199 protein-coding genes, 11 tRNA genes, 3 rRNA genes, 1 other RNA gene, 7 pseudogenes and 1 riboswitch (2 of these 222 cut by a window edge) are annotated in these 227,651 nt (G+C 69.4%); of the genes and pseudogenes, 116 read left to right on the plus strand and 105 right to left on the minus strand.

All coding sequences use genetic code 11. The annotated features are described in order from the left end of the window. Positions 1-533: the 3' portion of an amidohydrolase family protein gene (locus OG306_RS19680; RefSeq protein WP_266747409.1), read on the plus strand. 346 nt of this gene lie to the left of the window's left edge; only the last 533 of its 879 coding nucleotides appear in the window; its start codon lies off the left edge, out of view; its stop codon occupies positions 531-533. A 64-nt stretch (positions 534-597) separates the two neighbouring features. Here OG306_RS19680 and OG306_RS19685 read toward each other — a convergent pair whose 3' ends face one another. Continuing rightward, positions 598-1,656 (minus strand): MarR family transcriptional regulator, encoded by a 1,059-nt coding sequence (locus tag OG306_RS19685; protein WP_266747410.1) that lies wholly within the window; start codon positions 1,654-1,656, stop codon positions 598-600. A 580-nt stretch (positions 1,657-2,236) separates the two neighbouring features. Here OG306_RS19685 and OG306_RS19690 point away from each other — a divergent pair. Continuing rightward, a complete protein-coding gene (locus OG306_RS19690; protein WP_266747411.1) occupies positions 2,237-2,974 on the plus strand; it encodes a response regulator transcription factor in 738 nt (245 codons plus the stop codon). Between the two features lie 147 nt (positions 2,975-3,121). Here OG306_RS19690 and OG306_RS19695 read toward each other — a convergent pair whose 3' ends face one another. Further along, complete coding sequence (locus tag OG306_RS19695) at positions 3,122-3,979, minus strand: endonuclease/exonuclease/phosphatase family protein (protein ID WP_266747412.1); 858 nt, start codon at positions 3,977-3,979, stop codon at positions 3,122-3,124. Between the two features lie 128 nt (positions 3,980-4,107). Between OG306_RS19695 and OG306_RS19700 the strand changes: the two genes are divergently transcribed. After that, positions 4,108-5,637, plus strand: coding sequence for an MFS transporter (locus OG306_RS19700; RefSeq protein ID WP_266747413.1), 1,530 nt, complete (start codon positions 4,108-4,110; stop codon positions 5,635-5,637). A gap of 162 nt (positions 5,638-5,799) precedes the next feature. Then, entirely contained in the window at positions 5,800-6,567 is a 768-nt protein-coding gene (locus OG306_RS19705; protein ID WP_266747414.1) for a TetR/AcrR family transcriptional regulator, read from the plus strand. A 105-nt stretch (positions 6,568-6,672) separates the two neighbouring features. Here OG306_RS19705 and OG306_RS19710 read toward each other — a convergent pair whose 3' ends face one another. From OG306_RS19710 to OG306_RS19725, 4 genes are all read right to left on the minus strand, one after another. After that, positions 6,673-7,143, minus strand: coding sequence for a PPOX class F420-dependent oxidoreductase (locus OG306_RS19710; protein WP_266747415.1), 471 nt, complete (start codon positions 7,141-7,143; stop codon positions 6,673-6,675). Positions 7,144-7,152: 9 nt separating this feature from the next. Beyond that, positions 7,153-7,968, minus strand: coding sequence for a YceI family protein (locus OG306_RS19715; RefSeq protein WP_266747416.1), 816 nt, complete (start codon positions 7,966-7,968; stop codon positions 7,153-7,155). A 154-nt stretch (positions 7,969-8,122) separates the two neighbouring features. Next, a complete protein-coding gene (locus OG306_RS19720) occupies positions 8,123-10,603 on the minus strand; it encodes an MFS transporter (protein ID WP_266747417.1) in 2,481 nt (826 codons plus the stop codon). Between the two features lie 23 nt (positions 10,604-10,626). Continuing rightward, complete coding sequence (locus tag OG306_RS19725) at positions 10,627-11,148, minus strand: MarR family winged helix-turn-helix transcriptional regulator (RefSeq protein WP_266752316.1); 522 nt, start codon at positions 11,146-11,148, stop codon at positions 10,627-10,629. A 565-nt stretch (positions 11,149-11,713) separates the two neighbouring features. On the opposite strand from OG306_RS19725, the gene OG306_RS19730 reads away from it, so the two are divergent. Further along, the gene (locus tag OG306_RS19730) at positions 11,714-11,932 is read left to right on the plus strand and encodes a hypothetical protein (RefSeq protein WP_266747418.1); all 219 of its coding nucleotides are present in this window, start codon (positions 11,714-11,716) and stop codon (positions 11,930-11,932) included. Positions 11,933-11,973: 41 nt separating this feature from the next. On the opposite strand, the gene OG306_RS19735 is transcribed toward OG306_RS19730, so the two are convergent. The 9 genes from OG306_RS19735 to OG306_RS19775 all read right to left on the minus strand — a co-directional run bounded on the left by OG306_RS19735 (position 11,974) and on the right by OG306_RS19775 (position 17,798). Further along, positions 11,974-12,855 (minus strand): hypothetical protein, encoded by an 882-nt coding sequence (locus tag OG306_RS19735; RefSeq protein WP_327258988.1) that lies wholly within the window; start codon positions 12,853-12,855, stop codon positions 11,974-11,976. Between the two features lie 67 nt (positions 12,856-12,922). Next, the gene (locus tag OG306_RS19740) at positions 12,923-13,789 is read right to left on the minus strand and encodes an RNA polymerase sigma factor SigF (protein ID WP_266747420.1); all 867 of its coding nucleotides are present in this window, start codon (positions 13,787-13,789) and stop codon (positions 12,923-12,925) included. 236 nt (positions 13,790-14,025) lie between these two features. Further along, positions 14,026-14,910 (minus strand): RNA polymerase sigma factor SigF, encoded by an 885-nt coding sequence (locus OG306_RS19745; protein WP_266747421.1) that lies wholly within the window; start codon positions 14,908-14,910, stop codon positions 14,026-14,028. 197 nt (positions 14,911-15,107) lie between these two features. Beyond that, positions 15,108-15,401: a Dabb family protein gene (locus OG306_RS19750; RefSeq protein WP_266747422.1), complete on the minus strand. Its 294-nt coding sequence runs from the start codon at positions 15,399-15,401 to the stop codon at positions 15,108-15,110. A 9-nt stretch (positions 15,402-15,410) separates the two neighbouring features. After that, positions 15,411-15,575, minus strand: coding sequence for a hypothetical protein (locus OG306_RS19755; protein WP_266906036.1), 165 nt, complete (start codon positions 15,573-15,575; stop codon positions 15,411-15,413). A gap of 514 nt (positions 15,576-16,089) precedes the next feature. Next, positions 16,090-16,174: transfer RNA gene (locus OG306_RS19760), tRNA-Ser, on the minus strand. 45 nt (positions 16,175-16,219) lie between these two features. Then, positions 16,220-16,648 carry a tRNA adenosine(34) deaminase TadA gene (gene tadA, locus OG306_RS19765; protein WP_266747423.1) on the minus strand — a complete coding sequence of 143 codons (429 nt, stop codon included), beginning with the start codon at positions 16,646-16,648 and terminating at the stop codon, positions 16,220-16,222. A gap of 177 nt (positions 16,649-16,825) precedes the next feature. Then, entirely contained in the window at positions 16,826-17,392 is a 567-nt protein-coding gene (locus OG306_RS19770) for a hypothetical protein (protein ID WP_266752317.1), read from the minus strand. A gap of 187 nt (positions 17,393-17,579) precedes the next feature. Further along, positions 17,580-17,798 (minus strand): hypothetical protein, encoded by a 219-nt coding sequence (locus tag OG306_RS19775; protein ID WP_266747424.1) that lies wholly within the window; start codon positions 17,796-17,798, stop codon positions 17,580-17,582. 103 nt (positions 17,799-17,901) lie between these two features. Between OG306_RS19775 and upp the strand changes: the two genes are divergently transcribed. Next, positions 17,902-18,537 carry a uracil phosphoribosyltransferase gene (upp, locus tag OG306_RS19780; protein ID WP_266747425.1) on the plus strand — a complete coding sequence of 212 codons (636 nt, stop codon included), beginning with the start codon at positions 17,902-17,904 and terminating at the stop codon, positions 18,535-18,537. A 63-nt stretch (positions 18,538-18,600) separates the two neighbouring features. Here upp and OG306_RS19785 read toward each other — a convergent pair whose 3' ends face one another. Continuing rightward, entirely contained in the window at positions 18,601-19,194 is a 594-nt protein-coding gene (locus tag OG306_RS19785) for a LytR C-terminal domain-containing protein (RefSeq protein ID WP_266752319.1), read from the minus strand. A 218-nt stretch (positions 19,195-19,412) separates the two neighbouring features. Next, positions 19,413-19,709, minus strand: a complete 297-nt coding sequence (locus OG306_RS19790; RefSeq protein WP_072488263.1) for a type II toxin-antitoxin system VapB family antitoxin — start codon at positions 19,707-19,709, stop codon at positions 19,413-19,415. A 103-nt stretch (positions 19,710-19,812) separates the two neighbouring features. Here OG306_RS19790 and OG306_RS19795 point away from each other — a divergent pair, with 103 nt between their 5' ends. After that, complete coding sequence (locus OG306_RS19795; protein ID WP_266747426.1) at positions 19,813-19,977, plus strand: hypothetical protein; 165 nt, start codon at positions 19,813-19,815, stop codon at positions 19,975-19,977. An 81-nt stretch (positions 19,978-20,058) separates the two neighbouring features. Here OG306_RS19795 and OG306_RS19800 read toward each other — a convergent pair whose 3' ends face one another. After that, complete coding sequence (locus OG306_RS19800) at positions 20,059-20,676, minus strand: HhH-GPD-type base excision DNA repair protein (RefSeq protein WP_266747427.1); 618 nt, start codon at positions 20,674-20,676, stop codon at positions 20,059-20,061. A gap of 189 nt (positions 20,677-20,865) precedes the next feature. On the opposite strand from OG306_RS19800, the gene OG306_RS19805 reads away from it, so the two are divergent. After that, positions 20,866-21,081: a hypothetical protein gene (locus OG306_RS19805; RefSeq protein ID WP_266747428.1), complete on the plus strand. Its 216-nt coding sequence runs from the start codon at positions 20,866-20,868 to the stop codon at positions 21,079-21,081. A gap of 320 nt (positions 21,082-21,401) precedes the next feature. After that, on the plus strand, positions 21,402-22,247 hold the full coding sequence (locus OG306_RS19810) for an eCIS core domain-containing protein (RefSeq protein WP_266747429.1): 846 nt from the start codon (positions 21,402-21,404) through the stop codon (positions 22,245-22,247). Positions 22,248-22,253: 6 nt separating this feature from the next. Here OG306_RS19810 and OG306_RS19815 read toward each other — a convergent pair whose 3' ends face one another. Beyond that, positions 22,254-23,588, minus strand: coding sequence for a COG1470 family protein (locus OG306_RS19815; protein WP_266747430.1), 1,335 nt, complete (start codon positions 23,586-23,588; stop codon positions 22,254-22,256). 211 nt (positions 23,589-23,799) lie between these two features. Here OG306_RS19815 and OG306_RS19820 point away from each other — a divergent pair, with 211 nt between their 5' ends. The 6 genes from OG306_RS19820 (at position 23,800) to OG306_RS19845 (ending at position 31,770) form a co-directional block, all read left to right on the plus strand. Beyond that, on the plus strand, positions 23,800-24,426 hold the full coding sequence (locus tag OG306_RS19820) for a helix-turn-helix transcriptional regulator (RefSeq protein WP_266906034.1): 627 nt from the start codon (positions 23,800-23,802) through the stop codon (positions 24,424-24,426). A gap of 166 nt (positions 24,427-24,592) precedes the next feature. Next, the gene (locus tag OG306_RS19825) at positions 24,593-26,680 is read left to right on the plus strand and encodes an HYR domain-containing protein (protein WP_371665526.1); all 2,088 of its coding nucleotides are present in this window, start codon (positions 24,593-24,595) and stop codon (positions 26,678-26,680) included. Between the two features lie 28 nt (positions 26,681-26,708). Further along, entirely contained in the window at positions 26,709-27,467 is a 759-nt protein-coding gene (locus tag OG306_RS19830) for a DUF4255 domain-containing protein (RefSeq protein ID WP_266747432.1), read from the plus strand. Beyond that, positions 27,464-29,557, plus strand: coding sequence for an ATP-binding protein (locus OG306_RS19835; protein ID WP_266747433.1), 2,094 nt, complete (start codon positions 27,464-27,466; stop codon positions 29,555-29,557). The genes OG306_RS19830 and OG306_RS19835 overlap by 4 nt, the downstream gene beginning before the upstream one ends. Positions 29,558-29,689: 132 nt before the next feature. Further along, positions 29,690-30,496: an alpha/beta fold hydrolase gene (locus tag OG306_RS19840; protein WP_371666259.1), complete on the plus strand. Its 807-nt coding sequence runs from the start codon at positions 29,690-29,692 to the stop codon at positions 30,494-30,496. Further along, positions 30,493-31,770, plus strand: coding sequence for a cytochrome P450 (locus tag OG306_RS19845; RefSeq protein WP_266747434.1), 1,278 nt, complete (start codon positions 30,493-30,495; stop codon positions 31,768-31,770). The genes OG306_RS19840 and OG306_RS19845 overlap by 4 nt, the downstream gene beginning before the upstream one ends. Here OG306_RS19845 and OG306_RS19850 read toward each other — a convergent pair. Continuing rightward, positions 31,760-31,918, minus strand: coding sequence for a hypothetical protein (locus tag OG306_RS19850; RefSeq protein ID WP_266747435.1), 159 nt, complete (start codon positions 31,916-31,918; stop codon positions 31,760-31,762). The two genes, OG306_RS19845 and OG306_RS19850, sit on opposite strands and share 11 nt — an antisense overlap. A 186-nt stretch (positions 31,919-32,104) precedes the next feature. Continuing rightward, positions 32,105-32,401, minus strand: coding sequence for a hypothetical protein (locus tag OG306_RS19855; RefSeq protein WP_371665527.1), 297 nt, complete (start codon positions 32,399-32,401; stop codon positions 32,105-32,107). Between the two features lie 216 nt (positions 32,402-32,617). Here OG306_RS19855 and OG306_RS19860 point away from each other — a divergent pair, with 216 nt between their 5' ends. Together OG306_RS19860 and OG306_RS19865 are read left to right on the plus strand one after the other, a co-directional pair. Then, the gene (locus OG306_RS19860) at positions 32,618-33,487 is read left to right on the plus strand and encodes a helix-turn-helix domain-containing protein (RefSeq protein WP_266747437.1); all 870 of its coding nucleotides are present in this window, start codon (positions 32,618-32,620) and stop codon (positions 33,485-33,487) included. Next, positions 33,484-33,723, plus strand: a complete 240-nt coding sequence (locus OG306_RS19865) for a DUF397 domain-containing protein (protein ID WP_266747438.1) — start codon at positions 33,484-33,486, stop codon at positions 33,721-33,723. The genes OG306_RS19860 and OG306_RS19865 overlap by 4 nt, the downstream gene beginning before the upstream one ends. Positions 33,724-34,112: 389 nt before the next feature. Here the strand turns inward: OG306_RS19865 and OG306_RS19870 are convergent, their stop codons facing one another. Both OG306_RS19870 and OG306_RS19875 read right to left on the minus strand, forming a co-directional pair. After that, complete coding sequence (locus tag OG306_RS19870; RefSeq protein ID WP_266747439.1) at positions 34,113-34,679, minus strand: hypothetical protein; 567 nt, start codon at positions 34,677-34,679, stop codon at positions 34,113-34,115. A 2-nt stretch (positions 34,680-34,681) separates the two neighbouring features. Beyond that, positions 34,682-38,638 (minus strand): phage tail protein, encoded by a 3,957-nt coding sequence (locus tag OG306_RS19875; protein WP_327258985.1) that lies wholly within the window; start codon positions 38,636-38,638, stop codon positions 34,682-34,684. A 265-nt stretch (positions 38,639-38,903) separates the two neighbouring features. Between OG306_RS19875 and OG306_RS19880 the strand changes: the two genes are divergently transcribed. The 14 genes from OG306_RS19880 (at position 38,904) to OG306_RS19945 (ending at position 52,005) form a co-directional block, all read left to right on the plus strand. Next, positions 38,904-40,454, plus strand: a complete 1,551-nt coding sequence (locus OG306_RS19880) for a phage tail sheath family protein (RefSeq protein ID WP_266906021.1) — start codon at positions 38,904-38,906, stop codon at positions 40,452-40,454. A gap of 65 nt (positions 40,455-40,519) precedes the next feature. After that, a complete protein-coding gene (locus OG306_RS19885; RefSeq protein WP_266747442.1) occupies positions 40,520-40,963 on the plus strand; it encodes a phage tail protein in 444 nt (147 codons plus the stop codon). Then, positions 40,963-41,421, plus strand: coding sequence for a hypothetical protein (locus OG306_RS19890; RefSeq protein WP_266906019.1), 459 nt, complete (start codon positions 40,963-40,965; stop codon positions 41,419-41,421). Before OG306_RS19885 ends, OG306_RS19890 begins: the two co-directional genes overlap by 1 nt. Next, the gene (locus OG306_RS19895) at positions 41,418-41,561 is read left to right on the plus strand and encodes a DUF6760 family protein (RefSeq protein ID WP_266747444.1); all 144 of its coding nucleotides are present in this window, start codon (positions 41,418-41,420) and stop codon (positions 41,559-41,561) included. The genes OG306_RS19890 and OG306_RS19895 overlap by 4 nt, the downstream gene beginning before the upstream one ends. 1,448 nt (positions 41,562-43,009) lie before the next feature. After that, positions 43,010-43,402, plus strand: coding sequence for a hypothetical protein (locus OG306_RS19900; protein WP_266906017.1), 393 nt, complete (start codon positions 43,010-43,012; stop codon positions 43,400-43,402). Between the two features lie 51 nt (positions 43,403-43,453). Next, the gene (locus tag OG306_RS19905; protein ID WP_266747446.1) at positions 43,454-43,891 is read left to right on the plus strand and encodes a phage tail protein; all 438 of its coding nucleotides are present in this window, start codon (positions 43,454-43,456) and stop codon (positions 43,889-43,891) included. 5 nt (positions 43,892-43,896) lie between these two features. Next, positions 43,897-44,703, plus strand: coding sequence for a LysM peptidoglycan-binding domain-containing protein (locus tag OG306_RS19910; RefSeq protein ID WP_266747447.1), 807 nt, complete (start codon positions 43,897-43,899; stop codon positions 44,701-44,703). Beyond that, complete coding sequence (locus OG306_RS19915; protein ID WP_371665528.1) at positions 44,703-46,706, plus strand: VgrG-related protein; 2,004 nt, start codon at positions 44,703-44,705, stop codon at positions 46,704-46,706. The genes OG306_RS19910 and OG306_RS19915 overlap by 1 nt, the downstream gene beginning before the upstream one ends. A gap of 54 nt (positions 46,707-46,760) precedes the next feature. After that, positions 46,761-47,054 (plus strand): PAAR domain-containing protein, encoded by a 294-nt coding sequence (locus tag OG306_RS19920; protein WP_327349531.1) that lies wholly within the window; start codon positions 46,761-46,763, stop codon positions 47,052-47,054. 5 nt (positions 47,055-47,059) lie between these two features. Continuing rightward, positions 47,060-47,473 (plus strand): GPW/gp25 family protein, encoded by a 414-nt coding sequence (locus OG306_RS19925; RefSeq protein ID WP_266747450.1) that lies wholly within the window; start codon positions 47,060-47,062, stop codon positions 47,471-47,473. Continuing rightward, positions 47,470-49,428: a putative baseplate assembly protein gene (locus tag OG306_RS19930; RefSeq protein WP_266747451.1), complete on the plus strand. Its 1,959-nt coding sequence runs from the start codon at positions 47,470-47,472 to the stop codon at positions 49,426-49,428. The genes OG306_RS19925 and OG306_RS19930 overlap by 4 nt, the downstream gene beginning before the upstream one ends. A 5-nt stretch (positions 49,429-49,433) precedes the next feature. Next, positions 49,434-49,967 (plus strand): phage tail protein, encoded by a 534-nt coding sequence (locus tag OG306_RS19935; protein ID WP_266747452.1) that lies wholly within the window; start codon positions 49,434-49,436, stop codon positions 49,965-49,967. 326 nt (positions 49,968-50,293) lie between these two features. Beyond that, entirely contained in the window at positions 50,294-51,109 is an 816-nt protein-coding gene (locus OG306_RS19940; protein ID WP_266747453.1) for an NADase-type glycan-binding domain-containing protein, read from the plus strand. A 101-nt stretch (positions 51,110-51,210) separates the two neighbouring features. After that, positions 51,211-52,005, plus strand: a complete 795-nt coding sequence (locus OG306_RS19945) for an SAM-dependent methyltransferase (RefSeq protein WP_266906015.1) — start codon at positions 51,211-51,213, stop codon at positions 52,003-52,005. Positions 52,006-52,107: 102 nt separating this feature from the next. Here the strand turns inward: OG306_RS19945 and OG306_RS19950 are convergent, their stop codons facing one another. The 3 genes and pseudogenes from OG306_RS19950 to OG306_RS19960 all read right to left on the minus strand — a co-directional run bounded on the left by OG306_RS19950 (position 52,108) and on the right by OG306_RS19960 (position 56,421). Next, complete coding sequence (locus OG306_RS19950; protein WP_266747455.1) at positions 52,108-53,451, minus strand: diaminopimelate decarboxylase; 1,344 nt, start codon at positions 53,449-53,451, stop codon at positions 52,108-52,110. A 277-nt stretch (positions 53,452-53,728) separates the two neighbouring features. Beyond that, on the minus strand, positions 53,729-55,423 hold the full coding sequence (locus OG306_RS19955; protein WP_371665529.1) for a PucR family transcriptional regulator: 1,695 nt from the start codon (positions 55,421-55,423) through the stop codon (positions 53,729-53,731). A gap of 405 nt (positions 55,424-55,828) precedes the next feature. Then, a pseudogene (locus OG306_RS19960) lies at positions 55,829-56,421 on the minus strand (hypothetical protein). Positions 56,422-56,732: 311 nt separating this feature from the next. Here OG306_RS19960 and OG306_RS19965 point away from each other — a divergent pair. Together OG306_RS19965 and OG306_RS19970 are read left to right on the plus strand one after the other, a co-directional pair. Beyond that, the gene (locus OG306_RS19965; protein WP_266747457.1) at positions 56,733-57,017 is read left to right on the plus strand and encodes a hypothetical protein; all 285 of its coding nucleotides are present in this window, start codon (positions 56,733-56,735) and stop codon (positions 57,015-57,017) included. After that, on the plus strand, positions 56,999-57,412 hold the full coding sequence (locus OG306_RS19970; protein WP_266747458.1) for a DNA-binding protein: 414 nt from the start codon (positions 56,999-57,001) through the stop codon (positions 57,410-57,412). The genes OG306_RS19965 and OG306_RS19970 overlap by 19 nt, the downstream gene beginning before the upstream one ends. 134 nt (positions 57,413-57,546) lie before the next feature. On the opposite strand, the gene OG306_RS19975 is transcribed toward OG306_RS19970, so the two are convergent. Then, the gene (locus tag OG306_RS19975; protein ID WP_266747459.1) at positions 57,547-58,791 is read right to left on the minus strand and encodes a plasmid pRiA4b ORF-3 family protein; all 1,245 of its coding nucleotides are present in this window, start codon (positions 58,789-58,791) and stop codon (positions 57,547-57,549) included. A 106-nt stretch (positions 58,792-58,897) separates the two neighbouring features. Here OG306_RS19975 and OG306_RS19980 point away from each other — a divergent pair, with 106 nt between their 5' ends. Together OG306_RS19980 and OG306_RS19985 are read left to right on the plus strand one after the other, a co-directional pair. Next, positions 58,898-59,626 carry a hypothetical protein gene (locus OG306_RS19980; RefSeq protein ID WP_266747460.1) on the plus strand — a complete coding sequence of 243 codons (729 nt, stop codon included), beginning with the start codon at positions 58,898-58,900 and terminating at the stop codon, positions 59,624-59,626. Positions 59,627-59,665: 39 nt separating this feature from the next. Beyond that, positions 59,666-60,997 (plus strand): helicase-associated domain-containing protein, encoded by a 1,332-nt coding sequence (locus OG306_RS19985; RefSeq protein ID WP_266747461.1) that lies wholly within the window; start codon positions 59,666-59,668, stop codon positions 60,995-60,997. Positions 60,998-61,208: 211 nt separating this feature from the next. Here OG306_RS19985 and OG306_RS19990 read toward each other — a convergent pair. Next, positions 61,209-61,296 (minus strand) — tRNA-Ser (locus tag OG306_RS19990). Positions 61,297-61,428: 132 nt separating this feature from the next. On the opposite strand from OG306_RS19990, the gene ffs reads away from it, so the two are divergent. From ffs to OG306_RS20020, 6 genes are all read left to right on the plus strand, one after another. Then, an RNA gene (gene ffs, locus OG306_RS19995) (signal recognition particle sRNA small type) lies at positions 61,429-61,523 on the plus strand. A 75-nt stretch (positions 61,524-61,598) separates the two neighbouring features. Then, the gene (locus OG306_RS20000; RefSeq protein WP_266747465.1) at positions 61,599-63,812 is read left to right on the plus strand and encodes a DNA polymerase III subunit gamma and tau; all 2,214 of its coding nucleotides are present in this window, start codon (positions 61,599-61,601) and stop codon (positions 63,810-63,812) included. 223 nt (positions 63,813-64,035) lie between these two features. Continuing rightward, positions 64,036-65,286 (plus strand): phosphoribosylamine--glycine ligase, encoded by a 1,251-nt coding sequence (gene purD / locus OG306_RS20005; RefSeq protein ID WP_266747466.1) that lies wholly within the window; start codon positions 64,036-64,038, stop codon positions 65,284-65,286. Positions 65,287-65,659: 373 nt separating this feature from the next. Further along, positions 65,660-67,471 (plus strand): hypothetical protein, encoded by a 1,812-nt coding sequence (locus tag OG306_RS20010; RefSeq protein WP_266747467.1) that lies wholly within the window; start codon positions 65,660-65,662, stop codon positions 67,469-67,471. 501 nt (positions 67,472-67,972) lie between these two features. After that, a complete protein-coding gene (locus OG306_RS20015) occupies positions 67,973-69,436 on the plus strand; it encodes a N,N-dimethylformamidase beta subunit family domain-containing protein (protein WP_266747468.1) in 1,464 nt (487 codons plus the stop codon). A gap of 277 nt (positions 69,437-69,713) precedes the next feature. Then, on the plus strand, positions 69,714-70,628 hold the full coding sequence (locus tag OG306_RS20020; RefSeq protein ID WP_266747469.1) for a phosphoribosylaminoimidazolesuccinocarboxamide synthase: 915 nt from the start codon (positions 69,714-69,716) through the stop codon (positions 70,626-70,628). 137 nt (positions 70,629-70,765) lie between these two features. Here OG306_RS20020 and OG306_RS20025 read toward each other — a convergent pair. The 6 genes and pseudogenes from OG306_RS20025 to OG306_RS20050 form a co-directional block, all read right to left on the minus strand. Then, positions 70,766-70,838: transfer RNA gene (locus OG306_RS20025), tRNA-Gly, on the minus strand. A 22-nt stretch (positions 70,839-70,860) separates the two neighbouring features. After that, a complete protein-coding gene (locus OG306_RS20030; RefSeq protein ID WP_266747470.1) occupies positions 70,861-71,451 on the minus strand; it encodes a response regulator transcription factor in 591 nt (196 codons plus the stop codon). Continuing rightward, positions 71,405-72,241: pseudogene (locus OG306_RS20035) on the minus strand (ABC transporter ATP-binding protein); the annotation flags it as partial. The pseudogene OG306_RS20035 and the gene OG306_RS20030, both read right to left, overlap by 47 nt. Before the next feature lie 291 nt (positions 72,242-72,532). After that, positions 72,533-72,605 (minus strand) — tRNA-Gly (locus tag OG306_RS20040). A gap of 98 nt (positions 72,606-72,703) precedes the next feature. After that, positions 72,704-72,775, minus strand: a tRNA-Gly gene (locus OG306_RS20045). 199 nt (positions 72,776-72,974) lie between these two features. Beyond that, a complete protein-coding gene (locus OG306_RS20050) occupies positions 72,975-73,310 on the minus strand; it encodes a histone-like nucleoid-structuring protein Lsr2 (RefSeq protein ID WP_266747471.1) in 336 nt (111 codons plus the stop codon). Between the two features lie 390 nt (positions 73,311-73,700). Here OG306_RS20050 and purS point away from each other — a divergent pair, with 390 nt between their 5' ends. From purS to purM, 7 genes are all read left to right on the plus strand, one after another. Next, a complete protein-coding gene (gene purS, locus OG306_RS20055) occupies positions 73,701-73,961 on the plus strand; it encodes a phosphoribosylformylglycinamidine synthase subunit PurS (RefSeq protein ID WP_124720043.1) in 261 nt (86 codons plus the stop codon). Beyond that, entirely contained in the window at positions 73,958-74,638 is a 681-nt protein-coding gene (gene purQ / locus OG306_RS20060; RefSeq protein ID WP_266747472.1) for a phosphoribosylformylglycinamidine synthase subunit PurQ, read from the plus strand. The genes purS and purQ overlap by 4 nt, the downstream gene beginning before the upstream one ends. Then, positions 74,635-76,884 (plus strand): phosphoribosylformylglycinamidine synthase subunit PurL, encoded by a 2,250-nt coding sequence (purL, locus tag OG306_RS20065; protein ID WP_266747473.1) that lies wholly within the window; start codon positions 74,635-74,637, stop codon positions 76,882-76,884. Before purQ ends, purL begins: the two co-directional genes overlap by 4 nt. Before the next feature lie 191 nt (positions 76,885-77,075). Continuing rightward, positions 77,076-77,714: a TetR/AcrR family transcriptional regulator gene (locus OG306_RS20070; RefSeq protein WP_266747474.1), complete on the plus strand. Its 639-nt coding sequence runs from the start codon at positions 77,076-77,078 to the stop codon at positions 77,712-77,714. A 129-nt stretch (positions 77,715-77,843) separates the two neighbouring features. Continuing rightward, positions 77,844-78,644: a maleylpyruvate isomerase family mycothiol-dependent enzyme gene (locus tag OG306_RS20075; protein WP_371665530.1), complete on the plus strand. Its 801-nt coding sequence runs from the start codon at positions 77,844-77,846 to the stop codon at positions 78,642-78,644. Positions 78,645-79,027: 383 nt separating this feature from the next. Beyond that, a complete protein-coding gene (gene purF / locus OG306_RS20080; protein ID WP_266747476.1) occupies positions 79,028-80,554 on the plus strand; it encodes an amidophosphoribosyltransferase in 1,527 nt (508 codons plus the stop codon). A gap of 60 nt (positions 80,555-80,614) precedes the next feature. Further along, on the plus strand, positions 80,615-81,682 hold the full coding sequence (gene purM / locus OG306_RS20085; protein ID WP_266747477.1) for a phosphoribosylformylglycinamidine cyclo-ligase: 1,068 nt from the start codon (positions 80,615-80,617) through the stop codon (positions 81,680-81,682). 251 nt (positions 81,683-81,933) lie between these two features. Here the strand turns inward: purM and OG306_RS20090 are convergent, their stop codons facing one another. Both OG306_RS20090 and OG306_RS20095 read right to left on the minus strand, forming a co-directional pair. Beyond that, complete coding sequence (locus OG306_RS20090) at positions 81,934-82,191, minus strand: DUF3073 domain-containing protein (RefSeq protein WP_266747478.1); 258 nt, start codon at positions 82,189-82,191, stop codon at positions 81,934-81,936. 316 nt (positions 82,192-82,507) lie between these two features. Beyond that, complete coding sequence (locus OG306_RS20095) at positions 82,508-83,605, minus strand: Leu/Phe/Val dehydrogenase (RefSeq protein WP_266906007.1); 1,098 nt, start codon at positions 83,603-83,605, stop codon at positions 82,508-82,510. A gap of 176 nt (positions 83,606-83,781) precedes the next feature. On the opposite strand from OG306_RS20095, the gene OG306_RS20100 reads away from it, so the two are divergent. Then, a complete protein-coding gene (locus OG306_RS20100; RefSeq protein ID WP_266747480.1) occupies positions 83,782-84,627 on the plus strand; it encodes a hypothetical protein in 846 nt (281 codons plus the stop codon). Between the two features lie 523 nt (positions 84,628-85,150). Further along, complete coding sequence (gene bldC / locus OG306_RS20105; RefSeq protein WP_003949541.1) at positions 85,151-85,357, plus strand: developmental transcriptional regulator BldC; 207 nt, start codon at positions 85,151-85,153, stop codon at positions 85,355-85,357. A 567-nt stretch (positions 85,358-85,924) separates the two neighbouring features. On the opposite strand, the gene OG306_RS20110 is transcribed toward bldC, so the two are convergent. From OG306_RS20110 to hrpA, 3 genes are all read right to left on the minus strand, one after another. Then, entirely contained in the window at positions 85,925-86,158 is a 234-nt protein-coding gene (locus tag OG306_RS20110) for a DUF6274 family protein (protein ID WP_266747481.1), read from the minus strand. Between the two features lie 146 nt (positions 86,159-86,304). After that, positions 86,305-86,379 (minus strand) — tRNA-Asp (locus OG306_RS20115). 115 nt (positions 86,380-86,494) lie between these two features. Then, the gene (gene hrpA / locus OG306_RS20120) at positions 86,495-90,430 is read right to left on the minus strand and encodes an ATP-dependent RNA helicase HrpA (RefSeq protein WP_327349524.1); all 3,936 of its coding nucleotides are present in this window, start codon (positions 90,428-90,430) and stop codon (positions 86,495-86,497) included. A 162-nt stretch (positions 90,431-90,592) separates the two neighbouring features. On the opposite strand from hrpA, the gene OG306_RS20125 reads away from it, so the two are divergent. Genes OG306_RS20125 through OG306_RS20135 form a run of 3 tightly spaced genes read left to right on the plus strand, consistent with a single transcriptional unit; the run spans position 90,593 to position 92,748 of the window. After that, on the plus strand, positions 90,593-91,003 hold the full coding sequence (locus tag OG306_RS20125) for a hypothetical protein (protein ID WP_266752324.1): 411 nt from the start codon (positions 90,593-90,595) through the stop codon (positions 91,001-91,003). A 57-nt stretch (positions 91,004-91,060) separates the two neighbouring features. Then, positions 91,061-91,903, plus strand: coding sequence for a DsbA family protein (locus OG306_RS20130; RefSeq protein ID WP_371665531.1), 843 nt, complete (start codon positions 91,061-91,063; stop codon positions 91,901-91,903). Next, the gene (locus OG306_RS20135; protein WP_266747484.1) at positions 91,900-92,748 is read left to right on the plus strand and encodes a cytochrome c biogenesis CcdA family protein; all 849 of its coding nucleotides are present in this window, start codon (positions 91,900-91,902) and stop codon (positions 92,746-92,748) included. The genes OG306_RS20130 and OG306_RS20135 overlap by 4 nt, the downstream gene beginning before the upstream one ends. Before the next feature lie 38 nt (positions 92,749-92,786). Here the strand turns inward: OG306_RS20135 and OG306_RS20140 are convergent. The 3 genes from OG306_RS20140 to OG306_RS20150 all read right to left on the minus strand — a co-directional run bounded on the left by OG306_RS20140 (position 92,787) and on the right by OG306_RS20150 (position 93,071). Then, a tRNA-Phe gene (locus OG306_RS20140) sits at positions 92,787-92,863 on the minus strand. Between the two features lie 22 nt (positions 92,864-92,885). After that, positions 92,886-92,960 (minus strand) — tRNA-Asp (locus tag OG306_RS20145). A 38-nt stretch (positions 92,961-92,998) separates the two neighbouring features. Beyond that, a tRNA-Glu gene (locus OG306_RS20150) sits at positions 92,999-93,071 on the minus strand. A gap of 330 nt (positions 93,072-93,401) precedes the next feature. On the opposite strand from OG306_RS20150, the gene OG306_RS20155 reads away from it, so the two are divergent. The 7 genes from OG306_RS20155 (at position 93,402) to OG306_RS20185 (ending at position 102,892) form a co-directional block, all read left to right on the plus strand. Further along, on the plus strand, positions 93,402-93,752 hold the full coding sequence (locus OG306_RS20155) for a metallopeptidase family protein (protein ID WP_266747485.1): 351 nt from the start codon (positions 93,402-93,404) through the stop codon (positions 93,750-93,752). Between the two features lie 232 nt (positions 93,753-93,984). Then, positions 93,985-94,575, plus strand: coding sequence for a hypothetical protein (locus OG306_RS20160; protein ID WP_371665532.1), 591 nt, complete (start codon positions 93,985-93,987; stop codon positions 94,573-94,575). 239 nt (positions 94,576-94,814) lie between these two features. Further along, a complete protein-coding gene (locus OG306_RS20165; protein ID WP_266747487.1) occupies positions 94,815-97,025 on the plus strand; it encodes a DEAD/DEAH box helicase in 2,211 nt (736 codons plus the stop codon). Positions 97,026-97,264: 239 nt separating this feature from the next. Further along, entirely contained in the window at positions 97,265-99,400 is a 2,136-nt protein-coding gene (locus OG306_RS20170; protein ID WP_371665533.1) for an FG-GAP repeat domain-containing protein, read from the plus strand. Next, on the plus strand, positions 99,400-100,953 hold the full coding sequence (locus OG306_RS20175; protein WP_266905995.1) for an FG-GAP-like repeat-containing protein: 1,554 nt from the start codon (positions 99,400-99,402) through the stop codon (positions 100,951-100,953). Before OG306_RS20170 ends, OG306_RS20175 begins: the two co-directional genes overlap by 1 nt. A gap of 222 nt (positions 100,954-101,175) precedes the next feature. Next, positions 101,176-102,705: an amino acid permease gene (locus OG306_RS20180; protein ID WP_266747490.1), complete on the plus strand. Its 1,530-nt coding sequence runs from the start codon at positions 101,176-101,178 to the stop codon at positions 102,703-102,705. A 114-nt stretch (positions 102,706-102,819) separates the two neighbouring features. After that, positions 102,820-102,892 (plus strand) — tRNA-Lys (locus tag OG306_RS20185). Positions 102,893-102,926: 34 nt separating this feature from the next. Here OG306_RS20185 and OG306_RS20190 read toward each other — a convergent pair. Continuing rightward, positions 102,927-103,754: pseudogene (locus OG306_RS20190) on the minus strand (site-specific integrase); the annotation flags it as partial. A 698-nt stretch (positions 103,755-104,452) separates the two neighbouring features. On the opposite strand from OG306_RS20190, the gene OG306_RS20195 reads away from it, so the two are divergent. Both OG306_RS20195 and OG306_RS20200 read left to right on the plus strand, forming a co-directional pair. Further along, positions 104,453-104,875: a secondary thiamine-phosphate synthase enzyme YjbQ gene (locus OG306_RS20195; protein ID WP_266747491.1), complete on the plus strand. Its 423-nt coding sequence runs from the start codon at positions 104,453-104,455 to the stop codon at positions 104,873-104,875. Positions 104,876-105,350: 475 nt separating this feature from the next. Continuing rightward, positions 105,351-105,614: pseudogene (locus OG306_RS20200) on the plus strand (transposase); the annotation flags it as partial. Positions 105,615-105,753: 139 nt separating this feature from the next. Here OG306_RS20200 and OG306_RS20205 read toward each other — a convergent pair. Together OG306_RS20205 and OG306_RS20210 are read right to left on the minus strand one after the other, a co-directional pair. Continuing rightward, positions 105,754-107,889, minus strand: coding sequence for a SpoIIE family protein phosphatase (locus tag OG306_RS20205; RefSeq protein ID WP_323183894.1), 2,136 nt, complete (start codon positions 107,887-107,889; stop codon positions 105,754-105,756). A 604-nt stretch (positions 107,890-108,493) separates the two neighbouring features. Then, positions 108,494-108,715, minus strand: a pseudogene (locus OG306_RS20210) (IS5/IS1182 family transposase); the annotation flags it as partial. On the opposite strand from OG306_RS20210, the gene OG306_RS20215 reads away from it, so the two are divergent. Beyond that, positions 108,625-108,882 carry a hypothetical protein gene (locus OG306_RS20215; RefSeq protein ID WP_371666260.1) on the plus strand — a complete coding sequence of 86 codons (258 nt, stop codon included), beginning with the start codon at positions 108,625-108,627 and terminating at the stop codon, positions 108,880-108,882. The pseudogene OG306_RS20210 and the gene OG306_RS20215 sit on opposite strands and share 91 nt — an antisense overlap. A gap of 110 nt (positions 108,883-108,992) precedes the next feature. Here the strand turns inward: OG306_RS20215 and OG306_RS20220 are convergent, their stop codons facing one another. The 5 genes from OG306_RS20220 to OG306_RS20240 all read right to left on the minus strand — a co-directional run bounded on the left by OG306_RS20220 (position 108,993) and on the right by OG306_RS20240 (position 112,952). After that, positions 108,993-109,304 (minus strand): SCO5918 family protein, encoded by a 312-nt coding sequence (locus OG306_RS20220; RefSeq protein WP_266747493.1) that lies wholly within the window; start codon positions 109,302-109,304, stop codon positions 108,993-108,995. 54 nt (positions 109,305-109,358) lie between these two features. Continuing rightward, positions 109,359-109,763, minus strand: coding sequence for a CBS domain-containing protein (locus OG306_RS20225; protein WP_371665534.1), 405 nt, complete (start codon positions 109,761-109,763; stop codon positions 109,359-109,361). Positions 109,764-109,807: 44 nt separating this feature from the next. After that, positions 109,808-111,322 (minus strand): DEAD/DEAH box helicase, encoded by a 1,515-nt coding sequence (locus OG306_RS20230; protein WP_371665535.1) that lies wholly within the window; start codon positions 111,320-111,322, stop codon positions 109,808-109,810. Positions 111,323-111,642: 320 nt separating this feature from the next. Continuing rightward, a complete protein-coding gene (locus tag OG306_RS20235; RefSeq protein ID WP_030304224.1) occupies positions 111,643-111,846 on the minus strand; it encodes a cold-shock protein in 204 nt (67 codons plus the stop codon). A 767-nt stretch (positions 111,847-112,613) separates the two neighbouring features. Then, positions 112,614-112,952 (minus strand): MerR family transcriptional regulator, encoded by a 339-nt coding sequence (locus tag OG306_RS20240; protein ID WP_266359503.1) that lies wholly within the window; start codon positions 112,950-112,952, stop codon positions 112,614-112,616. A 1,867-nt stretch (positions 112,953-114,819) separates the two neighbouring features. Between OG306_RS20240 and OG306_RS20245 the strand changes: the two genes are divergently transcribed. Beyond that, positions 114,820-115,185 (plus strand): hypothetical protein, encoded by a 366-nt coding sequence (locus OG306_RS20245; RefSeq protein ID WP_266747495.1) that lies wholly within the window; start codon positions 114,820-114,822, stop codon positions 115,183-115,185. 104 nt (positions 115,186-115,289) lie between these two features. On the opposite strand, the gene OG306_RS40930 is transcribed toward OG306_RS20245, so the two are convergent. From OG306_RS40930 to tnpA, 3 genes are all read right to left on the minus strand, one after another. Then, positions 115,290-116,120 carry a transposase gene (locus OG306_RS40930; RefSeq protein ID WP_432762237.1) on the minus strand — a complete coding sequence of 277 codons (831 nt, stop codon included), beginning with the start codon at positions 116,118-116,120 and terminating at the stop codon, positions 115,290-115,292. Then, complete coding sequence (locus OG306_RS40935; protein ID WP_432762238.1) at positions 116,104-116,943, minus strand: transposase; 840 nt, start codon at positions 116,941-116,943, stop codon at positions 116,104-116,106. Before OG306_RS40935 ends, OG306_RS40930 begins: the two co-directional genes overlap by 17 nt. 161 nt (positions 116,944-117,104) lie before the next feature. Further along, a complete protein-coding gene (tnpA, locus tag OG306_RS20255) occupies positions 117,105-117,524 on the minus strand; it encodes an IS200/IS605 family transposase (protein WP_266752325.1) in 420 nt (139 codons plus the stop codon). An 87-nt stretch (positions 117,525-117,611) separates the two neighbouring features. Here tnpA and OG306_RS20260 point away from each other — a divergent pair, with 87 nt between their 5' ends. Continuing rightward, a complete protein-coding gene (locus tag OG306_RS20260) occupies positions 117,612-118,838 on the plus strand; it encodes an RNA-guided endonuclease InsQ/TnpB family protein (protein WP_266907657.1) in 1,227 nt (408 codons plus the stop codon). 97 nt (positions 118,839-118,935) lie between these two features. Beyond that, complete coding sequence (locus OG306_RS20265; protein ID WP_266747497.1) at positions 118,936-119,061, plus strand: hypothetical protein; 126 nt, start codon at positions 118,936-118,938, stop codon at positions 119,059-119,061. A 32-nt stretch (positions 119,062-119,093) separates the two neighbouring features. Here OG306_RS20265 and OG306_RS20270 read toward each other — a convergent pair whose 3' ends face one another. Both OG306_RS20270 and OG306_RS20275 read right to left on the minus strand, forming a co-directional pair. Then, a complete protein-coding gene (locus OG306_RS20270) occupies positions 119,094-119,327 on the minus strand; it encodes a hypothetical protein (protein ID WP_371665536.1) in 234 nt (77 codons plus the stop codon). Positions 119,328-119,493: 166 nt separating this feature from the next. Continuing rightward, positions 119,494-120,222, minus strand: coding sequence for a right-handed parallel beta-helix repeat-containing protein (locus tag OG306_RS20275; protein ID WP_266747499.1), 729 nt, complete (start codon positions 120,220-120,222; stop codon positions 119,494-119,496). Positions 120,223-120,628: 406 nt separating this feature from the next. On the opposite strand from OG306_RS20275, the gene OG306_RS20280 reads away from it, so the two are divergent. Next, positions 120,629-120,919, plus strand: coding sequence for a hypothetical protein (locus tag OG306_RS20280; RefSeq protein ID WP_327258977.1), 291 nt, complete (start codon positions 120,629-120,631; stop codon positions 120,917-120,919). Between the two features lie 330 nt (positions 120,920-121,249). Here the strand turns inward: OG306_RS20280 and OG306_RS20285 are convergent. The 3 genes and pseudogenes from OG306_RS20285 to OG306_RS20295 all read right to left on the minus strand — a co-directional run. Continuing rightward, positions 121,250-121,486: pseudogene (locus OG306_RS20285) on the minus strand (adenylyl cyclase); the annotation flags it as partial. A 63-nt stretch (positions 121,487-121,549) separates the two neighbouring features. After that, positions 121,550-121,966 carry a YeeE/YedE thiosulfate transporter family protein gene (locus tag OG306_RS20290; protein WP_266747500.1) on the minus strand — a complete coding sequence of 139 codons (417 nt, stop codon included), beginning with the start codon at positions 121,964-121,966 and terminating at the stop codon, positions 121,550-121,552. Beyond that, positions 121,966-122,616, minus strand: coding sequence for a YeeE/YedE family protein (locus OG306_RS20295; protein ID WP_266747501.1), 651 nt, complete (start codon positions 122,614-122,616; stop codon positions 121,966-121,968). Before OG306_RS20295 ends, OG306_RS20290 begins: the two co-directional genes overlap by 1 nt. A gap of 1,846 nt (positions 122,617-124,462) precedes the next feature. Between OG306_RS20295 and OG306_RS20300 the strand changes: the two genes are divergently transcribed. Then, a complete protein-coding gene (locus OG306_RS20300) occupies positions 124,463-124,867 on the plus strand; it encodes a hypothetical protein (protein ID WP_266747502.1) in 405 nt (134 codons plus the stop codon). Here OG306_RS20300 and OG306_RS20305 read toward each other — a convergent pair. Together OG306_RS20305 and OG306_RS20310 are read right to left on the minus strand one after the other, a co-directional pair. After that, positions 124,822-125,679 carry a COG4705 family protein gene (locus tag OG306_RS20305; RefSeq protein WP_371665537.1) on the minus strand — a complete coding sequence of 286 codons (858 nt, stop codon included), beginning with the start codon at positions 125,677-125,679 and terminating at the stop codon, positions 124,822-124,824. The genes OG306_RS20300 and OG306_RS20305 overlap by 46 nt on opposite strands. Positions 125,680-125,800: 121 nt before the next feature. Then, the gene (locus OG306_RS20310) at positions 125,801-126,214 is read right to left on the minus strand and encodes an SHOCT domain-containing protein (protein WP_266747504.1); all 414 of its coding nucleotides are present in this window, start codon (positions 126,212-126,214) and stop codon (positions 125,801-125,803) included. A 269-nt stretch (positions 126,215-126,483) separates the two neighbouring features. On the opposite strand from OG306_RS20310, the gene OG306_RS20315 reads away from it, so the two are divergent. The 6 genes from OG306_RS20315 to OG306_RS20340 all read left to right on the plus strand — a co-directional run bounded on the left by OG306_RS20315 (position 126,484) and on the right by OG306_RS20340 (position 132,419). Continuing rightward, on the plus strand, positions 126,484-126,705 hold the full coding sequence (locus OG306_RS20315; protein WP_266747505.1) for a hypothetical protein: 222 nt from the start codon (positions 126,484-126,486) through the stop codon (positions 126,703-126,705). 54 nt (positions 126,706-126,759) lie between these two features. Further along, on the plus strand, positions 126,760-127,959 hold the full coding sequence (locus OG306_RS20320; protein ID WP_266747506.1) for an SPFH domain-containing protein: 1,200 nt from the start codon (positions 126,760-126,762) through the stop codon (positions 127,957-127,959). A 197-nt stretch (positions 127,960-128,156) separates the two neighbouring features. Next, positions 128,157-128,230, plus strand: a tRNA-Met gene (locus OG306_RS20325). Between the two features lie 214 nt (positions 128,231-128,444). Continuing rightward, positions 128,445-129,605 carry a PP2C family protein-serine/threonine phosphatase gene (locus tag OG306_RS20330; RefSeq protein WP_266747507.1) on the plus strand — a complete coding sequence of 387 codons (1,161 nt, stop codon included), beginning with the start codon at positions 128,445-128,447 and terminating at the stop codon, positions 129,603-129,605. A 279-nt stretch (positions 129,606-129,884) separates the two neighbouring features. Beyond that, positions 129,885-130,037: riboswitch (cyclic di-AMP (ydaO/yuaA leader) on the plus strand. An 11-nt stretch (positions 130,038-130,048) separates the two neighbouring features. After that, positions 130,049-131,296 carry a M23 family metallopeptidase gene (locus tag OG306_RS20335; protein ID WP_266747508.1) on the plus strand — a complete coding sequence of 416 codons (1,248 nt, stop codon included), beginning with the start codon at positions 130,049-130,051 and terminating at the stop codon, positions 131,294-131,296. 178 nt (positions 131,297-131,474) lie between these two features. Beyond that, the gene (locus OG306_RS20340; protein ID WP_266747509.1) at positions 131,475-132,419 is read left to right on the plus strand and encodes an aldo/keto reductase; all 945 of its coding nucleotides are present in this window, start codon (positions 131,475-131,477) and stop codon (positions 132,417-132,419) included. Between the two features lie 58 nt (positions 132,420-132,477). Here the strand turns inward: OG306_RS20340 and OG306_RS20345 are convergent, their stop codons facing one another. The 4 genes from OG306_RS20345 to OG306_RS20360 all read right to left on the minus strand — a co-directional run bounded on the left by OG306_RS20345 (position 132,478) and on the right by OG306_RS20360 (position 138,365). After that, complete coding sequence (locus tag OG306_RS20345; protein WP_266752329.1) at positions 132,478-133,989, minus strand: PrsW family intramembrane metalloprotease; 1,512 nt, start codon at positions 133,987-133,989, stop codon at positions 132,478-132,480. Positions 133,990-134,278: 289 nt separating this feature from the next. Further along, on the minus strand, positions 134,279-135,091 hold the full coding sequence (gene trmB / locus OG306_RS20350) for a tRNA (guanosine(46)-N7)-methyltransferase TrmB (protein ID WP_266747510.1): 813 nt from the start codon (positions 135,089-135,091) through the stop codon (positions 134,279-134,281). Next, on the minus strand, positions 135,084-136,340 hold the full coding sequence (lhgO, locus tag OG306_RS20355) for an L-2-hydroxyglutarate oxidase (RefSeq protein ID WP_266747511.1): 1,257 nt from the start codon (positions 136,338-136,340) through the stop codon (positions 135,084-135,086). Before lhgO ends, trmB begins: the two co-directional genes overlap by 8 nt. A 279-nt stretch (positions 136,341-136,619) precedes the next feature. Further along, complete coding sequence (locus OG306_RS20360) at positions 136,620-138,365, minus strand: sporulation protein (protein WP_266747512.1); 1,746 nt, start codon at positions 138,363-138,365, stop codon at positions 136,620-136,622. A gap of 1,257 nt (positions 138,366-139,622) precedes the next feature. Between OG306_RS20360 and OG306_RS20365 the strand changes: the two genes are divergently transcribed. Together OG306_RS20365 and OG306_RS20370 are read left to right on the plus strand one after the other, a co-directional pair. Continuing rightward, a complete protein-coding gene (locus tag OG306_RS20365) occupies positions 139,623-141,734 on the plus strand; it encodes an asparagine synthase-related protein (protein WP_266747513.1) in 2,112 nt (703 codons plus the stop codon). Between the two features lie 144 nt (positions 141,735-141,878). Continuing rightward, the gene (locus OG306_RS20370) at positions 141,879-142,331 is read left to right on the plus strand and encodes a hypothetical protein (RefSeq protein ID WP_266747514.1); all 453 of its coding nucleotides are present in this window, start codon (positions 141,879-141,881) and stop codon (positions 142,329-142,331) included. On the opposite strand, the gene OG306_RS20375 is transcribed toward OG306_RS20370, so the two are convergent. Both OG306_RS20375 and OG306_RS20380 read right to left on the minus strand, forming a co-directional pair. Continuing rightward, positions 142,318-144,297 carry a sigma-70 family RNA polymerase sigma factor gene (locus OG306_RS20375; protein ID WP_266747515.1) on the minus strand — a complete coding sequence of 660 codons (1,980 nt, stop codon included), beginning with the start codon at positions 144,295-144,297 and terminating at the stop codon, positions 142,318-142,320. The genes OG306_RS20370 and OG306_RS20375 overlap by 14 nt on opposite strands. A 775-nt stretch (positions 144,298-145,072) precedes the next feature. Then, a complete protein-coding gene (locus OG306_RS20380) occupies positions 145,073-146,044 on the minus strand; it encodes a TetR/AcrR family transcriptional regulator (RefSeq protein ID WP_266747516.1) in 972 nt (323 codons plus the stop codon). A gap of 340 nt (positions 146,045-146,384) precedes the next feature. Here OG306_RS20380 and OG306_RS20385 point away from each other — a divergent pair, with 340 nt between their 5' ends. Both OG306_RS20385 and OG306_RS20390 read left to right on the plus strand, forming a co-directional pair. Continuing rightward, positions 146,385-147,809: an NAD(P)/FAD-dependent oxidoreductase gene (locus tag OG306_RS20385; protein WP_266747517.1), complete on the plus strand. Its 1,425-nt coding sequence runs from the start codon at positions 146,385-146,387 to the stop codon at positions 147,807-147,809. A 187-nt stretch (positions 147,810-147,996) separates the two neighbouring features. Beyond that, positions 147,997-149,739 carry an ATP-binding SpoIIE family protein phosphatase gene (locus tag OG306_RS20390; protein ID WP_266747518.1) on the plus strand — a complete coding sequence of 581 codons (1,743 nt, stop codon included), beginning with the start codon at positions 147,997-147,999 and terminating at the stop codon, positions 149,737-149,739. Positions 149,740-149,782: 43 nt separating this feature from the next. Here the strand turns inward: OG306_RS20390 and OG306_RS20395 are convergent, their stop codons facing one another. Next, positions 149,783-151,087 carry an MFS transporter gene (locus OG306_RS20395; protein ID WP_371666261.1) on the minus strand — a complete coding sequence of 435 codons (1,305 nt, stop codon included), beginning with the start codon at positions 151,085-151,087 and terminating at the stop codon, positions 149,783-149,785. 154 nt (positions 151,088-151,241) lie between these two features. Here OG306_RS20395 and OG306_RS20400 point away from each other — a divergent pair, with 154 nt between their 5' ends. The 4 genes from OG306_RS20400 to rrf all read left to right on the plus strand — a co-directional run bounded on the left by OG306_RS20400 (position 151,242) and on the right by rrf (position 157,631). After that, positions 151,242-151,799, plus strand: a complete 558-nt coding sequence (locus OG306_RS20400) for a MarR family winged helix-turn-helix transcriptional regulator (protein ID WP_266747519.1) — start codon at positions 151,242-151,244, stop codon at positions 151,797-151,799. 690 nt (positions 151,800-152,489) lie between these two features. Further along, a 16S ribosomal RNA gene (locus OG306_RS20405) occupies positions 152,490-154,015 on the plus strand. Between the two features lie 297 nt (positions 154,016-154,312). After that, a 23S ribosomal RNA gene (locus tag OG306_RS20410) occupies positions 154,313-157,437 on the plus strand. 77 nt (positions 157,438-157,514) lie between these two features. Continuing rightward, positions 157,515-157,631: ribosomal RNA gene (gene rrf, locus OG306_RS20415) — 5S ribosomal RNA — on the plus strand. Together the 16S, 23S and 5S rRNA genes form the textbook arrangement of a ribosomal RNA operon. A gap of 71 nt (positions 157,632-157,702) precedes the next feature. Here the strand turns inward: rrf and OG306_RS20420 are convergent. Then, a pseudogene (locus tag OG306_RS20420) lies at positions 157,703-157,783 on the minus strand (DNA-binding response regulator); the annotation flags it as partial. A 108-nt stretch (positions 157,784-157,891) separates the two neighbouring features. On the opposite strand from OG306_RS20420, the gene OG306_RS20425 reads away from it, so the two are divergent. Continuing rightward, on the plus strand, positions 157,892-158,455 hold the full coding sequence (locus OG306_RS20425) for a GNAT family N-acetyltransferase (protein ID WP_266747520.1): 564 nt from the start codon (positions 157,892-157,894) through the stop codon (positions 158,453-158,455). A gap of 39 nt (positions 158,456-158,494) precedes the next feature. Here OG306_RS20425 and OG306_RS20430 read toward each other — a convergent pair whose 3' ends face one another. The 10 genes from OG306_RS20430 to OG306_RS20475 form a co-directional block, all read right to left on the minus strand. After that, positions 158,495-160,093, minus strand: a complete 1,599-nt coding sequence (locus OG306_RS20430) for a type IV secretory system conjugative DNA transfer family protein (RefSeq protein ID WP_266747521.1) — start codon at positions 160,091-160,093, stop codon at positions 158,495-158,497. Between the two features lies 1 nt (position 160,094). Then, positions 160,095-161,513, minus strand: a complete 1,419-nt coding sequence (locus tag OG306_RS20435; RefSeq protein ID WP_266747522.1) for an ATP-binding protein — start codon at positions 161,511-161,513, stop codon at positions 160,095-160,097. Between the two features lie 49 nt (positions 161,514-161,562). Then, the gene (locus tag OG306_RS20440; protein ID WP_266747523.1) at positions 161,563-163,113 is read right to left on the minus strand and encodes an SCO6880 family protein; all 1,551 of its coding nucleotides are present in this window, start codon (positions 163,111-163,113) and stop codon (positions 161,563-161,565) included. After that, positions 163,110-164,402 carry a hypothetical protein gene (locus OG306_RS20445; RefSeq protein ID WP_371665538.1) on the minus strand — a complete coding sequence of 431 codons (1,293 nt, stop codon included), beginning with the start codon at positions 164,400-164,402 and terminating at the stop codon, positions 163,110-163,112. The genes OG306_RS20440 and OG306_RS20445 overlap by 4 nt, the downstream gene beginning before the upstream one ends. A 61-nt stretch (positions 164,403-164,463) precedes the next feature. Next, a complete protein-coding gene (locus OG306_RS20450) occupies positions 164,464-165,339 on the minus strand; it encodes a hypothetical protein (RefSeq protein ID WP_371665539.1) in 876 nt (291 codons plus the stop codon). 179 nt (positions 165,340-165,518) lie between these two features. Beyond that, complete coding sequence (locus tag OG306_RS20455; RefSeq protein WP_018101695.1) at positions 165,519-165,827, minus strand: hypothetical protein; 309 nt, start codon at positions 165,825-165,827, stop codon at positions 165,519-165,521. A gap of 317 nt (positions 165,828-166,144) precedes the next feature. Continuing rightward, positions 166,145-166,783 (minus strand): DUF402 domain-containing protein, encoded by a 639-nt coding sequence (locus OG306_RS20460; RefSeq protein ID WP_371666262.1) that lies wholly within the window; start codon positions 166,781-166,783, stop codon positions 166,145-166,147. A gap of 132 nt (positions 166,784-166,915) precedes the next feature. Continuing rightward, a complete protein-coding gene (locus OG306_RS20465) occupies positions 166,916-167,821 on the minus strand; it encodes a phosphatase PAP2 family protein (RefSeq protein ID WP_266747526.1) in 906 nt (301 codons plus the stop codon). Between the two features lie 150 nt (positions 167,822-167,971). Further along, complete coding sequence (locus OG306_RS20470; protein WP_266747527.1) at positions 167,972-168,934, minus strand: hypothetical protein; 963 nt, start codon at positions 168,932-168,934, stop codon at positions 167,972-167,974. Next, on the minus strand, positions 168,931-169,272 hold the full coding sequence (locus OG306_RS20475; protein ID WP_266747528.1) for a PadR family transcriptional regulator: 342 nt from the start codon (positions 169,270-169,272) through the stop codon (positions 168,931-168,933). The genes OG306_RS20470 and OG306_RS20475 overlap by 4 nt, the downstream gene beginning before the upstream one ends. A gap of 427 nt (positions 169,273-169,699) precedes the next feature. On the opposite strand from OG306_RS20475, the gene OG306_RS20480 reads away from it, so the two are divergent. Beyond that, entirely contained in the window at positions 169,700-170,803 is a 1,104-nt protein-coding gene (locus OG306_RS20480) for a MarR family transcriptional regulator (protein ID WP_327349515.1), read from the plus strand. 105 nt (positions 170,804-170,908) lie between these two features. Here the strand turns inward: OG306_RS20480 and OG306_RS20485 are convergent, their stop codons facing one another. Both OG306_RS20485 and OG306_RS20490 read right to left on the minus strand, forming a co-directional pair. Beyond that, positions 170,909-171,100 (minus strand): DUF397 domain-containing protein, encoded by a 192-nt coding sequence (locus OG306_RS20485; RefSeq protein ID WP_266747530.1) that lies wholly within the window; start codon positions 171,098-171,100, stop codon positions 170,909-170,911. Positions 171,101-171,111: 11 nt separating this feature from the next. Continuing rightward, positions 171,112-171,957 (minus strand): helix-turn-helix domain-containing protein, encoded by an 846-nt coding sequence (locus tag OG306_RS20490; protein WP_266747531.1) that lies wholly within the window; start codon positions 171,955-171,957, stop codon positions 171,112-171,114. Between the two features lie 204 nt (positions 171,958-172,161). Here OG306_RS20490 and OG306_RS20495 point away from each other — a divergent pair, with 204 nt between their 5' ends. From OG306_RS20495 to OG306_RS20525, 7 genes are all read left to right on the plus strand, one after another. Beyond that, positions 172,162-172,644, plus strand: coding sequence for an ATP-binding protein (locus OG306_RS20495; RefSeq protein WP_327258967.1), 483 nt, complete (start codon positions 172,162-172,164; stop codon positions 172,642-172,644). A 9-nt stretch (positions 172,645-172,653) separates the two neighbouring features. Beyond that, the gene (locus OG306_RS20500) at positions 172,654-173,025 is read left to right on the plus strand and encodes an iron chaperone (RefSeq protein WP_266747533.1); all 372 of its coding nucleotides are present in this window, start codon (positions 172,654-172,656) and stop codon (positions 173,023-173,025) included. Between the two features lie 314 nt (positions 173,026-173,339). Further along, positions 173,340-173,882, plus strand: a complete 543-nt coding sequence (locus tag OG306_RS20505; protein ID WP_266747534.1) for a hypothetical protein — start codon at positions 173,340-173,342, stop codon at positions 173,880-173,882. 459 nt (positions 173,883-174,341) lie between these two features. Next, positions 174,342-176,624, plus strand: a complete 2,283-nt coding sequence (locus OG306_RS20510) for an alpha/beta hydrolase (protein ID WP_371665540.1) — start codon at positions 174,342-174,344, stop codon at positions 176,622-176,624. Continuing rightward, complete coding sequence (locus tag OG306_RS20515; protein ID WP_266747536.1) at positions 176,621-177,217, plus strand: hypothetical protein; 597 nt, start codon at positions 176,621-176,623, stop codon at positions 177,215-177,217. Before OG306_RS20510 ends, OG306_RS20515 begins: the two co-directional genes overlap by 4 nt. 138 nt (positions 177,218-177,355) lie before the next feature. Further along, the gene (locus OG306_RS20520; protein ID WP_266752332.1) at positions 177,356-178,351 is read left to right on the plus strand and encodes an NlpC/P60 family protein; all 996 of its coding nucleotides are present in this window, start codon (positions 177,356-177,358) and stop codon (positions 178,349-178,351) included. Between the two features lie 374 nt (positions 178,352-178,725). Further along, a complete protein-coding gene (locus OG306_RS20525; RefSeq protein ID WP_266752333.1) occupies positions 178,726-179,457 on the plus strand; it encodes a phosphatase PAP2 family protein in 732 nt (243 codons plus the stop codon). Positions 179,458-179,516: 59 nt separating this feature from the next. Here OG306_RS20525 and OG306_RS20530 read toward each other — a convergent pair whose 3' ends face one another. Beyond that, positions 179,517-181,160 (minus strand): FAD-binding oxidoreductase, encoded by a 1,644-nt coding sequence (locus tag OG306_RS20530; protein ID WP_266747537.1) that lies wholly within the window; start codon positions 181,158-181,160, stop codon positions 179,517-179,519. 119 nt (positions 181,161-181,279) lie between these two features. Beyond that, positions 181,280-181,468 carry a hypothetical protein gene (locus OG306_RS20535; RefSeq protein WP_266747538.1) on the minus strand — a complete coding sequence of 63 codons (189 nt, stop codon included), beginning with the start codon at positions 181,466-181,468 and terminating at the stop codon, positions 181,280-181,282. 133 nt (positions 181,469-181,601) lie between these two features. On the opposite strand from OG306_RS20535, the gene OG306_RS20540 reads away from it, so the two are divergent. Beyond that, positions 181,602-182,549: a hypothetical protein gene (locus tag OG306_RS20540; protein ID WP_266747539.1), complete on the plus strand. Its 948-nt coding sequence runs from the start codon at positions 181,602-181,604 to the stop codon at positions 182,547-182,549. A gap of 169 nt (positions 182,550-182,718) precedes the next feature. Next, positions 182,719-182,907, plus strand: coding sequence for a hypothetical protein (locus OG306_RS20545; protein WP_266752334.1), 189 nt, complete (start codon positions 182,719-182,721; stop codon positions 182,905-182,907). A gap of 27 nt (positions 182,908-182,934) precedes the next feature. Here OG306_RS20545 and OG306_RS20550 read toward each other — a convergent pair whose 3' ends face one another. Continuing rightward, positions 182,935-183,306, minus strand: a complete 372-nt coding sequence (locus tag OG306_RS20550; protein ID WP_266747540.1) for a metal-sensitive transcriptional regulator — start codon at positions 183,304-183,306, stop codon at positions 182,935-182,937. Positions 183,307-183,506: 200 nt separating this feature from the next. On the opposite strand from OG306_RS20550, the gene OG306_RS20555 reads away from it, so the two are divergent. Both OG306_RS20555 and OG306_RS20560 read left to right on the plus strand, forming a co-directional pair. Then, a complete protein-coding gene (locus OG306_RS20555; RefSeq protein WP_266416320.1) occupies positions 183,507-184,127 on the plus strand; it encodes a DUF47 domain-containing protein in 621 nt (206 codons plus the stop codon). 5 nt (positions 184,128-184,132) lie between these two features. Beyond that, entirely contained in the window at positions 184,133-185,131 is a 999-nt protein-coding gene (locus tag OG306_RS20560) for an inorganic phosphate transporter (protein WP_266747541.1), read from the plus strand. Positions 185,132-185,275: 144 nt separating this feature from the next. Here OG306_RS20560 and pstB read toward each other — a convergent pair whose 3' ends face one another. The 11 genes from pstB to mshD all read right to left on the minus strand — a co-directional run bounded on the left by pstB (position 185,276) and on the right by mshD (position 197,101). Next, on the minus strand, positions 185,276-186,052 hold the full coding sequence (pstB, locus tag OG306_RS20565) for a phosphate ABC transporter ATP-binding protein PstB (protein WP_266747542.1): 777 nt from the start codon (positions 186,050-186,052) through the stop codon (positions 185,276-185,278). A gap of 28 nt (positions 186,053-186,080) precedes the next feature. Further along, positions 186,081-187,166: a phosphate ABC transporter permease PstA gene (gene pstA / locus OG306_RS20570; protein ID WP_266747543.1), complete on the minus strand. Its 1,086-nt coding sequence runs from the start codon at positions 187,164-187,166 to the stop codon at positions 186,081-186,083. After that, the gene (gene pstC / locus OG306_RS20575) at positions 187,163-188,158 is read right to left on the minus strand and encodes a phosphate ABC transporter permease subunit PstC (RefSeq protein WP_266747544.1); all 996 of its coding nucleotides are present in this window, start codon (positions 188,156-188,158) and stop codon (positions 187,163-187,165) included. The genes pstA and pstC overlap by 4 nt, the downstream gene beginning before the upstream one ends. A gap of 234 nt (positions 188,159-188,392) precedes the next feature. Next, positions 188,393-189,529: a phosphate ABC transporter substrate-binding protein PstS gene (pstS, locus tag OG306_RS20580; RefSeq protein ID WP_266747545.1), complete on the minus strand. Its 1,137-nt coding sequence runs from the start codon at positions 189,527-189,529 to the stop codon at positions 188,393-188,395. A 210-nt stretch (positions 189,530-189,739) separates the two neighbouring features. Continuing rightward, complete coding sequence (locus tag OG306_RS20585) at positions 189,740-190,186, minus strand: NUDIX hydrolase (RefSeq protein WP_266747546.1); 447 nt, start codon at positions 190,184-190,186, stop codon at positions 189,740-189,742. A gap of 72 nt (positions 190,187-190,258) precedes the next feature. Beyond that, positions 190,259-191,263, minus strand: coding sequence for a CHAD domain-containing protein (locus OG306_RS20590; RefSeq protein ID WP_266747547.1), 1,005 nt, complete (start codon positions 191,261-191,263; stop codon positions 190,259-190,261). Then, positions 191,250-193,508, minus strand: coding sequence for an RNA degradosome polyphosphate kinase (locus OG306_RS20595; protein ID WP_266747548.1), 2,259 nt, complete (start codon positions 193,506-193,508; stop codon positions 191,250-191,252). Before OG306_RS20595 ends, OG306_RS20590 begins: the two co-directional genes overlap by 14 nt. A gap of 292 nt (positions 193,509-193,800) precedes the next feature. Then, on the minus strand, positions 193,801-194,784 hold the full coding sequence (locus OG306_RS20600; protein WP_266747549.1) for an ABC transporter permease subunit: 984 nt from the start codon (positions 194,782-194,784) through the stop codon (positions 193,801-193,803). Further along, positions 194,781-195,677 (minus strand): ABC transporter ATP-binding protein, encoded by an 897-nt coding sequence (locus OG306_RS20605; protein ID WP_266747550.1) that lies wholly within the window; start codon positions 195,675-195,677, stop codon positions 194,781-194,783. Before OG306_RS20605 ends, OG306_RS20600 begins: the two co-directional genes overlap by 4 nt. Continuing rightward, positions 195,674-196,084 carry a GntR family transcriptional regulator gene (locus tag OG306_RS20610; RefSeq protein ID WP_266747551.1) on the minus strand — a complete coding sequence of 137 codons (411 nt, stop codon included), beginning with the start codon at positions 196,082-196,084 and terminating at the stop codon, positions 195,674-195,676. The genes OG306_RS20605 and OG306_RS20610 overlap by 4 nt, the downstream gene beginning before the upstream one ends. Before the next feature lie 93 nt (positions 196,085-196,177). Continuing rightward, on the minus strand, positions 196,178-197,101 hold the full coding sequence (mshD, locus tag OG306_RS20615) for a mycothiol synthase (RefSeq protein WP_266747552.1): 924 nt from the start codon (positions 197,099-197,101) through the stop codon (positions 196,178-196,180). 332 nt (positions 197,102-197,433) lie between these two features. Here mshD and OG306_RS20620 point away from each other — a divergent pair, with 332 nt between their 5' ends. Then, positions 197,434-199,257 carry a bifunctional metallophosphatase/5'-nucleotidase gene (locus OG306_RS20620; protein ID WP_266747553.1) on the plus strand — a complete coding sequence of 608 codons (1,824 nt, stop codon included), beginning with the start codon at positions 197,434-197,436 and terminating at the stop codon, positions 199,255-199,257. Between the two features lie 147 nt (positions 199,258-199,404). Here OG306_RS20620 and OG306_RS20625 read toward each other — a convergent pair whose 3' ends face one another. Further along, complete coding sequence (locus tag OG306_RS20625) at positions 199,405-200,898, minus strand: MFS transporter (protein ID WP_266747554.1); 1,494 nt, start codon at positions 200,896-200,898, stop codon at positions 199,405-199,407. A gap of 287 nt (positions 200,899-201,185) precedes the next feature. Between OG306_RS20625 and OG306_RS20630 the strand changes: the two genes are divergently transcribed. Both OG306_RS20630 and OG306_RS20635 read left to right on the plus strand, forming a co-directional pair. Further along, positions 201,186-201,557 carry a YciI family protein gene (locus tag OG306_RS20630; RefSeq protein ID WP_266747555.1) on the plus strand — a complete coding sequence of 124 codons (372 nt, stop codon included), beginning with the start codon at positions 201,186-201,188 and terminating at the stop codon, positions 201,555-201,557. Further along, positions 201,554-202,771: an RNA polymerase sigma factor gene (locus OG306_RS20635; protein ID WP_371665541.1), complete on the plus strand. Its 1,218-nt coding sequence runs from the start codon at positions 201,554-201,556 to the stop codon at positions 202,769-202,771. The genes OG306_RS20630 and OG306_RS20635 overlap by 4 nt, the downstream gene beginning before the upstream one ends. A 155-nt stretch (positions 202,772-202,926) precedes the next feature. Here OG306_RS20635 and OG306_RS20640 read toward each other — a convergent pair whose 3' ends face one another. Both OG306_RS20640 and OG306_RS20645 read right to left on the minus strand, forming a co-directional pair. Beyond that, complete coding sequence (locus OG306_RS20640; RefSeq protein WP_327349510.1) at positions 202,927-205,254, minus strand: DUF7507 domain-containing protein; 2,328 nt, start codon at positions 205,252-205,254, stop codon at positions 202,927-202,929. An 80-nt stretch (positions 205,255-205,334) separates the two neighbouring features. Continuing rightward, the gene (locus OG306_RS20645) at positions 205,335-205,706 is read right to left on the minus strand and encodes a DUF6333 family protein (protein WP_266747558.1); all 372 of its coding nucleotides are present in this window, start codon (positions 205,704-205,706) and stop codon (positions 205,335-205,337) included. 157 nt (positions 205,707-205,863) lie between these two features. Between OG306_RS20645 and OG306_RS20650 the strand changes: the two genes are divergently transcribed. Then, complete coding sequence (locus tag OG306_RS20650) at positions 205,864-206,757, plus strand: phosphatidylinositol-specific phospholipase C (RefSeq protein ID WP_266747559.1); 894 nt, start codon at positions 205,864-205,866, stop codon at positions 206,755-206,757. A gap of 169 nt (positions 206,758-206,926) precedes the next feature. Here the strand turns inward: OG306_RS20650 and OG306_RS20655 are convergent, their stop codons facing one another. The 6 genes from OG306_RS20655 to OG306_RS20680 form a co-directional block, all read right to left on the minus strand. Next, positions 206,927-208,354, minus strand: a complete 1,428-nt coding sequence (locus OG306_RS20655) for a sensor histidine kinase (RefSeq protein ID WP_266905961.1) — start codon at positions 208,352-208,354, stop codon at positions 206,927-206,929. Beyond that, positions 208,351-209,082: a response regulator transcription factor gene (locus OG306_RS20660; protein WP_266747561.1), complete on the minus strand. Its 732-nt coding sequence runs from the start codon at positions 209,080-209,082 to the stop codon at positions 208,351-208,353. Before OG306_RS20660 ends, OG306_RS20655 begins: the two co-directional genes overlap by 4 nt. Positions 209,083-209,124: 42 nt before the next feature. Beyond that, positions 209,125-209,301: a hypothetical protein gene (locus OG306_RS20665; RefSeq protein WP_266747562.1), complete on the minus strand. Its 177-nt coding sequence runs from the start codon at positions 209,299-209,301 to the stop codon at positions 209,125-209,127. Positions 209,302-209,316: 15 nt separating this feature from the next. Beyond that, positions 209,317-210,333 carry a S1C family serine protease gene (locus tag OG306_RS20670; protein WP_266747563.1) on the minus strand — a complete coding sequence of 339 codons (1,017 nt, stop codon included), beginning with the start codon at positions 210,331-210,333 and terminating at the stop codon, positions 209,317-209,319. Between the two features lie 189 nt (positions 210,334-210,522). Beyond that, the gene (locus OG306_RS20675; RefSeq protein ID WP_266747564.1) at positions 210,523-211,566 is read right to left on the minus strand and encodes a LacI family DNA-binding transcriptional regulator; all 1,044 of its coding nucleotides are present in this window, start codon (positions 211,564-211,566) and stop codon (positions 210,523-210,525) included. A 24-nt stretch (positions 211,567-211,590) separates the two neighbouring features. Next, on the minus strand, positions 211,591-212,394 hold the full coding sequence (locus tag OG306_RS20680) for a response regulator transcription factor (protein WP_266747565.1): 804 nt from the start codon (positions 212,392-212,394) through the stop codon (positions 211,591-211,593). A 323-nt stretch (positions 212,395-212,717) separates the two neighbouring features. Between OG306_RS20680 and OG306_RS20685 the strand changes: the two genes are divergently transcribed. From OG306_RS20685 to OG306_RS20720, 8 genes are all read left to right on the plus strand, one after another. Further along, on the plus strand, positions 212,718-213,620 hold the full coding sequence (locus OG306_RS20685; protein ID WP_266747566.1) for an alpha/beta hydrolase family protein: 903 nt from the start codon (positions 212,718-212,720) through the stop codon (positions 213,618-213,620). Between the two features lie 41 nt (positions 213,621-213,661). Further along, on the plus strand, positions 213,662-213,916 hold the full coding sequence (locus OG306_RS20690) for a MoaD/ThiS family protein (RefSeq protein WP_266747567.1): 255 nt from the start codon (positions 213,662-213,664) through the stop codon (positions 213,914-213,916). A 10-nt stretch (positions 213,917-213,926) separates the two neighbouring features. After that, complete coding sequence (locus tag OG306_RS20695; protein WP_371665542.1) at positions 213,927-215,360, plus strand: hypothetical protein; 1,434 nt, start codon at positions 213,927-213,929, stop codon at positions 215,358-215,360. Between the two features lie 149 nt (positions 215,361-215,509). After that, positions 215,510-216,199, plus strand: coding sequence for an LmeA family phospholipid-binding protein (locus OG306_RS20700; RefSeq protein WP_327258959.1), 690 nt, complete (start codon positions 215,510-215,512; stop codon positions 216,197-216,199). A 244-nt stretch (positions 216,200-216,443) separates the two neighbouring features. Beyond that, entirely contained in the window at positions 216,444-216,551 is a 108-nt protein-coding gene (locus OG306_RS20705; RefSeq protein ID WP_353962445.1) for a putative leader peptide, read from the plus strand. 171 nt (positions 216,552-216,722) lie between these two features. Then, on the plus strand, positions 216,723-217,568 hold the full coding sequence (locus OG306_RS20710; RefSeq protein ID WP_266747570.1) for a sulfurtransferase: 846 nt from the start codon (positions 216,723-216,725) through the stop codon (positions 217,566-217,568). A 77-nt stretch (positions 217,569-217,645) separates the two neighbouring features. Continuing rightward, complete coding sequence (locus OG306_RS20715) at positions 217,646-217,933, plus strand: DUF1416 domain-containing protein (protein WP_030925040.1); 288 nt, start codon at positions 217,646-217,648, stop codon at positions 217,931-217,933. A gap of 162 nt (positions 217,934-218,095) precedes the next feature. Next, complete coding sequence (locus tag OG306_RS20720; protein ID WP_266747571.1) at positions 218,096-218,353, plus strand: DUF3099 domain-containing protein; 258 nt, start codon at positions 218,096-218,098, stop codon at positions 218,351-218,353. A gap of 44 nt (positions 218,354-218,397) precedes the next feature. On the opposite strand, the gene OG306_RS20725 is transcribed toward OG306_RS20720, so the two are convergent. Beyond that, complete coding sequence (locus OG306_RS20725; RefSeq protein ID WP_266747572.1) at positions 218,398-218,760, minus strand: DsrE family protein; 363 nt, start codon at positions 218,758-218,760, stop codon at positions 218,398-218,400. Positions 218,761-219,044: 284 nt separating this feature from the next. On the opposite strand from OG306_RS20725, the gene OG306_RS20730 reads away from it, so the two are divergent. The 6 genes from OG306_RS20730 to OG306_RS20755 all read left to right on the plus strand — a co-directional run bounded on the left by OG306_RS20730 (position 219,045) and on the right by OG306_RS20755 (position 224,138). Then, positions 219,045-219,800 carry a hypothetical protein gene (locus OG306_RS20730; protein WP_327258958.1) on the plus strand — a complete coding sequence of 252 codons (756 nt, stop codon included), beginning with the start codon at positions 219,045-219,047 and terminating at the stop codon, positions 219,798-219,800. Continuing rightward, entirely contained in the window at positions 219,797-220,606 is an 810-nt protein-coding gene (locus OG306_RS20735) for a hypothetical protein (protein ID WP_323183897.1), read from the plus strand. The genes OG306_RS20730 and OG306_RS20735 overlap by 4 nt, the downstream gene beginning before the upstream one ends. Continuing rightward, complete coding sequence (locus tag OG306_RS20740) at positions 220,603-221,694, plus strand: hypothetical protein (RefSeq protein WP_371665543.1); 1,092 nt, start codon at positions 220,603-220,605, stop codon at positions 221,692-221,694. Before OG306_RS20735 ends, OG306_RS20740 begins: the two co-directional genes overlap by 4 nt. A gap of 260 nt (positions 221,695-221,954) precedes the next feature. After that, a complete protein-coding gene (locus OG306_RS20745) occupies positions 221,955-222,527 on the plus strand; it encodes an FABP family protein (RefSeq protein ID WP_266747574.1) in 573 nt (190 codons plus the stop codon). Positions 222,528-222,639: 112 nt separating this feature from the next. After that, a complete protein-coding gene (locus OG306_RS20750) occupies positions 222,640-223,128 on the plus strand; it encodes a Fur family transcriptional regulator (protein WP_266747575.1) in 489 nt (162 codons plus the stop codon). A 44-nt stretch (positions 223,129-223,172) separates the two neighbouring features. Continuing rightward, the gene (locus OG306_RS20755; protein ID WP_266747576.1) at positions 223,173-224,138 is read left to right on the plus strand and encodes a YgfZ/GcvT domain-containing protein; all 966 of its coding nucleotides are present in this window, start codon (positions 223,173-223,175) and stop codon (positions 224,136-224,138) included. Positions 224,139-224,264: 126 nt separating this feature from the next. Here OG306_RS20755 and dtd read toward each other — a convergent pair whose 3' ends face one another. Continuing rightward, positions 224,265-224,714: a D-aminoacyl-tRNA deacylase gene (gene dtd, locus OG306_RS20760; protein ID WP_266747577.1), complete on the minus strand. Its 450-nt coding sequence runs from the start codon at positions 224,712-224,714 to the stop codon at positions 224,265-224,267. Between the two features lie 131 nt (positions 224,715-224,845). On the opposite strand from dtd, the gene OG306_RS20765 reads away from it, so the two are divergent. The 3 genes from OG306_RS20765 to OG306_RS20775 all read left to right on the plus strand — a co-directional run. Further along, entirely contained in the window at positions 224,846-225,508 is a 663-nt protein-coding gene (locus OG306_RS20765) for an ABC transporter substrate-binding protein (RefSeq protein ID WP_266747578.1), read from the plus strand. Between the two features lie 46 nt (positions 225,509-225,554). Next, positions 225,555-226,538 (plus strand): asparaginase, encoded by a 984-nt coding sequence (locus tag OG306_RS20770; protein WP_371665544.1) that lies wholly within the window; start codon positions 225,555-225,557, stop codon positions 226,536-226,538. An 89-nt stretch (positions 226,539-226,627) separates the two neighbouring features. After that, a protein-coding gene (locus OG306_RS20775) for a GNAT family N-acetyltransferase (protein ID WP_371665545.1) crosses the window boundary here: on the plus strand, positions 226,628-227,651 show its 5' portion. It continues 227 nt past the right edge of the window; the window shows 1,024 of its 1,251 coding nt (coding positions 1-1,024); it begins with the start codon at positions 226,628-226,630; the stop codon falls past the right edge of the window.

The raw sequence follows: 227,651 nt of genomic DNA on the forward strand, positions 1-227,651 counted from the left end.
AGCGGTACGTGCGCGAGGCCGTGGAGGCGGGGGCGCGGGTCTTCAAGTCGCACGTCCAGGTGGGCGCGTACGACGCCAACGACCCGCTGCTGGAGCCGGTGTGGGGGCTGCTCGCGGAGGCCGGGGTGCCGGTGGTGATGCACTGCGGCTCGGGGCCGGCGCCCGGCAAGCACACGGGGCCCGAACCGGTCGGCCGGCTGCTCGCCCGGCATCCGCGGCTGCGGCTGATCGTGGCGCACATGGGGATGCCGGAGTACGCGGAGTTCCTGGCGCTGGCGGAGACGTACCCGGAGGTACGGCTCGATACGACGATGGCCTTCACGGACTTCACGGAGGACTTCATGCCGTTTCCGGTGGCCGAGCGGGGGCGGCTCGCGGCGCTCGGGGACCGGATTCTGCTGGGCACGGACTTTCCGAACATTCCGTATCCGTATGCGCATCAGCTGCACGCCCTGGAACGGCTGGAGTTGGGGGACGACTGGCTGCGCGCGGTCTGCCACGGGAACGCGAGCGCGTTGTTCGCCGTGGACTGACGGTCGGTGGAGGGCCCCCTCCCTGCCCTGCCACCCACGCCCCATGAGTAGCTGAATCGTGGGCTCAGGGGGCTTTGAGCAGGCTGCGGAGGTTGCTCATGTGGGCCTGGATGTTGCGTTCGATGGCGGGTTCGATGGGGGCGGCTGCTGTGCCGTGAGTGGCCTGGCGGCAGGGGAGACAGAGTCCGTCAGGGAGAGCTTCCGGGCGGCCGGGGGCACCGCATTCGGTGCATTCCACCATCAGGCGGCGTTCGGGGGCACCCGGTGCGGCCGGGGCAGGGGCGGCGGGCAGGCTCGGCGGGATCTTGTCGAGGAGACGGCGGCGGACAAAGCCGACGGGTGAGCCGACCGCTGCGGGGAGTCCGGACGTCAGAGCGTGGATGAGGTAATCGGTGTTCACACCACGTGCGAGCCATGCGGCGGCCAGCTCTTCCAACACCGAGCAGTCTGCGGCGGACAGCGCCAGGCGGGGTTCGGTGCGGCCCAGTTGGGCCAGGGCCAGGTACGCGGGCGAGAGGCAGTGGGGATACGGGATGGGCCGTGGGGGCACGGCCGGTACGCGGACCGGTTCCGCTGCGGGCTGCGGCGGTGCGACCGGCTCAGGAGCCGGCAGCGGGGCGTCGGCAGCGATTGTCCCGGCGGGCAGGGGCGCGGGCGGATCCGCGGGAACCCAAGGCGGCGGGGCGACGGTTGTGGTCGACGCCGCTTCCGGGACGGCCTTGCTGTCCTCGGCCGCCAGGAAGGCAGCCCACCACTCGTTGTCCCGGGCGGTACGCGACCAGAAGGTCCGGAACACCCAGCGGACCTGCTCCCCCTCACCGGCCGGGCGCCGGACGCGACGCAGATGTCCAGCCACCGACAGCGCGGTCAGAGCGGAGCCGACGGCCTGCTGCCCGTACCGCGGGAGATCCTTCGCCAGCGATTTCACGTTCATCGCCGCACCGTCGGGGAGGTGGTCGACGTACCTGGCGATGTAACGCTCCCGCTCCGGCAGCAGCATGAAGTCGTCGCGGCGGGGACTTTGGTCCGGCACCGACCGTTTGCCGTAACCGGGCTTGGCCATCGGGTACGGGCGCGAGGATGCGGGCGCGCACAGGGCAGGGCTAAGGTTCTGGGTAGCCACGAGATCGCTCTTTTCGATCTTTGGGTGAGACCCCGGCCCGGTGCGTTGAACACCGTGTCGGGGTCGTTTCGTTGGGGGCACCGTAAGCAGCGGCGACTCAGCGCCGCAAGCCGGTCACGGATAGTCGTACTTGCTGGCCGTGACGGGTCGGGGAGGGTGGGGAGGTTTTCCCAACCTCCTTTGTTTCCCTACCGGTTACCGAAGAAGCTCGAACCTCGGAGCTCGTGTCCCGACGCCCGGGTCCCGAAGCTCAAGACTCGGGCCCAGCCCCCTCTTCGTACCCACGAAAGAGTGAATCAGCCGGTCCCGAGGCTCGGATCCCGAAGCTCGGATCCCGGGGTCCGGCTCCCGAATCCCGAAGCTTGGGCCGCGGGGAGTCCGCGAGCGCACGTGATCACGACCCGTCGAATTCGGTGTCCGCGGCCCACGCCCAGCGGTCCCGTCGCAGACTGCGGGCCTCAGCGGCCTCGGGGTCAGTGCAGGCCGACGACGCATGGAAGCGACAGGAGAGCCGCTTTTCTCAGGGAATTCACAGAATCGGGAAAGGGCCCTCTCAGAGGAGCCTCACAGGGTGGGAGCCATGACGACGACCTCGCCCCAGGGGCGTACCGAACTGCTGAGTGCGGACCGCACCCCGGTCCGTGTGCTGGTGGTGGACGACGAGGCTCCGCTCGCCGAGCTGCTCTCCATGGCCCTGCGTTACGAGGGCTGGGAGGTGCGCAGCGCCGGGGACGGGGCCGGTGCCGTACGGATGGCGCGTGACTTCCGGCCCGACGTGGTGATCCTCGATGTGATGCTGCCCGGCACGGACGGGTTCGCCGTGCTCGGTAGGCTGCGGCGGGAGCTGTCCGAGGTCCCCGTGCTGTTCCTGACCGCGCGCGACGCGGTGGAGGACCGGATCGCGGGGCTCACGGCGGGCGGCGACGACTACGTCACCAAGCCGTTCAGCCTGGAGGAGGTCGTGGCGCGGCTGCGCGGGCTGATCCGGCGCTCCGGTACGGCGACCGTACACAGCGAGTCGACGCTCGTCGTCGGCGATCTGGCGCTGGACGAGGACAGCCACGAGGTCAGCCGGGGCGGTACGTCCATCCACCTCACCGCGACCGAGTTCGAGTTGCTGCGCTTCCTGATGCGCAATCCGCGGCGGGTGCTGAGCAAGGCGCAGATCCTCGACCGGGTGTGGAACTACGACTTCGGCGGGCAGGCGAACGTGGTCGAGCTGTACATCTCCTACCTGCGTAAGAAGATCGACGCCGGACGGACGCCGATGATCCACACCCGGCGCGGGGCGGGGTATCTCATCAAGCCCGGTGAGTAGGCGCGTGTACCGGCGGCGGCGGGGGCCGTGGACGCTACGGACCCGGATCGTGGTCTCGAAGGTGACGCCGATCGTCGCCGGCGGCGCCACCTTCTGCGACCTGTCCCGCCCGAAGAGCGACGGGTGGACGAGTAGTTGGGCAACGGTTCAGCGCCGCAGCAGCAGATCCGCGACAACCGGGCGGTGGTCCGAGGCGAGCGTCTCGGCCACCGCCGCGTCGCGTACCCGTACGGAATCCTTCGACACCGCCACGTAATCGATCCGCTGCACCGGATCCTGCGCCGGGTACGTCGGCCCACCGGGCTCGACGTCCGTCAGTTCCTTCCACAGCGGGGCGAGTTCGGGAGCGGCCGGTGCCGCGTTGAAGTCGCCGAGCAGGATCTGCCGCACCTTCTGCCGCCCCGGTGCCTCGTCCTCGGCCATGACCCGGCGGGTGTCGGCGACCTGGGCGGTCCGTACGGACGGGTCGCCGCGGTAGTCGAGGTGCGTCACATACACATGCACGGGCAGCCCCTTCACCCGCAGGACCACCTCGCCGAAGCCGGGCGCGGGGGCCGGAACCGGGTTCGGGTCCTGGGTGGAGAGCCGGGTGATCTCGTGGTTCTCGGCGCTCACGATCCGGTACCTGGACAGCACCGCGACACCGAACTCACGCCGGGGCGCACCCGGAGTATCGGGGTCGAGGCTGTAGATCGGGGCGAACGAGACCTGCATGTGCAGCCGCTCGGCCAGCTCGGCCGCCAGATCGCGCCACTCGCTGCGGGTGCCCCAGTGGACGTCGACCTCCTGGAGCCCGATCACATCGGCGTCCAGTGAGCGGAGCTCGGCGGTCTGCCGGTCGAGATCGAAGACATTGTCCATGCCGGCGCCCGCATGGATGTTGTACGTGGCCACGCGCAGCGACACCTCGTGCCCCTGCCCGGTAGCCGACGCGGGAGGCGCGAGGGCGACCCCCAACAGGCCCGCTGCGATGAGCACTTCCACCGTACGACGACGCAGTGTCATACCACTCCATCCCTTGTCGGATCAGCGGCGAGCACCGTACCGCGCGAAAACGAGTTGTACACCGTACAAGGCTGGCCATACGGTGTACATCTCTTACTTGTACACCGTATAAGGAATCAGGAGTCCGCATGACGGCGACCGCCGCCGAGCAGAACCGCCTCACGCCACCGAGCCACCCGCAGCGCTGGCTGATCCTCGGCGTCATCTGTCTCGCCCAGCTCACCGTGCTGCTCGACAACACCGTCCTCAACGTCGCGATCCCCTCCCTCACCCGGGAGCTGGACGCCTCCACTGCCGACGTGCAGTGGATGATCAGTGCCTATTCGCTGGTCCAGTCGGGTCTGCTGCTCACGGCCGGCAGTTCCGCCGACCGCTACGGCCGCAAGAAGATGCTCATCGCGGGGCTTGCCCTGTTCGGCATCGGTTCGCTGGTGGCCGGACTCGCCCAGTCGTCCGCGCAGCTGATCGCCGCCCGCGCGGGCATGGGCATCGGCGGTGCGCTGCTGCTGACGACGACCCTGGCCGTCGTCGTGCAGATCTTCGACGACTCCGAGCGGGTCAAGGCGATCGGTATCTGGTCGACCGTCAGCTCGCTCGGCTTCGCAGTCGGTCCGCTGATCGGCGGCGTGATGCTCGACCACTTCTGGTGGGGCGCGATCTTCCTGATCAACATTCCGGTCGCGGTCATCGGCCTGGTCGCCGTGGCCCGCCTCGTCCCGGAGTTCAAGACCCCCAGCAGCGAGCGCCCCGACCTGCTGGGCGCGCTGCTCTCCACCATCGGCATGGCGTCCGTCGTCTACGCGATCATCTCCGGTCCGGAGCACGGCTGGGCGTCGGGCCAGGTGCTGCTGACCGCCTTCGTCGGGGTCGCCGTACTGACCGGGTTCGTGCTGTGGGAGCTGCACATCCCGTACCCGATGCTGGACATGCACTTCTTCCGGAACCAGAAGTTCATCGGCGCGGTCGCAGGCGCGATCCTGGTCGCCTTCGGGATGGGCGGCTCGCTGTTCCTGCTCACCCAGCAGCTCCAGTTCGTCCTCGGCTACGGGCCGCTGGAGGCCGGTCTGCGTACGGCTCCGCTGGCGCTGAGCGTCGTCGCCCTGAACCTCACCGGACTGGGCGCCAGGCTGGTGCCCAGGCTGGGCACGCCCGTCACCATCGCGGCCGGCATGAGCCTGCTGGCCGCCGGACTCGCCGCGATCGCGCTGCTCGGCGGCAACGGCTACGGCGGCATGCTGCTCGGCCTGGTCGTGATGGGCGCGGGCATCGCGCTCGCCATGCCCGCCATGGCCAACGCGATCATGAGCGCCATTCCGCCGGAGAAGGCGGGCGTGGGCGCCGGGGTCAACGGCACGCTCGCCGAGTTCGGCAACGGGCTCGGGGTCGCCGTGCTCGGCGCGGTGCTGAACTCCCGGTTCGCGGCGCTCGTGCCGGCGGTCGTCGGGGCCGCCTCGCTGCCCGCCGCACTGGCCTCGGCCACCGATGCCGGCGAGCGGGCGCGGATCACGGACGCCTTCGCCTCGGGACTGGAGACCAGCCAGCTCGTCGGGGCGGTGGCGGTACTGGCGGGCGGCCTGCTGGCCGCGGCGCTCCTGCGCCGTGCGGAGCAGGGGGAATCCGCCCGGGCGAACTCGGCCGGGGCCGAGACGGCGGCATAGCATCGAGGCGGGGCGCATCGGACCGTACGAATTCGCGTCGGGTGCGCAGGTACGCAACCGGGCCGTACGGGCAGGTACACAACCGGTCGTGCGCGCGAAGGGCGCGCGAAAGCTACGTATCCGATCCGATCCGCCCCGCCGGCAAGACGAGGAGAGTGCGCCATGGTGTCCGCGGCCGACCGTGTGAAGAACCCTGCCAGGACCAGTGTGTGGCTGGAACAGCGGACACCGTCGCGCGCCCGTAAACCGGACCAGCCGGCCGGCCTCGACCGGGACAGGATCACCGCGGCCACGGTCCGGCTGCTGGACGCGGAGGGCCTTGCCAAGTTCTCCATGCGCCGGCTCGCTGCCGAGCTGGACGTCACCGCGATGTCCCTCTACTGGTACGTGGACACCAAGGACGATCTGCTGGAGCTGGCCCTCGACTCGGTCTACCGCGAGATCGCGCCCCCTCGCGAGGACGCGCACTGGCACGACCGGCTGCGCGAACTCGCCGTCTCCTACCGGGAACTGCTGGTCCGCCATGTCTGGGCGTCACCGCTCGCCGGTCATTTCCTCAACATGGGCCCGTACTCGATGCTGTTCTCGCACGCCATCCAGGACGTGATCCGGGCGACCGGTCTGCCGCTGCACCAGCAGACCGGCGCGCTCTCCGCGGTCTTCCAGTTCGTCTACGGATTCGGCACCATCGAGGCCCACTTCGTGCAGCGCAGCGCGGAGACGGGGCTCAGCCAGGACGAGTTCTTCCAGCAGGCGCTGGGCGCCATCCGGAGCCAGCCGCAGCTCAGCCGGATCGTCGAGGACTCGCAGGACCTGATGGACGCCCGCGGCGGCGACACGGTCGAGGAGATGCGCGACCGGGACTTCACCTTCGCCCTGGACCTGCTGATCGCGGGCATCGAGGCGATGCGGGACCGCGAGAGCCACTGAGGCCCCGCTCGTCCCTCAGAATCACCGTACGGGGCAGCTGCCGGCACCGGGCACCGCGCGAGCAGGTCCGGTGCCGGAACACGTATACGGTTGCGCATCCGGCCGTCAGATGTCGGACGCCAGATGGGCGGGGAAGCCGCCGGTGGCGACCGGACCCCACCGCTCCGGGGTGATCCGGATGATCGACTTCCCCTGCTTCACCATCGCCGCCCGGTACTCGTCCCAGTCCGAGTGCTCACCCGAGATGTTCCGGAAGTACTCGACGAGCGGCTCGACCGAATCGGGTGAATCGATCACCTCGGCCGAGCCGTCGATCTGCACCCACGGCCCGTTCCAGTCGTCCGACAGCACGATCACGCTGACCCTGGGGTCCCGTTTCGCGTTGCGGGTCTTGGCCCGTTCGGGGTAGGTCGAGACGACGATCCGGCCCGTGTCGTCGACGCCGCAGGTCAGCGGCGAGCCCTGGGGGCGGCCGTCGGACCGGGTGGTCAGCAGGATCGCCCGGTGCCTGGGCCGTACGAAAGTCAGCAACGCGTCGAGTTCCACGGCGGTGTTCGTAGCGATGTGGGGTGCCATGTCCGCAGACTACGACGGCAGGGACTCACCCTGCACGGCCTGGATGTCGAGCTCCACCCGCAGCGTCGTACCGATCGCCGAGATGCCCGCCTGCACCACCTGGTTGTAGTTCATGGCGAAGTCCTCGCGGCGCAGCTCCGCCGTCGCGCTGAACGCCGCGCGCACCCCGCCCCACGGGTCCGGGCCCGTCCCGAGGTAGCTCAGGTCCAGGTCGACGGGGCGCACGACGCCGCGCATCGTCAGCTCGCCGTGGACCAGCCAGCGGTCGGGGCCCGCCGGGGTCAGCCCGTTCGAGCGGTACGTGATCTCCGGGAACCGGTCCGAGTCCAGGAAGTCCGGCGAGCGCAGGTGCTTGTCGCGCATGCCGTTGCCGGTGTCGATGCTGGCCGCGCTGATGACGGCGTCGACCCGGGACTGCGCGACGTCCTCCGCGATCTCGATCCGGCCGTTGAACTCGGTGAACCGGCCGCGCACGCTGGAGATCCCCAGGTGCTGCGCGACCGCGGCCACCGAGCAGTGCGCCGGGTCCAGCGACCAGGCGCCCGGCGGTGGCAGCTCCACGCCGCCCTGGCGGGCCAGCACCACCGTGCCGGCCTCGACCCGCCCGCTCGCCGTGACGAGGGCGGTGGAGGCGGCGGGGGCGTACCCGACCGCCGTGACGATCACCGTGTACGCGCCGGCCTGCAGCGGGGTGTCGGTCCGCACCGCCCCGTCCTCGTCGGCGGCGGCCCGCAGCACCTGCGTGCCGGTCATGTCGGTGACCGTCACGACCGCGTGCTGGACCGCCCAGCCGTCCCGCGTACGTACCTGTGCGCGAAGTCCCATCCCGTTTTCTCTCCTTGCTCAATGACTCAATGAGTCGGGCCCCGGGGCGGGGACGGCAGGCCGTCCCCTGCCTGCCGTCCCCACCACCGGGGCCCATTTCCACCGGCCGGTACAGCGTCTCCGCTCGATACGCCGACCCGCCAGGGGTCTGTGGTTACTCGCCGGGGTGGGCGAGCTCGATGTCGTGGCCGTCGACCCCGCGACCGGCCACGGTCAGTGCGCCGGCCACCGGCGGGTAGCCGGTCGCGACGACCGAGTACTCGCCCGCGTCCAGGTCGGTGAAGGCGTACGCCCCGTCCTCCCCGGTCGTCGAGGTGGCGACCACATTGCCCGCCGCGTCGACGAGTGTGACCCGCGCGTCCGGCAGCGGCCGCCGGCCGGAACCGGCCCGCACGACACCCTGCACCAGCGCACCGGACTGCAGCGCGGCCTCGATCCGGGTGACGCCCTGGCCGCCGATCTCCACCGGCAGCGCCAGCGGACGGAACCCGGCGGCGTTCACCGCGACGGTCACCGAACCGGGGACCAGCTCACCGAAGGCGAACTCGCCCGTCCCACCGGACTTGCCGGCGGCCAGCACGTCGCCGCGCACATCGGTCACGATGACCATGGCGCCTTCGACGGGCGCGGCGGTCTCGGCGGTCCGCACGATCCCGGCCAGGCCGCTCGTACCGGAGAGCAGGATGTCGTACGAGAGCGGCTCGTCACCGACGACCACGGTGGACGCCTGCGGCTGAAAGCCGTCGGCGGACGCGATCAGGACGTAGGAGCCGGAGCCCGGCGCGTCCAGACCGTAGCTGCCGTCGGCCTGGGCGACGGAGCGCCCCAGCTGCCGGCCGGCCAGCGAGATCAGCGTGACGGCGGCCCGGGCGACGGGTGCACCCTCGGCGCCGCGCACCACACCGTGCACGGCTGTGCCCTGCAGAGTGGCGACGGGGGCTTCCAGGGTGGTGACCGATGCGGCCGGGGACACCACCGGGGAGGACGGAACGGTGGCCAGGGCCTCGACCGCCTCCGCGACGGGGGCCTCGGCCGTGGCCGGGGCGTCGCTCACGGCGGTCGTCTTCAGCGCGACCTCCTTGATGAAGATCGTGATCAGGAAGGCGATCAGCGCGGCCGGGGCGGCGTAGAGGAAGACATCGCCGACACCGTGCCCGTAGGCGCTCTCCACGACCGTACGGAACGGTTCGGGCAGCGCGTGCACGTCGGGGATGCCCCCGCCGCCGGTGCCACCGTGGCCCATGGCCTCGCCCTTGGGGCCGAGCTCCGCGAGACCGTCCTTGACGTAGTGGGTGACGCGGTTCGCCATGACGGCGCCCAGCGCCGAGACGCCGATCGCACCACCGAGGGAACGGAAGAAGGTGACGACGGAGCTGGCCGAGCCGAGGTCGGACGGAGCGACCTGGTTCTGCGTGGCGAGCACCAGGTTCTGCATCATCATGCCGATGCCGAGGCCCATGACGGCCATGAAGACCGCGATGTGCCAGTACGTGGTGTCGTACCGGATGGTGCCCAGCAGTCCGAGCCCGGCGGTGACCAGGAAGCCACCGCTGACCAGCCAGGCCTTCCAGCGGCCGGTCTTGGTGATGATCTGGCCCGAGACCGTCGAGGAGACGAACAGACCCGCGATCATCGGGATCGTCATGACACCGGACATCGTCGGCGACTTGCCGCGCGCCAGCTGGAAGTACTGGCTGAAGAAGACGGTGCCCGCGAACATCGCGATACCGACGAACAGCGAGGCCAGCGAGGCCAGCGTGATGGTGCGGTTACGGAAGAGGCGCAGCGGGATGATCGGCTCGCTGGCCTTGGACTCGACGACGATGAAGAGCAGTGCCAGCGCGGCGGAACCGAGGAGCATCACGCCGCTCTGCCAGGACAGCCAGTCGTACTTGTCGCCCGCGAAGGTGACCCAGAGGAGCAGCAGCGAAACGGCGGCGCTGATGAAGAACGCGCCGGTCCAGTCGACCTTGACCTCACGCTTCACGACCGGGAGCTTCAGGGTCTTCTGGAGCACGATCAGCGCGATGACGGCGAACGGCACACCGACGTAGAAGCACCAGCGCCAGCCCATCCAGCTGGTGTCGGTGATGACACCGCCGAGCAGCGGACCACCGACGGTGGCGACGGCGAACACCGCACCGATGTATCCGCTGTAGCGACCGCGCTCACGCGGGGCGATCATCGCGGCCATCACGATCTGCGCGAGGGCGGAGAGACCGCCGACGCCGATGCCCTGGACGACACGGCAGGCGATCAGCATGCCGCTGCTGGTCGAGAGACCGGCGACGACCGAGCCCGCGACGTAGATGAGGAGCGCTATCTGGACCAGCAGCTTCTTGCTGAACAGGTCGGAGAGCTTGCCCCACAGGGGGGTGGTGGCGGTCATGGCCAGCAGCGAGGCCGTGACGACCCACGTGTAGGCGCTCTGGCCGCCGCCGAGGTCGGAGATGATCTCCGGGAGGGCGTTGGAGACGACCGTCGACGACAGGATCGCGACAAACATACCGAGCATCAGCCCGGCCAGCGCTTCCATGATCTGACGGTGTGTCATCGGCGTGCCGGACGGGGTATCGGACGATCCCCCGTGCTTGGCGTGGCCGCCCCGCACACCGGCTGGTGTGGTCGTAGCCATTGAGTTCCTTGTCTTTGCTTCTGTTACACAGGTGTACGGGTGTGCAGGTCGTTGTCGCTGTCGGCGGGCCGCGGACGGCAGTCGCCGATGTGCTTTCCGGGGGCGCACCCCCCGGGGCCGCGGCAGGCGAAACTGGTGCGCAGCCGGGCGAGCAGCGTGTTGAGCTGTCCGACTTCGTCGTCGGACCAGTCGGAGAGGTTGTGGACGAACAGTTCCGTGACCCGCTGGTTCAGATCGATGAGCAGGTCGCGTCCGGCGGGGGTCAGCCGCAGGATGCGGGACCGCTTGTCCGCCGGGTCCGAGGACCGCTCGATCCATCCATGCTCTGCCACATGGGCGACATGACGACTGGTCACGGACATATCGATGGACATCAGCTCGGCCAGCCTGCTGATCCGCATTTCGCCGTGGTCACGGAGGAGAGCCAGTACGGCGGCGGAGCCGGCGGGGCATTCGGGGGGCAATATGCGGGCGAGACCCCGCTTGACGGCTCCGACGGCGCTGAGGTGCCGGGCCAGTTCTTCGTACTGACCTCGTACGGCCACGGGCCCCCCAGACATCTCGTCGTCCATCTTGTTGCTTAGGGCAACCATAGAAGCCGTTGGTTGCTGAAGGCAAACGAAAAAGGGCTTGCAGAAGTAAAGGAACGCAAAAGGCTGCGTAGGGCTCGGGTCAAACGCCCAGCGTGTGGGGGGCCGGCGTGGCGGGTGTGTCTCGTGCCACACCGGAGGCGTGGACGGTGGCCCCGAAACGGCAGTAGGCCCCGAGTGTTACTCGGGGCCGGGCCGTCGCCCTGTAGGGCACAAGGTGCCGCCGGACCGCTAGGGTCCTGACCCATGGCACACAACCGTTCCTTGGCGCCCGGCGGGAGGAGCTGTGCGTCTGGCGGGCCATCCCGAACGGTCTTGGATGACCTGGTTCTCCGCTTTCGCACCGCGGTGGCGGCACGCGTCACGCGCGTGATCCAGCCCGCAGCGGGCAGAGTCCCTGGTGCGAGAGGGGTCGAGCGTTGGCCGCAGGACCCTCTCGCACGTGACGACGCTACAGTTCCACAGGCTTCATATCGCAGTATCCGACGAGCACTTCACCCGATCGAGTGGGAACGTATCCATGCGTAATCAGCCGCCGGTAAATGGCAACCCCCAAGGCCCCGAGGGCAACAACGACCCTGCGGGCAGCACTCAGATGTTCCGCGCCTTCGTCGACGAGGGCGAGCCGCAGCGACGTCAGCAGCCGGCCGCTTCGTCCGGACCGAAGACCGGAGTGATCGCCGCCGTCGTCGCGGTGGTCGTCGTCCTCGGAGCGGTCGCCTGGCTCGCGCTCGGCTGACCGGCGCACCGGTTTCCCCGTAGCGCTTCCGTTTCCACCCGTCACTTCAATACGGCGGTGACGTCCCGGGTCTCGACATGCATTCCCAGGGGCACCCGCCAGGCGTCCACGCAGACGGTGTACGTCTTCGTCCGTGCGGCTCCCGCGTCGATCGGCGCGGGCAGCGGCGCGGACGACTCGACGGTCGCCCAGTCGATCCCCAGCCCGCCGATGACGTGCGTGGCGAAGGTGACCGTCCCCGACCGCGCCGGTGATCCTCCGGTGTTACGGAATTCCACCGTCACCTTCTCGCACCAGCGCTCGTCCGTGGCCGCCCGCTCCGGGGCGCCCGCCACCAGCACGGCAGGCCCCGCGGGCGGGGTGGAGCCGGGTGCGGGTACGGATGGGGGCGCGGGCTCCGTGGAGCCGCTTCCCGCACCGCCTGAGCCGCCGGTGCTGCCGCTTCCGCTTCCGCCGCTTCCGCTTCCGCCGCTCGTACCGCCGGTACTGCCCGCCTCTCCTGCACCGCCCGTACCGCCCGTACCGGCTGTGCCAGGAGCCCCCGGCGTTTGGCCGGTTTTGCCGCCCACGGCACCCGTAGCCCCGCCGGGGGAGGCATCGGCGGAGGTGTCCGGCGAGGGCCCGCCGTCATCGTCGGCCCGGCCCTCGGCACTCCGGCCACCCTTGTCGCCCTTGCTGTCCTTGGTATCCCCGCCGGCTTTGCCGCCCCTGTCCAGTGGCACCAGCGTCACCTTCCCCGACGGCGCCACCGTCCCGGCAAGCGGTCTTTCCGGGCCCGTGCCCGCCGCGCCGACCGCCACGTAGCCGTCGTTCGCCGTACCGCCGCCGCAGGCGGCCAGCGTGCCGCCCAGACACAGCACGGCCGCCGAGGCGGCGATCACGGTGCCCCGGCGGCCGGTCGAGTCGCGTATCTGACGTCGCATCGCGCCAGTGTGGCTGACGGTCCGTCAAATCGGAAGTCTCGCGCTGCGGTGTGGCAGCCCGCGGCGGTCAGTCGGCGATGAGCCCTTCCCTGAGCTGGGCGAGCGTACGGGTCAGCAGGCGCGAGACGTGCATCTGCGAGATGCCGACCTCCTCGCCGATCTGCGACTGGGTCATGTTGGCGAAGAACCGCAGCATGATGATCTGGCGCTCGCGCGGCGGGAGCTTGGCCAGCAGCGGCTTGAGCGATTCGCGGTACTCGACGCCCTCCAGCGCCGAGTCCTCGTACCCCAGCCGGTCCGCCAGGGAGCCCTCGCCGCCGTCGTCCTCGGGCGAGGGCGAGTCCAGCGAGGAGGCGGTGTACGCGTTGCCGACGGCCAGGCCGTCGACCACGTCCTCCTCGGAGACGCCGAGCGCCTTGGCCAGTTCCGGCACGGTCGGCGAACGGTCGAGCTTCTGGGCGAGCTCGTCGCTGGTCTTGGTCAGCGCGAGGCGCAGCTCCTGGAGCCGGCGCGGGACGCGCACGGACCACGAGGTGTCGCGGAAGAAGCGTTTGATCTCGCCGACGACGGTCGGCATCGCGAACGTCGGGAATTCCACGCCGCGTTCGCAGTCGAACCGGTCGATCGCCTTGATCAGGCCGATCGTGCCGACCTGGACGATGTCTTCCATCGGCTCGTTGCGGCTGCGGAACCGCGCCGCGGCGTACCGCACCAGCGGGAGGTTGAGCTCGATGAGCGTGTCCCGTACATAGGCACGCTCCGGGCTGTCCGTCCCATCGGGGCCCGGTGCGGGCCCCAGCGCGGCGAGCCGCAGGAACAGTGAGCGGGACAGAGTGCGGGTGTCGATGGCTTCCGGCGAGCTGGTGAGCACAACGGGTGCGGGTGCGCTCTTCGTGAGCGTGAGCACCTTCGAGCTGCCCTGTTCTGCGGACATGCCACCCCCTTGAGGTCGCGGACGGTCGCGTGGAGCCGCGACCTTCGGAGGAACGCAGCCTCCACCTGAATACCGGAGGCGGGGCCACGGCAAACGCGGTTCCCGCAGAATGTCACATGTCGGCAACACGCTGTAGTGACATGTCGACAAGTCTTTGTGGCATCTGTGCAGTTAACGGGGGGTGTGACGCAATTCCGGCCATCCGAACCGGACTTCGAGTGATCTACCCGAACCGGTTAGGCCTCGATCCTGTTTGCGGATCGAAGTCGGGCGAAACTACGGGCCAGCAGTCTTGACACGTGCATCTGGGAGACCCCCAGTTCCGCGCTGATCTGTGATTGCGTCAAGTTGCTGTAGTAGCGCAGCAACAGGATGCGCTGCTCGCGTTCGGGCAGCTGTACGAGCAGGTGCCGGACCAGGTCGCGGTGCTCGACCCCGGCGAGGGCCGGGTCCTCATAGCCGAGCCGGTCCAGCAGTCCGGGCAGGCCGTCGCCCTCCTGGGCGGCCTCCAGTGAGGTCGCGTGGTAGGAGCGCCCCGCCTCGATGCAGGCCAGCACCTCGTCCTCGGAGATCCTCAGCCGCTCGGCGATCTCCGCGGTGGTGGGCGAGCGGCCGTGGGCGGTCGTCAGGTCCTCGGTGGCGCCGGTGACCTGGACCCAGAGCTCGTGCAGCCGGCGCGGGACGTGGACGGTGCGTACGTTGTCCCGGAAGTACCGCTTGATCTCGCCCACGACGGTCGGCATGGCGAAGGTCGGGAACTGGACGCCGCGTTCCGGGTCGAACCGGTCGATGGCGTTGATCAGACCGATCGTGCCGACCTGGACGACGTCCTCCATCGGCTCGTTGCGGCTCCGGAAGCGCGCGGCGGCGTACCGCACGAGGGGCAGGTTCGCCTCGATCAGTGCAGCCCGTACCCGGCCGTGTTCCGGAGTCCCCGGCTCCAGGTTCTTGAGCTGGCCGAAGAGGACCTGGGTGAGTGCCCTGGTGTCCGCGCCCCTGGTCCTGCCGGGCGTTGTCGCGGTGCTGTCGGGGGTCTCGGTCTGGATCGTCTGCGCTGCTTGGACCGTCTGGACGGTCTGGACGGTCTGGGGAGGCACTTGAGGCGCTGTACTGGCCGGCACGATGACGCCACCCCTCTGCGGTCAACTTCGGTCAACTCATCCGTCAAAAGCGGTCATAGCATCACAAGACATGTCCACTGTGTGCAAGCACCGCATGACGTCGTGTTGGGGTCAACTTGGTTTAAACACTAAAAAAAGCCCCTCACCGCAATGGTGAGGGGCTCGGAGGACCGGCTACGGCAGGCGGAGCGGGCGGATCAGAACGGATAGTCGGCAATCACCCAGGTGGCGAACGCGCGCCACTGGCCGGCGGCGGCCTGATGGGCCGGATGCTCGATGTAGCGCTTCAGGGCGTCCTCGTCGGCGACCGCGGAGTTGATGGCGAAGTCGTACGCGATCGGCCGGTCGGTGATGTTCCAGGCGCACTCCCAGAACTCCAGCTCGGGGACCTGCCCCTCCAGCTCCCGGAAGGCCTGCGCCCCGGCGACGACCCGCGGGTCGTCCCGCTCGACGCCGTCGTTCAGCTTGAACAGGACCAGATGGCGGATCACGGGGTACTCCTAGTTCACGAGCGCGGACATGAAGTCCCCGACGCTCTGCGCGGCACTCGAAACGCCCTCGAACCCTATCTGGACGAGATCCGCCGACCGCTCCGGGGACGCGATGATCGTGTACATAACGAAGACGACTACCACGATGAGAGCTATCTTCTTCGCTTGCACCATCAACCCCTGCTTCCCCTTCGATCCCCTGTGCAGTGTGGCGATTCTATCCGCACGGATGGCCGTATCCCTCGGTTGTTTGCGACCACTCCGCGGCCTTTAAGGACCAAGGGCCCGGTCATGGGGGTCCTTTGCCCTCTCCTGAGGCCTCTGTGAGGCCGCAGGATGGAGGGTGAGCCCTGCGGATCCGACAGGAATTCCGAGGGGCGGGGGACAGGACGTCACTGTGGGGTCCTCGCCGCGAGCTTTTCCTTGACCGCTGCGAGGGCCTGAACGGCCTGTTCTCCCTCGGGGGAAGCGGCTTGTCCCCCCGATGCCGCTTCCCCCGACCAGGACTTCCCGGACCGGCTGTGGTCCCGGGTACGACGACCGTCGCGCCCGTGACCACAGCCGGTCCGCGTGCGTATGGCGCGTCGGTACGCGTCGGTACGCGTCGGTACGCGTCGGTACGCGTCGGTACGAGGCGGTGCGGGAAACTCGAAGGGCCCGACGCGATGCGCCGGGCCCTTCACAAGAGCGGTAGCGGAGGGATTTGAACCCTCGGTGAGTTTCCCCACACTCGCTTTCGAGGCGAGCTCCTTCGGCCGCTCGGACACGCTACCGAGAGAGAGCTTAGACCATCCCGGGGCGTGGACAGAAATCCAATGTCAGAGGTTGCGGAAGAACGCCGTCAGCCGGTCGGCGCAGCTGTCCTCCAGCACTCCGTGGATCACCTCCGGACGGTGGTTGAGCCGGCGGTCGCGTACGACGTCCCAGAGCGAGCCCGCCGCCCCCGCCTTCTCGTCGCGCGCCCCGTAGACCACCCGGTCCACGCGGGCCTGGACCAGCGCGCCCGCGCACATCGTGCAGGGCTCCAGGGTGACCACCAGGGTGCATCCGGACAGCCGCCACCGGCCGAGCGCCGCGGCGGCGCGGCGGAGGGCGAGGATCTCGGCGTGCGCGGTCGGGTCGCCGGTCGCCTCGCGTTCGTTGTGCCCCGCGGCGAGCAGGGCGCCGTCCGGGCCGAGCACGACGGCGCCGACCGGCACATCGCCGGCCCGCGCCGCCAGGTCGGCCTCGGCCAGGGCGTGGCGCATGTGCGCCCGCCACGGGTCTCTTACGGGATCGTGCGGATCTTCTACGGGGTCGTGCGGGCCTCTTGTGGGCTCGCACGGTTCGCATGGCTCACGCGGTTCACATGGTTCGCGCGGTTCGCGTGGTTCACGCGGTGCCGGTGGTCCTTGCGGGTGCGGTGGTTCGCTCACCCGCGGACCCTAACGGACGGCCTCCATGACCTCGGCCGCACCCAGCGCGTCCGCGATCTCCACCAGTGCGTCCGTACGCAGCATCAGCAGCTCCGCCTCGGGGAGCCCGAGGTCGGCCAGGACCCCGGTGTCACCGAGCGGGCCCGCCGGTACGGCGTCGGCATCGAGTCCGTCGTCGTCATCGTCGTTGGTGTCGTCGTTGTCGTTGTCGGGGGTGATGTCCGGTTCGTCGTCCTCAGTACCGTCGAGGCCGACGAGCTCTTCGAGGGCGGCAATGGTGTCGTCGGCCCCGGGTTCGCGGCCGAGCAGTTCATCGGTGAGCAGGATCTCCCCGTACGAGGAGCGGGCGGCGGCGGTGGCATCGGAGACGAAGATACGGGGGTCTTCCTCACCATCCACCCGGACGACGCCGAACCAGGCGTCCTCCTGCTCGATGAAGACGAGCACCGTGTCCTCGTCCACCGAGGCCGCGCGGGCCAGATCCGTCAGGTCGGACAGGGTCTCCACATCGTCGAGTTCCGTGTCGCTCGCTTCCCACCCGTCTTCGGTGCGCGCGAGCAGTGCGGCGAAGTACACCGTGACTCTCCCACTGGTCATAGGGGTGTCGGTCCGGCGGGAGGGCAGTCGGTGGTCCGGCTGTCCTGCGTCCCGCCCACCGGAATCGTGGCAGAAACAAGGCCATTGCGAGAGGAGTTCGGCCGTTGCGTCGGCCATCAGTTCTCCTGGACGCCGCCACCAGGGGGACGCCGGGCCGCCGTCCGACCTACCAACGGAAGGTTCGCATCCGCATGGCCTGGCGCATTCGGGCGGCCCGTACCCGGCGTGGCTGGACCCGGTCGCGGAGCGCCTTCGCCTCATGAAGCTCGCGCAGGAACTGGGCGCGCCGCCTGCGGCGCGCCGTCTCGGTCTCCCGCGGGTCTTCGGCGTTCTGCGGGACCGGCGTGTCCGGCTGGTCCCGCTCCCGCTGTTCCCCGTCCGGCATCGGCTCATCACCCCAAGGCTGGGTCCGTATGCCACCACCTTCCCTCCGAACATGCGGTTGATGCCAGCGCACGGGTGCGGGAGGCCCGGTTACTGTTGAGCCCATGCGGATCCACGTCGTCGACCACCCACTGGTCGCGCACAAACTCACCACCCTGCGCGACAGGCGCACCGACTCCCCGACCTTCCGGCGGCTCGCCGACGAACTGGTCACCCTGCTCGCCTACGAGGCCACCCGGGATGTGCGCACCGAACAGGTCGACATCGAGACACCGGTCACACCGACGACCGGTGTGAAGCTGTCGCACCCGCGGCCGCTGGTCGTACCGATCCTGCGGGCCGGTCTCGGTATGCTCGACGGCATGGTGCGGCTGCTGCCGACCGCCGAGGTGGGCTTCCTGGGCATGATCCGGGACGAGGAGACGCTCCAGGCGTCCACGTACGCGACGCGGATGCCGGAGGACCTTTCGGGCCGCCAGGTGTACGTCCTGGACCCGATGCTGGCCACCGGAGGCACGCTGGTCGCGGCCATTCAGGAGCTGATCAAGCGCGGCGCGGACGATGTCACCGCGGTCGTGCTCCTCGCGGCGCCCGAGGGCGTCGAGGTGATGGAGCGCGAGCTGGCGGGTACGCCGGTGACCGTGGTCACCGCCTCGGTCGACGAGCGGCTCAACGAGAACGGCTACATCGTCCCGGGCCTCGGTGACGCGGGCGACCGGATGTACGGCACGGTCGGCTAGGACCGTCGTCCGGATCGGGCCCGAGCGGGTCGGGTGCGGCTGCCGGGTCCGGCCCGGCAGCCGTCAGCAGGACGGCGCCGGGGACGGATTCGTCAGGGCCGTGAGCGCGTCGGCGGCCGACTGGGGCGTGCTGAACGCCGTGAACTTCGTACCGAGAATCAGATCGACGTCCGCCGTTCTGCGGGCATCGGTCTTGAGGACGGCCCCCTGCAACTGCGTACCGAGGACCGGGAACGAGCCGTTCGTGGCCGACGGAGCGCCGAGCAGCACCCCCGGGCCGGCGACCTTCTTGTCGTACGCGGCCGGGGCGTTCCCCACCTTGCCGATGGTGAAGCCGCGCTTCTTCAGCTCGTCGGCAGCCTTCTTGGCGAGGCCGCTGCGCGGTGTCGCGTTGTAGACGTTGACGGTGATCTTCGCGGGCTTCGGCAGCGCCTTCGCGGGCGTGGACGGCTTGGCCGACGAGCAGTCCGTCTTGTGGTCGGCGGCGCTGGCCTGCCTGTCGCCGCCCGTGAAGACGTCGATGAGCTGCAGCGTGCCCCATCCGGCCAGCCCGAGGGCGACCACGGAAGCGGTGGCAGCGAGGATCAGTTTGCCGCGACGCCTGGGGCGGCGCATGCGCGGGTACTTGTCGCCCGTGATGCGGTACTTTCCGCCCATGCCGGGGGGAGTGAGCATGCTCATGGGCGCAGCGTAGTGCGGCCTGGTGATGATGCCTACTAAATGATCAATGGATCGCGCCCGTCCGGGTGTGAAAGCACCCGAACGAACCCGGCGCGAGGCGTCCGAAGGGCCTACGGGTCCGTACGGGAATCCGCAGAGAATCCGCAGGGTGTCCGCGGACCGCCCGGATCGCCCGGATCGCCCGAGAGCCTTCGTCAGCCGAGTTCGAGCACCCGGGCGTGGAGTACCTGGCGCTGCTGAAGCGCGGCGCGGACCGCGCGGTGCAGTCCGTCCTCCAGGTAGAGATCGCCCTGCCACTTCACGACGTGCGCGAAGAGGTCGCCGTAGAACGTCGAGTCCTCGGCCAGGAGGGTCTCCAGGTCCAGGTTGCCCTTGGTGGTCACCAACTGATCGAGGCGGACCGGGCGCGGCGCGACGTCCGCCCACTGCCGGGTGCTTTCCCGGCCGTGGTCGGGATAAGGCCGCCCATTTCCGATGCGCTTGAAGATCACACGGAAAGCCTACCGGGCAAGAGCCTCCGGGCGCAGCCATGGTGCGGGACTGCGATGCTGGCGATATCGCTGCAAACCCATGCATTCCGGAATAGAGGCCGTGATGAGTGACAGTGACAGCACGGGTGGAGGCCCGGGTTCGGACACCGGAGGCGCCGTAGTGCTGTCGGCGCAGGCGCAGGAGATTGCCGACGGGTACGCCGTCTCCGCGGCCGCACTCGATCTGGGCGCGCTGCTCTGGGACGGTGCGTGGCGCGCGGCGTCGTAGCGCGTGGTCTGCTTTGTGCTGTCGACTGGGTGTCGTCGAAGTGGTGTTGCCTGCTCGGTGTCGTCTCTTACTTGGCGTCTCCTACTTGTCGGCTGGGCGTTTGACCGTCCTGGCCGCCTGTTTGGCCTGCTGCTTGTACGCGCGGACCTCGGCGAGTGATTCCGGGCCGGTGATGTCGGCGACCGACCGGTACGAGCCCGCCTCGCCGTACGGTCCGGCCGCCTCCCGCCAGCCCGTCGGACGGACCCCGAACTGCTTGCCCAGCAGAGCCAGGAAGATCTGCGCCTTCTGCGTGCCGAACCCCGGCAGGGCGTTCAGCCGTTTCCGCAGCTCGGCCCCGGTGGAGACATCGCTCCACACCGCGCTCGCGTCGCCGTCGTACTCCGCCACCAGGTATTGGCACAACTGCTGCACCCGCTTGGCCATGGAGCCCGGATAGCGGTGCAGGGCGGGTTTGGTGGTGAAGAGTTCGACGAAGGCCTCCGGGTCGTAGGCGGCGATCTCATGGGCGTCCAGGTCGTCTCCGCCCATCCGCACGGCCAGGGTGTACGGGCCGGAGAAGGCCCATTCCATCGGCACCTGCTGGTCCAGCAGCATGCCGACCAGAGCGGCGAGCGGGCTGCGCGCCAGGAGCTCGTCCGCCGCCGGCTCCTGGGCGATCTGCAGGGTGAGATCCCGGTCCTTGTTGCTCTTGGTCATGCCTTCGATCATCCCGACGGTGGCGTGGCCCGGCTACTCCACCGCCCGTCGATGCAGCCGTTTGCCTCCGAATTCCGTTCGAGGGGCGAAGAGGAGGCGCGGAGGAGGAGAGGGGGGCGGAGGCGGCGGGGGCGGAGCGATGTCGGTACGCGGGCGTGACTGTCAGTGGTGGATGGGAGGATCGGGAATGTGGACGTCGACAACTGGAAGTTAGTTCTGGAGTGTTGGAGCAGGCGCCGGGTCGCCGCCCGGGAGCTGCTCGATCCCGAGGAAGCCGAGGACGGCCAGGAGGCGTACGGGTACACGATCGACGGCGACGGGCCCACGATGCGGGGCACGCTTCTCGCGCCGCTCGACGCGCTCGCTTCCGGTGGGCCCGCGCTCGACGCGATCGCGGCGGTGTAAGGGGTCTCAATGCCCCGGTTCGCGCTGAGGAGCGGGCGGTTGCACCCAGTGGCGGCGAGGTCGTGGATCAGGCCACCGGGGCCGGGCGAGGGGCGTACCACCGTCACCGCTGTCGCGGTCCTGCGCACCCGCACGGAAGGGTGATGTCTCGTTCGGCCCGGCCGCCCACCGGGCCCCGTGGTGGGACCCGGATGCCCGAAGGGGCAGCGGCGGCTGCCCCCGGCCGACGGGATCCGGGCTGGACGAGGCAGTGGCACGTCGTGAAGGTGGAGTGGTGGGGCCATCACGACGCGCCTTCGACCGGGGCGCGGTCAGGGGAGATGACGATGCACGCACAGGAATGGGACCAGGAACACGACCACGAGCGTGATCACGGGCACGGCCAGGAGCAGGTGCACGACGACACCTCGCGCGAGTCGGGAGCGGCCGAGGGCCGGGACGCGGCGGACACCCCGCACCTCTACCGTGCGGCGGCCGTCGGGCGGGCCGACGTGGTCGGGCCCGGCGGCATGAGCGTGCTCCAACGGGCGGTCGGCAACAGCGCCGTGGGATCGATGCTCCAGAGGCAGGAGGAGGACGAGCGCTCCCCTGTGCACAACGTGATCTCGTCCGGCGGCGGGCAGCCGCTGGACACAGATACCCGCACCGACCTGGAGGGGCGGATGGGCGCGGACTTCTCGGATGTGCGCATCCACACCGACTCCGCCGCGCACGAATCGGCGAAGAGCGTGGGTGCCCACGCGTACACGGTCGGCAACAACGTCGTTTTCCAGCGCGACGCTTACGATCCGTCCTCGCCCCAGGGCCGCACCACGCTCGCGCATGAGCTCACCCATGTGATCCAGCAGCGCAACGGCCCGGTGGAGGGCACGGAGGCGCCGGGCGGTATCCGGGTGAGCGACCCGTCCGACCGTTTCGAGCGGGAGGCCGTCGCGAATGCCGACCGGGTGCTCTCGGACCCGGCTACGGCATCGGATTCGGCGTCGGGCTCGGCGTCGGATTCGGCTCAGGCGGCTGCGACCGGCGCGGTCGGGCATGACGCGTCCCCCGCTGTGCAGCGGGCGGCGACGGAGGACGAGGACGAGCAACCCGCCGATGTACAGGGCTCCTTCGTCCAACGGGCGACGGAAGGGGCCGAGGAGGAGGAAGAGACCCCACCGGCCTGACCGGAGTCAGCCCGCGGTGTCCGTCCGCATCGTGCCGCCGAGGAACAGCGACTCCGCACACCGCGAAGGCGTCGGCGCGTTCACCGGCTTGCCCACCTTCCGGCAGTCGACGGTCATCGCGACCTTGCCACCCGCAGGCACCAGGATCGGCGTGACGAAGTGGTAGTCGGAGTCGCGGAAGTTCTCCAGCGCGAGCCGGAGCACGGGCGTGTCCCGCCCGGTGGAGACCACGAGCGTGCCCGCGTCGCCCTGCGGGTTCTGGACCACGATGTCGGTCAGCTGGAAGGTGTGCCCGGTGGGCACCTGCAGGGCCGTCGAGGTGTTCGACCCACCGCCCACCGCGTCCCTGACCTGTACCTGCGCACTGGTCGGGGCAGCGGCCGCCGAGCCGTCGGAGGCGCCGTCGGACACGCCGGGGTTCGGCGAGGTATTCGGCTTCGGTGAGGCGCCGTTCGCGCCGGAGGAGTCGCCGCCGCCCGAATCCGTGCCGGCCGTGGGGTTGGGGCTCGGGGCGTTGCTCTTGTCGGCCGCGGCGGCGGACCGTACCGCTTCCGGCGTGATCGCCTCCCGGGCCGCCGACTTCACGGCCGGTCGCAGCAGCGCGTACCAGAGCCCGACCAGCGCGATCAGCAGCACAGCCGCGGTGATGAGGGCCCGGGGGAGCCAGCGCGGCAGGATCGGCTCCTGCTGGTACGAACCGTCCAGGACCACCGGCGCGACCGGGTCCTGCCCCTCCGCCATATCCGGAGTAGCGATGACCTGGAAGGGATGCGTGACCGGCGTGCCGCGCCACACGCGCTTCGCCGGCCGGATCCGCAGCTTCCCGAACTCCGCCCGGCCGGGCGCGATCTGCAGCGTGTCCGACGCGAACGTCACCCGGGCCCGCTCCGTGCCCGACTGGGCTCCCAGCCGCACGGTCGCTGGGGTATTTCCCCGGTTGTCCAAGGCGAGTTGGTGCCGGCCTCGCCACGCGCCGTGCGAGCTGCGCGGTACCAGCTCGGCGGTCGTCTCGGTGAACGGCAGTACCGTCACCCGTCCTTCGGGCACCACCGTGTCGCCCTGCTCGCTGGTGGGCACCACCCGGATCCCGAAGGGCGTCTCCCCGGCGAGTACGGTCGAGTCGCGGGGTGGACGCAGGACGAGAGAAACGGCCTGGGTGTCGCCCGGATACAGCGACAGGCTCGCCGGCTCCACCGTCGACCAGGCGGCACAGGCGCCGACCACCTCGAAGCGGTATTCCTCGACGGTGCTGCCGGAGTTGAGGATCCGCAGGGGGAGGGCCGTCTCCTCGCCCGGTGCGGCAGTGACGGACGAATCGTCGAGGCTTGCCGTGAGACTCATAGGGCGCACCGTAGGGTCGGCGCCGAACGCCGACACCGACCGTGAAGGAATACTTCCGGGCAGATTCTGTGCCCGGATCGGCTTTTTTGTTTCCCTGTAGGTATACGCGGGAATCGTTTGACCGCCTCAAGACGAATGAGGCACACAAGAACAGCCGTGATGGTTGTGCTCAGTGTGATGCCATCGGCTGTTTCCCAGGGGGAGCATTGCCATGGAGCGCACCACTGTCGCATTACGGGCCCAGGACCCGATCTCCCAGGCGGGTGTGGCGAGTCAGTTACGAGCCCGGCCGGAGGTCAGTGTTACGGACTGGGACGAGGGCGACTCCTCACCCCAGATCGTGGTCGTCGTCGTGGACGCGGTCGATGACGAGGTGCTGACGATGCTGCGCCACATCCAGCGCACCAGCACCTCACGCACCGTCCTCGTCACCACGGACATCGACGAGCAGAAGCTGGTGAGCGCCGCGGAGTGCGGTGTCGCCGGTGTGGTCAGGCGTTCCGAGTCGACCCCGGAGCATCTGGTCCAGGTCATAAGGACGGTGGCGCGGGGCGAAGGCCATCTCCCGTCCGACCTGCTGGGCAGGCTGCTGGAGGAGGTCGGACGCCTCCAGAATCAGGTGCTCGGTCCGCGCGGACTGCACTTCACCGGTCTCGCGGCGCGCGAGGTGGATGTGCTGCGCCTGGTCGCGGAGGGGTACGACACCGCCGACATCGCGACGAAGCTGGCCTATTCCGAGCGCACGATCAAGAACGTGCTGCATTCGGTGATGACCCGGCTGCAACTGCGGAACCGGTCGCACGCGGTGGCGTACGCGATGCGGCAAGGGCTGATCTGAGCCGACCGGCGCGCGGATAGCCGGCAGCTCCGGCGGATCTCCCCGCTGCCCTTTCGGGCAGCGGAGCCTACCCGAGGGTGTGACTCCCGCACCGATGTGTGACCGCCGCCGGTGCGGGACCCTGACGTCCGGTGTGCCGATCGGGCGAGGGTGGGGGAGGACTTCCGTGCGCTGGTTCCAGCCGCTTCGGCGGGTGCCGCGGTCGCGGCGGGACGGATCGACCCGGGCCCGGCCGTCCACCTCGCGCCGCGCTCTCACCACGCTCCGGATCCCGGCCCTCGCGCTGCTTCTCGTGGTCACCGGCATCGCGCCCGGTTCGGCCGTCACCTCCGGTACGCCGGCGCTCGCGGTACCCGAACCCTGGGTCACGCCGGCCGAGTTCACCGACGCTGTCGACCCGGGCGGCTCCACGGGCGTGGACAAGCAGGTGCGTACGCCGGCGATTCCGCCGAGGCCGGATGTGATCCTGCTGGTGGACGGCACGGGCAGCATGGATGTCCCGATCCAGCGGGTGAAGGAGCGGATCCCCGAGATCACCAAGGCGATCCGCGACGAGCAGGCGGACTCGCGTTTCGCCGTGGCCACCTTCGGCGACCAGCAGGTGGATCCCGACGCGGGCTTCAAGGTGCTGCAAGGACTGACCTACGACCTGAACGAGGTGCAGACGGGCGTCAACCAGCTCGACTCCGACATGGGCAGCTACAGCATCGGCCCGCCCGAGGACTGGATCTATGCCCTGTGGAAGCTGGCCAACGGTGGTGACGGAAAGACTGTGTTCCGCTCCGACTCCAGCCCCGTCATCGTGTTGGTCGGTGACGCGTCCAGCCACGACCCCAGCAACTACAAATATTCTTTCAGCGACGCCGAGTTCGCCCTTCAGGACGCGGGGGTGCGGCTGATCGCGGTCGGTCTGACCAGTGACAGGGGGGACGGCCTCAACGGTGATGGACGGACGCCCGAGTACCCCAAGGACGAAAAACACGATCCGGACCAGGCCCTGCGACTGGCGGACGCCACCAACGGCCGGATGATCGAAGGCATCGAGGGCGATGACGTCGTGGACGCCATCATCGAGGGATTCAGCAACCTCCCCACCCATGTGAGTTACCGCCTGGACAACTGCGATCCGCATCTGTCCGTCAGCCTCGACCCACCCACCCGTCAGCTCACCAGCGGGGACACGGCACACTTCGCCGAGAACATCGACGTCTCCGCGGACGCGCCCCAGGGCACCCGGCTGCACTGCACCGTCCAGTTCCTGATGGGCACCCAGATCCCGGGCACGGACACGATCGGACCGGCCGCCGCAGCCGACCCGGAGTTCCAGGAACAGATCAACATCGACGTGAACGACATCGACGCGCCCGTCGTCACCGTGGACGATCTGACCGTCCGGGCCAAGGACAAGAAGGGCGCACGCGTGATGTACGACGCCACCGCCCAGGACGCCACCGACGGCACGCTTCCGGTGACGTGCACCCCTGCCTCCGGTTCGCTCTTCCCGGTCGGCCGCACCACGGTGACCTGCTCGGCGACCGACTCGGCGGGCAACACGGGGACGGACACGGCGGAGATCGAGGTCCTGGAGGCCCCCGTCCCGCCCTCGGCGGATGTGGCGATGAAGGTCGACGTCAGCCCGGACCGTACGTACACCGGCCGCCCCGCCCGTGCGCGATTCACCCTCACCAACGCCGGCCCGGACCCGGCGACAGGCGTGGTCATCGGCTCCGCCTGGCCGAAACCGTCCAAGGGAACGGACCGCAGCCTGCCCGCCCTGACCCGTTGCACAGCGGCGAAACCGTGCACCATTCCGGCCGGCGGCCGCATCGAGGTGACCGAGACCGCGACGTACCGTGCGGCAATCACCGGGAACGTACGGGCCACCGTGCGTGGCACGCTGCCGGACCGCCGGAAGGCCAACAACCAGGACAGCGACCGGCTGCGCGTCCTGAAGCCCTCGCTGACCGTCACGCCGCAGGTCGCCAAGCCGGGCCAGCCGGTGCTGGCCCGCGGCAAGGACTACCCGCCGGGCGCGACCGTACGTTTCACGTGGAACATCGGCATCAGTCCCGCGGGAGCGGTCGCCACGGTGGGCCGCGACGGCACCTTCGAGGTGCAGGTCCTGGTCCTGCGCAAGGACAAGCTCGGTCCGCGCAAGCTGCGGGCGGACTCGTACGACCTCGACCGGCTGCAGAAACCGGTCCTGGTGGTGCAGCGGAATCTCCAGCCACCGGACTTCGCGGGCCGCGCATGAGTGCCGATGACCGCACGGGAGTGACCGGGTGATCCACGAGGTCGACGACGTACTACGGGCGCTGATCAGGGCGGAGGTACTCGAAGGCGGCCAGATCGCGGTGGTCTTCGACGCCCCGACCCGGGAATGGGCGGCGAAGGTCAACGCGCCCATGGTCAACCTGTATCTCTACGACATCCGCGAGGACATGCGCAGGCGCGAGCGGGGTCTGCACAACGACTACGACGAGCGGGGCACGATCATCGCGCGCCGCCGCCCGCCCCGCTTCTTCAAGCTGTCGTACTTGATCACGGCATGGACGAAGCGCCCGGAGGACGAGCACCGGCTGCTCTCGTCGCTGCTCGGCTGCCTGCTGCGTTACGAGGCGCTGCCCCCCGAGCGGCTGTCGGGCACCCTGGCCGAGATCGGGGCGGCCGTACCGATGTCGATCGCGCTGCCGCCGCCGGAGGACCGCTCGTTCGCCGACGTGTGGAGCGCGCTGGGCGGAGAGCTGAAACCCTCGCTCGACCTGGTGATCAGCGTGCCGGTGACGGCGTCGCCGAGCTATGCGGTCGGTCCGCCGGTGGGGGACGAGGGGCTGCAGACCCGGTTCGGGGACGTGCCCGAGGGGGCCGAGTCCGTATCGGAAGAGATACCGGGCCGCGGGGGCCTCCCGGTGTACGGAGGCCGTCCGGGACGGCCGGGCAGGGACGCCGCCTCACGTGCCCCCGATGCGGAACGACGACGCGGCCTGTCCCTCCGCATCACGGAGACCCGGAAGGCCCGTACGGAGGAAGGCGCCGAATGACCACCGCGGGTGATCCGAACCTGCGCCATCTCCTCGCCCGTGCGGTAGCGGTGGAGCAGCGCATCCGACGAGCGGTCGAGGCCCGGCAGCTCACGGACCCGGACCCGGACGACGCCTTCCGCGGCCTCTATCTCACGGACGAGAACATCGCCCGACTCCTGGACGAGAACGAGGCCCGCGCCTTCCCGTACCCCGTACCGGACGCCACTGCGAACCACGTTCCGGGATCCGCTCCGGACCACGTACCGGGCTCCGCTCCGGGATGCGGCGAAGAGGCGGCGCAACAGTCCGGACTCACCTCCCTGGCCGACGAGTTCGGCCTCACCACTCTCGACATCGAGATCCTCCTCATCACGCTCGTACCGGATCTCGACGACCGCTTCGAGGCCTTCTACGGCTACCTGAACGACGACGTCACCCGCCGCCGTCCGTCCATCGGCCTGGCGCTGGGCCTGTGCGGACTGTCCCCCGCCGACCAGGTGGCGCGCGGCCGGCTGTCGGCCCGCGCCCCGCTCCGCGAAGGCCGTCTCCTCCTGGTCGAGGACCTGGACCGCCCGTTCCTGAGCCGTGCGCTCCGCGTCCCCGACCGGGTCACCGCGCACCTCCTGGGCGACGACACCCCCGACCCGCGCCTGGCGGATCTCCTCGCCCCCTGGCACGCCGTACCGGGCGTCGGCGACCCGGCCCCGCTCGCCGCGGCCCTCGCCCGGGGCACCCCGCTCGCCTACCTCCGGGAGGACCAGGGCGGCGCGGGCACGGCCCTCGCGGCCTCCGTGCTGACCCACGCGGGCCACCGGGTCCTGGGCCTGGACCTGGCGCGACTGGCCGAGGACCCGGCCCCCGCCGAGGCCGTCCGCTCGCTGGTCCGCGAGGCCCGGCTGACCGGCGCCGGCCTGGTCTGCGCACCGATCGACGCGGTCTGCCGCGAACACCCGGAGCTCCTCCGGCTCCTCACCGCCACCCCGGTCCCCACGGTCCTGGTGGGCCGGGCCCCCTGGGACGCGGCCTGGTCCGCCGCCCCGCCGCTCCTCCTGCACGCCCCCCGGGTGGAACCCTCGACCCGGGCCGCCCTGTGGACCGACGCGTACGACGCCCCCGTCCCCGAAACCATCGACGTGGACCGCCTGCTCTCGCCGTTCCTCCTCACCCCGGAACAGATCACCCGCGCCGCCCGGGCCGCCGCCCAGACCACGCACCTGGACGGCGGCATCCTCACCCCCGACCACGTCCGCCAGGGCGCCCGCGCCCAGAACGCGGCAGGACTGGACCGCCTGGCCCGCCGTATCGAACCCACCGTCACCTGGAACGATCTGGTCCTCCCGCCGGACACCCACGCCCAGCTCCGCGAACTGACCGCCCGCGCGCGCCATCGCGACCGGGTCCTGGGGGAGTGGGGCATGCGCCCCGGCGGCGGCCGGGGCCGGGGCGTCTCCGCCCTGTTCGCGGGCGATTCCGGCACCGGAAAGACGATGTCCGCCGAGGTCATAGCCGCGGACCTGGGCCTGGACCTCTACACGGTCGATCTGGCGACGGTGATCGACAAGTACGTGGGCGAGACGGAGAAGAACCTGGAACGGATCTTCTCCGAAGCGGCGGGCGTGAACGGAGTCCTCCTCTTCGACGAGGCGGACGCGATCTTCGGCAAACGCTCGGACGTGAAGGACGCCCACGACCGTTACGCGAACGTCGAGAGTGCGTACCTCCTCCAGCGCATGGAGTCCTTCGACGGCCTGGCCATCCTCGCCACCAACCTCCGGGCCAACCTGGACGACGCCTTCACCCGCCGCCTGGACCTGGTCATCGACTTCCCGGTCCCGGACCCCGAACAGCGCCTCGTCCTCTGGGAGCGCTGCCTGGGCCCCGCGCTCCCCCGGGACAAGGACCTGGACCTCGCGTTCTGCGCGGAGAACTTCGAGCTGGCGGGCGGCAACATCCGCTCGATCGCGGTGACGTCCGCATACCTGGCGGCGGACACGGGCGAGCCGGTGACGATGCCGACGCTGATCCACGCGATCCAGCGCGAGTACCAGAAGCTGGGCCGGCTGACGCTGGCGTCGGAGTTCGGGCCGTATCTGGGGCTGCTGACGTAACGACGCGGGCCTGACACCGCGGGCTCTCGCACGTCCCCTTGCGCGGGATGCGCGTTGCCGCCACCGTGGTCGGGGTCGGGCCGGTGACCGACCGGTCCGCTCCGCACGGTGACGGGAGCCGGTGTGACCGCATTGCCTGTTCTGCCTCACGGAGTTCTGCCCCGTGAACTGCACGGCGACGGCCCGCACAAGGTGATCGCGGTGCACGGCTGGCTCGCCGACCGCTCCGCGTACGCCCCCGTGCTGCCGGATCTCGACCTCGGTTCGTTCCAGTACGCGGTGGTGGACCTGCGGGGATACGGCGAGGCCCGGGACGTGGACGGCTCGTACACCACGGCCGAGGGGGCCGCGGACGTGCTCGCGCTGGCCGACCGGCTCGGCTGGGAGCGTTTTTCGCTGATCGGTCACTCCATGGGCGGCTCCGTTATTCAGCGGACGTTGGCCGCCGCGCCGGAACGGGTGCGCAGAATCGTCGGGGTCTCACCCGCCCCCGCGTCCGGCCCGCCGCTCCCGCCCGAGCAGTGGGAACTGTTCTCCGCGGCGGCGCACACCCCACAGAACCGCCGGACCATCCTCGACACCACCACCACCGGCGGCCGGCGCCCGGCGGCCTGGCTGGACCGCATGGTGCGCCGCTCGCTCGAACGCAGCGACGCCAAGGCGTTCCGGGCCTGGCTGGACTCCTGGGCGGGCGAGGACTTCCACGACCGGATCGACGGTTCGCCCGTGCCGGCCCTGGCCGTCGTGGGCGCGCTGGACCCGGCGCTGTCGGCCGAGTTGCAGCGCGCCACCTGGCTGCGCTGGTTCCCGCGGGCCGAACTGGTGGAGCTGCCGTCGTGCGGCCACTACGCGATGGACGAGGCCCCGCTCGACCTGATCCGCGTGATGGAGGACTTCCTACGGGCGGACGCGGAGGACGTCGAGGGCGCGGAGGCATGAGCGATCCCGCCCCCGAAATGCCCGTACCGGACGTCTTCGACCCCAGGCAGTACGGGCGGGGCATCCCCCACGACCGCTACCGCCAGCTGCGCGACCACCACCCGGTGGCGTGGCAGGAGGAGCCGGAGGTCCTCGGCTGGCCGGCGGGCCCCGGCTTCTGGGCGGTCACCCGGCACGCGGACGCGGTCCGGGTCCTGAAGGACTCCTCGACGTACTCCTCATACCTGGGCGCCACCCAGATCCGCGACCCCGACGCCGCCGACCTGCCGTTCATCCGCCGCATGATGCTCAACCAGGACCCACCGCACCACCGACGACTGCGCACGCTCGTCAGCCGCGCGTTCACCCCGAAGCGCGTCGACCACTTCGAGACCGTCGTCCGTGAACGCGCCCGCTCCCTGCTCACCCGGGCGGTCACCGAGGCGCGGGCCGGCGATGGCAGCTGCGACCTCGTCACCCAGGTCACCGACGACTACGCCCTGCTCAACCTCACCGACCTGCTGGGCGTACCGGACAGCGACCGGAGCCTTCTCCTGCACTGGACCCAACGCGTCATCGGCTACCAGGATCCGGACGAGGCCGGGACACCGGTACTGGGCCCGGACGGCAAGCCGGTCAACCCGCGATCCCCGGCGTCGCTGCGTGACATGTTCGACTACGCGCACACCCTGGCGGCATACAAGCGCCAACACCCCGGCGACGACGTGATGACGGCCTTGGCCACGGACTCCGAACTGACCGCGCCGGAACTGGAGATGTTCTTCTTCCTGCTGGTGGTGGCAGGAAACGACACGGTACGCAGCGCAGCCCCCGGCGGCCTGCACCTTCTGGCCGAGCAACCCGAGGCGTACCGCCGCCTGCGCAACGGCGAGGTGGCGCTCACTACCGCCATTGACGAACTACTACGCCGCCACCCACCAGTCCTCACTTTCCGCCGCACCGCCACCCAGGACGCGGACCTGGCGGGCACGCGCATCCGCACCGGCGACAAGGTGGTCGTCTTCCACGCCTCGGCCAACCACGACGAACGCGTCTTCCCCACCCCGTTCGCCCTGGACCTCTCCCGCACCCCCAACCCCCACATCTCCTTCGGCGACGGCCCCCACGTCTGCCTGGGCGCCCACTTCGCGCGCCTGCAACTACGGGCCCTGTACGAGGAGACGTGCCGAGCTCTGCCACCCGGCCCACTCCAACTCACGGCCCCGCCACGCCGCCTGGTGTCGAACTTCATCAACGGCCTGAAGTCGCTGCCGGTGCGGGTGGTCAGCTCCTGACATCCGGTCCGTGTTCTTGGCGCATCTCGACGAGTCGGTGCGCTCGCGATTCAGCGACCAAGCGCCGGGCGCCGAGCTCGATCTCATCAAGATCCTCGACATCGAAGATCTCGCGCTTCACCGAGTCCCAGGAATGGAAAGCGTTCATTCAGGCGCGCCTTTCTGGTCATCCGGGAGGGAGGATGACTCCGAAGGAAGCTGACTCATCAGGTCGAGGTCGGGCGTTCCCCATGGTGGCAGCTGCACGCGCAACGCAGGTACTCGACCGACGCCTCGCCTTGGCCGACACGGAGTGCAGCGACGGAGGAACTCGGACAGCTTCGTACGCACTTCCTCAGCTGAGATCCAGCAGCCAGATCAGACGGGCGCGGCTCCCGTTGGCGCCGCTGAAGAATCGAAGGGCCGATTCCGGGGTACGGGCGCTGAGGCGTGAGACGCCCTCGGTGAGGACAACTTCGGCCCGATCTTCGAACGCGAGCCCCCAGGCTGCCACTACGCCGTCCTCACGTTCTCCGAGTTCTTGCACGACAGCGAAGACGCGCGGCGCGGTCTCTCGCACAAGGTCCTCCGCCAACAACTCGAACTCCCGCCTGCCGAACGGCTCCACCTCCTCTGAGTCTGCGCTGTCCATGCTGGGTTCGTCAGCAGGGCGTGGGTTCTCGCTCATGGCGTGCCTCCAAGGTGGACGACGATACTGTTGAGTCTAAATTTGAATTCAACAGAGTGCAGTCGCTCAAACAGGTGATGCCCAACTGCTCGCTTGCAAACAGGACTTCTTGTAGGGCAAGCAAGTACCTCACCAAGACGCACGTCTAGCACTTGCGTCACACGTGGCAAGGAGAGTGCAGTGACCGAGACATCCAGTCCTACGGTGTGGCGACGCTGGCTTGCATTTGAGCTGGTCCGGCTGAGGAAGGAAGCTGGGCTCGACCAGAAAGACGTGGCCAAGGCACTGCGCTGCACGGTGGCAAAAGTTTCCTACTACGAGACATCCGAACGCCCGGTTGTACTCCGGGACTTGAATGAAGTCCTGCTTCCGCTCTACAACGTCCCGGAGGACCGCTGGGACGACTATCTCCGGGCGGCAAGGAACGCGCGCCGGAAGGGTTGGTGGGAAGGAGGCGACGGCACGCCCATGCCGAGTTGGTTCTCCTTGTTCGTCGGACTGGAACAGGGAGCATCGCAAGTTCGGGCGTACGAGAGCGAGGCCGTCCCGGGGCTTCTCCAGACCAGGGCCTACACCGATGCCATCACACGGCGGGGTACCGCGGAGCGGGGAGACGACGAGGTGGAACGCCTCGTCGACCTGCGCATGACTCGGCAGGCCGCGCTGAGTCGGGAATCCGCCCCACTGCGGCTCTGGACCGTGCTCAACGAAGCGGTGCTGCGCCGAGTGGTCGGCAGTTCGGCAACTATGAGGGATCAGCTCCTTCACCTGACCGAGATGACTCGCCATCCCAAGATCACCGTGCAGGTACTCCCGTACGAGCACGGAGCACACCCGGGCATGGCAGCAGGCCCGTTCCAGATCCTCGGCTTCCCGTGGCCGGCCGATCCTGGTGTGGCGTATGTGGAGCATCGGGCGGGCGCCTGCTACCTCGAACGTGCCCACGAGATCGAGGCGCATACTGTGGCCTTCGAGCACCTCGTAGCGCTTGCGTTGAGTCCGGAGGACTCGGTGGCGATGGTGCGAGAAATTGCGAAGGAGCACGTGTGAACGACAAAGAACAGCCTCTGTCGTACGCCGAGTTGAACGCACTGGCGTGGCGGAAGTCCACCTTCAGCGGTGATCAAGGTGCCTGTGTGGAGGCCGCCCCATTGCCAGACGGTCGCATAGCCGTACGCAACAGTAACCACCCTGATGCAGGGGTCGTGTTTTTCACCGCTGTAGAGATGGACGCCTGGATCAAGGGCGTGAAGGCGGGGGAGTTCGACCACCTCATCGACAGGTAGCCAGCCGCTGGATCTGCCGTGCGCGCCTTGATCCGTCTGGTCCGCTGCCTGCGGAGGGTCTCGCGTTGCAACGGCTCCACTGGGAACGCGCCGGGTCCTGTGGGCGCGCGTCTCCCAGCCAAGGAAGTCGATCGATTGTGGACACGCGGGCCCCGCCTACGATGCCGGTGGAGGCTGCGAGGCACCTACGGGTCAACGAGAGAACGCTGTACCGCCGCCTTCACGAGAAGGCGGCCGGTGAGCCACCAGGCGCGGGCCTTCGGACACCCGATCGGGGCATGGCGGCAATGAGGCTTTCCCGGTAAGCGGTCGTCGCTCGCTGCGATTTTGGGCGGTGCTGCGGCTGGTATCGGCGTTATGAACAGCGTAGCCGGAGATCTATCGAGAGCCTATGCGTTATGGCGCCGGAGATTCGCCACCGCGTCATTTGCTGCCATGCGGATATCTGCGTCGGGGTCATTCTGTGTGACAAGCAACAGAGGAGGAATAAATTCCTTCCAAGGGACATAGTACGTGGCAACCACGCCGGCGTACCGGACGTTCTCATGGGAATCCTCAAAGGAGGACAGGATAGTATTGAAGGTTTCCTCGTTGAAATTATGAGGAGCGCTCAAAGCCACCATTGGCATGGTGAGTACCTTCTCGTCCCAGAAGGAAGAAGTTCTATACATTTCGAGAACTTCCGTGTGTGAGTACAGCGAAAATGCCGATTCGAAGGAGATGACGACATCCCTCACACGAGTCTCTTCCGGGTCCCCTTCGATCACGGTGTACGAGAGGCCCATTGTTCGGTTGTGGACGCGATGAATGTCTATTCCCGAGCTAGTTTCCCAGACGAATTCCTCTTCTTGTTCGGGTGTCTCCGGGAAGTGCTCAACGAGCTTCCATGATTGATTTTGCGCAAAATTCTCAAAATCCTCAGGAGGAACCGTCTCTTTAAAAAGAATGCGAATCATGCCTAGATTCTTCCCATGTAGCGACGCAATTCGCGACGGAGGCGATCGGTGAGTTGTTTGCTTACCAGTTCTGACACTTCTGCGTGGAACTGCTCTTCACTCTCGTATACTATTTGCTCCTTTTTCGTCTTTGCGTAGACATAGGAGACGGTAGCGGCCTTTTCTTTTTCGATCATCTCTTGCTGAACGGTAGATCTCAGCCTTTCCGGCATTTTTGGTATCTTCGGTTCTACTCGGTGCCTTTGAGAAGCGATCTTTGCTTCGTATTTTTCGAGTTTCTTCTTCTGGGAGTTTTCCTGACGCACCAGGGTCTTGTCAGTATTCCGGGCCCTCTCACCAGCCTTCTCATCGGTCATGGGGATGAGGTGGTCAATGGAATCCGATAGTTCGCCCTCGCCTTCAGCTAAGGCGGAGAAAGACATGTAGTTCGTCGTAAGTGACCCTCGGTGTCGTCCGGGTTCAATGTCCATGACGAGGCGCGTGAGGTTATTGACGAGCGCCAGCGCTTCTGGCTGACGCGTGATCGACCTGCGCGGTTTATTACCTTTTGCAGTTTCGAGGACTGCCCTTGCAATTTCCTGATCGGACAATCCGGTTTGACTCTTAACGGTATCGATATTTTTCTTCACCTCTGCGTATGATCCATCTCCAGGGAAGCTCTGGAAGAATATCAGACCGGGGATGCTAGGTGGGTATTTGTCTCTCGGTGCTGGTTTCCTTCCTTGGGCCTCGGCATTCTCTCGCGCTTCGGTCTGGGCTTTTTCCCACCGTGTACGTATCGCCTGATTTTGAATCCGTGACCGCTGTTCGCGTGTGGGACTACCGACTTCATGCTCGATATACTCATTGTCGTATTCGTAGCGAACTGATTTTCCGAGCGCGTTGCGGTTGCTTTGGTCCTCTCCTGTCTCTATCGGGTGCTTCAAGTATTCGTCATAGTAAACTGATTCATTCTCACGGATAGCGAGCGCTTCCGCTGCAGGGCTTTGGCGAGTCCGAGGTGATTGTGGAGTCCGGCCGTGTCCCTGCACCCAGTCGTCCTGTATCTGTTGGTACTGACTTCTTACCCGCGGATCCTCTTCCAGTTCTTTTGCCATCTGCCGGATTTCTATGTGGAGATTCAGCCCCCTTGCGTCGACCACGCGCTGAACGTCCTGTCTCTGCACGTTATAGGCGCTGCCCACTGTTTTTTCGGTGGTGCGCGCGACAATCAAGAGGCGGTCTGTCTGACCATTTGCGGATAGGTGCCTTATCCCGAATTCACTCTTCCAGCGTCGATTTTTCGAGTCTATTTCATTTCGACTCGGGCTGGAGCTGAAAAGGTTGTGATATCGGGCTGGTAGCTCTTGAGTGGCCCGAATGAATTTCTTCTCATAGTCTCCATCCGGGTTTCCCCTGGCGTCATTATTCTTTTTTCCTCTAAGTTTCGTCCAGAGGGCTTTTCCCTTCTTGGTGATGAAGTCCACGATCTTGTCGATCGCTCGGTTCACCGGCCTGGCCACCACGTGGAACACGCTCTTGACCTTGTTGGCCAGGCCGCCGATGCCGAGCAGGGAAGCGAGAAAGCCGATCAGCAGTGGGACGCTGGCCGCTAGTGCGGCTTCCACCATCTTGGGGACGCCCGCCGAACCTCCGTTGGCGATGGCGATGACGGCGTCGAGGACGGAGTTGACGAATTCGACGATTTGGGCGCCCTGGTTCACGATGAACGTGACGATGTCGATGATTCCCTTGACCGCGCGGATGAAGGCGGAGGCGGGGTTGAGGAGGGAGATGATCCAGGTGATGCCGGCGATGATGACGGTGGGGATGAGGTAGCTGGTGAGTTTTTCGAGGATGGTGGCTTTGAGGTCGCCGGCCTCGGTTTCGATCTCTTTGACGGCGCCTGCGGGACCTTCGGCGGCGAGTTTCTTGGCGACGGGGACCGATTGTTCGACGGCGGCCAGGGCCTGGTCGGGGAGGCCTTTGCGGGTGATGCGGGTGCGGATGTTGGCCCAGGTCAGGCCGAGGAGGGCGCCGATGAGCTGGATGATGCCCTTGAGGTCGAACTTCTGGGGGAGTTCGAGACCGGCCTTGACTGCGGTGCCGAGCAGCCAGGACACGACGCCTGTCCTGAGGTGTTCGGCGACGTTGGTGATGAAGAGCTGAAGTCCGGCGCCGACTGCCTTGACCAGGTTGCCGAGGAACCCGATGGGGTCCTTGATGATCTTCATCATCGCGGAGGCGGCCTTGGCGAGGATGCCGAGGAGGAGGTTCTTCAGTTCGTTGATCGTCTTGATGACGCCGACGATCGCGTCCTTCGCCTTGTCGATCAGGCCCTTGTTGGCTTCCTGGAGCTTCTTGATCTCCTCGTCGACCTTGTTCAGGGCGGCGGTGTACTTGGTGGCGAGGTCCTGGACGAGCTGCTCGGACTTCTCGTTGACGGTGGCTTCGAGGTCGTCGAACTTCCCCGCGAAGTCCTTCGCCGCGTCCTCGCCGAACTGGCGGAGGTCTGCCGGGAGTTTGTCGACCTCGGCCTTCAGTTCGGCGCGCCCCTTGGCGATGCGGGCCTTCGCTTTGCCGAGCTCGGCGCCGATGATGTCCGCGACCGAGGAGATGACGGTCTGCATCTTCGCGACGTAGAGCTTGCGGGCTTCCTGGAAGAGGTCGTTGGCCTCCTTCGGCATGCCCATGAGCTTGTCCTTGGCCCACTTCGCCGGGCCGAACATGCCTGAGTAGCGTTTGTCCTTGTACGCCTTCATGCGGCGTTTGTGGTCGGCGGTGAATGCGTCCCTGGCTGTTTTTTCACCCTGCGTGAACGCGGTGTCGACCTTCTTGTCCAGGCCGGAGAGGGTCTCCTCGACGTCCTTCTTCGTGCCGTCGTAGACCTTCTGCAGTTTTGCGGTGACTTCGGCGCGTCTCTTCTCGTCCTTCGACTTGGTGTCGCCCTTCCCGCCGTCGATGTGTTTCCCGGCCGAGGTGCGGGTGGCGGTGAGGGCGTTCATGGCCTGGGCGCCGGAGGCGGCGGCGCCTGCCTTTGCGGTGTTCAGTTGCTGGGCCTCGGCCGTCTTCCCCTTCGCGGGGGCCTTCGCCGAGTCCGTTTCTGCCGTCTTCTTCGCGGAGAGAGCCTCGTTGAACTCCGGCTCGTTGCCCTTGGCGAGCTGGTCCTCGGTGACCTCGGCATCCGCCATGGTCTTGTCGTTGGCGGCCGGGCCTTGGGAGAAGTCCGTGACGGAGGCGGGTTGTTGGGCGGGGATGGCGTCCGTGGCGGGCGGGGCGCCCGGGTTGGCCGGTGGCTGGTCCGGGGTCATCGGGATGACCGGCTTGTCCTTGGCCGCCGACGTGTCCGGCGGCGCCTTGGTCGCCGTGTCGATGTCCTTGGCCGAGGACTCCTTGCCGTCGGTGACCTTGCCGTCGACCTCGTCCTTGATCTTGTCGGCCTTGCCGGACTTGGAGAACTTGTCGGCCTGGTCGAGGTTCTTCGGGGCCTGGGCGTCGATCGCCTTGTTCACCGCGTCGATGAACGCCTGCTTGTTGAACTCGCCGGGTTTGGCGGCGTTCATCTTCTCCGCGTTCGCGGCCTTGCCCTGCGCCTCCTTGTCGTCCGGGGGCGCGACGGCCGCGTCCTGTGCCGATTTTGACTCGGTGGCGGCGGGGGCGTGTGCGACCAGGCGGACCTTCTTCGCCGCCACATCCGCCTTCACCTTGCGGAAGCCGGGGGCCTGGGCGGGGGACGGTTTCACCGGGGCGGTGTAGCGCTGGGCGACCAGGCGGGAGACGGCCGCGTTGCCCGCCGCCCGCTGCAACCGCTGCAGGCTGCGCGGGTCCGGGGCGGGGCGGTCGCCGAGTGGGCGGTGGGATGAGGGTGCTTGCGAACGTGACACCTCGGGCGTGAGTGTCACGTTCTCGCGAGGGGGGGTACCCCCACGGCCGGACACGCCGGACCCGGAGGCGGGGTCCTTCTCCGGAACCGCCTTCATCCGTCCTCCCGGCCCACCAATTCCCCGGACAGTCGGCACTCGACGGGCATGAGGGCCCTGCCGCCGTCCCAGAGTGCGGGGGCGGTGGATCGCGTACGCAGCACGCCGGGACGAGGCCGGGGGCAGCGCCCGCTGGGCCGTCCAGCGCGGAAACGTTGCCTGATCGGGCAGCGGCCGGTGCACGGGCGGGCGGCCGTGTGTCCGTTCCCGGTGATCGCGGCTCTCGCGAGAATTGCGGGCGTTCCCCGGCCAAGGAGAGACTCACATGCCGTCGTACCTGTCCCCGGGCGTCTACGTCGAAGAGATCGAGTCCGGATCCCGGCCGATCGAAGGGGTGGGCACCTCGGTCGCCGCCTTCGTCGGCTTCGCGCAGAAGGGCCCGTTCGACGAGCCGACGCTGATCACGAACTGGAGCCAGTTCGCCGGCACATTCGGTGACTTCGTCGACGGCACGTACCTGGCCTCCGCCGTCTACGGGTTCTTCGCCAACGGCGGCGGCGTCTGTTACGTGGTGCGCATCGGTGACGGTACGGAGCCCCCGGCGGAGGACGGGAGCAACGGCGCCGCCGGACAACTGCCCGCCGGATCGGAGACGCAGGTCGGGCCGTACGCGGTGAAGCCCCGCCCCGGCGTGGCCGGTGACATCACCGTCGAAGTGGCCGAGGTGGAGGGGGACGATCCGCCTTCCGACGTCTTCCAGCTGATCGTGAAGCGGGACGGGCAGGTCGCGGAGACGTACCCGGGCGTCACGACCAAGCGCAGCAAGGAAAACGTCGCCACCCGGGTCAACGCCAAGTCGGAGCTCATCGAGATACGGGAGTCCGGGCGCGGCGCCGCGCCCGCCAGGCCGGAGCCGCAGACCGTCACCCTGGCCCCCGCGGCGCCCGCGTCCCCCGGAGCCGGGGCGCTGACCCCCGAGGTGTACGTCGGCGATCCCGACCGCCGGACCGGCCTCGGCGGGCTCGAAGCCGTCGAAGAGGTCACCACGATCGCCGTGCCGGACCTGATGAGCGCGTACGAACGCGGACTGCTGGATCTGGAGTCGGTCATCGCCGTGCAGCAGGGGTTGATCAGCCACTGCGAGCTGATGGGCGACCGCGTCGCCATCCTCGACCCGCCGCCCGGACTCAGCCCGCAGCAGATCCGCGCCTGGCGCACCGACCGCGCCAACTTCGACTCCAAATACGCCACGCTCTACTACCCCTGGATCAGGGTCGCCGACCCCTCCTCGGGGCGTGCGCAGCTCGTTCCGCCGAGCGGTCACATCGCCGGGGTCTGGGCACGCAACGACGAGTCGCGCGGCGTTCACAAGGCCCCCGCCAACGAGGTCGTACGAGGGGCGGTCGCCCTGCAGACGCAGCTGACCAAGGGCGAACACGACCTGCTCAACCCGATCGGGCTGAACTGCATCCGGTCCTTCCCCGGGCGCGGCATCCGGGTCTGGGGGGCGCGCACGCTGGCCTCGGACCCGGCCTGGCGCTACCTGAACGTCCGGCGCCTCTTCAACTACCTGGAGGAGTCGATCCTCGCCGGGACGCAGTGGGTCGTCTTCGAGCCGAACGACGACGCCCTGTGGGCCCGTATCCGGCGCACGGTCTCGGCGTTCCTGGTCAACGAGTGGCGCAAGGGAGCGCTGTTCGGGCTCACGCCGGAAGAGGCGTTCTACGTCAAGTGCGACCGTGAGACCAACCCGCCGGAAAGCATCGACGCGGGTCAGGTCATCTGCGAGATCGGGGTGGCACCGGTCAGGCCGGCCGAGTTCGTCGTCTTCCGTCTTTCCCAGCTGACCGGGGGTACCGGAGGCGTCGACGAATGACCGCCGGAAGCCGGGCCGAGCCGTGCGGACGAACCGTGGTCCGCTGAGCCGTAAAGGAGTCTGTTGTGCCACTTCCCGATCTCGACAGCACCGTCGGGGCCTCCTTCGGCCTCGAATTCGACAGCGTCGTCATCAAGCAGATCACCGAGGTCAGCGGTCTGAAGATGGAACAGGACGTCATCGAGCTGAAGCAGAACACGGCCGACGGCCGCTATGCCATCAAGAAGCTCCCGGGCCGGCCGAAGGCCGGTGAGGTGACCGTGACCCGGGGTCTCACCGAGGACAACAGCTTCGAACGGTGGATCAAGGACTCCCGGTTCGGCCGGATGACGGCGGCCCGCCGCAACGGCGCCGTCATCGTGTACGACCACGAAGGCGTCGCCATCAAACGCTACAAACTCATCAACGCCTGGCCGAAGTCCCTGGAGATCGGCACCTTGAAGGCCGGTGACACCTCGGTCCTGACGGAAAAGCTCGCGATCACTTACGAGAGCATGGAAGTCGACTGATGCGACGTACGGCTCCGGCGGAGGCCCTTGAACGGCCGGACGCACACCTTCCGGCCGGCGGTACCGGACGGGCCGGCCAACAGGACACGCTCCGTACCGAGTTCGCCTTCGAGCTGCCGCGCGGGTACGTCGACGAGTCGGGCGCCGTGCACCGTACCGGAGTCATGCGGCTCGCGACCGCGCGCGACGAGCTCGTGCCGTTGCGGGACGACCGGGTGCGCGAGAACTCCGCGTACCTGTCGGTCGTACTCATCGCGAGGGTGGTCACCCGGATCGGCACGATCGACGACATCCATCCCGGCATCATCGAGGACCTCTTCGCCTCCGACCTGGCCTTTCTGCAGGACTTCTACCGGCGGATCAACGCCGAGGGACATACCCGCGCGGCCGTCACCTGTCCGTCCTGCCAGGAGGAGTTCGCGGTGGATCTCGCCGGTGGCCGCCTGGGGGAATCGTGACGTACGCGGCCGACCTGCTCTACGAGGAGGTCGCGTACCTCGCCTACCACTTCCACTGGCCGCTCGATGAGCTGCTGGACCTGGAGCACCAGGAACGTCTGAGGTTTGTCGCACAGATCGCTCGCCTCAACGGGCAGTAGCGAAGAGCGCAGGGAGGGCGGGAGAATCCATGGGCCTGATGTCCTGGCTGCGCGGTGGCGGGCGAACGGGGATGAGTACGGGTACGGAGGTGGGGGCGGGGGATGTCGCTCCGGGGTCCGTCCGGCGTCAGCGCGTCGATCTCGGCGAACTTCCCCCCATTCAGAGGGTCTTGAGCAGTCCGGATCTGGTCCTTGACCCTCGTGGATTCCACGGGGCGCTCGCCACCCGGCAGGAGACCGCGCTCGGTACGCCCCTCGGGCACCTGGTCAGTCCGGACGCACCCACGGGACTCGTGCACGGGATCACCACCCCGGCGTCGGTGGAACGGCCTTCGCCGGTGCAGCGGTCCGTGGAGCGGGCTGTGGAATGGCCGGTTCGGAGCAGGTCCGCGCCCGTGTCCGTGCCTGCGCCTGGTCCTGTGTCCGGTCCCGTGCAGCGCACGGTTGACGGTGGCACGTCTGCGATGACGTCGGCCGGGGAGTCGGCCGCTGCGGCGACGCTGCCGGTACGCCACCTGGTCGGCGAGCAGACCTTCGTACCGGCGTCGGCCGCACCTGCGCCCACGCCTACGCCCGCGCCTGTTCAGCGGGCCGTGACGCCTCCGGTCGCGGAGCGGCCCCGGCGGGCGCCCGGTCTCGGGGCGCCCATGTCCGCCCTGCCGCCCACGGCACAGCGCCAGGCTGCGGCTCCGGAGGGGGCGGCCGGGGCGGTTCCGGCCGACCGGAGTGGGGACGACAGCGGGGTCCCTGAGACCACTGGAGCCCAGGACGCGCCCGCGACCCCCGAGCCGGTCTCCGACGCCCCTGCGCCCACCGCCCCGCTGCTCGGCGACGACCCGCTGCTACCCGCCCCGTCGGACCCCGCGCCCGCACCCGCACCCGCACCCACCTCCGGCCCGGCGGTGCAGCGGACCCCCGTCGGGCCCGGACACGCCCCTGTGCCGCCGCCACCGGCCACCGGCCCGGTTGCGCCGCTGCTCGCCGACCGGCCCCTGACGCTCCGCTCGCAGGAGCGCGGAGGAGGGACGGATGGGATGGGTGGAACAGGTGGAACAGGTGGAACAGGTGGAACAGGTGGAACAGGTGGAACAGGTGGAACAGGTGGAACAGGTGGGGCTGTCGACGTTCAGCGTTCCGTCGCGGGCGGTGGAGCGACGGCTCCGTCGGCCGGAGCGGTACCGCCGTCGCCCGATGTCGTGCCGGTGCGCTGGACATCGGCCGGAGCCGGGGCGCCGACGGCGCCGGCCACAGCGTCAGCACCGGCAGCCGCCGCTCTGCAACGTACCGTCACGCCTCCCGGGAACGCACCGGGAACGCTCGCTCCGCCCCTTCCCGCCCTCCAGCGTCAGGCAGTCGGCGGGCCGCCGGTGCCTCGCTCGCTGCCGGTTTCCGGCAGCAGTACCACCTCCTCCGTAACTTCCGGATCCTCCTTACCCTCCACACCCGCCGTGCCACTCGCTTCCGCCTTTCCCACGGCCGGTTCGGTCGCCGTGGCCGCGGGGGTGGCCCAGCGGATGGCGGACGGCAGTGTGGTCTTCGGGGCGGCGTCACCGCCGTACTCGCCACCCGTCGTCCAGCGCGAGACGGAGACCGCGGAACCACCGCCTCCGGAGCCGCCCCAGGAGTCCGGACCGGAACCCGTGCCCGAACCGGAGCCGGAAGCGGCGCCGGCCCCCGGACCCGCGGCCGGGGACCACGGCACACCGGGATCCCCCGGCGGGCCCCCCGTCGTCACCGACGAGCTGGTACGCGCCCTGTACGCGCCACTCAGCAGGCTCTTCAAGGCGGATCTGCGGCTGGAACGGGAGCGAGCGGGGTTTCTCATCAACACCCGACACTGAGGAACGGCGATGAACAGCAGCGACACCACAGGGAATTGAGAGGTACGTGCCATGGCCACCGCCCAGGACAACGATCCCGCCGTCAGCGTGTGCTTCGTCGTCACGATCGACGACATCGAGCTCGGGTCGTTCAACACATGTGACGGGCTGGGCTGTGAAGTGGTGCTCGAAACACGTGAGGAGGGCGGCAACAACGGGCATCTGTGGCAGCTGCCGACCCGCCTGAAGTACTCCAACGTGAAGCTGTCCAGGCCGCTGACCAAGGAGACCGAGAAGGTGGCCCGCTGGTTCGCCACCATGACGACCGGGTTCAGCCGCAAGACGGCGCACATCGAGGCGCGGACCGGGGACGGGCAGAAGGTGGCCCAGTGGGGGCTGCTGGAGGTCGTGCCCGTCCGCTGGACCGGACCCTCCTTCTCCCCCGAATCGCCCAAGGTCGCGATGGAGACGATCGAGATCGCCCATCACGGCTATGTGATGGAGGGCTGACCGCCGTGAGTGGTGCGGGTCCCATCGCGTTCAGCGCCGCCGGTACGTCCGGGGCGTCGGCGGGGGCGAAGGCGGGCAGGGGAGGTTCGGCCCGGCCCAAGCTGGAGCACGCCTATCTGGAGCTGCGGACGCCGCCGACCGGCGGCGGCCTCACGCCCGGCGGCCCGTGCGGACGGATCGACTTCCAGTTCAACCCCAAGGAGCTGAGCCTCACCAAGGCGGCCTCCTGGAAGCGGAGTCCGGCCAAGGGCGCCAAGAGTTCGGGGCCGCCGGAGTACCAGGGCTCGCAGCCCAGCAAGCTCACCGTGGAGATGTTCTTCGACGCCAGCGACACCCAGGACACCCGCGTGGTGACCTCGGTGGAGCAGCTCTTCGCGTGCTGTGTGCCGACGAACGAGACCCGTCAGCAACAGCGTTCGTCGCCGCCGTGGGTCGTCTTCCACTGGGGCGGGCTGACCGGGTTCCCCGGCTACGTCAGCCAAGTGCAGGCGAAATACACCCTGTTCACCACGTCGGGTGTGCCGATCCGGGCCGTCTGCCAGGTGACGATGGAGGAGATCAGCGGCGACACCCCCGGCCAGAACCCGACCTCGGGCGCCCTCGCGGCCCGCCGGGTGCACCGGCTGGGCGCCGGGGACTCGCTGCCCTCGCTCGCCCAGCGCGAGTACGGCGACCCGGCCGCCTGGCGGGTGATCGCGGAGGCGAACGGGATCGACGACCCGATGCGCCTGGCCCCCGGACAGCAGCTGCTGCTCCCCGCGCTCGACGAGCTGTCCCGGCTCGAAGGGACCCGGGACAGGGGGCGGTTCTGATGGCGCAGCCGGGCGTCGCGACGGCGCTGGTGGTGGAGTTCGGCGGCCGGCCACTGCCGCCGAAGTTCGTGAACACGCTGGTCGAGGGGTACGTCGACGACAGCCGGACACTCCCCGACCTGTTTCTCCTGCGCTTCCGCGACCCGGACCGGGTGCTGCTGGAACAGACCGGGCTGAAGATCGGCAGCGAGGCCCGGCTGCTGGCCCGCGCGGGCGGCGGCACGGCACCGAAACCGCTGCTGAAAGGGGTGGTCACCGCCCTGGAGGTGGAGCTCGACGACACCGGTACCTTCACCGTCGTACGCGGGCTCGACGAGTCGCACCGGCTGTTCCGGGGACGCCGGGTGGCGAGCTACCAGAACATGACGCTCGCCGACATCTGCGCCCAGGTGGCCCAGCGCGCCGGACTGAAGCCGGGAACGGTCGACGTGGCCGGCCCCGTACTCGAACACATCGCCCAGCCCAACGTCACGGACTGGGAGTTCGTGCGCGATCTCGCGGAGGAGGCGGGCGCGCAGGCGTACGTGGTCGACGGGCAGCTGCACATCACCCGCCCCGCGGAGGCGAGCGGCGCGCCGGACGGCTCGGCGCGGGCCGACCGGAATCCGCTGGTCCTGGAGATGGGGAGCAATCTGCTGCGCTGCCGGGCCGGGGTGTCGTCGGCGGAACAGGTCTCCGAGGTCGAGGTGCGGGGCTGGGACGTCAAGACCAAGCAGCCGCTCGTCGGGCGGGCGCCCGCGGGGAAGTCGGCGAGGCTGGATCTGGGGGTGAGCGCGGCCGAGGTGTCCGCGCCGTTCGGCGAGGCGCGTTTCGTGGTCACGGACGCGGCGTACGGGGCGCAGGCGCAGGTGGACCAGGCGGCGAAGGCCCTGGCGGAGCGGATCGCCGGATCGTTCGCCGAGCTGGAGGCGGTGATCCGGGGGAACCCGGAGGTGCGGGCGGGCAGCACGGTGGCGCTCAACGCGGTGGGGGCGCCCTTCGAGGGGCGGTACACGGTCACGTCGTCGCGGCACGTCTTCGACCCGGTGCGCGGGTACGAGACCTGGCTCACGGTCTCCGGGCAGCAGGAGCGCTCGTTGTTCGGGCTGACCGGCGGAGGGCCGGGTTCCGGCGGGTCCGGGGCGGGGTCCGGTGGCGGGTCGCGGTGTGCCGGGCTGGTCAGCGGGACGGTCACGGACACCCACGATCCGGAGGGCTCGGGCCGGGTCAAGGTGCGGTTTCCGTGGCTGTCGGACGAGTACGCGAGCGACTGGGCGCGCACCGCGCAGTCGGGCGGGACGAGCGGCGGCGAGGCGTTCATCCCCGAGGTCGGGGACGAGGTCCTGGTGGGGTTCGAGCACGGGCACCTGGACCGTCCATACGTCCTCGCCGGTCTGTACAACGGGAAGGACCGGCCGTCACAGGGCAGCGGCGGTGGTGGCGGCGGGAGCGGGAGCGGGAGCGGCGGCGGTCAGGGCGGCGGAGTGGCCGCCGCGGTGGCCGGTGCCGTGGCCGGCGACCCGGCCGCATCGGCCGCCACCTCCGAATCCACCCCGGGAACCCCGCTGGTCGACCCGACCAGCGGTGCCGTCAACCGCCGCTCCCTCGCCTCCAAGAGCGGAAACCAGCTGGAACTCCTCGACGACGCCAACGGACCGCAGGGCGTACGCCTGCTCACCGGCGACGGAAAACTGAAGATCGACCTCGACAGCAGAGGCACCGTGATCGTGATCAACAGCGACGGCAGCGTGCACATCGAGGCCAAGCAGCAGGTGTCCATCAAGGCGGCCCGCGGAGTCGCACTCGACGGCGGGCAGGGAACGCTCGAACTGAGCGGCGACAGCGTCACGTTGACGTCCCGCAGCGGAGTACGGGTCGATGGCGGAAACGGCGAGGTCAAGCTCACCGCCGGCGGCACGGTACACGTCCAGGGAGCCCAGGTCGCCGTCAGCGGAACGCAGCGGACCGACATCAAGGGCGGCAGCTCCCTGGCCATCAACGCGCCCCTCGTGAAGATCAATTGACGGCGCGGAAGCGTCGAGCCCGCTGCGCGGGACCAATGAGAGGACCGGACTTCCATGTCAGCAGCCGCGGCGCCGGCCGCACGGGTCGGGGACCCCACCGGACACCCGGGCAAGGTCGAGTCACCCGGTGTCCCGTCCGTGCTCATCGGCGGCCTCCCCGCCGCCACGGTGGGCACCCCGCACGTGTGTGCGTCGCCACCGCCCGCGGTGCACCCGCCGTCCGCGCTCGCGCCGCCCGGCAGCACCTCGGTGCTGATCGGCGGGCAGCCCGCCGCCCGCGTCGGGGACCTGGCCGCCTGCGGCTCACCCGTCGTGTCCGGTTGTCCGACGGTGCTGATCGGAGACTGAGCGTCATGGGCCAGCAGTTCATCGGCGCGGGCTGGGCCTTCCCACCGCGTACGGACGCCACCGGCTCCATCGCCCTGGTGCGCGGCGAGCACGAGCTGGAGGAGTCGATCCGGCTGATCCTCGCGACCTCACCGGGCGAGCGGCCCATGCGGCCGGAGTTCGGCTGCGCCATCAACGACTACGTGTTCGCTCCGGCGGACGCGGGCACGGCTGGTCAGCTCGCGTACGAGGTACGGCTGGCGCTGGACCGGTGGGAGCCCCGGATCGAGGTCACGGAGGTCGTCGTCCGCTTCGACGAGGTCGACAACGGGGTCCTGTACATCGACATCGGCTACACCGTACGGGGCGCCAACGACCCCCGGAACCTGGTCTTCCCGTTCTATGTGATCCCGCAGCACGAGGAGGGGGACGGCGCGTGACGCTGCCCAGTCCGCATCTGGACGACCGCCACTTCCAGGGCCTGGTCGACGAGGCGAAACGGCTCGTCCAGCAGCGCTGCCCCGAGTGGACCGACCACAACGTGTCCGACCCCGGCGTGACCCTCATCGAGGCCTTCGCGACCATGGTCGACCAGCTCGTCTACCGGGTGAACCGGGTGCCGGAGAAGAGCTACCTGACCTTCCTCGACCTGATCGGGGTCCGGCTGTACCCGCCCACGGCCGCCCGCACCGATGTGACGTTCCGGCTCTCCGCGCCGCAGCCCGAGCCGGTGCGGGTGCGGGCCGGTACGGAGGTGGCCACCGTCCGTACGGAGACCGAGGAAGCGGTCGTGTTCACCACCGCCCGTGAACTGTCGGTCGTACCGTGCGAGTTCGCCCACCTCGCCGTCTGGCCGACGTCCGGCGATGCCACCGACCGTACGGAGGAACTCACGCTCGGCCGGGCCGTCCCCTGCTTCGACACCACGCCCACGCCCGGCGACGCCCTCTATCTGGGCCTGTCGGCCGCCGTTCCGTCGGGCGTCGTCGTACTGCGGATGGACTGCGCGGTCGAGGGCGTCGGCGTGGACCCGCTGCGACCGCCGCTGATCTGGGAGGCCTGGGACGGCAGTGCCTGGACGGTCTGCGAGGTCGAGAAGGACGACACCGGCGGCTTCAACCGGTCCGGGGAGCTGATCCTGCACCTGCCGGAGGGCCACACTCCGGCCGTCGTCGTGCGCCGGACCGGCGGCTGGCTGCGCTGCCGTCTGGTGGAGGCCGCCCCTGGCCGGCCCACCTACATGGCGTCCCCGGTGGTGCGCCGGATCACGGCGTTCACGATCGGCGCCACCGTCGGGGCCGTCCACGCCGAGACCGTCACCGACGAGGTGCTCGGCGCGGCCGAGGGCGTACCCGGTCAGACCTTCACCGTGAGCCGCCCACCGGTCGTCCCCGGCGAATTCGTCGTGGAGGTCGCGGATCCGGCGGGGGGTCCGCAGGGCACGGAATGGACCCGCGTCGACGACTTCGCGCACTCCGGCCCCGACGACCGGCACATCACGCTCGACCCGAACTCGGGGCGGGTCGAATTCGGTCCGGCGGTACGGGAGCGGGACGGCTCCGTCCGCCACTACGGCGCGGTCCCGCCGAAGGGCGCCACCGTACGCGTGCGTTCGTACCGCACGGGCGGTGGCCTGCGCGGCAACGTCGCCCGCTCCACCCTCCGGGTGCTGCGCAGCGCCATCCCGTACGTGGCCCGGGTGGAGAACCGGCGGCCCGCGCTCGGCGGCGTCGACGGCGAGACGGTGGACAGCGCGCGGGTGCGCGGGCCCATGACGCTGCGGACCCTGCACCGGGCCGTCGTACCGCACGACTACGAACTGCTGGCCCGCGAGGTCGCCCCCGACGCGTCCCGGGTCCAGTGCATCCCGGCCGGCGGGGACTCGGACGTCGAGGCGGGCGGGGTGCGGCTGCTCGTCGTGCCGGCCGGGCGCAGCGACGAGCAGGGCCGGATCCAGTTCGACGAACTCATCCCGCCGCAGCACACCCTCGCCCTGATCGCGGGCCATCTGGACGAACGGCGGCCCATCGGTGCCCGGCTGGTGGTCGAGCCGCCCTACTACCAGGGGGTCACCGTGGTCGCCTCGGTCCAGGCCCGCCGGGGCGTCGTGCTGGAACGGGTACGCGAGGAAGCGCTGGCGGCCCTGTACGGCTACTTCAACCCGCTGAGCGGCGGACCGGGCGGCGAGGGCTGGCCGTTCGGCCGGCCGATCCAGTCGGGCGAGGCGTTCGCCGTCCTGCAACAGGTGCCGGGCGTGGATCTGGTGGAGGACGTACGGCTCTTCCCCGCGGACCCCGTGACCGGGCAGCGCGGCGAACCGACCACGAAGATCGCGCTGGACCGGCACGCCCTGGTCTTCAGTTACGAGCACCAGCTCCGGGTACAGGAGGCCTGACCGTCATGCGTACAGCCGTGAACGGCCTGCCGACACCGCACCCGCTGATCGAACAGCTCCCGGCGGTCTATCTGGAGCAGGACTTCCTGCGACGGTTCCTCGCGGCGCTCGACGAGGTACTCGCCCCGGTCCTGCTCGCCATCGACAATCTGCCCGCCCACCTCGACCCCCGCAGCGCGCCCGAGGACTTCCTCGCCTGGCTCGCCCAGTGGGTGGCCGTCGACATCCGCCCGGACCACCCGGCCGAGCAGCGGCGCGCGACGGTACGCGGCGCGGTGGAGCGGCACAGCAGGCGCGGTACCCGGCGTGGTCTCGCGGAGGCGGTGTTCCTGGAGACCGGGATCGAGCCGGACGTCGTGGAGAGCGGCGGTACGGCGTGGTCGTCGACGCCGCACACCCAGTTCCCGGGCGGCCCGCGGCCGTGGGTGACGGTCCGGGTGCGGGCGGCCCAGCCGTACCAGGTCGACCGGGCGCGGCTGGAGGAGCTGATCCGTACGGAGATTCCGGCGCATGTGGGCTTCGACTTGGAGGTCTCGTGATCTGCGAGGCGTGCGGACAGAGCAACGCGCCGGGGACGCAGTTCTGCACGTCGTGCCAGGCGTTCCTGGAGTGGGAGAAGACGGGGGACGGATCTCCTTCTGCCCCCTCTGTTACGCCGGTTACGCCGCCGGCGCCTGTTACGTCGAACGCGCCGGTTACGTCCGTCACCGCGCCCCAGCCACCACCAGCGCCCCAGCCACCACCAGGACCCCAACCACAACCGCAACCCCACCCCGTCCCCCAGCCCCCCGTCGCCCCGACCACCCCGACGGCACCGACCACCCCGGCCGCCCCGCGTCGTCCCGGAGACGAGCCGGACGAGTCGGTGCCCGGCCCCGAGGCGCTGCCCGACACACCTCCGGACCCCCCGCACACACCTCCGGGCCCGCCTCCCGCCACCCCCGTCCGCTGCCCCTACTGCCGTACGGAGAACGACCCGGACCGCACCCTGTGCATCCGCTGCGCACTGCTCCTCGACCCGGGTGCGCCGCCCGGGATCCGGCCTCCGTGGTGGCGCCGGATCCTCCGCGGACGACCGCGCCAGGCGCCCACCGCCGGTACCCGGCCGCGGCGCAGGCTGTGGCGCCGCCCCCGACTGACACTTCCGATCCTGCTGATCGTGGTGGCGTGCGGCGTCTGGTTCGCTCTTCCGCATCTGTCCGGCTGGTTCGGCTTCGCCAAGGACGAGACCGGAACGCCGGAGGCGGTGCCGCCCACCCGGTTCCGGGCCTCCAGTACGGCGCCGGGCCACTCGGCGGGTGCGGCGTTCGACGGTTTCACCAACCGTTACTGGGCGCCGTCGGCCGCGGGCCCCGAAACGGGGGTGGGTCAGTACCTGGAGTGCGACTTCGAGCAGCCGGTACGGGTGCTGAAGCTGGTGGTCTTCTCCGGTACGTCGACCAAGATGGACGAGTTCCTCACCCAGGCACGCCCGGCCAGGATCACCGTCCAGCTCACCTCCGCCGACGGAACCCGGGTCACCAGGAAGCTGCGGGTCAAGGACCAGCCCGGCCAGCAGACCTTCGACCTGCGCGGTTCGGAGGTCGTCCGGGCCAGGCTCACCACCGACACCACCTACGGAGCGGGCAAGGACCGCCGACTCGCCGTCGCCGAGGTCGAGTTCTTCGGCCGAAGGCCGTGAAGTGCTCTTCGCGTCCTCCTAGAATGCGTACGCCCCTGCCCCTCCTCGCGGGTACGGCCGTACGGCCCGCTCGGCGGTGTTCCCCGTGATCGGAGTCCTTCATGACCGCAGGTTCGGATACGCCCGTGTCCCGGATCGACACCAGCAGGCCGCACCCGGCACGGGTGTACGACTACCTCCTGGGTGGCAAGGACAACTACCTCGTCGACCAGGAGGTCGGCGAGAAGCTCCCCGAAGTGGCCCGGCGGGCCTGCCGGTTGAACCGGGCGTTCATGCACCGCGCATCGGCCTGGGTGGCCGGGACGGGCGTCGACCAGTTCCTCGACATAGGCACCGGCATCCCCACCGAGCCGAACCTGCATCAGGTCGTCCAGGCGGTCGACCCGGCGGCCAGGGTCGTGTACACCGACAACGACCCGATCGTCCTGCGGCACGCCGAGGCCCTGCTGACCAGTACACCGGAGGGCGTCACCTCGTACATCGAGGCGGACGTCCGCGACCCGGAGACGATCCTCGGACACGCCCGCGAAATCATGGACTTCAGCAGGCCCGTCGCGCTGTCCCTCATCGCGCTGATGCACTTCATGGCGGATGAGGATGACCCGTACGGCATCACCCGGCACCTGGTCGGCGCCCTGCCGTCCGGCAGCTACCTGATGCTCTCGCACGGCACCGCGGACTTCCTCCCGGCCGAGCTGTCGGACCGGATCAGCGGTACGTACCGGCAGGGCGGCATGACGCTGCTCCCCCGTAACCGCGCCCAGGTCGAGAGGTTCTTCGAGGGGCTCGAATTCGTGGCCCCCGGACTGGTGTCGGGCCCCGAGTGGTACAAGGACACGGAGGCTCCGGAGTACGAGCCCAGTGGCGTGTACGTCGGGGTGGCGCGGGTCCGCTGACCCGGGCGGCGCCACGGGACCCGCGGCCCCGCGCCGGGACCAGACCCCGCGCCGGGACCAGACCCCGCGCCGGGACCAGGGCCCGCGCTCCGGCTCCCGGCGTCAGTCCGTGCCCAGGCCCACCAGCGCGTCCGCGTGGGCGAGACCGCTCTCCTCGACTACCTCGCGCATACTCTGCGCCTCCCGCACGAGCGCGAACCGCACCCGTCCGTCGGTCCCGGTCCGATAGCCGTAAACAGCGGGCCTGGGAAGCGAGTTGTACGAGAAGTGCGACGAGAAGTAGTAAGCCCCGGTGTCGTACAGCGCCACCACGTCGCCGGGCTCGATGACGGGAAGCTCGCGCGCGGCCGCGGTGAGGTCCCCGGCGAAGCAGCAGGGACCCGCGATGTCGACGATCTCGGCCGGGCCCTGCTTGGGGCGGCCCGCGGCGTCGAAGACCCCGACGCGCAGCGGCCAGGATTCGGGCATGAACACGGTACGGGCGGCGACCTGGGCCCCTGCGTGCGTGACCGCGATCCGCCGTCCCCCGGCGGACTTGGTGTATTCGACGACCGTTGCGATCGTTCCGCTCTTGGCGAGCAGGGAGCGTCCGAACTCCGTGACCAGGGTGTAGCGGCCGTCGAACAGTCCGGGTACGGCGCCGCGGAGTTCGGCCACGTAGTCCGCGTACGTCGGCCGGTCGTCCTCGCCGGCGAAGTTCACGGACAGGCCGCCGCCGATGTCGAGCCCGGTGATCCGGGCGTGGCCCAGCTGGGCGTTGATGCGTTCGGCCAGTTCGTAGGCGGCGCGGATGCCCTGGGCGATGAGTGGCAGCGGGCAGCCCTGGGAACCGACGTGCGCGTGCAGCCGGTTGAGCCAGGGCCGGCGTGCGAAGGCGTCGATCACCGCGTCCACGGCCCCCGGATCGCGCAACGCCACACCGAACTTCGAGGTCGCCGTCGCGGTGCTCATCGCACCGATGGCACCCGCGCCCACCTGAGGGTTGACCCGCAGCCCGATCGGTCCGGCGGGTTCCCGGCCGGCCAGCAGGCGATCCACCCGGGCCAGCTCCTGGAAGTTGTCCAGGTTGAACGCGATGCCATGGGCGAGGGCCGTCTCCAGCTCCTCGACCGTCTTCGCGGGGCTGTCGAAGACCAGCCGGTCGTACGGGAATCCGGCCGCCAGGGCCTGTTCCAGCTCACCGGGCGAGGCCACTTCGCAGCCCATCCCCGCATCCGCGAGCAGCCGGAGCACCGGCACCAGGCCGCACGCCTTGGCCGCGAACGTGTGGTGCACGGTTGCCGGACCGTCGAACGCCTCGTTCAGCGCGTCCACCGAGGCCAGCACGGCGTCGACGTCGAGAAGGCCGACGAGGGGGGCGCCGGGGCCGAGCAGCCCGTCCTCGACGGCACGTGCCAGCGCCGCCGCACGGGCGCTGCCGCGCTGATGGGCCGAACCGGAAGTCACATGAACCACACTCCGTAGGTCGGTGGTGCACTGCGTCCGCCGAGCGGCAGGCCGTCCCGCACGGCTTCTGTGCGCGAGCGGCAGGCCGTCCCGCACGGCTTCGGTGCGCGAGCGGCAGGCCGTCCCGCACAGCGTCGGCGCGGGAGCGGCAGACCGTCCTGCACAGCTTCGGTGCGCGAGGCCCGGTATGTCTTCGTCCTGGGCGACCACGCGGAACCGGTTCGGCTGTGCCGTCCGACAGCGGAACGATCACCATGATCGCCCGGCGGGCCCGTCCTCAGCCCGTCCGCCGGGCGAGCCGCAGACCGATGTCCGCCAGCAGCCGCACGGTGGGGTCGGCCAGATCCACGCCGAACAGGTCCCGGGCCCGGCGCAGCCGGTACCGCAAGGTGTTGGGGTGCACGTTGAGGCGTTGCGCGGCCCTGCTCGTGTCCCCGAACGCGTCGAGGTGGGCGGCGACCGAATCGCCGTACTGCGAGCCGTGCACCCGATCGTGCTCCACCATCGCGTGCACCGGCCCCGCCAGCGACTCCCACAACGGCTCCACCCCGTCGAGCAACCGCAGCAGCGCCGCGTCGGCGCCCACCTCCGCGTACCCGGCCACCGCCGACACCACCTCGACGGCCGGCAGCGTTGCGGCCCGCTCCCGCAGCACCCGCACCACCAGTTCCGCGGCCTCGCGCGACGCGGGCAGCCCCGACAGGTCCGCCACCACCGGCCCGACGCCCGCGAACACCGCGCTGCGCGGCACCGAGCGGACCGTCGCCAGCAGGGCCCGCGCCGGATCGGCCTCCCCGTCCCCGGCGGGCACCAGGACGTACAGCCGCCGCCCGGACCGCGCGGTCACGCATCCGGGCCGGTACGCGGCGGCCCGCAGCGCCAGTACGTCCAGCACCCGCTGCCCGGCGGCGAAGGCCGCACCGGAATCCTCGCTGTCGTGCGCCTCGGCGACCAGCACCGCGTACGGGCGGCCCGGTGCGACGCCGACGTCGTGCGCGGCCCGGACGCTCCCCTTCAGGAGCGCGTGCACCGCCTCCTCGCGGGCTCCGGCCGCGGCCCGGCCCCACGTCCGGTGGTGGAAGAGGTGGGGCACGGCGGCCCGGGCCGCCGTGCGCAGCGCCGCCACCGCGTCCTCGGCGAGCGGCCGGCCGTCGGCGGCGGCCCAGAGGGACCCGAGCACCTCGGATCCGTGGCGCACCGCGATGGCCAGCCGCTCGGCGGACCGCTCGTCGGCGGGGCGCCGCACCACGTCGTCGGTGCCCCAGAGCGCCTGGAAGAAGCCGCTCTCGCGGAGTTCGACGACCCGCCAGCGAGGGACCTCCTGACCCAGGATCGTCAGCCGCCGCATCGGATCGGGCTCGTGGTCCATGCGCGAGTACGCCAGCACCCGCGACTGCGGATCCTCGATCGTGATCGCACCGCCGACCAGGTCCGCCACGGTATTGGCCAGCCCCGAAAGGTCGCCGAGCCGCAGCCCGTACGTCCCGGCTGCCCCGTACGTCCCGGCGGAGTCCACCCCGGCGGTTCCGTTCATCCCGGCGCACATGGCGGGGGCGCTGTGCACCAGAGCCGTCCGCAACTGACCGAGCACCTCCGCCCACCGCTGCTCCGGCCGCCGGGTCAGCAACGCCGTACGGCCCCGGCCGGCCGCCTCCACCAGCGCCGTCCGCGGCCCGCGACCGCCCCGTCGCAGCACCACGGCCGCGGCCCCGGCCCGCTCCGCGTCGCGCAGCACGTCGATCGCATCGGGCGAGGCGACCTCCACCCCGACGGCGAGGAGGACGGCCCCGGGCGCCGCCCAGGCATCGTCGTCGTCCCGTTCCTCGCCGGGATCGTGCAGCACCACGTCGGTCACCGGCACACCGGTGCCACGCGGGGCGACGACGACATTGAGCATCCCGGGCGCGATCAGCCCGAGAAGCTGCTCCAGCGAGGGCCACGCGTCGGGCCGGTCCGGTTCGTGCGCAGGCATCCACCCATCATGGGCGGCGGTCCCCGACGGGAGCCACTACGGGGCGCGGAGCCCGTCGAACGCGGTATTCAGGTGGCGGGGGCCTCGCAGCAGCCGCGAGCAGTGGCGGACCAATGGGGTCATCGATCACCGGCCCGGAGCGCGCGGGGCGCCGACGACTGAAGGCGCCCACCAGCCCGCGCGCAGGAGGGCGGAACATTTATCAGAAAAGGATGAAAAACCCCTTGACCTGGCTCAAATAGTGAGGAGAATCATCAATACACCAGAAAACCAGAGCGAGCCGCACCATCGGTGAAGACGTTCACGGATACGCGTGACTAACTCGTGGCTCTGGCCAGGCCCCCGGCAGATCCTCTCGATCCCGGAGTTTTCAGCGACGGCTGAAATTCACGGAACCCCGAAGGACTACCGGGGACTGCATGTGTGTGGACCGTTTTCGTGGGAGGGCGAACCCGCCGCGGCACGGTCAGGCGGCCGGGGCGGGCGGGGGCTGCCGTGGAAGACCTGGCTGGTATGCCAGGAGCGGTGCGCCGCGGCGACGGGGCGGGCCCCGGGTTGAGGGCCGGTGAGCGCACGGCCCGCGAGCGCTAGGTGTTCTGTCCACAGAGGTTGAGCGGTACCCGCGCCATCCGGCCGAGCAACGACGGCTCCCGTCGCAGGGCTGCCCGCAGTCCCGGCGCCAGTCGTCCGGCGGCCCCCGCCGCCCGCAGTTCCCGTACCCGGCTGCCGGGGCTGCCGGCTCCGCGGTCGGTGCGTACCTCCCACACCCCGTCGCTCACCAGATGATGAAACGGGTACGCGGGCGTCGTCCTGTTGGGCGGACCGTACTCGGCCAGCAGCCGCTGCAGATCCTCCTCCACCGCGCTGTAGCGAAGTTCGCCGTCGGCATCCCGCTGGAACCGGCCCAGGGCGTACAGGAACAGCAGCGGCTTGTGCGGAGCACACGCCCCGCTCCTGGTCTACTGCCTCAGCTTCGCGGTGCGCTCCAGCCAGTCCATGACCGGCGATCGTAGTGCGGTCGTACGGCCTGTCCGGAGTGCCTGTCCGGAGTGGGAACAACGTCGAAGGCCCCCACTGCGGGGGCCTTCGACGTATTGCCAAGACGCTTCCCAACTGTTCGTCTGGGGGTTCGGGGAGGGACAGGGGCGTTCTGACCTGGGGCGGAGTGGACTGTTCAGCGGCGTCCGGACGCGGCTGAATGTAGGCGAATGAGACCAGAACTGAGACCACGAGGTGCCGGATGGGTGGCTCGCGTCGTTCGGCGGATGCTGCGCGACGAAATTCCTACTTGTTTGATAATGTCGGTTCCATGAGCGAAATTCCTTACAGCGTCGGCGAAGGACCGGCCACCAGGGTCAGTCTCTCCCTCCCCGAGGGGACGGCGGAGGCGATTCGCCGACGGGTCGGCAAGCGTGAGTTCTCCGCGTTCATCACCGAAGCGGTGGAGCGCGAGCTGCGCGGTCAGATCTTGGATGAGTACCTGGCCGACTACGAACGCCGCCAGGGGCCGATCTCCGAGCATGAGCAGGAGCGGGCACGCCAGGTCTTCGACGAGGTGTTCGCCGAGGAGGGGCAGTGGCCCGCCGCAAGCTGAGCCACGAAGGCACCCTCGTTCTCGACTGCGAGGGCCTCTCGAAGTTCGTCAGTGATCACGAGCCCGTCGTCGCCCTCATCGCGGAAGCCCGCAAGCGGGGCATGGAGGTGGTCATCAGCGCACTCACCATCATTGAAGCGGTGCATCGTCGGACCGAGAAGGCGCGGCTCGCCTGGGTCCTGTCCGGCGTGCGGATCGTGCACATCGGTGACGAGGAGGCCAAGGCCGCCTCAGCCATGCTGATCAATGCTGGGCTTCATGGTCACAAATACGCCGTCGACGCCGCCGTGGCCGAGATGGCGCTGCGGCAGCGCCGCCTGGTCGTCATGCTCACCTCGGACATCGACGACATGACGAAGCTGTGCGGCGACAGAGTGCGCCTCGTCGCCGTGTAGTCGACGCCCAAGACCTGAACGTCAGGCTGCAAGGTCGGCCCGTACGTCTTGTCTCGGCGCGGCGTAGCCGGGTCGGTGGACCAGTCGGTAGCGCCCAGGGCCGCGAACGGTGGCGTGGCCGGACGGCTCGTCCTTCATGGTGCCGTGAGGCGCAGCAGCCGCGCGTTGGCCTCGTCCGGCGCGAAACGGTCCGGGGCGAATTCCGTGGCGGACCGAAGTCCGAGCCACACCAGCATGGCGTGGTGTTCGTCATGTGCCGGGTCGGCGAGGATCACTTTGAGATCGCTGTAGCCGGGGGTGCCGCCGCAGTCCTCGGGCGGGCACGTCCCGGCACCGTCCATGCAGTACGGATAGTGAAGCCCGGCTGAGGCTGTCTGGACCTGCTCCACGGTGATGAGGTGCTCCCAGGAGTCCCCGAAGTCGTACGTGTACACGAAGTGGACGCCCGGTTTGAGCAGGGCGGCCAGTGTGGCGGTGCGCTCGTCGCGGAATCCGAGTTCGCCGCCGGGACGGCCGTACTGGACACCGTCGATGGTGAACGCGTGCATGTGGCAGTTCTGCCAGCCCATCGCGTCCTGGATCACGGAATGAAGCCGGTCCAGGCGGATCGCGGCGGGCACCAGCAACTGCCGCCAAACCGGGGGGTCGTCTACGTCGGCGAGCTCGACGAGGATCCGCAACACCGCGTCGCCGGGCTCGGGCTCGCCGCGCATCCGGGCCGTCTCGGTACGGCCGTCCGTCGTCAACTCGGCGCATTCATCGGTGAGATGGACAGCGCCCAGGGAGACCAGGGCCTTCAGGACCCGTTGGATGTCGTGGTCATTGGCGGTACGCAGATGCCCCAGACGGTCGGGAGACAGGTCGTCGAGCACGTACAGCGGGCTGACCGCCTGCCACACCACCTCGTACAGGTCGCTGAGTGGCACCGGGACGGTTGTCGCGTACAGCCGCTGCAGCAACGCCCGCAGACCCCGGCCGTACTCGTGCGAGAGTAGGGATTCCAGCCAGCCGGAGACCGTCACGGCCGGGCCGATGCGCGGCAGTGCGGCGAACAGCGCGCCACGCAGCTCGTCGGGGCGGTCCAGCAGCCTGGCGTTCTTCTTCACCGGCAGCAGGCGCCCGCCCGCGGTCCGCAGCAGTCGTGCCGCCTTCGCCCACTCGACCAGCAGTGTGAGGTGGTACAGCTCCTCGCTGGATTTCGTCTTGAACGTACGGTCCCCGATCACCGGGTCCATCCGGTCGCCGGTGTCCAGAACCTCCACCAGTGCTCGCGCGTCGGCAAGCGTCACACGGCCGGTCTGGGTCAGCTTGCGGCCCGCGCCGACCCAACCGACCAGCGCTCGCACCTGCTCGACGGTCCCGCCCACTGTCTCACCCATGCCGACCTGCCTGTTCCGGTTCGTATCCCGTATCACCCGAACCCAGGATGGCAGCACCGCCGGCGCACCCTGTGCTTCGCATGGGGCGACACGGAGGTGCCAGACTGTGACGGTGACAACACGCGACGAGGAACTGCTGGCCCGGGTCCGGGAGATGAGGGAGCGCGGCAGCGCGCCGAAGCAGATCGCGAAGGCGCTGGGGCTACGCCCGGCCCAGGCCACCGCGCTGGTCAGACGGGTCGCCGAGGCGGCGCTGGGGAACATCGCGCCGGATGAGCGGCCGGTGGTGGGCTGCTGGGTCAACGCGGGCTGGAGCGCGGGACTGGGCATGGCCAAAGCCCCGGACTGGGCGGCGGCCGACCCCCTCGGCCAGGAGCCGGACCCGGGCACGGGCGGCTTCGCCCAGATTCTCCTGGCCCGCCAGGAACGTGCCAGCAGGGTGACAGTCACCGGGTTCCTGGTGGACGTCTACTGCCTGGGAGTCAAGAACGTCACCGACCCCGAGGTGATGGGGTCCGGATCCCTGACCACCTACGTACCGATGTACTACTCGGCCTTCGATCATCGGCCGCTGCCGATCGGCGTGGAGCAGGCGCAGACGATCGTGCACGATGCGGTCGCCTACGCCCGCGGTCTTGGCTTCGAGCCCGCGGGCGGCTTCGCGGACGCAGCAGTGCACCTGGGTGCCCCGCCCGGCGACCGGCCCGTCATCGGCTTCGGCAGGGGCGGCAAGCCGTTCTACTTCTCCGGCCCCTACGACAACCCGCGCAAGATGGTCCAGATCCTCGAGCGCACCTGCGGTCCGGGCAACTACGACTACGTTGCCCATCTGTAGGAACGGGACGCGAGCGGCACGAAGCGGGGAGCACGAGCAGTGATACCGGTCGAACAGCAAAAGGAGCCCAGCGGCGCTCCACGGGTCCGGCGCACCGAGCACGAGGCGCCGGTCAACCTGCTGACGGTGCTGCGCCTGTGTATGACGCAGAAGCTGCGGTGCAGCGAAAAGACCCGCCGCCCCAGCGCCGCCACCGTCTCGGCGGTCGCCGACGTCCTGGACGGCGGCGACTTCTATCCGCACGACGCCATCGCCGCCTTCGCCTGGCCGATGCTGCTCCAGGCAGGCGGCCTCGCCCAGCTCACTGGCGGTCGGCTCGTGCTGACCACGCGCGGACGGGCCGCGCTGACCCGGCCACCGCACCTGACCATTCCTCAGCTGTGGCAACGCTGGCTGAACAACAGCCTCCTGGACGAGTTCTCCCGCGTCGAGGAGATCAAGGGCCAGCGCTCGGCGAACGTCCTGAGCGCCGCCAAACCGCGCCGCAAGCTCGTCGGCCAAGCGCTGGCCGGCCTCACCCCGGGCGAGTGGATGTCCATCGACGGCCTGTTCACAGACATGCGCGCGGCCGGACTGAATCCAGTCGTCCACCGCAGTGAACGCGCCCTGTGGAAGCTGTACCTGGAGGATCCGCAATACGGCAGCCTCGGCTACGACGGCCACCACGGCTGGTCCCTCCTCCAGGGCCGGTACACCCTGGCGGTGCTCTTCGAGTACGCCGCCACGCTCGGCCTCATCGACATCGAGTACGTCCCCCCGGCGGGCGCCCGCGATGACTACCGGGACAACTGGGGTGGCGACTACCTCGACCAGCTCAGCCGCTACGACGGCCTGTCCGCACTCCGCCTCAATCCCCTGGGCGCCCACGCCGCCGGCCTCACGGGCGACTACGCCCCTGCCCAAGACCCCGGCTCGGCCGTCCCGACGGGCAGCGTCACCGTCCTGGCGAACTTCGACATCGTCGCCCTCGACGGGCTGCCCTCCGCCGACACACTTCTCCTGGACGCTTTCTCCGACCGGAAAACCGAACGGGTCTGGACGCTCACCACCGCTTCTCTTCTGCACGCCCTCGACCGCGGGCACACCCTCGACGAACTCCGTGGCTACCTGGACCAGGCCGCCTCGCACCCCGTGCCCCAGACCGTCACCACCCTGCTCGATGACACTGGCCGTCGCACCGGCCGACTCCGCGATGCAGGTCAGACCCATCTCATCGAATGCGCGGACGAGACACTGGCAGCCCTCATCGTCAGCGACCGCCGCCTGCGCGTGCTGTGTACCCGAATCGGCGAGCGCCACCTTGCGGTCTCCCCCGACCGTCTGCCGGCGTTCCGCAAGGCCGCCCTGGCCCTGGGCTACCCGCTGGCCTGATGGAACGAGGAGAGCCGCTTCGGGGCCCCTCTGACCGAGGCCGGGCCGCACGTCGTTGCGTGACCGCTGATTGTCGGCAGAGGGCGCGTTCGCCGCATGGGCGAAATGTCTTGAATGTCGGAAATAACTGAGACCAAGACTGAGACCACCAACGTCGAAGGGCCCCACCGCAAGCGGTGGGGCCCTTCAACGTATTGCCCGGTGAGAGCAATGGCGGAGGATACGAGATTCGAACTCGTGAGGGGTTGCCCCCAACACGCTTTCCAAGCGTGCGCCCTAGGCCACTAGGCGAATCCTCCGCGGCAAACAATACAAGACGTTGAGGAGTGCTCGCGAACCACTTCCCGTCGGGCATCCGCTCGGGCTCGTCCGGGGTGGTTCGGGAGGGTGGGGAGTGGACCGGGAGGGGTGGGGATCGGTTAAGGTGGGCGTCAGCCCCTCACGTGGCGCTATCTGACTGAACTCCCCCAGGGCCGGAAGGCAGCAAGGGTAGGTCGGCTCTGGCGGGTGCGTGGGGGGCCCTTGTGTTTCCTGGGGGCGCGGGGCTGCGCTTCGTCCGGTCCGGGGCCGGTTGTCGGTCCGCCCGGATAACCTCGTATGTGTGTCGTCCCTTGCGCTGTACCGCCGCTATCGCCCCGAGTCGTTCGCCGAGGTCATCGGGCAGGAGCATGTCACTGACCCGCTGCAGCAGGCCCTGCGGAACAACCGGGTCAATCACGCGTACCTGTTCAGTGGTCCGCGCGGCTGCGGCAAGACGACCAGCGCGCGCATCCTGGCCCGCTGCCTGAACTGCGAGCAGGGGCCGACGCCCACGCCGTGCGGGGAGTGCCAGTCCTGCCGGGACCTCGCGCGCAACGGGCCGGGGTCGATCGACGTGATCGAGATCGACGCCGCATCGCACGGTGGCGTGGACGACGCCCGTGATCTGCGGGAGAAGGCGTTCTTCGGGCCCGCGTCGAGTCGTTACAAGATCTACATCATCGACGAGGCGCACATGGTCACTTCGGCGGGGTTCAACGCCCTGCTGAAGGTGGTCGAGGAGCCGCCGGAGCACCTCAAGTTCATCTTCGCGACCACCGAGCCCGAGAAGGTCATCGGCACGATCCGGTCGCGTACGCACCACTACCCGTTCCGCCTGGTTCCGCCGGGCACGCTGCGCGACTACCTCGTAGAGGTCTGTGCCAAGGAGAACACCCCTGTCGAGGACGGCGTGCTGCCGCTCGTCGTGCGGGCCGGGGCCGGGTCCGTGCGTGACTCGATGTCGGTGATGGACCAGCTGCTGGCCAGTGCGGGCGACGACGGTGTGACATACGCCATGGCGACCTCGCTGCTCGGTTACACGGACGGCTCGCTGCTCGACTCCATCGTGGACGCCTTCGCGGCGGGCGACGGGGCCGCGGCGTTCGAGGTCGTGGACCGCGTGATCGAGGGCGGCAACGACCCGCGCCGCTTCGTCGCCGACCTCCTGGAGCGGCTGCGTGACCTGGTGATCCTCGCGGCCGTACCGGATGCCGGGGAAAAGGGCCTCATCGACGCCCCCACCGATGTCGTCGAGCGGATGCAGGCCCAGGCGTCCGTCTTCGGTGCCGCCGAACTGAGCCGCGCCGCCGACCTGGTCAACGAGGGGCTGACGGAGATGCGCGGGGCGACGTCGCCGCGCCTCCAGGTCGAGCTGATCTGCGCCCGGGTGCTGCTGCCCGCGGCCTTCGACGACGAGCGTTCACTGCAGGCCCGGCTCGACCGGCTGGAGCGCGGAGCGTCCTTCGCGACCACGGGACCGGGGCCCGCCATGGGGTACGTACCCGGGCCGGAGGCCCTGACCCACGCCCATGACCCCGCCCCCGTCGCACCGGGCGTGCAGCCCGGCGCCGGACCCGCTGCCGCGCGTGCGGCGGCACGGGGGGAGGCGCCCGCCCCCACGGCACCGTCCGCCCCCGTCACACCTGCCGCGCCCCCAGCACCCGCGCAGCCCGTAACACCCGCCGCACCCGCCGTCCCTGCCGCTCCGCAGCCGCCTGCCGAGGCCCCGGCCGCGGCTTCCGCGGGCGGGCAGCGTCCCGGTGCCTGGCCCACCGCCGCCGCGCCGGATTCCGGCCGCCGTCCCGGTGGCTGGCCGACCGCTTCCGCCCCCGGCCAGTCGCCGGTCCCGCAGGCCGTGCAGGCCCCCGCCGCCCCGGTACAGCCGCCACCCGCGACACCGGGGCCCGCCGCCACGCCTTCGGGACCCGGAACGATGCAGGGCGCCGGCCAGGTACGGAACATGTGGCCGGACATCCTGGAGGCCGTGAAGAACCGCCGCCGGTTCACCTGGATCCTGCTCAGCCAGAATGCCCAGGTCACCGGCTTCGACGGCGCCACCCTCCAGATCGGCTTCCTGAACGCGGGCGCCCGCGACAATTTCGCGAGCAGCGGCAGCGAGGACGTGCTGAAGCAGGCTCTCGCCGAGCGGTTCAACGCCCAGTGGAAGATCGAGGCGATCGTCGACCCGTCGGGCGGCGCGGGCACGCCCCCGCAGACCGGTGGTGGCCGCCCCTCCGCCGCCACCCCTCCGCCGCCGCAGCGCCCGGCCCCCGCGCCCCAGCAGAATGACGAACCCCGGCCCGCCTCCGCCCCGCACCAGCAGCCGGGCGCCGCACCCGCCGCCGAGCCCGCACCGCAGTCGTACTCCACGTCCGAGCCCCCGCGATCCGTCGCTCCCGAGGACGACACCCCGGAGGCCGACGACCCGGACCTCGTCGACTCGGCGCTCTCCGGGCACGACCTCATCGTCCGCGAGCTGGGCGCCACGGTCGTGGAGGAATTCACCAACGAGTAGCGACGAATGAACGAATGAACGAATGACGGGCTGCGTTCCGGGCCGCGTAGCAACGAATAGCGGGATGTGTTCCGGGCTGCGCTCCGGGCCGCGTAGCAGCGATCGGCGGGGTGCGTTCCGGTGCGCTCGGGCCTGCTCGGGTCGCCTCGTCGGTGTGCCCGGAGGTGTCCACGGAGCGGCCGTCCGTCAAGGCCGCCGCGGCCCGGCGGCTAGGCTGCACCCCGTGAAGGTCCTCGTCATCGGCGGCGGCGCCCGCGAACACGCCCTGTGCCGCTCTCTCTCCCTCGACCCCGATGTCACCGCTCTGTACTGCGCTCCCGGCAATGCCGGTATCGCGGAGGTGGCCGAACTGCACCCGGTCGACGCACTCGACGGCGATGCCGTCGCGCGCCTCGCCACCGACCTGGGCGCCGAACTGGTGGTCGTCGGCCCGGAGGCGCCGCTCGTCGCCGGTGTCGCCGACGCCGTGCGTGCCGCGGGCATCCCCTGCTTCGGCCCCTCCGGTGAGGCGGCCCAGCTGGAGGGCTCCAAGGCGTTCGCCAAGGACGTGATGGCCGGGGCCGGCGTCCCGACCGCCCGCAGCTACGTCTGCACCACCCCCTCCGAGATCGACGCCGCCCTCGATGCCTTCGGCGCCCCGTACGTCGTCAAGGACGACGGTCTCGCCGCGGGCAAGGGAGTCGTCGTCACCGACGACGTCGAGGAGGCCCGCGCCCACGCGCTGGCCTGCGACCGCGTGGTCATCGAGGAGTTCCTCGACGGCCCCGAGGTCAGCCTCTTCGCGATCACGGACGGCACCACCGTGCTGCCGCTCCAGCCCGCGCAGGACTTCAAGCGTGCCCTGGACGGCGACGAGGGCCCCAACACCGGTGGCATGGGCGCGTACTCCCCGCTCCCGTGGGCCGACCCCAAGCTGGTCGACGAGGTCATGCAGTCGGTGCTCCAGCCGACCGTCGACGAGCTCCGCCGCCGCGGCACCCCGTTCTCCGGGCTGCTGTACGCGGGCCTCGCGATCACGTCGCGAGGCGTCCGGGTGATCGAGTTCAACGCCCGTTTCGGTGACCCCGAGACCCAGGTGGTCCTGGCCCGCCTGAAGACCCCGCTGGCCGGCGTCCTGCTTGGCTCCGCCAACGGCTCCCTCGACGAGCTGCCCCCGCTCGCGTGGTGCGACGAGGCCGCCGTCACCGTGGTCATCGCCTCGCACAACTACCCGGGCACGCCGCGGACGGGCGACCCGATCGAAGGGCTCGACGACGTGGCGGCGCAGGATGCCCCGCATGCGTACGTCCTGCACGCCGGGACCAGGCGGGACGGCGACACGATCGTCAGCGCGGGCGGCCGGGTGCTGTCCGTAACCGCGACCGGCAAGGATCTCGCCGCCGCCCGCGAGCGGGCCTACACAGCGCTGTCCCGGATCCGCCTCGACGGTTCGCAGTTCCGTACGGACATTGCCCGGAAGGCCGCAGAGGCCTGAGACCCGACGGTCCGGGCACGGCCTGCCGCAGAAGTCCGGGCAGGGCTGCGGAGAAGCCTGAGCACGGCCGCGGGTGCCTGAGCACGGGCTGCCGAGAAGCCTGAGCACGACCGCGGAAGCCTGAGACCGGACGACCACGCCACGCCCGCTGACGCGCCGCTTCCCCAAGAACAGCGGCGCGTCAGCAGCTTTGCCCAAAGCCATTCCATCGAGTGACGGCTGAGCCATCCGGATGACGCCCGCCGAACGCCCAACTAGGGTGCGGCGCAAGCATTCCGGCACTTGGCCCACTGGCATTGCGATGTCAGTGACGGGTGCCACAGTGGGGGAGTGAACAACACCGCCGCGGGGGCAGAGGGGGTGACGTCCGGCCGTGTCCGGTACCGGTACAAGTGAGGAGTTGGGTGCGCAGAGTGCGCGCGCCCGAGCCCTCGCTCTGCTGCGCATCCGCAGCAGAGCAACAGCCGCCGCCATCCTGCCCGCGGCGGCCGCCGTCGTGCTGTTCGTCGCCGGCGCCCAGGGCCTTGCCGTCGGCAGCGGCTGGGACACGGCGCGCTGGGCCGTGACGGCCTGCGCGGTCGTCGTGCTCCTGCTCGCCACGGCGGTCGCGCTCGCGGTCGTACGGGCGAGGCCGGCGGTCAGCCCGACCGTTCCGCTCGCCGAGGAGGCCGCCCCCGATCTCTACCGCCTGGTCAGGGACCTCGCCGAACGGCTCGGAGTCCCCGCGCCCTCGGCGATAGCCCTCACGCCCGACTGCGACAGCTGGCTGGAGGACCGTACGCACCCCGCGGTGCAGCCCGCGGCCGGCCCCGGAGCGGATCGCGGGGCGGATCCAGCGGCACGTCCGGCGGGCCGGACCCGTCGCCCGGTCCAGGCGGCTCCGGTGCTGGTCATCGGTTCGCCGTTCCTGTGGTGGATGCGGGTCGCGGAGCTACGGGCGGTGCTCGCCCCGGTCGTCGCGGGGACGGGCCCCTCCGTGCATCCCGACATAGCCGCGGCGCGCCGTTTCGTACGGGGGCTGGACGGAGCGATTGCCAACGCCGCCGTGCCCGTTCCCGGGCCGCTGTCCGGGGTCCGCGGGGTGCCGCGCGTTTTCGTCGGCTGGATCGCCCGGCTGCTGCTGCGCAGTTGTCGCGGTCATGCCGCGGAGATGGAGCGGGGCGTCGCCGCCGCCGCGTCGGTTCGGGCACAGGCTGTGGATTACGGTCTGCGGATCGTCGCCCAGGAGCAGGTCGGCCTCGCCTACGCGGGCTGGGACCGGCTGCTCACCCGGGTCGCGCTGCCCGCCTGGCAGATGGGCCGCTGGCCGTCCCGGCTGGACGCGGGCGTCGTATCCGCACTCACCGAGCTCTCCCGGCGCGACCGGCTCGCCGACGGATTCACCTCGCGCCTCGGCGAACGTCCCGCCTGTGACCTCCTGGAGGAGCCGGGCGCGGCCGACGAGGCCGCGTCGCTGCTCGCGGCCCGGCTCTTCCACGGCGGCCCGGCGGAGTCCGGTCCCGGCTGGTCGCCCGTCGACTGGCAGCAGTATCCGGAGGAGGTGGTCGACCGGAAGTGGCGCACCGAGGCCGCACGCCTGCACCGAGTCCTCGACGCGATGGGCATGGCGCCCGCACCGGCCGCCGACAGTCACGGCCCCGGCCCCGATTCCCACTGTCCCGCATTCCCCATGGACATCGGTGCCACCGACATCAACGCCGGAGTGCCCACGCTGGCGCGTGTCGTCGAGCATCTGGCGGGCCGCAGCGGGAGCGGGGACGAGCTCGCGGCCGGGATCAGCGCCGCGATGGCCCGCGAGGAGGCCGCGACCCAACGGCCCCCGGCCGGCGGCACAGCGGGCCTGGCGGGCGTTTCCGGTGGTGTTCACGTTCACGCGGGCGGGGACGCCCCGGACATCTGGGGCCCCGACCCCCTCCCCCTCTTCCGCCTCCAGCCGCCCCGTACGGATAGGGAGCTGCTCGCCGACCACGTCGCGGCGATGGTCTGCTGCGCCGCTGTCGACACGGCGGGTGCCGCGCCGGGACTCGACTGGCTCGACGGTCCTGCGCTGCTGGTCGACGGCGAGCGCCGGTCGGATCTGGGCGTCTCCGTCCTCAGCCTGGTCGAGGACGGCGACGCGGAACCACTGTGTTCCTGGCTCGCGTCGGTCGGCGTACGCACCGACAAACCCGTCCGTCTCGTCTGAACCACGGATCTCGCCCACGGGCTCGACAGCGGAGCCGGACTCCCCAACGGCCTCGCCGACCGACCCGGCCGCGACAACAAAGCCGGCCTCGCCTACGGACCCGAACCGCGACAACAGACCCGCACCGCGGCAACAGACCCGCACCGTGACGACAAAACCGGAAACGACGACAAAACCGGACACGACAACAGAGTCGGACACGGCAACAGAGCCGGACCACAGCGGCCCCACCCCCTCACAAGTAACGCCGCGGGCGCCATCGCACCCCTCCAATACCCGGAAGGATAGGTTCCGTTCACGTCGATTCACGACGAACGGTGACGGACTGCGTGCGTTATGTGATGTGCTGGGGATCGACGCTGACAGTCGGCGCATCACTGTTGGCGCACCGATGGCGCACGGCCGGAAGCGGTCACCGGTGACATCGCCGTCGGCCGTCACCGGTGCCGAGCGGCCGGTGTCTCACCGTTGTTGTCCGGGGGACCGAGGGAGGGAAGCGATATGGGGGCGGAGCAGATTCGCCGATGGGAGTCGGGTGCTCTCGCACATGCCGTCTCCGATCCCTTCGGTCAGGGTCCCCTCCCCTGGCTGCGCGGCAGTGAGAACTACTTCGACGACACCGGCCATGTCGTCCCCTGGTACGCGGACCCCACGCTGGCCCGCGGCTCGACCGACGGCGGTACGCATACGGCCGACGACGTGCACCGTCAGATCAAGGGCTTCATCTCCACGGGCGCCGCGGCCCCGGGCGAGGCGATCGACTTCCATGTCACGGTCGACCCGCCCCAGCAGTTCTCCGTGGACATCTACCGCATCGGTCACTACGGGGGCGACGGCGCCGCCCAGATCACCACGAGCCCCCGGCTCTCCGGCATCGTCCAGCCGGCCCCGCTCACCGCCGACCGCACGGTCTCCTGCCACCACTGGTGGCAGTCCTGGCGGCTGCAGATCCCCTCGTACTGGTCGATCGGCGCGTACGTCGCGGTGCTCACCACGGTCGATGGATACCGCTCCCACATCCCGTTCACCGTCCGCGACGCGCACCCGGCCGATCTGCTGCTGGTCCTGCCCGACATCACCTGGCAGGCGTACAACCTCTACCCGGAGGACGGCCGCACCGGTGCCAGCCTCTACCACGCCTGGGACGAGCAGGGCCGCCTCCTGGGCGAGGAGGACGCGGCGGTCACGGTCTCCTTCGACCGTCCGTACGCGGGCGCCGGCCTGCCGCTCCACGTCGGTCATGCCTATGACTTCATCCGCTGGGCCGAGCGTTACGGCTACGACATCGCGTACGCCGACACCCGCGATCTGCACGCGGGTCGGATCGACCCGAGCCGCTACCGGGGTCTCGTCTTCCCCGGCCACGACGAGTACTGGTCGGTGCCCATGCGCCGTACCGCCGAACTCGCCCGCGACAACGGCACCTCGCTCGTCTTCCTCTCCGCCAACACCATGTACTGGCAGGTCAGCCTCTCCCCGTCGCCGTCCGGCGTCCCGGACCGGCTGCTCACCTGCCGCAAGCGACGCGGCCCGGGAAAGCCCGCGCTCTGGCGCGAGATCGACCGCCCCGAGCAGCAGCTCCTCGGCATCCAGTACGCGGGCCGGGTCCCCGATCCGCACCCACTGGTCGTACGGAACGCCGAACACTGGCTGTGGGACGCGACGGGCGCCGGCGAGGGCGACGAGATCGACGGCCTGGTCGCGGGCGAGGCCGACCGCTACTTCCCGCGCACCGCGCTCCCCGAGCACGAGAACCGCATCCTGCTCGCCCACTCCCCGTACCTCGACAGCGAAGGAGTCAAGCGCCACCAGGAGACGTCCCTGTACCGGGCCCCGTCCGGCGCCCTCGTCTTCGCCTCCGGGACCTTCGCCTGGTCTCCGGCCCTGGACCGCCCCGGCCATGTGGACCCCCGCATCCAGCGCGCCACCGCCAACCTCCTCGACCGCATCTGCAAGCGCGCCTGAAACGCCTCCGCGGCCCATGCCCGGAACGCCTCCTCGGCCCGGCCCCGGAACATCTCCGCAGCTCCTCGATCCGGCCCCGGAACATCTCCGCAGCTCCTCGATCCGGATCCGGAACATCTCCTCGGCCCACGCCCGGCACCTCTCCGAGGCCGTGGCACGCACCGCACCCGGCGTCACGGACGCGGCACGGACGCTCCACGGACGCCCCGCTCCACCCCACCGCACCCCGATACGGGAGAATCGGAACCACTCCTGGATCAACCTACGCGGAGGCAGCGTGTCCGGATTTGTAGAAAAGCCCGAGCCAGTGCAGGTCCCGGGGCTCACCCACCTCCACACCGGCAAGGTGCGCGACCTGTACCGGAACGAGGCCGGTGACCTCGTCATGGTCGCCAGCGACCGCATGTCCGCGTACGACTGGGTCCTGCCCACCGAGATCCCGGACAAGGGCCGGGTGCTCACCCGGCTCTCGCTGTGGTGGTTCGACCAGCTCAGCGATCTCGTACCGAACCACGTCCTGTCCACGGAGCTCCCCGCCGGAGCCCCCGCGGACTGGGCCGGCCGCACCCTGATCTGCAAGTCGCTGCGGATGGTTCCGGTCGAGTGCGTCGCCCGCGGCTACCTCACCGGTTCGGGCCTCGCGGAGTACAACGAGTCCCGCACCGTCTGCGGCCTCGCGCTGCCCGAGGGCCTCGTCGACGGCTCCGAGCTCCCGGCGCCGATCTTCACCCCCGCCACCAAGGCGGCCGTCGGAGACCACGACGAGAACGTGAGCTACGAGGAGGTGGCCCGCCAGGTCGGCGAGGAGACCGCCGACCGGCTGCGCGGCACCACGCTGGACGTGTACAGCAGGGCCCGTGACATCGCGCGTGAGCGCGGGATCATCCTCGCCGACACCAAGTTCGAGTTCGGTTTCGCCCTCACCGCCGACGGCGGCGAGGAGCTGATCATCGCGGACGAGGTGCTGACCCCGGACTCCTCGCGCTTCTGGCCCGCTGCCACCTGGCAGCCGGGCAGGGCCCAGCCCAGTTACGACAAGCAGTTCGTGCGCGACTGGCTGATCTCACCGGCCTCCGGCTGGGACCGCCGGAGCGAGCAGCCGCCCCCGGCGCTGCCCCAGGAGATCGTGGACGCGACCCGGGCGAAGTATCTGGAGGCGTACGAACACCTCACCGGCACGCCCTGGCAGTAACGACCTCACCCGCGATAGAGAGCGGATGAGGTCGTAAGCGGCTCGGAAACCGGAGAAGCAGCAGCTCGGAAACGAAGCAGCGGCTCGGCGAACGAAGAAGCCCCCGGCCGAAAGGTCGGGGGCTTCTTGCTGAACCGAGCGGACGACCAGGTTCGAACTGGCGACCTCAACCTTGGCAAGGTTGCGCTCTACCAACTGAGCTACGTCCGCAAGCGCCGAAGCGCGAGAACCACTATACCCATCCCCGCTCGCGTGCGAGACGTACCGCCGCGTGTCTGTTCTCCGCCCCGAGCTTCGAGGCGGCCGCCGAGAGGTAGTTCCGTACGGTTCCCTGCGACAGCGACGCCCGCTCCGCGATCTCCGCGACCGGCGCCCCGTCGGCCGCAAGCTCCAGCACCTCCGCCTCGCGCGCGGTCAGCGGCGAGTCCCCGGCGGAGATCGCGTCGGACGCCAACTCCGGTTCCACATAACGGTTTCCGGCATGAACGGTACGGATGATCCCGGCCAGCTGCCGGGCGCTGACGGTCTTCGGTACGAAGGCCCGCACGCCCGCCGCGAGTGCCCGTTTCAGATGGCCCGGCCGACCGTGACTCGTCACGATCACCGTCCGGCAGCCGGGCAGTTCGGCGCGCAGGGATGTGGCGACACTCACACCGTCGGCGCCCGGCATTTCCAGATCGAGGACCGCCACATCGGGGCGGAGGGCCCGCGCCATGGCCAGCGCCTCCGGGCCGGTCGCCGCCTCCGCGACCACCACGAGGTCGTCCTCCAGGGCGAGCAGCGCGGCCAGCGCGCCGCGGATCAGATGCTCGTGGCAGTTCACCCAGCGACTCCTGGAGGTGGTGGGTACGGATCTCGACGCCGCGACCCTCGGCGGCCGCCCGCAGCGACAGCGGAAGCCGCGCCGCCGGGACCCCTTCGGGCAGCTCGAACCGGATGCGGGCGGGGCGGGCCGCCGTCACCTCGGCGGTGGTGCCCTCCGTCACGATCCGCCCCCGGTGCATGATCGCCGGCCGGTCGGCGAGCGTCTCGGCCTCCTCCAGGTAGTGCGTGGTGAGCAGGACGGTGATGCCGTCGTCGCGCAGCTCCCGTACCAACTCCCAGGTGTCGCGCCGTCCTTCGGCGTCGAGTCCGGTGGTCGGCTCGTCGAGGAACAGCACCTCGGGCCGGCCGAGCAGGGCCGGCGCGAGGTCGAGGCGGCGCCGCTCGCCGCCGGAGAGCTGCTTGACCCGTACGCGCGCCCGATGGGAGAGCCCGACCAGGTCCAGCGCCTCACCGGTCGGCCGCGCGCCACTCGTGCACCCCGCCCACATGCGTACGGTCTCGGTGACGGTCATCTCGGACGGGAAGCCGCCCTCCTGGAGCATCACCCCGATCCGGGGCCGGACGGCGGCACGCTCGCGGTACGGGTCGTGTCCGAGCACCCGCACCGTGCCGGCGTCGGGCCGCGCCAGGCCTTCCAGCAGTTCGACGGTGGAGGTCTTTCCGGCGCCGTTCGTACCGAGCAGGGCGAAGAGTTCACCGCGCGCCACCGAGAAGGAGACGCCGGCCACGGCCTCGAAGCCACCGGCATAGCGCCGCCGAACCCCGTAGGCCTCGATCACGGAATCCATCACGGAATCCATCACGGAAGCGGCCATGGAATCGGCCACGGAGGGAGTGGTCGCGGAATCCGGCGCCATGGAGCCGGCTGTGATGTCCGCCACGGCGCCGCCCGCATGGTCGCTGGGAATGTCGTCGCTCGTCATGCCTACAGATTTCCGTCGGATCGTCGCCGCGAGCAGTGCGAGCTGTCATCACTGCTCATGACAAACGTCATGGGGCATGAGGCCGAGCCGCGAACCAGGGAATACGACGAAGGCCCTGGTCGATATCGACCAGGGCCTTCGAACAAACCGATCAAGAGCGGACGACGAGATTCGAACTCGCGACCCTCACCTTGGCAAGGTGATGCTCTACCAACTGAGCCACGTCCGCATTGCTGCCGCTGATTGTACTCCCCGTAAGGGGATCTTTCGAGCGGTGCGAGCACTACTCTACCCGATTCACCGGAGTGGTCGATAAGAGCGATGCAGAGCGGGTGACAGGAATTGCACACTGCGCCTTCCCCCTGGAAGGGGGATGTTCTACTACTGAACTACACCCGCACGCTGCGTGAGGTTCGGCTTTGCGGCCTTGCCCCTCGGCGTGCTCCAGACTTTAGCCGACCTGCGGGGGTGTAGCGCAAGTCGGTGGCCGCGCGGTGTCGTCGAGGGGTGCGCGGGAGCGCCCGAAGATCGTCCCGGTGCCTGGTCATGGCGACCCGCGCGGGGAACTGGCCGAGCGGCCTGCCCCGGGGGCGCAGCCTCAACTGGCTTCGTTGAACGCCTCGTAGACCTTCTTGGGGATCCGGCCGCGGGCCGGCACCTCCATCCCGTGCGAGCGGGCCCAGGCGCGCACGGCCGCCGGAGCGGGTGCGAGCGAGGTGTGCCGGTACGAGGCGGGAGTCCTGCCGTGCTTACTGGCATTTGTCTGCTTTCGGCCCGCCGTGATGTACGGCGCCAGAATCTTGCGCAGTTTCTTTGCGTTGGACTGGCTGAGGTCGATCTCGTACGACTTCCCGTCCAGGGAGAAGGTGACCGTTTCCGTCGCTGCTCCCCCATCGATGTCGTCGAAGAGGGTGACCACCACGCGCTGAGCCACGGATATCGGTCCTTTCCTACGGCATCGGCGCGTCTGACATGCGCTGATGCCGGCCTTCCGGCTGTCGGGCGGATGTGGGGGATGCGAGTCGGCCGGCGTCGACCGATTAGGGCAATTCTGCATTCCCCGGCAATCATTTGTACAGCGGTGGGTGCCGCATTGTGAAGTCCATCCAATTAACTCCGCGTGTCAGTCTTCTATGTGTGTCACCGGTGAGGATTTTTTTGCAGGACTTTCCCCATGTGTTGTCGCGTCGATATCCGGGAGTGAACGACGGTTCTCCATATCTACCCGCGTAGAAATTCTGGCCAGGTAGGCTGAGGGGGACCTGCGGGGGTCTGGGGAGCCCCCCGGAGAAACAGCCGCATCACACCACCACCGGGAGTGCCAGTGGCACGCGTCGTAGTCGACGTCATGCTCAAGCCCGAGATCCTCGACCCGCAGGGACAGGCGGTGCAGCGCGCACTGCCCCGTCTCGGCTTCGAGGGAATCGCGGACGTACGTCAGGGAAAGCGTTTCGAGCTGGAGGTCGAGGGTCCGGTCGACGACGCCGCCCTCGGTCGTATTCACGAGATGGCCGAGACTTTCCTCGCCAACACCGTCATCGAGGACTTCACCGTGAAGGTGGAGAAGGCCGAGGAGCCGAAGTGACCGCTCGTATCGGAGTCGTCACCTTTCCCGGCACGCTCGACGACAAGGACAGTCTGAGGGCCGTACGGGTCGCGGGCGCCGAACCCGTATCGCTGTGGCACCGCGACAAGGACCTGCACCAGGTCGACGCGGTCATCCTGGCGGGCGGCTTCTCCTACGGCGACTATCTGCGGGCCGGAGCCATCTCCCGCTTCTCGCCGGTCATGGAGACGATCATTGAGAACGCGTGGGCGGGGATGCCGGTCCTCGGCATCTGCAACGGCTTCCAGATCCTGACCGAGGCGCATCTGCTGCCCGGCGCGATGCTGCGGAACAACCACCTGCACTTCATCTGCCGCGACCAGAAGCTGCGCGTCGAGAACGCGGAGACGGCCTGGACGGCGGACTACTCCGCGGGCCAGGAGATCTCCGTACCGCTCAAGAACATGGACGGGCGTTACGTCGCCGACGAGCGGGTGCTCGACGAGCTGGAGGCGGAGGGCCGGGTCGCCTTCCGCTACCTGGACGTGAACCCCAACGGCTCGCTGCGCGACATTGCCGGCATCACCAACACCGCGGGCAACGTCGTCGGTCTGATGCCGCACCCGGAGCACGCCGTCGAGCCGCTGATCGGCACCGGCCGCACCGACGGTCTCGGTTTCTTCACCTCGATCATCAAGAAGCTGGTCAACGCATGAGCCTGGATACGGTCAAGCACGCGGCCGAGACCCCGGACGTCGCGCAGCCCTGGAAGGAGCTCGGCCTCAAGGAGGACGAGTACGCCCGGATCCGCGAGATCCTGGGCCGCCGTCCCACCGGCGCCGAGCTCGCCATGTACTCCGTGATGTGGTCCGAGCACTGCTCGTACAAGAGCAGCAAGGTCCACCTCAAGCAGTTCGGCGAGAAGGTTCCCGCCAACGACGCGATGCTCGTCGGCATCGGCGAGAACGCCGGTGTGGTCGACGTCGGTCAGGGTTACGCGGTCACCTTCAAGGTCGAGTCGCACAACCACCCCTCGTACATCGAGCCCTACCAGGGCGCGGCGACCGGCGTCGGCGGCATCGTCCGCGACATCCTCGCCATGGGTGCCCGCCCGGTCGCGGTCGTCGACCCGCTGCGCTTCGGCGCGGCCGACCACCCCGACACCAAGCGGGTCCTGCCCGGCGTCGTCGCGGGCATCGGTGGCTACGGCAACTGCCTGGGCCTGCCGAACATCGGCGGCGAGGTCGTCTTCGACGCCTGCTACCAGGGCAACCCGCTGGTCAACGCCGGCTGCATCGGCGTGATGAAGCACGAGGACATCCACCTGGCCAAGGCCTCCGGCCCCGGCAACAAGGTGATCCTTTACGGCGCCCGCACCGGCGGCGACGGCATCGGCGGCGTCTCGGTGCTGGCCTCGGAGACCTTCGAGTCGACCGGCCCCGCGAAGCGTCCGGCCGTCCAGGTGGGCGACCCGTTCCAGGAGAAGCTCCTCATCGAGTGCACCCTGGAGATCTTCAAGGAGAAGCTCGTCGCGGGCATCCAGGACCTCGGTGGTGCGGGCCTGTCCTGCGCCACGTCCGAGCTGGCCTCCGCGGGCTCCGGCGGTATGCGCGTCGAGCTGGACACCGTGCCGCTGCGCGACTCCTCCCTCTCGCCCGAGGAAATCCTCATGAGCGAGTCGCAGGAGCGCATGTGCGCGATCGTCGAGCCGCAGCATGTCGGGCGCTTCCTGGAGATCTGCGAGAAGTGGGACGTCATCGCCACCGTCATCGGTGAGGTGACCGAGGGCTCCCAGCTGGAGATCTTCTGGCACGGCGAGCAGATCGTGGACGTACCGCCGCGGTCCGTCGCGCACGAGGGCCCGACGTACCACCGCCCGTTCGCCCGCCCGTCCTGGCAGGACGCGCTGCAGGCCGACGACGCGGGCAAGCTGGCCCGCCCGGCGAACGGCGCCGAGCTGCGTGAGCAGGTCCTCCAGCTGGTCGCCTCGCCGAACCAGGCGTCGAAGTCCTGGATCACGGACCAGTACGACCGGTTCGTGCAGGGCAACACCGTGCTCGCGATGCCCGAGGACGCCGGCATGGTCCGGATCGACGAGAAGTCGAACCTGGGCGTGGCCATGGCGACCGACGGCAACGGCCGGTACACCAAGCTCGACCCGTACACCGGTGCGCAGCTCGCGCTGGCGGAGTCGTACCGCAATGTCGCCGCCTCCGGCGCCAAGCCGCTCGCGATCTCGGACTGCCTGAACTTCGGTTCGCCCGAGGACCCGGACGTCATGTGGCAGTTCGCCGAGGTCACCCGTGGTCTGGCGGACGGGTGCCTGGAGCTGGGCACCCCGGTCACCGGCGGCAATGTGTCGCTGTACAACCAGACCGGTGAGACGGCGATCCACCCGACCCCGGTCGTGGCCGTGCTCGGTGTGATCGACGATGTCACCCGGCGTACGCCGGTCGCCTTCGCGGAAGAGGGCCAGCTCCTCTACCTGCTGGGCGACACGCGTGAGGAGTTCGGCGGCTCGGCCTGGTCCGAGGTCGTTCACGGCCACCTGGGCGGCATGCCGCCCAAGGTCGACCTGGGCCGCGAGAAGCTGCTCGGCGAGATCCTGATCTCGGCCTCCCGCGACGGCATGATCGACGCGGCGCACGACCTCTCCGACGGCGGCCTGATCCAGGCGGTCACCGAGTCCTGCCTGCGCGGCGGGAAGGGTGCCCGGCTGGTCGTGCCGGACGGTCTGGACGCGTTCACCTTCCTCTTCTCCGAGTCGGCGGGGCGCGCGGTCGTCTCCGTTCCGCGGAGTGAGGAGCTTCGCTTCAACGACATGTGCGGGGCGCGGGGTCTGCCCGTCACCCGCATCGGTGTCGTGGACGGCGAGGAGATCGAGATCCAGGGCGAGTTCAGCATTGCGCTGAGCGAGCTGCGCGCGGCGCACGAGGCGACCATTCCGGCTCTGCTGGCCTGACACACCGGTCCCTGACGAGGACGGCCCCGCCCGGTTCATTTTTCCCGGGCGGGGCCGTCCTGTGCCTACGGCGGTACGGGAGATATGCGGGCGGTACGGAGAGGGTTCGGCCCCGGGCCACCACCCCCCAGGCAAATGTATTGAGTCAAGAATTGATCTGGGATCAATCTTCATCCTGGTACAGTGAGGCCATGACTGAGGGGATGAGTCTGCGCGAGCGCAAGAAGCTCCGGACGCGACACCGTCTGCTGACCGTCGCCACGAAGCTCTTCGCCGAGCGCGGCTTCGACAAGGTCTCGGTCGCCGAGATCGCCGAAGCGGGCGAGGTGTCGAAGATGACCGTCTTCAACTACTTCGCGAGCAAGGAAGACCTCGTCCTCGCTCCCATGGAGGAGCACGTCGGCGATGTCGCGCGGGTGGTCCGGGACCGGGCACCCGGTGAGTCCGCGGTGGCCGCGGTGCGGCGCCAGTTCCTGGCCGCCGTCGAGGCCCGTGACCCCTCGGCCGGAATGAGCGACGCGCCGTTGGTGCTCGGGCTGCGCCGGCTGATCCAGGAGACGCCGGCGCTGCTCATCCGGGCCCACGCCTTCTCGATGCGCTCCTTCGACCTGCTCGCCGACGTCCTGGTGAAGGAGGGGGAGGAGCCGTCCATCGCCCGGATCGCGGCCGCCCAGCTGATTGCCACCCGCAACTCCCTCATCGGCGCGAACCAACTGCGCCTGCTGGCGGGGGAGCCGGCGGACGCGGTCGCGCCGGATGCCGTCGCGCTCGCCGAGCGCGGCTTCGAGCTGCTGGACAAGGGACTCGGCGACTTCGCCACCCGGCGCTGATCCCCCGGCGGGCCGCGCCGGGCTCCGGGGCCGGGCTCAGGGCGTGTCCGTCCGGGCCCCGACCGGCCACAGGTCCGGTACGACCTGATCCGCTCTCTATCGCGGGTGAGGTCGTTAGGCTCGCGGACCATGCCGCCTTCCCAGAAACGAGCCCGCCGCTACGACCCGGTCAGGACCCGCGCCGCGGTCCTGGCTCAGTTCGCCCATGTCCGGGAGGCCGTCCGCGCACTGACGCCCGAACAGCTCGCGCTGCCGACCCGGCTCGGCGACTGGACCGTGCGCGAATTGGCCGTACACCTGACCATGGGGCTCTCGCGCGTCACCCGGAGCCTGGAGCTGCCCGAACCCGCCGGGCCGAAGCCCGAGCTGACGCTCCTCGCGTGGCCGTTCTCGACCGCGGACCGGGCCGAGCGCATCGCCGACGGCACCAGGGCGCTCGCCGCGGACCGGCCGGATCTGGACGTGCTGTACGGGGAGACCGCCGCGGGGTTCGAGGAGCTGGTGCCCGGCGACCCCGGTGACCGGCTGCTGCCGACCCCGGCCGGCACGATGCGGCTGGCCGACTTCCTGGTCACCCGTACCGTCGAACTCGTCGTGCACACCGACGATCTGAACGAGGCGGCCGGCCTCGGCATCCCGTACGACCGGCAGGCCCTCGCCGCCTGCACCCGGCTGCTCGCCGACGCCCTCGCCGAGAAGGCACCGGGCGGCTCGGTCGAGGTGCGCGTACCGCCGTTCGCCGTCGTCCAGTGCGTCCAGGGTCCCAAGCACACCCGGGGTACGCCGCCCAATGTCGTCGAGACCGATCCGCTGACCTGGATCCGTCTCGCCACCGGACGTACGGAGTGGACGTCGGCGCTCGACGCGGCGAAGGTCGGCGCCAGCGGCGAGCGCGCCGATCTCGCCATGCTGCTGCCCCTGATGGGCTGAGCACGGTCGTCCGTCCACGGCCCTCCGAGAAGCCGCATACCGGGCCCCCGGGTGTGAGGCTCACCACGAAACGGACGTTCGGCCGGACTCCGCGCCGGGGCGCCGACCGGTTCACCGAGCGCCACCGCCGGGCCCCGGTGACCGCCGCGCCCCGAGTGGCCGGAACCCATCGGTATATGGCCGCTGGTCCGGGCACCGACCGCCCTGTGGCCGGTCCGCACCCCGTGCCGTGTCCCGTCCCGGACCTCGCCACACCCCGGAAGCGATCACTCCGAGTGACCGTCCGGAACGGTCCCCGAGCCACTCGTGGGAGCGCTTCCCCGGCGCTCGGGTCCGGTATCCCGAATTCGGACCAGTGGTCGATCTCGCCTACACTCGGTGGCGTGCCCCGTGGTGATGGACGACTCAACCACGACCTGCTCCCCGGAGAGAAAGGCCCCCAGGACGCTTGCGGCGTCTTCGGTGTCTGGGCTCCGGGTGAAGAGGTCGCCAAGCTCACCTATTTCGGACTGTATGCCCTGCAGCACCGTGGACAGGAGTCCGCGGGTATTGCTGTGAGCAATGGGTCCCAGATCCTGGTCTTCAAGGACATGGGACTGGTCTCGCAAGTCTTCGACGAAACGTCTCTGGGATCTCTCCAGGGCCATATCGCGGTCGGTCATGCCCGCTACTCCACCACCGGTGCCTCGGTGTGGGAGAACGCGCAGCCGACGTTCCGTGCGACCGCGCACGGCTCGATCGCCCTGGGTCACAACGGCAACCTGGTCAATACGGCCCAGCTCGCCGAGATGGTCGCCGACCTTCCCCGCAAGGACGGCCGCGCCACCCAGGTCGCCGCGACGAACGACACCGATCTGGTGACCGCGCTGCTCGCCGGCCAGACCGATGACGACGGCAAGCCGCTCACCATCGAGGAGGCCGCCGCCAAGGTGCTTCCCGATGTGAAGGGCGCCTTCTCGCTGGTCTTCATGGACGAGCACACCCTTTACGCCGCCCGTGACCCGCAGGGCATCCGGCCGCTGGTCCTCGGCCGGCTGGAGCGTGGCTGGGTGGTGGCCTCCGAGTCCGCCGCCCTCGACATCTGCGGTGCCAGCTTCGTCCGCGAGATCGAGCCGGGCGAACTCGTCGCCATCGACGAGAACGGCCTGCGCACCTCGCGCTTCGCGGAAGCGAAGCCCAAGGGATGTGTCTTCGAGTACGTCTATCTGGCCCGCCCCGACACCGACATCGCCGGGCGCAACGTCTACCTCTCCCGGGTGGAGATGGGCCGCAAGCTGGCCGCCGAGGCCCCCGTCGAGGCCGATCTGGTCATAGCGACACCGGAATCCGGCACCCCCGCCGCCATCGGATACGCGGAGGCCAGCGGCATCCCGTTCGGCGCCGGCCTGGTGAAGAACGCCTACGTCGGCCGGACCTTCATCCAGCCGTCCCAGACCATCCGCCAGCTGGGCATCCGCCTCAAGCTGAACCCGCTCAAGGAAGTCATCAAGGGCAAGCGCCTGGTGGTCGTCGACGACTCGATCGTCCGCGGCAACACCCAGCGCGCACTGGTCCGGATGCTCCGCGAGGCCGGGGCCGCCGAGATCCACATCCGGATCTCGTCCCCGCCGGTGAAGTGGCCCTGCTTCTTCGGCATCGACTTCGCGACCCGCGCCGAGCTGATCGCCAACGGCATGTCGGTCGACGAGATCTGTACGTCGATGGGCGCCGACTCGCTCGCGTACATCTCGCTCGACGCGATGATCGAGGCGACGACGATCGCCAAGCCGAACCTGTGCCGGGCCTGCTTCGACGGTGAGTACCCGATGGAGCTGCCGGACCCGGAGCTGCTCGGCAAGCAGCTGCTGGAGACCGAGCTGGCGGCAGGCCCCGCGGCGACCGCGGCGTCCGACGCACTGCGTCGTCCGTGACGGTCCAGCCGTACCCCCCTGGCCACCAGCCCCGTATTTCCACACGAAAGATCCCAGGCAATGTCTGAGACAACAGGTGCTTCCTACGCTGCAGCGGGCGTCGACATCGAGGCCGGCGACCGCGCTGTCGAGCTGATGAAGGAGTGGGTGAAGAAGACGCGCCGCCCCGAGGTCCTCGGTGGCCTGGGCGGTTTCGCCGGACTCTTCGACGCCTCGGCACTCAAGCGTTACGAGCGTCCGCTGCTCGCCTCCGCCACCGACGGCGTCGGCACGAAGGTCGACCTCGCCCGGAAGATGGGCGTGTACGACACGATCGGCCACGACCTCGTCGGCATGGTCGTCGACGACCTGGTCGTCTGCGGGGCCGAGCCGCTCTTCATGACGGACTACATCTGCGTCGGCAAGGTGCACCCCGAGCGTGTCGCGGCCATCGTGAGGGGCATCGCCGAAGGCTGTGTCCTCGCGGGCTGCGCCCTGGTCGGCGGCGAGACCGCCGAGCACCCGGGTCTCCTCGGGCCGGACGACTTCGATGTCGCGGGCGCCGGTACGGGCGTGGTCGAGGCCGACCACCTGCTCGGCCCGGAACGTATCCGTAAGGGTGACGCGGTGATCGCCATGGCGTCGTCCGGTCTTCACTCCAACGGGTACTCGCTCGTCCGGCACGTGTTCTTCGACCGGGCCGGCTGGGCGCTGGACCGCGAGGTCGAGGAGTTCGGCCGGACGCTCGGCGAGGAGCTCCTGGAGCCCACCAAGATCTACTCGCTGGACTGCCTGGCCCTGATCCGTACGACCGAGGTGCACGGCTTCAGCCATGTCACCGGCGGCGGCCTGGCCAACAACCTGGCCCGGGTCATCCCGGACGGGCTGCACGCCCGGGTCGACCGTTCCACCTGGACGCCCGGCGCGGTCTTCGACCTGGTCGGCAAGGCCGGTCAGGTCGAGCAGCTGGAGCTGGAGAAGACGCTCAACATGGGCGTCGGCATGATCGCGATCGTTCCGGCCGAGTCCGTGGACGTGGCCTTGACGACGCTGGCCGACCGTGGGGTCGACTCCTGGGTCGCGGGCGAGATCACGGAGCGCGGTGCACACGCCGCGGGCGCGGAGCTGGTGGGCGGATACGCGCGATAGTCACGGGGCCACCGGGGACGCCCGGTGGCCGTTCCGTACGCTCCGTACCCGAGCGAGGTATCCGAGAGATGTCCTTCAAGCCCTCATTCGTCGGACGGCTCGGGTCCTGCCGCACGGCATACGCCCGCATACGCCGGACCCAGCTCGGCCCATAACCAAAGCGGACCAGAGCAGTACGGAAGAACCGGATCGGGGTAGCACAGAACCCGGTCCGGGACGGGCCCGGACCGGGTTGATGTGTCAGCGCGAGGTCAAGCGCCGCGGCGCTTGGACGACGGACCGGACTTGTCGTCCTCGTCCTCGTCCTCGTCGTCGTTGTACAGATCCGCGTACTGTGCGTACGGGTCATCTTCCTCGTCGTCGTCCTCGAACGGCTCTGCGTTCGGTGGTTGACTCGAAGGCGATGCGCCCAGCTCATTGGCCAGACGCGACAGGTCAGTCCCGCCGCTGCTGTACTTCAGCTGGCGGGCGACCTTGGTCTGCTTGGCCTTTGCCCGGCCGCGCCCCATGGCTCGACCCCCTCGGTGACGGGGCTCGACGGCCCCAGAGTCTTGACACGCGTTCATGTTTCAGGACGGACTCTCGGTAGAGAGACCGTGCCCGTAGGGCTTTAACGGTACCTGCTTCCGCGGCCGTACGGTACGCCGCCCTCGTCACGCACCCCGGAAGAGAACCGGCGAGAAGCCCTGTCCTCGCTGGTCAACTGCGATTTTAACCTCTTCTCGGCGTGCGACCCGCCGACCGACGTGAGTCTTGTCTCGCCGGTCGGCGGGCGGACGGGCCGCCGACCGGCGAGGACGCCGAGTGAGGCTCCGCAACCGTCGGTTACGAACCGGTGCAGCGAGCTTCGGCCATGCGCTGCTCGGCGATCCGGTCGGCTGCGGCCGCCGGTGGAATGCCGTCTTCCTTCGCACGTGCGAATATGGCCAGCGTGGTGTCGAAGATCTTCGACGCCTTGGCCTTGCACCGGTCGAAGTCGAAGCCGTGCAGCTCGTCGGCGACCTGGATGACACCGCCCGCGTTCACCACGTAGTCGGGTGCGTACAGGATCGACCGGTCCGCGAGGTCCTTCTCGATGCCGGGGTGCGCGAGCTGGTTGTTGGCCGCGCCGCACACCACCTTGGCGGTGAGTACCGGCACGGAGCCGTCGTTCAGGGCGCCGCCGAGCGCGCACGGGGCGTAGATGTCGAGGCCCTCGGTACGGATCAGCGCGTCGGTGTCCGCGGCGACGGCGACCTCGGGGTGCAGCCCGGTGACGCGGCGCACGGACTCGTCCCGCACATCCGTGATCACGACCTCGGCACCGTCCGAGAGCAGATGCTCGACCAGGTGGTGACCGACCTTGCCGACTCCGGCGACCGCCACTTTTCGGCCACGCAGAGTCGGGTCGCCCCAGAGGTGCTGGGCGGAGGCCCGCATGCCCTGGAAGACACCGAACGCGGTGAGGACCGAGGAGTCGCCGGCGCCGCCGTTCTCGGGGGAGCGGCCGGTGGTCCAGCGGCACTCGCGGGCGACGACGTCCATGTCGGCGACATAGGTGCCGACGTCGCAGGCCGTGACGTAGCGGCCGCCGAGCGAGGCCACGCACCGGCCGTAGGCCAGCAGCAGTTCCGTTCGTCGGTCGCCCTCGATCTGCGCAGAGTCGCCGATGATCACGGCCTTGCCGCCGCCGTGGTCGAGGCCGGCCATGGCGTTCTTGTACGACATACCGCGCGACAGGTTCAGCGCGTCCGCGACGGCCTCCTCCTCGGAGGCGTACGGGTAGAAGCGGGTACCGCCGAGGGCCGGGCCCAGGGCGGTGGAGTGGATGGCGATGACGGCCTTGAGTCCGCTGGCACGGTCCTGGCAGAGCACGACCTGCTCGTGCCCCCCCTGATCCGAGTGGAACAGGGTGTGCAGGATGCCGTCGGTCACATCGGTCACTGTGGTGACTCCCAAGTACGAAGCGGCGGAGGACCCTCCTGAAGGTGGGGAGGGTCGCGGACCGGCCGGCACGGCCGGTCCGACTGGGCACGAGCGTAAGTCCTACGCGAACGTAGATCTGTTCCAGTGCCGAGGATCACCCCCCGGCGGAGTACGGGCATGACACGATTTGCTGCATGTCGGTGGCCTCTTCGGTGCTCGTCCCTTACGCGTCCTACCTCCGGGTGTACGAGCCGCTGGCCGCCTTCCCGGAGTCCGAACGCGCCCACTGGGCCCGCTATGCCGGGCGCTCGCACATCCCCACGGCTCAGGACGAACTGCGCCGCTCGCTGGCCGACTTGGTGGCCACGCCGCCGGTCGTCGTGCCGGTGCACGAGAGCGGGGACGCGTTCGTCGCCGAGGCCGACGGTGTGGTGTGCGTCTGTCCGTGGCGGACCAGGCTGCGCGGCTGGCTGGCGCTGGACGAGCTGATGGACATGTTCCCGGGGCCGGTGCTGGACGTGGTGCTGCCGCCGGTGGTGCGCGGGCAGGCGGTCGCGGACCACGAGCGGTGGGCGGAGCGCAATCCGGACGCCAGGCCCTGGATCCTCTCCTCGGTGTGGCAGGTCCCGGTGCGCTGGTTCGTGCTCTTCTCCGACGAGGAGCGGGAGTACGCGGCGGCGGGCGAGGACGGTGAGCCGCCCGTGCTGCGTTACCGGACGCCGATGGTCCAGGCCCGGCGCCGGCTGGCCAGGACGCTGAAGACGCTGCGCGAGACCGTGGACGAGGGTCCGCTGACCGAGGGGCTCGTGGACGTGGGGCGCTGGCTGGAGGAGTTCCATCCGCGCGCACTGGTCGAACTGGACTACGGCGGTCTGGTGCACGCACTACCGGCGGAGCAGCTCGCCGGGGACCGGTCGGCGGCCGACGTGGCCGAGGGCATCGCAGCGCTGCGGGCCGGCGACGCCGAAGGGGCGAGTGAGGCGTACGGGCGGCTGGCGGAGCGCTGGCGAGCGGTGAAAGACCGTCAATTCGCGAACTGACAGGGTCTCGTCCGCGTCTGAACCTGTGCCCCGTGTGACACGTGAGACTGAAGGGGCGGGAGCCTACCTCGGTGGTCGTAGGACCTACGTCCTGAACCGGGCCTTTGCCTCAAGCGTGACGGATAGCACTAACGGGGCTCTTGCGCCCTTCCCTACTCCTCGTGCCAAAATAGGACAAGGAGCCCGGGGAGGGCTCCATCCGTCCAACTATGGGCGGATCGCTCTGCATTGCACGCTATGGGGGGTCTGGTGACTCCTGATCGCTCTGTGACTGATCGTCACAGCGGTGTGACTGTCCGCTATGGCATGGTCCATCGGCTTCCGTCGCTGATGAACACCTGGGAGGGCAATTCCATCGGTTTGGCCGACGTGGCTGGACGGATGGTGTAGTTGTAGTGCCGAGGACAAGCCGTTCGTCCTATAACCGACTCGGCCCGCGTCCGCCATTTCGGGCAACGTGGGTCAAGGTGCAGAATTTAGAGGAAAGAACCGAGATGGTTCGGTTCTCCCGAGGAGGCCGCTCATGACCGCTCGCACCCCTGATGCCGAGCCGCTGCTGACCCCGGCTGAGGTTGCCACGATGTTCCGCGTGGACCCGAAGACGGTTACACGCTGGGCCAAGGCAGGCAAGCTCACGTCCATCCGCACGCTCGGTGGACATCGCCGGTACCGCGAGGCAGAGGTCCGCGCACTGCTTGCGGGTATTCCGCAGCAGCGCAGCGAGGCCTGACACACCCCTGTCGCCGCGTCACAACTGGGAGTTCGGGTCCCCCAACCCGCACTGCCCACCCATAGCTCCAAATGACGGGCGCCCGCCCCAACGGGCGCCATACCTGTGCCCTGGGTGCGTCATTCGATCGCGCTGGACTCCGCCGGGTCCAGCGCGATCTTTTTTGTGCGCTCGCGGTCCTGGGATCCCCGTGATCGTCCCCGGGGCCGCCGACGGTCCCGCGGCCCTCGCCGTCCGTGCCCTCCGGGGTTCCGGGCGGCTCCGGCGCCGTTGAAAACCGGGCGTCCGGTTGGCTCCGGCCGGGAGCCGGGCGGGGTGCCGCGCGAGCTTGCGCGGGTCTGTGCGGGAGTGTTCCCGGCTGCCCCGCGGAAGCCGGGATGTGACGGTCCGGAAGGTCCCGCGACGCTTCCGTCCTCGGAGTGCAATTGCACATATTAAATTCGCTAGTTGTAGGACGGGCGTAAAGTCCCCCCTTCTTAAAACTCATTCGGTGACTCCCGTCACACTGCATGAGCCTTGCCAAGTGCGAGCCCGCCGCCTTCGGGAAGCGGGTTGCCCCGCGCTCGGTCACCCGGTCGAGGGGCTTTGGTTCCGGGCCCCTGAGGCCCCGTCCTGGCGCCGGGCGTGCCGGTCCGGCGGCTTGGACGGGAGAGCGGCCCGGGAGGCCGTCACAGGCCCCATGGCGAGCCGCAGAAGCCGATGGTGGGCCGGACGGTGGCGAGCGAGGTGATGGAAGCCGGAAGCGGCGGCCGGACGGGCGCGCGGGAGCGCGCGGATCTCGTGCCCGGCGGACGCCGGCATACCCCCCACCTCCCGGCGGACCGCCGCCCCGCGCGCAGGAGCGCGGGGGAAGAGGGGCGGGCCTGCTGTCTGAGTACTCGCCGGCGGTTGTCGGAGTCAAGACGCGCGAAAGCCCGGATCCAGAAGGATCCGGGCTTTCGTTATTGCGGTCCTGACGGGATTTGAACCCGCGGCCTCCACCTTGACAGGGTGGCGAGCACTCCAAACTGCTCCACAGGACCAGGTTTTCGCGGCTGCCTTGCGGCTGGCTGCGAAGACAGACTGTACAGCAGGTCAGAGGGTCCGGTCGACCTCACCGAAGGTGGTGACTCCGTTACGGGCGCGGACGGGGCGCGCTCACGGTGCCGCCGCGTCGATCGCCTTCACGATCCGCTTGTCGGAGACGGGGTAGGCCGTCCCCAGGGCGTGCGCGAAATAGCTGACCCGGAGCTCCTCGATCATCCAGCGGATGTCCAGGACCTCCTGCGGCACGGGCCTGCCCTGCGGCAGCTGTTCGAGCAGCCAGGCGTACTCGTCCTGCATCTCGTGGACCTTCGCCATGCGCGTGGTGTCGCGCTGGACGGCCGTCGGCATCTGCTGGAGCCGGCGGTCCGCGGCGACCAGATAGCGCATCAGGTCGGGCAGCCTGCGCAGCCCGGTCGCGGTGACGAAGCCCGGTGGTACGAGGGCCGCGAGCTGGTCCCGCACATCGGTGACGTTGTCGGCCAGGACCAGGCTGTTGGTGGCCTTCAGGCGCCGCTCGCAGGACTGCCAGGCGGCCAGCACCTGCTGGACCTGCTTGACCGTGTGCTCGGTCAGGGCGACGAGGTCGGCGCGCACCTTGTCGTACAGCTTCCGGAACGACTCCTCGTCCCACGCCGGGCCGCCGTGCGCGCCGATCAGCCGGTCGGCGGCCGCCGTCGCGCAGTCCTCGAAGAGCGCCTGGATGGAGCCGTGCGGATTGCGGGACAGCGCCAGCTTCTGCTGGTTCGTCAGCTTGTCCGAGGCGAACTTCGCCGGATTCACCGGCACGTTCAGCATGATCAGCCTGCGGGTACCGAGCCACATCGCCCGCTGCTGCTCGGCCTCGGTGTCGAAGAGCCGCACGGCCACTGTCCCGCCCTGGTCGACGAGCGCCGGATACGCCTTGACCGGCTGCCCGGCCCTTCGGGTCTCGAAGACGCGGTTCAGCGTGCCGATCGTCCAGTCCGTGAGGCCCGAACGCTCGATGGACTCGCCCGTGGGCCCCGCAGTGGCCGCGGCGGCCTTGGAGAGGGCCTGACGGGCCTTGGGGCGCAGCTGGAGCTTCAGCGCGTCCAGGTCCTTGTCCTCGGCCACCTTGCGGCGCCGCTCGTCGACGATCCGGAACGTGATCTTCAGGTGGTCCGGGACGCGGGTCAGGTCGAAGTCGTCGGCCGTGACCGGGACGCCGACCATGCGCTGGAGCTCACGGGCGAGCGTGACCGGCAGCGGCTCCTGCAGCGGAACGGCCCGGTCGAGGAATTTGTCCGCGTAGTTCGGCGCGGGGACGTAGTGCCGGCGGATCGGCTTGGGCAGCGAGCGGATCAGCTCGGTGACCACTTCCTCGCGCAGGCCCGGGATCTGCCAGTCGAAGCCCTCGGCGGTGACCTGGTTGAGCACCTGGAGCGGCACGTGGACGGTCACACCGTCGGCGTCCGCGCCGGGCTCGAACTGGTACGTGACACGGAACTTGAGCTTCCCCTGCCGCCAGGAGTCCGGGTAGTCGTCCTTGGTGACGGCCCCGGCCTTCTCGTTGATGAGCATCGAGCGCTCGAAGTCCAGCGCGTCCGGCTCGTCGCGGCGCTTGTGCTTCCACCAGGAGTCGAAGTGCGCCCCGGAGACCACGTGCTCGGGGATGCGCTGGTCGTAGAAGTCGAAGAGCGTCTCGTCGTCCACGAGGATGTCGCGGCGCCGGGCGCGGTGCTCCAGCTCCTCGACCTCGCCGAGGAGTTTGCGGTTGTCGTGGAAGAACTGGTGGTGCGTCCGCCAGTCGCCCTCGACCAGAGCGTTGCGGATGAACAGATCGCGGGACGTCTCGGCGTCGATACGGCCGAAATTGATCTTGCGCTGAGCGACGATCGGCACCCCGTACAGCGTGACCCGCTCGTACGCCATCACCGCCGCCTGGTCCTTCTCCCAGTGCGGCTCGCTGTACGTGCGCTTCAGCAGATGCTGGGCCAGCGGCTCGATCCACTCCGGCTCGACCCTGGCGTTGACCCGCGCCCACAGCCGGGACGTCTCGACCAGCTCGGCCGACATCACGAACCGCGGCTGCTTCTTGAAGAGCGCCGAGCCGGGGAAGATCGCGAATTTGGCGCTGCGGGCCCCGAGGTACTCGTTCTTCTCGGTGTCCTTCAGTCCGATGTGCGAGAGCAGCCCGGCCAGCAGCGAGGTGTGCACCGACTGTTCGGGCGCGTCCTCCTCATTGAGGTGGATGCCCATCTGCTTGGCGACCGTACGCAGCTGCGCGTAGATGTCCTGCCATTCGCGGATGCGCAGGAAGTTCAGATACTCCTGCTTGCACATCCGGCGGAAGCTGGACGAGCCGCGCTCCTTCTGCTGCTCGCGGATGTACCGCCACAGATTCAGGAACGCCAGGAAGTCGGAGGTCTCGTCCTTGAAGCGGGCGTGCTGCTGATCGGCCTGCGTCTGCTTCTCCGAGGGCCGCTCGCGCGGGTCCTGGATGGAGAGCGCGGCTGCGATCACCATGACCTCGCGGGCACAGCCGTTGCGCTCGGCCTCGATGACCATGCGGGCCAGACGCGGGTCGACGGGCAGCTGCGAGAGCTTCCGGCCGAGCTGGGTGAGCCGCTGCCCCTTCTTTCCCTCCCGGGGGGACTTCTCCTCCAGGTCCAGCGCGCCGAGCTCCTGGAGGAGCTGGATGCCGTCGCGGATGTTGCGGTGGTCCGGCGGATCGATGAAGGGGAACTTCTCGATGTCGCCGAGGCCGGCCGCGGTCATCTGCAGGATGACGGAGGCGAGGTTCGTACGCAGGATCTCGGGGTCGGTGAACTCCGGACGGGTCAGGAAGTCGTCCTCGGAGTACAGCCGGATGCAGATGCCGTCCGATGTACGGCCGCAGCGGCCCTTGCGCTGGTTGGCGCTGGCCTGCGAGATCCGCTCGATCGGCAGCCGCTGGACCTTGGTGCGGTGGCTGTAGCGGGAGATCCGGGCATTGCCCGGGTCGATCACGTACTTGATGCCGGGAACGGTCAGCGATGTCTCGGCGACGTTGGTCGCCAGCACGATCCTGCGTCCCGTGTGGCGCTGGAAGACCCGGTGCTGCTCGGCGTGCGACAGGCGGGCGTAGAGGGGGAGGACCTCGGTGTGGCGGAGGTTCTTCTTGTTCAGCGCGTCCGCGGTGTCGCGGATCTCGCGCTCACCGGAGAGGAAGACCAGGACATCGCCCGGACCCTCCGACTGGAGCTCGTCGACGGCGTCGCAGATCGCGGTGATCTGGTCGCGGTCGGAGTCGTCGCCCTCCTCTTCGAGCAGGGGGCGATAACGGACCTCCACAGGGTACGTACGTCCGCTGACCTCGACGATCGGCGCCTCGCCGAAGTGGCGCGCGAACCGCTCGGGGTCGATCGTCGCCGACGTGATGACGATCTTCAGGTCCGGGCGCTCGGGCAGCAGCCTGGCCAGATAGCCGAGCAGGAAGTCGATGTTCAGCGACCGCTCGTGGGCCTCGTCGATGATGATCGTGTCGTACGCGCGCAGCTCGCGGTCCGTCTGGATCTCGGCGAGCAGGATGCCGTCCGTCATCAGCTTGACGAACGTCGCATCGGGGTTCACCTGGTCGGTGAAGCGGACCTTCCAGCCGACCGCCTCGCCCAGCGGGGTCTTCAGCTCGTCGGCGATGCGCTCGGCGACCGTACGGGCCGCGATCCGACGCGGCTGGGTGTGCCCGATCATGCCCCGGACCCCACGCCCCAGCTCCATACAGATCTTCGGGATCTGCGTGGTCTTGCCCGAGCCGGTCTCCCCGGCGACGATCACGACCTGGTGGTCGCGTATCGCCTCCAGGATCTCGTCCTTCTTCTGACTGACCGGGAGCTGTTCCGGGTAGGACACGACGGGCATGCGCTCGGCGCGCAGCGCGGTCCGCCCGGCTGCCTTTGCGGTCTCGGTGGCGATTTCGTCCAGCACGGACTGGCGGGCCTCGGGCTTACGGATACGGCGCGCCCCTTCGAGACGGCGGCCGAGCCGGTGCGCATCGCGGAGCGAGAGATGCCCGAGCTGTGACTGGAGATCAGCGAAGGAAGTAGACATACGGGTCCCAGGATCGCACCCGGGCCCGATGAACGGCGAACGCATTTTGTGCGTTCCTGGTCACCGGACCGGCACTGCGCGGAGGCGAGGGATCACAGCACGTACCATTTCGGGCAGCTGATCAACCGTTGCCTCTGCCCGGAAAGGCCGGTCGCCGTGTCCGTGTCCCGTACGCAGTGGTGCTGTCTGGTGGCGGTGTTCGCGGTCGTACTGGGGCTGTTCTGCGGACCGGCGACGGCCGTCGTGGGTGCCGGGGCCGACGGCAAAAGGCCGGTGGCCTCGGACGGCCCCGTCAAGGGCGCTGTTCCGGACGGTCCCGGGGCGATCGTCGCGTCGGCCCCGGACAGGCACGGGACTCCGGGGTGCGGCAAGAGCCGGAAGCGCGACGAGGGCGGCGAGCCGGCTCTGCCGGGCCGGTCCCGTGCGGCGCACGACCAGGCGCCCGGCCTCGCCGTGTGGGGCCTGCCCGCCGCCACCGGACCGGGACCGGCCCACCCACCCGTACAGATAGGGCCGCGCGGTCCCGTGTCCGCCGCGCCCTCTCCGGTCGAGCTCTCCGTACTGCGGGTGTAGACGGCCCCTCCCGCCCGGCCGTTCCTCATCCCCTGCATAGCCAGCACGGAGTCCCGCATGTCCAAGCCCACATCCACACCCTCGTCCTCGTCCTCACGTGCGACGGCGTCACGTACAGCGGCGTCGTCGTCCAGGAAGCCGCTGATCTACGGCGCCGGAGTCGTCCTCGCCGCTTCGCTGCTCGGCCTCGTGTCCTACTGGGCCACCGCCCCCGACCACTCCGGTTCGTCCGCTCCCTCCTCCTCGTCGGTCGCCGATGCCACCACCGACCCGGACGCCGGCGTCTATCCGGAGCTGGCCGGGCTCGCCCGGCGTGACGCCGGTGACAAGCTCGCGCAGGGCCGGGTGGACGCGCCTGTCGTCCTCATCGAGTACGCCGACTTCAAGTGCGGCTACTGCGCCAAGTTCGCCCGCGACACCGAACCCGCCCTGGTGAAGAAGTACGTCGGCGACGGCACCCTGCGCATCGAGTGGCGCAACTTCCCGATCTTCGGCGCCGAGTCCGAGGCCGCCGCCCGGGCCGCCTGGGCCGCCGGACAGCAGGGCCGCTTCTGGCAGTTCCACCGTGCCGCGTACGCCGAGGGGGGCAAGGAGAAGGGATTCGGCAAGGACCGGCTGAAGGCGCTGGCCCAGCAGGCGGGCGTGCCGGATCTCGACCGGTTCGCGCGCGACGCGGACAGCTCCGCCGCCTCCGCCGCGGTGGGCAAGGACCAGGAACAGGGATACGGGATCGGGGTGACCTCCACCCCGTCGTTCCTGATCAACGGCCGCCCGATCGCCGGAGCCCAGCGGACGGAGACCTTCGCCCGGGTCATCGAGGCGGCCGCCGAGAAGGCACGCGGCACGGCGGACGCCAAGACCGGTGGCGGCACCCGGGGCACCGAGGACGGTGCGGAATGACGGCTGACATCGGCTACTTCGCGGCCTTCCTCGGCGGACTGCTCGCCCTGGTCAGCCCGTGCAGCGCCCTGCTGCTGCCGGCCTTCTTCGCGTACTCCATCGACTCCACCTCACGGCTCCTGGCCCGCACCGGCATCTTCTACGCCGGTCTGGCCACCACCCTGGTCCCGCTCGGCGCCGCGGGCTCGTACGCGGGACGGCTCTTCTACAGCCACCGCGACGCGCTCGTCCTCGGCGCCGGGTGGCTGATCATCGTGCTCGGCATCGCGCAGATCGTGGGTCTGGGCTTCGCCTCGCGCCGGATCGCCGCGCTGAGCGGCCGGATCCGCCCGACCACCGCCGTATCCGTCTATGCGCTGGGGGCCGTATACGGACTGGCCGGTTTCTGCGCGGGACCGATCCTCGGCAGCGTCCTCACCGTCGCGGCGGTCAGCGGCAGCCCGGTCTACGGCGGGCTGCTGCTCGCCGTCTACGCCCTGGGCATGGCCGTCCCGCTCTTTCTGCTCGCCCTGCTCTGGGAACGCTTCGACCTGGGCCGCCGGGCCTGGCTGCGCGGGCGCACCTTCCGGCTCGGCCGTTTCGAGCTGCACACCACGACGCTGCTGTCGGGGCTCTTCTTCACCGGGCTCGGCGCGTTGTTCCTCGCGTACGACGGGACGACCGCGCTGCCCGGGCTTCTGAATGTGGACGATTCGTTCGCCGTCGAGCAGTGGGCCCAGCGCATCGGCGAGCACGTGCCGGACGCCATGGCGCTGGTGGCCGTGGTCGCGGTGGTGCTGCTGGTGCTGGCGGTACGGGCGTGGCGCGGCCGGGGCGTGAACTCGGCGGACCGGGAAGAGGCCTGACACGGCGAAGGCCCCGTCCATCGGACGGGGCCTTCGGGTGGTGGCTGGGGCCGGGATCGAACCGGCGACCTATCGCTTTTCAGGCGATCGCTCGTACCAACTGAGCTACCCAGCCACGCAGCTCATAAGGGCTGCAGCGGTCCTGACGGGATTTGAACCCGCGGCCTCCACCTTGACAGGGTGGCGAGCACTCCAAACTGCTCCACAGGACCAAGCTGTTGTGCGACTAAGTGTCGCACAAGGTTGTGCGTGCCCCCAACGGGATTCGAACCCGTGCTACCGCCTTGAAAGGGCGGCGTCCTGGGCCACTAGACGATGAGGGCAGAACTGCTGGTGCTGCTGCTTCTGTGTCTGTCGCCCTGGAGGGTGTCAGAAGCGTCTGAGCTCCGCTTCCCCTCAAGAGGTTCCACTTTTCCTTCAACCTCTGGGGTCTCAGAACGGTCAAGCCCTGACCGGCGCCCTTGGGCACGTCGGAGACTGTACTACGGCGTTTCGGCGTCAGCCAAACCGAATAGGCGAAGGGGTCGCTCCGGCCGGAGTTTTCCCCCGCGGACGACGGCTGACCTGGGCCGCCGCCCGTGTCGGGCCGGGGCGGCACGCGGTGTGCGGTGCGGTCCGGGGCTCGCCGATCGGGCGTACGGGACAATGGCCGGGTGCTGGAGATGACGCGCGAAGAGTTCGAAGAACTGGTCGCCGAGGCGCTGGACCGGATCCCGCCGGAGCTGACGCGGCTGATGGACAACGTCGCGGTGTTCGTCGAGGACGAACCGGACCCGGGTGATCCGCAGCTGCTCGGGCTGTACGAGGGCACGCCGCTGACCGATCGCGGCGAGTGGTACGCGGGGGTGCTGCCGGACCGGATCACCATCTACCGCGGGCCGACGCTGCGGATGTGCGAGTCGCGCGAGGACGTCGTGGCCGAGACCGAGATCACGGTCGTTCACGAGATCGCCCACCATTTCGGCATCGATGACGAGAGGCTGCACGCGCTCGGCTACGGCTGAGCGCGCGGGCGCCGCGCGGGCGCCGCGTGGGTGGCGTGCGGGTGGCGTGCGGGGGCCGCGTGGGTGGCGTGCGGGGGCCGAGGGCGCCGTGCGGGTGGTACGCGGGAGGTGTGCGGGAGGTGTGCGGGCCGGCGGCGGGGCGTGTCCCCGGCGGGGCTAAGGGAGTTGGGCACAGCGTCCCCACTTTTTCCGTACCGCCCCGCCCCCTCTTCGTCCCCCGGAGGTGCCTCCCGTGCGCCAGTTCTCCGCCCCCGTCCGGTGGGCGTCCGTCATCGCAGTGACGGTCGCCGCGTCCACAGGCTGCATGAGCGTCGGCGACGACGGAGGGAAACCGTCGCCGTCGCGGTCGTCCGACTCGAAGGGCGGCGGGGCCGAGCCGGACGGCGGCACCGTGGCGGGCACGGGCAGCGGCCGCACCGGTGGTGGCCGTGCCGAGGCGCACTCCGAGCGTGAGGCGGCCGAGTCCCCGGAGCCGAGCGGCTCCGCCGAGCCGTCGGGCGAGCCCGGCGGCGTACGCCCCGGCGCGGAGCCCGGTGAGCCGGGGGGTTCGGGGGCGGCGCCGGGTGGCGGGCTGCCCGCGCCCGCGGCCTCGCAGCCGGGGCCCGGCGCGCCGCAGCGGCCCGAATCCCTGCCGCCGTCCCGGCCCGCCACCCCCGAGCCGCCCGCTTCCTCGGAGCCGGACCCGGACCCGGAGCCCTCGGAACCGTCGCCGCAGCCTTCCGCTTCGTCGGGGGCTCAGCTCCGTAACGACGCGATGAGTGCGTCGGCGGAGCCGTCGTCGCTGCGGACGCCGGACGTATCGCCGCAGGTGGAGCCGGTGTAGCGGGGGGCCGGAGGAGGGCGGTTTGCGCGATGTGGGGGGGAGTGCGTATGGTAGTAGATCGTTTGATCCCATTGCCCGGCGCCGAAACAGAAGCGCGCCGTGTGGCGCGTACTCTCCCTTGCCGTGGCTGGACCGCATTGAGGCGGTCGAAATTGCGAATCACGGAGTTACGGGCGCGTGCCGAGACTCCGGAAGGTTTCGCATTTCGCATGTCAATTTCCAGTTCTGACCACACCGTCATGCCCGAGAACGTCGAGAACATCGACAACGTCAACAACGACGAGCTCATCGAGGCCGCAGAGGCCGTCGTCGCCGAGGCCGTTGCCTCCGTCGAGGCCGACGCACCCCAGGCCGAGGAGGCCGGTACCGACTCCGCCGTCGACGCGGTCGACGCGGTCGACGCCGAGCCGACCGTCACCTTCGGGGACCTGGGCCTGCCCGAGGGCATCGTCCGCAAGCTCGCGCAGAACGGTGTGACCGCGCCCTTCCCGATCCAGGCCGCGACCATCCCGGACGCCCTGGCCGGCAAGGACATCCTGGGCCGCGGCCGTACCGGCTCCGGCAAGACCCTCTCCTTCGGTCTGCCTACCCTGGCCACGCTGGCCGGCGGCCACACCGAGAAGAAGAAGCCCCGCGCGGTCATCCTCACCCCGACCCGTGAGCTCGCGATGCAGGTAGCGGACGCGCTGCAGCCGTACGGCGACGTCCTCGGCCTGAAGATGAAGGTCGTCTGCGGCGGTACGTCGATGGGCAACCAGATCTACGCGCTGGAGCGCGGTGTCGACATCCTCGTCGCCACCCCGGGCCGGCTGCGCGACATCATCAACCGGGGCGCCTGCTCCCTGGAGAACGTCCAGGTCGCCGTCCTCGACGAGGCCGACCAGATGTCCGACCTGGGCTTCCTGCCCGAGGTCACCGAGCTGCTCGACCAGGTTCCGGTCGGCGGTCAGCGCATGCTCTTCTCCGCCACGATGGAGAACGAGATCGGCACGCTGGTCAAGCGCTACCTGAACAAGCCGGTGAGCCACGAGGTCGACAGCGCCCAGGGCAACGTCACGACCATGTCGCACCACGTCCTCGTCGTGAAGCCGAAGGACAAGGCGCCCGTCACCTCCGCCATCGCCGCCCGCAAGGGCCGCACGATCATCTTCGTCCGTACCCAGCTGGGAGCGGACCGCATCGCCGAGCAGCTCATCGAGTCGGGTGTGAAGGCGGACGCGCTGCACGGCGGTATGACGCAGGGCGCCCGTACCCGCGTTCTTGAGGACTTCAAGAAGGGTTACGTCAACGCGCTCGTCGCGACCGACGTCGCCGCCCGCGGTATCCACGTCGACGGCATCGACCTGGTCCTGAACGTGGACCCGGCCGGTGACCACAAGGACTACCTGCACCGCTCGGGCCGTACCGCCCGGGCCGGCAAGTCCGGTGTCGTCGTCTCGCTGGCGCTGCCGCACCAGCGCCGCCAGATCTTCCGCCTGATGGAGGACGCGGGCGTCGACGCCTCCCGCCATATCGTGCAGGGCGCGGGCGTCTTCGAGCCGGAGGTCGCCGAGATCACCGGTGCCCGTTCGCTGACCGAGGTCCAGGCCGACTCCGCGAGCAACGCCGCGAAGCAGGCCGAGCGCGAGGTCGCCGACCTGACCAAGCAGCTGGAGCGCGTCCAGCGCCGCGCCGGTGAGCTGCGCGAGGAGGCCGACCGCCTCGTCGCCCGTGCCGCGCGCGAGCGGGGCGACGACCCGGAGACCGCGGTGGCCGAGGCCGCCGCCGAGGCGGAGGCCGCGATCGAGGCCGCCGTCTCCGTACCGGAGCAGCCCTCCGCGCGTGACGACCGTCGTGACGACCGCGGCAACTTCGACCGCCGGGACAACCGTGGCGGCGACCGCGGCGGCTACCGCGGTGGCAACGACCGCGGTGGCGACCGTGGTTTCCAGCGTCGTGACGACCGTCCGTCGGGTGGCTTCCGCCGCGACAACGACCGTCCGGCGTTCAACCGTGACCGTCGTGACGACCGTCCGTCGGGCGGCTTCCGCTCCGGTGGCGGCGACCGTCGGGACGACCGTGGTGGCCGTTCCTTCGAGCGCCGCGACAACGACCGTCCGGCGTTCAACCGTGACCGTCGTGACGACCGTCCCTCGGGCGGCTTCCGCTCCGGTGGCAGCGACCGTCGGGACGACCGTGGTGGCCGTTCCTTCGAGCGCCGCGACAACGACCGTCCGGCGTTCAACCGTGACCGTCGTGACGACCGTCCCTCGGGCGGCTTCCGCTCCGGCGGCAGCGACCGTCCGTTCAACCGTGACCGTCGTGACGACCGTCCGTCGGGCGGCTTCCGCTCCGGTGGCAGCGACCGCCCGACCGGCCGCCGTGACGACCACCGTGGCACCGGCACCGGCACCAACACCGGTTCCTTCGGCCGCCGCGACGACAAGCCGCGCTGGAAGCGCAACGGCTGAACGCCGTGAGGACCTGCTGAAGGTCCGCTGAAAGGTCCACGGAAAGCGGGCCCGCTCTTTGCGAGCGGGCCCGCTTTTCTTTTCGCTTCCCTCACATGAGTGACCACTGCTAGCATCCGGCCACTTGCACAGGGGCGGCCGGGGGGCTTTGCGAGCTCTACGTGATTCCTTTGCGGCGGGCCGCCGTCGATCACCTGTGCCCTTCATGCCTTCGGGCATTCCGGGGAGGACTGACCCTTTTGGCTCGCCTTGCCTTTCCACGCGGTCGTGGCGCCCGGCGCCGTGTTGCCGCGCTGGCCGCTCTCACCGTGGTCGCGGCCGGTCTCGGCACGGTGCCGGGCGCCGTCGCCGCGGACGCGCCGGCACCCATCGCGACGAACGGTGTCTGGGGCATCGACTTCGCCGGTGGAGTGCTGAACACGGTGGAAGTCGCCCCGAGCGGCTGGCAGTTCGCGTTCGCCCGTCAGGTCTCCCCGGGCGGGATGACGGTGGGCGCTCCCACCTCGATGGGATACGTGGACACCTACGCCACCGGTGCGCATGCGAAGCGTGTGCCGTGCGACGCAGGTTCCTGCGTACTCCTGCGTGCCACCGGCAACGGCCATATGGGCCGCTTCTTCGTCAACAACAGCCGGGAAACCGCCCAGATCTGGCTGACGGGGAACAGCTACCACAGCTCCGACGAACCCGCTGTGACCGGTGGTCAGTTCGTGGACGCGACCGGACGCTACTTCGTCTACAACGCGACATCGACCGGCAAGCAGTACATCGACGACGTCGGGGTCCGCAGGTCGGATGTGCGGATGACCCGGTCCATCACCGCTGCCTCGGTATGGGGGGCGGTGCTGTGGACGGCTAGTTCCACCGCCGGAGCCGTCACCGCGATCGACCTCGAACAGAAGAAGGTCGTCCAGACCGTCGCCACCGGCGCCCCGTGCGTGATCAAGGAACTCCAGGCCATCGGCCGCTGGATCTACTGGAGCTGCGGCCCGAGCGGTGCCGCCGGGGTGTACGACCGTACGGCGAAGAAGAGCGTCACCGTGCCGTCCGGCGCCGCGCTCGTCGGCGACGGCTATCTCGTCCGGCACGACCGGACCGCCGGGAAACTGCTGCTCACCGACTTCCACACCGGGAAGGCCGCACCGCCCCGGGAGATCGCGGACCTGCCCGCGGGCGGCACCGCCGACCAGCGCCGGCTGACCTGGGCCGTGGACAAGTTCGGCGGCGACATCGCGTATGTCGGCCCGGACAAGTCGATCCGGATCGTGGAGAGCGGGGTGCCCGCGCAGCCACTCGCGAAGATCGAATCGGATCTCAACGACTGGTACATCGATCTCAAGAACAGCGGCGGCGGCCAGAACTGGGAGAGCACCTGGCAGCTCAACGCGCCCGCGACCTGGACGTTCGTGGTCAAGGACATCCGCGGGCGGGCGATCCGTACCCTCTCCGGCGGTCCCGGTGCCGAGGTCGGGGTCAACTGGGACGGCCGGACAGACAAGGGCGGCTACCCGACCAACGGGGTCCACACCTGGACGCTGACCGCCAGGGCCGCCAAGGGCGGCGGCACGTACACCACGAGCGGGAAGATCTCGGTCTCCGGCGGTGTCCAGGGCCATCACGACCAGGGCGGCTACGACTTCGGCGAGCTGGTCACGCTCAACTCCGCGGGCGCGCTGACCCTCCACTACACCGAAGGCAAGGGCAAGTTCGACTGGAAGCGCTCCGGCTCCGGCTGGCCCAAGGGCACGGTGGCCGTCCCGTTCGGGGACATGGGCAGCGACCGGTGCTCCGAGATGCTCGTACGGATGCCGAACGGGGAGCTGCGCCGGTACGCCGGAAAGTGCGGCGCCCCATACACCCCGAACAGCAGTCACACTTCGCTCGGCACGGGCTGGAACGCGTACAACGTCCTGACCGCGCCCGGCGATCTGACCGGTGACGGACGCACCGATCTGCTCGCGCGCAAGGCGTCGACCGGCGACATCTACCTCTTCGCCAACGACGGCCACGGCAAGCTGAAGGCCGGCGTGAAGATCCGTTCGGCCTGGACCGCCTACACGAAGATCGTGGGCGCCGGAGACCTCAACGGCGACGGGTACGGCGATGTGCTGGCCCGTCACAAGGACGGCACGCTCTACCGCTACGACGGCACCGCCACCGGGAAGCTGAAGGAACGGGTGAAGGTCTTCTCCGCGTGGGGCGCCTCGTACAACACCATCGTCGGGGTGGGAGACATCACCGGTGACGGGAAGGCCGACCTCGTCGAGCGGGACAGCTCCGGCAATCTCTACCGCAACAACGGCAACGGCAAGGGATCGTTCGGCTCGCGTACGAAGATTGCCACGGGGTGGCAGGCCTACAAGGGGATCTTCTGATGCGTATGAGGAAGCGGATACGACCGGGGAGCGGCCGGGCGCTCACCACCGTGACGGCAGCCGGTGCCGTACTCGCCGGGCTGCTGGGCTCCACACCACAGGCCCATGCGGCCACGACGGTTCCCTCGTGGCTCATACCGCTCCACTACTCCGACGACGCGGACGGCTCCCACCGGGCCTGCACGGGCATCACCCTGTCCAAGACCCGGACGCTGGCCACGCCCGACTGTTTCACCGGCCGCAGCCACGCGGACATGGAGTGGGACCACGACCTGAAGAGCGGCCTGCTGCGGGGAGGTAGCAGCGATCCGCGCTACCGGAGCCATCCGACGTACGACGCCGCCACGCGGCGGGGCGCCGTCTCGGTGGCGATCCGGGCGACGCCGGCCTCGTACGGCAAGCCGGTGATGGCCTCGCCGAGCGACACGGCGTTGTACGCCACGGGCGCCAAGGCGACGTTCTACTCGTGGTCCGGCCTGGACCTGGACGACGCCCCGCGGGTCCGTCACACCGAGCAGGTCGTGCTCAAGTCGGCCGCGACCTGCGCCACCTTGCTCGGCCGCACGCTGCCGGGCGGCACACTCTGCACCGTACCGGCGCCCGGCGCTCCCCCCGTCGCGGACGAGGACCAGTGCTTCGGCGACGCGGGCGGAGCGCTCGTCGGCGGTGGCAAGCTCATCGCCATATCGGCCACCAGGGCCACCGGCTGTGTCGCGGGCGGGGTACGCCTCTACACCCGGATCTCCTCCTACCGGTCCACGATCACCGACTGGGCCCGTGACGTCGACCTCGACGAACGGATCAGCGGCTCGGTCCTGGCGCGGGAACCCAGCGACCTCATCGACCTCTGCACCACGAACCAGCAGGGCAAGCTGGACGGTTGTTACGTCGACAGAATGGGCTCGATGCTCGACTGGGACGACGATTTCGACTTCCTCACGCAACTGGGCGATCTGGGCGGCGACGGCAAGGGCGACCTGCTCGCCCGTACACCGGGCGGCACGCTCTACCGCATTCCCAACCCGCTCGCGTACGGCGAGGTCGGCGACGCCCCGAAGGTGAAACTGGGCACCGGCTGGTCCAAGTACAACAAGATCGTCGCCGCCCGCGACCTCAGCGGAGACGGCCTTCCCGACATCCTCGCCCGTGACACCTCGGGTGTGGTCTGGCTCCACCGCGGCAGGAGCGACGGCAGCCTGGCCGGCCGTACGAAGGTCACCACCTGGAAGAGCTACACCGCCATCGCGGGACGCGGGGACCTGTCGGGCGACGGCCGCGCGGACATCGTGACGCGGGACGGCGCCGGGGTGCTCTGGCTCTACCGCGGCAACGGCAAGGGCGGCTTCTCCCCACGTACGAAGATCGGATCGGGCTGGGGCAAGTACAACGCGATCGTCGGCAGCGGCGACATGGACCACAACGGGCGTCAGGACATCCTCGCGCGGACGCCCGCGGGCGCGGTGTACCTCTACAACGCGAACCACACGGGGGGCTTCTCGGCGCCGAAGAAGCTGGCCGACACCCGCTGGAAGAAGTACGCGCGGATCAGCTGAGGCGCGGGACGCACGACTCGGCTGAGGCGCGGGACATACGGATCAGCCGATCCGGCGAGAGCCGAAGAAGAGGCGGTGGGAGCTCAGGAAGGGCGCGGCCTGCGGGTCGCGCCCTTCCTGTTGCCGTGAAGTCCGTCGCGGGGCATGTCTGCCGGTGGTGTTTTCCCAGTCGTGACCACGGCGACCGCATGTGTCCTCCGCAGCGGGGGCATCGCTGGGGGCATGACAACAGACACCGGCGAGGACAGGCCGCCCACGGGCGTCTCCGACGAGGAGCGTCTCGCGCAGCTCGGGTACACGCAGACGCTGGCCCGGCGTATGTCGGCATTCTCCAACTACGCCGTCTCGTTCACGATCATCTCGGTGCTCTCCGGCTGCCTGACGCTGTATCTGTTCGGCATGAACACCGGCGGCCCCGCCGTCATCACCTGGGGCTGGGTCGGCGTCGGCCTGATGACGCTGTTCGTCGGCCTGGCGATGGCCGAGATCTGTTCGGCGTACCCGACCTCCGCCGGCCTCTACTTCTGGGCCCACCGGCTGGCCCCGCCGCGTTCGGCGGCGGCCTGGGCCTGGTTCACGGGCTGGTTCAACGTCCTCGGCCAGGTCGCCGTCACGGCCGGGATCGACTTCGGGGCGGCGTCGTTCCTCGGCGCGTATCTGAACCTCCAGTTCGGTTTCGAGGTCACCCCCACCCGTACGATCCTGCTCTTCGCCGCGATCCTGCTGCTGCACGGCCTGCTCAACACCTTCGGCGTCCGCATCGTCGCGATCCTGAACAGCGTGAGCGTGTGGTGGCATGTGATCGGTGTCGCCGTCATCGTCGGCGCGCTGACCTTCGTGCCGGACTCGCACCAGTCGGCGTCGTTCGTCTTCACCGAGTTCGTGAACAACACCGGCTGGGGCAGCGGCTTCTACGTCGTGATGATCGGTCTGCTGATGGCGCAGTACACCTTCACCGGCTACGACGCCTCCGCCCACATGACGGAGGAAACCCATGACGCGGCGACAGCGGGCCCGCGCGGCATCGTCCGGTCCATCTGGACCTCCTGGATCGCCGGCTTCGTCCTGCTCCTCGGCTTCACGTTCGCCATCCAGTCGTACGACGGCGCGCTGAACTCCCCGACCGACGCCCCGCCCGCCCAGATCCTTCTGGACGCCCTCGGCGCCACCACCGGCAAGCTCCTGCTGCTGGTCGTGATCGGCGCCCAGCTCTTCTGCGGCATGGCGTCCGTCACCGCCAACAGCCGCATGATCTACGCCTTCTCCCGCGACGGGGCCCTGCCCTGGTCCCGCGTCTGGCACACCGTCAGCCCGCGCACCCGCACCCCCGTCGCCGCGGTCTGGCTCGCCGCGATCGGTGCTCTGGCCCTGGGCCTCCCGTACCTGATCAACGTCACGGCCTACGCGGCGGTGACCTCGATCGCGGTGATCGGCCTGTACATCGCCTACGTCATCCCCACCCTGCTCCGCCTGCTCCGGGGCGACGACTTCACCCCGGGCCCCTGGCACCTGGGCCGCTGGTCCCGTCCGATCGGCATCATCGCGGTGACCTGGGTCGTGATCATCACGGTGCTCTTCATGCTGCCGCAGGTCTCACCGGTCACCTGGGAGACGTTCAACTACGCCCCCATCGCGGTCCTGGTGGTCCTCGGCTTCGCGACGACGTGGTGGCTGGCGTCGGCCCGGCACTGGTTCCTCACGCCGGATCACAAACGCACAACCACCCCTGAGGCCCCTGTCCGTACCCCGTGAGCCCCCGCACATTTCCTGCAGAACCCACGCGGATCCCACCGTGACAGGGCCCGGTAACCGATACCCGATCGGCGGCCGGGCCCCGGCGGGCTATGCTCAGGGGTGATTCGCCGGGGGCCGTTAGCTCAATTGGCAGAGCAGCGGACTTTTAATCCGTTGGTTGTGGGTTCGAGTCCCACACGGCCTACGCGAAGCAGGGAGGGGAAACCCCATCTGACCTGCTACTTAGCGCCTCGATCGGCTTCGTCCGGTCGGGGCGCTTCGTCGTTCCCGGCCTCTTGCGTGAGCGATGCGTGAGCGGACGGTCCGACAGCAGGGGCTACGGCGGGGGCCTTACGGGCACGTGGCACCAGCGCGGCGGCGGCTTCTGCCGCGGCTTTGTCGACCTCGGGCAGCAGGCTCGTGTACGTGTCCGACGTGAGCGTGATGGTGGAGTGACGCAGTGTCTCCTTGATCGTGTGGAGATCACCACCCCCGCCGTGGGTGAGAGTGGCCGCGACGTGACGCAGGTCGCGCAGGGTGATCGGCGGCAGGTCGGTGGTGGCGAGGATGCGGCGGAACGTCTCGGAGACCGTCTCCGGGTGCAGCCAGGAGCCGTCCTCGCGAGTGAAGACCTTGCCGGTCTCGTTCCAGGCGTCGCCCCACTTCTCCCGGGCGCTCAGCATCGCCTTGTGGTGCTCGCGCAGAAGAGCGACGTTGACGCTGTCCAACGCGATCGTGCTGGCGCTGCCGTCGGTCTTGGGGGCGGACTCGTAGGTGTCCCAGCCGTCGACGACGATTTCCTTGGCCGGGGTGATGAGGCCGGCGTTCAGGTCGACGTCGGTCCAGCTCTGGCCAACGGCCTCGCCCCTGCGAAGGCCACGGGTGCCGACGAGGTGGAAGAGGGCGTAGAGCCGATCGGATTCGGCCGCGTCCAGGAACGTGCCGAACTGCGCCGGTGTCCAGACCACTGAAGGGGTAGTGACCCTGGAGAGGGCGATGAGGCGGGCGCCGCACCGTCCTCCCCGTCTGGGTGGCGTGTGGGTCAGGCAAGCAGGGGCTGGCCGGCGGGGCGGTCAGGCTTCCAGTTACGGACCCATCTCGTTTCCGCCGACGCCCTGCTCTTTCAGTACTTGATTAACCGCGATAGCGGCTTCGTGTGCGTCTGCTGATTCACCGGCGTTGAGTGCCGCGAGGTAGTGCTCGCCGTGCTTTTCAGAGCGGCTCCGAGGACAACGCGCCGCACGTGATAAGCCAAGCGGCCCAGTCGGCCAGGGGGCCGCTCCCCCGCGGCCTCGTCGGGGGCGAACGGTTGTCCGCCGAGAGGCGAGACGCTGACCAGACGATCCCAACCGACAGGCTGGATCTCCGCAGGGGGCGGAAATCTGCCCAGATCGGAATCCACGGGGAGTGCCCGGTGCCACGCCTCGGGAGCCGACACCCGCCCCCACTCACGCCCCACCCGACGCAGCAGCCGCAGCTGCTCCTTGTCGAGCCCCGGCAGGACGGCCGACGTGCTCAGCGCGCCACACCGACCCCCCACCATTACTCTGCGCATGCGCCACATAGCAGAGTGTCTCCTATGGGTGCCTGTCCAAGCCGCAGCTTCGCGGCAACCTGCATCCCCCTCACCGAAGGAGCGTCGAAGCCTCGACGGCTGCCTCGCCGCTCACCGCGTTCGCGGCCCGTCGCCGTTACTCGTGGAGTTCCGGAGGAACAACCCATCCGGCCGTTAGCGCTCAGGCTCCGCGACGGGTACCGGTGAACCATGACTGGCACCTTCACCACCCGCACGATCAACATCACAACCGGCTCCACCGAGACCCTGCACGACCTCACGAACGCATGCTCCGCGTTCCTCCGAGAGGTGGCTCACGGGCGAAACGGACTGCTGAACATCTTCACCCCTCACGCGACGTCCGGCCTGGCCATCATCGAGACCGGCGCGGGCAGCGACGATGACCTGTTGGCGGCCCTCCGTGACGTTCTTCCCGCGGACGACCGCTGGCAACACCGCCACGGCAGTCCTGGCCACAGCAGCGCGCACATGCTCCCGGCTCTGGTCCCACCACACGCCACGTTGCCCGTAGTCGACGGTGAGCTGGAGCTGGGGACCTCGCAGTCCGTCGTACTCGTGAACACCGACCGGGACAACCCAGAACGCCAAGTCCGGCTGTCTTTCCTCAGCTGACCACACGACCCTGCACCTGGTCTTGGCCCCCTTGACGAGGCAATTCTTCAGCCGTCCACCCCAAGGTCTCCTGCGCCCAGATCGAACGTCTCGAAGAGCATGACCTTGGCCTCGCTCAGCGGGAGCCGCAGGGCCAGTTCCTCGGCCAAGCAGCTCAGCGACGGGAAGGCCCCTGGGTGAAGCGCGTGGTCATACCTCGCAGCTCTCCACGGTCCATTCGGACAGGAACTCCGAGCGCTCCAACAACTCCCCGACGACCGAGCCAGCCGTCCTCTGGCCAGGACCGCACTCAGACGGGCGAAGTCTGAAGCGATGCCCCGGGGCGGGTGCGGCATGGCACGCGACTGGCGGGGCGCTGAGCCCTTTCCGACCAGGAGCTCGCGCAGATAGGCGGCGTGGGCGGCCCCGGCAACAAGGTGGGCACAGGTCCCGGTGATCATGGAGTTGCGACGCTCTGTGACCACTGGGGAGATCTGTGCCCGTCCTTCCATCATGGCTGACCGACCCGCTCTGGGATCAATTCGTGGCACTGCTGCCCAAGCGCCCTGCGGTCGATCCGGCCCACCCGCTGGGTTGCCACCGCACCCGTATCAGCGACCGGATCGTGTTCGACAAGCTGCTCCAGCTCCTGCGGTTCGGCTGCTCCTGCCAGGCGGTCTCCGACACGACCTGCTCGGCGACCACGATCCGCAACCGCCGCAACGAGTGGATCCGGCTCGGCGTCTTCGCCCGGCTCAAACAGATCGCGCACGTCTGGCAGAACGCCTTCCACCGGCTCCGATCGGCGGTGGGCTCGGAAAGGGAGGCATGCTTCACCGGGCCCGGCGGCGTCGGCGTGGCGGAGACGGGAGCCCCGCCGAGCCGGGGGGCCTTTGGTGTCAGCGGCCGTGTTGTTGAGGCCGGATGAGGAGCAGGGCGATGTCGTCGTTGCGGGGGGCGGACCGTTGGGCGTGGTGGATGAGGGTGTCGGCGAGGGCGTCCAGGGTCTGGCCCTGGGCCTGTGCGAGCTGGGCGGCGAGGTCGGCGGTGGCGTCCTCGATGTCGATGCCGGGGGTTTCGACGAGCCCATCGGTGTACAGGGCAAGCACGGCCCCGGGCGGTAGGGGGATGTCGGTCTCCGGGTAGTCGGCGGCGGGGTCAATGCCGAGCAGGAGCCCGGGCGTCAGCGGAAGGATCTCAGTGTGTAGGTCGGGGTGGCGCAGGAGTGGGGGCGGGTGGCCGGCGGTGGCCAGGCAGGCGCGGTGGCGTGCCAGGTCGAGCTGGACGTAGAGGCAACTGGTGAACAGGCCGGGGTCAAGGTCGGTGAGCAGGCGGTTGGTGCGGGCGAGGACTTGGCCGGGCGATGCGCCGGCGGTGGCGTGGACGGCGGTGCGGACCTGCCCCATGAGGGCGGCGGCGTTCACATTGTGGCCTTGGACGTCGCCGATTGCTGCGGCGGCGAGGTCGGTGTCGAGATGAATGAGGTCGTAGAAGTCCCCGCCGACGTCGATGCCGTGAGCGGTGGGGAGGTAGCGGGTGGCGACGTCCAGGCCGGGGACGCGGGGCAGTGCTTGGGGCAGCAGGCTGGCTTGCAAGCTGTGGGCGAGAGCCTGATTGGCGTCGTAGAGGCGGGCGCGGTCCAGGGCCTGGGCGATCAGCCCGGCGGTCGCGGTGAGGACAGCTCGTTCCTCGGGCGTGAAGGAATGCGGCCGGTCGTACGCGAGGACCAGCGAGCCGACGGGGCGGCCGGAGGTGATCAGGGGCAGGAAGGCCCAGGCGGCCTTGCCGTCCTGCAGGACGGCGGGGGGATGAGCGCGCTTGAGGTCCGCGAAGGTGGCGTAGAAGCTGGGGACGCCGCTGGTCAGGACACGCACGGCAGGGGTGTTGGAGGCCAGGGGGGTGCCGTCGAAGCGGTCCATGAGTTCGGCGGGGTAGCCGCGGTAGCCGATGATTCGCAGCCGGCCCTCCTCGGCGATCATCAGGGCAAGGGCTTGGGCCTCGAAGGCGGTCGGGACCAGGTCATCGATCCGGGCGATCACGTCCATGACCCCGACGGCCTCGGTCAGCGTGGCGGCGAGGTGCATCAGGAGGTGGTGGGCGGTCGACCGACCCGGTGCGGCCGACGGTGCGGGGTGCAGAACCTCTGACGTCTCCGAGGCAGGGGACGGGGAAGCCGGGGCGATGCGGACGCTGATGCCGGAGACGTCTGGGTAGAGGTGGAAGGCCAGCCACCGGTCCGGTGGGCGCAGGGCGGTGAAGGAGGTGGCCTTCTGGCTGAGCACCGCAGCCCGGTAGCGGTCTTCGACGACTGGGTCGTCCAGCCACGGCAGGACCTGCCGTGGCAGGACGCCCAGCAGGTCGACGGCGCTGGCGCCGAGGAGGTCGGCGGCGGTGGTTGTGATGAAGGTGATCCGGCCGTCAAGGTCCAAGGTGCAGCATCCTCCGGGCAGGCGCTCGGCGAAGTCCGCCGCTGCCGCCTCCTGGGTCGGCCCGCGAGCGCGGGCACGCAGGGGGGCCAGGACCTGCGGCTCGGACCCGGGCAGCATCGGGTGGCCGCTGTCGGCGGCCTGCCGCAGGAGAAGGCCCAGGCGGCGGCAGGAGGTACGGACCGCGTTGCGTTCGTGTCGGGTCAGCGGCGATGGATGCGAGCTGGGCCACCGCACCACCAGGGCGCCCCAAGCGGTGGTGCCGGTGGTGATCGGGGCAGCGGCCGCCGAGAAGGGGTAGGGGAGCGCGAGTGCCATCTGCGGGTAGTGGCGCGCCATCTCTTCCTGGCCGCCTATCCACACCAGACGCCGCTCGCGCACGGCGTCGGTCGCCGGGGTGCGGGCCGCAAGCGGCACCTGCGTCCAGTGCGCGGCGATCTGCCGGGGAACCCCCCTCAGCACCGCCAGCCGCAGCACCCGCTCGCCTGGCGGCAGCAGGTATACCAGGGCCCCGGAAGCGTCTGTCTCCCGCATGAACTGGTCCAAAGCGGCGCAGAGTAGATGCATGTCCGAGCCTGTGCCAGTGCCGGAGCCGACAAGGTCCCTCATGCTCTCACCCTCCCGAGCGGCACCAGGCAGGAATCCCTCCAGGCGCCTGAAGCGGCATCTGGCCGCCTCCGCGCTGATGCCCAGGCCAGCACCGATCTGCGCCCAGCTCGCCCCGGTTCGTCGGTCCGCCAACACCGCACAGCGCACCAGCTGCCCGGCCAACCCGGGCACCTCCGCCACGGCGGCAACATGGCAGCCCTCCGCTCCTCGCCCCGGGCGCGAGTCGCTCGCCTGCTGGGTTGCGGCCTGCACCTGCGTCAGGAGATCCGCTTCCGCGAACACCAGCGCCTGCCGCGCCTCCGCCGTCGCCTGCCAGCGACGCCTGGCTCGCCAGGCCGCCTGCCGATGCGCCTGACGGCAATACCGCCGACCCGGGCCTGCCGACTCCGGCAGTGGAGCTCCGCACCAGCCACACCGATCGTCATCCACATACCGATCGTCGCCCATATAGGGGCAATATGCTCTACTGCCGTGACGACGTGCTGCACACGTCCACCGGGGCGGTGGCGGCCGTACCTATACGCCGGCAGGCATACGTACCGATCATGTCGGCATCAAGATGCCCAAACTGCTGCACTCGGACGCTGCGTAGATCGGCACTCGCTCATGGGCGGCGGTGCGGGCGGTTGTCCCAGCGGTGGGTCGTCCACGCCCTGCGGAGCAGGCTACGGACGGTGATGATCGTATCGGCGAGGTCGAAGAACGCGTCGATGACCGCGACACGGCGTTCGTAGCATCGGGCGAGCCGGTAGAAGGCGTTCTGCCAGGCGTGGGTGTGCTCGACGTGCCACCGCTGACTCGCCTGGATCGGCGCCTTCTCGATTCTCCGCCGCCTTCACCGCTACGGCGCGTGAGGAGGAGCCGCCTACGCATCTGTATTTCCATGTGGCGCGGATTCTGCAGGGCACGGTGGGAATCCCGGAGACGGGCGGGATATACCGCGTGGCGATCGATGACGTCAGCGCTTGGACCATGGGCGACTCCGACCACTGAATCCACTGCTGCGCGCTGAGGAAGCTCCCGGCGCGCGGTGAGGGTCCGACCGGCGCCTGCCGGTCGAACCCTCGCTGTTGTTTTGGTGGCGGTTTGCGCCTGCCCGTCGGTCAGACGGCGGCAGGGGCGCCGAGCATCGCGGAAGCCTGTTGGAACGGGCTGAGGGCCCGCCTAGGCGCGGTGGTGTGGGGAGGGCCGGGGCAGGTGAAGCCGAGTTGGGTCATGGCCCGGAGGATTTCGCCGGCGCTGAAATCGCGGCGGTCCTGGCGTGTGATGACCTGCCCGACCTGCTTGACGGGGTAGGTGCGGCGGCCGATGATCACGGACTCGCCGATGACCTGTTCGGGCTTGATGCCCTTCATGGATTCCAGGACGCCGCTCTTGGTGAGGTCGAACGGGAAGCGGGCGATGACACAGCGCATGATGCCTCACAGGGAGAAGAATGAAGGGGAATGGTTTCGCCGCGGTGAGGCGGTTCAGTGGGCAAGGGCGAGGACGCCCGGAGCGCTGCCCTGCTCGTCGACGACCGGCAGGGCACCGGGCCGGCGGCCGCGAATCGCGTGCTGGGCTTCGGCGATCGTGGTAGCGGGTGAGGTGAACGGCCCGCGGTTGTCGAGAATGTCGCGTAGCTGGACCCGGTCCGTGTACGCGGGGCTGTCACGGACCGCGGCGAGCTGGGCCTGGGTGACCAGTTGGGTGCACAGGCCGTCGTTGTCGCAGACGAGCAGGTGCTCGGTGCGGGCACTGGTCATGACGGCCAGGGCGACTTCGATGGTCATGTCGTCGCAGACCTGCGGTCCGGCCGTGTCCATGGTGTCGGCCACTGTCCTGTGCGCGGGGGTGGCGCTCGCCGGGCGGGGTTGCATCTGAACCAGTGCCAAGATGTGCCTCCTGCAGAGATGGGCCAGTTTCCTGATCAAGGGTTCTAGGCCGCCGCGTCGAAGGAGGACTGCCGCACGATCGTGCGCCGGGCAGTCGAAGCGGGGCTGCGTCGACCGCGGGAGGCCGCGCTGCGGCTGCGCTGACGTCGCTCGGCCACCGGCGTGGTGATCGTCACGGGAATGCCGGAGGGGGTCTGGGCGCCGGTGATCCGGCTGAGTGCCTCCTCGCCCGAGCGGACCTGAGTGGTCTGCGGCACGATGCCGGCGGCTGCCATGAGGCGGCTCATGTCGCGGCGCTGGTTGGGGGTGACCAGAGTGACGACGCTGCCGGACTCGCCGGCCCGCGCGGTACGGCCGCCGCGGTGGAGGTAGTCCTTGTGGTCGGTCGGCGGGTCGACGTTGACAACGAGGTCGAGATTGTCGACGTGAATACCGCGCGCCGCGACGTTCGTCGCGACGAGCACAGTGACATGCCCGGTCTTGAACTGGGCCAGGGTCAGGGTGCGCTGCGGCTGCGACTTCCCGCCGTGCAGGGCGACGGCCCGCACCCCGCTGTTCAGCAGGTCCTGCGTCAGCCGGTCGACGGCGTGCTTGGTGTCCAGGAACATGATCACCCGGCCTTCGCGGGCCGCGATCTCGGTCGTCGTACGGTGCTTGTCGGCGCCGTGGACATGCAGTACGTGGTGCTCCATCGTGGTGACCGCCCCTGCGGACGGGTCGACGGAGTGGACGACCGGGTCGGTGAGGTAGCGGCGGACCAGGAGGTCGACGTTGCGGTCGAGGGTGGCGGAGAACAGCATCCGCTGGCCCTCGGGGCGGACCTGGTCCAGGAGTGCGGTGACCTGGGGCATGAAGCCCATGTCGGCCATCTGGTCGGCCTCGTCCAGGACGGTGATCGCGACCTGGTTCAGCCGGCAGTCTCCCCGGTCGATGAGGTCCTTGAGGCGGCCCGGCGTCGCGACGACGACTTCGGCGCCACTGCGCAGTGCACTGACCTGCCTGCGGATCGGCATTCCGCCGACGACGGTGGCCAGGCGCAGCCTCACCGAGCGGGCGTAGGGGGTGAGAGCGGCGGTCACCTGCTGTGCCAGTTCACGCGTCGGCACGAGGATCAGGGCCAGCGGCTGGCGGGGCTCGGCGCGCTGTCCGGCGGTGCGGGCCAGCAGGGCCAGGCCGAAGGCGAGGGTCTTGCCTGAGCCGGTGCGCCCGCGACCGAGGACGTCGCGGCCCGCGAGGGTATTGGGCAGGGTCGCGCCCTGGATCGGGAATGGGACGCGCATGCCTTGCGCGGTGAGCGAGGCCAGCAGCTGCTCGGGCATGTCGAGGTCGGCGAAAGCCTCGACGGCGGGCAGCGCGGGAGTGATCGTCTTGGGCAGGGCGAACTCGCCCGAGGCCGCCGCGGGCCGCCGGCCGCGGCCGCCTGGGCGGCTCGGCCCTCCGGAACGGCTCGGGGCGGGCGTGCCGAAGCGGTTGGCCCGGTGCGAACCGGCGCCGGAGCCGAAGGCGGGACCGCCGGTACGGCTGCGGGAGGAGCGGTTGTTCGTACGTGAGGGGTTCATTCAGAACCTTCCTTGATACGGCACGTATCAAGGAATTCTCGCAGCAGAAGAACAGCGCGGGGAATCACAAGAACGAGCCGAACGAAATGCGAAAGCAGATCTGGCCCGCGGTGAATCCGGTGCAAGTGCAGGCGATGAAATGGGTGACGTCATGCGGACGTGAGATCCCGGACGTCTACGGGTGCATCTTCAAAGAGGTCCGCATTCCTGGAGAGGGATCTGCGGGCGTCGTTGCCCCACAGGGAAGCCCCGGGGAATGCCCGTAGCTGGGGCCCGCACCCCGAGGGATGCGGGCCCCAGCTACGAAGTGCGCGTCAGCGTCAGGCGGGAACGATGTTCTCGGCCGTCGGGCCCTTCTGGCCCTGCGCGATGTCGAAGGTGACCTTCTGACCTTCGAGCAGCTCACGGAAGCCCTGAGCGGCGATGTTCGAGAAGTGGGCGAACACGTCAGCGCCGCCACCGTCCTGCTCGATGAAGCCGAAACCCTTGGCCGCGTTGAACCACTTCACAGTGCCAGACGCCATGTCATATCTCCTTGTGGGGCAGTACGCCGGAACCCGCAATCCACGGATACCGGGTCGCCGCGATGATGCCCCGCCCGGAGATGACCGGAAATACAAAACGCTCCCCGCGGCTAAAAATGCCGACGAAAGGCGTTGAAGTTTTTGGGAACCACGACTGCAACTGAGATCGACAGTAGCATGCGGTAGCGGCCTGCGTACGGTAAATAATTCCGCTCTGCCCGTTGCAGTAAACACACTGTCCGCGCGGCACATTAAACTCTCGTCTCGCGGTCATAGATATTGATCCACCCGGAACGCGGCGTTCCAGGAAGAGCGGTCGTCGTTTATACGGCGGCCCATCAGCCCGTATAAGGGTCCCGACGCAGATCAGCGCAGCGCTGCTGCGCGGCGCTCTCACGAGTGCCCCAGATCCCACCACCATGGACTGAGACTGAAGGCGGCCGACGCCCACCGTTCGTGCGAACCAGTCGGACAGCAGGACCTGCCCGGGGCAGCAGTGCGCTCCGCGCGCGGGCTGATCGCCGTACGGTGGGCGAACACGTCCGAGCCGCCACTGTCCGGGCGGTGAAGCCGCAGCCGTTCTGCGCGTCAAACCACTTCACAGTTCCCGCGGCCCTTGCCTCACACCTTCCTGCCGATGAAGCGTCCTACGATATGCGGCAGACGGAGGCGATCACCCTGGCTCCTCCGCCGCAGCAGAACGCCCACGACGAAGATGTGGGCGAAGGGAACATCCTGGTCAAGGCAGTTGACCCAGAAGCCACGCGTCAGCCCGCGGTCGTCGGGTTCTCTGATTCGGCGGCGTGGCGGTATTCGGCGTTGATGCGCTGGGCTTCTTCGAGCTGGTCCTCGAGGATGATGATGCGGCAGGCGGCCTCGATGGGGGTGCCCTGGTCGACGAGTTCGCGGGCGCGTGCGGCGATGCGCAGCTGGTAGCGGGAGTAGCGCCGGTGGCCGCCCTCGGAACGCAGCGGGGTGATCAGGCGGGCTTCTCCGATGGCGCGGAGGAAACCTTGTGTGGTACCGAGCATCTCGGCGGCCCGGCCCATCGTGTAGGCAGGGTAGTCGTCGTCGTTGAGACGGCCGAACGAGTCGTCTGCTGTCATTTGCACCTCTCTGTGGAACGCGTGGAGGGGCTCGGGTGCCGTACGGCACCCGAGCCCCGAAGGAACTGCTACACCATCTGCCGACCCTGATACTGCGCCGGCCTTCTATTTCCGCTGACCCGACCTGGAAGTTGTCGGGGGTGCGGGGATCGCGGTTGCTTGACCGGAGACCACCTCGCTATCGATGTCCTGCGGTACCCGGGCTCAAAACTTCCACCCGGGCGATCCTGATGGCGCCTGGCTCCTCCGTTCTTCCCTCTGGGATCGTCACTTACCTACTGCTGGTACTGCTCTCCTGCGTACTGCTCTGTGGCCTGTGCCAGCGCCACTTTTCGACAGCCAGCCCCGTCGCCCGTCCTGCATCTGCTCTGGCTTAGAACCCCACTGTCGAACCTCCCGGTGCGCGCGTCCGCAGCCGACGCCTTCACCGAGGTGCTGCTCACTGACTTCACTGCTGCGTACTGCACTTGCGGGTACTGCTCACGGCGGCCCCTGATCACTGCGGGCCACCCGGTCCGGTCGCCAGTCCCGTCGCCGTCCTGCAACAACCCTGGCTTCGGAACTCCACCACCGCACCGTCCTGCGAACTGCAACTGCGGTTACTGCTGCCCGGCAGTTCGTCTCTGCCGGGCCCTGCTGTCTCTCTGGGCTACGAGAGAAACCATAGCCACACCACCACCCAATGTCTACTCCGGCTGACATAGATTTCCGTACCCGGGCGGAGAGATAGTCGGCCTCGGTCACGGAACGGGTGTGCGGCGGCCCCGCTCCAGCCAGGCTCGCCCGCTCCGACCAGCGCCGTTACGCGCAGCCTCGACGCCGCGAACACCGCATTCGCCACGTCTGGCCATGCGGATGATCGCTCAGGACACGCGCGGGCTCGTGCGGTTGACACACCGCAGGCCGGGCACAAGCGCCGCCAGATAGGACCTGCGTGACGATCCAGAGACCAGGGTGGCCTGATGAACACAATGAGCGTCAACGTGGCAACTGCCCTCTCCACGGCATGCATTGCCAGCGCGCGCCGGAGCGCCCGGGATTTCCTCGCAGGTCACGATCTTCGCCGAACCTCATTTGGGACAAAGGGGCCGCTGGTTCAAACTCGAACCCGCCACGGCTGACTGCTGTCTGCTCTTGACCGGCAAGGCTCCGGCCGCGCCGCGGTCTCAGTTCTGGTCCCATCCACCGGTGTCCGGGATCGTTGAGGAACCCACCTGCCGACCTCTCCGCTCCAGGCCGGCACGCCCACCGACCCACCTCGGATCCCTGATGAACATTTGGAAGGTGTGTTGGCTCGGCCGTCTTCGATGGGGCCTGGATGCGTGAGCGATGCGTGAGCGGACGTGCTGACATGGCGCACACAACCTTGGACCGGCCAGCATGCGACATGCCTCTGACTAGGCATTTCTGGACCAGCGTGGAAGCTGGCGGAAGTCCCGGCAGGGCCCTGCCGGGACTTTTAATCCGTTGGTTGTGGGTTCGAGTCCCACACGGCCTACTCCTGGCAAGAGGGGGGTTGTGCCCCCCCTGACCTGCTAAATCAGAGAAGCCCCCGATCGTTCGGGGGCTTCTCTCGTTGTCCGTCATGTCCGTTTCTTCGCTCGTGGCTCGCCCGAAGTGCGAGCGCACTGTTCTGGCGGCCCGACGGTGCCGAACGGGACGTGTCGGGGAAGGTCCTTCTCGGCGGCGCCGCGAACGGGAGCGGCTGATCGTCTCGGCGACTACGATCTGTTGCCGCCGTAGCAACGAACGTCGACCGCCCGTGGATGCGGTGCAACGTCGACCGGTACGCCCTCGACCCGAAGACCGGCGCCGTCGTCGCCCCTGTCGAACTGAAGAATCGCAACTGAGCGAGACCCTGATCGACGTGTGCGGTCGCTGGTACCAGCGGCACGTGATCGAGGGCTTTCCGCCGCCCGCCGACGGGCTGGAGACGACGAAGGAACTCCTCGGCCGCCTCTGGAAGGCGAAGCCGGACGAGGTCGTCGAGGTGCCCAGCACCAAGGCGGAGAAGCTGCGCAAGCGGCGCGCGTCGCTGATTGAGCAGATCAAGGAGCTGGATCAGCAGCGGACCTTGATCGAGAACGAGATGCGGCTGACCTCGGAGACCTCCGAGGTCGCGAAGTGCGGCAAGAGCACCGCCTGGTCGTGGAAGCAGAACGGCCCCTTCGCGGCGAAGCGGTTCCAGGAAGAGAACCCCGAACTCGCCGCCCAGTACGCGACCACCGAGTGATGTGCCCAACGTCGCGAATTGTCAACGGCCCTCTGCGTCTACCTCTGATCTTGGCCAGTGCTCCGCCCTTCAGGACTCTGCTGAGGAATGCGTGATTCGGGTGGTCAGGCCGCGAGCATCAGAGCTTCGAGGCGGGAGGTGCGGGTGCCGCCGAGTGGGGTGCCGGTCAGCCATCGGTCGATGCGGATGAGGTTGAGTGCGGTGGAGGCGAAGACGTGGCCGAGGCGGGTCGCGGGTAGATCGCGGTAGCGGGTACGGCGCAGGCCGGTGACACGGACGGCCCGGGAGATCGTGCCTTCGACCCCGGCCCGGATCGCGTAACGGTTCTTCCAATTGTCGGTCTCCTGGGCCTGGCGGACGGCTTCGAGGGCCTCGTGCCGTTCGCGGGGCAGGAAGGTGATGCCCCTGCCCCGGCGGCCGGACGGGGGCTTGGTGCATGCCGTCTGCTTCGGGCAGGGGCGGCAGTGCTCGGCGGAGAAGAACACCTTGAGGACCGGAGTGCCGTTGCGGTGGTGTTTCTGTTCCCACCACTCGAAACTTCGGTGCCCGCCGGGACAGATGGCGCTCTCGTTGTCCCAGTCGATGGTGAAGTCGGCGCGGGAGAAGCCCTGATCCTCTCGGGACTGGCGGCTGCTGTCGTGCGGGGCCGGGCCGAGCAGTTCCATACCCCGCTCGGTCGCGGACAGGAACAGGGCGGCAGTGGTGTAGCCGGCATCCACGACATGCACGTGCGGCAGCAACTCCCGTTCTGCGAGCGTTTGGTGGACCGGTTCGGTCATCTCCGTGTCGGCCACCACGGCATCGGTGGTGGCCACCTGCGTGATCACGTGCGGCGCATCCGGCTCGCAGGTCTCGGTCAGATGCGCCTTGTAGCCGGTCCAGCCCGAGCCGCGCTTGATCCCGTAACGGGCATCGGTGTCATAGGGCGAGCACAACCGGTGATGAACCGGCGGGAGATCCTTGCCCTCCCGCCAGCGCACCCCTCTCGTCGCGGTGGTACTGCTGGACCCAGGAGACCCGCAGGACCTGCACCGCCTCGATCTCGCGCAGCCAGTCCGGAGCCGCGGGGGCGTAGACCGCGTCCAGCAGGACGAACCCGTCCCGTCCGACCTGCTCAGACCACTGTTCACGGACCTCTTCGCCCTTGGGGAAGCGGTAGGCGTCCACGCGCGGCCCGTAGCGCTCGGCCCACTCGGGTGTGACCAGGCCGGACAGCCATGCCGGGGCGGCGACCGCCAGCGCTTCCAGTGCGGCCCGCAGCGTCTCGCCGACGAACTCCATCCTGTTCAGCGTCCGCACCGCCGCCAGCACGTGCGTGGAATCGGTCCGCTGCCGGCCACCGGCCTTCAGCAGGTCCAGCCCGCGCAGGCGTTCCAGCACCAGCTCCAGCGTCGTCTGTTCCAGTCCGTGCTCGATGAGACGGGAACGGAACAGGCTCAGCACGGAGGCTTCGAACCCGGGATCGTCCAGCTCCAGGCCGAGCAGAAACTTCCAGTCCATCCGGGCCCGCACCTGGTCAGTGGCCTGCCGATCGGTCAGCCCCTCCGCGTACTGCAACACCGACACCAAAGCCAACGCCCCCGGCGAGACAGCCGGGCGTCCCCGGACGGCAAACGCCCCTGCGAACGCCTCGTCCTCAAACAGCGGGCCCAACGCCTCCCGGATCCGCACCGCCATCGTCCCCTTCGGGAACGCTGCCCGCACCACCCGGGCCGTCAGCTCCGGCACCCCATGATCAGCCCGTGGCTCCAGTGACATCTCTCGGCCCTCCCGCTCACGCCATAACAATCGTGGAGGACCAACGACCCAGCCCTGCTCGAATCACGCATTCCTCAGCAGAGTCCTTCAGGGCGGGGGTGAAGGCCATCTTTGGCCCGGAGGCGCGGAGTGCCGGAGTGCTCTTCGTCTCCGGGGTGAGGTCAGACGGGACGCTGTTGGTTTTCGATGTACTGCTTGACGACGGTCAGGGGTGCGCCGCCGCATGATCCTGCGAAGTAGGAGCCGGACCAGAAGTGTCCGCCCCACAGGTACCGGCGGACATGCGTGGTGTACTCCTGGCGGAGCCGCCGGGAGCTGACGCCCTTGAGGGAGTTGACCAGCTTGGAGAGCTGGACTTTCGGCGGGTAGTGCACGAGCAGGTGGACGTGGTCCTGTTCTCCGTTGAACTGCTTCAGTTCGGCCTCGAAGTCGGCGCAGACCTCCCGCATGATCTCCTCGGTGCGGGTCAGCATGGCGTCGGTAAACGCGTTCCGCCTGTACTTCGTAACAAAAACCAAGTGAACGTGCAGGTTGTAGACAACATGGCGACCGGTTCTGACATCGGGATGTGTGGGTTCCAGCGTGGCGACATAATCCAATGTTAGGTTTCGATCGCGAGTCAAGACACCCTGGTGAAGCGGCAGTTCGGGCACCGTGCCCGGCTTGCACTGTCACACGCCGAAGTGTTGAAGACCGATGACCAGGCGCACGCGGCCCGCACCCTGTGGAACCTGCTGCACGCCTGGTGGCAGATGCTGCCGAAGGAGAAGCGGACTCTCGCCAACGCGGATGCCGCGATCCGGCAGGCCCGCGAGGACATCGACTTCCTGGCCGTCCTTCCCGCGCAGGCCGCGCAAGCGGTGCTCAAGACGTATGTCCGGGCGTGGAAGAACTGCTGGGAGGGCCGCGCCGACGCCCCGAACTTCAAGGGCCGTCTCCGCACCGTGATGTCCGTGGACATCCCGCAGGGCCGCGACCTGAACATCACCCGCGTGCATCGCCGGTGGGGGCAGGTCAACCTTCCCAAGGTGGGCCGGGTCCGCTTCCGCTGGACCAAGGACCTGCCCGTGGGCAAGCACGCCACCACGGAGAACCGGATTACCGGGGCCCGACTGGTCAAGGACGTGCTCGGCTGGCACATCACCTTCCGTGTCCAGACCTTGGAGGCCGGGCCCGAGCCCCACCAGGGGCCGGAAGTCGGCATCGACGTGGGCGTCAACGTGCCCATCGCCCTGTCGGACGGGCAGACGTATGAGCACGGCGAGTGGCTGACGGAGAAGGAGAAGGCCAAGCTCCTGCATCTGGATCAGCGCGCCGCCCGGCGTAAGCAGCACCGCAAGCCCGGCGAGCGCACCAGCCGCCGGCTGCACCGCACCTACGACCAGATCGCAGGACTCCGCGCGAAAGCCAAGCGCCGGGCCCTGGACTGGCAGCACCGGACGACCACCGCCATCGCCCGCACCTACGGCACGGTCGTGGTCGAAGCACTCACCATCACGAACATGGTCAAATCCGCCAGAGGAACCATCGAAGAGCCGGGGAAGAACGTCGCCCAGAAATCTGGGCTGAACCGCTCCATCAGCGGGGAGGCGTGGGGCCGGACGGTCACCATGCTGACGTACAAGACCGCCAGGCTGGGGGGCACCCTGCACAAGGTTCCCGCCCCCGGAACTTCCCAACGCTGCTCGGCGTGCGGCATCACCACGCCCGGCAGCCGGGAGAGCCAGGCCGTGTTCGTGTGTAAGAACCCGGACTGCGGCTGGTCGGGTAACGCCGACCACAACGCAGCCTGCAACGTCTTGCACCTGTACCGGATGGGCCTCGCGCTCATCCCGGCTGCCGGGAGGGCAGTCGTCAGGCGCGCGCAGCGCGTCAAGCCCGCTACCGCAAGGTAAGCAGGAATCTCCCGGCTTCAGCCGGGAGAGCACTTCAACAGCCGCATCTCACGTTGCTGCCGCCGTTCGCGTACCGGCCCTCGTGCCCGGCTGGTGTGTGGACGTCACCACCACCCAGACCTGCCGGACCATCTCCCAGAGGCTCAAGATCGCCACGGTGAAAGTCGCCGAGGACGGCGACAGGGAGAAGGTCTCGTTGCAGCTCACCCCGGCAGGAGTGTGACCACGGCATTGCGAGGCTCCGCCGCCAGGCGCTCACCGGGCAACCCCCTCGGGGGCGTACTCCACGACCTTGACCGGCGTACCCGGTCCATCGAGCACCAGCCCAAGCCACGCCCCGTGGCGGGCCGAAGCGACCACGGCCCGCCGGGTCCGGAAGGGCAGCCAGGTCCCGCCCCGGCCGCCGTGGTGGTCGTCACCGACCACCACGGCCGCGCCACATGGCTCCTCGACCCCCCCGCTGCCGGCACCGCCTGTCATCAGTGCCATCGCGGTCGACCGTGAGCGGGGTGAGGACGGGCCGCTGACCGTCACCGGCGCCACTGTGACGGTGCGGGTGTGGCGTACCCGGCCGGTCCTCGGTCTTGGGGCTGCTGCCCGCCGTACCCGCTGCCGGCGTCGACGTCCACCTCACAGCAACTTTGGCGGATCGAGGCTAAATCCTGGTGTTGCCGCCTTTGTTGACGACGCTCGCATTCTTGCAGTGGCCCCAGGTGACCTTATTCTTCTTGGTCCAGCCGCCCCACTTGATCAGTGAGACCTTGCCTGAGTATCCGGTTCCGTACTTGTTGTTCTTGAAGATGTTGCCGCTCCCGCAGGCCTCGCCTTTTGACGGGTCGTACCACTCGCTGAACATGGCGTAGGTGCCGGACTTGGTGAAGGTGTTTCCGCTCACCGTGTTTTTGCTGCTTCGGTCTCTGATCCGTACGGGGTCACCGCTGATGGATGAGAATTTGTTGCTGGTGACGATGCTGCCCGAGGTCCTGACCAGGTAGACCCCGTGCATCTTTCCCTTGTTGCTCAGATTGGAGAAGTTGTTCTTCTTGATCACGATTTTGGAGGAGTTCAGAACGTGGACCCCGCCGAAGCCGTCGGAGCCCCTGAGATTCTTGAACGTGTTCCCGGTGATCGTGACGTTCGAGACGTTCTTGAGACGGATCGCGTTCTGATGGCCGGAGAAGGTCTTACCACTGATGGTGAATCCACCGGGACCGCCATCGATGCAGAGCTGGTAGTCGCCCTTGGGGCATTTGACCTGCCCCGGATACTTGGCAGCAGCTGCCGTACCGGCGGCGGCCGGGGTCGTCCCCGCGGTCCCCAGAGCGGCCACTATGGTGACGGCCGCGAGAGTAGTGCGAGCAGCCTCTATGCGCATGATCAGCATCCCTTCACGGTTCGTGTTTCAGGCAGGCCCGTACGCCCGGAGGTTTCACCGAGAAGCAGCCGGGTGTCCATGCTGTGCGTGTCGCTCCGTACAGATCCTGGCCGCAGGGCCGGGGAAGCTCAAGCCCCAAGGCGCCTTGCCTTAGGCTCAATGCAGTTGCTGGTTATGGGCCGGGCTTCACTGCGACCTCTTGGAAGGGGTCAGGTCATGGCTGCGGTCTGCGCATGCGGCGAGTACTTCAACGTCGATGACACCGGCGAACTCTGCTTGAACCCGGGCACGATGGGCCTCCGGAAGGTCGTCCAGTTCAGTACGCCCGGGACCTTTAAGTTCACGAAAACGGATTCCCCCTGGCCGGCCCGCGTATCGGAAGACGGGTCCTGGATACATCCGGATGTCGTGTCTCGTGAGTTCGACCGGATCATGCGCTGGACCGACCTGCCGCATCACGGGCTGGACCGACCGGCCGCCGATCAACCTCCGCGACCTCCGGCACTGTGCGGCCGGCCTCGTCAAGGCGGGTGGAGGCGACATCCATGACGCGATGGTGAAGTTGCGGCACTCCAAGGTGGTGCTCACCGCGGACACTTACACGCCCTTGTTCACCGAGTACGCACAGTCACTGGTGGAACGGTCGGCGGCTGCTGTTCCCCGGGCGCGGAGGCGTATGGCCGCGCCGGAACCGGCCGAGGAATAGCGTGGTCATCCGGGCGGGAGAAGGGTTCTGGCTCGCCCGTGGCTCGCCCGTACGTCCTGGCAGTGCCTGACACAGAGCGGCAGCATCTGACAGGACGGGCAAGGTGAGGGCGCGTCAATCACGTGGCTGACCTGCATATCCTGACAGGCGTCGGCACGAGTCCCACACGGCCTACCGATCACAGGTCGAGGAGGAATCCTCTGACCTGCGGCTTAGCGCCTCGGGTGGCTTCGGCCGACCGAGGCGCTTCGCCGTACCCGGCCTCTTGCGTGAGCGGATGGTTCCGCAGCAGGTGCTGTGGACGCCCCGCCGCCCTCCCCGTCTGGGTGGCGTGTGCTCGGCGAGGATGTCGCGGCCGGCCTCGCTCTTGTGGATCTCGTCGACGCTGCCGAACCGGGCCTCGGAGTAGTCGAGTTCCAGGAAGGCGGCGGCCTGCCGTACCGACGTCTCGTCGGGACCCTCGATCTCCAGGAACGCGGGGAGGTCGGGCCGGGTGTCGAAGTTGAAGGCGACCTCGCCCAGGCGTCGCCCCTCGCGGTAGTTCTCCTGGTAGCGGACCTCGGTGAGGCAGGGGGGATCGTCCAAGCGAGAGCCCCTACCTCCACGGCTCGTGTCGGTGGGCGTCCCTGGTTACAGCCCGCAGGAGCCGCGGTCGAGGTGGAAGTATCGGGCGTTGGCCCAGCGGCACAGCCGGATACCGACGATGACTCCGACGATTGTGACCAGGGCGGGCAGGTATCCGCTGGCGACCTGGATGATCGGGATTGCAGGGCACCCACCTGAGATCGCCCAGCCCGTACCGAACAGCACCGCGCCGGGGATCACGCCCCTGTGGATACGCCCTGGCGTGCGGCGGACCCGCAGCAGAGCGAACGCGCACACGATGATCACCACGGCGCCGGCGAAGGAGAGGAGCATGCGCAGGTCCTGGAAGGTGAACATGTGGTTCAGCTCGGCGTAGTCGCCGAAGCCGATGTTGGTGACGGTATAACCGAGGGCCAGTCCGGTGATGATGTTGGCCAGCAGAATCGCGCCCCGGGTACGCATCAGATCACCTTCCACAGGAGGAACGACACCAGGATGGCGGTGCCGAAGAACACGGCGGTCGCGACGATGCTGACCGGGCGTAGACGGCCGCAGCCGTTGAGACCGTGGCCGGAGCTGCACCCACCGGCCAGCCGAGTGCCAAAGCCGACCAGCACGCCTCCCACGAACAGCAGGGCGATCATGGTGGTCGGATTGGCGGTGACCAGGTTCCGGAAACCCGGGCCCATGTCGTAGCGGAGGTGGAACCGCCCGGAGGTGACCGCGGCGATCAATCCGCCGAGGAAGATCGATATCAGCAGGGCAGCCTGGGTGGCCAGTGGGGCCGGGCGCAGGCTCGTGGCCGCGGGGCTCTCGCTCACCGCTGGTTCGGTATCCGCTTCGAGTGGCTGTGAATTCCCGTGCGGAACCTGCGGCAGGGCGGACGCGCCGGTGCCGAAGTGCTCCGCCGTAGCTGCGGCGAGCGCCTCAACGAGAGCTTGATCGTCGGCGAACTCCTCGTCCATCTCCTCGAGGTGGCGTTCGCGGCGCCAGTGCAACACGCGATCCCACGCGGACGACACCCCGAAAGACCGATCGGTGATGAGGGTGTAGTTGATGGTGACCAGAGCGAGCCCGATAGCGCCCGCCCACCAGGGCCAGTAGGTACTCATGCGGGTCCTCTCATCCAATCGGCGAATCGAGCCAACCAGCCGCGCTTCGAGCTGGGGGCTTGCCGCGCTCGTCGAGCGAGGCTGGTTGAAGGTTCGGGAATTTGTGGGGGCGGTGACGGTTGGTGATGCCAGGCAGGTGCTGGCGGAGATGTCGCCCCGAAGTGTGCCGTGGCCCCCGGTGTCACGGTTCCGGTTTCTGACTGCTCATATGGGTGGGGCGGCGCTGGCTGGGACCAGGGCGCGGCCTCCGGTGACCACGGATCGGACTGTGGTGGCGGGGCCTGCCGGGGTACCTCCCCTGGGTTGGCGGCGCCGGACCGGTCCGCCTCGGCGACGTCTTCGAGGTGTCGCGCGCGGGCTCCGTTGGGCAGCAAGCTGATTGGCACGCGCTCGCCGGTGAGTGACACCTGGTAGCGCGCACAGTCGAGCCACCGATCGTCGCTGTCGCAGTAATATTCGCGCCAACCTCGCAAGCTCGCCCTAAGTAGGGGGAAAAGGGGGCATCCTGCGGCGTGTGAGCAACTCACGTTGCTCCCTCCTGATCGGCGCACACCACTCCGTTCGGGGAGAGCGGTTGCCGTTCTCGATTCTTGCCCTCGCCGCGCTCGGTCGACGATCTGCAAAGCAACGCGGTGACGGGCCGTGACAATGAGGCTCTGTGCCTCCATTCCGCGACCGGGCGTGATGCAATCACTGTTTCGATGTCCCGAGCAAATTCAGGGTATTTTTCAATCGGGCGACTTGACACTACGTGGTGAGATATTCCGCGCAACGGACATGTGGCTTCTGTCCCTCTTGTCTGGATACTTACAACCGGCAATTAGGTCACTTGGATCACTATTCGACCCCATGGCCGCAGTCCGTACTGATGCAAGTCAGCTGTTTGCGGAGAGGGTGAAAATACTGGAGCCCCTTGTGATGGTGGCGTGGATATCGTGGATCTCAAATGAAGAGCTAATGGAGAAGAATTATGTGCCAGCGTGCTGTCTGTCGGTCGTGCCGGAAGATGACCTATGAGGGCTGCGGGAGGCATGTGGACCAAGTCCTCATGGGTGTGCCGACGGCTCAGCGGTGCATCTGTGAGTCTGCGGAGCGCAGGGGGGCGCGCGCAGTGGAGGCGGCGACTCGATCGGAATCGGTGCCGGCTCGACAGGGCGAGTCGCTGCGACACGCAGAGGTCCCTCGGCGCCCGGAGAGTTCACCAAGCCGGTCGAGGGGTGGCTGGTGGGCCCGGCTCATCAATTGGGCGAAAAGCCCGGCATGAGAAAATCAGTCGACTATGCGCCCTTCGGGCTCTATGGGTCGAAGGCGTTGGTTATTGCACCATGAAGAACCCGGATTTCGAACTCCAGGGTGGCAAGCGATGCCGAGCCCGAAGCCTGCAGCGACACCGCGTCTTGCGACGAACGTCATCGGCGCTGGTCGCCAAACTGCACGGCACGTGCACGACAGCGTGTATTTCTTCCTGAGCGGAAGCGGCGGCCTGACCCTGGCCTCGACGGACCGGACGCCCGGCGACCAGTCACAGGCGGCACAGGGCCGAAGGGCCCGGGCTCCGGCGCCGTCCAGGAACTGGTGGCGCAGGGCACCCGCCCGACATCGGCACTTCCTGCCCGACACGCTCCGTTCTTCACCCACGCCGCCCACGCCTGACCTCACGCGTCTGCAGTACGCCACCGCCTCCGCTCCACACCACGCCGCCGGGGGCTCAGCCGGACGCCGTCGCCCCGCTTCGTACGACGGCGATGTCGGATCCGCAACCGCAGGCCACCGCGCTGCCCTCCGCACGAACGACGTCGATGTGCCCGGGCTCGTGCTCGCGATCCCGTACCGGCTGTAGCTGCCCATGCTGGTTCTCGTCCACGTCACGGTGGGCGTGCCGTTGCTCGCCACCGAGCTGATCGGTGAGACCGGTGGGACGTTCGTCGCCGCGGTGAACCTCGCGGCGGCGGCGAACGTACTGGCACGCAGCCCGCGACGGCCGCCTCGGCTCGTGCTGCTGCCCGGGTTCTTCACGCTGACCGTGGGCTCGCTCGGCATGCGCGGACTGACGGCGCTGTCGGGCTGTTACGTCGTGGGCGGGTTCGGCGACTTGCTGAAGATGGTCACGACCGTCACCGCCATCGCCGCCGGCATGCTCCTGGGAGTCGCCCTCACGGAAGAAGTTGCCGGGGCACGAGGACGCGCGGGTGAGGCCCGACGCGGTTACGACGGCTGGGCGGTGTTCCTGTGCTCCTGCACGTTGGCGTAGGCCATGAGGCCGAGGAGGACGACCAGGAGCACAGCCGAAGAGCCCAATGTGCCGAGATCGAGGCCGCCCTTGGCGGCAGGCTTCGTGAGGAAGTCACCGGCGGTGGCGCCCAGGGGCCGGGTGAGGACGAAGGCGATCCAGAACAGTACGACGTTCGGGACGGCCGGCACCCGCATCAGGACGGCCAGTACGGCCAGCAGAGCCGTGACGAGCAGGGCGCCGCCGGCATAGCCGAGACCGGAACTGTCGGAGAGGAAATCGCCCATGGATGTGCCGAGTGTGTTCGACACCAGGATCGCGGACCAGAAGAGGGCCTCGCCGCGGAAGGTGACGATGTCTTGGGTGGCGAAGGTCTGTCCGGTGAGCTTCCAGACGATGAAGATGGCGATCAGCAGGGAGATCAGGATCGCGGCGCCCGCGGGGTACCCCAGGCCCAGGCCCTGCGGGCCCCGGCCCAGCGAGGACGTGCCCGCCGTGAGGTACTCGGCACTGGCGTCCCGGTTCATGAAGTCCGACATCGTGGTGCCGGCCATGCTCGTGGACAGGATGACCGTCCAGTAGAAGAACGGGTTGTAGCGCCGGGACCGCAGTTGCACCACCAGCGTCAGCACGAACACCAGGAACAGCGCGATCGTGGTGAGGAAGTAGCCCAGCCGCAGCGTCTGGGAGAACAGGTCCCCGGCCGTCTCACCGAGGGTGGTGGCGGCGATCTTCATGACCCAGAAGGCCAGAGTGACCTCGGGGAGCTTCTTCATCACGGAACGGCGCTCACTGGCCACATCCACCGAGGTGAGGAATTCCGACTGTCCCAAAACGCACTCCTGGTCACGAGCGCGCCTGCGCGCCGGCCTGTTGCCGCATTCTTGCGTCTACGCAAGGTAGGTCGTCTACACGGATGTAGACGGTCCGACACTCCGGCGGGGTGCGCTCCGCTCAGACGAGGAGCTTCGTCTTCGCTCGCTGGTACTCCTCCTCGGTGATGGCGCCCCGGTCCTTGAGCTCGGCGAGTTTCGCCAGGTCGTCGACGTGCTTGCCCTCCCTCGGGGCCTTCGCGTCGGAGCCGCCCGCGGCGGCCTCCCGTACGTACGCCTTGAAAGCGGCGTCGCGTTCCTGCGCTTCCTTGAGGTCCCGCTTCCCCATGGATTTACCGCGCACGATCACGTACACCAGGACGCCGAGGTACGGCAGCAGCAGCGCCAGGATGAGCCAGCCGGCCTTGCCCCAGCCGCCGAGGTCGTCGCTGCGGAAGATGTCCCCGATGACCTTGAAGAGCAGGAACAGCCACATGATCCAGAGGAAGAACCAGAGCATGGTCCAGAAGAGGTCGAGCAGGGGGTAATGGTCCACGGTCGGCTCCCTGATCATCGCGAGTTCGTTACGTCGACTGGCTGAACGGTAAATCAGTCATATCACCGCATATCCGAGCTTGCCTCCCGGCGTTCTCCAGGCTCCTCCCCGGCCGTCCTTCGGGCCGTCCTCCGTCGCGGGTGCGGAGTACCGTGGAGATGTCGAGGGAGGCTCGGGACGTCCTGGCCTCCAGGAGGCGGGCCTTGTGTTCATGAAGCGGCGTGAGCGGCGGTGTGAGCAGGCGTACGCATGGACGCTCGCGAGGGCGCATGCACACGGCAGATGAGTCCGCCCGGAGCCCGGTCGGAGCGATCGGCCGTGTCACCGTGCCGATTCCGTCCGATGGCCCGGGCGAAGTACTGGTGGCCGTACGGGGTGGGTCGGAGGCCTACACCGCATGGTCGACGACGTCGATCGACAAGGACGTACGCGTCGTTGTCGTCGACTCGGTCTCGGCGCGCGGCGTGATCGTGGAACGCCTGCCGCCCTGAGCCGAAGCAACGGTGCACCCACTCCGAGCAGAAACGTACGGCAGGAGTCTTCCGATGTTCTTCTGGCACGTTCCCGCCCCCAACGAGGCGATGCTCATATCCGGTTCCAAGGGACAGACGCTGGACACCCAGTTCCGGATCGTCACCGGTCACGGCAGTTTCGTGCTCCCGGTGAAACAGAAGGCACGCATGCTCTCCCTGGCGCTGCGCGAGGCGGAGATCACCGAGGACTGCGTGACGCAGCAGGGCATCCGCCTCAACGTCCGGGCCGTCGCCGTCTTCAAGGTCGGCGACGATGCCGTGTCCATTGCCAACGCGGCGCGTCGCTTCCTGACCGAGCAGGAACAGATGGAGGAGCTCGCCGGCCGGATCTTCGCGGGCCACCTGCGTTCCATCGTCGGCGGACTGACCGTGGAGCAGATCATCCGCGAGCGCAACCGGGTCTCCCAGGAGGTCATCGCGGGCAGCCACGGCGAGATGGAGAAGCTCGGCATCGTGGTGGACGCCCTCCAGATCCAGGAGATCGACGACGCCACCGGCTACATCAAGAACCTCGCAGCCCCGCACGCCGCCGCGGTCGCCAGCCAGGCCCGGATCGCCGAGGCCAAGGCCGACCAGGAGGCCAGCCAGCGCGAACAGCAGGCCGCCGCGCTCAAGGCGGAGTACGAACGGGACACCGCGATCAAGCGGGCCGGCTTCCTCGCCGAGACCGAGCAGTACAACGCCCGCGCCGCGCAGGCCGGACCGCTCGCCCAGGCCAGGGCTTCGCACGAGGTCATCGAGGAGCAGACCTCACTGGCCGAGCGGCAGGCCGCACTCGCCGCGCAACGGCTCGAAGGGGAGGTACGGCGCCCGGCGGACGCCGAGGCGTACCGCCAGCGCACCCTCGCGGAGGCGGCCCGGGACCGGGTGAAGTTCGAGGCCGACGGCAACGCGTACGCCGAGCGGACCATCGCCCAGGCGCAGGCCGACGCCAACAGTGCGCGCGCCGCTTCGCTGCGCGACGGCAACCAGGAGCTGATCGCGGCCAACCGCATCGTCGAGAACCTGCCCGCCCTGGCCGACGCGGCCGCCCGGGGCATGTCGGGTGCGGACCTGACCGTTCTGAACGGCACCGACGGCGTCAATGAGATGGCGGCGGGCGTGGTCGGCCAGGGGCTGGCGATCCTCCGCTCCCTGCAGCGCGGCGCGAATCCGATGAAGCCCCCGGCGGTCAACGGGAAGGCCGCTCCCCGTATCACCGACACGAATTGAGGCGGCGGGGTGCGGGGACGCGGGCTGGTCGCCGGGCGCATGGCCGGAGTACCGAGCGAGCGGCGGACGGGTGCCGAGCGGTCGGTGATTCGCTCAGCGGTTCACTCAGTGGCTCAGCGGTTCGCCCGGTGATTCGCCCAGTGATTCGCTCAGTGGTCATGAGCCCGCCGCGCATGCCGTACAGTTGTGTTTACCGACGCGGGGTGGAGCAGCTCGGTAGCTCGCTGGGCTCATAACCCAGAGGTCGCAGGTTCAAATCCTGTCCCCGCTACTGAAAAACCAGGCCCGGCACGCATGCAGCGTGCCGGGCCTGGTTCGTTCCCGCCATGGACTCCCGAAGGGGCAGGTCCGGGCGGTGTGCGAGCTGTGCCACGTACGTACCCCCATCGGCCGACGAGGAGTCGCCGCGCGACTCCGCTCCGGCGAGCCTGGGGTGGGGCGCGGTACCGTCCGCAGCCGTGCGCGTACCGGGCAGGAGACCACAGGTGTGGAAGCGGCTGAAGGGGCGCGGCAGACATGCCGAGGGCGGCACCCGTACCCGGCGGTTCGTCCGTGCGATGCCCGCCGTGATGATTCTCGGCGGGCTGGTGTTCGACTTCCTCACCCCGCCGACCTTCACCGCCATTCCGCTGTTCGTGGCGGCGCCGCTGATCGCCGCGCCGTTCTTCTCGCTGTCCAGGACCATCTGCACCGGCGTCGCCTCGATGCTGGCCGTTGTCGTGCTGCGGCTGTACAGCAACACGCTGCCGGACATCGTGCCGCTGATCGAGCTGCTCACTCTGGCCACCGTCTCGGTCCTCGCGGTCGTGATCAACGGGGTCGTGCGGCGCAGCAGTGAGCAGCTGGCGTCCGCGCGGGTCATCGCGGAGACCGCCATGCGGGCGGTGCTGCCGAAGCCGTCCGACCGGATCGGCGGGCTGCACGTGGCGGCGCGGTACGAGGCGGCGCAGGCGGACGAGTTCGTCGGCGGTGACCTGTTCGCCGTGACGGACTCCCCGTACGGGGTGCGGTTGGTGGTCGGGGACGTACGGGGGAAGGGGCTCGACGCCGTGGAGTCGGTGGCGGTGATCATCGGGGCGTTCCGGGAGGCGGCCGAGCAGGAGCGTTCGCTGGAGGGCGTGGCGCAGCGGCTGGAGCGGGCGCTGGCGCGGGAGGGGACGCGGCGGGGCGGGCTCGACGCGGTCGAGGGCTTCATCACCGCCGTGCTGGCCGAGATCCCGGCCGGGCTGTCCCGGGTGCGGGTCGTCAACCGCGGCCACCCCGAACCGATCCTGCTGCACCCCGACGGGGCGCTGGATGTGCTGGGGCCGACGGTGCCCGCGCTGCCGCTCGGGATGGACCTGGGAGCGTGGCCCGACAGGTCGGACGAGTGGGACCTGCCGGCGGGGGCGACCCTGCTCCTGTACACGGACGGCCTCTCCGAGGCGCGGAACACTGACGGGGTCTTCTACGACCCGGCGGCCCGGCTGCGCGGGCGGATCTTCCCGGGGCCCGAGGAGCTGCTGTCCGCACTGACCGATGACGTACGGCTGCACACGGGGGGTGAGACGACCGACGACATGGCGCTGCTCGCGGTCGTACGTCCCGCGGAGGGGCAGCCGGACCGGCGCAGGACCGTGAAGATCGTCGGTCGCGAAGGGGTGTGACGGGTGGGGCGGGGGCTTCGTGCGAGCCGGGTCGACCTTGGGTGCGGGATACCACCGTACGTAACCGAAGCGCGTCGCTCCGCATAACATTTGACGCAACGTCAGAAATCTGGTGGCCGCTGAGGGTCGATCAACTCATCCCATTCCGCCCGGTTGTGCACCGTAAAGTCCAGGCCAAAGACGTGAACGATCAGTGGGAACAGCTTGGAATCAGGCCCCGGTGTCTATTAACGTTCGATAACGCAGCGCGGTCGTCCCAGCCGTCGTCAGTGGCGGCACCGCGCGCGAGCGCCGAATTCCGCAAGGGAACCGGGGAACCACCTACATGGGGTGAATCGGACACCTGTGTCTCGTGAGAGGCAGAGGAGCCCGTAGGAGACCTTCCTGCTCCGAACCCGTCAGCTAACCCGGTAGGCGAGAAGGAAGGAAAGGAGTGCGCCCCCGTGGCGTCCAACAAGCCTGCCCCCGAGGCTCCCTCTCGGTTCAACCCCGACTTCGGTTCCGACTTCGGCACCGAGTTCGGATCCGGTTCCCACTCCGGCTTCGCTTCCGACTCCCCCTTCGCTTCCGACTCCGGCTTCGGCCCCGACTACGGGACCGCCTCCGACTACGGGACCGGTGGGACGGGAGCGGCGTACGGCACCGAGCCGGGCGGTGACTTCGCCGGTGACTTCGGTGGCGAATTCCGCGTCAACGGCGACGGTGAGCCCGAACGCAGCTGGGACGAGTGGAACCCCACCGAGGAGTCCGTCCGCCCCGTACGCGGCAGGCACCGCGTCGCCAAGCAGCGCAACGGACTTGCCCGTAGCTCCACGGTGCTCGGGGTCGGTGTCATCGCGGCGGTCGGTGCAGGGGGCATGGCCACCGCGCAGAGCAAGCCGCCGGTCTCCATCTCCCTTCCCGATTCCATCGCGGACAAGCTTCCCGACGCCAAGTCCCTTCCCGGCGTGGGTGCTCTGTTCTCCGCGGAGCCCGAAGCCGACAACACCGCTGTCGCCGCCGCTGCCGCACCGCTGACCACCGCCGGCCTCACCACCACCGAGGCCGAGCAGGGCACGGCGGACGCGGGCGAGGCGCTCCGCGCGCGCATCCTCCAGCAGGCGGAGCAGCAGCAGGACGCCGCCGACGCCGAGGCCAAGGCCGCACAGGAGAAGGAGGCCGCGGAGAAGGCCGCCGCCGAGGCCAAGAAGCAGCAGGACGCGGCCGAGGCCAAGGCCGCCGCCGAGAAGAAGAAGGCGGAGGAGGAAGCCAAGGCGAAGGCCGAGGCCCTGCGGCTCGCCAAGCTCGCCGCCAGCTACGCCATCCCGACCTCCTCGTACACGATCACCTCGACCTTCGGCCAGGCCGGCTCGATGTGGTCCTCCGGCTACCACACCGGCCTCGACTTCGCGGCGCCGACGGGTACGCCGATCAAGGCCATACACGGCGGCACCATCAAGTCGGCCGGCTGGTCCGGTTCGTACGGCTACCGCACGGTGCTGGAGCTCGACGACGGTACGGAGCTGTGGTTCTGCCACCAGTCCTCGATCGGCGTGAGCGTCGGCCAGCAGGTCACCACCGGTGAGACCATCGGCCGGGTCGGCGCGACCGGCAACGTGACGGGCCCGCACCTCCACCTGGAGGTCCACACCCCCTCCGGTACGGGCATCGACCCGATGGCCTGGCTGCGCGACAAGGGCCTCACCCCCTGATCCGCAGGCCGCCCTCCCGGTTCTTCCGGGCCGTGTGACCGGAGCGCTCCGCTGCTCCGAGCGATCCCGTGATCCGGTGGACCCGCCGCTGAACTCCGGCAGCCCTGACGCTCCCCCCCGACGTCAGGGCTGCCGGTCCGTCGGAATAGCGGGCGTGCCGGAATCCGTTGATCCATTTATGACTTCTCTTCGTAAGCTGGGCCCTTCCGACCTCCAGGTCTTCCCGCTCGCCCTCGGCGGCAACGTCTTCGGCTGGACCGCCGACGAGGCGCAGTCGTTCGCCGTGCTGGACGCTTACGCCGCGGCGGGCGGCAATTTCATCGACACCGCCGACGCCTACTCCGCCTGGGTCCCGGGCAACGAGGGCGGCGAGTCGGAGACCGTCATCGGAAAGTGGCTCGCGGCCCGCTCCAACCGTTCCGACATCGTCGTCGCGACCAAGGTCGGCGCGCACCCCTCGTACAAGGGGCTCTCCGCCACGAACATCAAGGCCGCGGCCGAGGAGTCGCTGCGCCGGCTCGGCACCGACCACATCGATCTGTACTACACACACTTCGATGACGAGACCGTCCCGGTCGAGGAGATCATCACCGCCCTCGACGAACTCGTGAAGGAAGGCAAGGTCCGGGAGATCGCCGCCTCCAACATCGGCCCCGAGCGGCTCCAGGCGTCCCTGGACTTCTCGGAGCGCGAGGGGCTGGCCCGGTACGTCGCCCTTCAGCCGCACTACAACCTGGTCTCGCGGGACACCTACGAGGGTGAGCTCCAGGACACGGCCGCCCGGGCCGGGCTCGCCGCCGTCCCGTACTTCGCCCTGGCCTCCGGCTTCCTCACCGGCAAGTACCGTCCGGGGGCTTCGGTGGAGAGCGCCCGCGCCGAGAAGGCCGGTGAGTACCTGGCGTCGGAGCGGGGGCAGAAGGTCCTGGCCGCACTCGACAAGGTAGCCAAGGAGCGCGACGCCGAGGTCGCGACCGTCGCCCTGGCCTGGCTCGCGTCCCGGCCGACGGTCGCCGCGCCGATCGCCTCGGCCCGTACGGTCGAGCAGTTGCCCGCGCTGCTGGCCGTCGCCGACCTCCGGCTGACCGAGCAGGAACTGGCGGAGCTCACCGAGGCATCCGCCTGACGGGCGCGGTGCGCCGGAGCCCCGGTGGCCCGGTGCTGAACCGGCCCGTCCGTACCGGCTACCGCGGCGGTAGCCGGTACGGATTGTGGCCCCTGTCGTAGGACTGGTACAGCGGTGGAGCCCCCGGGACCGGGGACATGTACGGGGGACGCAGGCGGCCTGTCGCCTGCGCGGCGTACGTCAGGGCGGGGGCGGCCACGTCCCTGCGTTGCCAGAGGTGGTGCAGCAGCTCCAGCTCCCGTTCGGCGAAGTCCGGGCCCGCTGCCCCGCGGCGGGCCTGCCGGCGCAGCGAGGCCAGTGAGGTCGCGAACGATTCGTACTCGGCGACGGTGCGGGCGGCAGCCCTGCCATGGGCCTTGGCCTGTGCTGTGGCATGGGCCCTGACCTGCGCCGCCGGCCCGCGCCCCGGGGTACGCGCCGACGTGTATCCGGGCGCGTATGCGGGAGCGTATCCCGGTCCGGGGCCCGGCCCTGGCGCGTATCCGGGGTCGTACGGCGGCCTGTACCCAGGCCCGTATCCGGGGTCGTACGGCGGCCCATGCCCCGGGGCGTACGGCGGTGGCCAGGATGCCGGTCCGTACGGGCTGTTCCAGCTTCCCCCGGACGCGGCGGCGTGCCGCTGGCGTGCCGCGTCGCGGGCCATGCCGCGCGCCCGCATCGAGGAGAGGGCGAACGGCTCGGCCGGGGTCAGCCAGCCGGCCGCCGCATAGGCGGACAGCTCGGCGGAAAGCGTACGCAGCTCCCGCTGGCGCGACCAGATCGCCAGCCAGGTGACCAGGCCGAAGACCGGGACCATGAACACCCCGTACACGGCGTAGAAGCCGTACGGGCCGAAGGTCGCCGACCCGTTCCACAGGGCGTGCATGCCCATGGCGAGGACGAGACCGAGCAGTGGCAGCGCAACGCGGCGGAACCGGCGGCGCCGCGCGCTGGCCGCGGCGAGCCCGAAGCCTATGCCCGTCAGCACCGTGAAGAGCGGATGCGCGAACGGCGACATCACCGCCCGTACGAAGAACGTCGCGGCGGTCACCGAGACGACGCCCGAGGTACCGATCTGCTGGTCCTCACCGAAGGCGTTGCCCAGGTACAGGATGTTCTCGGTGAACGCGAAGCCGCTCGCGGTGAAGCCGGCGACGACGATGCCGTCGACGATCCCGTTGAACTCCCGTTTTCGGAAAAGGAAGATGAGCAGGACGGCCGCGGCCTTGGCGCTCTCCTCGATGACCGGCGCTATGACCGTGGCTCCGAGGGTGTCGGCGTTCGACGGGTCGGCGGTGGCCGTGGCTATCCAGCGGGTCGCGAACGAATTCGCCAGGATCGCGACGAGGGCGGCTGCGAACGCGCCCCAGGCGAGGGCGAACAGCAGATTCCGCCACGGCGCCGGTTCGACCCGGTCCAGCCAGCGGAACGTCGCCATGAGGAGCGGGACGGGCAGCACGGCGAGCCCCAGCCCGACGAGAAATCCCTCGCTGCCCGTCTGATCGCGGACCAGGGCCAGGATCGCCAGTCCGCACAGTGCGAGCACCGTGCACACGGTCGCGATGCGGAACGTCCTGCTGCGCCACACCATGCCGACGCGGCGCGGCCGGTAACGCCAGTGCCTGCGCTCCGGCACGGCAGCCAGGATCTCGCCGACCCGCTGCTCCTCAAGAAGCGGGACGGCCGGCTGTGAGTGCCGCTGCTGGACAGACCCGTCGGAGACCACCCAATGACCCTAACGAGCAGCACTGACACTGGCCATGGGGCACCGGGCCCGGGGAAGGTTCCGGCACCGGACCCGGTCCGGGCTCCAGTTCCTTCCTCCGGCTCCGGTTCCTTCCTCCGGTTCCGGCTCCGTACGTGGGTCTCGGCGGCGGGTCTCAGCGGCGGGCGAAGAGCAGGTCGTGCACGACGTGGCCCTTGTCGAGGCCCTGTCCCTCGAACCGGGTCAGCGGCCGGAACGCCGGCCGCAGCGCATAGCCGCCGTCCGCCTGGGTGTTCTCGAACAGCGGGTGCGCGGTCAGCACCTCCAGCATCTGCTCGGCGTACGGCTCCCAGTCGGTCGCGCAGTGGATCACGGCCCCCGGCTTCAGCCGCTGCGCCGCCAGATCGAGGAACTCCGGCTGGATCAGCCGCCGCTTGTGGTGGCGCTTCTTGGGCCAGGGATCGGGGAAGTACACCCGCAGCCCGTCCAACGAGTCCGGCTTCAGCATCTCGCGCAGCAGGATGATCGCGTCACCATTGGCGACCCGGATGTTGGACAGTCCGTTCCGGTCCGCGAGTCCGAGCAGATTGCCCTGGCCGGGAGTGTGCACATCCACGGCGAGAATGCCCGTGCCCGGGTCGTCGGCCGCCATCTGCGCGGTGGCCTCTCCCATGCCGAAACCGATCTCCAGCACGACCGGGAGCCCGTCGAACAGCTCGGGCAGATCGAGGACGCGCTGCCCGTCGATGTCCAGGCCCCACTGCGGCCAGAGCCGCAGCAGCGCGTCCTCCTGGCCGGGCGTGACGCGGCTGCGGCGCGGCTGGAAGCTGCGGATCCGGCGTTCGTGGTGCGATCCGGCCGGATCGATTGCGGGTCCGCCGGGGAAGCGCGGCTCCTGGCGCAGCCTGCGCTGCCGCTCGAAGGAGGCGGCGCGCAGATCGTCCGGAATCCCGGCAGCCGACGAGGAGGGGTTCAAGGGCTCAGACACAATGCCCCGATTCTACGGCGGGCGGCTTCCACCCCGTCCCCCCAGCCCGGAGCAGCGCCCTGCGTGCCACCTCCCGCCCGATGGGCAGGGAAGCCGTCGCGGCGGGCGACGGAGCGTTCAGTACATGGACGGTGTGCGGCGCCTCGCGGATCAGGAAGTCGTCGACCAGGGTGCCGTCCCGGAGTACGGCCTGGGCCCTGACCCCGGCCGGGGCCGGCCGCAGATCGGCCTCCGTGACCTCGGGCAGCAGTCGCTGTACGGCTGTCGTGAACGCGTGCTTCGACAGCGACCGGTGCACTTCGCCCGCCCCGTACCGCCAGTGTCTGCGCGCGATCCGCCAGGTGCCCGGCCAGGTCAGGGTGTCCGCCAGCTCACGGGGGCGTACGACGGGCCAGCCGTACCCCTCGCGGGCCAGCGCCGGCACCGCGTTCGGCCCGACGTGGACGCTGCCGTCGTGGCCCCGGGTCAGATGCACGCCGAGGAAGGGGAACGCCGGATCGGGCACCGGATAGACCAGGCCGCGCACCAGCTCCGGCCGCGCCAGCTCGTAGTACTCCCCCCGGAAGGGCACGATCCGCACCCCCGGGTCGTCGCCCGCGAGCCGCGCCACCCGGTCGCAGTGCAGCCCCGCGCAGTTGACCAGGACCCGGGCCCGCACCACCGGGCCGTCCGCCGTACGCACCGCCACGCCCCAGGGGCGGCGGTCGATCGCCGTGACCTCCGCCCCGTAACGGATCACCCCGCCCGCCCCGCTCACCTCGGCTGCGAACCGTGCCGCGACCGCCCCGAAGTCGCACACCCCGGTCGTCCCGACGCGGATCGCGGCGAGCCCGCGCACCTGCGGCTCGTACTCCGCGATCTGGGCGGGCCCCAGCTCGCGCACCGGCAGCCCGTGCTGCCGGCCGCGCTGGACCAGGGCGTGCAGCCGGGGCAGCTCGGACCGCTCGGTCGCGACGATCAGCTTGCCGGTCACCGCGTGCGCGATGCCGTGCTCGGCGCAGAAGCCGACCATTTCCGCGGCGCCGCGCACGGCGTAGCGGGCCTTGAGCGAACCCGGGCGGTAGTAGATTCCGCTGTGGATCACTCCGCTGTTGCGCCCGGTCTGGTGACGGGCGGGGCCCGACTCCTTCTCCAGCACCGTCACCCGGGTGCCCGGAGCGGTGCGCGTGATCGCATACGCCGTCGACAGGCCGACGATCCCGCCGCCGATCACCAGCACATCGCAGTCGTACGCCGCGCGCGTCATCATCACGCCACCTCCCACCCCGATAGTGCACTGACCCACTGACAACGCACTCAAACCAGCGCGGCCCAGCGTGGCGCCGGATCTTTTACGCCCGGCGGCGACAGGGGCGCGCGCCGGATGCCGCCCGGACACCGTTCGGATGCCGCAGGGACATCCACGATGCCGTAGGGACACCCGCTAGGACATCCACGATGCCGCCAGGACATTCGCAAGGACATCCTGGCGACGCTGTGCGGAGGTGTGCGGAGGTGTGGCGGAGGCCGGTCGTCCGGGTCGGTAGGGCTACACGGGCGCCACCAGCAGCGGTCGCGCCCGCTCGCGGAGCTCGGCGACGCGCGGCTCGTGCCCGTACGGTTCGAGCCGGTGCAGCAGGTCCCGTACGTACTCCGTGGTCCGCGCCGAAGAGATGCGGCCCGCCACCTCCACCGCCCGGGTGCCCGCCGCGCAGGCCGCGTCCAGATTCCCGGACTCCAGCTCGGCCACCGCCGACACCACCAGCCGCAGCCCGTGCGAACGGACGAACTCCTCGGTGGGTCTGGACAGGGCCTGCTCGGTGAAGCGCCGCACCTGCCGGGGCGCCTTCAGATCGAGGTGGCACTCCGCGGCATCCGCGGCGAATCTGTCGTACGAGTAGAAGCCCAGCCACGACGGGTCCGCGTCGCCGTCCCGGGAACGCTCCAGCCAGCCCTCGGCGGCCTTCAGCGCGGCCCCCGCGGCCGCTGCGTCGCTCGCCTTTGCATGGGCGCGCGCCTCCACCAGACGGAAGAAGCTCATGGTGCGGGCCGTGGCGAGCCCCCGGTTGCGCTCGACCGCGGCCTGCGCGAGGTCGACCCCCTCGTCGGCGAAACCGCGGTAGGTCGCCTGCAGCGACATCGAGGCGAGGACGTAGCCGCCGAGCGGTACGTCGGCCGCGGCCCGCGCGAGCCTCAGCGCCTGGATGTAGTAACGCTGTGCGGCTTCCTGCTGGCCGGTGTCGAAGGCCATCCACCCGGCGAGTCTGGTCAGCTCGGCTGCCGCGCCGAAGAGCGCCCGGCCCACCTCGTCGCTGTACGAGCCGAGCAGCAGTGGTGCGGCGTCGACCCGTAAGCACTCCGGGACCATGGAGGAACGCCAGTCCCCGCCGCCGTACTTGGAGTCCCAGCGGCGGGCGTCCTGGGCGGCCTCGCGCAGTTTGGAGACATCGCTGTGGCCGACCCGCAGTGGGGAGATGTCGCTCGTGACCGGGCCGACCGGTGCGGCGGGGGAGACGGCGGCGGGGGACGTGAAGGACGGCGTGGACGTGGATTCCGGGCCGGGCTGGGCGGGGATGGACGGTGTCTGCTTCGTCCCCATCGCTCCCAGGGTTCCCAGTGCCGCTTGAGCCGCCCGTGCGTTCAGCGCTGTCTGCGTGACGGGAGCACCCGCCATGCCGGGCACGGCTGTGGTGCCGGGAATGCCGGGTTCCGCCTCCGCGCTCTCTCCCGTCGCGGCCGGTGCCCTCTGCGCCCCTGCGCCGGTACGTGCGCCTCTTGCACCCGGGGTGCCGAGGACGGCTGCCTCGGCGGCTGTCGAGTCGCGTTCCACCGACGGGTCGGCGGGGGATATCAGCCAGCGGGACGCGGGCGTCGCGTACGCGCTCACCGAGAACGAGCCCGCCAGCGACTGCCAGATCCCGCCGCTGCCGGCCCGCCGCCCGGCCAGATCCAGCCGGTACAGCTCGGTCGCCGAGCGGACCGCCTCGGCCACATCGCGCGGAAACGCCAGTCCGACCTCCGGTGCCGGATCGGCGTCCGCGAGCCCGATCTCGTGCAGCGGGACCGGCCGGCCGAGTTTGGCGCCGATCGCCGCCGCGATGAGATGGGGCGCGGCGCCCTGCGGCACCATGCCCTTGGAGACCCACCGGGCCACCGAGGTCTTGTCGTACCGAAGTGTCAGTCCGCGCTGCGCCCCGAGGTCATTGACCCGCCGGGCGAGCCCGGCGTTGCTGATTCCCGCGAGGGCGAGAACGGTTCCGAGCTTCTCGTTCGGTCCGCGTTGCTCCCTGGACATGCGTCACCCCTCGACACACAGACGGCCGCCGCGTCACCGTTGCGGCGCGCGGCATTCGTACCGTGTCCTCCCCAGGGACGAGCCCCGGCACTCCGCCGCACACGCATATGGCCGAGCCCCGAGGAATATGCCTCCTGCCGAGAACCTCAGTAAACACAGGGTAGTTCGCCGCATCCCTACCGTTAAGGGGCAGACGTCCGTATGGCGGGATTGTTGTCCGTGCGTTCGCGGTCGGCTGTGGGGCGTAGCTCCGGTCGCGGGCGCGGTGCCGCTCCGTCGTCGCGCGGAGCGGCCCGGACCCGGCCCGGACCCGGCCCGGACCTGGTCGGCGACCCGGCTTCGAACCCCGTGCGAGGGACCGCTCGGACGGGATGGCGGCGCCCGTCCGTCGGGCTCCGTACGTGCTCCTGGTGTGTGGCCGTGCGCCCGGCCGTGCGCTCTCGTCCGGCCGTTTCGGAGGCGCTTCCATGGTTGCTGCGTGGGTCGGCCCACTGCGTTGGACTCAGTGGGCTGGGGGACACTGCCGCCTCATTCCCCGCAGGCGGCGGACCGGTCCGGGAGGTGAACCGCGCCTCCCGGACTGAGCATCGGACGGTGCATCGGACGGTGCGCCGGGCTGTGCGTCGAAGCCGGCATGCGACCCGCACACGGCCCGGACGCGACCGGCAGGCGATCGGCGCCCGGCCGGCATCGGGCCGTCCCGAGTCCACGAAGCGGGGAGTGGGCGGGGATTGAAGCAGGACGAAAGGGGACTTCTGGTGCGGTGAGGTCCTTGCCGTCGCGTTGCTCCGCACTCGGAGAATGGCCGAATATCATCGGTCGACCGAGGTTGGGGCGGCCGATTCGCGGACATCTCGTCGACCGTCCGGTGATCGTCCGTCATCGGTCAGTTCGCTGACGGCATCCGTCCGTGGGTGGTTCGGGCCGTGGCCGGATTTCGCCCGGTGGATCTCGCTCGTACGAGGTACGCAACACGCCCGACCCATAAGCGCGTTGGCGCCTGACCCGCCTCGCGCACGCCGGGCGCCGGTCATTCCCGCGGGAGACCCGGCGCAGGTTGCCGCCCGACGTGCGCCCGTAGGCGCCCGGCCCGGTTCGGTCTTTGCCAGGGGCGCATGCCCTTCCGACGTGCGCCGTCCGTAGCCCCTCCTGCGCGCGTTTGTCGTGGCAGCATGTTCGCAACGGCGCCGCAGGCCGGCGGAGTTCTCCCGATAATGTCCTGCTGCGCCGATTTGTCCACAGCCTGTGGAGGCGGCGATGCGTTGGTTGGTGGGGTGGAGCAGTATCGCCGCGCGCTTCGGCACGGCCGGCGCCGTCGGCGACGCCGACGAGGGGCGCACGATGCACCCCGTCGGATCCCAACTCCTGTGGGGCGACCCGGATCCGCTCTGGGCCGTCGGCGACTGGCGCCCCGACGAGATCCGTACGAGCAAGGCCGAGACCGCCGAAGGCGCGCCCACCGCCCGGCTCGCCGTCCTCGGCTGCTGCAGTGCCACCGACGAACAGCTGCGCGTCGGGCTCCTCGCCGCCCGCGGCGGAGCCCTGCGCCACCTCACCTCCTGGCCCGGCAGCTACACGGCCGTCGTCCAGGTCGGCCGCCGCATCACCGTCATCGGAGACCTCGCCGGAGCTCGCCCGGTCTTCTACACCCCCTGGGCCGGCGGCACGGCGTACGCCACCGCCGCACTCCCGCTCGCCGACCTCATCGAAGCCCAGCTCGACATCGGTCATCTGGCCGCCCTGCTCGCCTGCCCCGAAACCCCGGAGGCGCTGCGCGACGGCACCCCGTACGAGGGAGTGAAGCGCATCCCGCCGGGGCACGCACTCATCCTCCGCGAGGGCTCGCGCGAGATCACCGGGTACGAGGCGGTGGCCTCCCTCGCCGTAGCCGCGCCCCAACTCGACCCCGTCAGCGCCGTCGACGGGGTGCGCGACGCGCTGGTCGAGGCCGTACGCGCCAGGCTCACGGCCCCGCGCCACGCGCCCGAAACCCTGCCGCCCGACCCCGGGCCGGTCCCTGGCATGGGGCCCGCCGAACGGCGCGCCGCCCGCGGCGCCCCCGTACCCGGCATCGGTGCCGACCTCTCCGGAGGCAGCTCCTCCGCCACCCTCGCCCTCCTGGCCGCCGGACTGCCCGGCCTGCCCGGCACCCTCCTCGGCCACGGCACGGGAGCGGGGGAGCGGCTGCTCGCCGTCACCTTCAACGACCTCACCGCACACGGGCACGAGGACGAACTCGAACGCGCCCGCGTCATCGCCGCCAACCCGCGCCTGCACCATGTCGTCGTCGCCGCCGGGGAAGAGGCTCTGCCCTACGCGGACCTGGGTGGCGGCCCGCTCACCGATGAGCCCGCCCCGTCCCTCGTCGTCGCCGAGCGCCATCGCCGCCGCCTCGCCTCGGGCAGCGCCGACCACTTCGTCGGCGGTGGCGCCCGGCAGGTGCTCGACGCCCATCCGGCCCGCCTCGCCGACCTGCTGATGGACCGGCGCCGACGCCATCTGCTGCGCCCCGTCGCCGCTCTGGCCAAGGCCGAAGGCCCGACCGCGCACTCCCTCTTCGTCCCGCTGACCGTCTACCGGGCGGCCCGCCGCCTGTCCCGTACGTCGTACCGCACCGGCCTCGAAGCGGCGGCCGACCGGCTGCCGGACGCCAACCGCCATGCCCCCGACCTCGACACGCCCGCCGACGCGTCGCTCGCCGCCCTCGCCTGGTCCCGGCCGGGACCCGCCGCGCGCTGGCTGACCGGGGAGGCGCTCGCCGAGGTGGCGTTCCGTCTGCAGGAGGCGGCGATCCGCCCCGCCTCCGTCCCGCGCCCCGGCGAGGCCCGCGCCCGGGCGGCCCTCGCCCGGTTCGCCGCCGACCACCGGATCCTGGAGCAGGCCGCGGAGAACCGCAGCCAGCGGCTGCACGCCCCGTTCCTCGACAATCAGGTCGTACGCGCCGCCCGTGCGCTTCCCGAATCGCTCCGCGTCCAGCCGGGCGCCCGCGCCGCGATCCTGCGCCGAGTGCTCGCGGGCGCGGGCATCCACGAGCTGCCGCCCGGCTGGGGCACCCCGTCCCTCGCCACTGCGAACGCCACCGCCCGCACCGGCCTGCGCGCCGCGCTCCCCGACCTGATCGCCCTCTTCGACGCACCGCTGCTCGCCGACGCGGGCCTGATCGAGGCCCGCGTCGTACGAAAGGCCTTGCGCGCCGCCTCGGAGGGCGAACCGCTCCCGCTGGACGGACTGGCGCATCTGGCGTCCATGGAACTGTGGCTCCGCCGACTCGTGTCACGGCGCGGCACCTGCTGGACGGGCACGGCGGCGCCGCGCCAGCGCGCGGTCGCGGGCGGAATCGTTCCGGCGAGGCGGACGCTGCAGCCGTAGGCGCGGGCGGGGTGGGGCGGTGCCGTCGGGGGCCTTCGGCGGGGCCTTCGGCGGGGCCTCGCACCCGCCGGCGGGTGCGCGCTACCGGGTGTGCGGTGTTGCTCTCGTCGTCGGGCGCCCGCGACCGGGCGCGCCGTGTTGTTCGTGAGCCGTGCCACCGCCGAGGCGCACGGGATGGCCGCGGCGGCTGTCGCCTACGCCTGTATCCACAGCGGCGCCTGGGAGTACGCCGTCGCGCTGGTGTTCCGTACCCACCGCGGTGAGATCGCGGAGGCGCGACGGCTGGTCACCGAGGCGGAGACGGCGACGGGGCGGGGCAGCCCGCCGTCGCACTTCACCGCGGTGGTCCAGGGGCTGGATGCACGGATCCCCGTGTACGAGCCGGGGCCCGGGAGCGGTCCGGCGGCCGGGGTACGCGGCCTGACGTCGGCACTTCGCGGGGCGCGGGATGCCCGGTGCGCCGAGCTCGTCACCGGACATCTGGCGGACGGTGCCGGGGCGGTGCTGTCGAAGGCGGGACGCCATGGCGAAGCCGTACGGTTTCTGGCGGCGGGGGACAGCCGGCGCCTCACCGCCCGTCGTCTCACCGGCAGCTGATGGTCGAATCCGCCCAGTCGGCAAGTGTCGCACCGCCGACGGGGCGTGCCCGCTCGACGACGAGCCGGATCTTTTCCTGACCGGCGATGCCGACCCCGACGGGAACGGCCGGGTCGTTGCCGTTCATCACCGGGGACTGCCACAGCCGTGTCCCGTCACCGTTGAAGACGGAGAAGCGCACGGAGCCCAGCCCCGTGGTCATGTCGTCGACCCCGGCCATGGCCTCGTAACGCGTGCACTGCCGGTTCAGCTGGATGGTGACCGAGGACTTGCCGTGGACGGTGACCCCGTGCGCGTACTGCGTGCCGCCGATCGACAGACCGGAACGCTGCCAGACCCAGTTGCTCTCGTTGATCACCACCTCCGGCCCGGTGTGGTCACCCAGCATCGAGTAGCTCAGCTCGCTGAGCCGATACGCGGTCGGTGCGGGCGATGGAGGCGGCGGGGGCGGCGGGGGCGGCGTGGGTGTTGTCGGCTCGGGAGTGAGGGGCGGAGTGGGCGTGGGAGTGGGGGTCGGAGTGGGCGTGGGAGTGGGAGTGGGAGTCGGTGTCGGTGCAGGAGTGGGCGTTGGTGTCGGCTTGGGTTCGGGCTTCGGCGCGGGCGCCGGCGGTGGGGGCGGAGTGGGTTTCGGCGGCGGTGTCGGTTTCGGGGACGTCGGCGTGGGTGCGGCGGGCGCCACGACAGCGGGCTCGGCCCGCTGTTCGGCCTCGGGCTTCGGCTGGTCGTCGCCGGCCAGCGCCCAGACCATTCCGGCCGCCACCGCCACGGCAACCGCCGCCGCGATACCGGCCTTCGCCGGGGCACCGAGCCCTTCCGAGACCGCGGCACCACCGGCGGCGCCCCCGGAAGAACTCCCACCGGTCGCCGCCACGGCGGCACCCGCACCCGCGGCTCCCGCCGCGCCACCGGCGACGATTCCGGCAGCCTTGAGCGCGTACCCGGCGGCGAACCAGCCGATGACCGCGACCGGCAGCAGCGCAGGAATCCCCGCGTTGACATGGGCCAGTTCGCCCGCGGCGAGCCGGCACTTCGCGCACTCGTCCAGATGTCCCCGCAGCCCGCGCTCGGCCCGCATCCGGAGCCCACCCCGGGCATACGCGCCGAGGCGGTCGGCGTACCGCGCACAGTCGCCGCCCGAGGTGAGCGCCTGACTCACATGCGCCTGCAGGTATGCCTGCTTGAGCCCTTCGCGGGCCCGACTGGCCAGGACCGCCGTGGCATTGGCGGTCAGCCCGAACAGCGGGGCGATCTCGCTGGGCGACTCCTCCTCGACGGTGGTGTGCCACAGCACCGCCTGCCAGCGCTCCGGCAGACTGCGGAACGCCTGCATCGCCATCGACCGCTCGGCGTCGTGCATCGCGAGCACATCCGCACCGAGGTCGAGCGTGTCCGCGTCCGACACCTGGGAGGCCTGGGACGCCTGCGCGGCGAACACCGCGAAGTCGTCGACCAGTTGCTCCCGCTTCGCGGTCTTGGTCCAGGCGGCTCCGACGTGCCGGACAGCCGTCATGAGGTAGGCCCGTACCGCCTGCTCGGGCCCCTTGCCCCTGCGTACCGCCTGCAGCGTGCGGGCGAAGACCTCGGCCGTCAGATCGTCGGCGGTGTGCGCGTCCCGGCAGCAGGTCCGCGCGTAGCGGCGCACCGCGTCCGCGTGCCGTCGGAACAGTTCCTCGTACGCGAGACCGTTGCCGTCCCGCATCTGTGCGATCAGCTCGGCGTCGGAGAACGCGGCGGCGGGGGCGTCGGCGGCGCTGGTGTTGCCGCCCGCCCGCTGCATCGGCACCGCGGCGTCGGCGGGTGCCGGCCACGGACCGGGCAGGACGGTGCCACCCACGACGTCACCGACCGACCGCTCGGGCCCGGCCTGGCTCGGTACCTGCCGCGAGGGCAGCCCACCGGCTTCCGTCACACCGCCCGTGGCGGAGACGTCGTCGAACGACTCTTCCTGCTGCCCGTCACCGCTCATTGCGGAAGCCCCCGTTTGCGCTGTCGGACCCGAACACCGGGCAAGAGTGCCACATGGCGCAATCACGCCGACCCTTCAGCCCCTGCAACCACTCATCCGGGGCGTTTTCCCGAATGTGAGCACTAGTGATCACCCATTCGGAGAAGGGTCATTGAGCTCTTTTGTGCGGGTGGACCGCAGGCAACGGGCGGCAGCTCCACCGACGAGGGCCGCGGGGAGTCGACACGCCGCCGATCAAGCGCTGACCAGACACCGGACCGACACCGATCAGGAGCCGTGGAGCGCCGGGCCTATGGGCTGGGTGCGGATGCGGGTGCAGGAGCCGGAGCCGGATCCGGAGCCGACAAGGACAGTCACGGAAGCCGGACACATAAGCCGGACATAGAGATCGGACATATAAGCCGAATGTGCGAGCGGACGAGCGATATTGAGCCGCCGAGCCCGACTCACCGAAACGCCCACGCGGACTGTGGACCCCGGATTGCGAACCACCGAACGCAGCAACCTATTCACGCCAGCCATTCACGCCAGCCATTCACGTCGGTCATTCACGTCGGTCATTCACGTCAGCCGATTCGCACCGGCTATTCACCCCGACCGCACACCCCGGCAACCGGGCCAGACCGCGCACCCCGGCCGTCAGCCTCGGAGAGGGAGAGGCGGTGCGCGCACGCACCCCGTCCGCGCACCACCCCACCCACACACGCCCCGCGAGAAATACTCGGCTCACGGCTCATGGCTCACGGCTCACGGCTCACGGCTCACGGCTCACGGCTCAGGCAACGCCCCGCGAACGCAGCCCCTCCAGCAGGATGTCCAGCAACCGGCTCGAAGCTGCGGCCTGCTGAGCCGCATCGGGGAGCGAAGGCGCAGCCGTCGCGATGACCAGCAGCACATCCGCCACCGTCACGTCACGGCGGAGCTCACCGGCTGCCCGCGCCCGTTCCACCAGACGGCCGACGACCTCCAGCAGCTCACCGGCTCCCGTGCCGTCGTCATCGAGGCCGGTCTCCACGGCGGAACGCTCGTCGTCCGGCCGGGGACCGGCGTGGCCCGCGCCCTGCCTCTGCTGAGGCACCCACGTCTCGTCCCGAACGCTGCCCGGGCCTGATTCCGGTACGGAGGCCACCACGTCCCCCGACTCCTCGACCACGGCCGAGGCGGCGGCGGTGCCGGAGGCAGAAACGGCGGCAGCGGCCGTGGAATCGACAGCGGAGTCGACATCCACTCCGACCCGCAGCACCTGGGGCGGCAGCAGCCGCCCCGCGCCCGAGGCCACGGACGTCCGCAGGAAGCGCGACAGCGCCGACCACGGTTCGTCCTCCTGGCCCAGCGCCGTCCGCGCCTGGTCCGTCAGCCGGGAGGTCTCCTCCTCGGCTATCCGCCGCACCAGCACGTCCTTGCTCGGGAACCGCCGGTACACCGTGCCGACTCCGACTCTGGCGCGACGCGCCACGTCCTCCATCGGAGCCCCGTATCCCAGCTCGCCGAACACTTCGCGTGCGGCTCGCAGCACATGTTCCAGATTGCGCTGCGCGTCCACGCGCAGCGGAGCCGAGCGGCCGTTGGCCGCAATCGCTCCGCCCGCCCCGACTGTCGCGCCCGTCCCGCCTGTTCCGGTCGCCGGGGCCGCGCCGACCGGACCTACCGTGTCCACCGTCCCCACTGCACCGTTTCGCCCGGTTCCGTCGGACGAATGGGACGTAACCGCCGCAGCGGTCTGCCAATGAGAATCCTGAATGTGCATAACTGTTCCCCCGGTTATGACGTCTCCCCCCGGAGACTTCCCGCCGTTTGAGCCGGAGCGCGGATCATGGTCTTCACCCGGCACCCCGACGACATACGAACATAGTTGAGCCCGGGTCAATTCAGAAGGGGGTAGTTCCGCACGGAGCGCCCCCCGATCGGAGCAAGGACCGCTTGGTCACTGATTCGCCCCCGGCCGACCACCCCCACCCCAACCCCTGACCTGCGCAGCTTCCGTATCCCCACGGCGATCAGCAGCAGTGGCCTATCGAGAACCTCCGGTCACACAATTTGCCGGGGCTGTGGACAAACCCTTGAGCACGTTGCGTCATGGGGTGGTGATGGCTTCAGATTCCGGGGGAACACCCCCCGGCCCCCCTCCGGGTGTGCGCATTCTCGTCGTCGGCGGCGGCTACGTCGGGATGTACACCGCACTGCGTCTCCAGCGGAAGCTGAAGCAGAGACTCAGAAGCGGTGAGGCCGAGATCGTCGTCGTCACCCCCGAGCCTTATATGACGTATCAGCCGTTCCTGCCCGAAGCGGCCGCCGGTTCGATCTCGCCGCGCCATGTCGTCGTGCCGCTCCGCCGGGTCCTGGCGGACTGCACGATCGTGATCGGTCAGGCAGAACGCATCGACCACGCCAAACGCACGGCGACCGTCACCACCCTCGCCACCGGGGAGGACGGCACCGGCGCCGTCGAGATCCCGTACGACGAACTCGTCCTCGCACCCGGCTCCGTCTCGCGCACCCTCCCGATCCCCGGCCTCGCCGAACACGGCATCGGCTTCAAGACGATCGAGGAGGCCATCGGCCTGCGCAACCACGTCATCGAGCAGATGGACATCGCCTCCACCACCCGCGACCCGGCCATCCGCGACGCCGCCCTCACCTTCGTCTTCGTCGGCGGCGGCTACGCGGGCGTCGAGGCCCTCGCCGAGCTGGAGGACATGGCCCGCTACACCTCGCGGTACTACCACAACATCAAGGCGGACGACCTGAAGTGGATCCTCGTCGAGGCGTCGGGCCGCATCCTTCCCGAGGTCGGTGAGGCGATGGGCGGCTACGCGATCCGTGAGCTGCGCGGCCGCAATATCGACGTACGCCTGGACACCGGGCTGGAGTCCTGCGAGGACCGGATCGCCGTCCTGAGCGACGGTTCCCGCTTCCCGACCCGCACCGTCGTGTGGACCGCGGGCGTCAAACCCGCGCCGGTCCTCGCCGCCACCGACCTGCCGCTCAACGAGCGCGGCAGGCTCAGATGCACGGCAGAGCTCACCGTGGAAGGGGCCGAGCACGCCTGGGCCGCCGGGGACGCCGCGGCCGTACCCGATCTGGCCGCCGCGGAAACGGGCATGGAGACCGCGCCCAACGCCCAGCACGCCGTACGCCAGGCCAAGGCACTCGCCGACAACATCCTCGCCTCGATCAACGGCGAACCCCTCACGAAGTACCGGCACAGCTACGCGGGCTCCGTCGCCTCACTCGGCCTCCACAAGGGCGTCGCCCACGTCTACGGTCGCAAGCTCAAGGGATACCCGGCCTGGCTGATGCACCGTACGTATCACCTCAGCCGGGTTCCGACGTTCAACCGGAAGGCCCGCGTCCTTGCCGAATGGACCCTCGCCGGGCTCTTCAAGCGCGAGATCGTCTCGCTCGGCTCGCTGGAACACCCGCGCGCCGAATTCGAACTCGCCGCAGGAGGTAAACGCCCCGGGCCGGACCACCCGCCGGCCTCCGACGGCCCGCCGGGCAACGGCGGCTGACTGCCCGTCGGCCCGCGACGTCACCCGACCGGGGCCGGACCGTACCGACGACTGTCAGTACGGTCCGCCACACTGGACGTGTGACCATAGGTGGGCCCACATCTGCACAGAGTGACCCGGCCGGCAGTGACCGACAGCGAGCAGCCCGCCCCAGCGGACCAGACCGACACACGAGGCCAGAAATTCCGTGAACTTCACGCGTTGGAGCGCCCGCCTCCCCGGAACGCAGCGTCGCGCCGCCGCACGGGACGAGCACAGTTCCGTGCCCTCGGCCCGCGCCGAGTACGCACGGCCCGGGACCGGGCCCCGCCCACCGGACGGCGGCGCGCAGGGCGACACGCACGGCAATCCTCCCGGGGACCGGGACCCCGCCCTGGAGGATCTCTCCGCCCAGGACATCCTCGGCCAGCTGCCCGCCCTGGTGGCCCTGGTGTACGGCCCCGACCACCGGATCGCGTACGTCAACGACGCCTACGCCGCCGCCTTCGGCCCCCGCCCGGCCGGCGCCCCCGCCGCCGAGGCCATGCCCGAGCTCGCCGAGCTCAGCCTGCTGCCCCTCATGGACCAGGTCCTGCGCAGTGGCACACCCCGTACGGTCAAGTCCCGCAAGGCCCGCAGCGGCAATTCGTACACCGTGACCTGCACCCCGGTACACCGGGACAGCGATGCCGAAACCGACGGCGAAGGGGCCAGGGGCAACAAGCAGACCAAGAACAAGGACAAGAGCAAGAGAGGCACCGAGGCCGGAGTGCTCGTGTACGCCGCCGACGTCACCGACCACGCCGAAGCGGCCGAACGGCTCCGCGCCAGCGAGCGCCGCCACCGCGAAACGGCCGTCACCCTCCAGCGCTCCCTGCTCCCGCAGGAGCTGGAGCAGCCCGACGACCTGCGGATCGCCGCCACCTACCAGCCCGGTGGCACGGACGCCGCGGTCGGCGGCGACTGGTACGACGTCATCACCATCGGCGCGGGCCGCACCGCCCTGGTCATCGGCGACGTGATGGGACGTGGGGTGCGGGCCGCCGCCGTCATGGGCCAGCTCCGCACGGCCGTGCGCGCCTACGCCCGCCTCGACCTCCCGCCCCACGAGGTGCTCCAGCTCCTCGACGGTCTCGCCGCCGAGATCGACGCCAGCCAGATCGCCACCTGCGCCTACGCGGTCCACGATCCGAACGAGGGCCGGCTCGTCTACGCCTCCGCCGGGCACCTCCCGATCCTGGTGTGCCACGAGGACGGTACGGTCCACCGCGCCGAGGACCCGACAGGACCGCCGCTCGGCACCGGCGGCTGGATCCACACATCGGGCACGATCGCGCTGCCGCCCGGTTCCACCGCGGTCCTCTATACGGACGGCCTGGTGGAGCGCCGCAGCGAGGACATCGACGAGGGTGTCGCCGCCCTGGAGCGCGCTCTTTCCGGAGCGAAGGGTTCACCCCAGGTGGTCTGCGACCGGCTGATCCGCTCCCTCGGCGTCACCGCGGAGCACGACGACGACGTGGCGGTGCTGGTGGTCCAGCACCCCGCCCGTACCGGGGCGGATGCGGAGCTGTTCCACAACGCCTCGCTCGAACTCCTCGGCGGCGTGGAGGCGGCCCCGCGCGCACGCGCGTTCGCGACCGGCGTCCTGACGTCGTGGCGATTCCCGGTCGAGCTCTGCGACCTGGGCGTCCTGGCCGCGGGCGAACTCGTCGCGAACTCCCTCAAGCACGGCACCCCGCCGATGCGCCTGGGCCTGCGCCGCACTGATCGCCGCCTGATCATCGAGGTGACCGACGGCGACGACCACCTGCCACGCCGCCGCCGCGCCGATCCGGCGGACGAAGCAGGCCGCGGCATCTCCATCGTCGCGACGATCGCCACGTCCTGGGGCAGCCGCCGCACACCGGGCGGCGGCAAGGCGGTCTGGTGCGAATTCGCCCTGCCGCGCTAGGGGCCCCTGTCACAGCAGGTCCCCTACCGCCTCGGACCCGGACTCAGCGAGTGGCGACGGCGGAGGCGGCGGTCACCGGCTCGGCCTCCGGCAGTGACACGGCCACCACCCTGGACGGCGCCGCCTCGATCGAAGGCTGATCCTGTACGGGCGTGAGCCGTCGGCCGAGCCGCAGCGCCAGCACCGTGATGCCCAGCGAGAACAGCACGAACGTCACGATGTACGGCCCGTGCAGCGTCGCCCCCATCGGCCCGCCCACGGCCGGACCGACCGCGAGCGCGAGCTGCTTGCACAGGGCGAAGGCGGAGTTGTACTGCCCGACCATCGACTCCGGCGCCAGATCGGCGACCAGCGGCGCCACGGTCGGCGACAGCATCGACTCACCGAGTCCGAACAGCGCGTACGTGGAGATCATCGCGGTCGTCGCCATGGTCTGGCTGCCGTGTCCGAGCCCCGCGTACCCCGCCACGATCCAGGCGAACGCCCAGATCAGACCGACCGAGGCGATGACCCGGCTGCGCCTGCGCCGCTCCACCAGACGCAGCACGACGAACTGCGCCACGACGATGACGGCCGTGTTGGCGGCCAGCGCGATGCCGAGCGTCGAGGGCTGGATCCCGGCGGCCTCGGTGCCGTACGCCGCGAGTCCGGACTCGAACTGTCCGTAGCAGGCGAAGAACAGCACGAAGCCCAGCACGCACAACTGCACCATGGCCCGGTGCGACAGCAGCGTCCGCAGCCCGCCCGGCGCCTTGGACCCGTCCGTGGGCCTGGCGCCGGAGAAGGACGGCGTACGGGACAGCCGCACCGTGGCGGTGATGACACCGAGCACGATGAACATCGCGGCTTCGATGAGGAACAGCAGGGTGAAGGTCTCCGGCCGGCTCGTGTCGACGATCTGTCCGCCGACCAGCCCACCGATGCCGAGCCCGAGGTTCTGCAGGAAGAACTGCATGGCGAAGGCGCGCGTGCGGGTGGCGGTGCTGGAGCACCACACGAGCATGGTGGCGAGCGCCGGCTGCATGACCGCCGTACCGGCCCCGAGGACCGCGGCCGACAGTACGGCGGCGGTCACGCCCGACGACAGGCCGAGGGCGATCGAGCCCAGGGAAGCGACGACCGAGGCGACGACGAGCACGGGCAGCGGCCCGCGCCGGTCGATGACACGCCCCGTGAACGGCAGAACGGCCAGCGCCGCCATGGCGAAGACCGCCAGCACGACTCCCGCGGTGCCGGCACCCAGATCCCGTACCTGTGCCACATAGACGTACAGATACGGAACGGTGAACCCCAGCCCGAACGCGCTCAGCGCGCTCCCCAGCTGGATTCGCCGCAGTGCTGCACCCATCTCCCTGGTCACACTCACCTACCTCAAGGTCTCGAAGCCACTTGCCGAGCCACCGAACGACTCGAACCCGAAGACTTTAGCACTAAAGTTAGATGCTCAACAATTCAAACCGAAGGACTTCGACGGCTTTGGAGGACATGCCATACTGCCCGCCATGTCTGACACCACCGAGCAGCCCGGCCCGCAGGAGCCGAGCCTCGACGAGCAGATCGCCGCCTACCAGCGCGAGTTCCGGGACCTGGACCCCCAGGTCGAGCAGGTCGTCTCGGCCCTGGGCCGGCTGAACCGCCGGATGAACGTGGCATATGGCCGCCAGGTCGCCGCCCTCGGCATCAGCAATGCCGAGTGGGAGGTCCTCAAGACCCTGGTCCTGGCCGGCTCCCCGTACCGCCTGGGCCCGGGAGAGCTGGCCAAGCGCCTGGGTCTCACCCCGGCCGCGATGACCCACCGCATCGACCGCATGGCGGGCGAGGGCCTGGTCACCCGAGACCGGGACGAGAACAACCGGGTGCGGGTCATCGTCGAGCTGACCGATGAGGGCCGTACGAAGTGGCTGGAGGCGATGCGCATGGCCACCGCCTTCGAGGAGGACCTGCTCCAGGACCTCTCCGGCGACGAACGCGGAGTCCTCGGCGACATGCTGATCCGCCTCCTGCGCCGGGTGGAGCACGCCCAGCCGGACGCCGGCGGCCGCCTCACCGACCTGGACTGAACCCGTGCCGGACACGCAGGAAAACGGCTTGACCTGGCCGGGTTGACACCCCCCCTCCACGACCCGTAAAGTTCTTCGAGTTGTCACCGAGCCGGAACGGTTCTGCGACGACCGATCCCGCCGCGAATGCGGCAACCAAAACTCAGCACGATCTCCCACTCGGGACAATTTCGGCATGCCGAAATTAATTTCGAAGGCTCGATTATGAGTCGCCGGGAAAATCCGCTAGAGTTTGGACGTCGGAACGGCCCAACAGCCGGGAAGACAAACCCCGCTGACTGGGAATCAGGCCCGAAAGGATCTGATAGAGTCGGACTCGCCGGAAAGGGAAACGCGAAAGCGAAGAACTGGAAAGCAAACCCGCTTCGACCGGGAATCGGACACGAAAGAGTCTGATAGAGTCGGAAACGCAAGACCGAAGGGAAAGCCCGGAGGAAAGCCCCAGAGAATGTTCTGCGGGTGAGTACAAAGGAAGCGTCCGTTCCTTGAGAACTCAACAGCGTGCCAAAAGTCAACGCCAGATATGTTGATACCCCGGCCTGCTTCGGCAGGTTGGTGGTTCCTTTGAAAGTCCTGCCGGGCCTCACGGTTCCGGTAGGCAATTACACAGCGAGGACGCTGTGAACGATCGGTCTTATTCCGGCTGATCGTTCCGCTCTCGTGTTGTGTTGTCCCGATTACGGGAAAACATTCACGGAGAGTTTGATCCTGGCTCAGGACGAACGCTGGCGGCGTGCTTAACACATGCAAGTCGAACGATGAAGCCCTTCGGGGTGGATTAGTGGCGAACGGGTGAGTAACACGTGGGCAATCTGCCCTTCACTCTGGGACAAGCCCTGGAAACGGGGTCTAATACCGGATGACACTCTGTCCCGCATGGGACGGGGTTGAAAGCTCCGGCGGTGAAGGATGAGCCCGCGGCCTATCAGCTTGTTGGTGGGGTGATGGCCTACCAAGGCGACGACGGGTAGCCGGCCTGAGAGGGCGACCGGCCACACTGGGACTGAGACACGGCCCAGACTCCTACGGGAGGCAGCAGTGGGGAATATTGCACAATGGGCGAAAGCCTGATGCAGCGACGCCGCGTGAGGGATGACGGCCTTCGGGTTGTAAACCTCTTTCAGCAGGGAAGAAGCGAAAGTGACGGTACCTGCAGAAGAAGCGCCGGCTAACTACGTGCCAGCAGCCGCGGTAATACGTAGGGCGCAAGCGTTGTCCGGAATTATTGGGCGTAAAGAGCTCGTAGGCGGCTTGTTGCGTCGGTTGTGAAAGCCCGGGGCTTAACCCCGGGTCTGCAGTCGATACGGGCAGGCTAGAGTGTGGTAGGGGAGATCGGAATTCCTGGTGTAGCGGTGAAATGCGCAGATATCAGGAGGAACACCGGTGGCGAAGGCGGATCTCTGGGCCATTACTGACGCTGAGGAGCGAAAGCGTGGGGAGCGAACAGGATTAGATACCCTGGTAGTCCACGCCGTAAACGTTGGGAACTAGGTGTTGGCGACATTCCACGTCGTCGGTGCCGCAGCTAACGCATTAAGTTCCCCGCCTGGGGAGTACGGCCGCAAGGCTAAAACTCAAAGGAATTGACGGGGGCCCGCACAAGCAGCGGAGCATGTGGCTTAATTCGACGCAACGCGAAGAACCTTACCAAGGCTTGACATACACCGGAAAGCATCAGAGATGGTGCCCCCCTTGTGGTCGGTGTACAGGTGGTGCATGGCTGTCGTCAGCTCGTGTCGTGAGATGTTGGGTTAAGTCCCGCAACGAGCGCAACCCTTGTTCTGTGTTGCCAGCATGCCCTTCGGGGTGATGGGGACTCACAGGAGACTGCCGGGGTCAACTCGGAGGAAGGTGGGGACGACGTCAAGTCATCATGCCCCTTATGTCTTGGGCTGCACACGTGCTACAATGGCCGGTACAATGAGCTGCGATGCCGCGAGGCGGAGCGAATCTCAAAAAGCCGGTCTCAGTTCGGATTGGGGTCTGCAACTCGACCCCATGAAGTCGGAGTTGCTAGTAATCGCAGATCAGCATTGCTGCGGTGAATACGTTCCCGGGCCTTGTACACACCGCCCGTCACGTCACGAAAGTCGGTAACACCCGAAGCCGGTGGCCCAACCCCTTGTGGGAGGGAGCTGTCGAAGGTGGGACTGGCGATTGGGACGAAGTCGTAACAAGGTAGCCGTACCGGAAGGTGCGGCTGGATCACCTCCTTTCTAAGGAGCACTTCTTACCGGGCTTGCCTGGTCAGAGGCCACTACGTCGGCAAATGTTCGACGGTGGTTGCTCATGGGTGGAACGTTGACTATTCGGCACGACAGGTTGTTGTTCACTAGTACTGCTTCGGCGTGGAACGTGGGGATGGCTTGTCGGGTCGGGCACGTTGTTGGGTATCTGAGGGTACGGCCGTGAGGTCGCCTTCAGTTGCCGGCCCCAGTGAACTCGCCTGTTTGGGCGGGGTGGTGGGTGGCTGGTCGTTGTTTGAGAACTGCACAGTGGACGCGAGCATCTGTGGCCAAGTTTTTAAGGGCGCACGGTGGATGCCTTGGCACCAGGAACCGATGAAGGACGTGGGAGGCCACGATAGGCCCCGGGGAGCTGTCAACCGAGCTTTGATCCGGGGGTGTCCGAATGGGGAAACCCGGCAGTCGTCATGGGCTGTCACCCGCTGCTGAACACATAGGCAGTGTGGAGGGAACGAGGGGAAGTGAAACATCTCAGTACCCTCAGGAAGAGAAAACAACCGTGATTCCGGGAGTAGTGGCGAGCGAAACTGGATGAGGCCAAACCGTATGTGTGTGATACCCGGCAGGGGTTGCGCATGCGGGGTTGCGGGAGTTCTCTTGATCAATCTGCCGATTGGTCGACGAGTCAGAAACCGTTGATGTAGGCGAAGGACATGCGAAAGGTCCGGCGTAGAGGGTAAGACCCCCGTAGCTGAAACATTAACGGCTCGTTTGAGAATTTCCCAAGTAGCACGGGGCCCGAGAAATCCCGTGTGAATCTGGCGGGACCACCCGCTAAGCCTAAATATTCCCTGGTGACCGATAGCGGATAGTACCGTGAGGGAATGGTGAAAAGTACCGCGGGAGCGGAGTGAAATAGTACCTGAAACCGTGTGCCTACAAGCCGTGGGAGCGTCGCTGTTGTTCTTCGGAGCAACAGTCGTGACTGCGTGCCTTTTGAAGAATGAGCCTGCGAGTTTGCGGTGTGTTGCGAGGTTAACCCGTGTGGGGAAGCCGTAGCGAAAGCGAGTCCGAATAGGGCGTTTTAGTAGCACGCTCAAGACCCGAAGCGGAGTGATCTAGCCATGGGCAGGTTGAAGCGGAGGTAAGACTTCGTGGAGGACCGAACCCACCAGGGTTGAAAACCTGGGGGATGACCTGTGGTTAGGGGTGAAAGGCCAATCAAACTCCGTGATAGCTGGTTCTCCCCGAAATGCATTTAGGTGCAGCGTCGTGTGTTTCTTGCCGGAGGTAGAGCACTGGATAGGCGATGGGCCCTACCGGGTTACTGACCTTAGCCAAACTCCGAATGCCGGTAAGTGAGAGCACGGCAGTGAGACTGTGGGGGATAAGCTCCATGGTCGAGAGGGAAACAGCCCAGAGCATCGACTAAGGCCCCTAAGCGTACGCTAAGTGGGAAAGGATGTGGAGTCGCAGAGACAACCAGGAGGTTGGCTTAGAAGCAGCCACCCTTGAAAGAGTGCGTAATAGCTCACTGGTCAAGTGATTCCGCGCCGACAATGTAGCGGGGCTCAAGCGTACCGCCGAAGTCGTGTCATTCCAGCGTATAGGGCCAACGCCTGCTGGGATGGGTAGGGGAGCGTCGTGTGCCGGGTGAAGCAGCCGCGGAAGCGAGTTGTGGACGGTTCACGAGTGAGAATGCAGGCATGAGTAGCGATACACACGTGAGAAACGTGTGCGCCGATTGACTAAGGGTTCCTGGGTCAAGCTGATCTGCCCAGGGTAAGTCGGGACCTAAGGCGAGGCCGACAGGCGTAGTCGATGGACAACCGGTTGATATTCCGGTACCCGCTTTGAAACGCCCAATACTGAATCAGGCGATGCTAAGTCCGTGAAGCCGGCCCGATCTCTTCGGAGTTGAGGGTAGTGGTGGAGCCGACGAACCAGACTTGTACTAGGTAAGCGATGGGGTGACGCAGGAAGGTAGTCCAGCCCGGGCGGTGGTAGTCCCGGGGTAAGGGTGTAGGCCGTGTGGTAGGTAAATCCGTCACACGTTAAGGCTGAGACCTGATGCCGAGCCGATTGTGGTGAAGTGGATGATCCTATGCTGTCGAGAAAAGCCTCTAGCGAGTTTCATGGCGGCCCGTACCCTAAACCGACTCAGGTAGTCAGGTAGAGAATACCGAGGCGTTCGGGTGAACTATGGTTAAGGAACTCGGCAAAATGCCCCCGTAACTTCGGGAGAAGGGGGGCCATCACTGGTGAGGAGACTTGCTCTCCGAGCTGGGGGTGGCCGCAGAGACCAGCGAGAAGCGACTGTTTACTAAAAACACAGGTCCGTGCGAAGCCGTAAGGCGATGTATACGGACTGACGCCTGCCCGGTGCTGGAACGTTAAGGGGACCGGTTAGCCGACTTTCGGGTCGGCGAAGCTGAGAACTTAAGCGCCAGTAAACGGCGGTGGTAACTATAACCATCCTAAGGTAGCGAAATTCCTTGTCGGGTAAGTTCCGACCTGCACGAATGGCGTAACGACTTCTCGACTGTCTCAACCATAGGCCCGGTGAAATTGCACTACGAGTAAAGATGCTCGTTTCGCGCAGCAGGACGGAAAGACCCCGGGACCTTTACTACAGTTTGATATTGGTGTTCGGTTCGGCTTGTGTAGGATAGGTGGGAGACTTTGAAGCGGCCACGCCAGTGGTTGTGGAGTCGTCGTTGAAATACCACTCTGGTCGTGCTGGATGTCTAACCTCGGTCCGTGATCCGGATCAGGGACAGTGTCTGATGGGTAGTTTAACTGGGGCGGTTGCCTCCTAAAGAGTAACGGAGGCGCCCAAAGGTTCCCTCAGCCTGGTTGGCAATCAGGTGTTGAGTGTAAGTGCACAAGGGAGCTTGACTGTGAGACCGACGGGTCGAGCAGGGACGAAAGTCGGGACTAGTGATCCGGCAGTGGCTTGTGGAAGCGCTGTCGCTCAACGGATAAAAGGTACCCCGGGGATAACAGGCTGATCTTCCCCAAGAGTCCATATCGACGGGATGGTTTGGCACCTCGATGTCGGCTCGTCGCATCCTGGGGCTGGAGTCGGTCCCAAGGGTTGGGCTGTTCGCCCATTAAAGCGGTACGCGAGCTGGGTTTAGAACGTCGTGAGACAGTTCGGTCCCTATCCGCTGCGCGCGTAGGAATATTGAGAAGGGCTGTCCCTAGTACGAGAGGACCGGGACGGACGAACCTCTGGTGTGCCAGTTGTTCTGCCAAGGGCATGGCTGGTTGGCTACGTTCGGAAAGGATAACCGCTGAAAGCATCTAAGCGGGAAGCCTGCTTCGAGATGAGTATTCCCACCAACTTGATTGGTTAAGGCTCCCAGTAGACGACTGGGTTGATAGGCCAGATGTGGAAGCCCGGTAACGGGTGGAGCTGACTGGTACTAATAGGCCGAGGGCTTGTCCTCAGTTGCTCGCGTCCACTGTGTTTGTTCTGAAATAACGAACGGCCGTGTTGTTCCGGTGTTGGTTAATTTCATAGTGTTTCGGTGGTCATTGCGTTAGGGAAACGCCCGGTTACATTCCGAACCCGGAAGCTAAGCCTTTCAGCGCCGATGGTACTGCAGGGGGGACCCTGTGGGAGAGTAGGACGCCGCCGAACTCCTTTTACGGGAAAGCCCCGTGCCCTTGTGGCACGGGGCTTTTCTGCGTTTACCCCTTTTTGCTGTCATCGGCGATTTCCGTGTTGATCCAGTCCCGGTCGATGACCGTGAGGATCTCCCTCTCCCGTTCGGTGAGGGCCGCGATGCGTCGTCCAGGGTGGCGGGGCCGCCGGGAACGGTTGGGCAGGACGGCGCCCCGGTGGTCGTGGGCCGTGAAAAGTGGTTTGCGCGGGTCGGGCGGGCGGGACAGGATCGGTGGATGGAACATGTGATCCGATTCGTCCGCGCCGATGAATGGCCCCTGGTCAAGGAGTTGCGGCTGGCCGCACTGCGGGACCCGGTGGCGCCGGTGGCCTTTCTGGAGACGCACGCGCAGGCTGCGGGCCGGTCCGACGAGTTCTGGCAGGACCGGGCGCTCGGCGCTTCCGAGGCCGGGAGTGGTGAGGTGCGGCAATTCGTCGCCGTCGCGCCCGACGGGCGGTGGGACGGCAGCGTCACGGTGCTGATCGAGCGGCCGGACGCGGAGGTGCGGTTCGGGGACGCGACCGATGTCCACCAGGCGCATGTGGTCGGCGTGTTCGTACGGCCCGAGGCGCGGGGCGAGGGCCTGGCCGAGGCGTTGTTCCGGGCCGCGACGGAGTGGGCGTGGTCGTTGGGGGAGCCGCAGATCGAGCGGGTGCGGCTGTATGTGCACGAGAGCAACGCGCGGGCCGCGGCGCTCTATCGGCGGATCGGGTTCGTGGCCACCGGGCAGTCGGTGCCCATGCCGGGCGACCCGTCCGCTCGGGAGCTGGAGTACGCGGTGGAGCGGCCGGCGATGTAGGTGCGGGCGGGTGGGGCGCGGGCGGTGGGGCGCGCGCGGTCAGTGTGGGCCGGTGGTGAGGTCCTGGGACCAGCGGGCGCGGGCCTGTTCCTGGGAGCGGAGGAGGGCGAGCGTCGGCAGGCCCTGGGCCTGGCCGGTCGACAGCAGCTCGGGGAGCCGGGGCAGCGGCGCCACCGCGGCGACGTCGTCGAGCACGAGCGTCATTGGTGGGTCGAGCCGACCGTCGGTTGACCGTACGGCCATGCGGCGGCCGTGCTCGACCACGTGCGATGCGAGTGCCGTGAGCAGGGGCATTGCTCCGGGGCCCGAGCGGGGATCCTCGATCGATTCGCCCACCACATAGAGAGTGCCCCCCTCGCGCGCGAAAGATTCCAGCGCGAGCGAATCGGCCCGGTTGGGTGTGCAGGCCTCGCGGATGTGGACCGAGGAGAGCGCGGCGAAGGCCCGTACCGTCAACTCCTGTGCTACCTCCCGGCGTTCGGGGTAGGCAGTGAGTGCGGACTCCAGCAGGCCGGCGAGTCCGGAGGCCGCTTTGGGGTGGGTACGGAGCAGCCGCACCGGTTCGTGGGCGCTGCCGCCGATGGCCCAGCGGTGGACCTGGCGGAAGGGCCTGCCGTCGATGGCGGCGGCGTGCAGCCAGCACTTCAGGAGCGTTTCCGCGGTGTCGGCCGTCGCCGCGTCGATACGGGCCTGGGGCCGCACCGGGGCGAGGAGTGCGGTGGCGCGGGCGGCGGCCGTGTCGGGCTGCTCGCAGCCGGCCGTGGGGGACCAGTGGAGGCGGGCCGGGGTGTCGCAGAGGTGGCCCGGGTCGTAGACGAGGACCGGACCGAGCTTGGCGCGGGCGTCCTTCGTCTCGCTCCAGACGGTGGGGTCGGAGGTGATGACGAGCGCGGGCCCGTCGGCCTCCTGGATCGCCTGGACGACGGTGGGGCGGCGGGTGGCGGCCGGTCCGTAGACGACGAGGGGGGTACGGGGGGACGGAAGCGTGGGGAGAGCGGGGAGGAGAGTTGTCGCGGATGCGGTGTGCTCGACGGGGGCGGGCATGGGCGCGGGTGCGGGGGGCGGGGTGGGATCCGGAGCGGTGGGTTCCGGGTGCGAGTGCGAGTGCGGGTGCGGGTGTTGCTCCGGGGTTGGTTGTGGCTGTCGTCGCTGTGGGGTGTGGGCCTCGGGCCGGGGCTTGTGGTCCTGGGACTGTACGGGCGAGCCGTTCTCGTCCCCGTACCTGTAACCGTCCTCCTCCCCGTACCGTTCGCTGCGCCGCCGCGCTCGTACCGCCCGCCAGCGGGCCACCACGCCCAGCACGAACACCGTCAGCACCAGCAGCACCATCAGTTCGCCTATGAACAGGCCCCAGAACAGTCCGTACCCGGAGAGTTCGTCCGCCGGGGTGTTCGGCCAGGCGGCCGGGAGATCGTGCGGTGTGGTGACGAGCTGACGCATCGCCAGCGGGGTCTCGGTGAGCGTGACCCCCTCCGGCCAGGCGCCGTGCGCGAACAGTCCGGCCAGGCCGGTGGCCGTCCACGCCAGGAGCGTGAGCCCGAGCAGGAAGGCCAGCAGGCCGATCAGCAGACCGTCCGGGATGCCGCCGCTTCCGGCGCCTGTGCTGCCGTCGGTCCGTACCTCGCCGCGCCCCGCCATGTCATGCCACCGTTGACTCGGACGACTCGTTCAGTCGTTGCTGGTGCTCGATCCGTGCCGCCCGCTGTTCCGCCTCCAGGTCGGCGGCGAGTACGTCCTCCGGGAGGAGTTCGGCCGTGGAGGACTCGGTCATCGCGCGGTCGGTGAAGACCAGCGGGCGTTCCGCCTCGGTGATCAGGTGTTTGACCACCTGGACGTTGCCGTTGACGTCCCAGACCGCGATGCCGGGGGTGAGGGTCGGGATGATCTCGACCGCCCATCGGGGGAGGCCGAGCACGCGTCCGGTGGCTCTGGCCTCGTCGGCCTTCTGGGCGTAGATCGTGCGGGTGGAGGCCATCTTGAGGATCGCGGCGGCCTCCCGGGCCGCCGCTCCGTCGACGACGTCGCTGAGGTGGTGGACGACGGCCACGAACGACAGCCCCAGCCGTCGCCCGAACTTCAGCAGGCGCTGGAAGAGCTGGGCCACGAACGGGGAATTGATGATGTGCCAGGCCTCTTCGACCAGGAAGATGCGTTTCTTCCGGTCGGGCCTGATCCAGGTGTGCTCCAGCCAGACACCGACGATCGCCATCAGGATCGGCATCGCGATCGAGTTCCGGTCGATGTGCGAGAGGTCGAAGACGATCAGCGGGGCGTCGAGGTCGATGCCGAAGCTCGTCGGTCCGTCGAACATGCCGCGCAGGTCACCGTCGACCAGCCGGTCCAGGACGAGGGCGACATCCAGGCCCCAGGCCCGTACGTCGTCTATGTCGACGTTCATCGCTTCGGCGGAGTCGGGCTCGGGGTGGCGCAGTTGGTCGACGATGTCGGTCAGGACCGGCTGCCGGTCGGTGATCGTCTCGTTGACGTACGCGTGGGCGACCTTCAGCGCGAAGCCGGACCGTTCGTCCAGGCCGTGTCCCATCGCGACTTCGATGATCGTACGGAGCAGGGCGAGCTGGCCGGTCGTGGTGATCGCGGGGTCGAGCGGGTTGAGCCGGATGCCGCCGTTGAGCGCGGAGGTCGGGTCGAGGCGGATCGGGGTGAGGCCGAGCTCCTGCGCGATGAGGTTCCACTCGCCGACGCCGTCCTCGCCCTGGGCGTCCAGGACGACGACCTGGCGGTCGCGGAAGCGGAGCTGGCGGAGCACGTACGTCTTCTCCAGCGCGGACTTGCCGTTGCCGGACTCGCCGAGCACCAGCCAGTGCGGGGCGGGAAGCTGCTGCCCGTACAGCTGGAAGGGGTCGTAGATGTAGCCCTTGCCGGAGTACACCTCACGGCCGATGATCACGCCGGAGTCGCCGAGGCCGGGGGCCGCGGTGGGCAGGTAGACGGCTTGGGCCTGTCCCGTCGACGTACGGACGGGCAGCCTCGTCGTCTCCACCTTCCCGAAGAGGAAGGCGGTGAAGGCGTCCGACAGCGCGGACAGCGGATCTCGCATGGCGTGACCGACCTCCCTCTCGATTCTCTCGGTGGTCTGCCGAGTGTGGTCAGCGACGGATGCCGGTGGCGAACGGCAGGGTGTTCACGAAGGCGCGGTGGTGTTCGCGGTCGCACCACTCCAGCTTGAGATACGACTTGCCGGCCGAGGCCCGGATCGTTCGCTTGTCGCGGGCGAGGGACTCGGGCGAACGCGAGGACACGGTGATGTACCCGACCAGATTCACTCCGGCCGCGCCGCTCGCGAGATCTTCACCTCGCTGGTCGAGACGGCCGTGGGCGGCGATGTCGCGCGGGTCGACGGTGCGGTTCATCTTGGCCTGGCGGCTGGCTTCCGCCTCGTCGTTCGTCTTCTCGGTGAGCATCCGCTCGATGGCGATCTCGGTGGGTTCGAGGTCCATGCAGACCGCGACCGTACGGATCACATCGGGCGTGTGGACGAGGAGCGGGGCCAGGAAGTTGACGCCGACGGGTGTCATCGGCCATTCCTTCACCCAGGCCGTGGAGTGGCACCAGGGCGCGCGGGTGGCCGACTCGCGGGTCTTGGCCTGGAGGAACGTCGGCTCGACCGCGTCCAGCTCGGCCGGCCAGGCGTTGCGCTTCGTCATGGCCTGGATGTGGTCGATGGGGTGGTCGGGGTCGTACATGGAGTGCACGAGGGAGGCGAGCCGGCTCTGGCCGAGCGGCTGGCGCACCCGGATGTCCGCCTCGGCGAGGCGGGCGCAGATGTCGGTGAGTTCGCGCGCCATGACGACGGCGAGGCCCGCGTCCCGGTCGAGCTTGCGGCCGGCCTGGGGGCGGGCGGCGCGGGCCATGGCGTTGGCCTCGGCGGCCAGCTCGCGGGTGTAGTGCATGCAGGCGACGAGGTAGGCGCGGTGCTGCTCGCTGGAGGTGGAGACCATGGACTGGAGCTGGTCGTACGACTCCTGCAGCCAGCCCGGGGACGTCTTGTCGCCGCGCTGGGCGACATCCTTGGCGTGGGCGTCGGGGTCGGCGGGGAGGGTGCGGGCCAGCATCTGGATGCGGGTCACGAAGCCGTCGCCGTTGGCGACGTGCTTCAGCAGCGTGCCGAACCGGTCGACGAGCGCTTCCTGGTCCTCGCTGTCGCGGAGGCCGACGCCGGGACCCTCGATCTCGATCGCGGCGGTGACGGTGCGGCGGTCGGCGTGCAGGAGTACGGCGATCTCGTCCGGGCCGAAGGGGGCGGCGAGCCAGTTGATCCGGCCGATGCCGGGGGGCGGCCCGATCTCGACCTCGCGCCCGTCGGCGCCGACGCCGGCTTCCATGGCGGCGGAGCGGTAGGTCGTACCGCGGCGCAGGGTGCGCTTGTAGCTGCGGTTGATTTCAAACCATTTGTAGAAGGTGCGGTGCTTGTACGGGAGGTACACGATCGCCAGGGCGAGGATGGGGAAGCCCACGAGCAGCATGATCCGCGGGCCGAGGTAGGGGACGGCCAGTCCGCTCATCATGCCGAGGAACGCCCCGGCGATGATCAGCGCGATCTCGCCGGTCTCGCGGTTCTTGCCGACGATCGCGTTCGGCCGGGCGCGGCCGATGAGATACGTACGGCGGGGCGTGATCGTGTGGGACGGAGTCGTCAACGCCCTCCACCTCCCGTGCTCTTGTTACCTGAACTGCCTGATCCGCCGCCTCGGGGGGTGCGGCTGCCGTGCGGGGTGCCGGAGGTCGGGCCCGAGCCGCTGCGGGGCGGGGGTGCGGCGGGGGATCCGCCGCCGGCTGCGCCGCCGCTGCCGGAGTTGCGGGAGCTGTGCGCGGCGACACCGCCGCTGACCGGGTTGGCGGGCCGGGCGCCGCCGCTGCCACTGTCGCCGGAGTTCTGGCCGCCGCGGCCGCTGTGGGTCTTGATGCCCTGGGAGACGAGAGCGGCGGGGGAGCTGATCATCGCGGCGGCCTGGGATCCGTCGGTGGCCTGCTTGCGGTTGGTGCGGGCGCCCTGGATCTCGTCGCCGAAGCCGGGGACGAAGCGGTAGATCATCGCGGAGGCGAAGATCGCGAGCAGGATGATGGCGAGGCCGGAGACGACGGAGGAGAACGCGTTGGGCCCGCCGTCGGTGGAGAGGGCGCCGGCCAGTCCGAGGACGATGACGATGACCGGTTTCACCATGATCACCGCGATCATGATGCCTGCCCAGCGGCGGACGTGGCCCCACATGTTCTTGTCGACGAGGCCTGCGTAGACGACAACGCCGAGGAGGGCGCCGACGTAGAGCAGGGCTGCCCGGATGACGAGCTCCAGGTAGAGGACGCCCGCGGCGAGGGTGGACACCAGCGAGACGATGATCAGCATGATCGGCCCGCCGCCGATGTCTTTGCCGCCCTTGAGCGCTTCGGCGAACGATCCGAAGAAGAGGTCGGCCTTGTTTCCGGTGGCCGAGGCGATCACGTCACTGACGCCGTCGGTGGCGGATACGACCACGTAGAGGATGAGCGGGGTGAAGGCTGAGGCGATGACCGTCAGCCAGAGGAATCCGACGGCTTCGGAGATCGCGGTGGTGAGCGGGACACCACGGATGGCGCGCTTGGCTACGGCGAACAGCCACAGGACGAGCGTGAGGATGGCGGAGGCCGCGAACACGATCGCGTACTGCTGGCGGAAGGTCGGGTTGGTGAAGTCGACGTTCGCGGTGTTCTTCACGGCGTCGCTGAGCTTGTTGATGATCCAGGCGGCGGCGTCGGCGCAGCCGCGGGCGAGGGAGGAGAGGGGGTCCTGGGAGTTGTCGAGGGTGGTGGAGGGGCTGGTCTTTCCGGCGCCTGCGTCGCCTCGTTCGCAGTAGTCCTTGGCGGGGCCGCGGATCAGGTCGCACGCTTTGTTGCTCTCGCTGGGCGTCGGGCTGGGAGAGGGCTCAGCAAATGCGCGGCTGGCCAGCATGACGAGAGCGATCTGCAGGCTGGTTACTGCTGCCGTTAGTGAGAGGGCTCGGCTGGATCGTTTACCGGGCATACGTGAACCCTCCGAACTGTTCTACAGCGTTGGCCATTTCCTCAGCGGGGGACGCGGCCTGGTCCCGGCCGACGGGTGTAGGACCGTCCTTCTGCGTGAAGGCGGTGATCTTCCAGTCTCCGTTGATCCATGCCAGGTCGAACGTGTTGGTGAACCAGCTCTCGGAGACAGGGTTCTTGGAACCTTCGCCGGCAAGCCCGAACAATGCCGAGTACCAAACGGCGACGCTTGCGGTGTCGCCGTTGAACTTCACGACCTTGGTGCCGGCCGGGTTGGAGCGCGAGATGAAGGTCAGGCCCGCAGGTGCGGTGCCGTCGGGGTTCAGCCCGATACTGGTGAGGAAGTCCTGACCGGAATACACCTTGTCGAGGTCACCCTGGCGGGCAGCGGCGACGGCAGGGGCGTACACAGCGGTGACGACCGCGCGACGACGGTCCTTGTCGAACATGTCGGCTGAGCCGAGCGCCACGGCGTAGTTCGCCGCCGCGCTCTGCGCCCCCTGCTCGTCATGGGCGAAGCCCGAAGGGATCGAGCCGTTCTTCCCCGTCACCGGCTTCGTCCCCGTGGCCGCCGTGGACGACGAGTCCGGCTTGTTCCCCGCGTTTCCCGAGCCGCCGCCGTTGCCGTGTCCGCCGCCTCCGCCCACGTTCGCGAACGCGATAGCCGCGATCAGGAGGACGACCACGCCGACCACCGTGACGAGGGAGCGGGAGTTGCGGGCCGGGCGGCGGGGGGTGGTGTAGCCGTCGCCGCCCTCACCGTCGGGAAAGCGGGTACGGGTCTGGCGCGTACCGCCGATGGTGCTGTATCCATCGTCCGTACGGCCCGAGCCGGTGCCGTAGTCGTTCTCGTCGCCGAGGCTCATGCCGCGAACGCCCCCTCAACCGTTTCCTGAACCGGGTAGTACGACGGTAGCCGTGCGGGTTCCCGCTCGGGCGCGGTGTGGTGACTCGACATCAGGGAGACGCAACCTCTGCCGGTGGGCACGACGGACGGATGGTGTGGGAGTGGGCGGGACTGCCCCTGGCGTGGGATGACAGCCGGTCAGACGGCCATCCCGTAGACGATGGTGAACAGGGTTCCCAGCGATCCGATGATGAACACACCGGTCAGACCGGCAACGATCAGTCCCTTGCCCTGCTCCGCGCTGAACGTGTCGCGCAGCGCCGTGGCCCCGATACGCTGCTTCGCCGCGCCCCAGACCGCGATGCCGAGGCAGAGCAGGATGGCAATGGCCATCACGACCTCGATCATTACGCGGGCCTCGTTGCCCAAGGTCCCGAACGGCCCCCAATTCGGGGCGATTCCGCCGATGATGGTGGTGATGTCGCCCTTTTCAGCTGCCAGGATCATGTAAGTCACCGCCCCTGTTGGGTAGTTCATTGCCCCTGCCACACGACATGGGTCGCTCTCTATCTTCGCTGATGAAACTGCTTCCATACGACGCCTTGACGGCTCTCTTTACCCGGCTCTCGCACGTTTGACCGGTCCGACTGTCCTGACCTGCGGTTCGAATCGGCGTATGACCGAATATGTATGGTTACTCTGTGTATCACGGGGTGTGACCCCGGGCAATGACTGCCATCCCGCCACCCTGGCCGAGACTCTCGCGCGGGGCCTGGCCGGCGCACGCCCTGGTCGGGGCGGGGGGTGGTCGGAGCGGTGGGTGCTCAGAGCAGTGGGTGACGCGGGACGGGTGGTCGGGGCGGCGTCGTCCAGGTCGGTGGCGGCCGGAAATCGCACCAGGTGCCGTCGAAGGGAAACGTTCCGGCCTCGGCGAGTCGTGCGACCGACGCGCCCTCGATCCTGATGGCTGACGCTTCGTCGGCCGTCCAGTAGGCCGGGTCACCGGTTTTCTCGGCGAAGGACTTCTCGTCCTTCCATCGCCAGCTCCGGTCCGGCTCCACATTGATGTCGAGCTCGTGGTCGGTGATGTCGATGTCGTCGCCGTGGTGGACCCGGCGCTCCAGGTTTACGTACCAGCCACGGAACTTCTGTCTGCGGCCGAAGAGCCAGAGCACCGAGTGCGCTGCGCCGGTCGGCTGGTAGAAGAGTGCGCTGCCCATCGGCCACCGGTCGGCGACCAGGGGGTACCCGCCGGCCGGGCGCTCGTGCGGGGCGATGTCCCGCAGGTGTGCGCCGCGCGGAAGCTTGGTGCGCCACATCGGCGTGCCGGTCTCCATCCACACCAGCTGGCCCGCCTCGGTGCGTTCGACGAGGCGTACGGGCACCGAGGCGCTGAGGTGTCCGCCGATGAAGAAGTTCCAGCGGAGTATCCGGCCCGGGTCGTCGTCCATGCCGTGGATCATGCCCGCGTTGGCGCGGGCGGACACGTGGCCGGACGCGCGGCCGTGTCGGTCACCGCGCGGGTGGGTGGACACGCCGAGCACCACGCCCTGCGCGCAAAAATCGCGTCGGGCGGTGACCGCGACGGCGACACGTCACCGCCGAAGTCGTGGTGCCGGCCTTCCGATTCGCTCCGTGGCGGTGGCCCAGAGCAGTACCGCGCACACGAACGCCGCCCCGGCGAACACCAGCGGGCGCGCGACGGCGTCCATCCGTGACCCTGCCATCAGCGCGCCGACAGCGGCGGGGACGAGGGCCAGAGCCGGCAGTGCGCGGCGGCGCGGGGTGACAGCCGGGGCGGTAGTCGGTGCGACGCCCGGCTCGGCCGGGGGCAGCAGCCGGGTCGCGATGGTGTAAGCGGCGCAGGCCAGCAGTGTGGCTCCGAGAGCATCGCTGGGCCGGTGCCAGTAGAGCGCCTGTACGGCGGCGGCGGTGACCGCGAGCCACAGGGCGCCGGCGGCGGCGACGTAGGGGCGGGCGCGCGGGGAGGCGACGAGAACGGCGCCGAGGGCCAGCCCGGCGGCGATGGCGACGTGACCGCTCGGGAAACTCGCCTCGGTGAGGTTGCTCGGCGCGTTCACGAGGTCGGGACGGGGCAGGACGAACATGTTCAGTGCTTCCGTCGCCGCGATCGTGACCACCGCGACGCCGACAGCCGCGCAGCCCTCACGCCGGCATCGGCGTACCAGGGTGACCACCGCGATCAGTGCGATCCCGGCGCCGAAGGTCGCGTACTCCGCCGTCAGTGGCGGCGGGCCCACCGACTGGCTCCACTCGAAGATGCGCGCCTGATCGGCGTACCCGACGACCAGGGCGTTCTCCGCCGACTGCCCGATCGGCGTCCATACGGCGAACAGGTAGAGCGCCGCGAACGCGAGGAGGAACAGCACGGCCGGGGCCGCCGGAGCCGTCAGGCACGTGGGACGCCGTGCTCCGGAGGTGGTGGCGCTCCTCTGCCCGGCGGCAGACTCGGCTGCGTCCGGAAGGCCTCGCGGTTCCATTGCTCTCTCGTTCCAAGGGTCGGTGAATCGGACGCTCGCGCGGAATCCTGTGCTCCGAGGCGCCCGCGCCGGACGCCTTCGCGATCTGGGCCGGACGCCCGTCGCGATCTGGGCCGGACGCCCGTCGCGATCTGGGCCGGACGCCCGTCGCTATCTGAGACGGCTGCGGCTTCGCTTGTCCCACGCGGCGACGACCAGCGTCGGGAGGACGGCGATCAGAACGAGGAGAACGGACGCGTTCGACACGTGCCGGAAGTCCAGCGGTGTCGACCCGGCCAGGATCACGTGGACGCGGACGAGCGCGAGCGCCGCGACAGGGATCGTCCACCGGTAGTCGCCGGTGGTGCTCGTCGCCCACCAGGCGGCGACCAGAGCGGCGGCTTCGAGCGCGAACTGGCCGCGCTGGAACCACGGATCGTACGAGGCGAGGTGCAGACCTCCGGCCAGGAACATGGCGCCCGCGACCGGGACGAGCCAGCCGTAGGAACGGCGGCGCAACCGGCCGGGGGCACGCGCCGCCAGCACCACGCAGGCGACGAACAGCGTCACCGACAGCACCAGGTTGTTGGCCAGGACCGGAGTGCCCAGCCCGTAGTAGCCCGTGCCCACCACGCCCTCGTCGCCGAAGAACGTCGAGCTGCCCAGCGTGGCACCGGCGTAGATCATCGCCGCCGAGGCCGGAAGCGCGATCCACGGCCTGCCGCGCAGCAACCCGACCAAAGCGACCAGCGGGAGCAGACCGTACGGCAGCATCCGCGATTGCGTGCCGGGCCCCTGCGCCCACGGGTACCAGCCGGGCGAATGGAAGCCGATGGCACGGCTGCCGGGGTCGATGCGCAGTGCCCAGTCCCATACGTCCTGCAGATACGGCACCAGCGCCAGCGCGGCCAGGGAGAGGGCGGCCAGATGAATGCCGTCCAGCCACCACGGCCGGGCCGGATCGTCGGCGGCGTCCCGGGCGTGTGCCTGGACTCCACCGCGCAGCAGGGCGGCGACCTCGCGGGGCGGCGGCCAGTCGCGTCCGGGGTGTGCCTCGGCCAGGCAGGCCAGCAGCTCGTTCCCGTACCGGTCGCGGTAGGCCTTGGGGTACGCGGCAAGTAGCAGACGGTTCATGCCTGGGTCGCCTTGAAGGTCTTGAGCCGACCGGTGACGACGGCCGCCGCCTGCTGCATGCGCAGCGCCTCCTGCTCAAGCGTGCCGGTGCCGTCCTGCGTGAGCCGGTAGTACCGACGCGGACGCCCGTCCACGACCTCCTCGTGGTCGGCGGCCACCAGCCCGGACCGCTCCATCCGCTCCAGCGCCCCGTACAGGGTGCCGACGGCGATCCTGAGCCGTCCGTCGGTGGCGCGTTCGGTGGCCTTGATGATCCCGTACCCGTGCAAAGGCCTGTCCATAAGTGCGGCGAGGATGAAGTACTGCGGCTCGGTCAGGGTCGGCTGGCGTCTCTCCATGATCCGAAGCATATATCGACACACGAAGTATGTGGCTCGGAGGGCGCCCGGTCGGCATCCACGGCTGTCTCGGGGCCCGGAGCTCGGGTCTTGGGTCTTGGGTCTCAGGGGTCGAGCGCCGGGAGTGGCTGGTTCACTCGTTCGTGGGTACGGAGGACGCTCTGCGGCCCGAAGCTTGAGTTTCGGGATTCGGGTGCCGGGAGCCGAACTCCGGGATTCGAGCGCTTTCGGTAACCGGCAGGGAATACAGGGTGGTTGGGAATACCTTCCCGCCCTACCTACCCCGTCACAGCCAGCAAGTGTGACTATTCGTGACCGGCTTGCGGCGCGCTGTCGCGACTGCTTACGTTGCCCCAACGAAACGACCCCGACGCGGTGTTTACGCACCGGGCCGGGGTCTTACCCAAAGATCGAAAAGAGCGATCTCGTGGCTACCGAGAACCTTAGCCCTGCCCTGCACGCGCCCGCATCCTCGCGCCCGTACGCGAAAGCCAAGCCCGGTTACGGGAAACGATGCGCACCGGACCAGCGCCCGCCCCGCAACGACGACTTTGCGTTGCTGCCGGAGCGGGAGCGGTATATCGCCGGGTACGTGGACCGTCTGCCCGACGGCGCGGCCATGGACATCAAGTCGCTGGCCAAGAACCTTCCCCTGTACGGGCAGATGGCCGTCGCCGGTGCGCTGAAGGCCCTGGGAGTGGCCGGTCACCTGCGTCACGTGCGGTGCCTGGCGAGCGGAGACGATCAAGTCCGCTGGGTCACACGTACCTTCTGGTCCCGGACCGCCCATGACAACGAGTGGTGGGACGCCTTCCTCACTGCCGAGGGCAGCGGCTCGGCGCCGGAGGCGGTAGCCCTCGCGCCGGCGTCGACGGCGGTGGTATCCGCGTCGTCGGCCGAGGCGGAGACCCCGTCGCCGTCCCCGTCCCCGTCTCCGTCTGCGTCCGGGGCCCTGGCCCCGTCCACGGCCCCGCCCGAATCAGCCCCCGCCGCCCCCGCCCCCGCCCCCGCCGCCCCCGCCGTACCGCAGCAGCGAACCCCGGAATCGGCGCAGGAGCCGCACTCACCCGCGTACCTCGCTCTGGCCCAACTCGGCCGCAATGAGCCACGATTGACTCTCTCCGCCGCCGACTGTGGCGTGCTCGAAGAGCTGGCCGGTGCGTGGCTCGCACGTGGCGTGAATACCGGCTACCTCACCCACGCCCTCACCTCCGGCCTCCCCGACCGGGTCGACTCGCCCGTCGGATTCGTCAGGCGTCGGCTCCTCGACAAGATTCCGCCCCGCCTGCCCGCCGCCCCGACCCCGGCCGCGCCCGGCACCCCCGTCCGCCGCCTCATGGTGGAATGCACCGAATGCGGCGCACCCGGCCGACCCGAAGCGCTCCCCGACGGCCTCTGCCTGCCCTGCCGCACATCCGCCCCGGACACCGACTCGGACACCGCCCTGGATGCGGCCCTCGGTGAACCGCTCGCCGAGCGCGACATCCGTGCACTCGTCGGCAACCTCCGCGACCTGCTCAGGGTGGACTGACGGTCCCTGATCCGGCGGCGGGATGGCCGGTCCAGAGGTATCCCCTGTGTTTGAACGTGACGGTCGACCCTTGATGTGTCACGTTTTCGCGAGGGGGTGGGGCTGTCAGCTCCGGGGGAGGCCCACCTTGACGGCGCGTACGAGGGCTGCCCAGGCGGTGGGGGTGGTGCGGAGTATCGCCGCGGTCGGGTCGCCGCTCTCGGTCAGACAGACGGCGCCGGGAGTGGGCGCGGCCACGTGTACGCAGGAGTTGCCCTGGGCGCAGTAGGACGACTTCTGCCAGGTGCGTGCGGACATCTCGGGTTCCTTCACAGGTCGCGGGCGATGTTGTGGATGAAGTCCCTGGAGCCGTCACGGTCCAGCGCGGTGGCTTCCATGCGGCCGAGCAGTACGCGGTACTTCTCCAGTTGGGCCTCGGCGTCGAGGAAGACGGGACCGTGGGACTGGTCCAGGTTGACGGTGTCGAGCTGCGGAACCGGTCCGATGAAGTAGTAGATCGACTGGCCCGATCCGGCAATGGTTCCTGCGGAGAACGGGATCACCTGGAGGGTGATGTGCTCATGCTCGCTCAGGCCGAGAAGGTGCTGCAGCTGCTTGCGGGTCACCTTCGGGCCGCCGAACTGCATGCGCAGTGCGGCCTCATGGACAACGGCCTGGTGCGGGGTCGGTGATTCCCGGAACAGCACGGCCTGCCGTTTGATACGGAAGGAGATGCGGTGCTCGATGTCCGGAGGCGACAGCTCCGGCACGTCCTGGCGGAAGACCTCGCGCGCGTATTCCGGCGTTTGGAAGAGGCCGGGGATGTGAACGGTGACGGCGGTCCGCAGCCGACGAGCGTGGTGCTCGATCTCCGCCAGGTCCAGGAGCGGTGCGGGCAGAATCTCCCGGTACTCCTCCCACCACCCGCGCGTGCGGTCGGAGGTCATGTTTCCCAGCGCGGCAACGATGTCCTTGTCGGCGCAGTCGTATTGGCCGGCCAGAGCGCGCAGCCGTGCCAGGCTCACGCCGATGCGACCGGCCTCCATGTTGCTGATCTGATTCTGCTTCACACCCAGGAGTTGACCGGCCTGGGTGGCGGTGAGGCCCGCGCGCTCACGGAGTTTGCGCAGTTCGGCGCCAAACCGGAGTTGACGGCCCGTCGGGCGGGTTCTCACGGGTTTGCTCGCCTCCTTGAGCGGCCGGTCACCCACAAGGGTGTCAGTTCATGGATTCGTCAGGAATCGGTTAACACGTTAGCGATCGGTCGCTACCTTGGGTGTCAGGCCACCGGCCCGGAAGTACCCCGCTCGACGGAGCGGCCTCGTCACCGGGCAACCCGAAGCGCACCTTCCAACCTCCCTCCGTGAACGGAGACTTCCATGGCCAGTTCCACGGTATCGCCGCCCTGGGCGTACACCCTCCAACTTCCGCAGGATCCCCGCGCCCCCGGCGTGGCCCGTGCCACCCTCCGCACCATCCTGCGCGTGCACGGCATGCGCGAACTCACCGAGATCGCCGAGCTGTTGGCGAGCGAACTGGTCACCAACGCCTACCTGCACTCCTCGGGGGAGTACTCCCTGCGCCTTCGTGACGCCGGGCGCAGTCGTATCCGGCTCAGCGTCTGGGACACCAATCCGCACATCCCCGCCCCGTTCCAATGGAGCGCCGAGGCCCCGGCGGAGCTGGCGGAGCGGGGGCGGGGGCTGTACCTCGTGACCCTCTACGCGGAGAGCTGGGGCGCGTACCCCATGCGCGGCGGGCTGCCGGGGCAGGGCGGAAAGCTCCTCTGGGTGGAGTGCGTGGCCAAGGGGGAGGACGAGGGGGAGTGTGGGCCGGGCGACAGATGTACGGGGCGGGCATAGCCTCGTTGTATGGTGCGGAGCGAGGCGAAGGACGTGGCCGGATATCTGGCCGAGGTACCCGAGGAGCGCAGGGACGCCCTGACGAGGCTGCGGGAGCTGTGCCGGGCGGAGCTGGCCGGGTTCGACGAGGTCATGGCGTACGGGATGCCCGCGTACGAGCGGGACGGCACCGCGGAGATCGCGTTCGCCTCGCAGAAGCAGTACATCTCCTTCTACCTGATGCGCAGCGACGTACGTGAGGCCTTCGCGGAGCGGCTGGCCGGGCAGGACATGGGGAAGGGCTGTCTGCGCTTCCGTAAGACGGAGGCCATCGACTACGCCCTGGTGCGGGATCTGCTCCGGGCGACGGCCACGGCGGCGGGGCCGGGCGCGGTCTGCTGAGCGGACTCGGCACTCCTGTGACCGGCGGCCGCGCCACAGGTCCCCCATGCGAACGGTCCGGTACCGGGAGCCGGTCAGGGCGACGAGAACTCCGTCCCACCGGGTGCGCCCGACTCACCGATCCGTTCATGGACCGATCACCTGACCAAGGCGGCATGACGAGCCACCAGCTCTGCCTGGAACAGGGAGCGTACGCCCGCTTGTGAGTGGCTACCTCGGGAGCTGTCGTCACTCTTTCAGCGGCTACTTCTCCCCGTATGGCGATTTCTACCTTGATAGCGGCACATCGCATCGGCCTATGTCCAGGAGGAACCATGCCGACCATGCGTACCGGCTTCACTGCCATCGCAGCAGCCACATTGCTTGTGGGCGCCACTACCGCGGTAGCTGCGCAGAGCGACGCCAGCACGGCTTCGCCGGCATCATCAGCGGTCACAGGAGTCGAGCATCTGCGCGCCCAAGTCGACCTGCCGGCCGGCGCCTGGACCAACACTCCCGTGGAGGTCACCCTCCCCAGGTCCGGCACCTACGAACTCGACGCAGACGTCCGCGGGCGTCTCGCAGGTGTTCCCCCCATCAACACGTACATCACCGCACGGCTGTGGAACGTCACGTCCGGCACCACCGTGCCGACGAGCGAGCGACTCGTCAACCAGATCATCGACAACAACGCGGGTAATACCCAGGCGGGTGGCAACCAGACCGCGCCGATCAGCGAGGTGATCAGAGTGAAGAAGGCGACGACGATCCGGCTGCAGGCCCAGCGGATCGACGCCGTCGGGACGGCAACCGTCGGCCAGGTCTACTCCGACGTCCACGGCTACACCGCCCTCCGCTACAAGCGGGTCGGTTCCTGACGGAGTCGTTCCTTCCAGCGAAGTGCGCGGTCCCTGCTCCGGACAGTCCGGGGCGGGGACCGTGCACTTTCTCGGATCCCGACTGCCAAACCCAACGGACCGAGCTACGCGGAATCCGAGATCATCCCCGCCCCAACGCCCCCTCCGACCTCTGCTCCGCCGGAGCCCCCTGACGTCGCGTCTGTTTCACCAATGGCCCATATCAGGCCAGTCGGTGGCGGTAGGGGACGCGCTGACCACCTGGGACTTTGAGTCTTGCATTGGGTCCTGGGACCCATGCCGCGCCCGGTGTTGGTGTGGTCGCATACAGAGACCGGTTGAACTGTCACTGCGCCCACTCACCAAGCTGGGAGACCCGTCGTGTCTGGCATACGAGAATTAGCGATTCCGGGTGGCGCTGACATGAGTGCCGCCGAGCCCCGTTCGGGCAGGCGGTCGTTGTCGCGTCCTCTGCAGGCGGTGCTGATTCTCGTCCGGCTGCTTTTCGTCGTCACCGTCGGCGGTGTGCTCGACGCGCTCGTCGTGGCCTCGTCCGTCGACGCGGTGGACGGACGGCTGCTGGGCATGTTGCTGTACGCGGCGCTGCCGGGTGTCACCGGGTTCGTGCTGTCGCTGTACGTGCGGACCGGCGGCGTCTGGATCTGGCGCGGGCTCCTTGCCGTACACGCCTGGCTCACCGTCGGCGCCCTGGCGACGCTGGGCGAGGGCACCGGCGGGCAGGGGGTGGCGCAGCTGGTGATGCCGGTCGCTGTTGTCGTGCTGCTGTTCCGGTCCGGCTCCCGTGAATGGTTCCGGCTCAGCCCCGAACAGCGCGTCGAACAGCGGCCGTTCAGCATCGCGCGGATGACCAAGTGGCGTCGGGACGCCGGTCAGACCGCGATGGAGTACCTGGGCATGGTCCTCGTGGTCGTGGCCCTCATCGGCGGGCTCGTGGCGACGGGGATCGGTGGGCAGCTGACCGGGGAGATCCGGAACGCCATCTGCCAACTCACCGGTAGCGCCTGCCCGGCACCCGACGTCGAAGCGGTCGCCGGTAAGGGCGCGGATGCCGGTGGTGGTGCCGGCTCCGAGGGCTCCACTGTGACAGGCGGCACGGGCTCCGGCGGCTCCACCGCATCCGGAGGTTCCGGCGCGTCCGGAGGTTCCGGCGCGTCCGGCGGCTCCAGCTCCGGTTCCGGCGGATCCGGGGGTACGGACTCCTCCGGCGGCGCAGATACGTCCGGCGCGTCCGGCGCGTCCGGCGGTTCCGGCGGTTCGACCGGCGGTGATTCTTCTCCGCAGGTCGACGCGGGTAGACAGAAGCCGGAACCGAACTCCTCCCGCCCCTCGGACGGCAACTTCATCTCCGGCGTCATCGGTGACGGCGGCCTGTGGGGCGACGTCAGCGGTGCCATCGACACCGTCATCCACCCCGTGGGCAGCGTCAAGGGCATCGTCGACCAGTACGCCCAGGCCGCACGCGGTGCCGGTGAGAAGTGGAGCAAGGGCGACCATGCGGGCGCCATCTGGGACATGACCAAGGCGTCCGGCGGAGGCGGTGGCGCGGTCGCCGGACTGCCCGGATCCGGTTCGCGCGTCGAGGCGGCGGTACGGGACAAGGAACGCGAGTACCTCAACGACCGCATCCCGGGCAATGCCACCGCGGCCCAGCGCAAGGACTGGTGGAACGGGCTGACGCAGCAGCAGCGCGATCAGTACCTCGACCTCTCCCCGGACCGGATCGGCAGTCTGGACGGCATCCCGGTGGCGGACAGGGACGCGGCCAACCGGAAGAATCTCCCGGACCTGATCTCGAAGCTGGAGGGGAAGACCGACTCCAAGTCGAAGGACCAGCTGGCGGGGTTGCGGGAGATCGACCGGCAGTTGAAGGAGGGGAGCCAGCCGCCGATATACCTGATCGGCATCAGCGACGAGGGCAACGGCCGGGCCATCGTCTCCTACGGGAACCCCGACACCTCGAAGAACGTGTCGGCGTACGTGCCGGGGCTCAACACCTCCCTGGACGAGGAGTTCGCGAAGAACGACCTCAAGCGGGCCCGTGACACGGCGATCGGCGCCCAGGGGTACGACTCGTCCACCGCGTCGATCGTCTGGCTCGGATACGACGCACCGCAGACACCGGACGGGCTGCACAGCCTGGCCGTCGCGGGCACCGCCCGGGCGGAGAAGGGCGGCGTGGCCTACAGCGAGTTCATGGGCGGTATCGCGGCCACCAACCAGAACGCGGACCCGCACATCACGGCCATCGGGCACTCCTACGGTTCACGTACCGTGGGCGCGGCGACGCAGCGCGACGGCGGTATTCCGGGGGTGGACGACATCATCCTGGTCGGCAGTCCGGGGGTGGGGGTGGACCGTGCCGTGGACCTCGGCGTCGGCAGCGGACACGTCTTCGTCGGTGCCGCGGCCAACGACCCGGTGACCAAGCTCCCGTCCAAGACACAGGCCGCCGCGGGCGTGATAGGGATGATTCTGGGCGGCCCGGCCGGCGCGTACATCGCCGGAGACCTGGCCGATCCGGGCGACGACGACCTCTGGTTCGGCAAGGACCCGGCGAGCAAGGCCTTCGGAGCCAAGCGGTTCCCGGTGGCCCCCGGCCAGCCCCTGATCAGCACGAGCGGGGTGAGCTTCGACGCGCACTCCAACTACTTCGATCCGGTACGAGACGCTATGTCGGCGGACAGCATCGCTCTGATCGTGTCGGGACACTCCGACAGGCTCAAGATGGAGGAACAGCGATGAAGCGAAGGTTCCAGATCGTTGCGGTGGCCCTGGCTTTCGGCTTCGCACTGTCCGGCTGCGGCAACGACAGCGGACAATCGAACGGCAGCGGAAGCGCCGGGAGCGCCAAGAGCAGCACGAGCGGCAAGGAGCGCGGTATGAACATGCAGGAGGCCGCCGAACGGTCCGACGCGATGCTCGACGCCGTACTGAAGGAGATCAACCCCGAGGTCCAGTGGGCGCACGGTCCGACCACGACGGGCAGCTGCGATGTGACGCGCAGGCGCACAGTGATGACCATCGTGTCGGCGGAGCGACGGCAGAACTTCCTGGATCAGGTCGAGAAGTTCTGGCGCGGGAACGACTACCGCATCAAGGCGAAGAACAATGACAAGGAGTTCCCGGCGGTCTACGCGCAGACGAAGGCCGGCTTCGGTATCAGCGTGAGCTTCCGGGGCAAGGGCCAGGCGTTCTTCGAAGCGGACAGCCCCTGCGTGAAGGAGTCCAAGGTCGCCGACCCCGCCTCCAAGCCGAACGGCCCGGCGTACGAGGGGGTCTACCCCCTCCCGCGTCCCAACGTGCACTCCGACTACTGGTCCGCCGGGGCATCGTGAGGGGCAGTCAGCGCACGGGACTCGTCGGCCGGCGCACAGAACTGGCCTGTTCGCGACCCCGGTGATTCGTACACACCCGCGAAACCACCCATGAACCCGCCTCCGATGGGGGAAGGTTGAGGGGTGCGTAAATTCTGGATGATCGGTGGCATCGGCGTCGGCATGGCCATGTGCTTCGTGGCTCTGCTCGTCGTCGGTACGTACTCCGCCGCTGCCGGACTCGTCAGTTCCGGCAGGAGCGGGGCCGTCGGGCTGGCGAAGGGGGCCGTGCCCGCGAAGTACCAGCCCCTGGTCGAGGAGTGGGGCAACCTCTGCCCCGCCATCAACCCGGCCCTCCTGGCCGCCCAGCTGTACCAGGAGAGCGGGTGGAACCCCCGCGCCGAGAGTCCCGCCGCGGCTCAGGGCATCGCGCAGTTCATCCCGAGCACCTGGGCCGGACACGGAATCGACGGGGACAAGGACGGGGTCCGGGACGTATGGAACCCGGCCGACGCGATTCCGTCCGCCGCCTCGTACGACTGCGAACTGGCGGGGTACGTGAAGAAGGTGCCGGGGGATCAGACGGACAACATGCTGGCCGCGTACAACGCCGGTGCGTACCGGGTGATCCGGGCGGGCGGGGTGCCGAACATCGCGGAGACGCAGAACTACGTCACCATCATCCGGTCCCTGGAGAAGAGTTTCGCCCGGCCCGTCGGACGGGTGCAGCCCTCGGAGCAGGCGGCGGGGGCGATCTACTTCGCGCAGAAGAAGCTTGGTACGAAGTACCTGTGGGGCGGCAACGGCACGGCCGAGCAGGGCGGACGGTTCGACTGTTCGGGGCTGACCCAGGCCGCGTACCGCACCGTGGACATCGAACTGCCCCGGGTGGCGAACGACCAGTACAACGCCGGGCCGCACCCCTCGCGCGAGGAACTGCTTCCTGGCGACCTGGTGTTCTTTTCGGACGATCTGAACAACTCGCGGGCCATCCATCACGTGGGGCTGTACGTTGGCGGCGGGTACATGATCAACGCGCCGTACACCGGCGCCGTGATCCGGTTCGACAAGATCGACACGCCCGACTACTTCGGTGCGACACGGGTGACCAAGGACGGGGCCGCGGCCCTTCCGACCGCCCGTCCGGCGGCATGACGCAGGGGCGGCGGTGGCCGGAACTCTCCGTGAAGCCTGGGCCCTGAGCAGCGACGATGAGTCACTCTTCGATAACGTCATGGTGATCTTTCGGTGGAGAGTGGAACGCACGCACGGAGCACGTCGTTCCCTGGTGGGCGGGATCGACCGGGACAGCGGTGCTCTGACCACGCGGCGCCGACCGGGGAAGCTTTCACGGGCGGAGCGCCCGCGCAGTACGGATCCACGCAGTACGGATCCACGCAGTACGGATCCACGCAGTACGGATCCACGCAGTACGGATCCACGCAGTGATCGAATCGATACGGGGGTTCGTCAAGGCGGTGCACATGGGCGTGCCCCGCGGCAGCAGACAAGGCAAGGGGCCGCAGCAGATGGCTGGACTCGTACTGGATGGGTCGAACCCCGATGTCAGCCTGCTCTACGACATCAACGGGCTCGCGAAGTCCGCTCCCAGCTGGTTCGACCGGGTCATGGAGTTCGTCGGCGAGTACGGGATCATGCTCGGGATGGTCCTGGTGGTCCTGTGGTGCTGGTGGAGCGTGCGCCGGCGCGGCACGGCCGACGATTCGGTGACGGCCGTCTCCGGGATCGTCTGGGCACCGCTCGCCGCCGGGATCGCGCTGCTCATCAACATCCCGATCCGTGACTTCGTGCAGCGACCGCGCCCGTTCAGGGACCACCAGGGGCTGGACGTCCTGGTGGCGGGGAAGAACGACTTCTCCTTCGTGAGCGACCACGCCACGATGGCGATGGCCCTGGCCGTCGGGCTCTTCGTGGCCAACCGGAAGTTCGGCGTCGCGGCGATCGCCCTCGCCCTGCTGGAAGGGTTCTGCAGGATCTACATGGGCGTCCATTACCCGACCGACGTCATCGGCGGGTTCGCGCTCGGCACCGCGGCCGTCCTGCTGCTCGCCCCGCTGGCGATGATGCTGCTGACCCCGTTGACGGCGGCCGTCTCCCGTTCGGACCGGCTCGGGTGGCTCGTACGGTCGCGTCGGCCGGCGCCGTCGGTGGCGTCCGGCGGACGGACCGGCGCCGTCGGGATTCCGGAACCGCGGCCGGGCACGGGCGGCGGGGACGGCGAGAAGGACCTGGCCGCGTAGGAATCGTCCGGGAGACGCGTGCGGGCAGGGGAGAGGAAGTCCCCCGCGGCGCGGTGATGTCAGAGTGCTTGCGGGAAGGCGAAGAGGCGCCCGGGGTCGTACTGCTTCTTCAGGCGGGTGAGCCGGTCGGCCGCCGAGCCGTAATAGGCCCGGCGCCAGTCGGTCAGCGTCGGGTCCGTGTAGTTCTGGTACGCCGCTCCGGACGCGTACCGGCGCATCGCCGCATGAGTGTCCTTCAGCCAGTCCTGTTGCGCGCTGCCCGCCGTGCCGGCGCGCCAGGCACCGATGTACTGGGCGAGCACGCGTGAGCGGCGGTGGACGAAGGCCGTCGCGTCCGGAGAGACGCGGTTGATCGCCCCGCCGAGTGCGGTGAGCGTGACGGAACCACCGCCTCCGCTCTGGGTCACGGGAATCCGGGTGAACGCCTCGGCCCGCTCGAGCAGGGCCTGCACGCCCGCCGGCGACAGGGAGCGGTCGTAGAAGTCGGAAGCGGCGGCGTACGTCTCGCGCTGGAGCGTGCCCTGCGGGGTGCGGCCGGGCGTCGTACCCGGCAGGTGGCACTGGGCCTCGGTGATGCCCGAGCAGCCCGCGTACACGAGCATCGACTCCTGGTAGCTGCGGCGGCGCAGCGATACGGAGGAGGCCGAAGCGCCGATCCGGTCGGCGAGGCGGTCGACGGCGTTCTGCAGGTCGCCGTACGTACCGAGGCCGAACGCGGCCACCGAGACGGTCGGGTTGACGCCGCCCGGGCCTGCGTCGAGATGCGCGGAGGACCAGATCTCGTCGGGCTGGGACGGTCCCCACTCCTGCCAGGCCGTGACGACGGAGCGGGCGCGCGACCAGGGCCAGGACATGTACGCGGCGACGGTCTGCGGGACCGGGCGGGTACGGAACCTCAGCTCGGTGACCACGCCGAAGTTGCCGTTGCCCGCGCCGCGCAGCGCCCAGAACAGGTCCGGGTGGTGCTTGGCGTCCACCGTGAGGGTCTTGCCGTCGGCCGTGACGACGGTGGCCGCGGTGAGGCTGTCGCAGGTCAGGCCGTACGCGCGGGACGCGACGCCATGACCGCCGCCGAGGGTGAGGCCGGAGATGCCGACCGTGGGGCAGGAGCCGCCGGGGATCGTCAGGCCGTGCCGGGCGAGGCCCTGGTAGACGTCGATGAGCTTGGCGCCCGCGCCGATCGTGCCGCTCGCCTCGACGCGGGACAGTGACGAGACGTCGACGACGAGGCGTCCGTCGCCGCTGGACCAGCCCGCGTAGGAATGGCCGCCGCTGCGGATGGACACGGGGGTGGCGGTGCGGCGGGCGAAGGCCAGGCACTCGCGGATGTCCGCCTCGTGCCTGACGTAGGCGACGGCGGCGGGCTTCTGGCTGTCGAAACGGGTGTTGTAGAGCTGACGGGCGGTCGGATAGGCCGCGTCCTGGGGGCGAACGAGGGCGCCGTCGAGGCTTCTGGCCAGGGCGGACCAGTCCGCGGGGCCGGACGGCGCGGACTTCGACGGGACCGGTGAGGCCGTTGAGGTGGCAGTGGCATCCGCGGTGCCTGTGGTGCCCGTTGCGCCTGTGGCGCCCGACGGGTTGCTGCCGGAGTCGGAACCCGAGCCGGGTGCGCCGCTGCAAGCGGTCGCGGTGGCGCCGGTGAGGGCTGCCGCGGCCCCCGCGAGGAGCAGGGTGCGCCGGTCGGGCAGGGGCAGCGGGTTCATGGGACCTCCGGGTCGGGCGCTCATGGGCCGGTCGGTGGGGGGATACCGGGAGAAGGCGGATCAGAGGGGAGGAGAGGACGGATCGGAAGGGGGAGAGGGACGGGCGTTGGGGAGCGGGGTCAGGGTGCGGCGCGGTGTTCCGCGGCGTCCGTGCGGGCCCGGTCCCGGGAGCGGCGGGCCGGCCCGGACCAGCCGCAACGGCAGCGGGCGGTGCAGAACGAGCCGCGTTCCACGGTCGCGGGATCATGCCCGGCGGACGCGGTGGTGGGGGGAGTCTGCGGGGCCTCTTCGGGGCGTTGGACGTACACCCGTCCACGGTACTGGGCACGGCCACCCGGCGGTGTGGCGTACGGGAGCGGCGTGACGGGGGACACGGGCTGTCGTTATGCGGAACAGATGGGGGGCTCGGGCAAGCGGTACGTCGTTGGGGGTTGGCAGGCGATGGTGGTGCAGCAGCACAGGTCCGGAGGCGGGGCGCGCGCTGTCTGCGCCCTTGCCGTGGTGGGCGTGATGGCGGCGACCGCCGGATGCGGTGGCGGCGGTGGCGGCGGCGACCGTGCCATGGCCGACGAGCGGGGCGGGGCCGGCTCGCTCGACGCGGTGCACCGTGCTGCCGCGGTGCTCGCGGGAACGGCGACGGTGACCGGTACCGGTACCGGTACCGGAACAGCGACGGTGGCCGGGGCCGCCCACGGTGCCGAGGCCGGTGCCGGAGGCCGGGTCGTGGCCGGAAGCGCCGAGGTGCGTACGTCGATGGAGACCGCGGCGGGCGGGACGCGGGTGACGATCAGGGGCCGGGGGACGTACGACTTCCGGCACCGGACGGGCCGGCTCACGGTCGTGCTGCCCAAGGACGCCGCGGGCGAGGACGAGCACCGCCCCATCATCGAGCTGCTGGCCCCCGGCGCGCTCTACATGATGAACCGCGGTGCCGGAGTGCCGGAGGACAAGTGGGTCAGGGTCGACACGACGACCCTTGAGGACGGCAACCTGGTCACCGGCGGTGTGACCGATCCGATGGCCGCCGCCGAACTGCTGCTGGGGGCGCGGCAGGTGACGTACGTGGAGAGGACCGAGCTCGCCGGGGTGACCGTGCGGCACTACCGGGGTGTTTCGGACATCGGGCGGGCGGCGCGTGAGGTCTCGCCGGAATCACGCGGGGCACTGGCCGCCGCGGCGAAGGGCTTCCGTACGCACACGGTGCCGTTCGACGCGTACATCGACGAACAGGGGCGGCTGCGCAAGGTGCGCCACCGCTTCAGCTTCGCCAACGAGGGGCCGGCGGTGGAGGTGGTGTCGACGACGCTGCTGTACGGATTCGGAGTGCCGGTCTCCGTACGGCTGCCGGACGACAGCGACATCTACACCGGGAAGATCCGGCAGAGATAGGCAGAAATAGGCAGAAACAGCAGGACGGGGAGTGGGGGGTGGGGGCGGGGGCGGTGCGGCGTAGGTAGGGCGGCGGGTGGGAAATGGTCCGTCCGTGCCATGCGCGGCGTGTGGTCCGCTCCCTACGCTAGGAAGCCCGTGACGGCGGCGAGAGGTGAGTGACGCGGTGATGCTCGGCACGCGGACCGTATCCGACCATGTGGCCCTCGCCGAGATCGAGCTCTGCGGTGAGCTGATGATCGCCGCTTCGGCCGCGCACGGGGAACGGCTCAGCGCGGACCGTATCGACGAGGTGCTGAACGTCCGGGTGATCGCGGAACGGGCCACCGTCCCCCGGCAGGCCGACCACCGGGGGTGAGGACGGGGCTGGGTACGGGGCCCCGCATCAGGTGCGGAGCAGCCGGGCGATGGCCTTCGTGGCTTCCTCGACCTTCGCATCGATCTCCGCGCCGCCCTTGACCGACGCGTCGGCGACGCAGTGCCGCAGATGCTCCTCCAGCAGCTGGAGGGCGAAGGACTGGAGCGCCTTCGTGGACGCCGAGACCTGCGTGAGTATGTCGATGCAGTAGACGTCCTCGTCGACCATGCGCTGGAGGCCGCGGATCTGGCCCTCGATCCGGCGCAGCCGCTTGAGGTGCTCGGCCTTCTGGTGGTGATAGCCGTGTATACCCCGGTCGTGGTCGGTGACGACCGGTTCCGCGACCGATTCCGTCGCCGCGCCGGCGGCGGTGGTCCCGGCAGCCTCGGTAGTGGTCATTTCTGCCTCCCGCTTTCCCTTTACCCTGCCGTTTGCATACCCCTGGTGGGTATATCCTAACGAATTCTGCCGAAACGTGACCGGGGGCCCGTGCTGATCACTGTGCCCGATGCGCGACACTGAAGAACGCCGGTTAGCCGTGGCCGGATGATGCACCTAGCATCAGCCTGACCGAATCCAAAGCACCCCGAGGACCCCACGTGCGCTTTCGTCTGACCCCCAGGGAGACGAGCTTCTACGACATGTTCTCCGCATCCGCGGACAACATCGTCACGGGCTCGAAACTCCTGATGGAACTGCTCGGGGCGGATTCTGCCTCCCGAGTCGAGATCGCGGAGCGCATGCGGGCAGCGGAGCACGCGGGGGACGATGCCACCCACGCGATCTTCCACCAGCTGAACTCCTCTTTCATTACGCCCTTCGACCGCGAGGACATTTACAACCTCGCTTCTTCGCTCGACGACATCATGGACTTCATGGAGGAGGCCGTCGACCTGGTCGTGCTGTATCAGGTCGAGGAACTTCCCAAGGGCGTCGCCCAGCAGGTCGAGGTGCTGGCCCGCGCGGCCGAGCTGACCGCCGAGGCGATGCCGGGTCTGCGCACGATGGACAACCTCACCGAGTACTGGATCGAGGTCAACCGTCTGGAGAACCAGGCCGACCAGATCCACCGCAAACTGCTCGCCCACCTCTTCAACGGCAAGTACGACGCCATAGAGGTGCTGAAGCTCAAGCAGATCGTGGACGTACTGGAAGAGGCGGCAGACGCTTTCGAGCACGTCGCCAACACGGTGGAGACCATCGCGGTCAAGGAGTCCTGAACCACGTGGACACCTTTGCGCTGATCGTGACCATCGGTGTCGCGCTCGGCTTCACCTATACGAACGGCTTCCACGACTCGGCGAATGCCATCGCCACGTCCGTCTCCACCCGTGCGCTCACCCCGCGTGCGGCACTCGCGATGGCCGCGGTGATGAACCTGGCCGGCGCGTTCCTCGGCAGCGGTGTCGCCAAGACCGTGAGCGAGGGACTGATCGCGACCCCCGAGGGCCACAAGGGGATGGGAATCCTCTTCGCCGCGCTGGTCGGCGCGATCATCTGGAACCTTGTCACCTGGTATTTCGGGCTGCCCTCCTCTTCCTCGCACGCGCTGTTCGGCGGCATGGTCGGTGCGGCGCTCGCCGGCGGAACGCTGGTGCACTGGGACGGGGTGCTCGACAAGGTCGTCATCCCGATGTTCCTCTCGCCGGTCATCGGCCTCGTCGTCGGCTACCTCGTGATGGTCGCGATCATGTGGTTGTTCCGGAAAGCCAATCCACACAAGGCCAAGCGCGGCTTCCGGATCGCCCAGACGGTCTCGGCCGCGGGCATGGCGCTCGGTCACGGTCTGCAGGACGCGCAGAAGACGATGGGTGTCGTCGTGATGGCCCTGGTCATCGCCGATGTCGAGAGCCCGAGCGACCCGATTCCGGTCTGGGTGAAGCTCGTCTGCGCGCTGATGCTCTCGCTGGGTACGTACGCGGGCGGCTGGCGCATCATGCGGACGCTCGGCCGGAAGATCATCGAGCTGGACCCGCCGCAGGGGTTCGCCGCGGAGACGACGGGTGCGTCGATCATGTTCGGCTCGGCGTTCATGTTCCACGCGCCGATCTCCACGACGCACGTGATCACCTCGGCGATCATGGGTGTGGGCGCCACGAAGCGGGTGAACGCCGTGCGCTGGGGGGTTGCCAAGAACATCATCCTGGGGTGGTTCATCACGATGCCGGCCGCGGGCCTGGTCGCCGCCGCGAGCTACGGGGTCGTGGTGCTGCTCTTCGGGTGACGAAGCGGGGTTGCCGGGGTCGTCCGGCAGCGACGCGGCGGTATGGAGACGGGTCCGCCCCGCTTCCCTGTGAAGGGGAGCGGGGCGGACCCTTTGCCTTACGGGTGGCACCGCCATGCAGCACCCAAAGGCGTTCATGGGGGTTTATCCGAAGCGGCCCGAGATGTAGTCCTCGGTGGCCTGGACGGACGGGTTGGAGAAGATGCGCTCCGTCTCGTCGATCTCCACGAGCTTGCCGGGCTTGCCGACCGCCGCGAGGTTGAAGAACGCCGTGCGGTCCGAGACGCGGGCCGCCTGCTGCATGTTGTGCGTCACGATGACGATCGTGAAGCGCTCCTTCAGCTCGCCGATCAGGTCCTCGATGGCGAGGGTGGAGATCGGGTCCAGGGCGGAGCACGGTTCGTCCATCAGCAGCACGTCGGGCTCGACGGCGATCGCGCGGGCGATGCACAGGCGCTGCTGCTGGCCGCCGGAGAGTCCGGAGCCGGGCTTGTTCAGCCGGTCCTTGACCTCGTTCCAGAGGTTGGCGCCGCGCAGGGACTTCTCGACGATGTCCGACAGCTGGTTCTTCTTGTACGAGCCGTTCAGCTTGAGGCCCGCCGCGACGTTGTCGAAGATCGACATGGTCGGGAACGGGTTCGGGCGCTGGAAGACCATGCCGACCGTGCGGCGCACGGTGACCGGGTCGACGTTCGGCCCGTACAGGTTCTCGTCGTCCAGCAGCACCTTGCCCTCGACGCGGCCGCCGGGGGTGACCTCGTGCATGCGGTTCAGGGTGCGCAGGAAGGTGGACTTGCCGCAGCCGGACGGGCCGATGAAGGCGGTCACGGAGCGGGGCTCCACGGTCATCGAGATGTCCTCGATGGCGAGGTGGGAGCCGTAGTAGGCGGACAGGCCGCTGACGTCGATGCGCTTGGCCATCTGAATCACTGCTTCTTTCGTGCCGCGGTCAGCGGCCGGTCTTCGGGGCCTTCCAGCGGGCGATGCCGCGGGCCACCAGGTTGAGGATCATGACGAAGGCGATCAGGACCAGAGCCGCGGCCCAGGCGCGGTCGTACGACTGATCGGTGCCGACCTTGTACTGCTCCCAGATGTAGAAGGGGAGCGAGGACTGTGCGCCCTGGAAGGGGTTGGCGTTGATCAACTGGCTGCCGAAGACCAGCAGCATGATCGGCGCCGTCTCACCGGCGATGCGGGCGATCGCGAGCATCACCCCGGTGGTGATGCCGCCGATCGCGGTCGGGAGGACCACCTTCAGGATGGTGCGCCACTTCGGGATGCCGAGCGCGAGCGATGCCTCGCGGAGCTCGTTCGGGACGAGCTTGAGCATCTCCTCGGTGGAGCGGACCACGACCGGGATCATCAGGATCGTGAGCGCCAGCGCGCCCATCAGACCGGACGGGGCGGTCTTCGTCATCAGCATGATCGAGAGGATGAAGAGACCGGCGACGATGGACGGGATGCCCGTCATGACGTCGACGAAGAAGGTCACGGTCTTCGCCAGGGCACCCTTGCCGTACTCCACCAGGTAGATGGCGGTCAGCATGCCGATGGGGGCGGAGATCAGGGTGGCGATGCCGACCTGCTCCAGCGTGCCGATCAGTGCGTGATAGACACCGCCGGTCGGCTCGGAGCCGAGCACGCCGGCCATCGAGTGGGTCAGGAAGTACCCGTCCAGGCGCGCCGCGCCCCGGCTGATCGTCGTCCACAGGAGCGAAGCGAGCGGCACGACGGCCAGCAGGAAGCACACCCAGACGATGCTGGTGGCGAGCCGGTCCTTGGCCTGGCGCTGGTTCTCGACGACCGTCGTCGTGACGTACGAGATGACGACGAAGAGCAGGGCGGAGAACAGCCCCCACTGGGTGTGGCTGCGCCAGCCCGCCGCCGCGCCGATGCCCACGCCCAGCGCGAGCGCGACGGCCGCGAAGCCGAACGGGGCCCAGCGGGGAAGGGCGCGGCTGCTGAGGCTCGTCCCGCGAGCGGGCGCCGTCGGGGTGGGGCGTTCCTGGGTGCCGGTGTTGGCTGCCTGGCTCATGCGTTGGCCCCCGAGTACTCCTTGCGGCGGGCGATGATGAGCCGGGCCGCGCCGTTGACCAGCAGGGTGAGGACGAAGAGGACGAGGCCGGAGGCGATCAGGGCGTCCCGCCCGAACTGATCGGCCTCGTCGAACTTCGCGGCGATGTTCTGGGCGAACGTTCCGCCGCCCGGATTGAGCAGATGTCCGGAGATGATGAAGCTCGGCGACAGGACCGTGGCGACGGCCATCGTCTCGCCGAGCGCCCGGCCCAGGCCCAGCATCGACGCGGAGATCACGCCGGAGCGGCCGAAGGGGAGCACCGAGAGGCGGATGACCTCCCAGCGGGTGGCGCCGAGGGCGAGGGCGGCCTCCTCGTTCGTCTTCGGGACCTGGAGGAAGACTTCGCGGCTGACACTGGTCACGATCGGCAGGATCATGATCGCGAGCAGGATGCCGACGGTGAAGAGCGAGCGGGCGACGCCGACCTCGGTCTTCTCGAAGAGGTACGTCCAGCCGAAGAACTGGTCGAGCCAGAGGTTCAGGCCCTCCAGGTACGGGACGAGGAAGAGGGCGCCCCAGATGCCGTACACGATGCTCGGCACTGCGGCGAGCAGATCGACGACGTAGGCGAGGGGCGCGGCCAGCTTGCGCGGCGCGTAGTGCGAGATGAACAGCGCGATGCCGACAGCGACCGGGACGGCGATGGCCATCGCGATGATCGAGCTGACGACCGTGCCGAAGAGGAGGACCGCGATGCCGAAGGCCGGCGGATCACCGGCCGGGTTCCAGTCGAAGGTGGTGAAGAAGTTGCCCTGGTCCTTGGAGACGGCGAGCGCGGCGCGGTAGGTGAGGAACACGGCGATGGACGCCATGATCACGAGCAGCAGAATGCCCGAGCCCCTGGAGAGGCCCAGGAAGACCTTGTCGCCCGCGCGCCCGGTCCTGGGCCTGTCGCGGTTTCGCACGGCCGGTGGCGGCGGTGGCGTGTCTATCGGTGTGGTGGAAGCCATGGTCTTTCCGGTCTGTGTGGGGGAGCGGCGTGGCTCCCCTGGCGGCGGTGCACCGGATGGGTGGTCGCGGGCCGGCCCGGAGGGGTGCGCCGGACCGGCCTGCTGGGTGACGCGGATGTTGCTGGTGTTACTGGTGTTGCTCGCGGTGGTGCCTGTGCTGCCTGTGCTGCCTGTGGTGCTTACGTGCTTCGGGCTGCGTGTCCCCCGATCACGCGGCCCGGTCCGGCGTGCTGGTTACGAGAGGGAGGCGATGGTCTCGCGGACCTTGCTGTTGATCTCGGTCGGGATCGGCGCGTAACCGGCCTCGGTGAGGAGCTTCTGGCCCTCGTCACTGGCGGTGTAGTTCAGGAAGGACTTGACCGTGGGCAGGGTCTCGGCCTTGTTGCCTGTGTCGCAGACGACCTCGTACGTCACCAGGACGATCGGGTACGCGCCCTCGGCCTTGGTGGTGTAGTCGAGGTCGAGCGCCAGGTCCTTGCCGGTGCCCTTGATCTTGGCGGCGGCGATGGCCTTGGAGGCGTTCTCCGGGGTGGCCTTGACCGGGGCGGAGCCACCGGTGTTGATGTCGACGGTGGGGATCGACTGCGAGGTGGCGTAGCTGAGCTCGAAGTAGCCGATCGCGCCGTCGACCTGCTTCACCTGGGCGGCGACACCGGAGGAGTTGGACGCGGCCTGGCCACCGGGGGCCGGCCACTTCTTCTCGGCCTCGTACTTCCAGTCCTTCGGGGCGGCGGCGCCCAGGTACTTGCCGAGGTTCTGGGTGGTGCCGGAGTCCTCGGAGCGGTGGAAGGGCTGGATGGCCTTGTCCGGAAGCTTGACCCCGCTGTTGAGCTTGGCGATCGCCGGGTCGTTCCACTTCTTGATCTTCGTGTCGAAGATCTTGGCGAGGGTGGGGGCGTCCAGCGTGAGGCTGTCGACGCCTTCCAGGTGGTAGCCGATGGCGATCGGTCCGCCGACCATCGGGAGGTCGATGCCCTGGCCGGTCTTGCAGATCTTCTTCGAGTCGGCGACCTCTTCGGGCTTCAGCGCCGAGTCGGAACCGGCGAAGCCGACCGTGCCCTGGTTGAAGGCGATGATGCCCTCACCGGAGGAGGACGACTTGTAGTTGATCTCGACGCCCGAGCAGCCGGCCATGTAGTTCTTGGCCCAGAGGTCCATGGCGTTCTTCTGCGCGCTGGAGCCGGAGGCGAGCAGCTGGCCCTTGGCGTCGTCACACTTGATGTCCGACGCGGCGCTCGTCTTGCCGCCGTCGCCACCAGTGGTCCCGCCGCTGTTGTTGTCCGAACCGCACGCCGTGAGGACCAGGGCGCTGGAGACGGCGAGGGCACCGAGCGCGGTGGCACGAAGCCGGTTCTTGCGCTGAAGCTTCACTTTCGGGTGTTCCTTCCAGGAGCCGCCGAGGTGTCTTCGTTCTACGACGGCGTGCGTTGTGGTGGGTGCTCCGGCATTGGCGCCGTGCACCGTGCACTGCCGAAGTTAGGCAGAACAGGTGAAGCGGTTTGCGGGGGCGGGTGAACGGAAGGTGAACCGTGCTGGGCGGCCCGGTTCTGCCGCGCGGGTTCGGGGTGCGGTTCTTGGTCCTCAATCACCGGACGGGCTCGATGGTGTGCCCGGCAGACGGGCGAGCAGGGCGTCCAGCACGTCCCGGTCGTGGGGCCGGGTGAGGAGGGTCCGGGCCGCCGCCGGGGAGAGCCAGCTCACCCGGTCGACCTCCGCGTTCGGTACGAAGGCGCCGCCGGTCGCCTCGGCCGCCCAGTAGGCGACCTCCTTGGGGCGCCCGTTCACGGTGTACCGGATCGTGGGGAGCGCGGCGCCGGGCGCGCAGTGGTGGCCGGTCTCCTCCAGCACCTCGCGCCGGGCGCAGTCCAGCGCGGACTCGCCGCGCTTCAGCTTGCCCTTCGGATGCGACCAGTCGTCGTAGCGAGGCCTGTGGACCAGGCAGACCTCCAGCTCGCCGGAGTACGCGGCCCGGCGCCACAGCACACACCCCGCGGCGAGCACGGGACCCGGGGCGGGCTCGCCGCTCATGGCGCGATCACCGCCCGGTTCGCGTACGGCCCGCTCATGGCGCGATCACCGCCCGGTTCGCGTACGGCCCGCTCATGGCGCGATCACCGGCGCGTTCGCGTACGGCCAGCTCTCCCGGAACCCGTTGCGCGCCGCCTCCACCGCGTGCCGCTGATCGGCGTGGAGCACCCCCAGGGCGTACGCGGTCGCGGGCGCGATCCGGGGCGTGCGGGCCGCCGATGCCGCCGCCGCGGCCGCCTCCGACGCGTCCCGGTGCAGATCGAGGGCGTGCCCCGGCGCGGCCAGGACCGGATCGGGGGCGCCCCGCACCACCTCGTGGGCGTACCGGTGCAGGCGCAGCAGCAGCCGGGTCCGGTGCCAGGGCGCGTCCTGCGCCTCGTTGTACGGCTCGGCCGCATGGTCCGACGGGAGCGCGGCCACCGCGCCGAGCAGCTGTTGTTCGGCCCGGTCGGCGGGGCCGTGCAGCATCTCCTCGGCCGGGGCCGTGGCCGCTGCGGCGAGCGGGACCTCGGAGGCGAGCAGCGCGACCGCGTCGGCCACCGCGTGGAAGCGGGAGGAGCCGAGCGCCTGGAGCGCCGCCGAGTGGGCGCGGGTCCGGGCGAGGGTCAGCTGCCGCTCGAGCAGCGCGCCGGCCCGGGCCGCGCCGACGCCGAGGACGGCGCGCTCCTTGTCACCGGCGGAGCCGGTGCCGGACCCCGATGCCGTGCGGGCGGTGGGCAGCGAGGTGCCGGACAGGTGGTGCAGCGCTTCGAGGAGCCGGTTCAGCCGGGTCGCGTAGGCGTGTTCCCGGGCCAGGGTGCCCGAGAGCCAGGCCAGTTCGGTGCGGAGCTGCTCGGCCCAGGCCGTGTCCAGGGCCGCCCGGAAGGTGTGCAGCGTGCCGCCGATCCGGCGGGACGAGCGGCGCAGCGCACCGGCGGCCTCCTCGGCGGTGTGGCTCCCGGCATCCGTGGGGGCGCTGTTCTCGCGGTGCAGGCGCAGGCTGCGCAGGAATTCGGCGGCCTGTTCCTGAAGGTAGGGCGCGAGCACCGCCCCTGCCGTAAGGTCCGCCTGCGTCGTCTGGTGGTCATGGCGTCGCACGCCGGCGCCTCCGGGCGTCAATGAGCATTTCCTGTACGTTCCGCAGCGGTTGGCCGTCCGCGTCCGTGGCGTGCCGGGTCCAGTTCCCGTCGGGGCCCAGGTGCCAGGAGGAGGTGGTGTCGGCCATGCCGGTCTCCAGGAGACGGCTGAGCGCGGCGCGATGGGCGGGGTCGGTGACCCGGACCAGTGCTTCGATCCGGCGGTCGAGGTTGCGGTGCATCATGTCGGCGCTACCGAACCACACTTCGGGCTCGCCGCCGTTGCCGAACACGAAGACCCGCGAGTGTTCGAGGAAGCGGCCCAGTATCGAGCGGACCCGGACGTTCTCGGAGAGGCCCGCGACGCCGGGGCGGATCGCGCAGATGCCGCGTACCCAGACGTCCACCGGCACGCCCGCCATCGCGGCCCGGTAGCAGGCGTCGATGATCGCCTCGTCGACCATCGAGTTGACCTTGATGCGGACGTAGGCGGCCCGCCCGGCCCGCTGGTGCGTGACCTCCTTGTCGATCCGGGCGATCAGCCCGTCGCGCAGGGACTTCGGGGCGACCAGGAGGCGGCGGTAGGTCTCGCGGCGGGAGTAGCCGGAGAGCCGGTTGAAGAGGTCGGAGAGGTCCGCGCCGACCTGCGGGTCGGCCGTCAGCAGGCCGAGGTCCTCGTACAGCCGGGCCGTCTTGGGGTGGTAGTTGCCGGTGCCGACGTGCGAGTAGCGGCGCAGCGTGTCGCCTTCCTGGCGGACGACGAGCGAGAGCTTGCAGTGGGTCTTGAGGCCGACGAGGCCGTAGACCACATGGCAGCCGGACTCCTCCAGCTTGCGCGCCCACTTGATGTTGGCCTGTTCGTCGAAGCGCGCCTTGATCTCGACGAGTACGAGGACCTGCTTGCCGGATTCGGCGGCGTCGACCAGCGCTTCCACTATCGGGGATTCGCCCGAAGTCCGGTACAGGGTCTGCTTGATGGCGAGGACGTCGGGGTCGGCGGCGGCCTGCTCCAGGAACGCCTGTACGGAGGTGGAGAACGAGTCGTACGGGTGGTGCAGGAGTACGTCGCGTTCGCGCAGCGCGGCGAAGATGTCGGGCGCGGCGGCGGATTCGACCTCGGCGAGATCGCGGTGGGTGCCCGCGATGAACTTGGGGTACTTCAGCTCGGGCCGGTCCAGGGACGCTATGCCGAAGAGCCCGGTGAGGTCGAGCGGTCCGGGCAGCGGGTAGACCTCGGCGTCGGACACCTTGAGTTCGCGTACCAGCAGGTCCAGCACGTACGGGTCGATCGACTCCTCGACCTCCAGGCGGACCGGCGGGCCGAAGCGGCGCCGCATGAGTTCCTTCTCCAGGGCCTGCAGGAGGTTCTCGGCGTCGTCCTCCTCGACCTCCAGGTCCTCGTTCCTGGTGACCCGGAACGTGTGGTGGGCGAGGACCTCCATGCCCGGGAAGAGCTCTTCGAGGTGGGCGGCGATGACGTCCTCTATGGGCACGTACCGCTGCGGCGACGCCTCCAGGAAGCGGGTCAGCAGCGGCGGCACCTTGACCCGGGCGAAGTGGCGGTGGCCGCTGACCGGGTTGCGTACGACGACGGCGAGGTTGAGCGAGAGGCCCGAGATGTACGGGAAGGGGTGCGCCGGGTCGACGGCGAGGGGGGTCAGCACGGGGAAGACGCGCTGCCGGAAGAAGGTGAACAGGCGGGCCTGCTCCTTCTCGGTCAGTTCGGGCCAGCGGATCAGCTGGATGCCCTCGTCGGACAGGGCGGGGGCGATGTCCTGCTGGTAGCAGGCGGCGTGCCGGGCCATGAGCTCGCGCGAGCGGGTCCAGATCAGGTCGAGGACTTCGCGGGGCTGGAGCCCGGAGGCGGAGCGGGTGGCGACCCCGGTGGCGATACGGCGCTTCAGCCCGGCCACCCGGACCATGAAGAACTCGTCCAGATTGGAGGCGAAGATGGCGAGGAAATTAGCCCGTTCGAGGAGGGGGGTCGCCGGATCCTCGGCCAGTTCGAGCACTCGTTCGTTGAATGCGAGCCAACTGCGTTCCCGGTCCAGGAAGCGGTCGCGGGGCAGCTCGTCGCCTTCGGCGTCGGGTTCGTACGCGTCGACGTCGGCGTCGATGTCGGGATCGAGGTCGGCCCTGGTCGACAGCGCCGCGCCGTTGGCCGCCGCCGCCGCGGCGACGGCGCGCGGCCGCTGGGCGGCGAGCGAGCCCACGGACGGCTGCACGGGGGATTGGGCCGGGACCTCGGAGCTGGGCTGCTGGCTCATGAACCCATTCTTCCGCGTCCGGGGCTCCGAGGGCGCGCCGGAGGGCACGGAGATCGCGGGAAACGCGCGGTCCGTGGGGTTGCCACGGCCTCCACGGCCCGTGTCGTCTCCACCGGGATCTCTCCCGTTGCGGGGGGTCGGCACGACTGGCTGCATCCTGAGAGGGTCGCAAGCCCTTCTGAATGGCCGGTAACGGCGACATGACGTGCAGGAAGCGGTGTGCGGGTGCGCGGACCGGTCCTGCGGGCGGTGTCCGGGTCCCCGGCAGAGGCCCGGACACCACCGGGAGGGTTCAGCCGTGCCGGCGGCCCAGCACCCGGAAGGCGACGGTGACGGCGAGCGCGGCGAGGACGAGCAGGATGCCGGTCTCGACGAGCTGGAGCGGCCAGAAGTGCGAGGCCGGGTGGTAATCGATGTAGTTACGGGTGATGTCGTGGTCGGCCAGACACTTGTCGAGGTCGGCGGGCGCGTCCAGGCAGACGTCGGAGGGGGAGGACAACCGGGTGCCCCCGCTGGTCAGCCAGCCCTGTCCGACTACAGCGGCCGAGTCGGGGAACCGGAAGTCGCCTCCTACCGGGTAGGTGATTGTCCGGACCGGCCACAGGTGGATGCGGACGTTGTTCAGGGCGACGACCAGTACGCCGTACCCGACCACGGTCGCGATCATCGCGGCGACGGTGCGCCGCAGCAGCAGCCCGGCAAGCGAGCCGAAGGCGAGCATGAGGAGGGCGTAGCCCACGGGGACCGTGCCCATCGCGCCGTAGACCTGCCGCTCGTACCAGTCGCCTGTCGGGTAGTGCGTCCCGGCTGTTCGCGACCTGGCCCAGGCGGAGACGGCGGACAGCACGGAGACCCCGGCGAGTGTCAGCACGCCGGGTACGGCGAGCTTGGCGGCGAGCCAGCGCGCGGGCGACACCGACTGGGACCAGGACAGCTTGTACGTACCGCTCTCCAGCTCCCTGCCGATCAGTGGACCCGCGACGAACATGCCGACGAAGGGCGGCAGGAGCATCATCACCAGGTCCGCGTAATCGACGGCGCGGCCGAAACGGAGTTCGGCGTCGAGGAAGTGCCGGACGGTGTCACCGCACCCCCGGACCGTGTTCTCCACCGAGCAGCCGCTGTTCGCGAACGTGTCGGAGGCGGATGCCATCCACAGGTAGGCGGCGACCACGGCGGCGATCCCCGCGAGCGTGAGGACGCCGACGGTCCACAGCGTCCAACGGTGCTGACGAATGACGACCCGTTCCGGGCCGCGCAAGGCGATCGTGCTCATACGGCCGCCACCTCCAGGCCGGCCTCGGCGCTCGGCGTCAGCAGGGCGGGCGCCTGCGGTGCGCGCAGATGTGCCAGCAGCAGCTCCTCCAGCGAAGGTTCCGCGGCCTCCCAGACCGCGGTGTCCACCGGGCCCTCCCGCCGTACCAGCGCGGTCTGCAGACGTCCCGCCGTGCGGGACTCGACGACGGTGTGCGGCGCGGTGTCCCGTACGGGACCGGTGAGCAGGGCGTGCGCGGCGAGCAGGGCGTCCGTCTCGCCGCCCAGGCGGACCCGGCCGCCGTCGACGAGCAGGAGGTAGTCGCAGGCACCCTCCAGCTCGGTGAGGATGTGCGAGGACATCACGATCGTCGTGGAGTGCTCGGCGGCCTCCGCCATCAGCGCGCCCATCAGCTGGTGGCGGGCGAGCGGGTCGAGATCGGCCATCGGCTCGTCCAGCAGGAGCAGTTCGGGCCGCTTGCCGAGGGCGAGGGCCAGCGCGAGCCGGGTGCGCTGGCCGCCCGAGAGGGTGCGGACCGAGGCGTCGCGCGGGAGCTCCCCGGCGATGCGTTCGGCCGTGTCCTGGTCCCAGGTGCCCGGGTTCAGCTCGGCGCCCGCCCAGAGGGTCCCGGCGACCGTCAACTGCGGGTACAGCGGCTTGTCCTGGGCCACGAAGGCCATCCGGGCCCGCGCCCCGCCGGGCGCTGTGCCCAGCACCCGTACCATCCCCTCCGCCGGCCGCAGGAAGCCCGCCGCGAGGGCGAGCAGGGTGGACTTGCCGGCACCGTTGGGGCCGACGAGAGCGCACACGCGCCCGGCGGGCAGCCGGAACGAACAGTCGCGCAGCGCCCAGCTCCCGCCCCTGCTCCGGTACTTCATGCCGAGGCCGACGGCCTCGATCGCAGCGCCTGTCATCCGGCGTGATCCCCCTCGAAGGTCTTGTCCAGTACGGCGGTGAAGAGCGCGCTCACGTCGTCCTTCTCCAGCCCGGCCGTGCGGGCCCGGCGGGTCCAGTCGGCGAGCTCGGCGCGCAGCGGCGCGTCGTCGACGGCCGCCGCGCCGCCGAGGGTCCGCGTGACGAAGGTGCCGAGCCCGCGCCGGGCCTCGACGAGGCCCTCGCGCTCCAGCTCGCGGTAGGCCTTGAGCACGGTGTTCGGGTTGATGGCGGTGGCCTCGACGACCTCGCGTGCGGTGGGCAGCCGGTCGCCGGGCTCCAGCAGGCCCAGGCGGAGGGCCTGTTTGGTCTGCTGGACGATCTGGAGGTACGTGGCGACGCCGCTGCGCCGGTCGATGCGGTACTCGACCGCTGCGGACTCTGCCATGCTCATCCCCCTTTCACTAATTAAGTAGTGAAAGGGTGCCGCAAAGCAGGGGCGGCGTCAAGAGACACCGCCCCTGGTGGGAGTCGTGGCCGCTCAGGACTCCGTGCGGTACATCAGGTCCACCTCGTGCGTCACGAAGCCCATCCGCTCGTAGACGGCCAGCGCGGCCTTGTTGTCCGCGTCGACGTAGAGCATCGCGGTCGGCAGCCCCTCGGCGGCCAGGTGGCGCAGCCCGATCGCAGTGAGCGCCTTGCCGAGGCCGCCGCCCTGCGCGTCGGGCCGGATGCCGACGACATACACCTCGCCGAGCTGTTCCTCGGCGTGCACCTTCGTCCAGTGGAAGCCGATCAGCTCGCCACCGCGCTCGGCCAGGAAGAACCCCGTCGGGTCGAACCACGGCTCCGCCTTGCGGTCGTCCAGGTCGCGCTGGGTCAGCGAGCCCTGCTCGGGATGGTGGGCGAAGGCGGCCCGGTTCACGGCGAGCCAGGCGGCGTCGTCCTTGCCGGGCACGAAGGTGCGGACGGTGACACCGGGCGGCAGGACCGGCTCCGCGATGTCCGACGCGCCCAACGGGCGGCGCAGCTGGCGCAGTTCGCGGAAGAGGGAGAGGCCGAGGACCTGCGAGAGATGCCGGGCCGCGGCCTTCCCGCCGTGCGCCCACACCCGCAGCCGCTTCCCGGTCAGGGCGAGCAGCGCCGCCCCCAGCGCCCGCCCGTGCCCCTGTCCGCGGTACGCCGGCTGCACGACCAGCTCGGCGGCCGGTGCCTCGACGGGGTCGGTGTCCTCCAGCTGCGCGTATCCCACCAGGGTGCCCCCACTGGTGAGCAGCAGATGCCGCACCCCCTCGCGCCGCCCGCCCTGCAACTGCAACCGCCCCTGCTCGGACACGGCCTGCCTGCCGTCGGACCGGGCCGCCTCGGCGAGCAGCCCGGACACGGCCTCGGCCTGCTCGGAAGAGAGGACGTCGAGCGTCTGGATCTCACGTCCGGGGGCGGGGAGGGGTGCGTCAGTCGTCATGTGTACGAGCGTACGGGGGTGGGGCCGGGATGTGGGCGCCGCGAGGGTGCGGAATCGTCCTGCGGCCCGTTGGGCCGGTACGACCGCCTTTGCCGTGAATTCGTTCTCCATGACGCGCACGCTTCCGGCAGTCGTACGGGCCGTGACGTTTCTGCCTGCATATGTGAGCCATGCGGGTGATAGGCGCCAGTTGGTCCCGATTCAGACCGCATGGCAACCAGTTCGTAACCCCGGACACCTGTCGCGCTACGCGCGTTGACCCTAGGCTGCGGCACGAAGTCTCCAGACTCGCCATCACCCTCAAACCTCCCGCAGAAATCACAAGGGGACCGATGTCAGCGACACCGCAGAAGAACCGCGCATCCCGGCGGGTGCTCGCCGCCGCGGCCGGGCTCGCCACCGTCGGCGCGCTCGTCGCCGCGATGCCGGCCAGCGCCCAGGGCAACGGGCAGCACAAGCCGGCCAACACCGTCGACGTACAGCTGCTGTCCTTCAACGACCTGCACGGGAACCTGGAGCCGCCGGCCGGCTCTGCGGGCACGGTCAACGAGACGCAGCCCGACGGCACGACCAAGGCGATTCCGGCGGGTGGTGTCGAGTACCTCGCGTCCTCGCTCCGGACCGCGCGCAAGGGTCACCCGTACTCCATCACCGCGGCCGGTGGCGACATGGTGGGCGCGAGCCCGCTGCTGTCCGGCCTGTTCCACGACGAGCCGACCATCGAGGCACTCAACAAGATCAACCTCGATGTGACGGCCGTCGGCAACCACGAGTTCGACGAGGGCGCCGTCGAGCTGGCCCGCCTCCAGAACGGTGGCTGCCACCCGGTCGAGGGGTGCTACGAGACGGGCAAGAAGTTCAAGGGAGCCGACTTCCCGTACCTCGCCGCCAATGTGACGAGCGAGAAGACCGGCAAGCCGATCCTCAAGCCGTACACGGTGTGGAAGAAGAACGGCATCAAGATCGGCTTCATCGGTGTGACCCTGGAGGGTACGCCGAACATCGTCACGGCCAACGGTGTCAAGGGCCTCAAGTTCCACAACGAGGTCGAGACGATCAACAAGTACGCCGCCGAGCTGGACCGGCAGGGCGTCAAGTCCATCGTCGCGCTGATCCACGAGGGCGGGGCGCCGGCCTCCACCTCGTACAACTACGACTGCGACAGCTCCGGCGCCGGTGACGGCATCTCCGGGCCGATCGTCGACATCGCCAAGGGCATCACGCCGAAGGTCGACGCGCTGGTCACGGGCCACACCCACCAGGCGTACGTGTGCAACATCCCGGACCCGGCGGGCAACCCGCGCATGGTCACCTCGGCGGCGTCGTTCGGCAAGATCTACACCGACACGACCCTCACCTACGACCGCGGCACCAAGGACATCGTCCGTACGTCGGTGAAGTCGGCCAGTGCCTCGAACCCGAAGTCGGTGAACCACATCGTCAGCCGGGACCAGCCCAGGGCCACCGACATGACGGACCTGATCGCCCGCTGGAACACCCTCGCGGCACCCATCGCGAACAGGCCGCAGGGCTACATCACCGCCGACATCGACGGCCGCGGCTCCACGGCCCCCGAGAAGCCGCTCGGCAACCTGATCGCGGACGCCCAGCTGGAGGGCCTGGCCCCGGCGGACAAGGGCGGGGCGGTCGTCGCCTTCATGAACCCGGGCGGTATCCGCGCGGACCTGGTCTACAAGGCGTCCGGCAGTGAGGGCGACGGGGTGGTGACGTACGGGGAGTCCTTCACCGTGCAGCCCTTCACCAACATGATGAACGTCGTCGACCTGACCGGCGCCCAGCTGGTCACCGCACTCCAGCAGCAGGTCAGCGGCTCCAACGAGGCCAGCCCGAAGATCCTCCAGATCTCCAAGGGCCTCACCTACACCCTCGACATGACGAAGTCCGGCGCGGCCCGCGTGGTCACCGACACCATCAAGCTGAACGGTGCGGCGATCGACCCGGCCAAGACCTACCGCGTCGCGATGAACGAGTTCCTGGCAGGCGGCGGCGACGGCTTCGCGGCGCTCGGCCAGGGCACCAACAAGCTGGTCGGCGCGTCCGACCTGGACCTCTTCAACGCCTACCTGGCGGCCCACTCGACGGCCGCCGCGCCGCTGGCCCCGCCGGCGACGGACCGGATCACGGTCATCCAGTAACTCCCGTAACTGCGTAACTCCCGTACGCGGGTGAAGTGGGGCGGTGGGCCGGCGGGCCCACCGCCCCACTGCGTTCGACCGGGTGACGGGGGTCTCGGGGGTCTCGGGCAGGACGACCACGGCGTCGGCCCCGGCCTCGGCCGGGTTCTATGAGCGAGTCGCCTCGTAGTCGGGGAGCGCGGCGGGGGTGGTCCGGGTTGCCGGGCGCATGGTCAGGATCAGCGCGGCCGACCCGGCGAAGACGACCGCGGCGACGACGCCGGTGACGTGCAGGCCGGCGGTGAACGCCTCCCGCGCGGTGTGCAGCAGTTCCGCGCTCCGGTCGGCGGGAAGGTGCCGGCCGGTGGCGATCGCGCCGGCCAGCGAGTCGGACGTGCCGTCCGTCCGGCTGCGGTAGACCACTGCGGCCACCACGCCGAGCAGCGCGAAGCCGAGCGAACCGCCGAAGTAGTTGCCGGTCTCCGACATCGACGCCGCCGAGCCGGCCCGCTCCGGCGGCACGGACCCGACGACCAGCCCGGTGCCCAGCGCGAACAGCGGACCGGTGCCCAGCGCCAGTACGGCGATCCCGGTCATCACCAGCGGCAGGGCGCCCGCACCGCCGACGCCGACCAGCAGCAGGCTGCCCAGCGCCGACCCCGCCAGCCCGCCGGCGATCGCGGTGGTCTGCTTCATCCGCCGGGCCAGTGCCGGTGCGGTCATGGTGCCGACGGCCACGCCCAGGCCCATCGGGGCGAACAGCACCGCCGACGTGACCGGCGAGAAGCCCAGCACACTCTGCAGGTACTGGGTCACCAGCAGGCCCGTACCGGCCATGGCGATACCGGCGAAGACCAGCGCGACGAGCACGGCGGCGAACGGGCGGCTGCGCAACAGCCGCAGGTCCAGCAGCGGCGTCCGAAGCCGCAGTTGCCGGCGTACGAAGAGGAATCCGGTGGCTGCGCCGACGACGAGGGCCACCGCCGGCACGACCGGCACGCTCTCGACGGTCAGCTGCTTGATGCCGTAGACCATCAGAAGCACGGCCACGAGCGACAGCCCGACGCTTGCCGGGTCCAGCCGGCCGGCCCGGTCGCTGCGGAACTCCGGCAGCAGGACCGGCCCGGCCAGCAGCAGCAACGCCATCGCCGGTACGGCGACGAGGAACACCGATCCCCACCAGAAGTACTGGAGCAGGAATCCGGCGAGCACGGGCCCGAGCGCGCCGCCGGTGAACTGGCAGGTCGCCCAGATCGCGATGGCCTTCCCGCGCTGCCGTTCGTCGCGGAACATGTTGGTGATCAGGGCAAGTGTGGACGGTGCCAGGGTCGCGCCGGCGACGCCCAGCAGCGCACGTGCGACGATCAGCATCAGCGGGTCGACCGCGAAGGCGGCCACGACCGAGAACACCGCGAACGCCGCTGCGCCGATCATCAGCAGCCGTCGGCGGCCGATCCGGTCGCCGAGCGTACCCATCGTGATGACCAGGCCGGCCACCATGAATCCGTAGCTGTCACTGATCCACAGCTGCTGGACGTTGGTGGCACCCAGGTCGGCGCTCAGCCGTGGGAGCGCGAGCAGCAACGCCGTCGCGTCGATCGCGACGAGCAAGGTCGGCAGCATGAGGACGACCAGTCCCAGCCATGCCCGGTTGACTCGCATATCCGAAACTCCCTGTTCTCCCGACGTTTCGCCGGTTGGTCGGAGCGGTGGAGAGCTTCTTGACATCGGTACGGACGGACATCTTTCGCGTCTGCCACGGAGGGGCTGCCACGGAGGGGCTGCCACGGAGGGGTTTCACCGGAAATGACGACCTCGCGGTCCGGGCGACGCGACGCCGGAAAACTCCGTGCGAAAGTTCTGGCGGAGGATGTCAAGACGACGACGGCGGCTCCGACCAACCGGTCGAAGGGCCCGATCCGGGGCTCGCGAACCACGAGGAGTACGAGATGCAGTTCCTGATCAGCCTGCATATCAACCCGGCCGTGCTGGACGCGCTGACCGACGAGGAGAAGGCGGCGATCGGCAACGGCCACGGCACGTTCATCGAGGCGCTGAAGACGTCCGGCGAGCTGATCACCACACAGGCGCTGGTCGACCCGTCACAGGCCGCTGTGGTGTCCGTACGCAACGGCCGGCCGGTGGTGACCGACGGACCCTACCTGGAGGCCAAGGAGTATCTGGGCGGCTTCTACCTGATCGACTGCGAGAACAAGGAACGGGCGATCGAGCTGGCAGCGCGGATCCCGGACACCGCTGTCGAGGGCCTGGGTGTCGAGGTGCGGCAGGTGATGTTCGCCGACGGACAATTGGAGGCATGACAGCACCAGCCATCGAGGACCTGCTGCGTGAGCTCACGCCGCAGGTCCTCGGCACGTTGGTACGCCGGAACGGCCGGTTCGAAGGGTGCGAGGACGCCGTGCAGGAGGCCGTCCTCGCCGCCACCGTGCAGTGGCCGGCCGAGGGGGTGCCGGACAACCCGCGCGGCTGGCTGGTGACGGTCGCCTCCCGGCGGCTCATCGACCAGATGCGCAGCGACCACGCGCGCCGCGAGCGCGAGTCGGCGACGGCCACCGAAGTGGTGCCCGAGGATGTACCGGACACCGACGACACTCTCGTCCTGCTCCTCCTGTGCTGCCATCCGACGCTGACCGCGGCCTCCCAGACCGCCCTGACGCTGCGGGCGGTCGGCGGCCTGACCACGGCCGAGATCGCCCGCGCGTTCCTGGTGCCGGAGGCCACGATGGCGGCCAGGATCAGCCGGGCCAAGCAGCGCATCAAGGCCGCCGGGAGCTCGTTCACCCTGCCGGACGGCGCGGAGCGCGAGGAGCGGCTACGGGTCGTCCTGCACGTGCTCTACCTGATCTTCAACGAGGGCTACACCGCCTCCTCGGGCAGCGAGCTGCACCGCGCCGACCTCGCGCACGAGGCGATCCGGCTGGCCGGGATGGTGCACGCGCAGCTGCCCGAGGACGGCGAGGTGACCGGGCTGCTCGCGCTGATGCTGCTGACCCACGCCCGCCGGGACGCACGTACGACGGCGGCCGGCGACCTGGTGCCGCTGGACGAGCAGGACCGTACGACATGGGACCGCGGGCTGCTCGACGAGGGGCTGGAGCTGGTCAAGGCATCGCTGGCCGGCCCGACGCTGGGGCCCTACCAGTTGCAGGCCGCCATCGCCGCCACGCACGCCGACGCGGCCACGGCCGAGGAGACCAACTGGTCGCAGGTGCACGCCCTTTACCTGGTCCTGGAACGGATCGCGCCCAATCCGATGGTCACCCTCAACCGGGCGATCGCGCTCGCCGAGACCGAGGGCCCGGCGGCCGGGCTGGCCCTGCTGTCCACCCTGGACAGTGACGGGCGGCTGGCCGGGCATCACCGGCTGCTGTCCGTACGGGCGCATCTGCTGGCGAGGACCGGCGACACGGCCGGGGCGTACGAGCACTACCGGCGCGCCGCGAAGTCCACCGCCAGCATCGCCGAGCAGCGTTACCTGGAGTCCCGGGCGAGCCGGGTGGCACGCCTCGCATGACGCCTTCGCGGGCGATGCGGCGCCGACGCGGGGGACATGCCTCGCGCCCCGCTCCGGACGTTCCTTCCGGGGCGGGGCGCGAGGTGAACGGCCTACGCATCAGGATTCCGCCGGCCGTCGGGGTTGCCTGCTTGCCGGCTGCCGGCTGCCGGCTGTCAGGCCTGTCCCTGACCGTTGGATCCCTCCTCGCTGAGCGTCCTCTTGTCCGCGGGCTTGTGGTGCACCGGCTTGTGGTGCGAGGGCTTGTGGTGCACCGGCTTCTTGTGCGGAGGCTTGTGGTGCGGGGGCTTCTTGTGCGGCGGCTTGTGCTGCGGGGGCTTGGGCGGCCGCGGCTTGCTGATGTCGATGGTGACCCTGGCGGGCCTGCTGGCGATCTGGTTCCCCTGCGGGTCGGTTCCCGCCGCCATCGCCACGTTGGTGACGGGGCAGAGCCTGCCGTCATCGCCGCCGGCCTTGGTCTTCTTGCAGGCATTGGCGTCGGCCTGGGTGATGGTGTACGTACCGTGGCAGGTCGTCCTGGCGCCCGGCGCCAGCGTGGTCGCGTCGCAGATGACGTTGGTGACGCGGTCGTCGCTGACCAGCACATTGTGCAACGTTGTGCTGCCCGTGTTGGTGACGGTGTAGGAGTACTGCACCTTCTTCCCGACGGTGTACGGACCGGGCGTGACAACCCGCTTCTTCAGGGTGATGTGCGGGGCCCCGACCGGCAGCGTCTGCTGGGTCTCCGGAGAGATGATGGTCTCGCCGCCCGTCCTGCCGGTCGCCGTGGCGGTGTTGGTGACGGAACCAGCCGTACCGTCAGCCGCGGTGATCGTGTACGTGCCGGTGCACGTCGTGCTGTCGCCCGGACTCTCCGACGGGGCCAATGTGGTCGATTGACAGGTGATGTCGGTGACATGGTCGTCGTTCACCGCGACATCGGTCAGCTCCACCCCGCCCGTGTTGCGGACGGTGTAGGAGAAGGTGACCGTTTGCCCGACGGAGTAGGGGCCGGGCGTCTCGGCCTTCTTCTCCACGACGAGACCGGGCGGCTGTTCGATCGGCACGCTCTGCGACGACTGCGGCGACATGACCGCCTCGCCGTTCGACGTGCCCGTCGCGATGGCCGTGTTGTCGATGGAACCGTGCGCCACATCGGCGGCAGTGACTGTATAGGTGGCGGTGCAGGTGATCGTCCGACCGCTCGCAAGCGTCGTCGTGTGACAGTTCACCGGGCCGATCTTCGGGTCGGTGACGGCGAGGTCGGTGATGTCCGTCGCGCCCGAGTTGGTGACCACGAAGTCGTACGGCACCTGCGACCCGGCCACCAGGTCACCGGGGAGCGGCTGCCTGACCTGCTTGACGAGGTTCAACCGGGGCAGCGGCTGGGCACTGGTGACGACCACGTTGCGGATGAGGTGGACATCGGTGAACAGACCCGTGGAGGCGGCAAATCCGAACTTGTAGGTGGGGGGTACCGGTTGCGGAGCGGGCGTGCTCAGCACCTGGTGGGGGCCGGTACCGTCGTTGAAGTCGACCGACACGGTGAGCACCGGGTTGGGTGCCGGGGTGAGCTGCACGTGGACCCGGCGGCGCGACGGTTCGAGCGCGGCCTCGGCCTCGGCGGGGGTGGCTCCCGGGGGCAGCACGGTCAGCGGACCCTGAAGGTTTCCGGGAAGCGTCGACGGCCAGGGCCCGGTGGTGGTGAAGTTGCTGGTGGTGGCGGTCAGGAAGCAGTAGCCCTCGGTGCCGTCGCCGAGACCGCGCACCGTGACCATGTTGGCCCCGGGAGCGGGAACGCGGAACCCCGTCCCGGCGGGCGAGCGGTTGGCGCAGCCGTTCCCGCGGTGCTCCCAGTCGCCGAAGTAGTTCCCGAGGACATCGAGCCCCACGCCCAGGTAGCCGCGGTCCACACCGGGCAGGAACGTGGCGGTGGGATCGTCGTCGGGGAGCTTCTGCGCGTACCCGAGGCTGCCGCCGAAGGCGCCCGGGTGGGTCAGCGCGCCGTCACCGTTCACCAGGAAGAACGAGATGCCGTCGGCGGGGGTGGCCGGGGTCGTACTTCCGTACTGCCACTGGTCGAACGTGACGTCGAGGCCCTCGTTTGCGGGCAGCGCGTGGTTGTAGAGGACGGCCCCCGACTGGTCGTTCGAGGCGTCCGTCAGCCGCAGGTATCCGTGCGGCGCGCCGTTGGGGGGCGGCACCGGGCCGACCCCCGCCGGGCAACCGCCCAGCGGGTGGTCCCCCGGACCCGGCGCGGCGGCGGCCGGGGCGCCGGTGAGGCAGGCCGATCCCACACCGGTGAACTCCGGGGCCGTGGCCTGCGTGAACGTCTCATCGACCAGGGGGGAGCCAAGGGCACGCGGCTGGGCTTGGGCGCCGGTGTCCAGCGCCAGCGACGCTCCGGCGCCGACGACGAGCGCCAACACCGCCGCAGCGAGTCGGGCAGTCCGTGCGCGCGGCGCGCGTCCACCGGACGACGGTGAGTACTTCCTTCGGTTCATGCCCGCATCAATAGCAGTCACTTTATGTGGTTTTTGCGGTAACAGACTGTCATGTACGCCAATGGGTGTCGGGATGGACCTCACCTGGCGGTACCTGCCTCCGGGACCGGCCTCTCCGTCGACGGAGGCGCCCTGTCGCGTTTCCGAGCCGTTGCGGGCTTCCGCGAGGTCGGCCCTGTTCGGCCGGTCCGAGCCGACGGACAGGGCGGCCCGGGAACATGGGTGAGGTACTTGCTGTAGGTCTCGGCCGAGTACCTCTCGCATACGGCGGTGATGCGGGCCTCGGGGTGAGTATCGACCTGGACGTCGAACGCGGCGTCGAGGTGGGTGGAGAGGATGCCCTCCTCACCGAAGGCCGGGTCGCCGATCTGAACGATGTCGCCCCAGCGTCCGACAGCGACGTGGTCGAGGTCGCCGACGTGCCGGGGATGGCCGCTGTCCCGGCGGAGCATGGGGCCGCGTTGCCCCCATGGCACGCCAGGAAGGCCCGATGTCGAGAAGCGCTCTGAGCGGCTGGGCGAGCATCTGGCGGCCCTGTTCCATTGGTGTCGTGCACCCGTCATAATCTGCGGGCTGACCCCCCCCACGGCAGACGGAGGCATACCCCGCATGAGCCCGTACACCGCCACTCGCCGGAATTTCCTGGCCGGCGCTCTCGCCGCCACTGCCACCGTTGTCGTCGGCGCGGGCCCCGCCACCGCCGGGGCCCGGCAGGTCCTCGGCACCCAGGACTGGATGGGCGCCGTCCTCGACGCCACCGCGTTGCAACGCCTCACGATCCCCGGTTCGCACGACTCCGGCGCCCGGTTCGGAGGTCCCTGGACGGAGTGCCAGAACACCACGATCGCCGACCAGTTGAACAGCGGGCTGCGGTTCCTCGACGTGCGGTGCCGGGTCACCGGTGACTCGTTCGCGATCCACCACGGGGCCTCGTACCAGAACCTGATGTTCGGCGATGTGCTGGGCGCCTGCTGGGACTTCCTGGCGGCTCACCCGGGCGAGACCGTGCTGATGCGGGTCAAGCAGGAGTACTCCGAGGAGAGCGACGCGGAGTTTCGGCGGATCTTCGACCTCTACCTCGACGCCAAGGGGTGGCGGCCGTTGTTCCGTATCGACTCCGCGCTGCCCTCGCTGGGTGAGGCGCGCGGCAAGGTCGTACTGCTTGCCGACAACGGCGGTCTGCCCGGGGTCCGTTACGCCGATTCGGAACTCTTCGACATCCAGGACGACTACATGGCGGAGCCGTTCGCCAAGTACCCCAAGATCGAGGCCCAGTTCCGCAGGGCCGCGCAGCAGCCCGGGAAGCTGTTCATGAACTACGTCAGCACCGCGGCCCTGATGCCGCCGCGCTGGAACGCGGACCGGCTCAACCCGCAGGTGCAGTCGTTCCTGAACGGGTCGGAGGCATCCGGCTGGACCGGGCTCGGGATCGTCCCGCTGGACTTTCCCGCCACCCGGTCCGGGCTGGTCGAATCGCTGATCAGGCACAATCCCGGGGTCTGACCGGCCGGGCGGCACGTTCCCGAGAGCCCGTACGGCATCGCGCTCCCCAAGAAGCATCGTGGTGTGTGCGAGAGGACCGAGTCGGAACTCGAGCGGTACATGGGTTCGAGTGACGGGGATCGGGAATTCGCGACGAATCTCCACCCCCTTCGCTTCGCCGGTTCCCCCCTCACAGCTCCGGCGGCGGCTGCGGGGCCCCCGGCAGCATGATCGACGCCTCGGTGCCGTCTCCCTCTGCCGCCGGGCGCAGGGTGACGGTGCCGCCCGCCTGCTGGACCGTGCGGGCGACGATCGACAGGCCCAGGCCCGAGCCGGGGAGCTGACGGGCGGACGGGGAGCGCCAGAAGCGTTCGAAGACGTAGGGGAGTTCCTCGGCGGGGATGCCGGGGCCGTGGTCCCGTACGGTCAGTTCGCCGCCCCGCAGCGCGACCTCGACCGTGCCGCGGGGCGGGCTGAACTTGACCGCGTTGTCCAGGACGTTGACCACCGCCCGCTCCAGCGCCGCCGGTTCGGCCCGTACGTACCAGGGCGTCAGGTCGGCCCTGATCGTCAGCTCGGGGCCGCGCAGGCGGGCGCGTTCCAGGGCCGTGTCCGCGATGTCGTGCAGGGCGACGACCTGGAGCGGGCCGGGGTGCGCCGCGTCGGGGCGGGCCAGTTCCTGGAGGTCGCCGATGAGCGAGGCCAGTTCGGTCATCTGCGCCTTGACCGAGTTCATCAGGGCCCTGCGGTCGTCCGGCGGGATGGCCCGGCCGGTGTCGTCGCTGCGGGCGAGGAGCTCGACGTTGGTGCGCAGCGAGGTCAGCGGCGTCCGCAGTTCGTGGCCGGCATCCGCGATCAGCTGGGCCTGACGGTCGCGGGAGCTGGCGAGGGAGGCGGTCATCGAGTTGAACGACCGGGACAGCCGGGCGATCTCGTCCTCGCCGTCGACCGGGATGCGTGCGGTGAGGTCCTCGGTGCGGGCGACGTGCTCGACCGCCTCGGTGAGTTCGTCGACGGGGCGCAGCCCGGTGCGCGCGACCCAGAACCCGGCCGCGCCGGCGCCGCCGACGCCGATGCCGGAGACGGCCAGGAGCACCCAGGCGAGGGTGGAGAGCGGGGCGTCGATCTCGCTCATCGGACGGGCGACGGAGACCGCGAAGCTTCCCGGAGCCAGGCCGGGCGCCGGGTTGTGGGTCTCGTACGCGTATGTGTACACACGCATCTTCTTGCCGCTCTTCGTGCTGGCCGTGTGCAGGGCGTTGTCCCGCACACCGGCGGCCACGGCGATGTCGGCGGCCGTCACACCGATCGGCGAGGCCCCGGCGGAGGTGCAGGTGCTCCCGGACACGGTGACGAGCTGCACGGTGTACGTCCCCCCGACCGGCGGGACGGTCGCCCGGTCGGGGCGGGTGCAGGCGATGAACAGCTTCTGCATGTAGTCGTCGCTGACCGAGACATTGCGCAGCGAGGCATCCAGCTGGTTCTCCAGCTGCACCCGCGTCACGAACCAGCAGGCCGCCGCCACCGCCGCGACCGCCACCGCGACCGCCACCGCCACCAGGAGCGCGAGCCGGGTCCGCAGGGGCAGGGCGCGGAGCCGGTGGAGGGTGCCGGTCATCCGTCACCGCCGCCGGAGCGGAGCGCGTAACCGACCCCCCGCACCGTGTGCACGAGCCGCGGTTCGCCGCCCGCCTCCGTCTTGCGGCGCAGGTACATCACGTACACGTCCAGGGAGTTGGAGCTCGGCTCGAAGTCGAAGCCCCACACCGCCTTGAGGATCTGCTCGCGGGTCAGCACCTGCCGCGGGTGTGCCAGGAACATCTCCAGCAGGGTGAATTCGGTACGGGTCAGTTCGACCCGGCGGGTGCCCCGGGTGACCTCGCGGGTGGCCAGGTCCATCCGGAGATCGGCGAAGGCCAGCACATTGTCGTCGGGGACGGAGCCGCCCGCCGCGGCCGCGTACGAGCTGCGGCGCAGCAGGGCCCGGATGCGGGCGAAGAGCTCGTCCAGCTCGAAGGGCTTGACCAGGTAGTCGTCGGCGCCCGCGTCGAGACCGGTGACCCGGTCGCCGACGGTGTCCCGGGCGGTGAGCATCAGGATGGGGGTGGTGGTGCCCGCGGAGCGGAGCCGGCGGGCCGCCGTCAGTCCGTCCATCCGCGGCATCTGGATGTCGAGGACGATGAGGTCGGGCGCGTACGCGTCGGCTCTGGCGAGGGCGTCGAGACCGTCGACGGCGACCTCGGTGCCGTATCCCTCGAACGCGAGGCTGCGCTGCAGGGCCTCACGCACGGCGGGCTCGTCGTCGACGATCAGGATGCGCTGCGGATCGTCTTCGGCGGGGCTCATCGCTCGTTTTCCTCTTCTCGTTCCGTGCGGACCGGGCTGCTTTCAGCCTCGCACGGCCGCGGCACGTCGTCGCGCGGCCCGGCGTTTGCGGGCCGTGGTGGTACGGACCTCCGGGATGCGGGGCGGCTCGGAGGTCCTGCGGCCGGCCAGTTCCGCGACCAGCGCGAGTGGCAGGGCCAGGTCGGCCGGGCCGGCGGGGATCGGGGTGGAAGGGTGCATGTCCGTCTCGTCTCCTCAGGAACCGTTGCCGGACCGCAGGGTGGGGAGGTCGGCCTTCAGGGTGTTCACCGGGATCGCGAAGCCCAGCCCCACGCTGCCCGCACCGGAACTACTGGATCCGCCGGACGAACTCGCCGAGTACATCGCCGAGTTGATGCCGATGATCTCGCCGTTCATATTGATGAGCGCGCCGCCGGAGTTGCCGGGGTTGAGCGAGGCGTCGGTCTGGATGGCCTTGTACGTGGTGGTGGAGTCGCCGGTGTCGCCGTTGAACTGCTGACCGCCGAACTCGAACGGCCACTGTCCGCCGCCGCCCATTCCGCCCTGCCCCTGTCCCTGGCTGCCGCCGTCGTCCTTGGCGACCGTGACATCGCGGTTCAGGGCGGAGACGATGCCGCTGGTGACGGTGCCGGTCAGGCCCTCCGGCGAGCCGATCGCGACGACCTGGTCGCCGACCGCGATCGCCGAGGAGTCGCCCAGCGTGGCCGTCTTCAGCCCGCTCGCACCGTGGAGCTTGATGAGCGCGAGGTCCTTGTCGGCGTCGGTGCCGACGACCTTCGCGGTGTACGTCCGGCCGGTGCTGAGCGTCACCTTGACCGCTGAGGCGCCGGAGATGACGTGGTTGTTGGTGACGATCTCGCCGTCGGACGTGATGACCACGCCGGAGCCGGTGGACTCGCCCGCGGTCGAGGTCGCGTTGATCTCGACGATCATCGGCGAGACGGCCGCCGCGACACCGGCGACGGTCCCCTTGCTGCTCTGCGAGACGGTGGTGCCGGGAACGATGCCGCCGCCCGTGCTGTTCGTGTCGTTGCCGGTGAGCTGTCCGACGAAGGCTGCGGTGCCGCCGCCGACGACGCCCGCCGCGATGGCCACGGCCGCCAGGAGGGCCACCGGCCGCTTGGCCCGGCGCCGGTGCGCGGCCGGCTCGGGGGCGGGCGGGTAGGAGGGCGGCGGCGGGTAGGACGCGTCACCGTTGCCGTACGAGGGGTACATCGGGTACTCGCCGCTCGGGCGCTGGCTCTCTGTCATGTAAAAGAGCGTGACGGCCGAAGATGAGAGAAGCCTGAGCACGCGCTGAGAAGCCCGGCAGAACCTCGTATGCCCGATATAAGGGAGTAACGCTTCCGTCGGGCCGTGGGGGAGTACGGGGTCGTGGAGGAGTACGAACGAGGCGGGGCCCGGGGCCCGGCGTCGCCCGCCCCGCCTGACGCGTCCCGTCTAACGCGCCCCGTCCGTGGGCTCCCCGCAGCCGCAGGACCGTCGTACCACCAGCGCCGACGGGAACTGCCTCAGCCGCTCCCGGCGCGACCCCTGCACCCGCAACGAGTCGTCGAGCACCAGGTCCACGGCGGCCCGGGCCATCGCCGGGCGGTCCGAGTAGACCGTCGTCAGGGGCGGATCGGTCAGACCGGCTTCCTTCACGTCGTCGAAGCCCGCCACCGCGAGCTCCCCGGGCACATCGATCCGCAGCTCACGCGCGGCCCGCAGCACACCGATGGCCTGGTCGTCCGTCGAGCAGAAGATCGCCGGTGGCCTGTCCGGCCCCGCGAGCAGCTTCAGCGCCACCTGATAGGCGTCGTAACGGTTGTACGGAGCCTGGAAGAGCCGGCCCTCCGTCGAACGCCCCGACTCGTGCATCGCACGGCGCCAGCCCTCGACGTGGTCGGCCACCGGGTCACCGACCGACGGGGTCGACTCCACGCCGCCGAGGCACGCCACATACTCGTTGCCGTGCTCCAGCAGGTGCCGGGTGGCGAGCTGGGCGCCGCCGACGTCGTCCGTGACGACCGCGACGTCGTCGATCGCCTCGGGCCGCTCGTGCAGCAGCACGACTCGCGCGTCCCACGCCTCGATCTCCGCTGCCGCCCGCTCGCTGGGGCCCTGGCTGACCAGGATCAGCCCGGAGACCCGCATGCCGAGGAAGGCCCGCAGATAGTGGACCTCGCGCTCGTCGCGGTAGTCGGAGTTGCCGACGAGAACCATCTTTCCGCGCTCGGCGGCGGCCTGTTCGACCGCGTGCGCCATCTCCGCGAAGAACGGCTGCCGGGCGTCCGGCACGATCATCCCTATGAGGTCGGTCCGCCGCGAGGCCATAGCCTGGGCAACCCGGTCGGGCCGGTAGCCCAGCTCCTTGATCGCGGCGAGCACCCGCTCGCGCGTGGCCGGGGCAACCGGCCTGGGTCCGTTGTTGATGACGTAGCTGACGACCGCGGTCGACGTACCCGCCAGTCTCGCCACATCGTCCCGCGTCACCTTGGCCACGCGCGGCAGTCTACGCGGATATACCTACCTGTTGGCAGGCCGGACCGGGGCTTCTCCCGGGGCCTCGGACATGATCGGCTGCTCCGAACGGGTTACAGGTCCGGCGGCCCGCTCCGTCGCGGCCCGGGCCTTGGCCTCCTCGGCCGCGCGCTCCACCTTCTCCGGTGCGACGAACCGGTAGCCGACGTTACGGACCGTGCCGATCAGCGACTCGTGCTCCGGGCCGAACTTGGCACGCAGCCGGCGCACATGGACGTCGACCGTCCGCGTACCGCCGAAATAGTCGTAACCCCAGACCTCCTGGAGCAGCTGGGCGCGGGTGAAGACCCGGCCCGGGTGCTGCGCCAGATATTTCAGCAGTTCGAATTCCTTGAAGGTCAGGTCCAGGACCCGGCCCTTCAGTTTCGCGCTGTACGTCGCCTCGTCGACCGACAGATCGCCGCTGCGGATCTCCATCGGGGATTCGTCGGAGCCGATCTGCTGCCGGCCGGTGGCCAGCCGCAGCCGGGCCTCGACCTCGGCCGGGCCCGCCGTGTCCAGCAGCACGTCGTCGATGCCCCAGTCGGCGGTGACGGCCGCGAGACCGCCCTCCGTCACGACGAGGATCAGCGGACAGCCCGGTCCGGTGGACCGCAGCAGCTGGCACAGCGACCGCACCTGCGGCAGGTCGCGGCGGCCGTCGATCAGGATGACGTCGGCGCCGGGGGTGTCGACGAGGGCGGGGCCTTCGGCCGGCGCCACCCGCACGCTGTGCAGCAGGAGACCGAGGGCCGGAAGCACCTCCGTCGACGGTTGAAGGGCATTTGTCAGAAGCAGCAGTGAACTCATCGCCACCCACCTGCCTGGGTCGTCGGTCGATGTTCGTGCGCGGTTCGCTCGCCCATTACGTCGGTCCTCCTCGTTCCCTGCGAGAGGGGCACTCCCGGGCTCGGCCCGGGGGAGTATGCGGCACTTCTTCGTACGGTTCGTGCTGGCTTCATCACTGCTTTCCGTACGACGTTCGTCTTCGTCCGTCCTACGTTTTCTACGGGTGCGGCCCCGCGCCCCGGGACCGCTGAGCTTGTGGAAACGTCGCCGTAACAACGCCCGGAAAGCACTAAAGGACCCGGGGGCTGCTTTGCCCGGATCCTCTTCCCAGCAGAATAGCCCACATGAGTTCTGTGTCCGAGGGGCGATTTCGGAGTTCCTCTGTTCCCTTGATCACGCCCGGACATCCGCGCACCCCCTTGCGGACCACGTTGCGGACCGATGACGGGGTCCGTATCGAGGCGGTGTACGAGCCGTGCACGGCAGATGCCGGGGCCGCTGCGGAAACATCCTTCGACGGTACTGCGATCGTGGTCGCGCACGGGTTCACCGGATCGGCGGACCGGCCCGCGGTACGGCGTGCCGCGGGGGTTCTCGGCCGGCGCGCGGCCGTGGTCACGTTCTCGTTCCGGGGCCACGGCGGGTCCGGCGGGCGGTCGACGGTGGGCGATCGCGAGGTGCTGGATCTGGCGGCGGCGGTGCGGTGGGCGCGGGCGCTCGGGCACCGGCGGGTCGTGACCGTCGGGTTCTCGATGGGCGGCTCCGTGGTGCTGCGGCACGGGGCGCTGTGCAAAGGGCGAGCCGGGGTGAGTGCAGAGCGCGGGGGGCGCATCGAAGCGTACGAGGGGGTGCACGCGGAGGCGCGCGCCGATGCGGTGGTGGCCGTGAGCGCCCCCGCCCGCTGGTACTACCGGGGCACGGCCCCGATGCGCCGCCTGCACTGGGTGGTCACCCGTCCCGTCGGCCGGCTGGTCGGCCGCTGTGGTTTCCGCACCCGGATCGACCACAACGACTGGGACCCGGTCCCGCTCTCCCCGGTCGGGGCGGCGCGGCTGATCGCCCCGGCCCCGCTGCTGATCGTGCACGGCGACCAGGACCCGTACTTCCCGCTGGACCACCCCCGGATGCTGGCCGAAGCGGCGGGCGACGGCGCCGAGCTGTGGCTGGAGCACGGCATGGGCCATGCCGAGAACGCCGCGGACGAGAGCCTGCTCAGCCGCATCGGCGACTGGGTGGCGGCGCGGTGATTCATGATGGACAGCTGATGCGAGACGAGAGGAGCTCCGCCATGTCTGCCGGAACGATCCGCTACTGGGCCGCCGCGAAGGCCGCCGCCGGGATCGCGGAGGAGCCGTATACCGCTGCGACGCTCGCCGAGGCGCTCGACGCGGTGCGCGAACGGCACCCCGGCGAGCTCACCCGAGTGCTGCAACGGTGCTCGTTCCTCGTCGACGGTGACCCCGTGGGGACCCGCAGTCATGAGACCGTACGTCTCGCCGAGGGCGGCACGGTCGAGGTGCTCCCGCCGTTCGCAGGAGGGTGAACCGCAGAACATGAGCAGCAACGATCAACAGCATCCGTACGGACAGGACCCGGGGCACGGCTACGGGTACGGGTACGAGCCCGGCCAGGAGCCGCAGCCGCAGCCGTACGGGGAGCAGGTGTACGGACAGCAGCCGTACGGGGATCAGCCGTACGGGGAGCAGCCGTACGGTCAGCAGCCCTACGGTCAGCAGGGGTACGGCGACGGGACCCATGGTGCGCAGTCGTACGGCGGCCAGTCGTACGGTCAGCAGGCGTCGTACGGAGCCCCGCAGCCGGCCGGACCGGTGTCCGCATGGCCGACCGGCCATCTGCCGGAGTCCGGCGTACCGGCGGCGCACGGGCCGCAGGATCCCGGTGTCGCGCAGACCTGGGAGGGCCAGACCTGGGACACCCAGTACCAGCCGACCATCCAGCCCGCACAGCCTGTGCAACAAGCACAGCCCGTGCAGCCTGCCCAGTCCATGCAGCCCGCACAGCCTGTGCAGCAGCCCGTTCCGGCTGCCGCCGAGACCGCCTGTCCGTCGCCTTCGCATCCGCGGCGCGCCACCGGCTCCTACCCGCTGCCACCCGAGGCCCCGGCCGAGCCGGTCCGGGCGGACGTACCCGCGGACCAGCCTCCCGCCGATACCGCGTCCGCGCTCGACGCCGCCGGATACAGCGTCCCCACCACCCTGGGCAACAGCCGGATCACCGACGCCCAGCGCGCCCGCGCCGAGGGCCGCTCGCCGATCATCGCGCCGGGCATGCAGCCCGCCGCCATCACCGCGGGACTCGGGCTGCTCCTCGCCCTCGGTGCCGCGATCGGTCCGTACGCCCTGGCCGTACCGCTGGTGCTGCTCCAGGCCGTGACCGCGGCCGGGTGGTTCCGGCTCAACGGCATGTGGCCGGCCCGGCAGGGCATCGCGCTCGCGTTCGCCGGTGGCCTCGTCGCCGACATCGCGCTGCTCGCCGCAGGCCGCGAGAACGGACCGGCCGCCATCCTCGGCACCCTCGGCATCTGGGTGCTGCTCACCGTGGTCCTCCAGTTGCGCAGCCACGCGAGCGCCGACGAGCGGATGCAGGGGCTGATGGCCACCGTCGCCTCGGCCGCGCTCTCGGTCCTGGCCGCCGGACACCTCGCGGCGGTCCCGGCAGCGGTGACGGTGGGCGGGGTGGCCGTCGCGGTCGCCGTCCTCGTCCGCGCGCTGCCGCTGCCCGGACCGGCCTCGGTCGTGGTGGCGCTGCTCGCCGCCGCGGGTGCCGGTGCCGCGGCGGGGGCGTTCACCGATTTCGGCACGAAGGGTGCGCTGCTCGGCCTCGCGGCGGGCGGTTGCGCGCTGATCGGGCTGCGGGTGGCGAGTTACGACTACCCGTCGCGGTTCGTCCACATGACGGCCGGTGTGGCACTGCCGCTCACCGCTGCCGCCCCCGCCGTCTATCTGCTCGGCCGCGCGATCTCGTAGCACGCACCGCCGCCGCCCCCTTCGGGAACCGGACGGGAACCGAAGAGGGGTGTCCGCTCGTCGATCACCCCGGGCGTGCCGTGCATCCGTACCGGACGCACGGCACGCCCGGGGGTCCGGCCGGATGCAGGGTGGGGGAAAGAGCGGGCATGCGCGCACTGCGAATACTGCTGGTCATCGTGGTGGTTCTGGGCGGGATCTTCGTCGTCGTCGACCGGGTTGCGGTGTATTTCGTCGAGTCGGAGGCCGAGGGCCGAGTCCACGTCACCGGTGCCACGATCGGCTCCACGGACATCTCCATCAAGGGATTTCCGTTCCTGACCCAGCTCGCGGGTTCGCGGCTCGACGAGGTCGACGTCGAGATCACCGGCATCGAGACCGACGCCAACGGCCGCCGGATCCGGATCAGCAGGATGAACGCCGCGCTGCACGAGGTGAAGCTGGCCGACGGCTACGCCGGCGCCACCGCCGCCCGCGCCACCGGTACCGCCGTCATCTCGTACGAGGACCTGACCAAGGCAGCCGGCGACGGCGTCGTCGTCGAGTACGGCGGCAACGGCAAGGTGAAGGTGACCGGCACGGTCGACATCCTCGGCCGCCCGCTGTCGCGCAGTGTGCTCTCCACCGTCACCCTCGTCGACGGCCACATCCTCAAGGTGCGTGCCGACAAGGTACCGGGCGAGGGCATCCCGGGGCTGGAGGGCCTGGTGCGCCGGAAGACCGACTTCGAGCGGGAGGTCGGCGGCCTGCCCAGCGGCCTGAAGCTGCAGAAGATCCAGCCGACCGTCGACGGCCTGGAGATCTCGGTGACGGGCACGGACGTACAGCTCGACGGCTGAGCGCCGCCAGGTCCGGGCAGCGGCCTCGGCCTCGACTTCGGCCTCGACCTCGGCCGAGCAGACCACTTCGGGCCACATATTGAGACGGCCGTGTCCGATCCGCAGATGGCCGACGGCTGCGGACGGTGGGGGAACCGCGCGGGAGGTGACGCCGTCCAGGCGGTGTCTCGTAGTGCGGACGATCGAGTCTCAGGATGCGACACGACGGTGACATGTCCGGCCGTACCTCCCTACGATCGGTCCCATGCAGTGCTCTATAGGCGGTCTCCCCCAGTGGGGACGGGCGGATCTCACGAAGCGGCGGGCAGTGGACCTGTGCCGCGTCGCCGCCATGCTCTGTCGCACTGTCTGAGCGGGAGCCTTCGGCACCCCGCATTCCCCCGGCCCTTCGACCGATTCAGGGCCCATCCCGATCGCATGTCGCACGTGCGCCGCACCCTGTGTCGCCGTACAGCCGCATCACGCATCCGCATCACGCACCGTCTCGCACATCTCGCCGCAGACTGCCCCGGAGGAGAACAGAATGAGCCGCAGTGACGTCCTGGTAGACGCCGACTGGGTCGAGGCCCACATCGAGGACCCGAAGATCGCCCTCGTCGAGGTCGACGAGGACACCTCCGCGTACGAGAAGAACCACATCAAGAACGCGATCCGGATCGACTGGACCAAGGACCTCCAGGACCCGGTCCGCCGGGACTTCATCGACCAGGCGGGCTTCGAGAAGCTGCTGTCCGAGAAGGGCATCGGCAACGACACCACGGTCGTCCTGTACGGCGGCAACAACAACTGGTTCGCGTCCTACGCGTTCTGGTACTTCAAGCTCTACGGTCACCAGGACGTCCGCCTGCTCGACGGCGGCCGCAAGAAGTGGGAGCTCGACTCCCGCGACCTGGTCGACGGCGACCAGATCCCGTCCCGCCCGGCCACCGCGTACAAGGCCCAGCCGCAGGACGAGTCGATCCGTGCCTACCGCGACGAGGTCGTGGCAGCGATCGGCAATCTGAACATTGTCGACGTCCGGTCGCCCGACGAGTTCAGCGGCAAGCTGCTCGCCCCGGCGCACCTGCCGCAGGAGCAGTCGCAGCGTCCCGGCCATGTGCCGACCTCCCGCAACATCCCGTGGTCGAAGAACGCCAACGACGACGGCACCTTCAAGTCGGACGACGAGCTCAAGGCCCTCTACGAGGACGAGCAGGTCGACCTGTCGAAGGACACCATCGCCCTGTGCCGCATCGGCGAGCGCTCCGCGCTCACCTGGTTCGTGCTGCACGAGCTGCTCGGCCAGGAGAACGTCAAGAACTACGACGGTTCGTGGACCGAGTACGGCTCCCTCGTGGGCGTGCCGATCGAGCTCGGCGCCAACAAGTAACCACCAAGCAACTCCGCACGCCCCGGACCGGCACCACCCGGACCAGGACGCCCCCCGACCCAGAAGGACAGAACACCATGTGTGGAGCAAAGGCCGGCGGCCCCGACGCTTCGACCATCAAGCCCGGTGAGACCACCATCCAGGGCAGCGTGACCCGCGACGGCGAGCCCGTCACCGGCTACGTGCGCCTGCTGGACTCGACCGGCGAGTTCACCGCGGAGGTCCCGACCTCGGCGACCGGACAGTTCCGCTTCTACGCGGCCGAGGGCACGTGGACGGTCCGCGCCCTCGTCCCGGGCGGCAGCGCCGACCGCACGGTCGTGGCGCAGACCGGTGGCCTCTCCGAGGTCGCCATCGCCGTCTAGCACGTACGCGGGAGCCCGCCCGGCCGACCGGTCCGGCGGGCCCCCGGCACCTCACCGGCCGAAGGGCCGTACCCCAGGGGTTGGACGCCTTCTGAAGCGGGGTACGGCCCTTCGTGCCGTTCGCATGGGCGCGTGGGCGGACAACGGGCCTACGCTGGACTCATGTACGCCCGGCGCCGTCGCGGCTATTTCCTGATGATGGGCGGCTGCATCGTCCTCTTCGTATCGGCCTGGGCAGTCGTCCGGCTGTGGTCGATGCCCGCCGCGATAGCGATGTGTCTCGTCGCCATGGTCATCCCGCCCGTCGCGGCCATGATCGCCAACCGCCGGGGCCCGGAGGACCGCTGGTGGGACGATCCGTCCGGCGACCCGAAGTCCGACGAGTGGTGGGACGAACTCGACGGCAAGAAACGGCACTAATGGGGGGCGGGGTGGGGGCGCGTGCTCGTGATGCGCGTGGCGCGTCAGTAGACGAGGGCTTGGACGCCCTCGGCCATGATCTCGCTGACGAAGACCTGGGCGCCCGCGATCCGTACGCCCTCCAGGACGTCCTGCTCGGTGATGTCGCGCCGGGCCGCGCACTGCGTGCAGAGGGTGATCTGCCCGCCCGCCTGGATCGACTCGATCAGATCCGGCAGTGGCGCGGCATGCGGCAGTTCGAACTCCGCGGCGCGGCCCGGCAGAGCGAACCAGGAGGATTCCCCGGTCAGCCAGAGGGAGACCTCCACGCCGCTGGCGACGGCGACCGCGGCCACCGTGAACGCCTGCGAGCAGCGCTCGGCTGAGTCGGCACCGGCAGTCACCTTGATCACGAGCTTCTTCGGCATAGGCCGAACTGTAATCGTCGGGTGGGCAACCTCATGGCCCCGGTGGCGGTCAGGTGTGTGCGCGGATAACGGAATCAGCGCTTCTGGTCTCATGGGGGACCCAATTGGAACCGAAAGACACCATTCCTGACGGGCAGGCCGGGCTGCTCGCCGAGAAAGAGATACCGCTCGGTGCGACGGAGCCACCCGCGCCGGAGCCGGTGGCCGCGCCGGATTCTGTGGCCGGGCCTGTGGTCGCGCCCGGGGCTGCGCCCGGGGCTGCGCCCGCGACCGCGGTTGAGCCCGTGCCCGCTCCTGCGGCCGTCGCGAGGCGCCCGCGCGGGCGTACGGCTCTGCTGATCGCCGCTGCCGCGGTGCTCGGTATCGCCGGTGGCACAGCGGTGGGCTACGACGTCCAGGCCGGACGCGCCCCGACGACGCTGCCCGCCCTGTCGCAGCCCGATCTGGCGTACCCGGCGAACGCACTGCCTGCGGACAAGGTTCCGGACCCGCTGCCCGCGTCCCAGGACCGGCAGGTCAAGACGGGCGGCGACCTGCGCAAGCTGCTCGCCGACAGGCCCGCGGGCTGGAGCGAAGACAGGTCTGTGCCGGGCCTCGGCGACGGATGGCTGGGCGTGGACCACTACGCCCGCTTCTTCAAGGACGAGGGCCCTATGTTCGAGTACTTCCTGGAGTCCGACATACGCCGGATCGCGGGCGCCGCCTGGAAGCGCGGGCAGTACCGCACCGCCGAGACATATCTCGTGCAGTTCGGCTCGGGAACCGTCCAGGGGGCCCAGGACTTCGCCGAGGGCCAGCTTGCGTACATGTCCGGAACCGAGATCGGTGCGGGCAACAACGGCGATGCGATCAAGGGCAGCGGCAACGGCCGCTACTACCTCTACGAGGTCGACCGGAAGCCGGGCTATCTGCCGTCCTACCACGCCAGGGCCACCGTGTACCGCGGCGGCATCGCGGCCGACATCCACATCTTCGACACCGTACCGATCAGCAAGAAGGACATCCGGACGCTGGCCGAGCGACAGCTGGAGCGCCTGTGAACGACGTGACCACGCAGGTGACCACGCCCGACGAGAACGCCGACGCTTCCGGGACCGCCGCCTCCGGCCGGGCACGCCGGGTGATCCGCGCGGCGCTTCCCGTCGTGCTGGTGATCGCCGCGGTCGGAGGCGCGGCCGCATACACCAAGAACGTGGTGGACGACGCCGACCGCAGCGCCAGGACCGCCCTCTGGGAGGAGCCCGCGCACAAGCCGGGCAAGGACCCGGCCGGTGACGTGGCCCGGGGCAGGGCCTCCACCGAACTCAGCAAGCTGCTGCTGCCGGTCCCGAGCGGCTACCGGCTCGGCCCCGACAACGGCGAGCTGGGCAACGACGGCGAGCAGAGCGGCAAGAAGGCGACCGCCGCCATGAAGGAGAGCGCCCACGGTCTCGCGGGCAAGGAGCGCCGGGCCTACGAGAAGCGGATCGACAAGCTCCGTGTCGAGGGCATCGCCGTCCGTTCCTATGCCGAGGACGACAACAACCTGGTCATCCGCACCGAGATCGTGCGGATGAAGGACAAGAAGGCCGTCCGTAACCTCTACACCTTCAGGACGGGCCTCCTGGAGTCCCTCGGCATCTTCCGCCAGGACCCGAAGATCAAGGGGCACACGAGGAACGCCAAGTGCTACGTCCTGCGCAAGGGCAGCAAGGACTCCATCGAGTCGATGAACTGCCTGGCGTACGACGGCGAGCTGAGCATCAGCCTCTCGGCGTCCGGCACCAAGCCGTTCGACCGGACGGCCGTCGCCGAACTGCTGAAGGACCAGCTCAACCACATCACGTCTCCGGGGGAGTACGTATGACCGAGCAGACGATGGAAACGCCGGACGCACCCGAGGCGCATCCCACCGACCCGGCGCCCGCCGACCCGGCACGCGCCGAAGCGGCCCCCGCCGACCCGGCGCCCGCCGACCCGGCACGCGCCGAAGCGGCGCCCGCCGACCCGGCCCCCGCCGACCCGGCGCCCGCCGACCCGGCGCCCGCCGACCCGGCCCCCGCCGACCCGGCGCCCACCGACCCGGCACGCGCCGAAGCGGCCCCCACCGACCCGGCACCCGCCGAAGCCCCCGTACCGCAGACGCCCGAGCCGCCCCTGTCTCCGCCTTCGCCGTTCCCGTCGCTGCCGCCCAAGCCGCCGCGGCGTGTCCTGCGGGCCGTCGCCCGGTGGACGGCGGCCGTTCTGGTGTGCGGCGGTTTCGGTGCCGGCGCGGCCGCCGGAATCACCTCGATGGAGCGCACCGACGTGCCCGGTCTGGCCACCGAGAGCGATGGCCGCTGGGACTATCCCGAGCTCAGCCTGCCCGCGCTCCCAGCCGGTTCGCCCCGCCCGTACAGCGACGGCAATGTCGCCGAGATCCACCACGCCGACCTGCGGAGTCTGCTGCTGCCCGCCCCGGCCGGAGCGACCGTGGACAAGAAGCTCGACGGCGGCTGGGTGAGCACGGAGCAGTACCTCTCCGAGTACGTGAAGGGCAAGCGCTCCGACATCACGCAGACACTGAAGGACTTCGCTCCGCGGCACGTCGCCGCTCGCGGCTGGACCATGCCGGACGGCACGTCGACCCGGATCTATCTCGTCCGGTTCAACTCGACGGCCTTCGCCCAGGGCTTCATGGACTCGATTGTCGGAAGAAGCGGATCCGGGGTGCCGCTCGTCGGTGCGCCCGAGACGGTTCTCGACGAAGGCTGGAGCGGCTACGGCAAGGTGAACGGCACCACGTCGTACGTGTACGACGAGGCGAAACCGTACGGCGAGGCGCAGGTCCGTCACGGGTACCTGGTCGCCGGTGACACGCTCGCCCTCGTCGTCCAGGCCCGCAGGGGCAGGGAGGGGACGGAGAGCGTTCCGTTCCACCAGACACTGATCCTGCAGAATCAGCTGCTGGGCTGACCCGTTCCCCGGCGGCCTCCACACAAGCCCCGAACCGACGGGCGGGGCCCCAACCCATTAGGCTGGGGCCCGGCCCGGTACTGCTGGCCTACCGCTCGTTCCAAGGAGTTCCCGTGCTTGAGGCATTCTTCTCCGCCCTGCTGGTGCTGGTCTGCGTCGGCGTTCTCGCCTTCGCCGGCCTGACCGTGAAAAAGCTCTACCAGGGTCAGCGCTGACCTTCCCCGTTCCCACCCCTCCCTCACAGATCGTCTGAGCCGCTCATGATCGAGATCCCGTCCGACCTCCACCCGGACCTCGTCCCGCTGGCCTTCCTCCTCGGCAACTGGGCGGGCGCGGGTGTCTCCGACTTCCCGGGTGCTGAGCAGTGCAACTTCGGCCAGGAGGTCTCCTTCAGCCACGACGGCCGGGACTTCCTGGAGTACACCTCGCACACCTGGGTGCTCGACTCCGAGGGCAAGAAGGTCCAGCCGCTGGAGTCCGAGTCGGGCTACTGGCGCATCGACAAGGACCGCAAGGTCGAGGTCGTCATGGTCCGCGACCAGGGCGTCATCGAGATCTGGTACGGGGAGCTGGCCGACCGGAAGCCGCAGATCGACCTCGTCACCGACGCGGTGGCGCGCACCGCGGCCTCCGGCCCGTACAGCGGTGGCAAGCGGCTCTACGGCTATGTGAAGAGCGACCTGATGTGGGTCGGCGAGAAGGCCACCCCGGAGGTGGAGCTGCGCCCGTACATGTCGGCGCACCTGAAGAAGGTCGTCACCCCGGAAGAGGTCGAGGCGATGGCGAAGAGCCTCGGTGACCTCCCGGACGACGGCATCGCCTTCTTCAAGTAGTTCGAGAAGCCGGTCAAGAGGCCCTTCGGGGCCGGGTCCACGCCGGAACAGTTCACGGAATCCTCCCGGACACTGCTGTGGCCAGGCGTGCACCCGGTCCTACACTGGGCCTGTGGTGAGCACCGACTGGAAGACCGATCTCCGGCAGCGCGGCTATCGGCTGACGCCGCAGCGGCAGCTTGTCCTGGAAGCCGTCGACACGCTGGAACATGCGACGCCCGACGACATCCTCGCCGAGGTGCGCAGGACTGCGTCCGGCGTGAACATCTCCACCGTCTACCGGACGCTCGAACTCCTGGAGGAGCTGGAGCTGGTCAGCCACGCCCATCTGGGGCACGGGGCGCCGACGTACCACCTGGCCGACCGCCACCACCACATCCACCTGGTCTGCCGCGACTGTACGAACGTCATCGAGGCCGATGTCGGGGTCGTCGCCGAGTTCACCGCGAAGCTGCAGGACAGCTTCGGGTTCGAGACGGACATGAAGCACTTCGCGATCTTCGGCCGCTGTGCCGACTGCGCGGCGAAGGCGGCGTCCGGCGACGCGGCACGGACGGCCGACGCGGCACGGACGGCCGACGCGGCCGGACCCAAGGCGTAGGACCGCCCCCTCCCGAGCCGTAAATCGCGTCGTACGCTGGTCGCATGAAGAGCCCTCTGCTGTCCCTGCCCGGCGCGGTTCCCGCCGAAGGCCGCGATGAAGGCGTCGCCGCGCACTACGGCGACCTGTTCCGCGAGCAGCGCGCCCTCGCCGACGGCTCCGGCCTCGTCGACCTCTCGCACCGCGCCGTCATCACCGTCACCGGCAGCGACCGGTTGGCCTGGCTGCATCTGCTGCTCACCCAACACGTCAGCGAACTCGCCCCGGGGCAGGCCACCGAGGCCCTGATCCTCACCGCGCACGGACACATCGAGCACGCCCTCTATCTCGTCGATGACGGCGAGACCGTGTGGATGCACGCCGAACCGGGCACGCAGGGCGACCTCGTCGCCTACCTGGAGTCCATGAAGTTCTTCTACCGGGTCGAAGTCGCCGACCGCACCGAGGACTTCGCCGTCGTGTACCTGCCGGCCGGCTCCATCGCGGAGGTCCCGGACGGGGTGACGGTACGGGAGACGGCGTACGGCCGGGACCTGTTCCTGCCCCGCGCCGACCTGGAGGCGTACGCGGCCGCGCACGGCCCGGTGGCCGGAATTCTGGCGTACGAGGCGCTGCGCGTCGAGGCGCACCGCCCGCGCCTCGGTTTCGAGACCGACCACCGCACCATCCCGCACGAGCTGGGCTGGATCGGTACCGCCGTCCATCTCCAGAAGGGCTGCTACCGGGGCCAGGAAACCGTGGCCCGGGTGCAGAACCTGGGCAAGCCGCCGCGGCGGCTGGTCTTCCTGCACCTCGACGGCAGCGAGGTCGTGCTGCCCGGACACGGCACCCCCGTACGGCTCGCCGCGGACGGCGCCGAGGGCCGGCAGCTGGGCTTCATCACGACGTCCGCCCGCCACCACGAGCTGGGGCCGATCGCGCTGGCCCTGGTCAAGCGGAACGTGGCAGTGGACGCGGAACTGCTCGCGGGGGATACGGCCGCTGCCCAGGAGACGGTCGTGGAGCCGTAATCGCACGCAGATTCTCTACGCGCGAGCGTCTGCGGTGTCTGCGGTTTCTGCGGCGTCCGTACCGATGCACTGCACCGACCGCACGGCCCGGCCTCCGTCCTGTCCGCGGTCGGGCCGTGGGCCGGTTCAGACCTCGACGACGACGGTGAACGGGCCGTGGTTCGTGAGCGAGACCCGCATGTCCGCGCCGAACCGGCCGGTCTCCACCTGCGCGCCCAGCGCCCTCAGCTGCGCCACCACCTCGTCGACCAGCGGTTCGGCGACCTCGCCGGGCGCCGCGGCGTTCCAGGTGGGCCTGCGCCCCTTCCGGGCATCCCCGTAGAGGGTGAACTGGGAAATCACCAGAAGCGGCGCATTTACGTCGGAGCAGGACTTCTCGCCCTCCAGAATGCGGACCGACCAGAGCTTGCGGGCGAGCTGCGCCGCCTTCTCCGGGGTGTCCCCATGGGTGACCCCGACCAGCACACACAGCCCTTCACCGACGATTTCGCCGACGACCTCGGGCCCACCCGTCGCGCCCGTGCCGTCGGTCACCGTGACGCTCGCACCGTCCACCCTCTGCACCACTGCACGCATATGGACCAACCTATCCTGGCCAACCTGTCTTGGGCTGAACGGGTACAGAGCATCCACATATGCCCTACCGGAGTGGCACCATGCTGGGAAGGCGGTGTGCCGACGCACCGGTCGAGGGGATGGACACCAGCATGAGTACCTATGGAACCGGGCAGTCCCCCGGCGCCGTGCCGGTCACATGTACCGGCACCAGTACCAGTACGAGTACCGGCACCAGCACCAGTACCGGCATCAGTACGAGTGCCAGTACCAGCACCTTGCGCCCACCCGTCCAGCGAACCGGTCACGGACACCTGGACGGCCCGTCCGTGGGACCGCCGCCGGAGCTGGGTGGCCTGCGTCTGCCGGAGCTGCGCACCCTGCGCCGCGACTCGCAGCGCGACGAGGCCGACCTCAGCTATGTGCGGCGACTGATCCAGGGCCGCATCGACATCCTGCGGGCCGAGCTGGCCCGCAGACGGGATCCGGAGACACCGGTCGTGGACCGGCTCTCGGAGATCCTCGCCGACACTCCGTCCCAGCACCGCTCCTCCGCCCGGCACGTCACGCTCACTCCGCCGCGCAGCGACGAGTACCGCCGGCTTGCGGCCGAGACGCTCGCCGAGGTCGAACTCTCCGACCTCGACGCCCGTACGGACGACGAGCTGCACATCGCGATGGGGCGCCTGGTCCGCTACGAGCAGCAGGTCTCCCGCCGCCGTCACCGACTGCAACGCACCGCTGACGATTGCAGTGCGGAGATCGCCCGCAGGTACCGTGACGGTGAAGCACAAGTAGACGACCTGCTCGCCTGAAGCGACCCTTCCGGGGGCGGGTTCCGCCCGTCCCCGGAAGGCCACCATGACCTCCAGCGCCGCAACCGTCGCCCCCTCCGCCATATCCCCCGCCCACCCCGTCCTGGCCGAGGTCGTACGGTCCGGCTTCGTGGAGGGCCGGCACCGGGGCTCGCTGGTCCTCCTGGCCGCCGACGGCAGCGTGGAACGGGTCCTGGGCGATCCGACGGCGCCGGTCTTCCCCCGTTCGTCCAACAAGCCGATGCAGGCCGCGGCCGTGCTGCGGGCCGGGCTCGACCTGTCCGGGGAGCGGCTGGCACTGGCCGCCGCGAGCCACTCCGGCGAGGACTTCCACCTCGAACTCGTACGCAGGATGCTCGCCGAGCACGGACTGACCCCCGGTGATCTGCAGACCCCGCCCGATCTGCCGCTGGACCCGGCGGAGGCGGAGACGTATCTCGCCGCCGGCCACGTCCGGGAGCGGATCACCATGAACTGTTCCGGCAAGCACGCGGCGATGCTCGCGGCGTGCGCGCTGAACGGCTGGGACCGGGCGTCCTACCTCGACCCGTCGCACTCGCTCCAGCAGCTGGTCCACCAGGTGGTCGAGGAGGCGGCCGGCGAGCCGGTCGCGGAGGTCGGTACGGACGGGTGCGGGGCGCCGCTGATGGCGATAAGCCTGGTGGGTCTGGCGCGGGCCTTCCGCACGTTCGTGCTGGCCGAGCCGGGGACGGCGGAGCGCCGGGTCGGCGACGCGATGCGGGCCCACCCCGAGTACGTGGCGGGAACGCGCCGCCCCGACACCTGGCTGATGCGGGAGGTGCCGGGCACGCTCTCCAAGATGGGTGCGGAGGCGGTGCAGGCGGTGGCGCTGGCCGACGGCCGGGCCCTGGCCTTCAAGATCGACGACGGCGCGACGCGGGCGCTCGGCCCGGTGCTGGCCCGGTCGCTGCGCCTGCTCGGCATCGACGCCCCGGTGGTCTCCCGGATCGGACGCACGCCGCTGCTGGGCGGCGGCGGTGAGGTCGGCGAGATCAGGGCGGCGTTCTGACCGGGTTCCGCGGTCCCGGAAAACCGGGTGACAAGCGGTCCCGGAAAACCGGGCGACAACCCGGGAGTCGGGTGCCTAGCGTGGATCACATGGCTCCTGACGTCCGTACGATCACCGCTGCCGAGTTCCCCGACTGGCTGCGCGCCAAGCACACCGGCTTTCTGCACCCGCCGACGGGAACGGAAGAAGAGTCCGAACGGCGGCTCCCGTACACGGACCTCGCCCGCACGCAGGGCGCCTTCGACGGCGGGCGGTGCGTGGCCACGTTCCGTTCGTTCGCGCAGGAGCTCACGGTCGTCGGCGGTGCCGTGGTGCCGGCCGACGCGATCTCCAACGTCACGGTGTCGCCCACGCACCGCCGTCGCGGACTGCTCAGCCGGATGATGGCCACGGACCTGGCGGCGGCGAAGGAGCGCGGCGACGTGGTCGCCACCCTGATCGCCGCCGAGTACCCGATCTACGGGCGGTACGGCTTCGGTCCGGCGACGTGGACCACCGAGTGGGAGATCGACGTACCGAGGGCGGGCCTGGACCCGCGCTGGTCGGGCCCCTCCGCGCAGGACGGCGGCCGGATCGACCTGGTGAGCGGTGCCGACGTACGCAAGCTGGGCCCGGCCCTCCACGACCGGCTGCGGGCCCGGCAGCACGGTGCGGTCGACCGTGAGGCCCGCTGGTGGGAAGTGAACACCGGCGAGATCCCGTCCGGTCCCGAGGTCTGGAAGGAACCGTTCTACGCGGTCTACAGCAACGCGGCCGGTGAGCCGGACGGTCTGATCGTCTACCGCGCCGACGACAACTGGGGCGATGCCAAGCAGCCGCTGAACCGGGCCACGGTGCTCGGGCAGATCGCCGTCACCCCGGCCGCGGACCGCGTGCTGTGGCACTTCGTCTGCTCCATCGACTGGATCACCACGGTCCGCACCGGCTACCGCGCCCCCGACGACCTGCTGCCCCTCCTGCTCCCGGACCCGCGCGCGGCCCGCATCGTGACCCACGCGGACTGGCTGTGGGTGCGGGTCCTGGACGTCGTACGCGCCCTGGAGGCCCGGACGTACGCGGTGCCCGGCGCGCTGACCCTGGACGTCCACGACACCACGGGCCTGACCGCCGGCC

Origin of the sequence: Streptomyces sp. NBC_01241 (genome assembly GCF_041435435.1) — a bacterium.
Taxonomy (GTDB): Bacteria; Actinomycetota; Actinomycetes; order Streptomycetales; family Streptomycetaceae; genus Streptomyces.

Excerpts from the sequence above, each read along its gene's own strand:
- OG306_RS19690 (WP_266747411.1), top strand. The coding sequence starts at position 2,237 with ATGACGACGACCTCGCCCCAGGGGCGTACCGAACTGCTGAGTGCGGAC.
- OG306_RS19695 (WP_266747412.1), bottom strand. The coding sequence starts at position 3,979 with ATGACACTGCGTCGTCGTACGGTGGAAGTGCTCATCGCAGCGGGCCTG.
- OG306_RS19700 (WP_266747413.1), top strand. The coding sequence starts at position 4,108 with ATGACGGCGACCGCCGCCGAGCAGAACCGCCTCACGCCACCGAGCCAC.
- OG306_RS19705 (WP_266747414.1), top strand. The coding sequence starts at position 5,800 with ATGGTGTCCGCGGCCGACCGTGTGAAGAACCCTGCCAGGACCAGTGTG.
- OG306_RS19710 (WP_266747415.1), bottom strand. The coding sequence starts at position 7,143 with ATGGCACCCCACATCGCTACGAACACCGCCGTGGAACTCGACGCGTTG.
- OG306_RS19715 (WP_266747416.1), bottom strand. The coding sequence starts at position 7,968 with ATGGGACTTCGCGCACAGGTACGTACGCGGGACGGCTGGGCGGTCCAG.
- OG306_RS19720 (WP_266747417.1), bottom strand. The coding sequence starts at position 10,603 with ATGGCTACGACCACACCAGCCGGTGTGCGGGGCGGCCACGCCAAGCAC.
- OG306_RS19730 (WP_266747418.1), top strand. The coding sequence starts at position 11,714 with ATGCGTAATCAGCCGCCGGTAAATGGCAACCCCCAAGGCCCCGAGGGC.
- OG306_RS19735 (WP_327258988.1), bottom strand. The coding sequence starts at position 12,855 with ATGCGACGTCAGATACGCGACTCGACCGGCCGCCGGGGCACCGTGATC.
- OG306_RS19740 (WP_266747420.1), bottom strand. The coding sequence starts at position 13,789 with ATGTCCGCAGAACAGGGCAGCTCGAAGGTGCTCACGCTCACGAAGAGC.
- OG306_RS19755 (WP_266906036.1), bottom strand. The coding sequence starts at position 15,575 with ATGGTGCAAGCGAAGAAGATAGCTCTCATCGTGGTAGTCGTCTTCGTT.
- tadA (WP_266747423.1), bottom strand. The coding sequence starts at position 16,648 with ATGCGCCACGCCCTGGCCGAGGCCGACCTGGCGGCGCGGGCCGGCGAT.
- OG306_RS19775 (WP_266747424.1), bottom strand. The coding sequence starts at position 17,798 with ATGCCGGACGGGGAACAGCGGGAGCGGGACCAGCCGGACACGCCGGTC.
- upp (WP_266747425.1), top strand. The coding sequence starts at position 17,902 with ATGCGGATCCACGTCGTCGACCACCCACTGGTCGCGCACAAACTCACC.
- OG306_RS19785 (WP_266752319.1), bottom strand. The coding sequence starts at position 19,194 with ATGGGCGGAAAGTACCGCATCACGGGCGACAAGTACCCGCGCATGCGC.
- OG306_RS19795 (WP_266747426.1), top strand. The coding sequence starts at position 19,813 with ATGAGTGACAGTGACAGCACGGGTGGAGGCCCGGGTTCGGACACCGGA.
- OG306_RS19800 (WP_266747427.1), bottom strand. The coding sequence starts at position 20,676 with ATGACCAAGAGCAACAAGGACCGGGATCTCACCCTGCAGATCGCCCAG.
- OG306_RS19810 (WP_266747429.1), top strand. The coding sequence starts at position 21,402 with ATGACGATGCACGCACAGGAATGGGACCAGGAACACGACCACGAGCGT.
- OG306_RS19815 (WP_266747430.1), bottom strand. The coding sequence starts at position 23,588 with ATGAGTCTCACGGCAAGCCTCGACGATTCGTCCGTCACTGCCGCACCG.
- OG306_RS19820 (WP_266906034.1), top strand. The coding sequence starts at position 23,800 with ATGGAGCGCACCACTGTCGCATTACGGGCCCAGGACCCGATCTCCCAG.
- OG306_RS19835 (WP_266747433.1), top strand. The coding sequence starts at position 27,464 with ATGACCACCGCGGGTGATCCGAACCTGCGCCATCTCCTCGCCCGTGCG.
- OG306_RS19845 (WP_266747434.1), top strand. The coding sequence starts at position 30,493 with ATGAGCGATCCCGCCCCCGAAATGCCCGTACCGGACGTCTTCGACCCC.
- OG306_RS19850 (WP_266747435.1), bottom strand. The coding sequence starts at position 31,918 with ATGAACGCTTTCCATTCCTGGGACTCGGTGAAGCGCGAGATCTTCGAT.
- OG306_RS19855 (WP_371665527.1), bottom strand. The coding sequence starts at position 32,401 with ATGGACAGCGCAGACTCAGAGGAGGTGGAGCCGTTCGGCAGGCGGGAG.
- OG306_RS19870 (WP_266747439.1), bottom strand. The coding sequence starts at position 34,679 with ATGATTCGCATTCTTTTTAAAGAGACGGTTCCTCCTGAGGATTTTGAG.
- OG306_RS19875 (WP_327258985.1), bottom strand. The coding sequence starts at position 38,638 with ATGAAGGCGGTTCCGGAGAAGGACCCCGCCTCCGGGTCCGGCGTGTCC.
- OG306_RS19880 (WP_266906021.1), top strand. The coding sequence starts at position 38,904 with ATGCCGTCGTACCTGTCCCCGGGCGTCTACGTCGAAGAGATCGAGTCC.
- OG306_RS19890 (WP_266906019.1), top strand. The coding sequence starts at position 40,963 with ATGCGACGTACGGCTCCGGCGGAGGCCCTTGAACGGCCGGACGCACAC.
- OG306_RS19905 (WP_266747446.1), top strand. The coding sequence starts at position 43,454 with ATGGCCACCGCCCAGGACAACGATCCCGCCGTCAGCGTGTGCTTCGTC.
- OG306_RS19915 (WP_371665528.1), top strand. The coding sequence starts at position 44,703 with ATGGCGCAGCCGGGCGTCGCGACGGCGCTGGTGGTGGAGTTCGGCGGC.
- OG306_RS19920 (WP_327349531.1), top strand. The coding sequence starts at position 46,761 with ATGTCAGCAGCCGCGGCGCCGGCCGCACGGGTCGGGGACCCCACCGGA.
- OG306_RS19925 (WP_266747450.1), top strand. The coding sequence starts at position 47,060 with ATGGGCCAGCAGTTCATCGGCGCGGGCTGGGCCTTCCCACCGCGTACG.
- OG306_RS19935 (WP_266747452.1), top strand. The coding sequence starts at position 49,434 with ATGCGTACAGCCGTGAACGGCCTGCCGACACCGCACCCGCTGATCGAA.
- OG306_RS19945 (WP_266906015.1), top strand. The coding sequence starts at position 51,211 with ATGACCGCAGGTTCGGATACGCCCGTGTCCCGGATCGACACCAGCAGG.
- OG306_RS19955 (WP_371665529.1), bottom strand. The coding sequence starts at position 55,423 with ATGCCTGCGCACGAACCGGACCGGCCCGACGCGTGGCCCTCGCTGGAG.
- OG306_RS19965 (WP_266747457.1), top strand. The coding sequence starts at position 56,733 with ATGAGCGAAATTCCTTACAGCGTCGGCGAAGGACCGGCCACCAGGGTC.
- OG306_RS19975 (WP_266747459.1), bottom strand. The coding sequence starts at position 58,791 with ATGGGTGAGACAGTGGGCGGGACCGTCGAGCAGGTGCGAGCGCTGGTC.
- OG306_RS20015 (WP_266747468.1), top strand. The coding sequence starts at position 67,973 with ATGGGGGCGGAGCAGATTCGCCGATGGGAGTCGGGTGCTCTCGCACAT.
- purL (WP_266747473.1), top strand. The coding sequence starts at position 74,635 with ATGAGCCTGGATACGGTCAAGCACGCGGCCGAGACCCCGGACGTCGCG.
- OG306_RS20070 (WP_266747474.1), top strand. The coding sequence starts at position 77,076 with ATGACTGAGGGGATGAGTCTGCGCGAGCGCAAGAAGCTCCGGACGCGA.
- OG306_RS20075 (WP_371665530.1), top strand. The coding sequence starts at position 77,844 with ATGCCGCCTTCCCAGAAACGAGCCCGCCGCTACGACCCGGTCAGGACC.
- purM (WP_266747477.1), top strand. The coding sequence starts at position 80,615 with ATGTCTGAGACAACAGGTGCTTCCTACGCTGCAGCGGGCGTCGACATC.
- OG306_RS20090 (WP_266747478.1), bottom strand. The coding sequence starts at position 82,191 with ATGGGGCGCGGCCGGGCAAAGGCCAAGCAGACCAAGGTCGCCCGCCAG.
- OG306_RS20100 (WP_266747480.1), top strand. The coding sequence starts at position 83,782 with ATGTCGGTGGCCTCTTCGGTGCTCGTCCCTTACGCGTCCTACCTCCGG.
- bldC (WP_003949541.1), top strand. The coding sequence starts at position 85,151 with ATGACCGCTCGCACCCCTGATGCCGAGCCGCTGCTGACCCCGGCTGAG.
- OG306_RS20110 (WP_266747481.1), bottom strand. The coding sequence starts at position 86,158 with ATGCCGGCGTCCGCCGGGCACGAGATCCGCGCGCTCCCGCGCGCCCGT.
- hrpA (WP_327349524.1), bottom strand. The coding sequence starts at position 90,430 with ATGTCTACTTCCTTCGCTGATCTCCAGTCACAGCTCGGGCATCTCTCG.
- OG306_RS20130 (WP_371665531.1), top strand. The coding sequence starts at position 91,061 with ATGTCCAAGCCCACATCCACACCCTCGTCCTCGTCCTCACGTGCGACG.
- OG306_RS20135 (WP_266747484.1), top strand. The coding sequence starts at position 91,900 with ATGACGGCTGACATCGGCTACTTCGCGGCCTTCCTCGGCGGACTGCTC.
- OG306_RS20165 (WP_266747487.1), top strand. The coding sequence starts at position 94,815 with ATGCCCGAGAACGTCGAGAACATCGACAACGTCAACAACGACGAGCTC.
- OG306_RS20175 (WP_266905995.1), top strand. The coding sequence starts at position 99,400 with ATGCGTATGAGGAAGCGGATACGACCGGGGAGCGGCCGGGCGCTCACC.
- OG306_RS20180 (WP_266747490.1), top strand. The coding sequence starts at position 101,176 with ATGACAACAGACACCGGCGAGGACAGGCCGCCCACGGGCGTCTCCGAC.
- OG306_RS20195 (WP_266747491.1), top strand. The coding sequence starts at position 104,453 with ATGACTGGCACCTTCACCACCCGCACGATCAACATCACAACCGGCTCC.
- OG306_RS20205 (WP_323183894.1), bottom strand. The coding sequence starts at position 107,889 with ATGAGGGACCTTGTCGGCTCCGGCACTGGCACAGGCTCGGACATGCAT.
- OG306_RS20220 (WP_266747493.1), bottom strand. The coding sequence starts at position 109,304 with ATGCGCTGTGTCATCGCCCGCTTCCCGTTCGACCTCACCAAGAGCGGC.
- OG306_RS20230 (WP_371665535.1), bottom strand. The coding sequence starts at position 111,322 with ATGAACCCCTCACGTACGAACAACCGCTCCTCCCGCAGCCGTACCGGC.
- OG306_RS20235 (WP_030304224.1), bottom strand. The coding sequence starts at position 111,846 with ATGGCGTCTGGCACTGTGAAGTGGTTCAACGCGGCCAAGGGTTTCGGC.
- OG306_RS20240 (WP_266359503.1), bottom strand. The coding sequence starts at position 112,952 with ATGACAGCAGACGACTCGTTCGGCCGTCTCAACGACGACGACTACCCT.
- OG306_RS40935 (WP_432762238.1), bottom strand. The coding sequence starts at position 116,943 with ATGTCACTGGAGCCACGGGCTGATCATGGGGTGCCGGAGCTGACGGCC.
- OG306_RS20270 (WP_371665536.1), bottom strand. The coding sequence starts at position 119,327 with ATGGCACTGATGACAGGCGGTGCCGGCAGCGGGGGGGTCGAGGAGCCA.
- OG306_RS20275 (WP_266747499.1), bottom strand. The coding sequence starts at position 120,222 with ATGCTGATCATGCGCATAGAGGCTGCTCGCACTACTCTCGCGGCCGTC.
- OG306_RS20290 (WP_266747500.1), bottom strand. The coding sequence starts at position 121,966 with ATGCGTACCCGGGGCGCGATTCTGCTGGCCAACATCATCACCGGACTG.
- OG306_RS20295 (WP_266747501.1), bottom strand. The coding sequence starts at position 122,616 with ATGAGTACCTACTGGCCCTGGTGGGCGGGCGCTATCGGGCTCGCTCTG.
- OG306_RS20300 (WP_266747502.1), top strand. The coding sequence starts at position 124,463 with ATGCTGGTTCTCGTCCACGTCACGGTGGGCGTGCCGTTGCTCGCCACC.
- OG306_RS20315 (WP_266747505.1), top strand. The coding sequence starts at position 126,484 with ATGCACACGGCAGATGAGTCCGCCCGGAGCCCGGTCGGAGCGATCGGC.
- OG306_RS20320 (WP_266747506.1), top strand. The coding sequence starts at position 126,760 with ATGTTCTTCTGGCACGTTCCCGCCCCCAACGAGGCGATGCTCATATCC.
- OG306_RS20340 (WP_266747509.1), top strand. The coding sequence starts at position 131,475 with ATGACTTCTCTTCGTAAGCTGGGCCCTTCCGACCTCCAGGTCTTCCCG.
- OG306_RS20345 (WP_266752329.1), bottom strand. The coding sequence starts at position 133,989 with ATGGTGTGGCGCAGCAGGACGTTCCGCATCGCGACCGTGTGCACGGTG.
- lhgO (WP_266747511.1), bottom strand. The coding sequence starts at position 136,340 with ATGATGACGCGCGCGGCGTACGACTGCGATGTGCTGGTGATCGGCGGC.
- OG306_RS20360 (WP_266747512.1), bottom strand. The coding sequence starts at position 138,365 with ATGTCCAGGGAGCAACGCGGACCGAACGAGAAGCTCGGAACCGTTCTC.
- OG306_RS20365 (WP_266747513.1), top strand. The coding sequence starts at position 139,623 with ATGCGTTGGTTGGTGGGGTGGAGCAGTATCGCCGCGCGCTTCGGCACG.
- OG306_RS20375 (WP_266747515.1), bottom strand. The coding sequence starts at position 144,297 with ATGAGCGGTGACGGGCAGCAGGAAGAGTCGTTCGACGACGTCTCCGCC.
- OG306_RS20380 (WP_266747516.1), bottom strand. The coding sequence starts at position 146,044 with ATGCACATTCAGGATTCTCATTGGCAGACCGCTGCGGCGGTTACGTCC.
- OG306_RS20385 (WP_266747517.1), top strand. The coding sequence starts at position 146,385 with ATGGCTTCAGATTCCGGGGGAACACCCCCCGGCCCCCCTCCGGGTGTG.
- OG306_RS20395 (WP_371666261.1), bottom strand. The coding sequence starts at position 151,087 with ATGGGTGCAGCACTGCGGCGAATCCAGCTGGGGAGCGCGCTGAGCGCG.
- OG306_RS20400 (WP_266747519.1), top strand. The coding sequence starts at position 151,242 with ATGTCTGACACCACCGAGCAGCCCGGCCCGCAGGAGCCGAGCCTCGAC.
- OG306_RS20425 (WP_266747520.1), top strand. The coding sequence starts at position 157,892 with ATGGAACATGTGATCCGATTCGTCCGCGCCGATGAATGGCCCCTGGTC.
- OG306_RS20430 (WP_266747521.1), bottom strand. The coding sequence starts at position 160,093 with ATGGCGGGGCGCGGCGAGGTACGGACCGACGGCAGCACAGGCGCCGGA.
- OG306_RS20435 (WP_266747522.1), bottom strand. The coding sequence starts at position 161,513 with ATGCGAGATCCGCTGTCCGCGCTGTCGGACGCCTTCACCGCCTTCCTC.
- OG306_RS20445 (WP_371665538.1), bottom strand. The coding sequence starts at position 164,402 with ATGCTGGCCAGCCGCGCATTTGCTGAGCCCTCTCCCAGCCCGACGCCC.
- OG306_RS20450 (WP_371665539.1), bottom strand. The coding sequence starts at position 165,339 with ATGAGCCTCGGCGACGAGAACGACTACGGCACCGGCTCGGGCCGTACG.
- OG306_RS20455 (WP_018101695.1), bottom strand. The coding sequence starts at position 165,827 with ATGATCCTGGCAGCTGAAAAGGGCGACATCACCACCATCATCGGCGGA.
- OG306_RS20460 (WP_371666262.1), bottom strand. The coding sequence starts at position 166,783 with ATGATCCACGGCATGGACGACGACCCGGGCCGGATACTCCGCTGGAAC.
- OG306_RS20465 (WP_266747526.1), bottom strand. The coding sequence starts at position 167,821 with ATGGAACCGCGAGGCCTTCCGGACGCAGCCGAGTCTGCCGCCGGGCAG.
- OG306_RS20470 (WP_266747527.1), bottom strand. The coding sequence starts at position 168,934 with ATGAACCGTCTGCTACTTGCCGCGTACCCCAAGGCCTACCGCGACCGG.
- OG306_RS20475 (WP_266747528.1), bottom strand. The coding sequence starts at position 169,272 with ATGGAGAGACGCCAGCCGACCCTGACCGAGCCGCAGTACTTCATCCTC.
- OG306_RS20485 (WP_266747530.1), bottom strand. The coding sequence starts at position 171,100 with ATGTCCGCACGCACCTGGCAGAAGTCGTCCTACTGCGCCCAGGGCAAC.
- OG306_RS20495 (WP_327258967.1), top strand. The coding sequence starts at position 172,162 with ATGGCCAGTTCCACGGTATCGCCGCCCTGGGCGTACACCCTCCAACTT.
- OG306_RS20500 (WP_266747533.1), top strand. The coding sequence starts at position 172,654 with ATGGTGCGGAGCGAGGCGAAGGACGTGGCCGGATATCTGGCCGAGGTA.
- OG306_RS20505 (WP_266747534.1), top strand. The coding sequence starts at position 173,340 with ATGCCGACCATGCGTACCGGCTTCACTGCCATCGCAGCAGCCACATTG.
- OG306_RS20515 (WP_266747536.1), top strand. The coding sequence starts at position 176,621 with ATGAAGCGAAGGTTCCAGATCGTTGCGGTGGCCCTGGCTTTCGGCTTC.
- OG306_RS20520 (WP_266752332.1), top strand. The coding sequence starts at position 177,356 with ATGATCGGTGGCATCGGCGTCGGCATGGCCATGTGCTTCGTGGCTCTG.
- OG306_RS20525 (WP_266752333.1), top strand. The coding sequence starts at position 178,726 with ATGGCTGGACTCGTACTGGATGGGTCGAACCCCGATGTCAGCCTGCTC.
- OG306_RS20530 (WP_266747537.1), bottom strand. The coding sequence starts at position 181,160 with ATGAACCCGCTGCCCCTGCCCGACCGGCGCACCCTGCTCCTCGCGGGG.
- OG306_RS20540 (WP_266747539.1), top strand. The coding sequence starts at position 181,602 with ATGGTGGTGCAGCAGCACAGGTCCGGAGGCGGGGCGCGCGCTGTCTGC.
- OG306_RS20545 (WP_266752334.1), top strand. The coding sequence starts at position 182,719 with ATGCTCGGCACGCGGACCGTATCCGACCATGTGGCCCTCGCCGAGATC.
- OG306_RS20550 (WP_266747540.1), bottom strand. The coding sequence starts at position 183,306 with ATGACCACTACCGAGGCTGCCGGGACCACCGCCGCCGGCGCGGCGACG.
- pstB (WP_266747542.1), bottom strand. The coding sequence starts at position 186,052 with ATGGCCAAGCGCATCGACGTCAGCGGCCTGTCCGCCTACTACGGCTCC.
- pstA (WP_266747543.1), bottom strand. The coding sequence starts at position 187,166 with ATGAGCCAGGCAGCCAACACCGGCACCCAGGAACGCCCCACCCCGACG.
- pstC (WP_266747544.1), bottom strand. The coding sequence starts at position 188,158 with ATGGCTTCCACCACACCGATAGACACGCCACCGCCGCCACCGGCCGTG.
- OG306_RS20585 (WP_266747546.1), bottom strand. The coding sequence starts at position 190,186 with ATGAGCGGCGAGCCCGCCCCGGGTCCCGTGCTCGCCGCGGGGTGTGTG.
- OG306_RS20595 (WP_266747548.1), bottom strand. The coding sequence starts at position 193,508 with ATGAGCCAGCAGCCCAGCTCCGAGGTCCCGGCCCAATCCCCCGTGCAG.
- OG306_RS20600 (WP_266747549.1), bottom strand. The coding sequence starts at position 194,784 with ATGAGCACGATCGCCTTGCGCGGCCCGGAACGGGTCGTCATTCGTCAG.
- OG306_RS20605 (WP_266747550.1), bottom strand. The coding sequence starts at position 195,677 with ATGACAGGCGCTGCGATCGAGGCCGTCGGCCTCGGCATGAAGTACCGG.
- OG306_RS20610 (WP_266747551.1), bottom strand. The coding sequence starts at position 196,084 with ATGGCAGAGTCCGCAGCGGTCGAGTACCGCATCGACCGGCGCAGCGGC.
- mshD (WP_266747552.1), bottom strand. The coding sequence starts at position 197,101 with ATGACGACTGACGCACCCCTCCCCGCCCCCGGACGTGAGATCCAGACG.
- OG306_RS20620 (WP_266747553.1), top strand. The coding sequence starts at position 197,434 with ATGTCAGCGACACCGCAGAAGAACCGCGCATCCCGGCGGGTGCTCGCC.
- OG306_RS20625 (WP_266747554.1), bottom strand. The coding sequence starts at position 200,898 with ATGCGAGTCAACCGGGCATGGCTGGGACTGGTCGTCCTCATGCTGCCG.
- OG306_RS20630 (WP_266747555.1), top strand. The coding sequence starts at position 201,186 with ATGCAGTTCCTGATCAGCCTGCATATCAACCCGGCCGTGCTGGACGCG.
- OG306_RS20635 (WP_371665541.1), top strand. The coding sequence starts at position 201,554 with ATGACAGCACCAGCCATCGAGGACCTGCTGCGTGAGCTCACGCCGCAG.
- OG306_RS20640 (WP_327349510.1), bottom strand. The coding sequence starts at position 205,254 with ATGAACCGAAGGAAGTACTCACCGTCGTCCGGTGGACGCGCGCCGCGC.
- OG306_RS20645 (WP_266747558.1), bottom strand. The coding sequence starts at position 205,706 with ATGCTCCGCCGGGACAGCGGCCATCCCCGGCACGTCGGCGACCTCGAC.
- OG306_RS20650 (WP_266747559.1), top strand. The coding sequence starts at position 205,864 with ATGAGCCCGTACACCGCCACTCGCCGGAATTTCCTGGCCGGCGCTCTC.
- OG306_RS20655 (WP_266905961.1), bottom strand. The coding sequence starts at position 208,354 with ATGACCGGCACCCTCCACCGGCTCCGCGCCCTGCCCCTGCGGACCCGG.
- OG306_RS20660 (WP_266747561.1), bottom strand. The coding sequence starts at position 209,082 with ATGAGCCCCGCCGAAGACGATCCGCAGCGCATCCTGATCGTCGACGAC.
- OG306_RS20665 (WP_266747562.1), bottom strand. The coding sequence starts at position 209,301 with ATGCACCCTTCCACCCCGATCCCCGCCGGCCCGGCCGACCTGGCCCTG.
- OG306_RS20670 (WP_266747563.1), bottom strand. The coding sequence starts at position 210,333 with ATGACAGAGAGCCAGCGCCCGAGCGGCGAGTACCCGATGTACCCCTCG.
- OG306_RS20680 (WP_266747565.1), bottom strand. The coding sequence starts at position 212,394 with ATGAGTTCACTGCTGCTTCTGACAAATGCCCTTCAACCGTCGACGGAG.
- OG306_RS20685 (WP_266747566.1), top strand. The coding sequence starts at position 212,718 with ATGAGTTCTGTGTCCGAGGGGCGATTTCGGAGTTCCTCTGTTCCCTTG.
- OG306_RS20690 (WP_266747567.1), top strand. The coding sequence starts at position 213,662 with ATGTCTGCCGGAACGATCCGCTACTGGGCCGCCGCGAAGGCCGCCGCC.
- OG306_RS20695 (WP_371665542.1), top strand. The coding sequence starts at position 213,927 with ATGAGCAGCAACGATCAACAGCATCCGTACGGACAGGACCCGGGGCAC.
- OG306_RS20700 (WP_327258959.1), top strand. The coding sequence starts at position 215,510 with ATGCGCGCACTGCGAATACTGCTGGTCATCGTGGTGGTTCTGGGCGGG.
- OG306_RS20705 (WP_353962445.1), top strand. The coding sequence starts at position 216,444 with ATGCAGTGCTCTATAGGCGGTCTCCCCCAGTGGGGACGGGCGGATCTC.
- OG306_RS20710 (WP_266747570.1), top strand. The coding sequence starts at position 216,723 with ATGAGCCGCAGTGACGTCCTGGTAGACGCCGACTGGGTCGAGGCCCAC.
- OG306_RS20715 (WP_030925040.1), top strand. The coding sequence starts at position 217,646 with ATGTGTGGAGCAAAGGCCGGCGGCCCCGACGCTTCGACCATCAAGCCC.
- OG306_RS20720 (WP_266747571.1), top strand. The coding sequence starts at position 218,096 with ATGTACGCCCGGCGCCGTCGCGGCTATTTCCTGATGATGGGCGGCTGC.
- OG306_RS20725 (WP_266747572.1), bottom strand. The coding sequence starts at position 218,760 with ATGCCGAAGAAGCTCGTGATCAAGGTGACTGCCGGTGCCGACTCAGCC.
- OG306_RS20740 (WP_371665543.1), top strand. The coding sequence starts at position 220,603 with ATGACCGAGCAGACGATGGAAACGCCGGACGCACCCGAGGCGCATCCC.
- OG306_RS20745 (WP_266747574.1), top strand. The coding sequence starts at position 221,955 with ATGATCGAGATCCCGTCCGACCTCCACCCGGACCTCGTCCCGCTGGCC.
- OG306_RS20755 (WP_266747576.1), top strand. The coding sequence starts at position 223,173 with ATGAAGAGCCCTCTGCTGTCCCTGCCCGGCGCGGTTCCCGCCGAAGGC.
- dtd (WP_266747577.1), bottom strand. The coding sequence starts at position 224,714 with ATGCGTGCAGTGGTGCAGAGGGTGGACGGTGCGAGCGTCACGGTGACC.
- OG306_RS20765 (WP_266747578.1), top strand. The coding sequence starts at position 224,846 with ATGAGTACCTATGGAACCGGGCAGTCCCCCGGCGCCGTGCCGGTCACA.
- OG306_RS20770 (WP_371665544.1), top strand. The coding sequence starts at position 225,555 with ATGACCTCCAGCGCCGCAACCGTCGCCCCCTCCGCCATATCCCCCGCC.